198 protein-coding genes and 2 tRNA genes (2 of these 200 cut by a window edge) are annotated in these 230,686 nt (G+C 64.9%); 101 read left to right on the top strand and 99 right to left on the bottom strand.

The features are described 5' to 3' along the window. The 4 genes from cysT to IB261_RS28740 form a co-directional block, all read right to left on the bottom strand. Positions 1-321, bottom strand: partial view of a sulfate ABC transporter permease subunit CysT gene (cysT, locus tag IB261_RS28755; RefSeq protein ID WP_017520777.1) — the start only. The gene continues 498 nt to the left of window position 1, outside the view; the window shows 321 of its 819 coding nt (coding positions 1-321); it begins with the start codon at positions 319-321; the stop codon falls past the left edge of the window. A 124-nt stretch (positions 322-445) separates the two neighbouring features. After that, positions 446-1,456: a sulfate ABC transporter substrate-binding protein gene (locus tag IB261_RS28750; protein WP_081515213.1), complete on the bottom strand. Its 1,011-nt coding sequence runs from the start codon at positions 1,454-1,456 to the stop codon at positions 446-448. A 168-nt stretch (positions 1,457-1,624) separates the two neighbouring features. Further along, positions 1,625-1,807, bottom strand: a complete 183-nt coding sequence (oscA, locus tag IB261_RS28745; protein WP_017520779.1) for a sulfur starvation response protein OscA — start codon at positions 1,805-1,807, stop codon at positions 1,625-1,627. A gap of 140 nt (positions 1,808-1,947) precedes the next feature. Then, the gene (locus tag IB261_RS28740; RefSeq protein ID WP_192383615.1) at positions 1,948-4,221 is read right to left on the bottom strand and encodes a putative bifunctional diguanylate cyclase/phosphodiesterase; all 2,274 of its coding nucleotides are present in this window, start codon (positions 4,219-4,221) and stop codon (positions 1,948-1,950) included. A 178-nt stretch (positions 4,222-4,399) separates the two neighbouring features. Here IB261_RS28740 and desA point away from each other — a divergent pair, with 178 nt between their 5' ends. From desA to IB261_RS28645, 19 genes are all read left to right on the top strand, one after another. Further along, positions 4,400-5,581, top strand: coding sequence for a delta-9 fatty acid desaturase DesA (desA, locus tag IB261_RS28735; protein WP_081515215.1), 1,182 nt, complete (start codon positions 4,400-4,402; stop codon positions 5,579-5,581). Positions 5,582-5,718: 137 nt separating this feature from the next. Then, on the top strand, positions 5,719-6,687 hold the full coding sequence (locus tag IB261_RS28730; protein WP_081515216.1) for a sensor domain-containing diguanylate cyclase: 969 nt from the start codon (positions 5,719-5,721) through the stop codon (positions 6,685-6,687). Between the two features lie 576 nt (positions 6,688-7,263). Further along, positions 7,264-7,731 carry a hypothetical protein gene (locus IB261_RS28725; protein WP_192225096.1) on the top strand — a complete coding sequence of 156 codons (468 nt, stop codon included), beginning with the start codon at positions 7,264-7,266 and terminating at the stop codon, positions 7,729-7,731. Then, positions 7,731-9,152 carry a hypothetical protein gene (locus IB261_RS28720; protein WP_192383616.1) on the top strand — a complete coding sequence of 474 codons (1,422 nt, stop codon included), beginning with the start codon at positions 7,731-7,733 and terminating at the stop codon, positions 9,150-9,152. The genes IB261_RS28725 and IB261_RS28720 overlap by 1 nt, the downstream gene beginning before the upstream one ends. 57 nt (positions 9,153-9,209) lie before the next feature. Continuing rightward, positions 9,210-10,304 carry a DegT/DnrJ/EryC1/StrS family aminotransferase gene (locus tag IB261_RS28715; RefSeq protein ID WP_081515219.1) on the top strand — a complete coding sequence of 365 codons (1,095 nt, stop codon included), beginning with the start codon at positions 9,210-9,212 and terminating at the stop codon, positions 10,302-10,304. Positions 10,305-10,314: 10 nt separating this feature from the next. Then, positions 10,315-11,835 (top strand): lipopolysaccharide biosynthesis protein, encoded by a 1,521-nt coding sequence (locus IB261_RS28710; RefSeq protein ID WP_192383617.1) that lies wholly within the window; start codon positions 10,315-10,317, stop codon positions 11,833-11,835. Between the two features lie 2 nt (positions 11,836-11,837). Further along, positions 11,838-12,767, top strand: coding sequence for a glycosyltransferase family 2 protein (locus IB261_RS28705; RefSeq protein ID WP_081515221.1), 930 nt, complete (start codon positions 11,838-11,840; stop codon positions 12,765-12,767). 31 nt (positions 12,768-12,798) lie between these two features. Then, positions 12,799-15,012 (top strand): polysaccharide biosynthesis tyrosine autokinase, encoded by a 2,214-nt coding sequence (locus IB261_RS28700; RefSeq protein WP_192383618.1) that lies wholly within the window; start codon positions 12,799-12,801, stop codon positions 15,010-15,012. Between the two features lie 28 nt (positions 15,013-15,040). Then, entirely contained in the window at positions 15,041-15,790 is a 750-nt protein-coding gene (locus tag IB261_RS28695; protein ID WP_081515223.1) for a WbqC family protein, read from the top strand. After that, on the top strand, positions 15,787-16,314 hold the full coding sequence (gene rfaH, locus IB261_RS28690; RefSeq protein ID WP_081515224.1) for a transcription/translation regulatory transformer protein RfaH: 528 nt from the start codon (positions 15,787-15,789) through the stop codon (positions 16,312-16,314). The genes IB261_RS28695 and rfaH overlap by 4 nt, the downstream gene beginning before the upstream one ends. A gap of 44 nt (positions 16,315-16,358) precedes the next feature. Next, the gene (locus IB261_RS28685; protein WP_192383619.1) at positions 16,359-17,357 is read left to right on the top strand and encodes a glycosyltransferase; all 999 of its coding nucleotides are present in this window, start codon (positions 16,359-16,361) and stop codon (positions 17,355-17,357) included. Beyond that, positions 17,354-18,586 carry a glycosyltransferase family 4 protein gene (locus tag IB261_RS28680; protein WP_192383620.1) on the top strand — a complete coding sequence of 411 codons (1,233 nt, stop codon included), beginning with the start codon at positions 17,354-17,356 and terminating at the stop codon, positions 18,584-18,586. Before IB261_RS28685 ends, IB261_RS28680 begins: the two co-directional genes overlap by 4 nt. After that, complete coding sequence (locus IB261_RS28675; RefSeq protein WP_081515227.1) at positions 18,555-21,170, top strand: GH39 family glycosyl hydrolase; 2,616 nt, start codon at positions 18,555-18,557, stop codon at positions 21,168-21,170. Before IB261_RS28680 ends, IB261_RS28675 begins: the two co-directional genes overlap by 32 nt. A 20-nt stretch (positions 21,171-21,190) precedes the next feature. Beyond that, the gene (locus IB261_RS28670; RefSeq protein WP_192383621.1) at positions 21,191-22,309 is read left to right on the top strand and encodes a glycosyltransferase family 4 protein; all 1,119 of its coding nucleotides are present in this window, start codon (positions 21,191-21,193) and stop codon (positions 22,307-22,309) included. Beyond that, positions 22,306-23,181, top strand: coding sequence for a glucose-1-phosphate thymidylyltransferase RfbA (gene rfbA / locus IB261_RS28665; protein WP_081515229.1), 876 nt, complete (start codon positions 22,306-22,308; stop codon positions 23,179-23,181). The genes IB261_RS28670 and rfbA (IB261_RS28665) overlap by 4 nt, the downstream gene beginning before the upstream one ends. A gap of 102 nt (positions 23,182-23,283) precedes the next feature. Continuing rightward, positions 23,284-24,684 carry an undecaprenyl-phosphate glucose phosphotransferase gene (locus tag IB261_RS28660; RefSeq protein WP_081515230.1) on the top strand — a complete coding sequence of 467 codons (1,401 nt, stop codon included), beginning with the start codon at positions 23,284-23,286 and terminating at the stop codon, positions 24,682-24,684. A gap of 31 nt (positions 24,685-24,715) precedes the next feature. Beyond that, complete coding sequence (locus IB261_RS28655; protein WP_192383622.1) at positions 24,716-25,837, top strand: polysaccharide biosynthesis/export family protein; 1,122 nt, start codon at positions 24,716-24,718, stop codon at positions 25,835-25,837. Between the two features lie 846 nt (positions 25,838-26,683). Then, positions 26,684-28,042 (top strand): OprD family porin, encoded by a 1,359-nt coding sequence (locus IB261_RS28650; protein ID WP_045215520.1) that lies wholly within the window; start codon positions 26,684-26,686, stop codon positions 28,040-28,042. Positions 28,043-28,569: 527 nt separating this feature from the next. Then, the gene (locus IB261_RS28645) at positions 28,570-29,946 is read left to right on the top strand and encodes an OprD family porin (protein WP_081515233.1); all 1,377 of its coding nucleotides are present in this window, start codon (positions 28,570-28,572) and stop codon (positions 29,944-29,946) included. Positions 29,947-30,127: 181 nt separating this feature from the next. Here the strand turns inward: IB261_RS28645 and aguA are convergent, their stop codons facing one another. The 4 genes from aguA to IB261_RS28625 all read right to left on the bottom strand — a co-directional run bounded on the left by aguA (position 30,128) and on the right by IB261_RS28625 (position 34,899). After that, entirely contained in the window at positions 30,128-31,237 is a 1,110-nt protein-coding gene (aguA, locus tag IB261_RS28640; protein WP_192383623.1) for an agmatine deiminase, read from the bottom strand. Between the two features lie 274 nt (positions 31,238-31,511). Further along, positions 31,512-32,153, bottom strand: a complete 642-nt coding sequence (locus IB261_RS28635; protein ID WP_081515235.1) for a TetR/AcrR family transcriptional regulator — start codon at positions 32,151-32,153, stop codon at positions 31,512-31,514. A gap of 55 nt (positions 32,154-32,208) precedes the next feature. Beyond that, positions 32,209-33,270, bottom strand: a complete 1,062-nt coding sequence (locus IB261_RS28630; protein WP_081515236.1) for a polyamine ABC transporter substrate-binding protein — start codon at positions 33,268-33,270, stop codon at positions 32,209-32,211. A gap of 249 nt (positions 33,271-33,519) precedes the next feature. Then, on the bottom strand, positions 33,520-34,899 hold the full coding sequence (locus IB261_RS28625; RefSeq protein ID WP_024762139.1) for a glutamine synthetase family protein: 1,380 nt from the start codon (positions 34,897-34,899) through the stop codon (positions 33,520-33,522). Between the two features lie 278 nt (positions 34,900-35,177). Between IB261_RS28625 and IB261_RS28620 the strand changes: the two genes are divergently transcribed. From IB261_RS28620 to IB261_RS28585, 8 genes are all read left to right on the top strand, one after another. After that, positions 35,178-35,927, top strand: a complete 750-nt coding sequence (locus IB261_RS28620; RefSeq protein ID WP_081515237.1) for a gamma-glutamyl-gamma-aminobutyrate hydrolase family protein — start codon at positions 35,178-35,180, stop codon at positions 35,925-35,927. Positions 35,928-35,967: 40 nt separating this feature from the next. Next, on the top strand, positions 35,968-37,326 hold the full coding sequence (locus tag IB261_RS28615; protein WP_081515238.1) for a glutamine synthetase family protein: 1,359 nt from the start codon (positions 35,968-35,970) through the stop codon (positions 37,324-37,326). A 61-nt stretch (positions 37,327-37,387) separates the two neighbouring features. Then, positions 37,388-38,755 carry an aspartate aminotransferase family protein gene (locus tag IB261_RS28610; protein ID WP_045215532.1) on the top strand — a complete coding sequence of 456 codons (1,368 nt, stop codon included), beginning with the start codon at positions 37,388-37,390 and terminating at the stop codon, positions 38,753-38,755. Between the two features lie 117 nt (positions 38,756-38,872). Continuing rightward, on the top strand, positions 38,873-39,973 hold the full coding sequence (locus IB261_RS28605) for a polyamine ABC transporter substrate-binding protein (RefSeq protein ID WP_081515239.1): 1,101 nt from the start codon (positions 38,873-38,875) through the stop codon (positions 39,971-39,973). Positions 39,974-40,224: 251 nt separating this feature from the next. Further along, a complete protein-coding gene (locus IB261_RS28600; protein WP_225594893.1) occupies positions 40,225-41,295 on the top strand; it encodes a polyamine ABC transporter substrate-binding protein in 1,071 nt (356 codons plus the stop codon). 148 nt (positions 41,296-41,443) lie between these two features. After that, positions 41,444-42,598, top strand: a complete 1,155-nt coding sequence (locus tag IB261_RS28595) for an ABC transporter ATP-binding protein (RefSeq protein ID WP_081515241.1) — start codon at positions 41,444-41,446, stop codon at positions 42,596-42,598. A 26-nt stretch (positions 42,599-42,624) separates the two neighbouring features. After that, positions 42,625-43,506: an ABC transporter permease subunit gene (locus IB261_RS28590; protein WP_138214270.1), complete on the top strand. Its 882-nt coding sequence runs from the start codon at positions 42,625-42,627 to the stop codon at positions 43,504-43,506. Then, positions 43,503-44,375, top strand: coding sequence for an ABC transporter permease subunit (locus IB261_RS28585; RefSeq protein WP_081515243.1), 873 nt, complete (start codon positions 43,503-43,505; stop codon positions 44,373-44,375). The genes IB261_RS28590 and IB261_RS28585 overlap by 4 nt, the downstream gene beginning before the upstream one ends. Before the next feature lie 421 nt (positions 44,376-44,796). On the opposite strand, the gene IB261_RS28580 is transcribed toward IB261_RS28585, so the two are convergent. Beyond that, on the bottom strand, positions 44,797-47,184 hold the full coding sequence (locus IB261_RS28580) for a penicillin acylase family protein (protein WP_192383624.1): 2,388 nt from the start codon (positions 47,182-47,184) through the stop codon (positions 44,797-44,799). A 107-nt stretch (positions 47,185-47,291) separates the two neighbouring features. On the opposite strand from IB261_RS28580, the gene IB261_RS28575 reads away from it, so the two are divergent. Next, positions 47,292-48,341, top strand: a complete 1,050-nt coding sequence (locus tag IB261_RS28575) for an AraC family transcriptional regulator (protein WP_151188686.1) — start codon at positions 47,292-47,294, stop codon at positions 48,339-48,341. A gap of 3 nt (positions 48,342-48,344) precedes the next feature. Here IB261_RS28575 and IB261_RS28570 read toward each other — a convergent pair whose 3' ends face one another. Both IB261_RS28570 and IB261_RS28565 read right to left on the bottom strand, forming a co-directional pair. Continuing rightward, complete coding sequence (locus tag IB261_RS28570; protein ID WP_081515246.1) at positions 48,345-48,857, bottom strand: transcriptional regulator; 513 nt, start codon at positions 48,855-48,857, stop codon at positions 48,345-48,347. 88 nt (positions 48,858-48,945) lie between these two features. Then, complete coding sequence (locus IB261_RS28565; RefSeq protein WP_081515247.1) at positions 48,946-49,521, bottom strand: DUF6436 domain-containing protein; 576 nt, start codon at positions 49,519-49,521, stop codon at positions 48,946-48,948. Between the two features lie 123 nt (positions 49,522-49,644). Here IB261_RS28565 and bipL point away from each other — a divergent pair, with 123 nt between their 5' ends. Continuing rightward, complete coding sequence (gene bipL, locus IB261_RS28560) at positions 49,645-50,583, top strand: phospholipase BipL (protein ID WP_081515248.1); 939 nt, start codon at positions 49,645-49,647, stop codon at positions 50,581-50,583. Between the two features lie 157 nt (positions 50,584-50,740). Here the strand turns inward: bipL and IB261_RS28555 are convergent, their stop codons facing one another. Beyond that, positions 50,741-51,478 carry a hypothetical protein gene (locus IB261_RS28555; protein ID WP_192383625.1) on the bottom strand — a complete coding sequence of 246 codons (738 nt, stop codon included), beginning with the start codon at positions 51,476-51,478 and terminating at the stop codon, positions 50,741-50,743. A gap of 100 nt (positions 51,479-51,578) precedes the next feature. Between IB261_RS28555 and IB261_RS28550 the strand changes: the two genes are divergently transcribed. After that, the gene (locus IB261_RS28550) at positions 51,579-52,202 is read left to right on the top strand and encodes a 2OG-Fe(II) oxygenase (protein WP_081515250.1); all 624 of its coding nucleotides are present in this window, start codon (positions 51,579-51,581) and stop codon (positions 52,200-52,202) included. Between the two features lie 11 nt (positions 52,203-52,213). On the opposite strand, the gene IB261_RS28545 is transcribed toward IB261_RS28550, so the two are convergent. Further along, positions 52,214-52,762 carry a DUF6160 family protein gene (locus IB261_RS28545; protein ID WP_151188683.1) on the bottom strand — a complete coding sequence of 183 codons (549 nt, stop codon included), beginning with the start codon at positions 52,760-52,762 and terminating at the stop codon, positions 52,214-52,216. A gap of 255 nt (positions 52,763-53,017) precedes the next feature. On the opposite strand from IB261_RS28545, the gene IB261_RS28540 reads away from it, so the two are divergent. Both IB261_RS28540 and IB261_RS28535 read left to right on the top strand, forming a co-directional pair. Continuing rightward, entirely contained in the window at positions 53,018-53,512 is a 495-nt protein-coding gene (locus IB261_RS28540) for a 2-thiouracil desulfurase family protein (RefSeq protein ID WP_045215561.1), read from the top strand. Positions 53,513-53,655: 143 nt separating this feature from the next. After that, the gene (locus tag IB261_RS28535; protein WP_151188682.1) at positions 53,656-54,087 is read left to right on the top strand and encodes a DUF4399 domain-containing protein; all 432 of its coding nucleotides are present in this window, start codon (positions 53,656-53,658) and stop codon (positions 54,085-54,087) included. 62 nt (positions 54,088-54,149) lie between these two features. Here the strand turns inward: IB261_RS28535 and serA are convergent, their stop codons facing one another. Then, entirely contained in the window at positions 54,150-55,379 is a 1,230-nt protein-coding gene (serA, locus tag IB261_RS28530) for a phosphoglycerate dehydrogenase (RefSeq protein ID WP_081515253.1), read from the bottom strand. A 190-nt stretch (positions 55,380-55,569) separates the two neighbouring features. Between serA and IB261_RS28525 the strand changes: the two genes are divergently transcribed. From IB261_RS28525 to IB261_RS28510, 4 genes are all read left to right on the top strand, one after another. Then, positions 55,570-56,964, top strand: a complete 1,395-nt coding sequence (locus tag IB261_RS28525) for a D-2-hydroxyglutarate dehydrogenase (protein ID WP_138213750.1) — start codon at positions 55,570-55,572, stop codon at positions 56,962-56,964. 160 nt (positions 56,965-57,124) lie between these two features. Then, positions 57,125-57,790, top strand: coding sequence for a fumarylacetoacetate hydrolase family protein (locus IB261_RS28520; protein ID WP_192383626.1), 666 nt, complete (start codon positions 57,125-57,127; stop codon positions 57,788-57,790). Positions 57,791-57,874: 84 nt separating this feature from the next. Then, positions 57,875-58,792 (top strand): SdiA-regulated domain-containing protein, encoded by a 918-nt coding sequence (locus IB261_RS28515; RefSeq protein ID WP_192383627.1) that lies wholly within the window; start codon positions 57,875-57,877, stop codon positions 58,790-58,792. 118 nt (positions 58,793-58,910) lie between these two features. Then, a complete protein-coding gene (locus tag IB261_RS28510; RefSeq protein WP_138213752.1) occupies positions 58,911-59,288 on the top strand; it encodes a NirD/YgiW/YdeI family stress tolerance protein in 378 nt (125 codons plus the stop codon). Positions 59,289-59,363: 75 nt separating this feature from the next. Here the strand turns inward: IB261_RS28510 and IB261_RS28505 are convergent, their stop codons facing one another. The 7 genes from IB261_RS28505 to IB261_RS28475 all read right to left on the bottom strand — a co-directional run bounded on the left by IB261_RS28505 (position 59,364) and on the right by IB261_RS28475 (position 67,433). Then, positions 59,364-60,395, bottom strand: a complete 1,032-nt coding sequence (locus tag IB261_RS28505; protein WP_017520827.1) for a histone deacetylase family protein — start codon at positions 60,393-60,395, stop codon at positions 59,364-59,366. Positions 60,396-60,449: 54 nt separating this feature from the next. After that, positions 60,450-61,847, bottom strand: coding sequence for an APC family permease (locus IB261_RS28500; protein WP_081515259.1), 1,398 nt, complete (start codon positions 61,845-61,847; stop codon positions 60,450-60,452). 387 nt (positions 61,848-62,234) lie between these two features. Continuing rightward, positions 62,235-63,284, bottom strand: coding sequence for an ABC transporter substrate-binding protein (locus tag IB261_RS28495; RefSeq protein WP_081515260.1), 1,050 nt, complete (start codon positions 63,282-63,284; stop codon positions 62,235-62,237). Between the two features lie 43 nt (positions 63,285-63,327). Further along, positions 63,328-64,116 (bottom strand): ABC transporter permease, encoded by a 789-nt coding sequence (locus IB261_RS28490; RefSeq protein ID WP_045215587.1) that lies wholly within the window; start codon positions 64,114-64,116, stop codon positions 63,328-63,330. Further along, entirely contained in the window at positions 64,113-65,027 is a 915-nt protein-coding gene (locus IB261_RS28485; RefSeq protein ID WP_081515261.1) for an ABC transporter permease, read from the bottom strand. The genes IB261_RS28490 and IB261_RS28485 overlap by 4 nt, the downstream gene beginning before the upstream one ends. After that, the gene (locus tag IB261_RS28480) at positions 65,024-66,073 is read right to left on the bottom strand and encodes an ABC transporter ATP-binding protein (protein ID WP_081515262.1); all 1,050 of its coding nucleotides are present in this window, start codon (positions 66,071-66,073) and stop codon (positions 65,024-65,026) included. The genes IB261_RS28485 and IB261_RS28480 overlap by 4 nt, the downstream gene beginning before the upstream one ends. A gap of 343 nt (positions 66,074-66,416) precedes the next feature. Beyond that, a complete protein-coding gene (locus IB261_RS28475; protein WP_081515263.1) occupies positions 66,417-67,433 on the bottom strand; it encodes an AraC family transcriptional regulator in 1,017 nt (338 codons plus the stop codon). A gap of 149 nt (positions 67,434-67,582) precedes the next feature. Here IB261_RS28475 and IB261_RS28470 point away from each other — a divergent pair, with 149 nt between their 5' ends. Next, positions 67,583-68,506: an SdiA-regulated domain-containing protein gene (locus IB261_RS28470; protein WP_192383628.1), complete on the top strand. Its 924-nt coding sequence runs from the start codon at positions 67,583-67,585 to the stop codon at positions 68,504-68,506. Positions 68,507-68,527: 21 nt separating this feature from the next. Here the strand turns inward: IB261_RS28470 and IB261_RS28465 are convergent, their stop codons facing one another. The 3 genes from IB261_RS28465 to rpiA form a co-directional block, all read right to left on the bottom strand. After that, positions 68,528-70,471 carry an autotransporter outer membrane beta-barrel domain-containing protein gene (locus IB261_RS28465; protein WP_192383629.1) on the bottom strand — a complete coding sequence of 648 codons (1,944 nt, stop codon included), beginning with the start codon at positions 70,469-70,471 and terminating at the stop codon, positions 68,528-68,530. Positions 70,472-70,684: 213 nt separating this feature from the next. After that, complete coding sequence (locus tag IB261_RS28460; protein ID WP_081515266.1) at positions 70,685-71,017, bottom strand: YegP family protein; 333 nt, start codon at positions 71,015-71,017, stop codon at positions 70,685-70,687. 93 nt (positions 71,018-71,110) lie between these two features. After that, complete coding sequence (gene rpiA, locus IB261_RS28455; protein WP_081515267.1) at positions 71,111-71,782, bottom strand: ribose-5-phosphate isomerase RpiA; 672 nt, start codon at positions 71,780-71,782, stop codon at positions 71,111-71,113. Positions 71,783-71,983: 201 nt separating this feature from the next. On the opposite strand from rpiA, the gene ilvA reads away from it, so the two are divergent. The 3 genes from ilvA (at position 71,984) to IB261_RS28440 (ending at position 74,513) form a co-directional block, all read left to right on the top strand. Beyond that, on the top strand, positions 71,984-73,498 hold the full coding sequence (gene ilvA, locus IB261_RS28450; protein WP_230986085.1) for a threonine ammonia-lyase, biosynthetic: 1,515 nt from the start codon (positions 71,984-71,986) through the stop codon (positions 73,496-73,498). Between the two features lie 69 nt (positions 73,499-73,567). Continuing rightward, positions 73,568-74,035, top strand: a complete 468-nt coding sequence (locus IB261_RS28445) for a DUF2269 domain-containing protein (protein ID WP_192225112.1) — start codon at positions 73,568-73,570, stop codon at positions 74,033-74,035. Between the two features lie 10 nt (positions 74,036-74,045). After that, a complete protein-coding gene (locus tag IB261_RS28440; protein ID WP_192225113.1) occupies positions 74,046-74,513 on the top strand; it encodes a DUF2269 family protein in 468 nt (155 codons plus the stop codon). A gap of 46 nt (positions 74,514-74,559) precedes the next feature. Here IB261_RS28440 and IB261_RS28435 read toward each other — a convergent pair whose 3' ends face one another. After that, positions 74,560-75,216, bottom strand: a complete 657-nt coding sequence (locus tag IB261_RS28435) for a histidinol-phosphatase (RefSeq protein ID WP_192383630.1) — start codon at positions 75,214-75,216, stop codon at positions 74,560-74,562. Between the two features lie 147 nt (positions 75,217-75,363). Here IB261_RS28435 and IB261_RS28430 point away from each other — a divergent pair, with 147 nt between their 5' ends. From IB261_RS28430 to IB261_RS28420, 3 genes are all read left to right on the top strand, one after another. Then, complete coding sequence (locus IB261_RS28430) at positions 75,364-75,843, top strand: RNA pyrophosphohydrolase (protein WP_017520843.1); 480 nt, start codon at positions 75,364-75,366, stop codon at positions 75,841-75,843. Positions 75,844-75,874: 31 nt separating this feature from the next. Then, on the top strand, positions 75,875-78,154 hold the full coding sequence (gene ptsP, locus IB261_RS28425) for a phosphoenolpyruvate--protein phosphotransferase (RefSeq protein ID WP_081515272.1): 2,280 nt from the start codon (positions 75,875-75,877) through the stop codon (positions 78,152-78,154). A 97-nt stretch (positions 78,155-78,251) separates the two neighbouring features. Next, positions 78,252-79,277 carry a sensor domain-containing diguanylate cyclase gene (locus tag IB261_RS28420; protein WP_081515273.1) on the top strand — a complete coding sequence of 342 codons (1,026 nt, stop codon included), beginning with the start codon at positions 78,252-78,254 and terminating at the stop codon, positions 79,275-79,277. Here the strand turns inward: IB261_RS28420 and IB261_RS28415 are convergent. Next, positions 79,274-80,020 (bottom strand): NRDE family protein, encoded by a 747-nt coding sequence (locus IB261_RS28415; protein ID WP_192383631.1) that lies wholly within the window; start codon positions 80,018-80,020, stop codon positions 79,274-79,276. The two genes, IB261_RS28420 and IB261_RS28415, sit on opposite strands and share 4 nt — an antisense overlap. A gap of 114 nt (positions 80,021-80,134) precedes the next feature. Between IB261_RS28415 and IB261_RS28410 the strand changes: the two genes are divergently transcribed. Beyond that, the gene (locus IB261_RS28410) at positions 80,135-80,917 is read left to right on the top strand and encodes a sulfite exporter TauE/SafE family protein (RefSeq protein WP_192383632.1); all 783 of its coding nucleotides are present in this window, start codon (positions 80,135-80,137) and stop codon (positions 80,915-80,917) included. Between the two features lie 20 nt (positions 80,918-80,937). Next, a complete protein-coding gene (lgt, locus tag IB261_RS28405; RefSeq protein WP_045215607.1) occupies positions 80,938-81,738 on the top strand; it encodes a prolipoprotein diacylglyceryl transferase in 801 nt (266 codons plus the stop codon). Positions 81,739-81,969: 231 nt separating this feature from the next. On the opposite strand, the gene IB261_RS28400 is transcribed toward lgt, so the two are convergent. The 4 genes from IB261_RS28400 to IB261_RS28385 all read right to left on the bottom strand — a co-directional run bounded on the left by IB261_RS28400 (position 81,970) and on the right by IB261_RS28385 (position 86,675). Then, positions 81,970-82,419, bottom strand: coding sequence for an NfeD family protein (locus IB261_RS28400; protein WP_192383633.1), 450 nt, complete (start codon positions 82,417-82,419; stop codon positions 81,970-81,972). Further along, entirely contained in the window at positions 82,419-83,345 is a 927-nt protein-coding gene (locus IB261_RS28395) for an SPFH domain-containing protein (protein WP_081515277.1), read from the bottom strand. Before IB261_RS28395 ends, IB261_RS28400 begins: the two co-directional genes overlap by 1 nt. A gap of 125 nt (positions 83,346-83,470) precedes the next feature. Continuing rightward, positions 83,471-85,255 carry a type IV pilus assembly ATPase TfpB gene (gene tfpB / locus IB261_RS28390; protein ID WP_081515278.1) on the bottom strand — a complete coding sequence of 595 codons (1,785 nt, stop codon included), beginning with the start codon at positions 85,253-85,255 and terminating at the stop codon, positions 83,471-83,473. Between the two features lie 55 nt (positions 85,256-85,310). Continuing rightward, positions 85,311-86,675 (bottom strand): CYTH domain-containing protein, encoded by a 1,365-nt coding sequence (locus tag IB261_RS28385; RefSeq protein ID WP_192383634.1) that lies wholly within the window; start codon positions 86,673-86,675, stop codon positions 85,311-85,313. Positions 86,676-86,862: 187 nt separating this feature from the next. On the opposite strand from IB261_RS28385, the gene argE reads away from it, so the two are divergent. After that, positions 86,863-88,002 carry an acetylornithine deacetylase gene (gene argE, locus IB261_RS28380; protein ID WP_151188667.1) on the top strand — a complete coding sequence of 380 codons (1,140 nt, stop codon included), beginning with the start codon at positions 86,863-86,865 and terminating at the stop codon, positions 88,000-88,002. A gap of 196 nt (positions 88,003-88,198) precedes the next feature. Further along, complete coding sequence (gene argA / locus IB261_RS28375) at positions 88,199-89,497, top strand: amino-acid N-acetyltransferase (protein ID WP_081515281.1); 1,299 nt, start codon at positions 88,199-88,201, stop codon at positions 89,495-89,497. Here argA and IB261_RS28370 read toward each other — a convergent pair whose 3' ends face one another. The 4 genes from IB261_RS28370 to IB261_RS28355 all read right to left on the bottom strand — a co-directional run bounded on the left by IB261_RS28370 (position 89,498) and on the right by IB261_RS28355 (position 94,379). Beyond that, complete coding sequence (locus IB261_RS28370) at positions 89,498-89,746, bottom strand: hypothetical protein (protein ID WP_192225407.1); 249 nt, start codon at positions 89,744-89,746, stop codon at positions 89,498-89,500. Positions 89,747-89,885: 139 nt separating this feature from the next. Beyond that, positions 89,886-91,472, bottom strand: coding sequence for a glutamate--cysteine ligase (gene gshA / locus IB261_RS28365; protein ID WP_151188666.1), 1,587 nt, complete (start codon positions 91,470-91,472; stop codon positions 89,886-89,888). A gap of 165 nt (positions 91,473-91,637) precedes the next feature. After that, positions 91,638-92,000 (bottom strand): PaaI family thioesterase, encoded by a 363-nt coding sequence (locus tag IB261_RS28360; protein WP_405307451.1) that lies wholly within the window; start codon positions 91,998-92,000, stop codon positions 91,638-91,640. A gap of 36 nt (positions 92,001-92,036) precedes the next feature. Beyond that, entirely contained in the window at positions 92,037-94,379 is a 2,343-nt protein-coding gene (locus tag IB261_RS28355) for a Tex family protein (protein WP_192383635.1), read from the bottom strand. Between the two features lie 274 nt (positions 94,380-94,653). On the opposite strand from IB261_RS28355, the gene ompR reads away from it, so the two are divergent. Beyond that, positions 94,654-95,394, top strand: coding sequence for an osmolarity response regulator transcription factor OmpR (ompR, locus tag IB261_RS28350; protein ID WP_081515286.1), 741 nt, complete (start codon positions 94,654-94,656; stop codon positions 95,392-95,394). 61 nt (positions 95,395-95,455) lie between these two features. Next, positions 95,456-96,775 carry an ATP-binding protein gene (locus IB261_RS28345; RefSeq protein ID WP_192383636.1) on the top strand — a complete coding sequence of 440 codons (1,320 nt, stop codon included), beginning with the start codon at positions 95,456-95,458 and terminating at the stop codon, positions 96,773-96,775. 138 nt (positions 96,776-96,913) lie between these two features. Here the strand turns inward: IB261_RS28345 and IB261_RS28340 are convergent, their stop codons facing one another. From IB261_RS28340 to rimB, 3 genes are all read right to left on the bottom strand, one after another. Further along, positions 96,914-97,843 carry a S66 peptidase family protein gene (locus tag IB261_RS28340; protein WP_192383637.1) on the bottom strand — a complete coding sequence of 310 codons (930 nt, stop codon included), beginning with the start codon at positions 97,841-97,843 and terminating at the stop codon, positions 96,914-96,916. 138 nt (positions 97,844-97,981) lie between these two features. Then, a complete protein-coding gene (gene rimK / locus IB261_RS28335; protein ID WP_038803545.1) occupies positions 97,982-98,887 on the bottom strand; it encodes a 30S ribosomal protein S6--L-glutamate ligase in 906 nt (301 codons plus the stop codon). Further along, the gene (rimB, locus tag IB261_RS28330) at positions 98,884-99,360 is read right to left on the bottom strand and encodes a retropepsin-like aspartic endopeptidase RimB (RefSeq protein ID WP_138213779.1); all 477 of its coding nucleotides are present in this window, start codon (positions 99,358-99,360) and stop codon (positions 98,884-98,886) included. The genes rimK and rimB overlap by 4 nt, the downstream gene beginning before the upstream one ends. A gap of 101 nt (positions 99,361-99,461) precedes the next feature. Between rimB and IB261_RS28325 the strand changes: the two genes are divergently transcribed. Further along, a complete protein-coding gene (locus IB261_RS28325; RefSeq protein WP_045215645.1) occupies positions 99,462-99,854 on the top strand; it encodes an RNA-binding S4 domain-containing protein in 393 nt (130 codons plus the stop codon). Here IB261_RS28325 and IB261_RS28320 read toward each other — a convergent pair. Further along, positions 99,845-100,492: an HAD-IA family hydrolase gene (locus IB261_RS28320; RefSeq protein ID WP_151188664.1), complete on the bottom strand. Its 648-nt coding sequence runs from the start codon at positions 100,490-100,492 to the stop codon at positions 99,845-99,847. The genes IB261_RS28325 and IB261_RS28320 overlap by 10 nt on opposite strands. A gap of 149 nt (positions 100,493-100,641) precedes the next feature. Next, a complete protein-coding gene (locus IB261_RS28315; protein WP_081515291.1) occupies positions 100,642-101,442 on the bottom strand; it encodes a phosphatase PAP2 family protein in 801 nt (266 codons plus the stop codon). Positions 101,443-101,560: 118 nt separating this feature from the next. Here IB261_RS28315 and hslO point away from each other — a divergent pair, with 118 nt between their 5' ends. The 5 genes from hslO (at position 101,561) to IB261_RS28290 (ending at position 108,705) form a co-directional block, all read left to right on the top strand. Next, the gene (hslO, locus tag IB261_RS28310) at positions 101,561-102,454 is read left to right on the top strand and encodes an Hsp33 family molecular chaperone HslO (RefSeq protein WP_151188663.1); all 894 of its coding nucleotides are present in this window, start codon (positions 101,561-101,563) and stop codon (positions 102,452-102,454) included. 167 nt (positions 102,455-102,621) lie between these two features. Next, the gene (locus IB261_RS28305) at positions 102,622-104,163 is read left to right on the top strand and encodes a phosphoenolpyruvate carboxykinase (protein WP_081515293.1); all 1,542 of its coding nucleotides are present in this window, start codon (positions 102,622-102,624) and stop codon (positions 104,161-104,163) included. A gap of 221 nt (positions 104,164-104,384) precedes the next feature. Continuing rightward, positions 104,385-106,322, top strand: a complete 1,938-nt coding sequence (locus IB261_RS28300) for a RecQ family ATP-dependent DNA helicase (protein ID WP_192383638.1) — start codon at positions 104,385-104,387, stop codon at positions 106,320-106,322. A 126-nt stretch (positions 106,323-106,448) separates the two neighbouring features. Then, entirely contained in the window at positions 106,449-107,948 is a 1,500-nt protein-coding gene (locus IB261_RS28295; protein ID WP_192383639.1) for a flavin-containing monooxygenase, read from the top strand. Between the two features lie 154 nt (positions 107,949-108,102). Next, the gene (locus tag IB261_RS28290; protein ID WP_192225125.1) at positions 108,103-108,705 is read left to right on the top strand and encodes a nitroreductase family protein; all 603 of its coding nucleotides are present in this window, start codon (positions 108,103-108,105) and stop codon (positions 108,703-108,705) included. Positions 108,706-108,844: 139 nt separating this feature from the next. Here IB261_RS28290 and IB261_RS28285 read toward each other — a convergent pair whose 3' ends face one another. Further along, positions 108,845-109,744, bottom strand: a complete 900-nt coding sequence (locus IB261_RS28285) for a LysR family transcriptional regulator (RefSeq protein ID WP_192383640.1) — start codon at positions 109,742-109,744, stop codon at positions 108,845-108,847. A 104-nt stretch (positions 109,745-109,848) separates the two neighbouring features. Here IB261_RS28285 and IB261_RS28280 point away from each other — a divergent pair, with 104 nt between their 5' ends. Together IB261_RS28280 and IB261_RS28275 are read left to right on the top strand one after the other, a co-directional pair. Then, positions 109,849-111,084, top strand: a complete 1,236-nt coding sequence (locus tag IB261_RS28280; protein WP_151188659.1) for a 3-hydroxyacyl-CoA dehydrogenase — start codon at positions 109,849-109,851, stop codon at positions 111,082-111,084. A gap of 2 nt (positions 111,085-111,086) precedes the next feature. Then, complete coding sequence (locus IB261_RS28275; protein WP_192383641.1) at positions 111,087-112,877, top strand: acyl-CoA dehydrogenase C-terminal domain-containing protein; 1,791 nt, start codon at positions 111,087-111,089, stop codon at positions 112,875-112,877. A 31-nt stretch (positions 112,878-112,908) separates the two neighbouring features. Here IB261_RS28275 and IB261_RS28270 read toward each other — a convergent pair whose 3' ends face one another. The 4 genes from IB261_RS28270 to IB261_RS28255 form a co-directional block, all read right to left on the bottom strand. After that, positions 112,909-113,202 (bottom strand): double zinc ribbon domain-containing protein, encoded by a 294-nt coding sequence (locus IB261_RS28270; RefSeq protein WP_192383642.1) that lies wholly within the window; start codon positions 113,200-113,202, stop codon positions 112,909-112,911. Between the two features lie 348 nt (positions 113,203-113,550). Continuing rightward, positions 113,551-114,063 (bottom strand): dihydrofolate reductase, encoded by a 513-nt coding sequence (locus IB261_RS28265; RefSeq protein ID WP_065086563.1) that lies wholly within the window; start codon positions 114,061-114,063, stop codon positions 113,551-113,553. A 20-nt stretch (positions 114,064-114,083) separates the two neighbouring features. After that, the gene (locus IB261_RS28260) at positions 114,084-115,151 is read right to left on the bottom strand and encodes a hypothetical protein (RefSeq protein ID WP_192383643.1); all 1,068 of its coding nucleotides are present in this window, start codon (positions 115,149-115,151) and stop codon (positions 114,084-114,086) included. Then, positions 115,148-116,170, bottom strand: coding sequence for a hypothetical protein (locus tag IB261_RS28255; RefSeq protein ID WP_192383644.1), 1,023 nt, complete (start codon positions 116,168-116,170; stop codon positions 115,148-115,150). Before IB261_RS28255 ends, IB261_RS28260 begins: the two co-directional genes overlap by 4 nt. Before the next feature lie 164 nt (positions 116,171-116,334). Between IB261_RS28255 and IB261_RS28250 the strand changes: the two genes are divergently transcribed. Beyond that, the gene (locus tag IB261_RS28250; protein WP_192383645.1) at positions 116,335-117,720 is read left to right on the top strand and encodes a DUF2868 domain-containing protein; all 1,386 of its coding nucleotides are present in this window, start codon (positions 116,335-116,337) and stop codon (positions 117,718-117,720) included. Beyond that, positions 117,713-119,086, top strand: coding sequence for a GTPase/DUF3482 domain-containing protein (locus IB261_RS28245; protein WP_192383646.1), 1,374 nt, complete (start codon positions 117,713-117,715; stop codon positions 119,084-119,086). Before IB261_RS28250 ends, IB261_RS28245 begins: the two co-directional genes overlap by 8 nt. Before the next feature lie 64 nt (positions 119,087-119,150). Here the strand turns inward: IB261_RS28245 and IB261_RS28240 are convergent, their stop codons facing one another. Together IB261_RS28240 and IB261_RS28235 are read right to left on the bottom strand one after the other, a co-directional pair. Further along, positions 119,151-119,618, bottom strand: coding sequence for a metallophosphoesterase family protein (locus tag IB261_RS28240; protein ID WP_192383647.1), 468 nt, complete (start codon positions 119,616-119,618; stop codon positions 119,151-119,153). Between the two features lie 48 nt (positions 119,619-119,666). Beyond that, positions 119,667-121,058, bottom strand: coding sequence for a uracil-xanthine permease family protein (locus tag IB261_RS28235; RefSeq protein ID WP_065086527.1), 1,392 nt, complete (start codon positions 121,056-121,058; stop codon positions 119,667-119,669). Positions 121,059-121,327: 269 nt separating this feature from the next. Between IB261_RS28235 and IB261_RS28230 the strand changes: the two genes are divergently transcribed. After that, entirely contained in the window at positions 121,328-121,789 is a 462-nt protein-coding gene (locus tag IB261_RS28230) for a pilin (protein ID WP_065086526.1), read from the top strand. Between the two features lie 64 nt (positions 121,790-121,853). Here IB261_RS28230 and ilvD read toward each other — a convergent pair whose 3' ends face one another. Continuing rightward, on the bottom strand, positions 121,854-123,692 hold the full coding sequence (gene ilvD, locus IB261_RS28225) for a dihydroxy-acid dehydratase (protein WP_065086525.1): 1,839 nt from the start codon (positions 123,690-123,692) through the stop codon (positions 121,854-121,856). A gap of 376 nt (positions 123,693-124,068) precedes the next feature. Between ilvD and IB261_RS28220 the strand changes: the two genes are divergently transcribed. Beyond that, complete coding sequence (locus IB261_RS28220; RefSeq protein ID WP_192383648.1) at positions 124,069-124,383, top strand: hypothetical protein; 315 nt, start codon at positions 124,069-124,071, stop codon at positions 124,381-124,383. 165 nt (positions 124,384-124,548) lie between these two features. Here the strand turns inward: IB261_RS28220 and IB261_RS28215 are convergent, their stop codons facing one another. Continuing rightward, positions 124,549-125,745 carry a class I SAM-dependent rRNA methyltransferase gene (locus IB261_RS28215; protein ID WP_192383649.1) on the bottom strand — a complete coding sequence of 399 codons (1,197 nt, stop codon included), beginning with the start codon at positions 125,743-125,745 and terminating at the stop codon, positions 124,549-124,551. Between the two features lie 88 nt (positions 125,746-125,833). After that, on the bottom strand, positions 125,834-126,373 hold the full coding sequence (locus IB261_RS28210) for a type 1 glutamine amidotransferase domain-containing protein (RefSeq protein WP_065086522.1): 540 nt from the start codon (positions 126,371-126,373) through the stop codon (positions 125,834-125,836). A 193-nt stretch (positions 126,374-126,566) separates the two neighbouring features. Between IB261_RS28210 and IB261_RS28205 the strand changes: the two genes are divergently transcribed. Further along, a complete protein-coding gene (locus tag IB261_RS28205; RefSeq protein ID WP_139791463.1) occupies positions 126,567-127,391 on the top strand; it encodes an HDOD domain-containing protein in 825 nt (274 codons plus the stop codon). A 129-nt stretch (positions 127,392-127,520) separates the two neighbouring features. Here IB261_RS28205 and IB261_RS28200 read toward each other — a convergent pair whose 3' ends face one another. From IB261_RS28200 to panM, 34 genes are all read right to left on the bottom strand, one after another. Beyond that, positions 127,521-129,419: a beta-ketoacyl synthase gene (locus IB261_RS28200; RefSeq protein ID WP_192383650.1), complete on the bottom strand. Its 1,899-nt coding sequence runs from the start codon at positions 129,417-129,419 to the stop codon at positions 127,521-127,523. 255 nt (positions 129,420-129,674) lie between these two features. Beyond that, on the bottom strand, positions 129,675-130,607 hold the full coding sequence (gene arcC, locus IB261_RS28195; RefSeq protein WP_065086519.1) for a carbamate kinase: 933 nt from the start codon (positions 130,605-130,607) through the stop codon (positions 129,675-129,677). 69 nt (positions 130,608-130,676) lie between these two features. Then, on the bottom strand, positions 130,677-131,687 hold the full coding sequence (locus tag IB261_RS28190) for an ornithine carbamoyltransferase (RefSeq protein WP_065086518.1): 1,011 nt from the start codon (positions 131,685-131,687) through the stop codon (positions 130,677-130,679). 140 nt (positions 131,688-131,827) lie between these two features. Continuing rightward, positions 131,828-133,084 (bottom strand): arginine deiminase, encoded by a 1,257-nt coding sequence (arcA, locus tag IB261_RS28185; RefSeq protein ID WP_081515308.1) that lies wholly within the window; start codon positions 133,082-133,084, stop codon positions 131,828-131,830. 16 nt (positions 133,085-133,100) lie between these two features. After that, a complete protein-coding gene (arcD, locus tag IB261_RS28180) occupies positions 133,101-134,552 on the bottom strand; it encodes an arginine-ornithine antiporter (protein WP_081515309.1) in 1,452 nt (483 codons plus the stop codon). A 586-nt stretch (positions 134,553-135,138) separates the two neighbouring features. Further along, complete coding sequence (gene dctD, locus IB261_RS28175) at positions 135,139-136,533, bottom strand: two-component system response regulator DctD (RefSeq protein ID WP_151188649.1); 1,395 nt, start codon at positions 136,531-136,533, stop codon at positions 135,139-135,141. Further along, positions 136,530-138,326: a sensor histidine kinase gene (locus tag IB261_RS28170; RefSeq protein WP_151188648.1), complete on the bottom strand. Its 1,797-nt coding sequence runs from the start codon at positions 138,324-138,326 to the stop codon at positions 136,530-136,532. Before IB261_RS28170 ends, dctD begins: the two co-directional genes overlap by 4 nt. A 124-nt stretch (positions 138,327-138,450) precedes the next feature. Then, complete coding sequence (locus tag IB261_RS28165) at positions 138,451-140,466, bottom strand: methyltransferase (protein WP_151188647.1); 2,016 nt, start codon at positions 140,464-140,466, stop codon at positions 138,451-138,453. After that, a complete protein-coding gene (locus tag IB261_RS28160) occupies positions 140,463-141,779 on the bottom strand; it encodes an ABC transporter ATP-binding protein (protein WP_192383651.1) in 1,317 nt (438 codons plus the stop codon). Before IB261_RS28160 ends, IB261_RS28165 begins: the two co-directional genes overlap by 4 nt. Positions 141,780-141,843: 64 nt before the next feature. Then, the gene (locus IB261_RS28155) at positions 141,844-142,884 is read right to left on the bottom strand and encodes a glycosyltransferase (protein ID WP_192383652.1); all 1,041 of its coding nucleotides are present in this window, start codon (positions 142,882-142,884) and stop codon (positions 141,844-141,846) included. After that, on the bottom strand, positions 142,881-143,819 hold the full coding sequence (locus tag IB261_RS28150) for an NAD-dependent epimerase/dehydratase family protein (protein WP_151188644.1): 939 nt from the start codon (positions 143,817-143,819) through the stop codon (positions 142,881-142,883). The genes IB261_RS28155 and IB261_RS28150 overlap by 4 nt, the downstream gene beginning before the upstream one ends. Next, positions 143,816-147,277, bottom strand: a complete 3,462-nt coding sequence (locus IB261_RS28145; protein WP_192383653.1) for a glycosyltransferase — start codon at positions 147,275-147,277, stop codon at positions 143,816-143,818. Before IB261_RS28145 ends, IB261_RS28150 begins: the two co-directional genes overlap by 4 nt. A gap of 31 nt (positions 147,278-147,308) precedes the next feature. Then, on the bottom strand, positions 147,309-148,139 hold the full coding sequence (locus IB261_RS28140) for an ABC transporter permease (RefSeq protein ID WP_151188642.1): 831 nt from the start codon (positions 148,137-148,139) through the stop codon (positions 147,309-147,311). 59 nt (positions 148,140-148,198) lie between these two features. Then, positions 148,199-148,744, bottom strand: a complete 546-nt coding sequence (rfbC, locus tag IB261_RS28135) for a dTDP-4-dehydrorhamnose 3,5-epimerase (protein WP_151188641.1) — start codon at positions 148,742-148,744, stop codon at positions 148,199-148,201. Beyond that, the gene (rfbA, locus tag IB261_RS28130) at positions 148,744-149,625 is read right to left on the bottom strand and encodes a glucose-1-phosphate thymidylyltransferase RfbA (protein ID WP_151188640.1); all 882 of its coding nucleotides are present in this window, start codon (positions 149,623-149,625) and stop codon (positions 148,744-148,746) included. Before rfbA (IB261_RS28130) ends, rfbC begins: the two co-directional genes overlap by 1 nt. Beyond that, a complete protein-coding gene (gene rfbD, locus IB261_RS28125; RefSeq protein ID WP_192383654.1) occupies positions 149,622-150,530 on the bottom strand; it encodes a dTDP-4-dehydrorhamnose reductase in 909 nt (302 codons plus the stop codon). Before rfbD ends, rfbA (IB261_RS28130) begins: the two co-directional genes overlap by 4 nt. Continuing rightward, complete coding sequence (gene rfbB, locus IB261_RS28120; protein WP_192383655.1) at positions 150,527-151,585, bottom strand: dTDP-glucose 4,6-dehydratase; 1,059 nt, start codon at positions 151,583-151,585, stop codon at positions 150,527-150,529. Before rfbB ends, rfbD begins: the two co-directional genes overlap by 4 nt. A 3-nt stretch (positions 151,586-151,588) precedes the next feature. Further along, positions 151,589-152,566: a glycosyltransferase family 2 protein gene (locus tag IB261_RS28115; protein ID WP_231708935.1), complete on the bottom strand. Its 978-nt coding sequence runs from the start codon at positions 152,564-152,566 to the stop codon at positions 151,589-151,591. Positions 152,567-152,913: 347 nt separating this feature from the next. Next, positions 152,914-152,989 (bottom strand) — tRNA-Thr (locus tag IB261_RS28110). A 74-nt stretch (positions 152,990-153,063) separates the two neighbouring features. Continuing rightward, a complete protein-coding gene (locus tag IB261_RS28105; RefSeq protein WP_151188596.1) occupies positions 153,064-154,602 on the bottom strand; it encodes a DHA2 family efflux MFS transporter permease subunit in 1,539 nt (512 codons plus the stop codon). Between the two features lie 13 nt (positions 154,603-154,615). Next, complete coding sequence (locus IB261_RS28100) at positions 154,616-155,800, bottom strand: HlyD family secretion protein (protein ID WP_151188595.1); 1,185 nt, start codon at positions 155,798-155,800, stop codon at positions 154,616-154,618. Between the two features lie 14 nt (positions 155,801-155,814). After that, on the bottom strand, positions 155,815-157,302 hold the full coding sequence (locus tag IB261_RS28095; protein WP_192383656.1) for an efflux transporter outer membrane subunit: 1,488 nt from the start codon (positions 157,300-157,302) through the stop codon (positions 155,815-155,817). Further along, positions 157,299-157,772 carry a MarR family winged helix-turn-helix transcriptional regulator gene (locus IB261_RS28090; protein WP_065086500.1) on the bottom strand — a complete coding sequence of 158 codons (474 nt, stop codon included), beginning with the start codon at positions 157,770-157,772 and terminating at the stop codon, positions 157,299-157,301. The genes IB261_RS28095 and IB261_RS28090 overlap by 4 nt, the downstream gene beginning before the upstream one ends. A 388-nt stretch (positions 157,773-158,160) precedes the next feature. Continuing rightward, entirely contained in the window at positions 158,161-159,381 is a 1,221-nt protein-coding gene (locus IB261_RS28085) for a methyltransferase (protein ID WP_192383657.1), read from the bottom strand. Between the two features lie 66 nt (positions 159,382-159,447). Further along, complete coding sequence (locus IB261_RS28080; protein WP_081515330.1) at positions 159,448-160,140, bottom strand: ABC transporter permease; 693 nt, start codon at positions 160,138-160,140, stop codon at positions 159,448-159,450. Beyond that, entirely contained in the window at positions 160,137-160,832 is a 696-nt protein-coding gene (locus IB261_RS28075; protein ID WP_081515331.1) for an ABC transporter permease, read from the bottom strand. Before IB261_RS28075 ends, IB261_RS28080 begins: the two co-directional genes overlap by 4 nt. Before the next feature lie 56 nt (positions 160,833-160,888). After that, positions 160,889-161,641 carry an ABC transporter substrate-binding protein gene (locus IB261_RS28070; RefSeq protein WP_081515332.1) on the bottom strand — a complete coding sequence of 251 codons (753 nt, stop codon included), beginning with the start codon at positions 161,639-161,641 and terminating at the stop codon, positions 160,889-160,891. A gap of 14 nt (positions 161,642-161,655) precedes the next feature. Next, positions 161,656-162,429: an ABC transporter ATP-binding protein gene (locus IB261_RS28065; protein WP_045215765.1), complete on the bottom strand. Its 774-nt coding sequence runs from the start codon at positions 162,427-162,429 to the stop codon at positions 161,656-161,658. A gap of 283 nt (positions 162,430-162,712) precedes the next feature. Beyond that, positions 162,713-165,043 carry an LTA synthase family protein gene (locus tag IB261_RS28060; protein WP_192383658.1) on the bottom strand — a complete coding sequence of 777 codons (2,331 nt, stop codon included), beginning with the start codon at positions 165,041-165,043 and terminating at the stop codon, positions 162,713-162,715. A 231-nt stretch (positions 165,044-165,274) separates the two neighbouring features. Then, positions 165,275-165,350: transfer RNA gene (locus IB261_RS28055), tRNA-Phe, on the bottom strand. Positions 165,351-165,428: 78 nt separating this feature from the next. Continuing rightward, a complete protein-coding gene (locus tag IB261_RS28050) occupies positions 165,429-165,701 on the bottom strand; it encodes an oxidative damage protection protein (protein ID WP_015479334.1) in 273 nt (90 codons plus the stop codon). Further along, positions 165,698-166,765: an A/G-specific adenine glycosylase gene (gene mutY, locus IB261_RS28045; protein WP_192225145.1), complete on the bottom strand. Its 1,068-nt coding sequence runs from the start codon at positions 166,763-166,765 to the stop codon at positions 165,698-165,700. The genes IB261_RS28050 and mutY overlap by 4 nt, the downstream gene beginning before the upstream one ends. Beyond that, positions 166,762-168,990, bottom strand: a complete 2,229-nt coding sequence (locus IB261_RS28040; protein WP_192383659.1) for an AsmA family protein — start codon at positions 168,988-168,990, stop codon at positions 166,762-166,764. Before IB261_RS28040 ends, mutY begins: the two co-directional genes overlap by 4 nt. Before the next feature lie 141 nt (positions 168,991-169,131). Then, positions 169,132-169,530, bottom strand: a complete 399-nt coding sequence (gene panM, locus IB261_RS28035; protein WP_151188588.1) for an aspartate 1-decarboxylase autocleavage activator PanM — start codon at positions 169,528-169,530, stop codon at positions 169,132-169,134. 140 nt (positions 169,531-169,670) lie between these two features. Here panM and hisB point away from each other — a divergent pair, with 140 nt between their 5' ends. The 7 genes from hisB to IB261_RS28000 all read left to right on the top strand — a co-directional run bounded on the left by hisB (position 169,671) and on the right by IB261_RS28000 (position 174,767). Continuing rightward, positions 169,671-170,264 (top strand): imidazoleglycerol-phosphate dehydratase HisB, encoded by a 594-nt coding sequence (gene hisB / locus IB261_RS28030; protein ID WP_015479330.1) that lies wholly within the window; start codon positions 169,671-169,673, stop codon positions 170,262-170,264. Then, positions 170,264-170,902 carry an imidazole glycerol phosphate synthase subunit HisH gene (gene hisH, locus IB261_RS28025; protein WP_081515338.1) on the top strand — a complete coding sequence of 213 codons (639 nt, stop codon included), beginning with the start codon at positions 170,264-170,266 and terminating at the stop codon, positions 170,900-170,902. The genes hisB and hisH overlap by 1 nt, the downstream gene beginning before the upstream one ends. A 3-nt stretch (positions 170,903-170,905) precedes the next feature. Beyond that, positions 170,906-171,166, top strand: a complete 261-nt coding sequence (locus tag IB261_RS28020; RefSeq protein WP_045215778.1) for a DUF2164 domain-containing protein — start codon at positions 170,906-170,908, stop codon at positions 171,164-171,166. A 40-nt stretch (positions 171,167-171,206) separates the two neighbouring features. Then, positions 171,207-171,944 carry a 1-(5-phosphoribosyl)-5-[(5-phosphoribosylamino)methylideneamino]imidazole-4-carboxamide isomerase gene (gene hisA / locus IB261_RS28015; RefSeq protein WP_054910490.1) on the top strand — a complete coding sequence of 246 codons (738 nt, stop codon included), beginning with the start codon at positions 171,207-171,209 and terminating at the stop codon, positions 171,942-171,944. 112 nt (positions 171,945-172,056) lie between these two features. Then, the gene (gene hisF / locus IB261_RS28010) at positions 172,057-172,827 is read left to right on the top strand and encodes an imidazole glycerol phosphate synthase subunit HisF (RefSeq protein WP_081515340.1); all 771 of its coding nucleotides are present in this window, start codon (positions 172,057-172,059) and stop codon (positions 172,825-172,827) included. 276 nt (positions 172,828-173,103) lie between these two features. After that, positions 173,104-173,859: a substrate-binding periplasmic protein gene (locus tag IB261_RS28005; RefSeq protein ID WP_405307450.1), complete on the top strand. Its 756-nt coding sequence runs from the start codon at positions 173,104-173,106 to the stop codon at positions 173,857-173,859. A gap of 152 nt (positions 173,860-174,011) precedes the next feature. Then, on the top strand, positions 174,012-174,767 hold the full coding sequence (locus IB261_RS28000; protein WP_054910504.1) for a substrate-binding periplasmic protein: 756 nt from the start codon (positions 174,012-174,014) through the stop codon (positions 174,765-174,767). Between the two features lie 139 nt (positions 174,768-174,906). On the opposite strand, the gene IB261_RS27995 is transcribed toward IB261_RS28000, so the two are convergent. The 4 genes from IB261_RS27995 to gpmI form a co-directional block, all read right to left on the bottom strand. After that, positions 174,907-175,689: a divergent polysaccharide deacetylase family protein gene (locus IB261_RS27995; protein WP_192383660.1), complete on the bottom strand. Its 783-nt coding sequence runs from the start codon at positions 175,687-175,689 to the stop codon at positions 174,907-174,909. A 3-nt stretch (positions 175,690-175,692) separates the two neighbouring features. Further along, positions 175,693-177,003: a S41 family peptidase gene (locus IB261_RS27990; protein ID WP_081515343.1), complete on the bottom strand. Its 1,311-nt coding sequence runs from the start codon at positions 177,001-177,003 to the stop codon at positions 175,693-175,695. A 27-nt stretch (positions 177,004-177,030) separates the two neighbouring features. Then, on the bottom strand, positions 177,031-178,320 hold the full coding sequence (locus IB261_RS27985) for a murein hydrolase activator EnvC family protein (protein ID WP_081515344.1): 1,290 nt from the start codon (positions 178,318-178,320) through the stop codon (positions 177,031-177,033). 138 nt (positions 178,321-178,458) lie between these two features. Next, on the bottom strand, positions 178,459-179,994 hold the full coding sequence (gene gpmI / locus IB261_RS27980; RefSeq protein ID WP_192383661.1) for a 2,3-bisphosphoglycerate-independent phosphoglycerate mutase: 1,536 nt from the start codon (positions 179,992-179,994) through the stop codon (positions 178,459-178,461). Between the two features lie 145 nt (positions 179,995-180,139). Here gpmI and IB261_RS27975 point away from each other — a divergent pair, with 145 nt between their 5' ends. The 3 genes from IB261_RS27975 to secB are packed head-to-tail and all read left to right on the top strand — an operon-like array spanning position 180,140 to position 181,338. Beyond that, positions 180,140-180,562 carry a rhodanese-like domain-containing protein gene (locus tag IB261_RS27975; RefSeq protein WP_081515346.1) on the top strand — a complete coding sequence of 141 codons (423 nt, stop codon included), beginning with the start codon at positions 180,140-180,142 and terminating at the stop codon, positions 180,560-180,562. Position 180,563: 1 nt separating this feature from the next. Next, positions 180,564-180,818 (top strand): glutaredoxin 3, encoded by a 255-nt coding sequence (gene grxC / locus IB261_RS27970; protein WP_045215790.1) that lies wholly within the window; start codon positions 180,564-180,566, stop codon positions 180,816-180,818. 37 nt (positions 180,819-180,855) lie between these two features. After that, complete coding sequence (gene secB, locus IB261_RS27965; protein WP_017517171.1) at positions 180,856-181,338, top strand: protein-export chaperone SecB; 483 nt, start codon at positions 180,856-180,858, stop codon at positions 181,336-181,338. 687 nt (positions 181,339-182,025) lie between these two features. On the opposite strand, the gene IB261_RS27960 is transcribed toward secB, so the two are convergent. Continuing rightward, on the bottom strand, positions 182,026-182,478 hold the full coding sequence (locus tag IB261_RS27960; protein ID WP_081515347.1) for a hypothetical protein: 453 nt from the start codon (positions 182,476-182,478) through the stop codon (positions 182,026-182,028). Between IB261_RS27960 and trmL the strand changes: the two genes are divergently transcribed. Continuing rightward, positions 182,477-182,938 (top strand): tRNA (uridine(34)/cytosine(34)/5-carboxymethylaminomethyluridine(34)-2'-O)-methyltransferase TrmL, encoded by a 462-nt coding sequence (trmL, locus tag IB261_RS27955; protein ID WP_081515348.1) that lies wholly within the window; start codon positions 182,477-182,479, stop codon positions 182,936-182,938. The genes IB261_RS27960 and trmL overlap by 2 nt on opposite strands. Positions 182,939-183,263: 325 nt before the next feature. On the opposite strand, the gene ntrC is transcribed toward trmL, so the two are convergent. The 4 genes from ntrC to IB261_RS27935 form a co-directional block, all read right to left on the bottom strand. Continuing rightward, entirely contained in the window at positions 183,264-184,694 is a 1,431-nt protein-coding gene (ntrC, locus tag IB261_RS27950) for a two-component system response regulator NtrC (protein ID WP_151188585.1), read from the bottom strand. Positions 184,695-184,696: 2 nt separating this feature from the next. After that, complete coding sequence (glnL, locus tag IB261_RS27945) at positions 184,697-185,773, bottom strand: nitrogen regulation protein NR(II) (protein ID WP_081515350.1); 1,077 nt, start codon at positions 185,771-185,773, stop codon at positions 184,697-184,699. A gap of 206 nt (positions 185,774-185,979) precedes the next feature. Next, a complete protein-coding gene (locus IB261_RS27940; RefSeq protein ID WP_192383662.1) occupies positions 185,980-186,570 on the bottom strand; it encodes a DUF4124 domain-containing protein in 591 nt (196 codons plus the stop codon). Positions 186,571-186,572: 2 nt separating this feature from the next. Continuing rightward, a complete protein-coding gene (locus IB261_RS27935) occupies positions 186,573-187,121 on the bottom strand; it encodes a DUF4124 domain-containing protein (RefSeq protein ID WP_081515351.1) in 549 nt (182 codons plus the stop codon). A 194-nt stretch (positions 187,122-187,315) separates the two neighbouring features. Here IB261_RS27935 and IB261_RS27930 point away from each other — a divergent pair, with 194 nt between their 5' ends. Continuing rightward, positions 187,316-189,523 carry a mechanosensitive ion channel family protein gene (locus IB261_RS27930; protein ID WP_081515352.1) on the top strand — a complete coding sequence of 736 codons (2,208 nt, stop codon included), beginning with the start codon at positions 187,316-187,318 and terminating at the stop codon, positions 189,521-189,523. Between the two features lie 154 nt (positions 189,524-189,677). On the opposite strand, the gene glnA is transcribed toward IB261_RS27930, so the two are convergent. Next, the gene (glnA, locus tag IB261_RS27925) at positions 189,678-191,087 is read right to left on the bottom strand and encodes a glutamate--ammonia ligase (protein ID WP_045215805.1); all 1,410 of its coding nucleotides are present in this window, start codon (positions 191,085-191,087) and stop codon (positions 189,678-189,680) included. Between the two features lie 331 nt (positions 191,088-191,418). Between glnA and thiI the strand changes: the two genes are divergently transcribed. The 9 genes from thiI to IB261_RS27880 all read left to right on the top strand — a co-directional run bounded on the left by thiI (position 191,419) and on the right by IB261_RS27880 (position 204,919). Beyond that, positions 191,419-192,873 (top strand): tRNA uracil 4-sulfurtransferase ThiI, encoded by a 1,455-nt coding sequence (gene thiI / locus IB261_RS27920; protein WP_081515353.1) that lies wholly within the window; start codon positions 191,419-191,421, stop codon positions 192,871-192,873. Positions 192,874-193,043: 170 nt separating this feature from the next. Further along, positions 193,044-194,864 carry a translational GTPase TypA gene (gene typA / locus IB261_RS27915; protein ID WP_138523659.1) on the top strand — a complete coding sequence of 607 codons (1,821 nt, stop codon included), beginning with the start codon at positions 193,044-193,046 and terminating at the stop codon, positions 194,862-194,864. Positions 194,865-195,066: 202 nt separating this feature from the next. Beyond that, entirely contained in the window at positions 195,067-198,771 is a 3,705-nt protein-coding gene (locus tag IB261_RS27910; protein ID WP_192383663.1) for a DUF2339 domain-containing protein, read from the top strand. Beyond that, positions 198,768-200,132, top strand: a complete 1,365-nt coding sequence (locus IB261_RS27905; protein ID WP_192383664.1) for a DUF3999 domain-containing protein — start codon at positions 198,768-198,770, stop codon at positions 200,130-200,132. The genes IB261_RS27910 and IB261_RS27905 overlap by 4 nt, the downstream gene beginning before the upstream one ends. A gap of 100 nt (positions 200,133-200,232) precedes the next feature. After that, positions 200,233-202,140, top strand: coding sequence for an esterase EstP (gene estP / locus IB261_RS27900; protein ID WP_192383665.1), 1,908 nt, complete (start codon positions 200,233-200,235; stop codon positions 202,138-202,140). Positions 202,141-202,371: 231 nt separating this feature from the next. Beyond that, positions 202,372-203,385, top strand: a complete 1,014-nt coding sequence (locus IB261_RS27895) for a class 1 fructose-bisphosphatase (protein ID WP_081515358.1) — start codon at positions 202,372-202,374, stop codon at positions 203,383-203,385. Further along, positions 203,385-203,990: a DUF924 family protein gene (locus tag IB261_RS27890; protein WP_192383666.1), complete on the top strand. Its 606-nt coding sequence runs from the start codon at positions 203,385-203,387 to the stop codon at positions 203,988-203,990. Before IB261_RS27895 ends, IB261_RS27890 begins: the two co-directional genes overlap by 1 nt. A gap of 73 nt (positions 203,991-204,063) precedes the next feature. Next, entirely contained in the window at positions 204,064-204,318 is a 255-nt protein-coding gene (gene bamE / locus IB261_RS27885) for an outer membrane protein assembly factor BamE domain-containing protein (protein ID WP_081515360.1), read from the top strand. A 37-nt stretch (positions 204,319-204,355) separates the two neighbouring features. Further along, positions 204,356-204,919, top strand: a complete 564-nt coding sequence (locus IB261_RS27880; protein ID WP_192225157.1) for a lipocalin family protein — start codon at positions 204,356-204,358, stop codon at positions 204,917-204,919. A gap of 158 nt (positions 204,920-205,077) precedes the next feature. On the opposite strand, the gene IB261_RS27875 is transcribed toward IB261_RS27880, so the two are convergent. Continuing rightward, the gene (locus tag IB261_RS27875) at positions 205,078-206,442 is read right to left on the bottom strand and encodes a formimidoylglutamate deiminase (RefSeq protein WP_192383667.1); all 1,365 of its coding nucleotides are present in this window, start codon (positions 206,440-206,442) and stop codon (positions 205,078-205,080) included. 235 nt (positions 206,443-206,677) lie between these two features. Between IB261_RS27875 and hutC the strand changes: the two genes are divergently transcribed. Next, positions 206,678-207,388, top strand: coding sequence for a histidine utilization transcriptional repressor HutC (hutC, locus tag IB261_RS27870; protein WP_192383844.1), 711 nt, complete (start codon positions 206,678-206,680; stop codon positions 207,386-207,388). Continuing rightward, positions 207,385-207,975 carry a HutD/Ves family protein gene (locus tag IB261_RS27865; RefSeq protein ID WP_192383668.1) on the top strand — a complete coding sequence of 197 codons (591 nt, stop codon included), beginning with the start codon at positions 207,385-207,387 and terminating at the stop codon, positions 207,973-207,975. Before hutC ends, IB261_RS27865 begins: the two co-directional genes overlap by 4 nt. A 540-nt stretch (positions 207,976-208,515) precedes the next feature. On the opposite strand, the gene hutH (IB261_RS27860) is transcribed toward IB261_RS27865, so the two are convergent. Then, on the bottom strand, positions 208,516-210,045 hold the full coding sequence (gene hutH, locus IB261_RS27860; RefSeq protein ID WP_192383669.1) for a histidine ammonia-lyase: 1,530 nt from the start codon (positions 210,043-210,045) through the stop codon (positions 208,516-208,518). A 235-nt stretch (positions 210,046-210,280) separates the two neighbouring features. Between hutH (IB261_RS27860) and IB261_RS27855 the strand changes: the two genes are divergently transcribed. The 9 genes from IB261_RS27855 to hutG all read left to right on the top strand — a co-directional run bounded on the left by IB261_RS27855 (position 210,281) and on the right by hutG (position 221,418). After that, positions 210,281-211,294, top strand: a complete 1,014-nt coding sequence (locus tag IB261_RS27855; RefSeq protein ID WP_192383670.1) for an ABC transporter substrate-binding protein — start codon at positions 210,281-210,283, stop codon at positions 211,292-211,294. A 385-nt stretch (positions 211,295-211,679) separates the two neighbouring features. Further along, on the top strand, positions 211,680-213,347 hold the full coding sequence (hutU, locus tag IB261_RS27850) for a urocanate hydratase (RefSeq protein WP_192383671.1): 1,668 nt from the start codon (positions 211,680-211,682) through the stop codon (positions 213,345-213,347). A gap of 168 nt (positions 213,348-213,515) precedes the next feature. After that, a complete protein-coding gene (locus IB261_RS27845) occupies positions 213,516-214,928 on the top strand; it encodes a purine-cytosine permease family protein (RefSeq protein WP_192225161.1) in 1,413 nt (470 codons plus the stop codon). Between the two features lie 79 nt (positions 214,929-215,007). Continuing rightward, the gene (locus IB261_RS27840) at positions 215,008-215,979 is read left to right on the top strand and encodes an ABC transporter substrate-binding protein (RefSeq protein WP_081515368.1); all 972 of its coding nucleotides are present in this window, start codon (positions 215,008-215,010) and stop codon (positions 215,977-215,979) included. Between the two features lie 62 nt (positions 215,980-216,041). Then, positions 216,042-216,896, top strand: coding sequence for an ABC transporter permease (locus IB261_RS27835; protein WP_045215843.1), 855 nt, complete (start codon positions 216,042-216,044; stop codon positions 216,894-216,896). Further along, positions 216,893-217,708: a quaternary amine ABC transporter ATP-binding protein gene (locus tag IB261_RS27830; RefSeq protein ID WP_081515369.1), complete on the top strand. Its 816-nt coding sequence runs from the start codon at positions 216,893-216,895 to the stop codon at positions 217,706-217,708. Before IB261_RS27835 ends, IB261_RS27830 begins: the two co-directional genes overlap by 4 nt. Positions 217,709-217,757: 49 nt before the next feature. Next, positions 217,758-219,290 (top strand): histidine ammonia-lyase, encoded by a 1,533-nt coding sequence (gene hutH / locus IB261_RS27825; RefSeq protein ID WP_192225163.1) that lies wholly within the window; start codon positions 217,758-217,760, stop codon positions 219,288-219,290. Then, entirely contained in the window at positions 219,287-220,483 is a 1,197-nt protein-coding gene (gene hutI, locus IB261_RS27820; protein ID WP_192383672.1) for an imidazolonepropionase, read from the top strand. The genes hutH (IB261_RS27825) and hutI overlap by 4 nt, the downstream gene beginning before the upstream one ends. Positions 220,484-220,614: 131 nt before the next feature. Then, positions 220,615-221,418, top strand: a complete 804-nt coding sequence (hutG, locus tag IB261_RS27815; protein ID WP_192383673.1) for an N-formylglutamate deformylase — start codon at positions 220,615-220,617, stop codon at positions 221,416-221,418. 115 nt (positions 221,419-221,533) lie between these two features. Here the strand turns inward: hutG and IB261_RS27810 are convergent, their stop codons facing one another. Continuing rightward, a complete protein-coding gene (locus IB261_RS27810) occupies positions 221,534-222,418 on the bottom strand; it encodes a tetratricopeptide repeat protein (RefSeq protein ID WP_192383674.1) in 885 nt (294 codons plus the stop codon). Between the two features lie 130 nt (positions 222,419-222,548). Continuing rightward, positions 222,549-223,460 carry a LysR family transcriptional regulator gene (locus IB261_RS27805; RefSeq protein WP_081515374.1) on the bottom strand — a complete coding sequence of 304 codons (912 nt, stop codon included), beginning with the start codon at positions 223,458-223,460 and terminating at the stop codon, positions 222,549-222,551. A 130-nt stretch (positions 223,461-223,590) separates the two neighbouring features. On the opposite strand from IB261_RS27805, the gene IB261_RS27800 reads away from it, so the two are divergent. The 3 genes from IB261_RS27800 to IB261_RS27790 are packed head-to-tail and all read left to right on the top strand — an operon-like array spanning position 223,591 to position 226,145. Further along, positions 223,591-224,835: a D-amino acid dehydrogenase gene (locus tag IB261_RS27800; RefSeq protein ID WP_192383675.1), complete on the top strand. Its 1,245-nt coding sequence runs from the start codon at positions 223,591-223,593 to the stop codon at positions 224,833-224,835. A 25-nt stretch (positions 224,836-224,860) separates the two neighbouring features. Further along, positions 224,861-225,211 carry a RidA family protein gene (locus IB261_RS27795; protein ID WP_192383676.1) on the top strand — a complete coding sequence of 117 codons (351 nt, stop codon included), beginning with the start codon at positions 224,861-224,863 and terminating at the stop codon, positions 225,209-225,211. 34 nt (positions 225,212-225,245) lie between these two features. Next, positions 225,246-226,145, top strand: coding sequence for a transporter substrate-binding domain-containing protein (locus tag IB261_RS27790; RefSeq protein WP_192225168.1), 900 nt, complete (start codon positions 225,246-225,248; stop codon positions 226,143-226,145). A 5-nt stretch (positions 226,146-226,150) separates the two neighbouring features. Here IB261_RS27790 and IB261_RS27785 read toward each other — a convergent pair whose 3' ends face one another. Beyond that, positions 226,151-226,627: an NUDIX domain-containing protein gene (locus tag IB261_RS27785; protein WP_192383677.1), complete on the bottom strand. Its 477-nt coding sequence runs from the start codon at positions 226,625-226,627 to the stop codon at positions 226,151-226,153. Then, positions 226,624-227,052, bottom strand: a complete 429-nt coding sequence (locus IB261_RS27780; RefSeq protein ID WP_192383678.1) for a hypothetical protein — start codon at positions 227,050-227,052, stop codon at positions 226,624-226,626. Before IB261_RS27780 ends, IB261_RS27785 begins: the two co-directional genes overlap by 4 nt. 178 nt (positions 227,053-227,230) lie before the next feature. Here IB261_RS27780 and pip point away from each other — a divergent pair, with 178 nt between their 5' ends. The 4 genes from pip to mdoH form a co-directional block, all read left to right on the top strand. After that, positions 227,231-228,202 carry a prolyl aminopeptidase gene (gene pip / locus IB261_RS27775; RefSeq protein ID WP_081515380.1) on the top strand — a complete coding sequence of 324 codons (972 nt, stop codon included), beginning with the start codon at positions 227,231-227,233 and terminating at the stop codon, positions 228,200-228,202. Further along, positions 228,199-228,636, top strand: a complete 438-nt coding sequence (gene dtd, locus IB261_RS27770) for a D-aminoacyl-tRNA deacylase (protein WP_081515381.1) — start codon at positions 228,199-228,201, stop codon at positions 228,634-228,636. Before pip ends, dtd begins: the two co-directional genes overlap by 4 nt. A 201-nt stretch (positions 228,637-228,837) precedes the next feature. Then, positions 228,838-230,406 carry a glucan biosynthesis protein G gene (locus IB261_RS27765; RefSeq protein WP_081515382.1) on the top strand — a complete coding sequence of 523 codons (1,569 nt, stop codon included), beginning with the start codon at positions 228,838-228,840 and terminating at the stop codon, positions 230,404-230,406. Continuing rightward, positions 230,399-230,686 carry the 5' portion of a glucans biosynthesis glucosyltransferase MdoH gene (gene mdoH, locus IB261_RS27760; RefSeq protein WP_081515383.1) on the top strand. 2,286 nt of this gene lie beyond the right edge of the window, so 288 of the gene's 2,574 nt are visible here — the first part of the coding sequence; it begins with the start codon at positions 230,399-230,401; the stop codon falls past the right edge of the window. The genes IB261_RS27765 and mdoH overlap by 8 nt, the downstream gene beginning before the upstream one ends.

Below are 230,686 nucleotides of genomic sequence, written 5' to 3'. Positions count from 1 at the left end.
GGTGGGCAGGGCGAACGGCAGGTCGATCATCGCGTCGATGATCTTGCGTCCCGGGAAGCGGTAGCGCACCAGCACCCAGGCCAGCAGGGTGCCGATCACGCCGTTGATCAGGGCGGCGATCAGCGCGGTGCCGAAGCTCAGCTTGAGCGCGGCGATGACCCGCGGCGCGGTGATGATGGTCCAGAACTGATCCCAGGAGAGCTGGGTCGTCTTGAGGAACATGGCCCCCAGCGGAATCAGCACCAACAGGCTGAGATACACCAGGGTGTAGCCCAGAGTCAGCCCGAAGCCGGGTATGACCGGGGAGATGCGTCGCGACATTGTCTGTCCTTTCTCATGAACGCGTTGAGCCCCCGCCATGGGGCGGGGGTTTTCCTTTTCGCCCAGGCTGTGCACCGGCCTGCGCGGATCGGGCCGCCCGGCGCAAGGCCGGGCGGGTGGCGCATCACTGCGCCTGGTAGATCTTGTCGAAGATGCCGCCGTCGTTGAAGAACTTGGGCTGCGCGACTTTCCAGCCGCCGAAGTCCTTGTCGATGGTCACCAGGTTGAGTTTCGGGAACTGGTTGGCGAACTCGGCAGCGACCTTGGCATCACGCGGGCGGTAGAAGTTCTGCGCGGCGATGCGCTGGCCTTCTTCGCTGTACAGGTACTTCAGGTATTCCTCGGCGACCTTGCGGGTGCCTTTCTTGTCGACGGTCTTGTCGACCACGGCCACCGGCGGCTCTGCCAGGATGGACACGGACGGAACGACGATCTCGAAGTTCTCGCCGCCCTGTTCCTTCTTGGCCAGGAAGGCTTCGTTCTCCCAGGCCAGCAGCACGTCGCCAATGTTGTTGTTGACGAAGGTGATGGTCGAACCGCGGGCGCCAGTGTCCAGAACCGGCACGTGCTTGTACAGGTTCTGTACGTATTCCTGGGCTTTCTCGTCGCTACCGTATTCCTTCTTCGCCCAGGCCCAGGCGGCCAGGAAGTTCCAGCGGGCGCCGCCGGAGGTCTTCGGGTTCGGGGTGATGACTTCCACGCCCTGCTTGGTCAGGTCGGCCCAGTCCTTGATGCCCTTGGGGTTGCCCTTGCGCACCAGGAACACGATGGTCGAGGTGTAGGGGGTGCTGTTGTCGGGCAGGCGGGCCTGCCAGTCGGCGGGCAGCAGCTTGCCCAGCTTGTTCAGTTCGTCGATGTCGCCGGCCAGGGCCAGGGTCACCACGTCGGCCTTCAGGCCGTCGATCACGGCGCGGGCCTGTTTGCCCGAGCCACCGTGGGATTGCTGCACGGTCAGGTCGTCACCGCCCTGGGCCTTCCAGTGCTTGATGAAGGCGGCGTTGTAGGCCTGGTACAGCTCGCGGGTCGGGTCGTAGGAAACGTTGAGCAGTTGGGTCGCGGCGGAGACGGGGCCTGCGACCACAGTGGATATCAGTGCGCTGGCCAGTGCGGCCAGGGCGAAACGGCGGATGGACATGTGCAGCTCCTGAAAAAAATGCAGTTCTTTATGTTTGTTTGGCAGGGTCTTTCGGGGGCGATCTCAGCCACGCATTCGTGGCTGGCTGCTGCAGTACCGGTGGGGCAGGGCGGTCATGGCGACGCTCCGGTGGTCCAGTCATGCCCCTTGATAAAGGGGCGCGTCGGCTCAGGCAGGTTTGCCGGGGCTCTGCTGCAGGCGGAATTTTTCCTTGCGCTCGATCTGCACGACCTGGCCGTTGTGCACGGTGATCTCGACGGCGCCGAAACGCAGGCCACGCAGGGCGCTCTGCACTTCGCGCAGGATGTTGGCTTCGTCCTGGCCGTCCAGGCTACGGAGGGTTGCGCTCATGGGTATCTGCTCCTAGTGGGTTTACCACCGGCCGTTTCATCGTCGGCGCGTGCGGTGTGAGCGCATCTTAGGCAGGAGCTGGATATTCTTAAAAATACTGTTTAAGAATTTTTATATATCCGAAAGTTTTTAACGCGATTTCATGCGGGGTCGCGCGGCAATTGTGCCAGCAGCTCGGTGGCCGGCTGCGGTGCGCCGTACCAGTACCCCTGGCCGAAATCGCAGGCGTGGGTGAGGAGGAAGGCGGCCTGGTCGGGCCGCTCGATGCCCTCGGCGACCACCTGCAGGCCCATGCTCTGGCCCAGGGCGATCACCGCGCAGGCGATGGCGGCGTCCTCGGATTCGTCCGGCAGGCCGGCGACGAAGCCCTGGTCGATCTTCAGCTTGTGCACCGGCATGCGCTTGAGGCGCATCAGCGAGGAGTAACCGGTGCCGAAGTCGTCGATGGCCAGGTGCACGCCCAGCAGGCGCAGTTGGCAGAGCAGCTCCAGGGCCTGGTCGAAGTTCTCCATCACCGCGCTTTCGGTGACTTCCAGCTCCAGGTGATGCGGCTCCAGGCCGCTCTGCTCCAGCGCCAGGGCCACACGCTCTTCCAGGCCGCCACGACCGAACAGCCGGCTGGAGACGTTGACCGCGATGAAGTCCAGGTCGGCGCCGGCGTCCAGCCACTGGCGCATCTGCCGGCAGGCCTGGTCGAGTACCCAGGCGTCGATGGCGGTGATCAGGCCGCTTTCCTCGGCCACCGGGATGAACTCGCTGGGCGGAATCAGTCCCTGGCTCGGGTGCTGCCAGCGCACCAGCGACTCGACACCGACCATGCGGCCGGTGGCCAGGTCGTGCACCGGCTGGAAGTACAGGCGCAGTTCGTCATGGTCCAGCGCGTGGCGCAGCGCCGATTCCACCTGCACGTGGGAGCGCGCGCGGGCGGTCAGCTCGGGGGTATAGAAGGCGTAGAGGTTGCGCCCGCTGGCCTTGGCCTGGAACAGCGCGGCGTCGGCGTGCTGCAGCAGGTGGTCGACGTTGCGCGCGTCCTCGGGGAACAGGCTGACGCCCAGGCTCACCGACATGTAGATGATCTGTTCGTTAACCTCGAAGGGCGCGCTCATCGCTTCCAGCAGGCGCTGGGCGAGGCTGCTGGCATGGTGCGGCTGCTGGCTTTCGAGGACCACGGCGAACTCGTCGCCGCCCAGTCGCGCCAGGGAGCAGCGTTCGTCCAGGCAGTCTTCCAGGCGCTTGGCCACCGCGCGGATGAGCAGGTCGCCGATGGTGTGGCCGAGGCTGTCGTTGATGTGCTTGAAGTGGTCGAGGTCGATGCTCAGCAGTGCGCCACCGCTCTGTTCGCGCTCGGCACGGGCCAGCGCCTGCTCGATGCGCTCGCGCAGCAGCAGGCGGTTGGGCAGGCCCGTGAGCGGGTCGTGGTGGGCGAGGAAATCCAGTTCGTGCTGTGAGCGCTTGAGGCTGCTGAGGTCGGAGAACACCGCGACGTAGTGGGTCAGTTCTCCCTCGTCATTACGCACGGCGCGGATGTGCTGCCATTGCGGGTACACCTCGCCGCTCTTGCGGCGGTTCCAGATTTCGCCGCTCCACACGCCGTTCTCGTGCAGGGCGGCCCACATGCGCTGGTAGAAGGCGTCGTCCTGGCGGCCGGACTTGAGCAGCGAAGGCTCGCCGCCGAGCACGTCCTCGGCGCTGTAGCCGGTAATGCGCGAGAAGGACGGATTGGTGTGCACGATCACGCCGCGCGCGTCGGTCACCAGCAGGCCTTCCTGGGTCGCCTCGAATACCGCGGCGGCCTGGCGCAGGTGATCCTCGTTGCTGCGCTGATGGGTGATGTCGCGGTTGACGCCGGTCAGGCGCAGCGGGCGGCCGTCCTCACCGCGGGTCAGGCGGCCACTGCTGCGAACCCAGCGGTAGGTGTCGTCGCTGTGGCGGATGCGGTAGACGCACTCCAGACGCGTGCTCAGGCCCTGGAGGCAATCCTGGTGAAGGGCCAGGACGCGCGCGCGGTCTTCCGGGTGCAGGCGATTTTCCCACAGCAGCAGGTCATCGCTCAGGTGCTCCAGGGGCAGGCCGAGCAGGTTGGCGTAGCCGGAGGAATAATGGACGCGCTGGGTTTCCAGGTCCCAGTCCCAGATGCCGTCCTCGACCACCGCGAAGGCGCGGCTCAGGCGTTGCTCCTTGTCGGCCAGCGCGGCGAAGGCGGCGTGCTGCCGGCCAAAGTGCCGCCAGAGCAGGAAGAACAGCACGAGCGAGGTGATAGCCAGGAACAGGTACTTCTTCACCTCCATCCAGTGCATCAGCGAAGCGGGATCGATGAGCAGCTTTTGTAACCATTGGTCACTGAGCAGCACCCAGAGGGAGCCCAGGGCCAGGTACAACAGACTGATGCGCAAGGCGCTGAGGCGAGGATTCATGCGGTAGTGGGTTGGATTTATTGGCTGTGCAGTATAAATGATGGCCACGTGGCCACATTCGTATCTAAAAGACCGGATGGTAATCCGGACCTGCTTGGTGATAATGCGGCTGTCTTTTCCCGGTACAGCACGCCCAGCAGGGCGTAGTTCTACCCCCTTCCGAGGTACAGTATCGCCTATGTGGTACAACGGTTTCCTTGACCTGTCGCCCTGGCAACTGGTGGCAGTCACCCTGGTCCTGACGCATATCACCATCGTCAGCGTCACCGTCTATCTGCACCGCTACTCGGCGCACCGCGCGCTCGAGCTGCATCCGGCGCTGCAGCATTTCTTCCGTTTCTGGCTGTGGATGACCACGGCCATGAACACCCGCGAGTGGACCGCCATCCACCGCAAGCACCACGCCAAGTGCGAAACCGCCGAAGACCCGCACAGCCCGGTGTACAAGGGCCTGGGTACCGTGCTGCGCACCGGCGCCGAGCTGTATCGCAAGGAGGCGGAGAATCCCGACACCCTGCGTATCTACGGCAAGAACTGCCCGGAAGACTGGATCGAGCGCAACGTCTACTCGCGCTACCCCATCGGTGGCATCGTGCTGATGGCGATCATCGACCTCGCCCTGTTCGGTGTGCTCGGCATGACCGTCTGGGCCGTGCAGATGATGTGGATCCCCGTGTGGGCCGCCGGCGTCATCAACGGCCTGGGCCACGCCGTGGGCTACCGCAACTTCGAATGCCGCGACGCCGCCACCAACCTCGTGCCCTGGGGCATCCTGATCGGCGGTGAGGAACTGCACAACAACCACCACACCTACCCGAACTCGGCGAAGCTGTCGGTGAAGAAGTGGGAGTTCGACCTGGGTTGGGCCTGGATCAAGGTGTTCAGCTTCCTGCGCCTGGCCAAGGTCGCCCGCGTGGCGCCCATCGCGCACCGCGTGGAAGGCAAGGGCAACCTGGACATGGACACAGCCATGGCCATCCTCAACAACCGTTTCCAGATCATGGCCCAGTACCGCAAGCTGGTGATCGGCCCGCTGGTGAAGCAGGAACTGGCCAAGGCCGACGAGTCGGTACGCCACCTGTTCCGCCGCGCCAAGCGCCTGCTCTCGCGTGAAACCAGCCTGCTGGAAGAGCGCCACCATGCGCGCATCCAGGACCTGCTCGCGCAGAGCCAGTCCCTGCAGGTGATCTACGAGAAGCGCCTGGCCCTGCAGCAGATCTGGGTGAAAACCAGCGCCAACGGCCACGACATGCTCGCCGCGATCAAGCAGTGGGTGCACGAGGCGGAAGCCAGCGGTATCCAGTCCCTGCGCGAGTTTGCCGAGCAACTGAAGACCTATTCCTTGCGTCCGGCCGTCTGATTGGCGGAAACGTCCTAGGACGTTGAGAGATGTGTCTCAGAAAAGCCCGCCGTTCGGCGGGCTTTTCGTTTAATTTGCAGCAGCCTGGCGTAGTTTGCGGTCATAGCCCCGGTCAATGAGCGGGAGGATGCTGATACATGGATGAGAATAAATTGCCGGCCGATCAGGAAGAGGCCTTGCTGGCATTGCTGCACAGCCGCGCCGAGGTGACGCGCCTGAAGGAGCGCGAACAGCTCTTCAGCGCGCTGCTGGCCAGCGTGAACTCGGTACTCTGGGCCTTCGACTGGCAGGCCCAGCGCATGGTCTATGTCAGCCCGGCGTACGAGCGCATCTTCGGCCGCTCCGCCGCGCTGCTGCTGGCGGACTACAACGAGTGGCGCAACTGCATCTATCCCGATGACCTGGACTACGCCCAGAGCACCCTGCAGGAAGTGCTGCAGCGCGGCGCCATCGAGCAGCGCGAATACCGCATCCTGCGCGCCGACGGTGAAGTGCGCTGGCTCAGCGACAAATGCTTCGTCAGCCAGCACAGCGATGCCGGTCTGCCGCTGATGATCGTCGGCATCGCCGAGGACATCACCGACAAGAAGCACCTGGAGACCGAGCTGCACCGCCTGGCCACCACCGACGTGCTGACCCAGAGCAGCAACCGCCGCTACTTCTTCGACAGTGCCGAGCAGGCCTTCCGCGACTGCAAGGCGACCTCCACGCCGCTGGCGTTCCTGCTGCTGGACGTGGACGACTTCAAGAAGATCAACGACGTCTACGGCCACCAGGTCGGTGACGTGGTCCTGCAGCGCATCGCCCAGAGCGGGGCGGGCGCGCTGCGTCGCGGCGACCTGTTCGGCCGAATCGGCGGCGAGGAATTCGCCGTGCTGCTGCCGGGGTGCGACGAGAGCATGGCGCGGCAGATCGGCGAGCGCCTGCAACGGGAAGTGCAGCGCCTGCGCTTCAACGAGGCCGAGCATTTCTTCAGCGTCACCATCAGCCAGGGGCTGACCCTGTTACAGCCCGATGACCAGAATCTTTCCGCGCTCTACAGCCGCTCCGACGCGGCACTGTATCAGGCAAAACGCACCGGCAAGGACCGCATAGTTCAGGGATGAAACACTCCAGCCTGTCCGCGGTGGAAACATTAATACTTTCTGACTAATCCCTTTCTCGCAGATTCGGGTCTGTATGTTTCTGCTGTCAAAATGCCTGTGTCGGCTTTATGGCGCGTTATAAATCAATGACTTGCGAGTCGTGATTTGCCTTCCGTCGGAATCCCGGCGTAGGATTGCTTCCTGCGTTGACATGCCTTCATCCCCCCCACTATTACTATCCACATAGCAATATCGTGTGGTGTCCGGATGAGACACCTCAGGGAGCAGTCGCACGAGCAGTAAGGTCATGGAAGATTCTGCCACCTCTTCTTCCTGTCATTTTCCTATCGCTGCCTGACAACTTTCGCCAGCATCTCGCTGCGGAAGCGCGATAGATTTTTGCTTTTTGTTTTTCCAGATTTTCGGAACTTGGCCGAGGGGCGGTAGCTTTGCCCAGCGAAAAGTAACGGCCACTCCAGGGACGAACAGTTGATTGTCGTTAATCGAATCGGGTCATTCGAACTCGGGCGGTAGCCTTGTCTTCGAATTTTCAATTTGGCCCGGCGTAGAGCACCTCCTGGACTGGAGTGAGTGACGATGGCCGCTGAAACAATGGATAACGACGGCACTTATCGCGCCGTTGAAACAAGCAGAAAGAGCGACGCTTCCCGGGCGGGAAGTGTTTCGCTGATGAAACTGCGGGAGTTTGACGCCAATCCCCGAGGCGTTAATGAAAAGTTTAGTCGAGCTGATTCCGTTAGTTCGAAATTTTGTTATGCCGGCTCCTTGTTATGTAACAAACATGAACTTTCCCCTGAAATTAAGCCGCGCCAGACAGTGTTTGTTTCATTTCTGAAGCAGCAACTTCTGCGCCGTGCCGAAGTTCTTCTGCAGGCGTTCGCCATCCATTCCGAACTGACTCCCGCGACCTTCCCGAAGAAGGTCCGCGCGACGGCGGCTGCGCCGCGAGTGACGGAATTCCGGCGCGAGCGCTGCCACCCTGCCGGCCGACAGCGCCGGCCTCACGAGAGCCGCGCGCCCCGCCGCGCTGGGAGTCAAGGCTGATGGCCGAGCAATCGCTTCGTTCCAACTATGCCTGTGTGGTCGGCGGCGCCGGCCCGGCAGGCATGGGCTTCCTGTTCAACGCCTACAAGACCGGCGCGCTGGCGACCCTCGCCCGCGACGGCCTGCTGGTCGTGGACGCAGCGCTGGCGGTCGGCCGTGGCCGACTGGGGGATTACCACATCACGGCCAACTCGGTGGGTGATGTGTTCCTCGACTGTCTGCGCGATCCGGCGTTGTTGCCGATCTTTGCGCCGCTGGCGCATTCGCGGGCATTCCGCGCCCTGCAGGACGATCCCCATGGCGCGCCGATGCTCACCCAGGTGGGCGAGCTGCTGGCGCACGCCTCGACGCTGTTCATGCGCTATGTCACCGAGCACCTGGGCGTCCAGGTGGCGCTGGGTACCCGTATCGAAAAAATCACTGCGCTGGACGACGGCAGCTTCCAGCTGGCGCTGCGCAGCGGCTCCCACACCGCGCAGATCGACGCCGGCGCGCTGGTGATGAACCTGGGCGGCCGGCAGAACCGCGAGTACCTGAACTGGAGCCTGGCCGAGCAGGACCTGCACCTGTCCCACGACGGCCCCACGGTTTACTCCTCCGACGCGCTGCTGAGCCTGAACGCCGCCGAGCTGGTGGAGCTGTTCGGCGACCGCGTGACCCCGGGTACCCGCTTCACCGTGGTCGGTGGCTCGCACAGCGCCTTCTCGATCCTCGACAACCTTGCCTGCGCCTTGGATTGCCTGGGCCTGGAGCAGATCACCCTGCTGCACCGCGCGCCGATCCGCCTGTTCTTCGAGAGCGTCGAGGAAGCTCGCGCGGCCGGCTATGGGGTGGACGAGGGCATGGATGTCTGCCCGGTGTCCGGTCGGGTCAACCGCTCCGGCGGCCTGCGCTACCGCGCCCACCAGGTCGGCACCGACGTGCTCTCCAACGGCGTGGTCAGCGGCACCCGGGTGAAGGTCGAACTGCTGTGCCTGGAAGATCGCTCACCTGCCGCGCGCGAACGCCTGGAGCAGTGCTGCAGCGACGACGGCGTGTTTGTCCAGGCCATCGGCTACCAGCCGTGCCTGCCGGCCCTGCGCCGCGCCAACGGCGAGCCGCTGCAGGTGCGCGAGAGCAAGGGCGGGCTGGACTCCGACGCCGCCGGCTGCCTGCGTGACCACACCGGCCGGCCGATTCCCGGCCTCTACAGCTTCGGTCTCGGATCGGGCCTTGCGGCCAACCCGATGCTGGGCAGCGAGCGCTCCTTCGACAGCCGTATCTACGGCGTCTGGCAGTTCCACAACGACGCCAGCGGCCGGGTCATCGAGGCCCTGCAGGAGCACCTGGCCAACCGCGCAACGCAAGCCGAGCAGGTTTCTCAAGACCACAGCCACACCGGCATCGGCGACGCGCCCTTTGCGCTGTCGGCACTGGGTTGAGCGGCGCACGCCGACTCGACAGCTAACGGACTTTCCATCCAAGAGAGGGATGCGACCGTGATCAATGTGACCAAGACCTACCTGGGCAACCCGGAGAAGTTCAAGGCCTACGTGGACCAGATCTATGCCTCCGGCTGGATCACCAACCACGGCCCCTTCGTCACGGAACTGGAAGAGCGCCTGCAGGACTACTTCGGCGTTCGCCATGTGATTCTGACCAACAACGGCACCATCGCCCTGCAAGTGGCCTACCGGGCCCTGGGCGTGACCGGCAGTGCCGTGACCACCCCCTTCAGCTTCGTTGCCACCAGCAGCACGCTGCAGTGGGAGAGCATCCGCCCGCGCTTCGCCGACATCGATCCGCGGACCTGGAACCTCGACCCTGCGCGCATCGAAGCCAGCCTTGCGCCGGATACCACCGCCATCGTCGCCACCCACGTGTTCGGTAATCCCTGTGCGGTGGAGGAGATTCAGGCGGTGGCCCAGCGCAACCAGTTGAAAGTGATCTACGACGGCGCCCACGCCTTCGGCTCGCGCTACCGCGACCGGTCGGTGCTGGCCTGGGGGGACGCCACCACCCTGAGCTTCCATGCCACCAAGCTGTTCCACACCATCGAGGGCGGCGCCATCGTCACCTCCGACGACGAGCTGGCGAAGCAGATCCGCCTGATGTGCAACTTCGGTATCGCCGGCGTCGACCAGATCGTCGGCCTGGGGATCAACGCCAAGCTCAACGAGTTCTCCGCCGCCATGGGCCTGTGCGTGCTCGACGAGATCGACAGCATCCTCGCCCAGCGCGAGGAGATCGCCGCCCGCTACACCGCAGCCCTCAGCGGCTACTACGACCTGCAGGCCAGCGAGAGCTACGCGCGGCTGAACAACAGCTACTACCCCATCGGCCTGCGCGACGAAGCCCAGGTGCTGCGCGTGCGCACCGCGCTGAACGAGATCGGGGTCAACCCGCGGCGTTACTTCTACCCGTCGCTGGACACCCTCGACTACCTCGCCCCGCAGGTGCCGCAAGTGCTGTCCCGCGAGCTGAGCCAGCGCATCCTCTGCCTGCCGCTGTACCCGGGCCTGCCGCAGGAGATCCAGCGCGCGGTGATCGAAGTGCTGCTGCTGGAAAGCGGCCGCGTCGCCGTCGCGGTGTAAGGGGACGATCATGCGCACCGCACGCTCGCTGTCGATGGTCCGCAACACCCTGATCAATTACGCAGGGCAGGCGTACGCCATCGTCATCGGCATCCTGATCCAGCCGTTCTACCTCGGCCATCTCGGGGCCGAGGCCTACGGCCTGATCGGCTTCTTCGCGGTGTTGCAGAGCTGGCTGCTGTTGCTCGACATGGGCCTGTCGCCGGCGCTGGTGCGCCAGGTGGCCCACGGTCGCGGGCTCAGCGGCGAGGGCCAGGAGCAGGCACGCCTGCTGCGCTCCTTCGAGCTGATCCTGCTGCCGCTGACCGTGCTCAGCAGCCTGGCGGTCTGGGGCGGCAGCCACTGGGTCGCCGGGCAGTGGCTCAACGTGCAGCAACTCTCGCCCGAACTGGTGGCGCAGTGCATCAGCCTGATGGGCCTGCTGGTGGCCCTGCGGCTGTACGCCACCCTGTACCGCAGCGCGCTGCAGGGGCAGGAGCTGCACGGCTACATCAATGCGGTGAACGTGTTCATCACCACCCTGCGCTACTTCGGCGGCCTGTTGCTGGTGGCGCAGGTCAGCCAGGACCCGCTGGTGTTCTTCCAGTTCCAGGTCGCGGTGTCGCTGATCGAGGCGCTGCTGCTGGGCAGCAAGGCCTACCTGTGGATGGACGTGCGCCTGCTGACCCGCTTCTGCTGGGACACGGTGCGCCCGGTGCTGCCCTTTGCCCTGGGCATGTCCTTCACCTCCTGCCTGTGGATCGTGCTCACCCAGCTGGACAAGGTCCTGCTGTCGAACCTGCTGCCGCTTGAGCAGTACGGTTACTTCTCCCTGGTGGCGCTGATTTCCGGCGGCGTTCTCACACTGGTCAATCCGCTGGCGCAGTCGCTGCTGCCGCGCATGACCGTGCTGGTCGCCGAACAACGCCACGAAGACATGCAGCAGCTCTATCTGAAGGCGAACCGCTTCGTCTGTGTGCTGCTGTTCCCGATGGTCGCGGTGATCGCCGCTCATGGTCATGACCTGGTTCTGGCCTGGAGCGGCGATGCCGTGGCCGCCAGTTGGTGCCGGCCGATCCTGGCCTGGTACGTACTCGGCTCAGGCCTGCTGGCGGTGGCCAGCTTCCAGTTCTACCTGCAGTACGCCCATGGCCTGCTGCGCATGCACGTCTGGTACACGGTCATCTCCACCCTGGTGACCGTGCCGCTGGTGATCGCCAGCGCCTACCTCTACGGCGTGCTCGGCGTGGCGCTGTGCTGGTTCGGCCTGCGCCTGGTGTCGTTCCTGATCTGGCCGGCGATCGTGCACCAGGCCTTCGCTCCCGGTCTGCATGGCCCGTGGCTGCGCGACACCCTGCAGATCGCCGCGCTCAGCGCCGCCGGCCTTTTGCTCAGCGAGCCCTTCTACGCGCTGCTGGCCCGCTCCGGCGAGCGCCTGTGGCTGCTGGCGGCACTGGCCGTGTGCGGCCTGATCACCCTGTTCCTCGTGGGCGCGGGCTCTGCCCCGGCTTTGCTGCGCCTGTTCAAACCGTCCCACAAGCCGAGTGTCTAGACATGGATATCCGCTCCGAGCTGCAGATCCTCTCCAACTGGCCGGAAGACCCCAAGCCTCTTCTGAGCATCGTCTGCCTGGCCTACAACCAGGTGAACTACATCGGCCGCACGCTGGACAGCTTCCTCGAGCAGGTCACCGACTTCCGCTTTGAAGTGCTGGTCAATGACGACGCTTCCAACGACGGCACCAGCGAGCTGATTGCCGACTACGCCGCGCGCTACCCGCACATCATCAAGCCGATCTTCCACAAGGAAAACCAGTACTCCAAGGGCGTCTCCCATGGTCTGCCGGTGTTCCGCAAATGCCGGGGCCGCTACATCGCCTACTGCGAGGGCGACGACTTCTGGACCGACCCGCGCAAGCTGCAGATCCAGGTCGACTTCCTGGAGAAGAACCCGGACTACGTGATCACCTACCACGACGCCTACACCTACAACGAGGACGGTGTGATCAAGCCCCGGCAGCTCACCGGCAAGTACCGCCGCGACGCCAGCCGCCTGGACCTGCAGAAGGCCCGGCCGATCTCCACCCTCACCACCTGCTTCCGCAATGTCCTCACCGAGATGCCCGAGGAGCTGCGCACCACGCGCATGGTCGACCTGTGCTGGTGGTCGCTGCTGGGCGCCTTCGGCAAGGGCCGTTTCATCGAGGAAATCCGCCCGGCGGCCTACCGCGTGCACCAGGGCGGGATCTTCTCCATGCAGGCCGATCGCGTGCAGCAGCAGATGACCCTGCACACCTACTACTGCCTGTCGCGCTACTACCAGCGCCTGGGCAATCAGGAGCTCAACGAGTACTTCCTGATGCAGGTCTGCCGGATGTCCATGGCCGCCGTCTCGCCCATGCGCAAGGTGCAGGCCTTCCTGCTGCTGATCGGCAACCACGGCGCCAACCTGCTCAAGCGGCTGAACCCGATTTCGGCGCGCTGAGCCGCGCCACCTCAATGGAGGATGGAAGTCCATGAGTGTCATGCCCCGCTCGTCCCTGGAAACGCTCCAGGACACCCGCATCGATGTCGCCGGCCTGCTGCGCCTGCTGTTCGATCACAAGAAGATGATCCTCGCCGTCACCGGCCTGTTCGCCGTACTCGGGCTCTTCTATGCGGTGATTGCCACGCCGATCTATGTCTCCGGCGCGATGATCCAGATCGAGCAGAAGAAGAACGGCCTGAACGGCACGCCGGAGGTGATCAACCGCCCCGACTCCGTGTCCATCGCCGCCACCGAGATCGAGTTGCTGAAGTCCCGCGCGGTGCTCGGCAAGGCGGTCGAGCTGCTCAAGCTGGACATCATCGCCAAGCCCAAGCACCTGCCGCTGATCGGTGACTACCTGGCGCGGCGCTACCAGCCCGAAGCCGGTGAGGCCCTGTCCGCGCCCTGGCTGGGCATGGGCTCCTATGGCTGGGGTGGCGAGCAGATCAAGGTGTTCTCCCTCGATGTGCCGGAGGAGTACCTGGGCGAGCCGCTGACCCTGGTGGCCGATGGCGGCGACGCCTACCACCTGCTCAATGCCGACGACCAGCTGATCCTGCGCGGCGAGCTGAAGAAGCCGGTGCTGGAGAAGGGCTTCAGCATCGAGGTGGACGAACTGGTGGCGCGCCCCGGCACCGAATTCATCGTGGCGAAGGACCGCCTGCTGACCACCACCCTGAACTACCAGAAGCTGCTCAAGGTGGTCGAGGCCGGCAAGGACTCGGGGATCATCTACATGACCCTGGAAGATCCGAGCCCGCTGCAGGCTGACCGCATCCTCGACAAGATCAGCCACCTCTACGTGCTGCAGAACGTCGAACGCAGCTCCGCCGAAGCTTCCCAACGCCTGCAGTTCCTGCGTTCGCAGCTGCCGGTGGTGCGCCTGGACCTGGAGCGCGCCGAAAACGCCTACAACGCCTACCAGACCACCGCCAAGTCCGCCGACATCAGCGTCGAGACCCGCGGAGTGCTGGACCAGGTGGTGGGCATCGACAACCAGCTCTCCGAACTCCGCCTCAAGCGCGCCGAATACGACCGCCTCTATACCCCGACGCACCCGCTGTACCAGGCGCTGAACAAGCAGATGGGCAGCCTGGAAGACCGCAAGGCGCAACTGCAGAAGCGCATCCAGACCCTGCCGGCCACCCAGCAGGAACTGCTGCGCCTGTCCCGTGACATGCAGGTCACCCGGCAGACCTACACCAGCCTGCTGAACAAGGCCCAGGAGCAGGACATCATCCGCGCCGGTACCATCGGCAACGTGCGCGTGATCGACACCGCCCAGGCCAACGTCGAGCAACCGGCCAAGCCCATGCGCAAGGTCATCGTGCTGCTCGCGACCTTGCTCGGCTTCTGCGTTGCCCTGGGCATCCTGTTCCTGCGCCAGGCCTTCTACCGTGGCGTGGAGAATCCCGAGGCGATCGAACAGCTGGGCCTCTCCGTACTCGCCGCGGTTCCGTACTCGCGGCAGCAGGAGCGCCTTGAGAAAGAGCGCAAGAGCGACATCCTCGGCCACACGCCCAAGCTGCTTGCCGCATCCGCCCCCGGCGACCTGGCCAACGAGGCGATCCGCAGCCTGCGCACCAACCTGCACTTCGCCCTGCTCGAAGCGCGCAACAACGTGGTGATGCTCACCAGCCCGGCGCCGGGCGCCGGCAAGTCGTTCGTCTCCAGCAACCTGGCGGCCATCGTTGCGCAATCGGGCCTGCGCACCCTGCTGATCGATGCCGACATGCGCAAGGGCTACCTGCACCGGGTGTTCGGCCTGACCCCGCGCCACGGCCTGTCCGACGCGCTGAGTTCGCACCGTCCGCTGAGCGAAGTGATCCTCCCCACCGAGGTGCCGGAGCTGGACTTCATCTCCTGTGGATTTGCCGCACCCAACCCGTCCGAACTGCTGATGCACGACAACTTCGCCCAGCTGCTGCGCGATGCCTCGTCGATGTACGACCTGGTGATAGTCGACACCCCGCCGGTGCTGGCGGTGACCGACGCCGCCCTGGTCGGCCGGCTGTGCGGCATCTGCCTGCTGGTGACGCGTTTCGGCCAGAGCCCGGCGAGCGAGATCGACACGGCGCGGCGGCGTCTGGGGCAGAGCGGCATCCACCTGCAGGGCGCCATCCTCAACGGTGTGAAACGCAAGGCCTCGACGGCGGCATACGACTACGGCGCCTACGCCTACCGCTACGACGCCAAGGACTGAAAAGGGAAACTAGGGAAAGGATGCAGCCATGGTCCATATCGTCAGCCTCATGCAGCCGTACTTGTTCCCCTACCTGGGGTACTTCCAGCTGATCGCCGCGAGCGGCCTGTTCATTCTCGGCGACAGCCTGCAGTACACCCGGCGTGGGTGGATCAACCGCAATCGCCTGCTGGTCGGCGGGAAGATCTGGCAGTTCAGCTTTCCCCTGGAGCAGGGCTCGCAGACCCAGGCGATCAACGAGCGCAGGCTGAGCGAGCAGATGCAGCTGAGCAACCGGCGGCTGCTGCACACCATTCGCCATGCCTATCACCGCGCGCCGTGCTACGAGCAGGTGATGCCGCTGCTGGAGGAAATCCTCGAGCACCCCGAACGCAACCTGTCGCACTTCGCCGAGCACTCGATCCGCCGCATCTGCCACTACATCGGCATCGACACGCCGATGGTGCGGGCCTCGGAGCTGGAGCTGGCCGAGGACATCGGCCGTGACCAGCGCCTGATCGAGGCGGTGAAGCAGAGCGGCGGCGACATCTATCTCAACCCGGAGGGCGGCCGCCACCTGTACTCGCCCGACGTGTTCCAGGCCCATGGCCTGGAGCTGCAGTTCCTGCGCATGGACGAGCTGAGCTACCCCCAGTTCAGCCCGGATTTCGTCCCCAGCCTGTCGATCATCGACGTGCTGATGTTCAACCCGCCGGACGAGATGCAGCGGTTGCTAGGCCGCTACACCCTGGAGCGACCCGCTCCCTCGTCGGACCTTCTTGGGGAGTACGAGTCATGAATTCCGCAGTCAGCCTTGGCCTGCAAGCCGCGCAGTATCGCTGGTACCTGATCCAGACCAAACCGCACCAGGAATTGCGCGCCGAAGAGAACCTCGGCCGCCAGGGCTTCTCCTGCTATCGCCCGCTGGTGAAGCAGGGCAGCCGGCCGCAGCCGCTGTTCCCCGGCTACCTGTTCATCCGCCTCGATCAGCAGCACGACAACTGGTTCCCGATCCGCTCCACCCGTGGCGTGGCGCGCATCGTCAGCTTCGGCGCACAGCCGCTGGCGGTGGCAGACGATCTGGTGGAAGGCATCCGCGAGCGTCTGGCGGCGATGCCCGAGCGGCCCTCCAGTGGCTTCCACGAAGGCCAGGTAGTGCGCCTGAAGTGCTCCGGCGACTGCGAAGTGGAGGCCATCTTCCTCTGTGACGACGGCACCGAACGCGCGCTGATCCTGCTCAACCTGCTGCAACGCGAACAACGCATCCGGGTCCCGCTCAGCCAGCTCTCGGCGCTGAGCGGCAACGACGGCTGGCGCGCCTGAGGCGCACACCCCAGACAAGCCCAGGTACAAGGAGGAGTGGCGAGATGAATGGATCGACCGTGCTGGTGACGCTGACCTATGGCGATCGCCTGGACTACCTGCAGGAACTGCTGGCGCGCGCCTTCCGCGAAAAGGACATCACCCGCGCCATCGTCGTGAGCAATGCCTCGGTGGCGGAGCTGGACCAGCTGTTCATGCTCTGGCCCAACCGCGTGCAGGTGATCGAACTGGACAGCAACACCGGCTCGGCCAACGGCTATGCCGTGGGCATCGAAGCCGCGCTGAAGACCGGCTGCGATTTCATCTGGCTGATGGATGACGACAACGCCCCGACGCCGGGCTCTTTCCCCTTGCTCAAGCAGCGCCTGATCGACTGCGCGCTGCGCCATGGCACCGACAACACCGCCGTGCTGGGCTTCCGTCCGACCCACCAGGCTGACGTCGCCTCCGGCGTGCCGACCCGTTTCATCGCGCCGCCGCGCTCCAGCTACTTCGGCTTCCACGTCCGCCAGCTGCCCTACAAGCTGTGGCGACGCACGCCCTGGGGCAAGCCGAAACCGCGCCCGGCGCAGCCGCTGCTGGAGCTGCCGTTCGCCTACTACGGCGGCCTGCTCGGACATGCCGACCTGTTCCGCCGCATCGGCCTGCCGCGCCGCGACCTGGTGCTCTACGCCGACGACACCGAGTACACCTTCCGCATCGGCGCACTGGGCGGCCACCTCTACCTGGTGCCCGAGGCCGGCCTGGATGACCTGGAGCATTCCTGGAACATCAAGCAGCGCACCGCCAATATCTACGAGACCTACCTGCTCGGCAGCTCCGACCTGCGCGCCTACTACGCCGCGCGCAACCAGGCCTGGTTCGACAAGAACCTGTGGGTCACCTCGCCGCTGATGTACCGCTTCAACCGCTGGCTGTTCATCCGCCTGCTGCACTTCTTCGCCCGCCGTCACCAGCGCGAGAGCCGCCTGGCCCTGCTGCTGCAAGCGATCCGCGATGGCGAGGCCGGCGCACTCGGCATGAACCGGGCCTACCCGCTATGAGAGTGCTGCTGCTCAACACCCTCTACGCCCCGCACATCGGTGGCGGGGCGGAAGTCATGCTGCAGCACATGGCCGAGGGCCTGCGCGGCCGTGGCCACGACGTGCAGGTGCTTTGCACCGGGCCGGACGCGGGCCTGCAGCGCGAGACGCTGAACGGTGTAACGGTGCTGCGCGCCGGCCTGCGCAATCTCTACTGGCCGTTCGACGGGAACAGCTACGGCCCGTTGAAGCGCCTCGCCTGGCACGGGCTGGACCGCTACAACCGCGGCATGCGCGGTGTGCTGGCGAAGGTGCTGGAAGAGATCGAGCCGGACGTGGTGGTCTGCCACAACCTGTCGGGCTGGTCGATCTCCGCCTGGGATGCGATCCGCGCCGCCGGCCTGCCGCTCGTACAGGTCCTTCACGACCAGTACCTGACCTGCCCGCGCGGCGTGCGCTTCCACAAGGGCCGCCACTGCGAGCGGCAGTGCGCATCCTGTGCGCTGCTGCGGCGCTCCCACGCATCGACTTCCAGCGACGTCGATGCGGTGGTCGGCGTCAGTCGCTACCAGCTCAATGCGCTGCTCGATGCCGGGTATTTCGCCGGCAGCCAGAGCCATGTGGTCTACAACGGCTCGCCGATGGCGGAGGTGCCCGTCGCACCGCCGGCAAGCGGGCGTCGCCCGCTGCGCTTCGGTTTCATCGGCGCGCTGACCCCGAACAAGGGCGTGGAGTGGCTGATCGAGCAGTTCCAGGCACGCGGTGACGATGCCTCGCTGCTGATCGCAGGACGGGGCGACGGCGCCTACGTGAACCAACTGAAGTCCCTCGCCGATCCCCAGCGCGTGCACTTCGTCGGCTACCGCAAGGCGGCCGAGTTCTTCAGCGAGATCGATGTCGCCGTGGTGCCCAGCCTGTCCCCGGAATCCTTCGGCCTGGTGGCGCTGGAAGCCTGCGCCCATCACCTGCCGGTGATCGCCTCGCGGATGGGCGGCCTGACGGAAATCGTCCTGGACGAAATCAACGGCCTGCTTTGCTCGCCCGACCACAGCGATTCGCTGGGCGACGCCATCGAGCGCCTGGTGCGTGACCCGGCGCTGCGCCAGCGCCTGGCCTCGCGCGCCCGTGAAGTCGTGGCACCGATGCTCAGCGTGGAACGGATGCTCGACGAATACGAAGCCATCCTGCGCCACACCCTGCTTACCCGCGGAGTCCAGCATGGAACTGCAATCCCCGTATCCACGCTTTGAGGTCGACCGCCGCGTGACCTTCGACCGCTCCTTGCTGGCGCTCGGGGTACTGGTGGCCTTGCTGCTGGTGGAGACCTTCAACGGCGCACTGCGCTTCTACACCGACCAGGCCGGCCTGTCGGCCATCGTCTACCTGCCCAAGGTGGCCTGCATCGTCGCGGTGGGCTGGGAACTGTTCACCCGTCCGCAACAGCGCGGGCTGTGGCTGCTGCTGATCCTCGCGGCGGCTTCGCTGCTGCTCGGCCGGCTGCACGGCGCCGAGTTCCAGAGCGGCTTCTTCTCCGTCTTCATCTACGCGCCGCTGCTGTTCGGCCTGCTCTGTGGCCAGTACCTGGAGATGCACCGCAAGGCCGTTGGCTGGATCATCTTCTTCTGCCTGATCGCTTCTCTGCTGGGCATCGCCCTGGACCTCGCCATCAACGTGCCGTGGAAGGGTTACACCTACTCCATGGGCGGCGTCGAGATCAGCGGCAACCGATCCTGGAGCGCCTATGGCCTGGATCGCATCGCCGGCTTCTCGCGGATGTCCTCGAGCCTGGCGATGATGCTGGCGGTGTTCAGCCTGTACCTGGGCTCTTTCCGCCTGACGCTGCCGGTGCGTGGACTGATCTACCTGATAGCGCTGGTCGGTATCGTGCTGACCACCAACAAGTCCTCCGCCGGTGCCTTCTTCTTCGCCCTGCTGGTGATGAGCATCAGCCGCCAGCGCCTGCTGTTCCTGCTGGCCACGCTGCTGGTGGTGCTCGGCGCGCTGGCGCTGCCGCTGTACGGTCTGTACGGCCATGTCGACCCCTACCTGGCCACCGCCACCGGCGACAACCTGATGGGCTCGATGGTCGATCGTCTGGTCAACACCTGGCCGAACCTGATCAAGGTGATGGACTACAACGGCTGGATCTATACCGGCGCCGGGCTGGGCATGACCGGTAGCGCCTATGCGGCCTTCCCGATTTTCGGCGTCGAGCAGCTGGCGGTGGCGGACAATTCGCTGCTCTACCTCTGGTGCCTGTTCGGCGTGGCCGGCGTCGCCCTGTACCTGCTGGCGGTGCCGATGCTGATGCGCCTGCAACGCCAGCCCGGCCGCGAAGCCCGCGCGCTGCTTGGCATCGCCTACTGCATCCTGCTCATCGCCTGGACCAGCGACGTGCTCGAGTCGCCGATCCCCAGCCTGTTCCTCGGCCTGGCCATCGGCCGCGCCCTGCGCCTGCCGGGCGAGACCGCACCACAACCGACGCCGCGCACCCTGCGCCTGCAGGGCGGCATGCTCAGCCTGCTGGCCTGCGCGCTGCTGATCGGCGGCCTGCTGCAATCGCCCAGCAGCCTGGCCAAGGAAGCGCCCGTGGAAAACCTCGGCGCGGCGGAATTCATCGTCGGCGCCAGCACCCACCAGAACATCCGCGCGGGCAATCGCGACGGCATCAATCGCCTGGCCCGCGAGGCCGGCATCCTGTCGTTCCGCGACGATGCCTACTGGTCCAGTGTCGAGCGCGAGCGCGGCGTGCTGTCCATCGACGCCGCCTGGCGCGCACAGCTGCGCAGCACCCGTAGCCTAGGGATAGACACGCTGCTGATCCTGGGCAACGAGAACCAGTTCTACGGCAACGCCAAGCCGCGCGACGACGCCTCCCGCGAGGGCTACCTGCGTTACGTGCGCTACGTGGTGCGCGCGTTCAAGGGGCAGGTCGCCTTCTACGAAGTGTGGAACGAGTGGGACTCGGAAAACGCCACCGACAAGGACTTCAGCGACGACTACCTGACCCTGGTGCGCGCGGCCGCCAAGGTGATCCGCGAGGAAGACCCGCAAGCCAAGGTGCTCGCCGGAGCCGTCACCCTCAAGGGCATCCGCCAGGGCTTCGCCGAGCGCATCGCCGGTGGCGGCGTACTGGATGTCGTCGACGGTATCTCGCTGCATCCCTCGGTGTACTGCGAGCGCGAGATGTCCACTCCCGAGGCCTGGCTGAACTGGTTCCAGGGCGTCAACCAGAAGCTGGAAAACGCCGCCGGCAAACCAGTCCCACTGTACTTCACCGAGTTCAGCTGGCCGGCCCACGAAGGCGATTGCGGCATCAGCCGCGAGCGCCAGGCCGCCTACCTGGCCCGCGCCTACGTGCTGGTGCGCAGCCTGCCGAACGTGAAAGGCGCCTGGTGGTACGACCTGGTGGACGACGGCATCGACCGCACGGACATGGAGCACAACTTCGGCCTGCTCACCGCCGGCGGGCAGCCCAAGCCGGCGTACCACGCGATGGCCAGCATTGCCGACATCATCGGTCGCTACCGCTTCGTCGGCCGCGTGCCGAACGAGGACCCGAACGTCTACCTGCTGCGCTTCGCCAAGGCCAGCGAGGAAATCCTGGTGGCCTGGACCCTGGGCCATGAGCAGACCCTGAACATCACCAGCAAGCCCGGCAGCAGCGACACCCTCTGGCGCCTGGACGCTGTCGAAGGGATCGCCCGCCGCGAGGGCCGGCCGGTGCCCTGGCAGTGCCCCGCTGGGGGCGGCGACTGCCAGGCCAGCATCCGCATCGACGCCTCGCCCACCCTGGTGCGCAGCGCGTCGGCCCCGCAACTGTCGTTGCGCTGACCCCATCGCGGAGAACCTTCATGATCGTGATCAACGCGCGCTTCCTCACCCAGCAGGTCAGTGGTGTGCAGCGCTTCGCCGAACAGATTTCGCTGTCGCTGGCGCGGCTGCGCAGCGACCTCCATTTCGTCGCGCCGCCCGGTGAAATCTTCCGCCCGGACATCGCCAGCCAGCTGAATGTCGAGCAGATCGGCCGTCGCGACGGGCACCTCTGGGAGCAGATCGACCTGCCGCTGTGGCTGTCCCGTCACGGCCGGCCGCTGCTGGTCTCGCTGTGCAGCACGGCGCCGCTGGCCTATTCGAAGCAGGTCGTCACGCACCACGACATCACCTACGTGCGCCACCCGGAAAGCTTCTCCTGGAAGTTCCGCGCGCTGTACCGCCTGATGATCCCGCTGATGCTGCGTCGCTCGCTGGCGCAGGTCACGGTCAGCGAGTTCTCCCGCCAGGAGATCGCCTCGCACTATGGCCTCGATCCCAAGGGCATCCATGTGATCGCAAATGCGGTGTCCGCCGAGTTCTGCACCGGCCTCGAACCGACCCTGCTCGAACGCCCCTATGTCCTGGCGGTGTCCTCGCCGGCGTCGCACAAGAACTTCTCCCGGCTGATCGAAGCATTCCGCCTGCTCGGCGAGCTGGACGTGGAACTGCGCATCGTCGGCGCCGCCAACCGCAGCTTCGTCGATGCGCAACTGCAGCAGAGCGGGCAGGGCGACCGGGTGCGCTGGCTGGGCCGGCTGGATGACGATCAACTGATCGAGCAATACCGCAACGCCGCCGTCTTTGCCTTCCCGTCGCTGTACGAAGGTTTCGGCATTCCGCCGCTGGAGGCGCAGGCCTGCGGCTGCCCGGTGGTGGCGGCCAGCAGTGCCTCGATCCCGGAAGTGCTGGGCAACTCGGTGCTGTACTTCGACCCCCTCGATCCGCCTGGCATTGCCGCCGCCCTGCGCCGCGTGCTGCTCGACCACAAGCTGCGTGCCGACCTGCGCCGCCTGGGGCAGGAGAACGTCCTGCGCTACTCCTGGGACATTTCCGCGCTGCGGCTTTCCAGCCTGATCGACTCCTTTCTGACCGAGCGCTCGGACTACCCGGCGCGCTTCGACGCCAAACAGATCGCCAAGCAAGGAGGCAGATCATGAAGGGCATCATCCTCGCCGGTGGCTCCGGCACCCGCCTGCACCCCATTACCCTGGGTGTGTCCAAGCAATTGCTGCCGATCTACGACAAGCCGATGGTGTACTACCCGCTATCGGTGCTGATGCTCGCCGGCATCGACGACATCCTGTTGATCTGCACGCCCACCGACCTGCCGAACTTCCGCGCCCTGCTGGGTGACGGCGAGCAATTCGGCGTGCGCCTGCAGTACGCCGTGCAGCCCTCGCCGGACGGGCTGGCGCAGGCCTTCCTGATCGGTGCGTCATTCATCGGCGATGACTCGGTGTGCCTGGTGCTGGGCGACAACATCTTCTACGGCCAGGGCTTCACCGAAACCCTGCGCGAGGCAGCCGCGCGTACTCGGGGCGCCACCGTGTTCGGCTACCAGGTGGCGGACCCGGCACGCTTCGGCGTGGTCGAGTTCGACGCCGCGGGCCGCGTGCTTTCCATCGAGGAAAAGCCCCGCATGCCGCGCTCGAACTACGCCGTCACCGGCCTGTATTTCTACGACAACCGGGTGGTGGAGATGGCTCGCCAGATACGCCCTTCGGCCCGTGGCGAGCTGGAAATCACCGACATCAACAACCTCTACCTGGAGCTGGGTGAACTGCACGTCAGCCTGCTGGGTCGCGGGTTCGCCTGGCTGGACACCGGCACCCACGAATCGCTGATGGAGGCAGGTCATTTCGTGCAGACCATCGAGGAACGCCAGGGATTGAAGGTCGCCTGCCTGGAGGAAATCGCCTTCCAGCAGGGCTGGCTCAGCGAGAGCCGGCTGGCCCTGCAGGCCGAGCGCCTGAGCAAGACCGGCTATGGCCGCTACCTGCAGCAACTGCTGCTGGACAAGCGACAGTGAACCCGCACCCGGCGAGCCCGTGGAGGGCTGGCCGGCACTGCGCCCGATAACGGACTGCGATGCAGCGGCGCCAGGAGCGACGCCGGCAGTCGTGAGGTCATCATGCCCAACAAGACGAAAGGAATTCTGCGTGCTCACCAGTCACTCATCTCGCTGGCGCACCGCCTGAGCGACATCCTGGTGATCGTGCTCACCGGGGTCGTGCTGCTCGGCGCTGGCAATGGCGTGCTGGATGCACAGATCTGGGTCTCGGTGCTGCTCTGCGTGATGCTGTTCCATTGGCTCGGCGAGCTGAACCAGCTCTACGGCTCCTGGCGTGGCGAGTCGCTGCTGCGGGAGTCGCTGAGCGTCACCCTGTACTGGTCGCTGGCGTTCTTCGCCGTGCTGCTGCTGGACATCTCGCTGCGCCACGTGGAGCTGGAAGAACCCCGGCGCCTGGGCTGGTTCGCCGCGGCGCTGCTGATCATGGGCGGCTACCGGCTGGCGATCCGCATGCTGCTGCGCGTCGCCCGCCGCCACGGCTTCAACAGCCGCAACGTGGCCATCTACGGCACTGGCGAAGTCGGCGCGCGACTGGCCGAGACCATCCTCGCCGCGCCCTGGATGGGCCTGCGCCTGGTCGGCTTCTACGACGACCGCCCACAGCAGATGGAGCTGGGCGAACGGGTACCGGTAAAAGGCGATCGCCTGGCGCTGATCGAGGCCGCCCGCTCGGGGCAGATCGACAAGGTCTACCTGACCCTGCCGCTGTCGCGCGAGCCGCTGCTCAACGAGCTGATCCGCGAGCTCTCCGACACCACGGTGTCGGTCTACCTGATCCCCGACCTGTTCATGTTCGACCTGCTGCACGCGCGCAGCGAGAGCATCAACGGGCTGGCCACCATCAGCATCTTCGACACGCCCATGGACGGCCCCAACGCCGTGCTCAAGCGCATCGAGGACGTGGTGCTGGCCTCGCTGATCCTGCTGCTGATCGCCGTGCCCATGCTGTTCATCGCGGTGGCCGTGAAGCTCACTTCGCGCGGCCCGGTGCTGTTCCGCCAGACCCGCTACGGCATGGACGGTCGGCCCATCCGCGTCTGGAAGTTCCGCAGCATGACGGTCATGGAGGACGGCGCCGCCGTCACCCAGGCCTCGCGCAACGATTGCCGCATCACCCCGCTGGGCGCCTTCCTGCGGCGCACTTCGCTGGATGAATTGCCACAGTTCTTCAACGTCTTGCTCGGCGACATGTCCGTGGTCGGCCCACGCCCCCACGCCGTGGCGCACAACGAGCAATACCGGCGTCAGGTCAGCCGTTACATGCTGCGTCACAAGGTCAAGCCAGGCATTACCGGCTGGGCCCAGGTGAACGGCTGGCGTGGCGAAACAGACACCCTGGAGAAGATGCAGAAGCGCATCGAGTTCGATCTGGACTACATCGAGAACTGGTCCGTCTGGTGGGACCTGAAGATCGTCTTGCTGACCCTGTTCAAGGGTTTCGTACACCGCAATGCCTATTGAGTTTCCACACAAGCTTCAAGGAAGGATTGCCATGAAAAACCTGCTCGCTTTCAGCTTTGTAGTCGGCAGTCTGGCGCTACAAGGCTGCGTGTTCTCCCCCGGTCAGCACATGACGGATTCCGATATCCAACGCGAGGCACAGAAAGAGGGGATGAACATCACCCTCGTGCCCATCACGCCCCAGGTGCTGCAACGCCAGGAGGCCGCGTTCGCCGCAAAACCCGGTGTGCCCGCAGAATTGCTGAACTACCGCCCGCCGCAGGAGGACTACGTGATCGGCGGTGGCGATGTGCTGCTGGTCACCGTCTGGGACCACCCGGAGCTGACCAGCCCCGGCTCCACCCAGCAGATGGAAGCCAACGGTCGCGTGGTCGGCGCCGACGGCAACATCTTCTTCCCCTATGCCGGCGTGGTGCGCGCGCAAGGGCAGACCCCGGCGCAGTTGCGTGCGAGCCTGGCCCGGCGACTGGCGAACAAGGGTATCGTCGACCCGCAGGTGGACGTCACCGTGTTGCGCTATGCCAGCCAGCACGTGGTGCTTTCCGGGGCCTTCCAGAACGGCGGGCAGGTCGAGTTGAACAACACGCCGACCACCCTGGTGCAGGCAGTCAGCAAGGCGGGGGTGGTCACCGGGGAAGCGGACTTGTCCGGCCTGGTCCTCAAGCGTGATGGCCGCGAGTACGTGCTCGACGTCGACGCCTTGAACCGTTCCGGTTCGACCCTGACCGGCATCTACCTGAAGAACGGCGACCAGATCCACCTGCCCTACAACGACCGCAAGAAAGTCTACGTGGTCGGTGAAGTGGAACGTCCGCAGGTGGTCACCTATCGCACCACCGGTCTGTCCCTGCTGGAAGTGCTCGGCAACGCCGGCGGCCTGGCCCCGGAAACCTCCGACGGCGACTCGGTCTACGTGATCCGTGGCAACCCGGAACCGGTCGCCGGCACCGCGCCGGGGACCTTCCAGGCGCAGGTCTTCCACCTGGAAGCCAAGCGCCCGACCGCCTACGCCCTGGCCAAGGAGTTCGCCATGCAGCCGCAGGACGTGGTGTTCATCGGCCCGGCCAACATCACCCGCTGGAACCGCTTCATCAGCCAGCTGCTGCCATCGGCCAACTTCATCGGCACCAGCGCCGCCGTCGGCGGCAACTGATCGCGACCGCACTCTCCGGCAATGCCCGCGGCGTTGGGAAATTTCCTACCGCTGCGGGCGGATCGCTGGAATCGACTCCGCACCGTGTGGTGGCCATCATCGCCGCCATCGTGTGCAGGGACGCACCACTCCTAGGCGGGCTCCACTCCGCCGCTCTCCTTTGGGACCTTCCCCTAGCACAGGGTCCCGAACCCGCCCGCGTTGCAGCGCTGGCGGGTTTTTTTTTGCCTGGCGTTCGGCAGCTCGGGCCTGGTCCTTACGCCGCTTCCTATTGATCAGCCATTTCACACGAACTAGGTACCTCCTCAGGGAGGCGGCGCCGGGCAGTCGGCGTGCTACCATATATTCCCAAAAGAAATTACATAGTAATAATTAATTCTTTTTTGATTTATAGAGCTTCTTTTATCGTGGCCCCCAGCGTTGCCGTGACAGCGAAAGGGGAATGGCGGTTATCCGCCAGGATGAAGGGGGCTCGTGGCGGTTTTCCGCTGATTTTTCTGAAGGAATTTGCTTGCAGATCGTTCCGAGTGTCGGAAATGGCGGGCGTGTCAGGCAGGTAAGGCCGGTTGGCCTGGGGATTGCCTAGCCACTGACGCATGCCCCGCGCATTGCCACAACAACAAGACACGAGATCCGATCCATGCCATTCCATTCTTCTGCTGCCCTCCCGCCTGCTTGCCTGCGCTCGATCCCCGCATAGGGGAGCGCCGAACACCGCCGAATTACCGCATGCCGAGCGTGCCTGACACGCCATGGCCGCTGCTTGCCGTTCGGTCGGGCTCCGCTGGAGCCAGTGGTCGCCTTGAATGGCCTGCTTTCCAAGATCAATAAAATGGGGAAATTCCAATGAAACGCCGCACTCTCACGCAATCGAGCCTCGCGCTCGCCATCGCTGCCGCAGGCCTCGCCCAATCCGCCGTCGCCGGTGGGTTCATCGAAGACAGCAAGGCCAACCTGACCCTGCGCAACTTCTACATCAACACCGACAACCGCAACGGCACCGCCGAGCCGAGCAAGCAGGAAGAGTGGGGCCAGGGCTTCCTGCTCAACTACACCTCCGGCTTCACCGAAGGCACCGTGGGCTTCGGCGTCGACGCCCTGGGCCTGCTGGGCGTGCGCCTGGACAGCGGCAAGGGCACACATTACAACCCGACCAGCTCGAGTTTTTCCGGTACTGTCTTCCCCACCGATGGTGACGGTCGCGCGGTCGACGATTTCTCCCACCTGGGCGCCACCGGCAAGGTGAAGGTTTCCAGCACCGTGCTGCAGTACGGCACCCTGCTGCCCAAGCTGCCGGTCGTGACCTACAACGACGGTCGCCTGCTGCCGCAGACCTTCGAGGGTGGCCAGGTCACCTCGAACGAGTTCAAGGACCTGACCCTGCTCGGCGGTCAGCTGGAACACATGAAGGGCCGCAGCTCCAGCAACAACGAGGGGCTGTCCATCGCCGGCGCCAACAACGCGCGCACCGGCGAGTTCGTCAACAAGTTCTACTACGGCGGCGCCGACTACAAGCTGACCAAGGACCTGACGCTGCAGTACTACTACGGCAACCTGCAGGACTTCTACAAACAGCACTTCCTCGGCCTGCAGCACAACTGGGCAATCGGCCCGGGCGTGCTCAAGAGCGACCTGCGCTACTTCCACAGCAGCGATGACGGCAAGAACGGCCACGACAAGAACTTCTACACCAGCGGTTACTACGGCAACGGCGTGACCAAGGGTGAAGTCGACAACCGCGCCTGGAGCGGCCTGTTCACCTACACCGTCAGCGGCCACAGCTTCGGCGCCGGCTACCAGCAGCTCAGCGGCGACAGCGACTTCCCGTTCATCAACAACGGCGACGGCGCCACTGCCTACCTGATCACCGACGTGCAGATCGGCAAGTTCCTGCGCGCCGGCGAGCGCACCTGGCAGGTCCGTTACGGCTACGACTTCGCCCAGGCCGGCCTGCCGGGCCTGACCTTCCAGACCCTGTACCTGCACGGCGACAACATCGACACCAAGTATGGCGACAAGAGCGAGTGGGAGCGTGATATCTCCCTGGCCTACGTGATCCCGGATGGCACCTTCAAGGGCCTGGGCTTCACCTGGAAGAACGCTGCGCTGCGCAGCGGCCTGCCGACCACCGGCTCGGGCACCGCGACCCAGCGTGACCAGGACGAGAACCGCCTGATCGTCAGCTACACCATCCCGCTGCTGTAACCTTCCGCGGGCTGAACAAGAGCCGCCGTCCTCGTCAGAGGCGGCGGCTTTTTCGTAAGTGGCCGGCGCGGCCTGCGGTCGGTGAAAAAACCTTGCCCCAATCGGTGTTCGGCTACCCGGCTTCGGATGTTTCTCCTTCATTTCAATCGCGACGTGTGAGCCGCTGATTTTTCCGACGTGAGCCTGGTCAAGGATCGCGCAACAGGTGCCGCCCCTGGCGGCTATTTCCTTCGTGCCGACGGACCTTCTCTTATCGTGGCGACGGTCGCGCGGACCCGGGGAAAGGCGTTGAGCACGCCCTCCGGTGATGGGGCGACGCAGCGGATGCTGCCCGGCGCGTGCCTCGATGATGCAGTGCGGTGGGCCATCAGCGGAGCGGCAAGGCGGCGCAGACCGCCTATCCGGACTCCCGGGCTGGCGTCGTTTTCCGTCCTCTCCCCTCCGTCGTGATCAGGACTGCCGTCATCGCACCGAGCACTGCGCCCGTTGCCGATGGCGCGCTCACGAAGATGTGATGGGGAACCGTAATGCATTACCGCACACTCAAGCTTTCGACTCTGGCCGCGGCGATTGCCGCCACGGGTATCGCCCAGGCCGCTTTGGCCGATGGCTTCATCGAAGACAGCAAGGCCAGCCTCGGCCTGCGCAACTTCTACATCAATCAGGACAACCGCAACGGCTCCGCCGCGCCGAGCAAGCAGGAGGAGTGGGGGCAGGGCTTCCTGCTCAACTACGCCTCAGGTTTCACCCAGGGCACGGTGGGTTTCGGTGTCGATGCGCTCGGTCTGCTGGGCGTGAAACTCGATAGCGGCAAGGGCAAGCAGTACAACCCGGACAGCAGCAACCTGGGCGGCATCGTCTTCCCCACCGACAGCGATGGTCGTGCGGTGGATGACTTCGCCAGCCTGGGGCTGACCGCCAAGGCCAAGGTTTCGCAGACCGAACTGCGCTATGGCACCCTGCAGCCCAAGCTGCCGGTGGTGACCTACAACGACGGTCGCCTGTTGCCGCAGACCTTCAGCGGTGGGCAGGTTACATCCAGCGAGTTCAAGGACCTGACCTTCGTTGCCGGCCAGCTGGAGCACATGAAAGGTCGTAACTCGAGCAACTCCGACCAGGGGCTGTCGATTGCCGGGGCGAACGCCGGTGGCAAGTCGCAATTCGCCCAGTACAGCAACAAGTTCTACTACGGCGGCGCGGACTACCGGATCAACGAAGACACCACCGTCCAGTACTACTACGGCAACCTGAAGGATTTCTACAAGCAGCACTTCCTCGGCCTGCAGCACAACTGGGATGTCGGTGTCGGCACACTGAAGAGCGACCTGCGCTACTTCCACAGCAGCAGCGATGGCAAGAACGGCAGCCATGATCCGTTTTATTCCACCACCGGCTACTACGGTAGCGGTGTGACCCGTGGCGAGGTGGACAACCAGGCCTTCAGCGGCCTGTTCACCTACAACCTGCAGGGCCACAGTTTCGGTATCGGGCACCAGAGCCTCTCCGGCGACAGCGACTTCCCGTTCATCAACGACGGCGATGGTGCTTCGTCCTACCTGATCACCGATTCGCAGATCGGCAAGTTCCAGCATGCCGGCGAGCGGACCTGGCTGGCGCGCTACGGCTATGATTTCGCCGCCCTGGGTGTGCCCGGCCTGAACTTCCAGACCGTCTACCTGCGTGGCGACAGTATCGACACCGCCTACGGCAAGCAGACGGAGTGGGAGCGCGATATCAGCCTGGGCTACACCATCCAGGACGGCCCGCTGAAGAACCTGGGCGTGGCCTGGAAGAACGCTTCGCTGCGCAGCGGCTTGCCGGCGGCCAGCACGCCGGGCTCCGCCAGCCAACGTGACCAGGATGAGAACCGCCTGATCGTCAGCTACAGCATTCCGCTGCTGTAACGCTGCGACTTCTGTAGGAGCGAGCCGCGCCCGCGATCCGTGAGCAGGGCTCACGGATCGCTGGTATCAGAGGGGCGCGGACTTTGTCCGCGGTCACGGGCGTGGCCCGCTCCTGCAGGTTTCGGGCAATGAAAAAGGCCGTCGTTCCGGTGGGAGCGACGGCCTTTTTGTCTGCAGCGGATCAGCGCTTCTGCGGCGCCGGTTGCTGCTGGGTGATGCAGTGGATATTGCCGCCGCCCAGCAGGATCTCGCGGCCCGGCACCATGACGATCTCGTGCTCGGGGAAGATGCGCTTCAGGGTGGCTTCGGCCTCGGCGTCCGCCGGGTCGTCGAAGCGCGGGGCGATGATGCCGCCGTTGACGATCAGGAAGTTGACGTAGGAGCCGGCCAGGCGGATCGACGGATCGCGCGGCTGGGTGCCGATTACCAGGTCGATGCCTTCGCACTCGGCTTCGGTCGCGTGGATCGGGCCGGGGATGATGATCTTGTGCACGGTCAGTTGGCGGCCCTTGGCGTCACGGGCAGATTCCAGCACGCGCATGGCGGCCTGGCAGCGCTCGTAGTTCGGGTCGTTCTGGTCTTCGGTCCAGGCCAGCAGCACTTCGCCGGGGCGCACGTAGCAGCAGAAGTTGTCGACGTGGCCGTCGGTCTCGTCGTTGAACAGGCCGTCCGGCAGCCAGATCACGGTATCGATGGCCAGGTGCTCGCGCAGCACGGCCTCGATCTCTTCGCGGCTCATGTGCGGGTTGCGGTTGTGGTTGAGCAGGCACTCCTCGGTGGTGATCAGGGTGCCTTCGCCGTCGACGTGGATGGAGCCGCCTTCCAGCACGAAGCCTTCGGTGCGGTAGCCGTCGCAGCGCTCGATGCCGAGGATCTTGCTCGCCACCTGGTCGTCGCGGTGCCACGGGAAGTACAGGCCGCCTTCCAGGCCGCCCCAGGCGTTGAAGGTCCAGTCCACGCCGCGCACGTCGCCCTGGTCGTTGGTGACGAAGGTCGGGCCGGTGTCGCGTACCCAGGCGTCGTCGTTGCTGATTTCCACCACGCGGATGTTGGCCGCGTCCGCCAGCTGCGCGCGGGCGTTCTCGTACTGGCCGGCGGAGACGCCGATGGTCACCGGCTCGAAGCGGGCGATGGCGCGGGCTACGGCGCTGAAGGCGGCCTGCGCGGGCTTGCCGCCCAGGCGCCAGTTGTCCGGACGCTCGGGCCAGACCATCCAGGTCTGGGTCTGGGGTTCCCATTCCGCCGGCATGCGGAAGCCATCGGCGCGGGGAGTGCTGGTCAGCGTGGTCATGGGGCGGTCCTTGGTCAGTGCTTCGTGGAAGGGGCGAGCCGATAGCCATCGAGGGGTATCGCTGCGCTCCGCCCATCCTGCGGAGGGGGTTGTGTCATTCGGGAGATCGTCGCCGGTAGCGCCACAAGAGCGGTCCAGTATAGGCCGCCAGTCACTGCCTCGCGTCAGGCGTCTCCCAGGGTGGGAGAATTTATATCCGATAAAAATCGGTTTATGAAGAGCTGTTAAGGAATAATTCGGCCGTTTATCCAGATTTTTATCGGATAAAAATCGATTATTTCAGCGGCGAGGGCCGCTTCGGCAGGCAGGGTGGCAGGTACAGCGACAGGTAGGCATCGATCACCCGCATGCCTTCTTCGGCCAGGCGCCCGGTGATCTGCCCATGGCGCTGCACGGAGAGGGCGTAGACGCGGTCGCCCAGCTCGATGGCCAGGCTGAAGACCTCGATGTCCTGCGGTAGCGGCGGCAGCTCGAAGTGGCGTTCGAACAGTTCGCGCATGGCCTGGCCGAGTTGCACGTCGTGCTGGCTGTCGGCCTGGGTGACTTCGGCGAGGCCGTGGCTGGCGAGGATCAGCTGGCGCGCAGCGGCGTCTTCGGCGTAAACGGCCAGGGTGCGCTGCTCGACCAGTCGTGCGAGGTCGCGCCAGTCGCGCAGGGCGGCGTGGTCGACGGGCTGTTCCAGGCAGGCTCGGAAGGCGGCGTGGACGTCGCTGGTCAGCCCTTGCAGCAGGGCCGGCACGCTGGGGAAGAAGTGGTAGACGGAGGAGGGCGGGATGTCCGCGCGCTCGGCTACCGCGTAGATCGACAGCCCCGCCGCGCCACTCTCGGCCAGCAGGGCGCGGGCAGCCTCGAGGATCACGGCGATGCGTGCCTGGCTGCTGGCGCGGGGCTTGCGAGTGGGAGAGGGAGCGGGCATGACGACCTCCGGAGCTGGGCGGCTATTGGACGCCAGCTCCGGGGTGCTCGGCAAGTCAGCTGCCGCCGTCGCGCAGCTTGGCCCAGACGTCGGTGATCACCGGGGCAGTCTTCTCCGGCGCGGTTTCCAGGGCGAACAGGCGACGCTTGGTCTCCTGGTCCGGGTACAGGCCCGGCTGGTCGCGCAGGGCGGCGTCGAGGAACTGCGCGGAGTCCTTGTTGCCGTTGGGGTAGAGGGTGGCGGCAGTGATCTGCGCGGCGACCTTGGGCTGCATCAGGTAGTCGATGAACTTGAGCGCCAGGTCCGGGTGCTCGGATGCGCTGGGGATCACCAGGTTGTCGATGAACAGCACCGAGCCTTCCTGCGGCACCACGAAGCGCACCGGCTGGCCGGCGTTGGCCGCGCCCAGGGCGTCGCCGACCCAGGCCATGGCGACGCACAGCTTGCCGGCGTTGAGGTCCTGGATGTAGCGCTCGCTGTCGATGTAGCGCAGGTTCGGGCGCAGCTGCGCAAGTACCTCGCCGGCGCGGCGAATCTGTGACGGCGCACTGCGGGCAAAGTTGCGGCCCTGGTAGTTCATCAGCACCGAGAAGGCTTCATCCGGCGCGTCCAGCAGGCTCATGCCGCAGGCCTTCAGGCGCTGGCTCTGCTGCGGGTCGAACAGGATGCTCCAGCTGTCGGGCAGCTTGCCGCCGTAGGCCTTCTCCGCTTCGGGTTCGTTGATCGCCAGGCCCACGGCGCCCCACAGGTAGGGCACGGCGTGCTGGTTGTTGGGGTCGACGGCGGCCAGCTTGCTCAGTAGCTGGGTGTCGAGGTGGCTGCGGTTGGGCAGCTTGCTGAAGTCCAGCGCCTGGATGCGTTTGTCGCGGATCAGCGCCGGCAGGTCGTTGTGCGAGGGCACCGCGACGTCGAATTTCTCGCCGCTCTCCAGGGCCTTCTTGACCTCTTCGGCGGTGCTGTAGGTCGTGTACTCGACCCGGATGCCGGTGTCCTTCTCGAAGTCCTTGAGCACTTCGGGGGCGATGTAGTCGTTCCAGTTGTAGACGCGGATGACCTGGTCGGCCCAGGCGGACAGCGGGCACAACAGCATCAGAATCAAGGCGTACAGGCGTGGCATTGGCGATCTCCCTGAATGAACCACGTAATCAGCGGATGCGGCATTCATTCGCCGCTCGATAGCGCGACAGCAAAGACACGACAGACGCGATGCACGCCCGGACAGGCGGATGGAGACATCGCGGGCAGGAAGGAACGACGGATGTGACTCGCTGCGGCGCCCCTCCTCGCCGTTGCGATGTCGCAGTTCCCCGGGTGTGCCAGAGGCACAAGGAAACGCCGGCACGAGGGCCGGCGTTTCGTTTACCACTTATACGGTGTGCAAGTACCAGTTGTACTCGAGGTCGGAGATCGAATACTCGAACTCCTGCATCTCATGCTCCTTGCACGCGACGAAGATGTCGATGTACTCGGGGCTGATGTACTTGTTCATCACGTCGCTGTCGTCCAGCTCGCGCAGGGCATCGCGCAGGTTGTTCGGCAGGCTCTGTTCCAGCTGCTCGTAGGCGTTGCCTTCGATCGGCGCGCCCGGCTCGACCTTGTTGGTCAGGCCGTGGTGGACGCCGGCCAGTACCGCCGAGAGCAGCAGGTACGGGTTGGCGTCGGCACCGGCGACGCGGTGCTCCAGGCGCACCGCTTCCGGCGCTCCGGTCGGCACGCGCAGGGCGACGGTACGGTTGTCCAGGCCCCAGCTCGGTGCGTTCGGCACGAAGAAGGCCGAACCGAAACGGCGGTACGAGTTGACGTTCGGGCAAAGGAACGCCATCGACGCCGGCAGGGTCTCGAGCACACCGCCGATCGCGTGGCGCAACGCGGCGTTCTGCTCGGGATCCTCGCTGGTGAAGATGTTCTTGCCGTCCTTGTCGAGCAGCGATACGTGGACGTGCAGACCGTTGCCTGCCTGACCCGGGTAGGGCTTGGCCATGAAGGTCGAGTCCATCTCGTGGTCGTAGGCGACGTTCTTGATCAGGCGCTTGAGCAGGACTGCGTAGTCGCAGGCCTTCAGGGCGTCGTCAACGTGGTGCATGTTGACTTCGAACTGGGCCGGGGCGCTTTCCTTGACGATGGCGTCGGCCGGAATGCCCTGGGCGCGTGCGCCGTCGATGATGTCCTGCAGGCAGTCGGCGTACTCGTCGAGGTCGTCGATGGAGTAGACCTGGACCGATTGCGGACGCTTGCCGGAGATCGGCGAGCGCGGCGGCTGCGGACGGCCGTTCACGTTCTCCTGGTCGATCAGGTAGAACTCGAGCTCGAAGGCCGCGACGATGGTCAGGCCGATGTCGGTGAACTTCTGTACGACCTGACGCAGCACTTCACGCGGGTCGGCGAAGAACGGCGTGCGTTCTTCCATCTCGTGCATGGTCATCAGCAGCTGCGCGGTCGGGCGCTTCTGCCAGGGTTCCATGGAGAGGGTGTTGGGGATTGGGAAACAGACGCGATCCGCGTCGCCAATGTCCAGGCCGAGGCCGGTGCTTTCTACGGTGGAGCCGGTAATGTCGAGAGCGAAGAGAGAGGCGGGGAGGTTGATGCCCTTCTCATAGACTTTGGGCAGGTTGGTGCGTTCGATGCGCTTGCCGCGGACCACACCATTCATGTCTGCAATAAGGAGGTCGACGAATTGGACCTCGGGGTGTTCCTTCAGGAACTCACTCGCTTCTTCGAGCGACACGGCACTCTGGGGTACCGACATGATGTAACACCTTTATTGTTAAAAATTTCAATCATTCGAAAGCTGAGGTGTGAGTCAATCCGAATTGGCAAGGGTTGTCAATGTTGCACCAAAGTGGGGCGCACCTGTCGTGATGGGCCGTTTTTGGGGCGTTTCAAGCCGCTTTTGATGAGCGGAGAGCCTTTGGTGGCGGGCTGTTCAGTGGGGCGTGTTTGATTTTTTACATGGCTATTGTGTAAAAAAATGAACAAGGCTAAGCTCGGCCTCAAGCCCATAACACTTACAAACACGGGTGTCCCATGTCTCGCCTGCCGTTAATCGGCGTGTCCGCCTGCATCAAGCAGATCGCATCCAAACCCTACCATGTTGCTGGCGACAAATACCTCAGAGCGCTGATCTCCGGGGCCTCGGGCATTCCTTTGATCATTCCCTCCCTGGGCGATGCCATCGACCAGGAAGACATGTTGGCCGCGTTCGACGGCCTGCTCTTCACAGGCTCGGCGTCGAACGTCGAACCCCATCATTATAGTGGCTCCGCCAGCATTGCAGGCACCCCTCATGATCCCGAGCGCGACAGTACGACGCTGCCGCTGATTCGCCGCGCCGTCGCGGCCGGGATTCCGGTGCTGGGCATCTGCCGCGGCTTCCAGGAAATGAACGTCGCCTTTGGCGGTTCGCTGCACCAGAAAGTGCACGAAGTCGAAGGCTTGATGGACCACCGCGAACCCGCGGGTGAGCCGATCGAAATCCAATATGGTCTGCGGCACGTCGTCGACGTGCAGCCGGGCGGCGTTTTCGCCGGTATCGGGCTACCCTCGCAGTTCCAGGTCAACTCTATTCACGGCCAGGGCGTTGATCGTCTGGCGCCCGGCCTTCGTGTAGAAGCTCTGGCGCCTGACGGGTTGGTTGAAGCCTTCTCCGTCGAAGGTGCGGCCTTTGCCGTCGGGGTGCAGTGGCACCCGGAGTGGCAGGTCGAAACGAACCCCAACTATCTCGCTATCTTCCAGGCATTCGGCAAAGCCTGCAGCAAGAGGGCGGGGAACCGCTGAGTCCGGCGTTGGGGCCGGGCTCTCAAACCCTGAGGTCTTTATGACTAGCAAGTTAGACCAGCTCAGTGGCTGGTTGAAAGAACGCAAGATCACCGAAGTGGAATGCATGATCGCCGACCTGACCGGGATTGCCCGGGGCAAGATCGCGCCGACCGCGAAATTCCTCAACGAGAAGGGCATGCGCCTGCCGGAGAGCGTTCTCCTGCAGACCGTGACCGGTGATTACGTCGAAGACGACATCTATTACGACCTGCTGGACCCGGCCGACATCGATATGGTCTGCCGCCCGGACGAGAATGCCGTGTTCCTCGTCCCCTGGGCCATCGAGCCGACTGCGATGGTCATCCACGACACCTACGACAAGCTGGGCAACCCCATCGAGCTGTCGCCGCGCAACGTGCTCAAGCGCGTTCTCCAGCTGTACGCCGACAAGGGCTGGAAACCGATCGTGGCGCCGGAGATGGAGTTCTACCTGACCAAGCGCAGCGACGACCCCGACTACCCGCTGCAGGCTCCGATCGGCCGTTCCGGTCGCCAGGAGACCGGTCGCCAGTCCTTCTCCATCGACGCGGCGAACGAATTCGACCCGCTGTTCGAGGACATGTACGACTGGTGCGAACTGCAGGGCCTGGATCTGGACACCCTGATCCATGAAGAAGGCACCGCGCAGATGGAGATCAACTTCCGTCACGGCGATGCCCTGGACCTGGCCGACCAGATCGTGGTGTTCAAGCGCACCATGCGCGAGGCCGCCCTCAAGCACAACGTCGCCGCCACCTTCATGGCCAAGCCGATGACCGGCGAGCCGGGCAGTGCCATGCACCTGCACCAGAGCATCGTCGACCTCAAGACCGGCAAGAACATCTTCTCCAACGCCGACGGCAGCATGAGCGAGCTGTTCCTGCACCACATCGGCGGTCTGCAGAAGCTGATCCCCGAGGCGTTGCCGCTGTTCGCGCCGAACGTCAACTCGTTCCGCCGCTTCCTGCCCGATACCTCGGCGCCAGTGAACGTGGAGTGGGGCGAGGAGAACCGTACCGTGGGCCTGCGCGTACCGGATTCCACCCCGGACAACCGCCGCGTGGAGAACCGCCTGGCCGGCGCCGACGCCAACCCTTACCTGGCCCTGGCGGCCAGCCTGCTGTGCGGCTACATCGGCATGGTCGAAGGCCTCAAACCCAGTGCCCAGGTCAAAGGCCGTGGCTACGAACGGCGTAACCTGCGCCTGCCGCTGACCATCGAAGCCGCCCTGGAGTGCATGGAAGGCAGCAAGACCCTGGAGAAATACCTGGGTGACAAGTTCATTCGGGGCTACGTCGCGGTGAAGCGCGCCGAGCACGAGAACTTCAAGCGAGTAATCAGTTCCTGGGAGCGTGAGTTCCTTCTGCTTTCTGTCTGATCGGCGTGGGGTCCGGCGCGTGGCCGGGCCCCGTGTTTCTTAGAGAAGAGGTTTTATCAAGATGACTAACCAGACCAGCGCCAACACCCAACACTGGCAGGCGCTCAGCCGCGATCACCACTTGGCTCCGTTCACCGACTACAAGCAGCTGAACGAGAAGGGTGCGCGCATCATCACCAAGGCCGAAGGCGTATACCTGTGGGACAGCGAGGGCAACAAGATCCTCGACGGCATGGCTGGCCTGTGGTGCGTGAACGTCGGCTACGGTCGCAAGGAGCTTGCTGAAGTCGCCTACAAGCAGATGCAGGAACTGCCCTACTACAACCTGTTCTTCCAGACCGCCCACCCGCCGGTGCTGGAGCTGTCCAAGGCTATCGCCGACATCGCCCCCGAAGGCATGAACCACGTGTTCTTCACCGGCTCGGGCTCGGAGTCCAACGACACTGTGCTGCGCATGGTTCGCCACTACTGGACCATCAAGGGTCAGCCGCAGAAGAAAGTGGTCATCGGTCGCTGGAACGGCTACCACGGCTCCACCGTCGCCGGCGTCAGCCTGGGCGGCATGAAGGCGCTGCACGAGCAGGGTGACCTGCCGATCCCCGGCATCGAGCACATTGCCCAGCCGTACTGGTTCGGCGAAGGCGGCGACATGGACCCGGAAGAGTTCGGCGTCTGGGCGGCCGAGCAGCTGGAGAAGAAGATTCTCGAAGTCGGCGAAGACAAGGTCGCCGCTTTCATCGCCGAGCCCCTGCAGGGCGCGGGCGGCGTGATCATTCCGCCGAAGACCTACTGGCCGAAGATCCGCGAGATCCTCGCCAAGTACGACATCCTGTTCATCGCCGACGAAGTCATCTGCGGCTTCGGCCGTACCGGCGAATGGTTCGGCAGCCAGTACTTCGGCAACGCCCCGGACCTGATGCCGATCGCCAAGGGCCTGACCTCCGGCTACATCCCCATGGGCGGCGTGATCGTTCGCGACGAGATCGTCCATACCCTGAATGAGGGTGGGGAGTTCTACCACGGCTTCACTTACTCTGGTCACCCGGTAGCCGCTGCGGTGGCGCTGGAGAACATCCGCATCCTGCGGGAAGAGAAGATCGTCGAGCGTGTGAAGAACGAAACGGCACCGTATTTGCAACAGCGCTGGCAAGAGCTGGCCGACCATCCCCTGGTAGGCGAAGCCCGCGGGGTAGGCCTGGTGGCAGCACTGGAGCTGGTGAAGAACAAGAAGACCCGCGAGCGCTTCGAAGGCAAGGGTGTCGGGATGCTGTGCCGCGAGCACTGCTTCCGCAACGGTCTGATCATGCGCGCGGTGGGAGACACTATGATTATCTCGCCGCCGCTGGTGATCGAGAAATCGCAGATCGATGACCTGATCACCCTGGCGCGCAAGTGCCTCGATCAAACCGCCGCAGCCGTTCTGTCTTGAGTCTTTCACCGGACCTTTGACAGACTGCGCCTGTGCGTTGGCCAGGCTCACCGGGTGGTGACGGAAGGAGATGTCCACGCCACCCGGAACATCAAAAAAACAAACGGAGCTACCCGCATGTTCAAGACCTTCGGCAAATCCCTGCTCGCTGTAACGCTGGCAGGCGCTGTGGCTGGTATGGCGCAGGCAGATGACAAGGTGCTGCACGTCTACAACTGGTCGGACTACATCGCGCCGGACACGGTCGACAAGTTCACCAAGGAAACCGGAATCAAGGTCGTCTACGACGTCTACGACAGCAACGAAGTGCTGGAAGCCAAGCTGCTGGCCGGCAAGTCGGGCTACGACATCGTGGTGCCGTCCAACTCCTTCCTGGCCAAGCAGATCAAGGCCGGCGTGTACACGCCGCTGGACAAGTCCAAGCTGCCGAACTGGAAGAACCTGAACCCGGACATCATGAAGACGCTGGAAATCAGCGACCCGGGCAACCAGTACGCGATCCCCTACATGTGGGGCACCATCGGCATCGGCTACAACCCGGACAAGGTCAAGGCCGCGCTGGGCGACAACGCCCCGGTGGACTCCTGGGACCTGGTATTCAAGCCGGAAAACATCCAGAAGCTGAAGGCCTGCGGCGTGAGCTTCCTCGACTCGCCGACCGAAATGCTGCCGGCTGCCCTGCACTACCTGGGCTACAAGCCCGATAGCCAGGACCCGAAAGAGCTCAAGGAAGCCGAAGCGCTGTTCCTGAAGATTCGCCCGTACGTCTCCTACTTCCACTCCTCCAAGTACATCTCCGATATCGCCAACGGCAACATCTGCGTGGCTATCGGTTACTCGGGTGACGTGTACCAGGCCAAGTCCCGCGCTGAAGAAGCCAAGAACAAGGTCACTGTGAAGTACAACATTCCGAAGGAAGGTGCTGGCGCGTTCTTCGACACCGTCGCCATTCCGAAGGATGCCGAGAACCAGGAAGCCGCGCTGAAGTGGATCAACTTCCTGCTCGAGCCGGCGGTCATGTCCGAGATCACCAACGTCGTGCAGTTCCCGAACGGCAACGCCGCAGCCACCCCGATGGTGAGCGAGGCGATCCGCAACGACCCGGGCGTGTATCCGACTCCGGAAACCATGAAGAAGCTGTACGCCTTCCCGGACCTGCCGGCGAAGACCCAGCGTCTGATGACCCGCAGCTGGACCACCATCAAGTCCGGCAAGTAATCGGGTAATCGCTGTCGCCTGGCGCGCCAGCGGATGGTCCGGACAGCGGCGGGGGAGTGCGCTCCCTCGCCCGCTACCGGTAGCAACAAACAGCTTCCATCGGTGGAATGGCTGCGCAAGCCCCGGCGCTCTCGTGCTGTAAAGGGTTCGGCGCTATCCACGGACCGGCCGTCGAAACCCCGGCAGCAACCGACTGAAGTAGTCAAAAACAACGAGAGGACTCACGTGTGCGCATTCCCTTCCGCAGAACCCTGATCGCTGCAGTCTCCGTCTTCGGCCTGACTTCGCTGGCCCAGGCGGAACAGACCGTCCACATCTACAACTGGTCGGACTACATCGGTGAAACCACCCTCGCCGATTTCGAGAAGGAAACCGGTATCAAGCCGGTGTACGACGTCTTCGACTCCAACGAAACCCTGGAAGGCAAGCTGCTGGCCGGTCGTACCGGCTACGACGTGGTCGTGCCGTCCAACCACTTCCTCGGTCGCCAGATCAAGGCCGGCGCGTTCCAGAAGCTGGACAAGAGCCAGCTGCCGAACTGGTCGAACCTCGATCCGCACCTGATGAAGCAGCTCGAGGCCAACGACCCGGGCAACCTGTACGGCGTGCCGTACCTGTGGGGCACCAACGGCATCGGCTACAACGTCGAGAAGGTCAAGGCCGTGCTGGGTGTCGACACCATCGATTCGTGGGCCGTCCTCTTCGAGCCCGAGAACATGAAGAAGCTCAGCCAGTGCGGCGTCGCCTTCCTTGATTCGGGCGACGAGATGATGCCGGCTGTGCTCAAGTACATGGGGCTGGACCCCAACAGCACCAACCCGGATGACTACAAGAAGGTGGAGGACAAGCTGATGAAGGTGCGTCCGTACGTCACCTACTTCCACTCCTCCAAGTACATCTCCGACCTGGCCAACGGCAACATCTGCGTTGCGGCCGGTTTCTCCGGTGACGTGTTCCAGGCCGCCAACCGCGCCAAGGAAGCCGGCAAGGGCGTGAACATCGCCTACGCCATTCCCAAGGAAGGCGCCAACCTCTGGTTCGACATCCTCGCCGTGCCGAAGGATGCCTCCAACCCGAAGGCGGCCCACGCGTTCATCAACTACCTGCTCAAGCCCGAAGTGATCGCCAAGGTCAGCGATTACGTCGGTTACGCCAACCCGAACCCCAAGGCTGGCGAATTCATGGATGAGTCCGTGCGCAACAATCCTGAGGTGTACCCATCCCAGGAGGTTCTCGACAAACTCTTCGTGCAGCATGAGCTGCCGCCGAAGATCCTGCGCCTCATGACCCGTTCCTGGACCAAGATCAAGTCGGGCAAGTAGACGGTTTTCCCCAAATCCGTCCGCGCGGGCACGGAGCGTCGCAGGGCCCCTCGAAAGGCCCGGCGGCGCACGTAAACTGCGCCAGCCCTGTAATACCAAGCATGCCCGGCCGCGGGGGCCGGGCCTCTATGATTTGGGAGTTGTGGTAATGGCAATAGCCTCCGGTGCCTACAAGAAAGCCTTGAGTGGCGACCAGAAGCCTAAAGAGGTTCTGGTAAAAATCGACCGGGTCAGCAAGCAGTTCGACGAAACGCTGGCTGTGGACAGCGTGTCCCTGGACATCAAGAAAGGCGAAATCTTCGCCCTGCTGGGTGGTTCGGGTTCGGGCAAGTCGACCCTGCTTCGCATGCTGGCTGGTTTCGAGCGTCCCACTGAAGGTCGCATCTTCCTCGATGGCCAGGACATTACCGACCTGCCGCCCTATGAGCGGCCGATCAACATGATGTTCCAGTCGTACGCCCTGTTCCCCCACATGAGCGTGGCGCAGAACATCGCCTTCGGCCTGAAGCAGGACGGTCTGCCCAAGGCGGAGATCGACAAGATCGTCGACGAGATGCTCAAGCTCGTGCAGATGACCCAGTACGCCAAGCGCAAGCCGCACCAGCTTTCTGGCGGCCAGCGTCAGCGCGTGGCCCTGGCCCGCTCCCTGGCCAAGCGTCCGAAGCTGCTGCTGCTCGACGAACCCATGGGCGCGCTGGACAAGAAACTGCGTTCGCAGATGCAACTGGAACTGGTGGAGATCATCGAGCGCGTGGGCGTGACCTGCGTGATGGTGACCCACGACCAGGAAGAGGCCATGACCATGGCCCAGCGCATTGCCATCATGCACCTGGGTTGCATCGAGCAGATCGGCAGCCCGATGGACATCTACGAGACGCCGGCCAGCCGCCTGATCTGCGAGTTCATCGGCAACGTCAACCTGTTCGACGGCGAGATCGTCGAGGACCTGCAGGACCACGCGGTCATCGCCTGCCCGCAGCTGGAAAACCCGATCTACATCGGCCACGGCATCAGCACCCGTGCCGAGAACAAGCGCATGACCTACGCACTGCGTCCTGAAAAGGTCATGGTCACTGCGCAGAAGCCGGAAAACCTCGAGCACGAAGGCTTCAACGTCGCCCAGGGCACCGTCCACGACATCGCCTACCTGGGCGGTCACTCGGTGTACTACATCAAGCTGGCCTCCGGCTTCATCGTCCAGGCCTTCATGGCCAACGCCGAGCGCCACGTCGCGCGCCCGACCTGGGACCAGCCGGTTTACATCAGCTGGTACGACGACAGCGGTGTGGTACTGCAATCATGAACATCAGCAAATCGCTCATGAAACGCCTGCCGAACGGCCGGCATGCCGTGATCGGTGTGCCGTTCTTCTGGCTCTTCCTGTTCTTCCTGCTGCCCTTCGCCATCGTGCTGAAGATCAGTCTGGCGGCAGCGGACGTGGCCATTCCGCCGTACACCGAAGTCTTCCAGTACGCCGACCAGACGCTCCAGGTCGTGATGAACCTGGGCAACTACCTGATGCTGACGGACGACCCGCTCTACATCGACGCCTACCTGGGCTCGCTGAAGATGGCGGCGATCAGCACCTTCCTGTGCCTGCTCATCGGATACCCGATGGCCTATGCCATCGCCCGCGCCAGCAAGGAAATGCAGACCGTCCTGCTGCTGCTGATCATGATGCCGACCTGGACGGCGATCCTGATCCGCGTGTACGCCTGGATGGGCATCCTGTCCAACAACGGCCTGCTCAACAGCTTCCTGATGTGGCTGGGCATCATCAACGAGCCGCTGACGATCCTGAACACCAACTTCGCGGTGTACATCGGTATCGTCTACTCGTACCTGCCCTTCATGGTCATGCCGCTCTACGCCAACCTGGTGAAGCACGACATGAGCCTGCTGGAAGCCGCCTCCGACCTCGGCGCGCGCAGCTTCACCAGCTTCTGGAAGATCACCGTCCCGCTGTCCAAGAACGGCATCATCGCCGGCTGCATGCTGGTGTTCATCCCGGCAGTGGGCGAGTTCGTGATCCCGGAACTGCTGGGCGGTCCCGAGACGCTGATGATCGGTAAAGTGCTGTGGCAGGAATTCTTCAACAACCGTGACTGGCCGGTGGCTTCCGCCCTTGCCGTCGTGATGCTGGCGATCCTGATCGTGCCCATCATCTTCTTCAACAAGAACCAAGCTAAAGAGTTGGAGGGCAAGGTATGAACAAGCGTTGGTCGTTCTCCAACATCATGCTGGTGTTGGGCCTGCTCTTCATCTACGTGCCGATGCTCATCCTGGTCATCTACTCGTTCAACGGCTCCAAGCTGGTGACCGTGTGGGGTGGCTGGTCGGTGAAGTGGTACGTCGGCCTGCTGGACAACCAGCAGCTGGTCGGCTCGGTGTTCCGCTCGCTGGAGATCGCCTGCTACACCGCGATCTCCTCGGTGGCGCTGGGCACCCTGGCGGCCTTCGTGCTGACCCGCATCCCGCGTTTCCGTGGCCGTACGCTGTTCGGCGGCATGGTCACCGCGCCGCTGGTCATGCCCGAGGTGATCACCGGTCTGTCGCTGCTGCTGTTGTTCGTTGCCATGGCCCAGCTGATCGGCTGGCCGCAGGAGCGCGGCATCGTGACCATCTGGATCGCCCACACCAGCTTCTGCTCGTCCTACGTTGCGGTGGTGGTGTCGGCGCGCCTGCGCGAGCTGGATCTGTCCATCGAGGAAGCAGCCATGGACCTGGGCGCCAAGCCCTGGAAAGTGTTCATGCTGATCACCATCCCGATGATCGCGCCGTCGCTGGCGGCGGGCGGCATGATGTCCTTCGCGCTGTCGCTGGATGACCTGGTACTGGCCAGCTTCGTGTCCGGTCCTGGCTCCACCACCCTGCCGATGGAAGTGTTCTCCGCCGTGCGCCTGGGCGTGAAGCCGGAGATCAACGCCGTAGCCAGCCTGATCCTGCTGACCGTATCGCTGTTCACCTTCTTTGCCTGGTACTTCACCCGCCAGGCCGAAGAGCGTCGCAAGCGTGCGATCCAGGAAGCCATGGAGTCCAACGCGACCGATTGGCAGAAGGGTTCGACAGCCACCGCCTGACGCCGTCTTGTCGGCCGGTAGTATCCGGCGATTGTCGAACCACGGGCCACCTTCGGGTGGCCCGTGTTTTTTTGCTCACACGTTATTCCGAAGTGCTTGGAAACTCGGGATTTATCGGAAAAATCCGTGTGTCGCAAAGGCTCGCCCCTGGCCGATTGCCAACTACGCTTGAAGTGTTCGGATGCGCAGTCCGGCCACCCCCGAACCAGGGCCGGGCCGCGTAGCCGGCAAACTTCCAGTGACGCCTTATGGCACTCCGTGCGGGAGACGGCGCCCAATACAACACCCCGATCGTTATCCCTTGGGGAAATAACGCGCCAGGGAGCTTCGGCATCTCCCGCAACACTCTGTACAACGCACCAATGAAAAACCCCGCAGAGGCGGGGTTTTTCATTTCCGGGTGGCTCTTGTCGAGGGCGCTTCAGCGACGGACGGGAATCAACCGCAGGATGCCATGGGTGTTGGCTTTCACCTCGTTGTCGTCGTAGTGCTGCGGCAGGTACTGGCCTTCGATGTAGGCCTCGGCCTGGTCGTCGTAGTGCTTGTCGAAAGGCACGCCGCTCTGGCCGACCGGGTTGATGCCCAGGCTGTGGGCCGGGTCGGCGAAGTCGATCAGGCGACGGGTGGACGGGCCGTAAATCACCTGCCAGGGCGCAGGTCCGACGCGGGCGGACAGGTTGTTCGGCACCTCGTGGCCGCCAGGAGCGGCGAATGGGCCGACGTTGAACAGGCGGTCCAGCGGCTTCTGCTGGCCCAGCGGGTGGCCGTGGGTGAGGGTGTGCGCCTTGCCCCACTGCCACTGCTGCGAGTCCTGGCCGAGGGTGGCGCGCAGGTGCGCCAGGCTGTCCTTCCAGGCGGCCTTGACGATATCGGCGCGGGTTTCCTTCTGCGGCGTCTTGCGGTTGTCCCACCAGGGCGAGTTCTCGTCGGCGGCCAGGCGCGGCAGGGCCACGTCGAGCACGCGGGTGGATAGCAGGTTGTCGAAGAAGGCGTCGCCCATCTCGTCGCGCATGGCGCCGTCGGCGACCTGGTAGAGCAACTGGTTGAACACCGTCGCGGTGACAGAGTCCAGCGGATGGTCGCCCTGCCAGTTGGCCAGGTTCTCCACCAGCGCCTTCTCTTCGTCGGTCGCGGCGGCTTCGCGCAGAATCGGCAGCAGCGGCTTGAGGAAGCGCGGGCCATAGCCGGTGGCGGTGTCCAGTTGCAGCGCCTGGCTGTTCTGCAGGTCCCACTTCACGGAAGTGTCGGACAGGCGCTTGTTCAGCTGCTGGCCGCGATCAGGCAGGTTGTAGTAGCCCGGCACCGGGCGACCGTTGGCCGGCACCGGCTGGAAGTTGGCGGAGACGATGTAGCCGCGCGCCGGGTTCTCTTCCTGCGGGTTCTCGCTGAAGGGGTAGAAGCCGCTCTTGTCGGCCTGGCCACTGGCGCCGTCGAGCAGGAAGTTCGGATTGACCCCGTCCGGGCGTACAGGCAGTTGCGCCGAGGCCCACCAGCCGATGTCGCCACGCGCGTTGGCCCAGACCACGTTGAGGCCTGGCGACTGGATCTTCGCGGCTGCCGCGCGCGCCTTGGGCAGGGTGTCGGCGCGGTTCAGTTCGTAGAAGGCGTCGAGGATCGGGTTCTGGGTTTCCAGGAAGGCCCACCACATGGAGACCGGCGTCTTGCCCGCGGCGGTGCCCAGCGCGTCGTTGACCAGCGGGCCGTGGGGCGAGCTGCGCAGGGTGATCTTCACCGGCGCCTCGCCCTTCACCGCGATGCTCTGCTCCTCGCTTTTCAGGTCCGTCCACTGGCCGTGGTACCAGACCTGGTTGGGGTTGTCCGGGTTGACCTTCTCGGCGACCAGATCGACGTCGTCGTTCTGGAACATGGTCAGGCTCCAGCCGAACTGCAGGTTGTGGCCGAGCGAGGCGAAGGGGTTGAGCGCCTGGTAGTGGCCGTACAGCTCGAAGCCCGGCGCGCTGGCCTGCATCTCGTACCACACTGCCGGCACGGCGAAGCGGATGTGCGGGTCGCCCGCCAGCAGCGGCTTGCCGCTCTTCGTGCGGCTGCCGGAGACGGCCCAGGCGTTGCTGCCCTCGAATTGCGGCAGGCCGGCCTTTTCCAGCGCGGCGTGGCTCAGGCGGGCGATGGCACTCAGGTCCTGCCAGTCGGCGGCGGCCAGCGCCTTGGGCGTCATCACGCCTTCGGGATGCCAGTCGAGGTCGAAGACCTTCAGGTAGTCCGCGCCCAATTCGTCGCGCACGTAGGTCAGCACCGGTTCGGTGCGGAAGGCGGCGGCGAAGCTGTAGGCCATGTAGCCGGCGACGCTGACGGTGTCTTCGGGGGTGAAGGCGCGCTTGGGAATGCCGAGGATGTCGAATTCCATCGGGCGCGGGTGGCTGTCCTGGAACTGGTTGACGCCATCGAGGTAGGCGACCAGCGCCTTCCAGGCCGGGGAGTTCTTGTCCTGCCTGGCCACGTATTCGGCGGCGTGGTCGCGGATGCGCAGGCTGCGGAACATGCGGTCGGTGTCCACCAGTTTGGGCCCGAGCACCTCGGCCAGCTCGCCACGGGACAGGCGACGGAGGATTTCCATCTGGAACAGGCGGTCCTGGGCGTGGACGTAACCGATCGCCCGGTACATGTCTTCCTCGCTGCCGGCCTTGATGTGCGGCACGCCGCGCTCGTCGTAGCGAACCGTGACTTCGCTGGCCAGGCCCGCCAGGGGCAGTTGTCCGTCGCGTACCGGCTGCTTGCCATGCAGGTACCAGCCGGCACCGGCCGTTGCAGCGGCGATGACGACAGCGAGGACAGTCAAAGTGCGTTTCATGCAGCAACTCCTTGTTGTTATGCGGCGATTCTGCAGTGGATAGCGCACGTCGCTCATTGACCAAACGTCTCGCTACTGGAATTCTCCGGTCAATCCCAGGAGTGACCATGGCCGCCCCCGAGCTGAACTTCCCCGCCACCCCGGCGCTGACCCAGTCCGCCACCCTGCGCCGCCAGTTGTACGAGGCGCTCTCGGTGCTGGGCTTCGACCCCACCGATATCTACCGCCAGGCCCTGCAGAAGGTGCGCCTGCCGCCGCCGGCGCAGAGTGGTCGCCTGGTGCACGACGACGCCCCATTGTTCTGGACGACCCTTGACGAAATTACCGGCGATGCCGATATCGGCCTGCACCTGGGGGAGGCGATGAAGCCGCGCCTGCTGGACGTGGTCGGCTACCTGCTGATGGCCAGCAGCGACCTGCGCGAGGCGCTGCACAGCTTCCTGCGCTTCCAGCACATCCTCTCCGGTGGCTTCGCGGCGCAGATGCGCGAGGAGGGCGAGCAGGTGCGGCTGATCCTCGACCTCAACTACCTGGGTACCAGCAACCTGCGCCAGCAGATGGAGTGCCTGATGCTGCTGTTCCTCAAGCTGCTGGCGCTGATTACCGACGATGAGTTCCGCGTGCAGGCCATCGAGTTCCGCCATCCGCAGCCGCGCCGCTTGAGCGAGCACCGGCGGCTGTTCGGCCTGACGCCGAGCTTCGGCAAGGCCAATGACGCCTTGTTGTTCGATCGCGCGCAGATGGCCCGGCCATCGCGCACCGGCAACCCGGTGCTGCACCGGTTGCTTACCGAGCATGCGCGGGAACAGTTGGGAACGCTGGACGAGAACGACCTGCTCAATCGCCTGCGCTACCTGATCGCCATGCGGTTGGGGGAGGAGGAGTGCACCCTGCAAAGCTGCGCCCGTGAGCTGGGCGTGCGGCCGGGGCTGCTGCAGCGCAACCTGGCGAGCCGGGCACAGACGTTCAGGGAAGTGCGGGAGGAGGTGCGCCGGCAGCGTGCCGCGCAATTGCTGGAGCAGGGCGAGGCAATCCGCGAGGTGGCGCGGGCCTGTGGCTTTGCCGAGCTGTCGCCGTTCTATCGGGCTTTCAAGCGCTGGTATTCGGTGCCGCCCGAGCGCTATCGCCAGCGCCTGCAGGGCGGCACCGAAGGCTGAGGATTACTCGGCCAGCGGGATTTCGCGGCTGACTTCCAGCAGCGCCATGGCGTCGAGCTGGTCTTCGACCTGCAGGAAGCGCAGTGCGCGCTGCGGCGAGACTTCCTTGGCGATGCGCTTGAGGTACTTCTCCTTGAGCTCCTGGCGATCGTCCTGCAGCTCCAGCACCTGCTTCTGCAGCTTCGCCGCGTCGTCGTTGCTCACCGAGCCGGTGTTATAGCTGTTGGCGTAGTCGATGATGATCGCCAGAGTCTGCTTGCTCAGCTTGTCCGCCTCGGTGCGGTAGCTGTTGTAGATCGGCCAGAACTTCTCGGTTTCCTGCGGGGTGAGCTTCATGTTGGCTTCGACGATGCGCTTGCGCTTGTAGTCGATGTCGGCGATGCGGTTGTTGATGGCCTGCTTGTGTTGCTCCATCACCTGTTGGCTGTTGGGGGCATCCTCGGCGTGGGCGGCCAGGGGCAGCACCAGCCCGGTGGAGAGAACGGCGCAGAAGGCGAGGGCGGAAGGAAGACGCATGCGAAAAGCTCCTTGGTGGCGATCGGCCCTTCATGGGCCGGCGATCCAAGTGTAGTCACGGATTGGCCATCGGCTTCGTTGATGCGGCTCAGTGCTTTGCGCCATCCCAGGGGCAATAGCAGCCCACCGCCAGGGTGTGGGTCGCGTTGACCGGGCGGCCGCCCACCAGGGCGTCGAGGATCGGCTCGATGAAGCTGTTGCCCGACGTGCAGACCGCTCCTTCGCTGTAGGGGCCGAAGTAGGCCAGCTTGCCCTGGGCATCCCAGATCGCCACGGCGGGGCTGGCGGGCAACTGCTCGGCACCGGGCAGCGAGTCCAGTGCGCGCATGGCGCTCAGCGTATCGGGCAGGTGCCCGCGGCTGCCGGGTTTCTGCACGGCGAAGAACTCCACGCCCTGCGGGCCGAAACGCTGGATCAGCTCGGCGAGGTGCTGTTGGTTGCCGACGTTGCAGGGGCAGGCCGGGTCCCAGAAGTGCACCAGGCGGATCTTGCCGGGGCCGGCCAATTGTGCGGGCAGCATCAGGTGGTCGCCGGAAAACAGCTGCGGCTGGTGGCTGAACGGGCGGATGAAGCGGTTCTCGTACCACCAGTAGGTGGCGAGCAGCGCGCCCAGGCAGAGCGCGGCGATCAGCCAGGTGAGCAGCGATTTTCGACGTGAGGACATGGCGGCGACCAGTGACAGAGTCGGTAAGATAGCCGACAAGCTTGCCACGGGGGCGAGCGCGGCAGAATATCCCGCTGCTGCACGCGCTCCCTTCGTCACCCGCCTGCCAGAAGCGAAACGCCCATGCCTGAAGCCTTCCAGCCCGATCTGCTGCGCACCCTGCTGCGACCTCTGACCGCAGAAGCGAACGAGGTCGGCATCGCGCTGTACCAGCATTTCTACGGCCTGGACCTGCACGCCCGGCACCCCGGCCTGCAGAGCCGGCTGGGCACTTTCGAGGCCGGCGGCTACCAGATTGCCGCGCAGTACTGGCGCCCCGTGCTGGCGCGGGGAACCGTCGTCCTGCTGCACGGCTACTACGACCATATGGGCCTGTACCGCCACGTGATCGACTGGGCGCTGGGCATGGGCTTCGCGGTGCTGGCCTGCGACCTGCCGGGCCACGGCCTGTCGGGTGGCGCCGCCGCCAGCATCGGCGACTTCGCCGAATACCAGGTGGTGCTGGGCGCGCTGTTGGGCCAGGCGCAGGCGTTGGACCTGCCGCAACCCTGGCATCTCTGCGGGCAGAGCACCGGCGGGGCAATCCTGCTGGACTACCTGCTCACCGGCGCGCCGCGCCCGGAGCTGGGCCGTACCATCCTGCTGGCGCCGCTGGTACGGCCACGGGCCTGGGGCTGGTCGAAGTTCAGCTACCAGATGCTGCGACCGTTCGTGGATTCGATTCCGCGACGTTTCAGCGAGAACTCCAACGACGCCGAATTTCTTTCCTTCCTGCGCGACCGCGATCCGCTGCAGCCGAAGATCCTGCCCACGGCCTGGGTCGGCGCGCTGGCGCGCTGGATTCCGCGCATCGAGGCGGCCGGCCACGGCGCGCAGAGCCTGCTGGTGGTGCAGGGCGATGCCGACGAGACGGTGGACTGGCGCTACAACCTGAAGGTGCTGGAGGACAAGTTCGAGAAGATCGAGTGCCTGCTGCTCACCGGCGCGCGGCACCACCTGGCGAACGAGAGCGAGACGTTGCGCCGGCGTTACTTCGACTTTCTCAGTGAGCGGATGGCCTAGCGGGGATGATGCGGGGAAGGGAGCCGCTGTAGTCGAGGGTGTGTCCCTACACTCCTTGCGCCATGCTCCTCAGGCGCCACCCTCTGTACAGCGGGTGCCATTCTAGGAGGAGCGTTCCTCGGAGTGGTCCTCAAGCGTGGTCGGTATTTTCCGATCACTACTCGCCCGATGGTGCGGCCAAGCCAGCCTTGAGGGCAGCCAGGGCGGCGCGGTAGTAATTGCGGCCGGCCGGCGACTCGCTGAAGTCGGCGAACTGGCCCAGTTCGGCATCGCTCAGGCCGCGATAGACGTACAGCAGGGTGTTGTCGAGATCGGCGCCGATCTGGCTCATCAGCTTCTGCCGCTGGCCTTCGAGCATGCCTTGGGCGCTGCCGCCACCGAGCAGGCCGGGGAGCATCTGGCTGAGGCTGTCGGCAGCCACGCTGGCGAGAGCCAGACTGACTTCGGCGCCGGCCTCGCGGGCCGGCAGAATCTGGCTCAGGCGATGGACGATCTGCTTGCGTGCATCACTGGCCTGCTGACGCGGCAGGCCGTTGGCGTATTTCTGCAGTTGGTCGCTGCGGGTAGCCAGGGTCTCGGCGCCGGCGACCTTGCGGCCCAGCGGGGATTCGAAGAAGTTCACCGCCGCGGCGCTGTCCGGCAGGTTCTGGCGCAGGCCATTGAGCGCGCGCTGGTCGATGTCGGCAGGGGCGAAGCGCTGGTTGCTATTGTCCACCAGCGTCTGGTACAGCGCCGGTGGCAGGTTGCCCTGGTAGCGCTTCTGCGCGGCGTGCAGGGCGTCATTGAAGTGCGCTCGCTGTTCCGGCCAGCCGGCGGCCTGGTACAGGCGCTGGTAGTTGTCGGCCAGGGCAGGCATGCCCAGTACAAGAAGGGTGAGGGCCAGCAGTACGCGCATTGCAACTCCTTTTGGGCGGCAGGGATCGCTCGCCGGGGGCTATTGTCGGCAAGGCTTGCCCCGCTTGTCGAGACACTGGCGCCGGACGTTACAATGCGCGATGTATTTCGACGCCGATTCTCCCGTCCTGCACCGCATCGTGGATGACCTCGCCGACAAGGGCTGGTCGCAGCAGGACGCCTTCCTTCCCGATGCCCTGATCGCCCAACTGGCGACGGAATGCCGTGCCCGCGACGCGGCCGGCAAGCTGGCCGCTGCCGCCATCGGCCGGGGTGAGGGACAGGCGGTGCGCGAAGGCATCCGCGGTGACCGCATCCAGTGGATCGAGCCCGGGCAGTCCGCGGCCTGCGACCTCTACCTGGGTGCGCTGGACGCGCTGCGCCTGCAGATCAATCGCGCACTCTTCCTGGGCCTGGAGGACTTCGAAGGGCACTTCGCGCTCTATCCGCCGGGAGCGTTCTACCAGAAGCACCTGGACCGCTTCCGTGACGATGATCGGCGCGCCATCTCCGCGGTCTTGTACCTCAACCACGACTGGCCGGTGACGCAGGGCGGTGAACTGCGGATGTACTTCGCCGACGAGCGGACGCTGGACCTGTCGCCGCTGGCCAGCCGACTGGTGGTGTTCCTCTCCGGCGAGTTCCCCCACGAGGTGCTGCCGGCCAGTCATGACCGTCTGTCGCTCACCGGCTGGTTCCGTCGCCGCGGTGACGCGCTGCTCTGAGTGGTGCGGGATCAGTGGCCCCAGATCTTCAGGGTGCCGCTGATGTCCTGGATGTCGCGCACTTCGATGCTCCCCAGCTTGCCGCCGCCCACGTAGAGATCGCCGGCCACGCGCAGGCGGATGGTCTGCGACGGCAGACCGCTGGCATTGAGCTGCTGGTTGATGGTGGTCAGGTCAGGCAGGGTCAGCGCCAGTTGCTGCTGGCCGCCGGCGCCCTGAACCACGTCCACCTGCAAGGTCGGCTGCTCGATGCCGAAGATCGGCAGGCTAAGGCCCAGCTGCGCGGGCCCGTAGGGCAGGCTGCCGCCACGCCCATCGGGGCAATCGCCGGCACTCACGCATCCATTGTCGATGAACACGTTGCGCAGCGAGACGCTGCCGCCGTCGTCTTTCCACGCCACGCTGTCCATGTGCGCGAGCACGTCGGCGCGGATGCTGATGCCATCCTGGCCGGTCACGGCGCCCAGGCGCTCGTTGTCCAGCGCCTGGAGTTCGGCGAAGGCCAGCGGCAGGTAGGACAGCGCGGCGAAGGTGGCGGTGCAGAGCAAGAGACGAGGCATGACGGAGGCTCCATGGCGATTGGCCGATGCGCGAGTCTGGGTGGCTGCCTGCCTGGCAGCCAGTGCCGGACGGCTGTTCCCGTCGAAGGTTGTGCTCGGGCGGGCGCCGACGACCGGCGTGCCGCTCAAGGACCCGACTTTCGGCGGGCCGGAAACCTGTTGCGACAGACGCGCCGATGAAAGTTGCGTTACCCGGCGTGACCGGCAAACGGCGAGCGGCTAGTCTGTCCCCTTCCAAAAGGGAGTGATTCGCCCATGCAGAAGGTTCTGGTCAGCCGCTGCCTGCTCGGTCATCGCGTCCGCTACGACGGCGGCGCGCACGGGCCGTTCGACCTGCTGTCGCGCTGGCTGGACCAGGGGCGGGTGGTCGCGCTGTGCCCGGAAGTCGCCGGCGGCCTGCCGACGCCCCGAGCCCCGGCGGAAATCCCTGGCGGGCAGGGCATGGCGGTACTGGAGCGCGCCCGCCCGGTGATGACGGTGGAGGGCGAGGACGTCAGCGACGCCTTCCTGCTCGGCGCCGAGGAAGCCATGGCGCTGGTGCGTCGCCACGACATCCGCCTGGCGGTTCTCAAGGCGCGCAGCCCCTCCTGCGGCAACCGCGAGAACTACGACGGCAGCTTCAGCGGCCAGAAGGTCGCTGGTGAAGGCGTCACTGCCGCCGCCCTCAAGCGTATGGGCGTGCTGGTGTTCAGCGAGGAAGAGCTGGATGCCGCTGCCGTCTGTCTGGCCGGGCTGGAAGCCGGAGGCTAGAGCGGCTGCCGACACTCGAAGACGCACTATTTTCCTTGAGCCCGGCGCCCTGGCGCCTATGCTTGTGCGTTCCATGCGCAAGGGCGCGGGCCGGCCTGAGCGGGTCCTTCGCCTTTGCGATTGTCATGCAGAAGGAGAAGAACATGAGAACCATGCTGCCTTGCCTCGGCCTTGCCGCGCTGCTTGCCGGTACTTCCGCCATCGCCGCGGAAATCCCGCGCACCCCGGCCCCGGAAGGCGCCAAGGTGTACTTCATCGAGCCGGCCGACGGCGCCACGGTGGACAAGACCTTCACCGTCAAATTCGGCCTCAAGGGCATGGGTGTCGCGCCGGCGGGCGTGGATTCGCCGGCCACCGGCCACCACCACCTGCTGATCGACCTCAAGGAGCAGCCCGCGATGAACATGCCGCTGCCGATGACCGACCAGATCAAGCACTTCGGCAAGGGCCAGACCGAGACCCAGGTGACCCTGCCGCCGGGCAAGCACACCCTGCAGCTGCTGGTGGGCGACAAGAACCACGTGCCGTTCGACCCGCCGGTGGAGTCGCAGCAGATCACTGTCAACGTGAAGTGATCTTTCCCCAGGCATGAAAAAAGGAGGCCGAGGCCTCCTTTTTTCTTGTCACCGGGCAGCGCTTAGAACAGGACGCGGCTGCGGATGGTGCCATTCACGTGCTGCAGCTTCTCCAGCGCCAGGTCCGAGTACTCGGCGTCGACGTCGATCACCACGTAGCCGACCTTGTCGTTGGTCTGCAGGTACTGGCCGGAGATGTTGATGCCGTTGTCGGCGAACACCTTGTTGATCTCGCTCATCACACCCGGAATGTTCTCGTGGATGTGCAGCAGGCGGTGCTTGCCCGGGTGCGACGGCAGGGCCACTTCCGGGAAGTTGACGGAAGAAACCGAGGTGCCGTTGTCGCTGTACTTGACCAGCTTCTCGGCCACTTCCAGGCCGATGTTGGCCTGGGCTTCGGCGGTGGAACCACCGATGTGCGGGGTCAGGATCACGCGATCCAGGCCGCGCAGCGGGCTTTCGAACTCGTCGTCGTTGGACTTGGGCTCGACCGGGAACACGTCGATGGCGGCGCCGATCAGGTGCTCGTCCTTGATCGCGGCGGCCAGGTGGTCCAGTTCGACCACGGTGCCACGGGCGGCATTGATCAGGATGCCGCCTTTCTTGATGGCGCGGATTTCCTTCTCGCCGATCATCCACTGGGTGGACGGCAGTTCCGGTACGTGCAGCGAGACGATGTCGGACATGCCGAGCAGCTCGTGCAGGTTGCCGACCTGCTGGGCATTACCCAGCGGCAGCTTGGTCACGGTGTCGTAGAAGAACACCTGCATGCCCAGTGCTTCGGCCAGGACCGAGAGCTGGGTGCCGATCGAGCCGTAGCCGACGATGCCCAGCTTCTTGCCGCGGATCTCGAAGGAGTTGGCAGCGGACTTGATCCAGCCGCCGCGGTGGCAGGAGGCGTTCTTCTCCGGAATGCCGCGCAGCAGCAGGATGGCCTCGGCCAGCACCAGTTCGGCGACCGAACGGGTATTGGAGTAGGGCGCGTTGAACACGGCGATGCCGCGCTCGCGGGCCGCGTTCAGGTTGACCTGGTTGGTGCCGATGCAGAAGCAGCCGACGGCGATCAGCTTCTTGGCAGCGTCGAAGACTTCTTCGGTCAGCTGGGTGCGGGAGCGGATACCGATGAAGTGTGCATCGGCAATCTTTTCCTTCAGCTCGTCACCGGACAGTGCGGTCTTGAGGTACTCGATGTTGGAGTAGCCGGCCGCCTTGAGGGTGTCGACGGCGTTCTGGTGCACGCCTTCAAGGAGAAGGAATTTGATCTTGCTCTTGTCGAGAGAAGTCTTGCTCATCTGCTTTGAACCTGTAGTCCCGGGATGTGGCGAGAAATTGAACAGCTCAGGCCGGACCGGCCGGTGCCAAGCTTGGCGCCAGGTGGCGATCTGCGTGGGGTGCGTATGCTAGCATGTTCTCCCTTTTCCTTGCCCGGTTGCGACCTGAGCTGTTCTCAGGACGACCATGAACCATTTGAGAGTTCCTCCAATGACCCGCGACGCCCTGATCGAATCGCTCAAGCCCCTGCTGGATGCCGGGAAGCTGCTGACAGACGCCGATTCCCTCGAGACCTATGGCAAGGACTGGACCAAGCATTTCGCCCCGGCGCCCCTGGCGATCGCCTTCCCCAAGAGCACCGAGCAGGTCCAGGCCATCGTCCGCTGGGCCAATGAACACAAGGTCGCGCTGGTTCCCTCGGGTGGCCGTACCGGTCTCTCCGCCGCCGCTGTCGCCGCCAATGGCGAAGTGGTCGTGGCCTTCGACTACATGAACAAGGTGCTGGAATTCAACGAATTCGACCGCACCGTGGTCTGCCAGCCGGGCGTGATCACCAAGCAGCTGCAGACCTTCGCCGAAGAGCACGGCCTGTATTACCCGGTGGACTTCGCGTCGTCGGGTTCCAGCCAGATTGGCGGCAACATCGGCACCAATGCCGGCGGTATCAAGGTCATTCGCTACGGTATGACCCGCAACTGGGTGGCCGGCATGAAGGTCGTCACCGGCAAGGGCGACCTGCTCGAACTGAACAAGGACCTCATCAAGAACGCCACCGGCTATGACCTGCGCCAGCTGTTCATCGGCGCCGAAGGCACCCTGGGCTTCGTGGTCGAGGCCACCATGCGCCTGGAGCGCCAGCCGAAGAACCTCACCGCGATGGTCCTCGGCACCCCGGACTTCGACTCGATCATGCCGGTGCTGCACGCCTTCCAGAACAAGCTGGACCTGACCGCCTTCGAGTTCTTCTCCGACAAGGCCCTGGCCAAGATCATGGCCCGTGGCGACGTGCCGCCGGCCTTCGAGACCGACTGCCCGTTCTATGCGCTGCTGGAATTCGAGGCGAGCACCGAGGAAGTGGCCAACGAGGCGCTGGCCACTTTCGAACATTGTGTAGAGCAGGGCTGGGTCCTCGACGGCGTGATGAGCCAGAGCGAACAGCAGCTGCAGAACCTGTGGAAGCTGCGCGAGTACATCTCCGAGACCATCTCCCACTGGACGCCCTACAAGAACGACATCTCCGTCACCGTCGGCAAGGTCCCGGCCTTCCTCAAGGACATCGACGATATCGTCGCGGCCAACTACCCCGACTTCGAAGTCGTCTGGTTCGGCCACATCGGCGACGGCAACCTGCACCTGAATATCCTCAAGCCCGAGAACCTGACCAAGGACGAGTTCTTCGCCAAGTGCGCGACCGTCAACAAGTGGGTCTTCGAGACCGTGCAGAAGTACAACGGCTCCATCTCGGCCGAGCACGGCGTGGGCATGACCAAGCGCGATTACCTGGGTTACTCTCGCTCCGAGGCTGAAATCGGCTACATGAAGGCGGTCAAGGCGGTGTTCGACCCGAACGGGATCATGAACCCCGGCAAGATCTTCGCCGAATAAGCTGCTGTATCCAGAAGGGCCGGTTCTTTGGATAGAGGGGCCGGCCCTTCGCACGTCAGCGTCACGGGAAGTGGCGCGTACGCCGGCAGGACGCGGGCAACCGTGCGGGATCACGAGCCCCGCGCGGATCATCTCTTCCATGCGTTGTCAGGAGTCGGTCATGAGTTACCAGCACCAGTACGTCGATGGCACCCCGATCCATTTCACCCTGGGCAAGGTGGTCTGCGTCGGCCGCAACTACGCGGAGCACGCCAGGGAGCTGAACAACCCGGTACCGACCGAGCCGCTGCTGTTCATCAAGCCCGGCTCCTGCACCGTGTCGCAGGCCGGCGGCTTTGCCATCCCGGAGGATCGTGGCTCGGTGCACTACGAGGCGGAAATCGCCGTGCTGATCGGCAAGCCGCTGTCGCGCAAGCCGAGCACCGAGGAAGTGCTGGACGCCATCTCCGGCTACGCCCCGGCGCTGGACCTGACCCTGCGTGACGTGCAGGCCAAGCTGAAGGAAAAGGGCCTGCCCTGGGAGCTGGCCAAGTCCTTCGACGGCGCCTTCGTGCTGGCGCCCTTCGTCAGCGCCGACCACTTCCCGGACCCGACCGACATCGGCATCCGCCTGGTGATCGACGACGAAGTCCGCCAGGACGGCAACAGCCGCGACATGCTCAACCCCATCGTGCCGCTGATCCAGCACATCTGCGGGCACTTCTCGCTGCAGCCGGGCGACGTGGTCTCCACCGGCACCCCGGTCGGCGTCGGCCCGCTCAAGAGCGGCAGCGAGGTGGTGCTGGAACTTCCCGGCGCCAGCCGATTCGAAAGCCGCGTGCTTTAGCCCCGTTGTCCCGCCGAAGGCCGCCGTTTGTGCGGCCTTCGCTTGTTGCGGGGCACCTTGCCGTGCTGACCAACAAGAGTCGTCATGACCATGTCCATCCTTCGTCCCCGCTGGCTGCTGCTGGCCCTGCTGTTCCTCCTCGTGGTGCTCGGCTACCTGACCTCCCGCTTCCACTGGGATGACCGCGCGCGCCTCTGGCTGCGTGAACAGGACACCAGCGCTCAGGCGCGCTCGGAAAGCGTCTGGCTGCCCGGATACCGTGCAGTGATCCAGGCCAAGCCGCTCAAGGGTGGCCTCGAGGGGCAGGAAACCTCCGATCTGGCCTACAACCCGATGACCCGCACCCTGTTCACCGTTACCGGCAAGAAGCCGCTGCTGGCCGAGCTGTCGCTTACCGGTGATGTGCTGCGGGTGATCCCGCTGCTGGGCATGTCGAACCCCGAGGGCGTTGCGGTACTGGAGAACGGCAATGTTGCCGTGACCGACGAACGCCAGAACTCCCTGACCATCTTCCATGTCGACCCGCAGACCCGCGAACTGAGCACCGCGAAGCTGTCCAGCTTCGACCTCGGTCCGCGCGGCAAGAAGAACAAGGGTATCGAGGGAATCGCCTGGGACCCTCGCCAGCATCGACTGGTGCTGGGCCAGGAGCGTGATCCGTTGGCGCTGTTCAGCCTGCCCAGCGACGGTGGGGCCAGCCTGAGCGGTGCGCTGCAGCCCCTGTCCAGCGACCTGCTGATGACCAACGTGTCGGCGCTGAGCATCGACCCGCGCACCGGCCATACCCTGGTGCTGTCGGCGGAGTCGCACCTGCTGCTGGAACTGGACGAGAAGGGCGAGCCGATCAGCTTCATCAGTCTGCTCGGCGGCCTCAACGGCCTGGATGACCGCATCCCGCGCGCCGAGGGCGTGGCCATCGACGAGCAGGGCACCATTTACATGGTGAGCGAGCCGGACCTGTTCTACGTGTTCAAGCGCGAGGCGACCGTCAAAACAGATTGATCCAGAGCGGGGGAGTGCGGGTCGGATGGCTTTAAGGTTGGGTTAAGTCCGGATTCAGGCTGGTTTCAGCCACCGGTTCTAAGCTGAACCCATCGAAAACGCCCCAGGAGGCTCATCCATGAAACTGACTCATCTCCCCCTGATCGCTGCCGCTGGCCTGTTCTCCACCATCACCCTGGCTGCCGGCTACACCGGTCCGGGCAGCGACGCCAAGCCCGCTGCCGCAGCCGCCCAGGTCACCACGGTCAAGCAGGCGCAGTCCGCCCACGACGACACCCCGGTGGTGCTGGAGGGCGTGATCACCAAGCGCATCGGCGGTGAACACTACGAGTTCAAGGATGCCACCGGCAGCATCGAGGTCGAGATCGACAACGATGATTGGCCCGCTGGCGCGGCTGTCTCTGAGAACACCAAGGTGCGCCTGACTGGCGAGGTCGACCATCACAAGCTGAAGGCCACCGATATCGACGTGGACCGCGTGGAAATCCTTCAGTAATCCAACGCCACAAAAAAAGCCGCGCCGGGGACCCCGGTGCGGCTTTCTTGTTTTCAGCGTTCCGCAGGAGCGGCGTCAACCGATGCTTTCGAAGCCCTGCAGCACGTTGATCGCGTTGATGCCGATCTCTTCCACCGCGTAACCGCCTTCCATCACGAACAGCGTCGGCAGGCCCAGCTTGCCGATGGCTTCGCCCATGCGCAGGTAGTCCGGGCTGTCCAGCTTGAACTGGGAGATCGGGTCTTCCTTGTAGGTATCCACGCCCAGCGACACGATCAATACGTCCGGCTTGTACGCCGAGATCTGCCGGATCGCCGCCTGCAGCGCCAGGCTCCACACCGACCAGTCGCTGCCCGAGGCCAGCGGATAGTTGAAGTTGAAGCCTTCGCCCACGCCCTGGCCCTTTTCGTCGGCATAGCCGAGGAAGTAGGGATACTCGAAGCGCGGGTCGCCGTGGATCGAGGTGAACAGCACGTCGGCGCGGTCGTAGAAGATGTCCTGGGTGCCGTTGCCGTGGTGGTAGTCGACGTCGAGGATGGCCACGCGGTTGGCGCCCTGGTCGAGGATCGACTGGGCGGCGATGGCCGCATTGTTGAAGAAGCAGTAGCCGCCCATGAAGTCCGCCGAGGCGTGGTGACCCGGCGGGCGGCACAGCGAGAACACCGAGCGCGCGCCCTTGGCCAGTTCGGCCTGGCCGGTCATCGCCACGTTCACCGAGCTGAGCACCGCCTGCCAGGTGCCGGCGGTGATTGGCGCGCCGGCGTCCAGGCTGTAGTAACCCAGCCGGCCGTCGATGCTGTCCGGTTCCTTCTGCCGCAGGCGGCGGGTAGGCCAGCAGATCGGCAGCATGTCGTGGGTCCGGCCGGTGGCCAGCCAGTCACGCCAGGCGTGCTGCAGGAACCGCACGAAGCCTTCGCTGTGCACCCTCAGGATGGGTTCCAGGCCGAAGTCCCGCGGGGCCTGGATGTCGCCCAGTTTCACCGCCTTGGCCCGGTCCAGCACCATGTCGGCGCGGCTGGGCTTTTCGAAGCAGGGGGTGAACTGGCCGCCGATCAGCTCGTGCTGACCGTGGTGCAAGCGATGGTCGTCGGTATAGATCGTCAACATCACGCGCTCCTGAGGGCGCCTCCGGGCGCCCGTTGGGTTCTAGTAGCTCTGCCGTCAGGCGTTTTCCTCGAAATTCACACTCGGTGCCTTGCGACGGAAGCCGCCGGTGTGCACCGCCAGGTAAGCGAAGCCGACTGCGAACCAGCTCAGGCCGACGACCAGCGTCAACTGCGAGAGGCTGGTCCACAGCCACAGGGTCAGGCACAGGCCGATGAACGGAATCGCTCCGTACAGCAGGACGTTCTTCGCGCCGCGGCGGCGCTCGACGCCCAGGTAGGTGCGGATCACCGCCAGGTTGACCACGGAGAAGGCCACCAGCGCGCCGAAGCTGATCATCGAGGCGAGGGTGGTCAGGTCCAGCACGACCGCCAGCAGGGACACGGCGGAGACCACCAGGATCGCCACGACCGGGGTCTGGAAGCGCGCGTGCAGGACACCGAACAGGCTGCGCGGCAGGATGCCGTCACGGCCCATGGTGAAGATGATGCGCGACACCGAAGCCTGGGACGCCAGCGCCGAGCCGATGCAGCCGGCGATGTAGGCGGAGGTGAAGAAGTTGCCGAGGAACTGGCCACCGGCCTTGAGCATCACTTCGTTGGCCGCCGAGTCGGCGTTCTGGAACACGCTGCCGGGGAATACCAGCTGGCTGATGATTGCCAGCAGGGTGAACATCAGGCCGGCGATGACGGTGGTGATGATGATCGCGCGGGGGATGTCGCGGCGCGCGTCGCGGGTTTCCTCGGCCATGGTCGAGACCGCGTCGAAGCCCAGGAACGACAGGCACAGCACGGCGGCGCCGGCCATCAGCGGGGCGAAGCCGGGCTGGGTGCCGTCACCGACGAAGGGCAAGGAGAAGTCGATCGCGGCGCCGCCGGCCAGGCTCTTGATCGACATGACCACGAACACCACGATGAACACCAGCTGCGCGCCGACGATGACGTTGCTCATGCCGGCGACCTGGCTGATGCCGACCACGTTGAGCACGGTGACCAGGGCGATGGAGGCGACCACGAACATCCAGGCCGGGATTTCCGGGAAGGCGATGTTCATGAACAGGCCGATGAGCAGGTAGTTGATCATCGGCAGGAACAGGTAGTCGAGCAGCAGCGACCAGCCGGACAGGAAGCCGACCACCGGGCCGAAGCTCAGGCTGGTGTAGGAGTACGCGGAGCCGGAAATCGGGTACTTGCGCACCATGAAGCTGTAGGACGCTGCGGTGAACAGCATCGCCAGCAGGGTGATCAGGTAGGCGGTGGCGGTACGGCCGCCGGTCATTTCGGTGACCACGCCGTAGGTGGTGAACATGGTCAGCGGGACCATGTAGACCAGGCCGAAGAAGACCAGGGCGGGCAGGCCGAGGACGCGTTTCAGGCGGGCGTCGGCGTTGGCCGGGGTGCCCTGTTGGGTGCTCTGTGGAGTGCGTGTGGTGCTGGCGCTGTGTTGGCTGGCCATGGGGATTCCTCGCGATTTTTATGTGATCTTGCGGGCGGGCGGCGTTCGGTGGCCGTCCTGATGTCGTCGACTACGGCTCAGCCGCAGCGCTGACGACGCGCGAGGAATGAGGGTGTTTGCTGCAGGGTGACGCAAAAGCTGGTCATGGGCGTTCTCGGGGCATTTGTTCTTGTGGATAACGCGCTCGCGTTCCCTCGGGAAATCCTTGCGCCATCTGTGATGGGGCAAGGGCTGGCCGCCTTTCCAGCCGCTCCCTGCGCGAGCCGCCCGACTCTAGCAACCGGGGGTGCCGGGCAGAACCCTGCAAAGGGTCAAAAAGGGATCGAAATGGCCAAATTGGCTGTCAGAGCCACCCGGCGCGCACCGCCGCGCCGGGTGACCTGCGGGTCATTTCTTCAGCTTGGTCCAGACCTTGGAGCGCAGCTGCAGAGCCTTGGGCGAGCACAGCTTGAAGGGCTTCAGGCGATCCAGCTTGTCCGCCGGGGTGTTGATCGCCGGGTCGTCGAACAGCTCCTTGTCCATGTACTTGTCCGAGCCTTCAATCGCGTTGTTGTACTTGGCGAAATTGGAGGCCAGGGCGATGTTCTCAGGCTGCATCATCCAGTTCAGGAAGGCGTGGGCCTCCTTGATGTTGGTGGCGTCCTTGGGAATGGTCAGGTTGTCGATGAACAGGCGCACGCCTTCCTTGGGATAGACGTAGACCAGGCTGGCGCGCTGGGCGTGGGCGCGGTGGAAGGCGCCGTTCCATTGCTGGTGCATGGAGACTTCGCCGGCGGCCATGCGCTCGATGGTGCCGTCGCTGTTGTACATGGCCAGCATCGGTTTCTGCTTGAGCAGCAGGTCCTGGATCTTCGCCGCCTCTTTCGGGTCCTCGGTGCACTCGTCGATGCCCAGGTAGTAGGACGCCGGGGCGTACAGTTCTTCGATGGAGTTGAGCGCCACCACCTTGCCTTTCAGCTCGGCCGGCGGCTCGAAGAACGGCTTCCAGCTCTCGTCCAGCTTGCCGCCGGGAACCTTGGCGCTGTCGTAGCTGTAGCCGGTGGTGCCCCACAGGTAGGGCACGGAGTAGTCGTGGCCCGGGTCGTAGGTCAGGGTCTTGAACTTGTCCTTCAGGTTCGCCAGGTTCGGCAGCTGCGACTTGTCGAGCTTCTGCAGCAGGCCTTCCTTGACGAAGATCTCGATGAAGCTGTCCGACGGCACGACCACGTCGTAGGCGCCGCCGCCGGCCTTGAGCTTGGCCAGCAGGGTTTCGTTGCTGTCGTAGGAGTCCAGGGTGGCGTGGATGCCGGTGTCCTTCTCGAACTTCTTCAGCAGTTCCGGCGGGAAGTAGTCGGACCAGTTGGCGAAGTGCAGGGTGCCGTCGGCATGGGCGCTGCCGGCCAGCAACAGGCTGGCGGCGACGAGCGCGCGGGCGATGGGGGTACGGCGGAATTTCATCGGTGAAGCTCCTTGCAATGTTGTTTTGTTTGGCGGCAGGAGGTCAGCGGCGACGCTGGCCGACGTAGTACGACAACGCAACGAACGCGATGGAAATCAACAGTATTATTGAAGATATGGCGTTGATCTTCGGGGAAATCCCCATTCGGATGGAGCTGAAGATGTACACCGGCAGGGTGGTGGCCCCGGCGCCGGCGACGAAGTAGGTGATGACGAAGTCGTCCATCGAGATGATGAACGCCAGCATCGCCCCCGACACGATCCCCGGCGTCAGCAGGGGGAAGGTCACCTTCCAGAAGGTCTTCCACGGCGAGGCATAGAGGTCCGCCGCCGCTTCCGCCAGCCGCGGGTCCATGCCTTCGAGACGGGCGCGGATCGGCAGATAGGCGAAGGGAATGCAGAACACGATGTGCGCCAGCAGGATGGTGAACAGCGACAGCTTCAGGCCGATGAACGCGAAGAACATCAGGGTCGCCACCGCGGTGACGATCTCCGGCACCAGCAGCGGCAGGCCCAGCACGCCACTCATCAGCGTCTGCCCACGGAACGAGCGGCCGCGCATGCCCAGCGCAGCCAGCGTGGCCAGGGTGGTGGCGACGACGGTGGCCAGGGTCGCGACGATCAGCGAGTTCTTCGCTGCGCGAAGGATCTCCGGGTCGTCCGCCACCACCGAGTACCACTTCAGGCTGAAGCTTTCCCACAGCGTCGCCGACTGGCCACTGTTGAAGCTCAGCACCACCAGCACGAAGATCGGGATGTAGAGGAAGGCGAAGAACAGCCAGGCGGCGGGCCGGACCCCGGTGAACCGCCAGAGCGGGTTGGCCGACTTCATGGATGACCTCCCGACGCGCCCTGTTTGAATCGCATGCTGTAGATCATCATCGCCAGCAGCACGAAGGCCAGCAGGGCGAAGGACAGCGCCGCGCCGAACGGCCAGTTGTGCGCCGTGCCGAACTGCAGCTGGATCAGGTTGCCGATCATCAGCGACTTACCGCCCCCGAGCAGCTCGGGGATGATGTAGCTGCCCAGCGAAGGGATGAACACCAGGATGCAGCCGGCGACGATGCCGGGCATGGCCAGCGGGATGATGATCCGCTTGAGGGCCTTCCAGCGGTTGGCGCCCAGGTCGAAGGCCGCCTCCACCAGGCGCCAGTCCATCTTCTCAAGGCTGGTGTAGATGGGCAGGACCATGAACGGCAGGTAGGTGTAGAGCAGGCCGATGATCACCGCGTTATCGGTGTAGAGGATGCCCAGGGAGGCGTCCGAGAAGCCCAGCCCGTGCAGGCCCTCGTCGATCAGCCCGCCGTTGCGCAGCAGCAGCATCCAGGCGTAGACGCGCACCAGCAGGTTGGTCCAGAACGGCACCGTGACCAGGAACAGCAGCAGGTTGCGCCGGCGTTCGTCCTGCAGCGCCAGGTACAGCGCGGTGGGGAAGCCGATCAGCACGCAGCCCAGGGTGGTCAGGATCGACAGCCAGAACGAGCGCTGGAAGATGCCCAGGTAGTCGGCGTTGAAGGCCAGGCTGTCGTCCAGGTCGCGTTCCCAGAGGAAGTTGATGTAGGCCTCGACGGTGTGCTGGCCCCATTTCACGCCGCCGTAGTCCCCCGGTGCCTGGATCGACACGGCGAACATGATGCCCAGCGGTAGGACGAGGAACACCACCAGCATGATCATCGCCGGGCTGGTCAGGGCCAGGCGATTGAACAGCGACTTTCGTTCCGCCAGTGCGCGCAGTGTACTCATTCGGCCAGCACCCGGATGGCGGTGGCGGGAATGCGGACCCGCACCCGCGCGCCGGGCGCGTGGGTGGAAAGGGCGCCGTCGCGGTTCTGCTGACGGACCCGGAAGCCGCCCTGACCGGCGACATTGAGGTGGTACACGGTGTCGGTGCCGACGTAGACGATGTTCTCGACCACGCCTTCGAGCTGGCCATCCTGCGCAAGCTCGGTGCGCTCCGGGCGGATCGCCAGGGTTACCTTGCCGGGTAGGGTGGTGGCGGCCGGCAGCAGCTGGCCGTCCGCCAGGCGCACGCTGTCACCGCTGGATTCGCCTTCGAGGAAGTTGGTCTCGCCGATGAAGTCGGCCACCAGGCGATTGACCGGCGCCTCGTAGATCTCGGTGGGCGTGCCGATCTGCATGACCTTGCCGCGACTCATCACCGCGATGCGGTCGGACATGGTCAGCGCTTCTTCCTGGTCATGGGTGACGAAGATGAAGGTGATGCCGGTCTCGTGCTGCAGGCGCTTGAGCTCGATCTGCATTTCCTTGCGCAGCTTGAGGTCCAGCGCGGAAAGCGATTCGTCGAGCAGCAGTACCTTGGGGCGGCTGGCCAGGGCGCGGGCGAGGGCGATGCGCTGTTGCTGGCCGCCGGAGAGCTGGTCGGCGCGGCGCTTGCCGACGTCGGGCAGGCGGACCAGGTCGAGCATCTTCTGCACGGTGGCGTCGATGTCGCTGCGCTGCTTGCCCTGCATTTCCAGGCCGAAGGCGATGTTCTCCGCCACCGTCATGTGGGGGAACAGGGCGTAGCTCTGGAAGACGGTATTGACCGGGCGGCGGAAGGGCGGGAGGCCTTCCATCGCGTCGCCGTAAAGGCGAATGCTGCCGGAGGAGGGTTGTTCGAAGCCGGCGATCAGTCGCAGCAAGGTGGTCTTGCCGCAGCCCGATGGGCCGAGGAGGGTGAAGAACTCGTTGGCGCGGATTTCCAGTGACACGTCGTCCAGGGCCTTGAGGCCTTGTCCGGGTGTACCGAACTCCATGCATATCCGCTCGATGGTGATCGCGCTGGTCATGCTCGTACCATGCAGTTAAGCAGTTGTTATTGTTGAGGTTTTACGGTTTCTAGGACCGTTTCACCTAGCTGCGGATTGATAATGACCAAGCGCCGGGATACGCAGAACGATAGATCAGGCCAATAAGGGATAAATCAGGCCAAGTTGAAAATGCGCTCTGCCATGCTGGATTTCGGGCGTCAGCGGATTGTTGTTCTGAAGATTTTTAGGGGCTTGGTCCTACGCGGCAAAGTCGACTCTGGCGGTGAGTAGGATCGGCGGAGCGGAGCGATACCCATGCTGTACGTGCTGAGATGATGGGTATCGCTGCGCCCCACGCCATCCTACGAAGAGAGCTCCCGACTCAGCCCCGATACAAACTCGGACTCGCCCCGCTCCAGCGCTGGAAGGCATGCCGGAAACTGGCCGTCTCGCTGTAGCCCAGCTGTTCGGCGATCAGGTAGATCGGCAGGTCGGTGTCCTTGAGCAACTGCCGCGCGCGGTCGAAGCGCACCTCGTCGAGCACCTGTTGATAGCTGGTGTTCTGCTGCTGCAGGTGCCTCCGCAGGGTGCGGGTGGAGCGGTGCAGGTGGCGCGCCACGGTGTCCAGGCTGGCGGTGTCCTGCAGGTGGCTCGCCAGGTGCTGGCGCAACTGGTCGAGCACATCGCCACGGGCGCTGAGCACCCCGCTCATGCGCAGGCACTGCTGCACGCCGTTGTGGCAACTGACCGGGTCGGCCAGCGGCAGCGGCCGGTCCAGCAGCGCCGGGCTGAAGCACAGCGCGCTGGTGGGCGCGCCGAAATCCACCGGGCACCCCAGGCGCTCGGTGTAGGTCTCCGCGTGCAGTGGCGGCCGATACGCCAGCAGCAGCCGACGAGGCCGCACCGACTCGCCGAGCAGGTCGCGGATCACCGTCAGCAGCGAAGTCAGGCACAGCTCGGTGTTGAACACCGTCAGCTCCGGCGCGTAGCGGTAGCCGTCGGCGGTCAGGTGGACCTCGTCGCCCTGCGGCGTCAGCGCCAGGCGGAAGTAGGTGCCAAGCAGCTCGGGGAACGACAGCGCCAGTTGCAGCGCATCGCGCAGGGTGCGGCTGGCGAGCATGCTGTAACCGAGGATGCCGTAAGCCGAGACATGCATGCGCAGGCCGAGGTAGAGGCCCAGCGCCGGATCGTGGTGGCAGTTCAGGGCGTTGGCGAAGACCCGCAGCTCCTGCGCGTGGGTGATCAGCTTTTCCGGCGTCAGCAGGTCCGCCTCGCCGATGCCGCTGCCCTCCAGCAGCTTCGGGCGCGGTACGCCGGCGTGATGCAGCACCTCGGTCGCCAGCACCACCGTGTGCAGGGTCGCCTGCTGGCGTTGTTCGGGAAGCAGGTGCTGGGCCATCGATACGCCTCTTGCAGTCGTTTGCAAAAGAAACACGGGACAGTCTTGCGCTAACCTGACTCTAGCCTGCCCGCAGCGGATGATGGCCTTTAAGTTTGGCTTCAGGCGCTGCTGTCACTCTGCCACGCCATCCCCACCCCGAGTCCCCCATGCGCCGTCTGCTCAAACCCCGTCGCCTGTTCCTGCTGCTGGCGCTGCTCACCCTGGCCGCGCTGCTCGCGCTGGGCCAGAGCTTTCGGGTCTACGAGCGCATCTGGTTCAAGTTCAACGAGTGGCGCCACGCTGCGCAGTGGCAGGAACAGTCCCTCTGGCTGCCCGACTACCGCGTGGTGCTGGAGGCGCAACCCATCGAGGGGCTCAAAGACAACGTCTCGGCGCTGACCTACGACCCGGATCGACAGACCCTGTTCACCGTCACCAACAAGCAGAACGAGTTGGTCGAGCTGTCACTGGAAGGCAAGGTGCTGCGCAGGATCGCGTTGCACGGCTTCGGCGACACCGAGGCCATCGAGTACATCAGCCGCAACGTCTATGTGATCACTGACGAAACCCACCAGCGGCTGATCCGCGTCGAGCTGCGCGACGATACCAAGGAGCTGCACATCGAAGACGCCCAGCAGCTCGCTCTGGCCCTGGGGCGCGGCGGCAACAGTGGCTTCGAGGGGCTGGCTTATGATTCGGTGGGCAAGCGCCTGTTCGTCGCCAAGGAGCGCCATCCCGTGCATATCTATGAGGTGCGTGGCTTTCCCTACGAGCAGTCGGAGCAACCCATCGCGGTGCATGTGGTGGAAGACCTCGAGCACAACCGCAACCTGTTCGTCCGCGATCTTTCCAGCCTGCAGTACGACGAGCGCAGCGGCCATCTGCTGGCGCTGTCAGACGAGTCCCGGCTGGTGCTGGAGCTGAGCGCCAATGGCGAGCCGATCAGCTCGCTGTCGCTGCTGCGCGGCATGCAGGGCCTGCGGCGCAGCGTGCCGCAGGCCGAGGGCATCGCCATGGGCGACCAGGGCACGCTGTACCTGGTCAGCGAGCCCAATCTCTTCTACGTGTTCAAGAAGCGCGAGGCGCACTGAAGGCGCCTCGCACTCAGGCGATCAGAACTGCCACTGCACGCCGAGGGAATAGGACGCCTGGCTGCCTTCGCTGTGGGCGAAGCGCGAGTTGGCCTCGGCGAACACGCCCAATTGCTCGGTGACTGCCAGCAGGGCACCGACCTGGGCGCGGCCGAAGTCCTTGTCCACATCGCCCAGATCGGCGACGCGGGTGCGACCATCGCCCAGAGCGGTCAGCGCGATGTCGTCCAGGCGCCCGTCGGCCAGCTCCTTCACCCAGCGCACGCTGGCGTAGGGCTGCACAGCCATGCGGTTGCCCAACGGCAGCTCGCCGCGCAGGCCCCAGCCGAGGCTGGCTTCGACCGAGTCGTAGTCCTGCTTCTCGTAGCCCAGCGCAGTACGCAGGTCGTCGTCCTCATTGAAGTCGTCGATGCGGTAGTGCACGAAGTCCAGCCCGCCCTGCGGCCCGGTCTTGATGCCAGCGACGTCGAAGTCGTAACCGCCGTCGACCCGCGCGCCCCAGAACCAGGCGTTGGTGTCGCCGTCGATGCGCTGGTCGAGCAGCACCGGGCCGTTGTTCGCCTTCAGGTATACCGAGCGCTTGCTGTCGAAGTCGGCGTAGCCGGCGCTCAGCTCGCCGCCCAGCCAGGCAGGACCGCCATCGTTGAGCAGGCCGTAGAGCCCCAGTTGCCAGGTTTCCGCTTCCAGGCGGGCGCTGTGGTCGAGGTTGTCGCGGCTGCGCTGGAAGCTCAGGCTGCCGCCGACGGTCACTGCCTCGCTGGCGCGGTAGTCGCCCAGCAGGTTGACGCCGGCACGGTGGGAGCGCGGGTCGCCGGGCATGTCGAAGCCGCTTTCGGGCGTGGTCTCACCTTCCACGCCGACGGCGCCGTCGAAGCTGCCGACCGGGCGCGAGCTGCCCAGCAGCGTCAGCCAGCGGCGGTCGTGCAGGCGGGTCAGGGCCAGGTGCTGGCGTTGCAGCTGGTCTTCCATCTGCCGTGCCGTGGCGCCGCCGGAGGCGGTGGAGGCAAGCAGGTCGGCATTGGTCAGCTCCAGCACCAGGCGCGTGAGCAGGCGCGAAAAGTCGCGCAGGCGCTGGTCGATGCGCTCCTGGCCGAAGGCGCCAGTGAGCACCTGCTCGTTGTCCAGCGCCGGGTTGTGCCAGGTGGCGCCACCGGGGATGGCGGGGTTGTCGGTCTGCTCGTAGCCGTCGAGATCGCCCAGCTCCCAGTTGGTGGCCTCGATGAACAGCACCGGGACATTCAGGCCCTCGAAACTTTCGCCGTCACTGCAGCAACCGGTGCCGGCGGGGTATTCCTCGTTCAGGCCGGGGTTGGTGAACAGCGGGATCTTCAGTTCCTGGGCGATGCGCAGGAGCTGGTCGCGGTAGGCGCCCAGCGCGGGGTTGTCGACGCTGTTGAGGCCGGCGTGGGCGTACATCTTGTCGCCGGTGATCAGGCTGTCGAGGTTGATCATGCCCAGCAGGTTGCTGCGCTGTTCGTCACTGAGGGCGGCAACGTAGGCGCGCGAACCGCGCAGGCCTTCCTCCTCGGCGCCGAAGCCGACCACTTCCAGGCCGTTCTCCAGGGCGACGCCGCCCAGGTTGCGGGCGATCTCGGTCAGCACGGCGGCGCCCGAGCCGTTGTCGTCCAGGCCCTGCAGGGTGGGACGGCCATAGTAGGTGTCGTAGTGGGCGCCCAGCACCACGTACTGGCCGCTGCTGCCCGGGGCGCTGGCGATGACGTTCTGCGAGCTGCGGTTGCCGGCCCAGGTGAAGTCCTGGACCTGCGTCTGGTAGCCGAAGCCCAGGCGCGACTGCATCAGCGCGGTGGCGCCGGCGAAGCTGGCAGTGCCGCGGTAGCGGCCGGGGTAATCGTTGATCAGGGTGTCGAGGGTGTCCCCGGCATACTCCCCGTATTCGTAGGCGCTGGCGTCGGTTGCCAGCGCAGCACAGCCCAGGCTGACCGCAACGGCTAAGGGTCTGAACACGGCACTTTCCTCTGTGTCGATTGGGATCGCATCGGTCTTCGATGCGTGCGCCGGAGGAAAGCAGGATGTGGACCGGTTCGCCGGAGATGGGCGGAATTTGACGCGTCAGTGACCGAGGGTGTCGCGCCACTGTAACAATGGTGATACACGGCCGGAGGCAAGGCCGGCCGTGCTGAGCGGGCGTGCGGGAGTGCTCACCGAAATGGTGCGCTGTCAGGTGTCGTCGCTGATCGGTGCTTCCGGCGCGTAACGCTTGACCGCCGCCACGCCGGCATCGGCGGTGGCCTTGCTGGCGTACATCTGGCTCTGCCCGACGACCTGGCCGTTGGTGGCCTTGAGCACGAAGTAGTGCTTGCCGTTGGTGGCGACCTTGACCTCGAAGGCGCCTTCGCGCTGGGAGTTCTTGCGCACCGACTCGATGCCGTCGATGGCCGAGGTCTTGGCCTTGTACAGCTCGCTGGTCAGGACGATCTCGCCGTTGCTGGCGTGCAGGTTGAAGTGGAACTGGCCATCACTGGCCTTCTTCAGATGGTACTTGGCGGCCATGCTGCATCTCCTTCCGGGAGGGTTGGGTCATCCCAGCGTAGACGGCAGCAGGCGCTCTGGAAGGCGCCATCCGGCGGATGGCGCTTGAGGGCATCAGACCTTGAGGGTCTTCACACCTTCGGCGGTGCCCAGCAGCAGCAGGTCAGCCGGGCGCGCGGCGAACAGGCCATTGGTGACCACGCCGACGATATTGTTGATCGCCTCTTCCAGCTGTACCGGGCTGTCGATGCGCAGGTTGTGCACGTCGAGGATGATGTTGCCGTTGTCGGTCAGCACGCCTTCGCGGTACACCGGGTCGCCGCCCAGCTTCACCAACTGGCGCGCCACGTGGCTGCGGGCCATGGGGATGACTTCCACCGGCAGCGGGAAGCCGCCGAGCATCGGCACCAGCTTGCTGGCGTCGGCGATGCAGATGAATTCCCTGGCGACCGCGGCGACGATCTTTTCGCGGGTCAGCGCGGCGCCGCCGCCCTTGATCAGTTCCAGGCGCTCGTTGGTCTCGTCGGCGCCGTCCACGTAGAACTCCAGCTCGCTGACGGTGTTCAGGTCATAGACCGGGATGCCGTGGCCCTTCAGGCGCTGGGCAGTGGCTTCGGAGCTGGCCACGGCGCCGTCGAACTCGGCCTTGTGCTTGGCCAGCAGGTCGATGAAGAAGTTGGCGGTGGAGCCGGTGCCCACGCCGACGATGCTCTTGCTGTCGAGGTGCGGAAGGATGTGGTCGACGGCGGCCTGGGCCACAGCCTGCTTGAGCTGATCCTGGTTCATGGCGAGGGTCTTCTTACCTGGGTGGGCGCAACGGCGCCGGAGAATGGTCGAAAGGGCGGATTATAGCGGTCGACGGCGCGCCGGTGTTGCGCCGCCGGGCAACTGTTATGGTCATCTGCGCGCGGATTGTTCGGTGGCCCGCGCCGCGCCGGCTGGAGTAGACTCGCGGTTCCTCGAAAAGCCGCCGATATAGCCCTTCCGATGCTCGAACAATACGTCAAGAAGATCCTCACCTCGCGTGTCTACGACGTTGCCGTGGAAACGCCCCTGCAGCCCGCCCGCCAGCTCTCCGAGCGCCTGGGCAACCAGATTCTGCTGAAACGCGAAGACCTGCAGCCGGTGTTCTCCTTCAAGATTCGCGGCGCCTACAACAAGCTGGCGCAACTGAGCCCGGAAGAACTCGCCCGCGGCGTCGTCACTGCTTCCGCCGGCAACCATGCCCAGGGCGTGGCGCTGGCCGCCCGCGAGCTGGGCATCAAGGCCACCATCGTGATGCCGCGCACCACGCCGGAGCTGAAGGTCCAGGGCGTACGCGCCCGTGGCGGTAAGGCCGTGCTGCACGGTGACGCCTTCCCCGACGCGCTGGCGCACTCGCTGAAGCTGGTGGAAGAAAAGGGCTACGTCTACATCCACCCCTACGACGATCCGGACGTGATCGCTGGCCAGGGCACCGTGGCCATGGAAATCCTCCGCCAGAACCCCGGCCGCATCGACGCGATCTTCGTGCCCGTTGGCGGTGGCGGCCTGATCGCCGGCATTGCCGCGTACGTGAAGTACCTGCGCCCGGAGATCAAGGTCATCGGCGTCGAGCCGGACGACTCCAACTGCCTGCAGGCCGCCATGGCCGCCGGCGAGCGCGTGGTACTCGGCCAGGTCGGGCTGTTCGCTGACGGCGTGGCCGTGGCGCAGATCGGCAAGCACAACTTCGAGCTGTGCAAGGACCATGTCGATGAAGTGATTACCGTCAGCACCGACGAAATCTGCGCGGCGATCAAGGACATCTACGACGACACCCGCTCGATCACCGAGCCGGCCGGCGCGCTGGCGGTGGCCGGGATCAAGAAGTACGTCGAGCGCGAAGGCGTGAAGGGCGAGACCCTGGTCGCCATCGATTCGGGCGCCAACATCAACTTCGACCGCCTGCGCCACGTGGCCGAGCGTGCGGAGCTGGGCGAGAAGCGCGAAGCGATCATCGCGGTGACCATCCCCGAGCGGCCGGGCAGCTTCAAGGCCTTCTGCGAGGCCATCGGCAAGCGCCAGATCACCGAGTTCAACTACCGCTACAACACCGACAGCGAAGCGCACATCTTCGTTGGCGTGCAGACGCACCCGGAGAACGACCCGCGCGCGGCACTGGTGCAGCAGTTGCAGGAGCAGGGCTTCCCGGTACTGGACCTGACCGACAACGAACTGGCCAAGCTGCACATCCGCCACATGGTCGGCGGTCATTCGCCGCGCGTCTCCGGCGAGCAGGTGTTCCGCTTCGAGTTCCCCGAGCGCCCCGGCGCGCTGTTCAACTTCCTCAACCGCCTGGGCGGGCGCTGGAACATCACCCTGTTCCACTACCGCAACCACGGCGCGGCCGATGGTCGCGTGGTCGCGGGCCTGCAGGTGCCGGAAGACGAGCGTCACCTGGTGGCGGCCGCGCTGGAAGAGATCGGCTACCCCTACTGGGACGAGACGGACAACCCGGCCTACCGCCTGTTCCTCGGCTGAGGATCGGGCAGGGGCGGCGCGACTGCTGCTAGGCTTGTCGAAACGCCGCCTTCTTCACAGGGAATTGAAATGGAAAGCCTGCAGACCTTCCGCATCCTCCACGGCATCGCCGCGGTGCTGCCGTTCCTGGCCATCATCGGCCTGGCCTGGTACGGCTGGCGCAGCTGGCGTGGCGGCGACGCCGGGGTGATCGCCAAGGCGCTGCAGCGCATCGGCCTGATCGGCTGGGTACTGGTGGCCGGCAGCGTCGCCAGCCTGCCGGTCACCGGCTACCGCATGGTGCAGACCGTCGGCTGGCCGCTGGGGCAGACCTGGCTGCTGGGCAGCGCCTGCCTGCTGATCGTCGCGACTATCTTCTGGCTGCTGTTCACCACCCGCCTGTGGCGCATCCGCGACCTGGCACTGGTGGCGCAGAGCAGTGGCGAGCCGATTGCATCGGGCGCCGCGCGGCAGTGGAAGTTCGGCCTGGCCTTCTTCGTGCTGGCGCTGCTTTGTGTGATCGCCATCCTGGTGCTGATGATCAGCAAGCCGGTGTGATGCCCACCGCGTGAACCTCTACCTGCTGCTCAAGACCCTTCATATCCTGTCTTCCACGCTGCTGTTCGGCACCGGGCTGGGCTCGGCCTACTACAGCTGGCGGGCCTGGCGCAGCGGCAACCTGGAAGCCATCCGCATCACCTTCCGCCATCTGGTCACCGCCGACTGGCTGTTCATCGCCACCACGGCGGTGTTCCAGCCGCTGAGCGGCATCGCCATGGCACATATGGCCGGCTGGCCGCTGGATTCGGGCTGGCTGTTGTGGAGCCTGGCGCTCTACGTGTTCGCCGGTGTCTGCTGGCTGCCGGTGGTGTGGCTGCAGATTCGCGTGCGCGACATGGCCGAGGCGGCGCACCGGGATGGTGCGGCGCTGCCGCCCAGGGCCTTCCTCTATATGCGCTGGTGGTTCGCCCTGGGCTGGCCGGCGTTCCTGGCCTTCCTGGCGATCTTCTACCTGATGGTCAACAAGGGCTTCTGAGCCCTCAGCGCGGGTTGGTGGGCCCTCAGCGCAGGTTGACGAGCGCTCAGCCGCGCAGGCTGATCACCGGCCAGCCGCGCTCGGTGGCGGTGGCGCGCAGGGTGTCGTCGGGGTCGACGGCTACCGGATTGGCCACCAGCTCCAGCAGCGGCAGGTCGTTGCGCGAGTCGCTGTAGAAATAGGCGTCGTCCAGCTTCAGGCCGGTCTCTTCGAGCCAGCGGTTGAGGCGGGTCACCTTGCCGCCCTGGAAGCAGGGCACGTCGAAGGTGCGGCCGGTGTAGAGGCCATCGAGCATTTCGCACTCGGTGGCGATCAGGGTTTCCACGCCCAGGCGCGCGGCAATCGGGCCGGTGACGAAGCGGTTGGTGGCGGTGATGATCACCAGCTTGTCGCCCGCAGCGCGGTGCTCGGCCAGCAGGGCCTCGCCCTTGGCCAGGACGATGGGCTCGATCACCTCCTGCATGAACTGGCGGTGCCAGGTGTCCAGCTGGTCCAGGCTGTTGCGGCCCAGGATCGCCTGGGTGAAGGCCTGGTAGGCGAACACGTCGAGGGTGCCGGCCAGGTAATCGGCATAGAAGGCATCGTTGCGTGCCTGGTACTCGCCGGCGTCCACCAGAGCGCGCTGGCACAGCCATTCGCCCCAGCTGTGGTCGCTGTCGCCGGCCAGAAGGGTGTTGTCGAGATCGAAGAGAGCCAGTCGCACGATGGATTACCGCCAGTTGCCAATACGGAAAAGTCGCCTAGAGTAACGGCTTTTGCCCACCCGGCACAGGACGCCGCAGCCCGCGTTGCCGCTGTCACAAGCTTTGTGGAACAATGCGGGCACACGCGATTTCGAGGATGTACCGCCGTGATCGATCCCGATGGTTTTCGCCCCAATGTCGGCATCATCCTTTGCAACGATGTCGGACAGGTACTGTGGGCACGGCGCATCAACCAGGAAGCCTGGCAATTTCCCCAGGGCGGCATCAACGCCCGAGAAACCCCTGAGGAAGCGCTGTACCGCGAACTGAACGAAGAAGTCGGCCTGGAAGAGCAGGACGTCAAGATCCTCGCCTGTACCCGGGGCTGGCTGCGTTACCGCCTGCCGCAACGCCTGGTGCGCACCAACAGCCAGCCGCTGTGCATCGGGCAGAAACAGAAGTGGTTCCTTCTGCGCCTGACCGGCGAGGAAAGCCGGGTGCGCATGGATGTCACCGGCAAACCCGAATTCGACGGCTGGAAATGGGTGAGCTACTGGTACCCGCTGGGCCAGGTCGTGACCTTCAAGCGCGAGGTCTACCGCCGGGCTCTGAAGGAATTGGCACCGCGCCTGCTGGCGCGCGACTAGCACGAAGTTCAAGGAGTTAGACCCCCACGCCATGCTCAACACGCTGCGTAAGATCGTCCAGGAAGTGAACTCCGCCAAGGACCTCAAGGCGGCGCTGGGCATCATCGTGCTGCGGGTCAAGGAGGCCATGGGCAGCCAGGTGTGCTCGGTCTACCTGCTCGACCCGGAGAGCAACCGCTTCGTGCTGATGGCCACCGAGGGCCTGAACAAGCGCTCCATCGGCAAGGTCAGCATGGCGCCCAACGAGGGCCTGGTCGGCCTGGTCGGCACCCGCGAAGAGCCGCTGAACCTCGAGAACGCCTCCGAACACCCCCGTTACCGCTACTTCGCCGAGACCGGCGAGGAACGCTACGCCTCCTTCCTTGGCGCGCCGATCATCCACCACCGTCGGGTGATGGGTGTTCTGGTTGTGCAGCAGAAGGAAAAGCGCCAGTTCGACGAAGGCGAGGAAGCCTTCCTCGTCACCATGAGCGCGCAACTCGCCGGCGTAATCGCCCACGCCGAGGCAACCGGCTCGATCCGCGGCCTGGGCAAGATGGGCAAGGGCATCAGCGAAGCCAAGTTCGTCGGCGTTCCTGGCGCCCCCGGCGTGGCCGTGGGCAAGGCCGTGGTGGTGCTGCCGCCGGCTGATCTCGAAGTCGTCCCGGACAAACCCATCGATGACGTCGAGGCCGAGGTCGAGCGCTTCAAGCAGGCGCTGGAATCGGTTCGCGAGGACATGCGCAACCTCTCCAGCAAGCTGGCTACCCAGCTGCGCAAGGAAGAGCGGGCGCTGTTCGACGTCTACCTGATGATGCTCGATGACGCCTCCATCGGCCTTGAGGTCAAGCGCATCATCCGCACCGGCCAGTGGGCACAGGGCGCCCTGCGCCAGGTGGTCATGGAGCACGTGCAGCGCTTCGAGCTGATGGACGACGCCTACCTGCGCGAGCGTGCATCGGACGTCAAGGACATCGGCCGGCGCATCCTGGCGTACCTCCAGGAAGAGCGTAAGCAGTCGCTGACCTACCCCGACCAGACCATCATCGTCAGCGAGGAGCTGTCGCCGGCCATGCTCGGCGAAGTGCCCGAAGGCAAGCTGGTGGGCCTGATCTCGGTACTCGGCTCGGGCAACTCCCACGTCGCCATCCTTGCCCGCGCCATGGGCATCCCGACCGTCATGGGCGCGGTCGACCTGCCGTATTCCAAGGTCGACGGCATCGACCTGATCGTCGACGGCTACCACGGCGAGATCTACACCAACCCGTCGCCGCAGCTGGTCAAGCAGTACGGCGAAGTGGTCGCCGAAGAGAAGGAACTGAGCAAGGGCCTGGCCGCGCTGCGCGAGCTGCCCTGCGAGACGCTGGACGGCCATCGCATGCCGCTGTGGGTCAACACCGGCCTGCTGGCGGACGTCGCGCGCGCCCAGGAGCGCGGTGCCGAAGGGGTCGGCCTGTACCGCACCGAAGTGCCGTTCATGATCAACGACCGCTTCCCCAGCGAGAAGGAGCAGCTCGCCATCTACCGCGAGCAGCTCTCCGCCTTCCACCCGCTGCCGGTGACCATGCGCACCCTGGATATCGGCGGCGACAAGGCGCTGTCCTACTTCCCGATCAAGGAAGACAACCCCTTCCTCGGCTGGCGCGGCATCCGCGTCACCCTCGACCACCCGGAAATCTTCCTGGTGCAGACCCGTGCCATGCTCAAGGCCAGTGAAGGCCTGGACAACCTGCGCATCCTGCTGCCGATGATCTCCGGCACCCACGAGCTGGAAGAGGCGCTGCACCTGATCCACCGCGCCTGGGGCGAAGTGCGCGACGAAGGCGTCGACATCCCCATGCCGCCGATCGGCATGATGGTGGAGATCCCTGCGGCCGTGTACCAGACCCGCGAACTGGCGCGCCAGGTGGACTTCCTCTCGGTCGGCTCCAACGACCTGACCCAGTACCTGCTGGCCGTGGACCGCAACAACCCGCGTGTCGCCGACCTCTACGACTACCTGCACCCGGCGGTGTTGCAGGCGCTGAAGAAGGTGGTCGATGACTCCCACGCCGAAGGCAAGCCGGTGAGCATCTGCGGCGAGATGGCCGGTGACCCGGCCGCTGCCGTGCTGCTGATGGCCATGGGCTTCGACTCGCTGTCGATGAACGCCACGAACTTGCCCAAGGTTAAATGGCTGTTGCGCCAGATGACCCTGTCCAGGGCTCGCGAACTGCTCAGCCAGCTGATGACTTTCGACAACCCGCAGGTTATCCACAGCTCGCTGCACCTCGCCCTGCGCAACCTGGGGCTGGGCCGTGTGATCAACCCGGCGGCGACCATCCAGGCCTGACGCGGCGACAGTTCTTTACGAAAGCCACCTGCGGATCCGTGCATGACCGCAGGGCAGATGAAGTAACAGGGCCGGATCACCGGCCAGGACGCAGCTTATGGAAGAGCTCGACCAGCCGCCTTGCACGGACACCGGCGCCAGCGCCCGCACCCTGCGCTATGCCCTGAGCATCGTCAGCGATGGCATCTGGGACTGGGACATCCGCAGCAACCATGTCACTCGCAGTCCGGGCTGGTACGCCATGCTCGGCTATGACCCCGACAGCCTCCCGGAAAACGTCGCCACCTGGCACGAGATCATCCATCCCGAGGACTTCTCCCGCGTGATGTTCGCCTTCGATGCCTATGTGCAGGGGCGCAGCGGCGTCTACCGCGAGGAGTACCGCTGCCGCTGCCTGGACGGAAACTACCTGTGGGTCAGCGATCACGGGCGCTTCTTCGAGTTCGACGAGGCGGGCAAGCCGACGCGGATGATTGGCGCGCACCGCAACATCCACGAGCGCAAGCTCGCAGAGCTGGAGCTGCAGGAGAAGAATCACGAGCTGCACCAGCTCAACCTGAGCCTGGAGTACCTGGTGCTGCAGCGCACCGAAGCCCTGCGCCAGGCCAATCAGGCGCTGGCCGAACAGGCCGCCGTTGCCCTGCGTCTCTCCGAGATCGACCCGCTGACGCAGATCGCCAACCGCCGGCGTTTCGAGCAGCAGTTGCACGCCGAATGGCAGCGTCTGCAGCGCCACGGCCACGGCTGCTCACTGATGATGTTCGACCTCGACCACTTCAAGCGCATCAACGACAGCCTTGGTCACCCGGCCGGCGACCGCGTGCTGGTGGCGGTGGCCGAAGTGGTGCGGCGGCGTCTGCGCGAGGAGGACTGCTTCGCCCGCTGGGGCGGCGAGGAATTCATCGTGCTGCTGCCGGAAACCACCTGCGAAGCGGCGCGCGAACTGGCCGAGCGGCTGCGCATGAGCCTGCGCCGGGCCGATATCTCACTGCCGACCCAGCTCACCGCCAGCTTCTCGGTGACGGCGATGCAGCCCGGCGAGGACCTGTCGGTGATGCTGCGTCGCCTGGACGAAGGGCTTTACCGCGCCAAGGCCCAGCGCGACTGCATCGTCACCTGCTAGAGAGCCAGGGCCACTTCACCCAGACGAGCTCCGCTAGGGCCGAAGCTGTGCTCCAGCAGCTCGCGGCGGCCGTCCGCGTGAACGATAAGCGCGGTGCTGGCGCGGGTGCCGTAGGTCGGGCTGGCGATGAATACGCTGGAGAGCAGGCGCTCCGTGACCAGGCCGACGCCGGTTTCCGGCAGTTCGGCATCGGCGGGCTGGCGGTTGTCGCGCAGCAGGGCGACGAGTGAGCGGGTGTCGGGTGCGTCCAGTACCGCCTCCAGCCCTTGGCGGGCGCTGAGCAGCTTCGGCCAGGGCGTATTCAGCGCAGCGTTGGAGAGCCCGTGTACACCCGGCGCCACCGCCACCGGCGGGCCGACGCGGGGATTGAAGTAGCAGAGCTGCGCACTGTCGCCCACCAGCAAGTTGAAGCCGCTGTAATCCGTCGCGCGCCGGGCGACCTGCTGCAGGTACTCCAGCGGTGCCTGCCGGCCCTGCAGGAAGGCTGCCACCAGCTCTCCACGGGAGCGCGGGCCCAGTGGCTGGCCAGGATCGCGCACGTTGGTCAGGGCGGCGAAGCGGCCGTCCGGCGCCACGCCCAGCCAGGTACCGCCGGCCTCCAGGTCGCGACCGGCATAGACGCCGGGATAATCCTCCCAGGCCGCCAGCGGCAGGGTCGGTCGGGCGTAGAACTCATCGCGGTTGGCCGCGACGATCAGGGGCGTGGCGTGGCCGGGACGCCAGGCGAAGACGATCAGGCACATGGGTCGAACTCCGTAGTGTCCCGGCAGTCTATCAACATCCGCCGATGTCCCGGAGTGGCTGGAGCGCCCGGGAGCCTTCGGCTACCATGCCCGCTTTATTGCCCGAGGTTGCCCATGGAGTTCGTGCTCTACCTGGTGCTTGGCGCCTGCGCTGGCGTGCTCGCCGGCCTGTTCGGCGTTGGCGGCGGGTTGATCATCGTCCCGGCCCTGGTGTTCAGCTTCGGTGCCCACGGTTTCTCGCCCGACGTGCTGACCCAGATGGCGGTCGGCACTTCTCTGGCGACCATCGTCTTCACCTCGATCAACTCGATCATCGAACACCATCGCCGTGGCGCGGTGCGCTGGCCGGTGTTCGCCTGGATGACGGTCGGCATCCTGGTCGGCAGCGCGCTGGGCGCGGTCACCGCGTCGAAGATCCAGGGCCCGGTGCTGCAGAAGATCATCGGGACCTTCGCCGTGCTGGTGTCGATCCAGATGGCACTGGGCCTGCAGCCCAAGGGCGCGCGCGAGCTGCCGGGGCGCTTCGGCCTGGGCGTGGCCGGTGGCGTGGTGGGCTGGGCTTCGGCGATTTTCGGCATCGGCGGCGGCTCGCTGACCGTGCCTTTCCTGACCTGGCGTGGGGTCTCCATGCAACAGGCGGTTGCGACTTCCTCGGCGTGCGGCCTGCCGATCGCCATCGCCGGCGCGATATCCTTCATCGCTGTCGGCTGGCACAACGACAAGCTGCCGGAGATGAGCCTGGGCTTCGTCTACCTCCCGGCGCTGGTGGGCATTGCCCTCACCAGCATGTTCTTCGCCCGCATCGGGGCACGGCTAGCGCATCGCCTGCCACCCCTGGTGCTCAAGCGTTTGTTCGCCCTGCTGCTGTTCAGCGTGGGCATGAGTTTCCTGATCTGAGTTCCTGCTAGGAGAAGCGGATGCTGCCTTATCCACAGATCGACCCGGTTGCCGTAGCGCTCGGGCCGCTGAAAATCCACTGGTACGGCCTGATGTACCTGATCGGCATCGGCGGCGCCTGGCTGCTGGCGTCGCGCAAGCTGAAGGATTTCGATCCGACCTGGACCAAGGAGAAACTCTCCGACCTGGTCTTCTGGGTCGCGTGCGGCGTGGTCCTGGGCGGTCGCCTGGGCTACGTGCTGTTTTACAACCTGGACGAGTACATCGCCAACCCGACGCTGATCTTCGAGGTGTGGAAGGGCGGCATGTCGTTCCACGGCGGGTTGATCGGCGTGATGCTGGCCACCTGGTGGTTCGGCAAGCGCAACAACAAGAGCTTCTTCCAGCTGATGGATCTGATCGCGCCGCTGGTGCCGATCGGCCTGGGCGCCGGGCGTATCGGCAACTTCATCAACGGCGAGCTGTGGGGCAAGGTGACCGACGTGCCCTGGGCGATGATCTTCCCCACCGGCGGCCCGGAGCCGCGCCACCCGTCGCAGCTGTACCAGTTCGCGCTGGAAGGCGTGGCGCTGTTCGTCGTGCTCTGGCTGTTCACCCGCAAGCCGCGCCCGACCGCCTCGGTGTCCGGCCTGTTCGTGCTGTGCTACGGCATCTTCCGCTTCATCGTCGAGTTCGTCCGCGTGCCGGATGCCCAGTTGGGCTACCTGGCCTGGGGCTGGCTGACCATGGGCCAGGTGCTGTGTGTACCGATGGTCCTAGGCGGCATCGCGCTGATGGTTTGGGCCTACCGCCGCGCCCCCGCGCAGCCGGCCGCGAGCTGAGTTTCGCCTGAATGAAAAAGCCCGCCGATTGGCGGGCTTTTTCGTTGAGGCCAGCTTAGGGTGCTGCTCCCTCTATGTAGGATGGTGTGGAGCGAAGCGATACCCATCAATTTGCTTATCGGTTCTGCCGATGGGTATCGCAAGCTCCACCCATCCTACATTCGTGCTCGCGAACCGAACTCCCCTGCGGGGGCGGGCTCGCGAGCAATATCGATGGCGTCGCCCCTGCTCCTACAGGATGGGCTCGACGAGCAGCAGCACACCGTCCTGCCCGGTCACGCGCACCTGCGCGCCGGCGGGCAGGTCAGGCCCGCTGACCAGCCAGACGCTGTCACCGACGCGGATCTTGCCGCGCCCGCCGACGATGGCGTCATGCAGGGCGAACTGCCGGCCGACCAGCTCGCTGCCGCGACGGTTGAGGCTGGAGGGTACGGCCTGGCGCTTGTTGAGGCGCTGGTGGTTCCACCAGTAGAGCGCGGTGAGGATCGCCAGCACGCCGAAGGCCAGGCACTGCCAGATCCAGTCCAGCCCCGGCAGCAGGAACGACAGCACGCCGGTCAGCGCCGCGGCGATGCCGATCCACAGCAGGTAGCCGCCGGCACCGAAGATTTCCAGGATCAGCAGGACAATGCCCAGGCCCAGCCAGTCCCAGAAACCGAGGTTCTGGAGAAAGGCAGCCATCAGCTACGGCCCTTGGTTTCGCCGAAGGTGGCCTTGACGATCTCGCCGATGCCGCCGACCGCGCCGATCACCTGGCTGGCTTCCAGCGGCATCAGCACGATCTTGCTGTTGTTGGAGCTGGCCAGCTGGCCAAGGGCGTCGACGTACTTCTGTGCGACGAAGTAGTTGATCGCCTGCACGTTGCCGCTGGCGATGGCTTCGGAGACCACCTGGGTCGCCTTGGCCTCGGCCTCGGCCTGGCGCTCGCGCGCTTCGGACTCGAGGAAGGCCGACTGGCGCAGGCCCTCGGCCTCGAGGATCTGTGCCTGCTTCTTGCCCTCGGCGGTGAGGATTTCCGCGGCGCGGCGGCCTTCGGCTTCGAGGATCTGCGCGCGCTTCAAGCGCTCGGCCTTCATCTGGCTGGCCATGGCTTCCACCAGGTCGGCCGGCGGGCTGATGTCCTTGATCTCGATACGGGTGACCTTCAGGCCCCAGGGTGCGGTGGCCTCGTCGACGGTGCGCAGCAGGCGCTCGTTGATCGCGTCGCGCTGGCTGAGCATGTGGTCCAGCTCCATGGAGCCGAGCACGGTGCGGATGTTGGTCATCACCAGGTTGCGCACGGCGTTTTCCAGCCCGCTGACTTCATACGCCGCCTGCGCCGCGTCGACCACCTGGAAGAAGCACACGGCGTCGATCTGCACGATGGCGTTGTCGGCGCTGATGGCCTCCTGCGGCGGCACGTCGAGCACGCGCTCCATCATGTTGATCTTCTGGCCGACGCGGTCCACCACCGGAATGATGATGCTCAGGCCCGGCTTCAGGGTGACGGTGTAGCGGCCGAAGCGCTCGATGGTCCATTCGAAGCCCTGGGGCACGACCTTGAACCCCATGAGGACGATGACGATGGCGAGGATGACGAACAGCAGGGCGACACTGCCGATTTCCATGCAAAGGACTCCTTGTCTGGCTTGGATGAAGAGGGTCGAGTGTAACCGAACCGGTGTACCGGGCAGGCATGCAGGAAATTCCAGCAGGCGCCTGCGGAGTTTTCCTCAGGCGCCTGACCGGCGGCCTACTTCTGCTCGCTTTGCGGTGTGACCCGCATGACTTCCTCGATGGTCGTCAGGCCGGCGGCCACCTTCTGCGCGCCGGACAGCCGCAGGCTGCGCATGCCTTCCTTGAAGGCCTGACGGCGCAGCGGGATGAGGTCGGTGTCGGCGGTGATCAGCTCTTTCAGCGATTCGCTCAGCAGCATGATCTCGTACACGCCGGCGCGTCCGCGGTAGCCGGTGTCGCGGCACTCCAGGCAGCCGACGGCCTGGTGCGCGCCGGTGGGCAGCGGGGCGTTCCACGGGCGGGTGACTTCCTGCCAGTCCTCCTCGTGCAGCTCCATCGGCGCCTTGCAGTGCGGGCAGAGGGTACGCACCAGGCGCTGGGCCATGACGCCGAGCACGGTGGCGCGGATCAGGTAGTAGGGCACGCCCAGTTCGAGCAGGCGGGTGATGGCGGTGGGTGAGTCGTTGGTGTGCAGGGTGGAGAGCACCAGGTGGCCGGTGAGCGCCGCCTGGATCGCCATTTCGGCGGTCTCCAGGTCGCGGATTTCGCCGACCATGATGATGTCCGGGTCCTGACGCAGCAGGGCACGCACGCCGCTGGCGAAGGTCAGGTCGATGTTGTGCTGCACCTGCATCTGGTTGAACGAGGGCTCGATCATCTCGATCGGGTCCTCGATGGTGCAGAGGTTCACTTCATCCGTGGCAAGCTGCTTGAGCGTGGTGTAGAGCGTGGTGGTCTTGCCCGAACCGGTGGGGCCGGTGACCAGGATGATGCCGTTGGGCTGGCTGGTCATGCTCTCCCAGCGGCGCAGGTCGTCGGGGGAGAAGCCGAGCTGGTCGAAGGACTTGAGCAGTACCTCGGGGTCGAAGATCCGCATCACCATCTTCTCGCCGAAGGCCGTGGGCAGGGTCGACAGGCGCAGCTCCACTTCGGCGCCATCCGGGGTCTTGGTCTTCACCCGGCCGTCTTGTGGCTTGCGCTTCTCGGCGACGTTCATCCGGCCCAGGGACTTCAGGCGGCTGACCACCGCCATGCTGACCTGTGGCGGGAACTGGTAGACGTTGTGCAGCACGCCGTCGATGCGGAAGCGCACGGTGCCCTGCTCGCGGCGCGGCTCGATGTGGATATCGCTGGCGCGCTGCTGGAAGGCGTACTGGAACAGCCAGTCGACGATGGTGACGATGTGCGCATCGTTGGCATCGGGCTCCTGGTCGTTGGCGCCCAGGTTGAGCAGTTGCTCGAAGTTGCCGATGCCGCTGATCTTCTGGTCTTGCGAGCTGGCGCCGGTCACCGATTTGGCGAGGCGGTAGAACTCCACCGTGAAGCGCTGGATATCCACCGGGTTGGCGACTACGCGCCTGATCGGGCGCTTGAGCACGTGGGTGAGGTTGCTCTCCCAGGCGTGCACGAACGGCTGCGCACTGGCGATGGTGACTTCATCCGGCGCCACCGCGACCGCGAGGATCTGGTGGCGCTGGGCGAAGGCGTAGGACATCAGCGGGGTGACGGCGGCGACGTCGATCTTCAGCGGGTCGATGCGCAGGTAGGGCTGCCCGGAAAAGTCCGCCAGCCACCTCACCAGGGTGTCCAGGTCCAGCTTGTGCCCGGGCCGCTGGCGGTCCGCGACCTGCTGCGCGGCGAGGAATTCCAGCGGGTGCTGCTGGTTCTTCACGGCGCTGCGGCGGATCGCCAGGCACTGCTCGGCGTCATCCTGGGCGACGCGGCCCTGGGTGACCAGCTCGCGCAGGATGTCGCCCAGGTCGAGCGGACGGTCCTGGGCGGATGGGGCAAAGACGGACATGCGGACTCCCTACTTCCAGTGGCGGGTCACAGGCCCGCAGCAATGCCGGGCCAGCTTATTTCAAAAGCGCCTTCCACGGCTTGAGGGTCAGCACAGTATGGGCCTGGGCCGCGAGGGCATCCAGGCGCCCCTCGGCGTCGGGAGTGACGAGCAGCTCCTGCAGCTTGGCCAGTTCGCCGTACAGGCGGTCGGTTTCCGGCAGCTCCAGCACGTTGCGCGCCAGGCGCAGCCAGACCAGCATGCGCTGCAGGCGCGGCAGTTGGTCGGCGAGCACTTCGGGCAGTTGCTGGGCGCGTTGCAGCGGCATGGCCTGGGCCTCTTCGGCCAGGGTGCGCTGCAGCCACTTGCCGACGGCGGAACCGCCCAGGCGGTTGGCGCGTTCGTTGCGCTCGGTGGCCCAGCCCTTGCCCAGCAGCCAGCGCGAGGTGCTCAGGGAGAACTGACCCCAGCGCAGGTTGGCCAGTTCCTCGCGGAAGGCGGCCGGCATCTGCTGGCGCACGGCGTCGTCGTGGCGACCCTGTTCGATGCGCGGCTGCCAGTCGGCGATCAGCGCGTCGAGGGCAGCACGCAGCTCGCGGGTGCTGGCGCGCGGCACGGCCTGGCCGAGGCTGCCGAGCAGGGCGCGCAGGTCGACCAGTTGCTGCAGCCAGCTTTCCAGCAGGCTCCAGTGGCCGTTGAAGCGGTATTGCTCGGCGAGGCGCTGGCTGCTGCCCAGCAGCGACCAGGACAGCGCGGCGAAGGCGCCGTCCAGCGGGGTTTCATGCAGCAGCTTCTGGGTGTCGGGCTGGATGCTGTAGCTGGCCGGGTCGAACAGGCGGTAGCCGCGCTCGGCCTTGCTGATGTCGCAGGGCATCAGCGCCAGGTCCGCGGCCAGTTCGATGGCCAGTTCCAGCAGCGCCTCGGGCTCGCCCTGGCGCAGTTCCAGTTCCAGCTCGCAGATTTCCTCTTCCTGCTTGCCGGCGATGACCTTGCCCAGGTCCAGCGCGGCCTCGATCACCACCTTGGCCTTGCCGCGACCCCAGGCGATCTCGGCGCGCTGGCGGGTGAAGTCGGTGCTGAAGATCGGCTTCAGGCTCTTCTTGTCCAGGTCGGCGAGGGCGGCCGGCCAGCACTGGTCGTCGAGTTTCTTCAGGTCGAGCTTGTTCTTCTCCAGGTACCAGTCCCATTCGTTGCGCTCGGACAAGCCGGCCACGCTCTGGCCGCGGGTCTTCAGGGTCTGGATGAACTGCTCGCCATCCTTGCGCATGCGCAGCGCCACGCGGGCGCGGGCCAGGTCGCGGCCGGGGGTGTCGTAATACTGGTTGAACAGCTCGCGGGGCTCCCAGCCGGATTTGTTGCGCTTCTTCAGCGCCGGGTGATCGCGCAGGGCTTCGAGGGTCTCGCGGCTGACGCGCAATTTGATTTCGGTTTCTTTCTGCATGGCGGGGGTCCGGTTCAGAGCGGACGCGCCCGGATTCCCGGCCTCTTGTAGCAAGGACGGAACGACGGGCGCGAAAAAGGCTTCAAAGTCATGCAGTTTACAGGACTTCAGCGTTCCTGCCGGGCGCCGCGAGGTTTTACCGCACCGCCGCATGGTCCATAGTGGAGTCCATCTTCTGGAGAAAGCCATGCCGTTGCCGCCGCTCAAACAACGCTTCGCCGAGCTGATCTCAATCCCCTCGGTCAGCTGCACCCAGCCCGCACTGGACCAGTCCAACCGCCCGGTGGTCGAGTTGCTGGGCAACTGGCTGGTGGACCTGGGCTTCGCCTGCGAGCTGCAGCCGGTGTCGCCGGGAAAGTTCAACCTGGTCGCTACCCTGGGCAGTGGCCCCGGCGGCCTGGTGCTGGCCGGGCACACCGATACCGTGCCCTACGACGAGGCCCTGTGGAAAAGCGACCCGCTGGGCCTGGACGAACGCGACGGGCGCTGGTTCGGCCTGGGCTCCTGCGACATGAAGGGCTTCTTCGCCCTGGCCATCGAAGCGCTGCTGCCATTGCTCGATCAGCCGTTCAAACAGCCGCTGATCATCCTTGCCACCTGCGACGAGGAAAGCTCCATGGCCGGCGCCCGTGCGCTGGCCGAGGCCGGGCGGCCGCTGGGCCGTGCGGCGGTGATCGGCGAGCCGACCAACCTCAAGCCGATCCGCCTGCACAAGGGCGTGATGATGGAGCGCATCGACATCCTCGGGCAGAGCGGCCACTCCTCCGACCCGAGCCTGGGGCGCAGTGCGCTGGAGGCGATGCAGGCGGTGATGGGCGAATTGCAGGGCCTGCGCAACCAGTGGCAGCAGGAGTTCAGCAACCCGCAGTTCAGCGTGCCGCAGCCGACCCTCAACCTGGGCTGCATCCACGGCGGCGACAACCCCAACCGCATCTGCGGCCAGTGTGCGCTGGAGTTCGACCTGCGCCCGCTGCCCGGCATGCAGCCCGAAGCCCTGCGCCAGGCCATCCGTGAGCGGCTCAAGCCGGTCGCCGAGCGCCATGCGGTGAAGATCGACTACGCTCCGCTGTTCCCCGCCGTGCCACCCTTCGAGGAACCGGCACAGAGCGAGCTGGTGCGGCTGGCCGAAAGTCTGACCGGGCACACGGCACAAGCGGTAGCCTTTGGCACCGAAGCACCGTATCTTCAGCAGCTCGGCTGCCAGACCCTGGTGCTGGGCCCCGGCGACATCGCCTGCGCCCACCAGCCGGACGAACACCTCGAGCTCGACCGCATCGAGCCATGCGTGGAACTGCTGCGCGGCCTGATCCGTCACTACTGTTTATGAAAGGCAGTCGCTGAAGAGCAGTCCGCAACAACTGTCGATGAAGAGTTGCCTGTAGAGCGCCCCGGTAACGGGCCCAACCTATCCAAGAGGAGAAACCTGTCGATGTGCATGCGACGACGATAACCGCGCCGCCCTGGCCGAACTCCGGCCGCATCCGACAGATTTCCGCCCACTCGAACGACAGGCTTTTCAAGCAATGCACGACTACGTCAACTGGCTGCGCCACGCCTCGCCCTATATCAATTCGCACCGGGATTGCACCTTTGTGGTGATGCTCCCCGGCGAGGGCGTCGAAGACCCCAATTTCGGCAATATCGTCCACGACCTGGTGCTGCTGCACAGCCTCGGCGTGCGCCTGGTGCTGGTGCATGGCTCGCGCCCGCAGATCGAGGCGCGCCTGGCTTCCCACGGGCTGGCGCCGCGCTTCCACCGTGGCCTGCGGGTCACCGATGCGCCGACCCTGGACTGCGTGATCGACGCCGTCGGCAGCCTGCGCATCTCCATCGAAGCGCGCCTGTCCATGGACATGGCCGCCTCGCCGATGCAGGGCTCGCGCCTGCGCGTGACCGCCGGCAACTTCGTCACCGCGCGGCCGATCGGCGTGGTCGACGGCATCGACTATCACCACACCGGCGAAGTGCGGCGGATCGACCGCAAGGGCATCAACCGCCAGCTCGACGAGCGCAGCATCGTGCTGCTCTCGCCGCTGGGCTATTCGCCCACCGGGGAAATCTTCAACCTCGCCTGCGAAGACGTGGCCATGCGCGCGGCCATCGACCTGGGCGCAGACAAGCTGATCCTCTATGGAGCCGAGCGCGGCCTGATGGACGATGCCGGCAAGCTGGTGCGAGAGCTGCGCCCGCAGCAGGTGCCGGCGCACCTGGAGCGCCTCGGTGCGAGCTACCAGGGTGAGCTGCTGGATGCTGCTGCCCAGGCCTGTCGCGCGGGTGTGCGCCGCAGCCATATCGTCAGCTACACCGAAGACGGTTCGCTGCTCAGCGAGCTCTTCACCCGCACCGGCAACGGCACCCTGGTCGCTCAGGAGCAGTTCGAGCAACTGCGCGAAGCGGGCATCGAGGACGTTGGCGGACTGCTGGAGCTGATTCGTCCGCTGGAAGAGCAGGGCATCCTGGTGCGCCGTTCCCGCGAGGTGCTGGAACGCGAGATCGAGCAGTTCAGCATCGTCGAACGCGAAGGACTGATCATTGCCTGCGCGGCGCTCTATCCCATCGCCGATTCGGATTCCGGCGAGCTGGCATGCCTGGCGGTGAACCCGGAGTACCGCCACGGCGGACGCGGCGATGACCTGCTGGAGCGCATCGAGCAGCGCGCGCGTAACCTCGGCCTGAAGACCCTCTACGTCCTCACCACGCGGACTGCCCACTGGTTCCGCGAGCGCGGCTTCCAGCCCAGCAGCGTGGAGCGCCTGCCGGCGGCGCGAGCGTCGCTGTACAACTACCAGCGCAACTCCCAGGTGTTCGAGAAGACCCTCTGATCAGGTTTTCGCCTGTTGCCTCAGCGAATACCTGATCTGCACCTTCAGCGGTAGCGCCTTGCACGGCGCTGCCTGGGTTCGGAGCTGGCGCAGGCGCTCGCTGCCATCGAGCCAGCCGGCTTCCCAGCTGGCGGCCAGGACATCATGGTCAGGCCGACGGGGCCGGCGTTCGAGCAGTGCTTCCAGATAGCCTTGCTGGTAGGCGGTCTCCAGCTGGTGGAGGGTCCAGAGGGATGAAGGGGAACTCATGGAGCGCTTTCCTGAGAAGGCTTGCGCGGATCGCGCCGGTCGTGCCGGTCGCGATCCGCAGGGAGGGGGATTTTCTCCCCGCCCTCTCAGGATGCCGATCAGAACTCTATGAGCTGTGTGTCAGCGATTTCCTGCTCTATCAGACGCTGATCAGACCCAGGATGCTCGCCTGGTAGGCGGCCACGAAGGTGTCGAAATCGCCTTCGGGCTGTTTCTCCAGCTCCGCCTGTTCGGCCAGGGATTGGCTGGCCATGCCTTCGAAGCGCGCCTGCTCTTGCGTCGGCAGGGGTTCGCTCTGCAGCGTTTCGGCGTGCTGGCGGCTGTAGCGCAGGGCGAAGGCTTCGAAGCTCTCGCCACGTTCACGCATCTCCGCCAGGACCTTCGCCGATGGCGTCAGGTCGGCGTCGGCGACCTTGGCGCGCTGCTCGGCCAGGCTCTGCGCGTGCAGGCTGCTGCCGTTGGCACGGTCGAGCAGATCGATGATCGGCGCGATGGCGTCGAGCAGGGCGCCCGCCCACTCCTTCATCTCGACCGGCTGGCCGCCGCGCTCCAGCTTCAGGCCCGGGCGACGACCTTCCTTGACCACCTTGAGGAAATTGCTGGTGGCCGAGCCGCACTCGCAACCGCCCAGCGGCGGGCTGTCGGACAGCGCGCAGTAGAGCAGGAAGGCGTCGAGGAAGCGGGCTTCGGTGACGTCGATGCCCAGCGGCAGGAAGGGGTTGATGTCCAGGCAGCGCGCCTCGACGTACTGCACGCCACGGGCCATCAGCGCCTGGATCGGGCGCTCGCCGGTGTAGGTGACGCGTTTCGGGCGGATGCTCGAGTAGTACTCGTTCTCGATCTGCAGGATGTTGGTGTTCAGCTGAACCCATTCGCCATCGACCTTGGTGCCGACCTTCTCGTACGGCGCATACGGCGTGCTGACTGCGCGGCGCAGGCTGTCGATGTAGCTGTCCAGATCGTTGTAGCAGGGCGTCAGGCCGGCCTGGGCGTTGTTCTGGTAGCCCAGGTCGCTCATGCGCAGGCTGGTGGCGTAGGGCAGGTAGAGGGTGTGCTCGTCGAAGGCTTCCAGGCCGTGCGGACGGCCACGCAGGAAGCCGGCGTCCAGGGCCGGCGATGCGCCGAACAGGTACATCAGCAGCCAGCTGTAGCGGCGGAAGTTGCGGATCATCGCGATGTAGCGGTGCGACTGGAAGTCCCGCGCGCTCTTCTCGCTGCCTTCTTCCTCGCGCAGCAGCTCCCAGATGCCCTCGGGCAGGGAGAAGTTGTAGTGGATGCCGGCGATGCACTGCATGGTCTTGCCGTAGCGCAGGGCCAGGCCCTTGCGGTAGACGTATTTCAGGCGGCCGATGTGCGAGCTGCCATAGCGGGCGATCGGGATGGTCTCTTCATCCGGCAGCTCGCAGGGCATGGACGGGCTCCACAGGTATTCGCCGTCGAGCTTGCCGCTGGCGAAACGGTGGATGTCACCCAGCTCGTCCAGGGTCTTCTCGACGCTGGTGGACGTCGAGGTGATGAACTCCAGCAGCGACTCGGAGTAGTCCGTGGTGATCTGCGGGTTGGTCAGCGCCGAGCCCAGGGCACGTGGGTGCGGGGTCAGGGCGAGCTTGCCGCGTTCATCGACGCGCAGGCATTCGCGCTCGATACCGTGCAGGCACTGGGTGAGCAGGGACAGGTTGGCGGCATCGCCAAGCAGGGCCAGGCGGCGGGAGAGTTGGTCGCTCAAGTTGGAAGTCCTTCACACGGCAATCGCCCCACTATGGGGGTGGACTGGGCGGTCTACAAGGGGAGAACACAACCGGCGTGGTCGCCTGGCTTGGGGAGACGCCGCGCCGACGCCCGCCTTTCGCGGGCTCCGGACTACAGCATAGGTCAGTTGCGCCGAGGCTATTTACAGCTGCGCGAAGGTGCCTTGTCCCTTGGCGACCAGCTTGTCGCCCTGGTGGATGTCGGCCTCGACCACCAGCGAACGACGCCCGGCGTGCAGGACTTTCGCCACACAGCGCACTTCGCCTTCGGCGACCGCGCGGATGTAGTTGATCTTGCACTCCAGGGTGACGCTCTGCCGGTCGAAACCATGGGCGCTGGAGCAGGCCAAGCCCATGGTCATGTCCATCAGCGTGAAGAGCGCGCCGCCGTGCATGACGTTACCGCGGTTGCGCAGGTGCTCGGCCATCGGCAGGAGCACCTCGGCTTCGCCGTCAGCGACACGGATCGGCTGCACGCCGATGGTTTCGCTGAAGCGGCTGATCATCAGCTCGCGGGCGGGCATCTCGCTCATGGATCTTCCTTACTTCTTCTTCAGTTGCTTGGCGTTGGCGAACAGCGAGGCCATGGCGTTGTTCGCCGGGGCCTTCTCCTGCTGGCGCGGGGCTGCGCTGCGCTCGCCACGCGGCGCACTGTTGCCGGGACGGCCGCCGCCGCGCGGGCCGTCAACCTTCTCGCCGGGGGTGTCGCTCATGCGCATGGACAGGCCGACGCGATTGCGCGGTATGTCCACCTCCATGACCTTCACCTTGACGATGTCACCGGCCTTGACCACTTCGTACGGGTCCTTGACGAACTTCTCCGACAGCGCGGAGATGTGCACCAGGCCGTCCTGGTGGACGCCGATGTCGACGAAGGCGCCGAAGTTGGTGACGTTGGTCACCACGCCTTCGAGCACCATGCCTGGCGTGAGGTCCTTCAGGCTTTCGACGCCTTCCTGGAACTCGGCGGTCTTGAACTCCGGGCGCGGGTCGCGGCCGGGCTTGTCGAGTTCCTTGAGGATGTCGGTGACGGTGGGCAGGCCGAACTGCTCGTCGGTGAACTTCTTCGGGTCCAGGCGCTTGAGGAAGCCCGAGTCGCCGACCAGCGAGCGCACGTCACGGCCGGTGTCGGCGGCGATGCGCTGCACCAGCGGGTAGGTTTCCGGGTGCACCGCGGAGGCGTCCAGCGGGTTGTCGCCGTTCATCACGCGGAGGAAACCGGCGGCCTGCTCGAAAGTCTTGTCGCCGAGGCGGCTGACCTTGCGCAGGTCGTCGCGGGTGCGGAACGCGCCGTTGGCGTCACGGTGCGAGACGATGTTCTGCGCCAGGGTGCTGTTGAGGCCGGAGATGCGCGCCAGCAGGGCGGCGGAGGCGGTGTTCACGTCCACGCCCACGGCGTTCACGCAGTCTTCCACCACCGCGTCCAGGCTGCGCGCGAGCTGCAGCTGGGACACGTCGTGCTGGTACTGGCCGACGCCGATGGATTTGGGCTCGATCTTCACCAGCTCGGCCAGCGGGTCCTGCAGGCGGCGGGCGATGGACACGGCGCCGCGCAGCGATACGTCCAGCTCCGGGAACTCCCTGGCGGCCAGTTCGGAAGCCGAGTACACCGAGGCGCCGGCCTCGCTGACCATGATCTTGGTGCACTTGAGCGCCGGGTATTTCTTGATCAGTTCGGCGGCCAGCTTGTCGGTCTCGCGGCTGGCGGTGCCGTTGCCGATGGCGATCAGTTCCACCTGGTGCTTGGCGCACAGCGCGGCGAGCACGGCGATGGTCTGGTCCCACTGGTTCTTCGGCACGTGCGGGTAGACGGTGGCGGTGTCCAGCAGCTTGCCGGTGGCATCGACCACGGCGACTTTCACGCCGGTACGCAGGCCCGGGTCCAGGCCCAGGGTGGCGCGTGGGCCGGCCGGGGCGGCCAGCAGCAGGTCGTGCAGGTTGCGCGCGAAGACGTTGATCGCCTCGGCGTCGGCGCCGTCGCGCAGCTCGCCCAGCAGGTCGGTTTCCAGGTGGGTGTAGAGCTTGACCTTCCAGGTCCAGCGCACCACTTCGGACAGCCACTTGTCAGCGGCGCGGCCCTGGTTGGAGACGCCGAAACGCTCGCCGATCATGATCTCGCAGGGGTGCGAGGTGCCCGGCAGCTCTTCGCCGACCTTCAGCGCGACGCTGAGGATGCCTTCGTTGCGCCCACGGAAGATCGCCAGGGCGCGGTGCGACGGGGCGCTCTTGAGCGGCTCGTCGTGCTCGAAGTAATCGCTGAACTTGGCGCCTTCGGTTTCCTTGCCCGGCACCATGCGTGCGGTGAGGGTGGCGTTGTCCTTGAGGAAGCCGCGCAGGCGGTCCAGCAGAGTGGCGTCCTCGGCGAAGCGCTCCATCAGGATGTACTTGGCGCCTTCGAGCACGGCACGGATGTCGGCGAAGCCCTTCTCGGCATCGACGAAGCGCGCGGCTTCGGTTTCCGGCGACAGGCTCGGGTCGTTGAACAGCGCGTCGGCCAGTTCGCCGAGGCCGGCTTCCAGGGCGATCTGGCCCTTGGTGCGGCGCTTCTGCTTATAGGGCAGGTAGAGGTCTTCGAGGCGGGTCTTGGTGTCGGCGAGCTTGATCTCGCGAGCCAGTTCCGGGGTCAGCTTGCCCTGTTCCTCGATGCTGGCGAGGATCGCGCCACGGCGGTCTTCCAGTTCGCGCAGGTAACGCAGGCGCTCTTCGAGCATGCGCAGCTGGGTGTCGTCCAGGCTGCCGGTGACTTCCTTGCGGTAACGGGCGATGAAGGGGACGGTGGAGCCCTCATCGAGCAGGGCGACGGCAGCGGCGACTTGCTGCGGTTGAACGCGGCCGGAGGGCAGTGCGGAAAGCTCTTCGGCGATACGGGTGTTGATGCTGTCCATGAATCCACCTGACAAGACAATCGAAAACGGGGCGCATGATCTGCTGCGCTAGCTCGCAGGATCATCGAAAGGCCCATAACAGAGCGCCAATGCCGGGCTTCCCGGTCATTCGACAGGCTCTGTGACAACGCCCCGCCGCAAAAGCGCCGCATTATACCCACGACAATTTCACCGGGTGGGCGACTGGTCGGGGAAAAATCTGCTAACAATGGACAGGCCGTGATGCGCGGCGGCTGGGCGATAATGCCCGTCGAATCAGATTCTGGGAGTTTCCATGACCAACGCTGCCACCCTGCCGGAAGGCGAAAAGATCCTCGTGGTCGATGACGACGCGCGCCTGCGCCGTCTGCTGGAACGCTTCCTCGATGAGCAGGGTTACCGTGTCCGCGCCGTCGAAAACACCGAGCAGATGGACCGCCTGCTGGCCCGCGAGCTGTTCCAGCTGGTGGTGCTGGACCTGATGATGCCCGGCGAGGATGGCCTCTCCGCGTGCAAGCGCCTGCGCGAGTCGAACAACCAGATCCCGATCATCATGCTCACCGCCAAGGGCGACGAGTCCAGCCGTATCTCCGGCCTTGAGCAGGGCGCCGACGACTACCTGGCCAAGCCCTTCAACCCGCGCGAACTGCTGGCGCGGATCAAGGCCGTGCTGCGCCGCCAGGCGCCGCTGGTGCCGGGCGCGCCGGCGGGCGAGGACGAGGTCGTCACCTTCGGCGACTACGAGCTGCACCTGGCTACCCGCGAGCTGAAGAAGGGCGAGGAAGTGCACATGCTCACCACCGGTGAGTTCGCCGTGCTCAAGGCCCTGGTGCAGCATGCGCGCGAGCCGCTGACCCGCGACAAGCTGATGAACCTGGCTCGCGGCCGCGAGTGGGACGCCCTGGAGCGCTCCATCGACGTGCAGATTTCCCGCCTGCGCCGGCTGATCGAGCCCGATCCGTCGAAGCCGCGCTACATCCAGACCGTCTGGGGCGTGGGTTACGTATTCGTGCCGGACGGCGCCGCCCGCAAGTGATTGACCCCGCCGGGGCGGAGTCCTTCGCCCCGGCCGTTCGTGTTCCGCTGGTAACGCCCTCTTGAAAACACCCCTCTGGTTCCCGCAAAGCTTCTTCGCCCGCACCCTCTGGCTGGTGCTCATCGTCGTGCTGTTCTCCAAGGCGCTGACCCTGGTGTACCTGCTGATGAACGAAGACATGCTGGTCGACCGCCAGTACAGCCATGGCGCGGCGCTGACCGTGCGCGCCTACTGGGCGGCGGACGAGAAGTCGCGCGAGGCCATCGCCCAGTCCGCCGGGTTGAGGTGGGCGCCCCACGAACAGGGGCAGCCGGAGGAAGTGCACTGGCCTTACACGGAAATCTTCCAGCGGCAGATGCGCATGGAGCTGGGCATCGACACCGAGACCCGCCTGCGTATCCACCATCCATCGATGCTCTGGGTCCGCGCGCCGACCCTGGGTGACGGCTGGATCGGCGTGCCGCTCTACCCGCACCCGCTGCGCGGCCAGCAGATCTGGAGCGTGCTGGGCTGGTTCCTCGGCATCGGCCTGCTGTCCACCGCTGCCGCCTGGATCTTCGTGCGCCTGCTCAGCCAGCCGCTCAAGCGCCTGGTCTTCGCCTCCCGCGAGTTCGGCAAGGGGCGCAGCGTGCGCCTGCCGCTGGGGCCGGAAACGCCCAGCGAGATGGCCGAGGTGTACCGCGCGTTCAACCAGATGGCCGACGATGTCGAGCAGGCCGGTCGCGAGCGCGAGCTGATGCTGGCGGGGGTTTCCCACGACCTGCGCACGCCGCTGACGCGCCTGCGCCTGTCACTGGAACTGATGCCCGACAGCGACCGCGAGATGGTCGAGGACATGGTCCGTGACATCGAGGACATGGACGCCATCCTCGACCAGTTCCTCGCCTTCATCCGCGATGGCCGCGACGAGTCGGTGGAAGAGGGCGACCTCGCCGACCTGATCCGCGAGGTGGCCGACGCCTTCAACCAGAGCGGCAACCGCGTGCGCCTGTGCCTGGAGACGCTGCCGCTGTTCCGCTTCCGCCGGGTATCGATCAAGCGCCTGCTTGGCAACCTGATCGAGAACGGCCTGAACCACGGCGGCGGCAAGGTCGAAGTGGCAGCCCATGTGGCGGGCGGTGGCGGCGCGCCCTACGTGGTGCTCAGCGTGCTGGACCGTGGCGCGGGGGTCGATCCGCAGGAGCTGGAAAACATCTTCAACCCCTTCTTCCGTGGCGATAAAGCGCGCGGTGGCAAGGGCACCGGCCTCGGGCTGGCCATCGTCAAACGCATCGCCGAACAGCACGGCGGCAGCATCGAGCTGCGCAACCGCGAGGGCGGTGGCGTGGAAGCGCGCGTCTGCCTGCCGTTGGGGTTGCTGCTGCCGCGCGACGCGCACTAAGAGCCTGCTTACGATCTGCTGCGCGTCGGCATAACTGCGTTGAGGCCAGCCGAGAAGTGCTCATTGACTACAGTCAACTCCGCTTTCTCAGCTGCCCTCGCCTTGTTCTGCTCTAGCTCGCGAGATCGTAAACAGACTCTAATCCCAGCGCAGGGATTTGCCTTCCAGCACCGCCTGGCGCCCATAGGGCCAGGCGCGGTTGTGCGCGCCGTGGCCGCTGGGCAGTCCGTGGTAGAGCGGCACGCCCAGCTGCGCGGCGTACTCGGCGAAGATTTCTTCCAGGCTGTGGGCCACGCCCTTGCGCGGGCAATCGGTGAAGGTGCCGAGGCAGACCGCGCCCAGGCGTGCGCCGTCCAGGCTGTTCAGCAGTTGCCAGAGGCTGCGCTCCAGGCGGTAGTAGGGCTCGCCGACGTCCTCGAGGATAAGGATCGCGCCGTCCGGCACGTACAGCGCGCCTGCTGTGCCAGCCATGCAGGCCAGTGCGGTGAGGTTGCCGCCGATCAGTTCGCCTTCCACAGCCGCCTTCGGCCCTGCCAGGTGCTGCACCGCCAGCTTGCCGGGGCCGCCGGCCAGTACGTGGCTGATCGAGGCCAGCGAGGCCAGGCGTTCACGCTGCTCGCTGGGTGCGCTCAGCGGCTGCAGACCGAGGCCGGTTGCGACCATGCCATGGATCGCCGGCAGGCCCTGGCGGTGGAAGGCGCTGAGCAGGATGGAGATGTCCGAGAAGCCGATCAGCGGGCGCGGCGAGGCGGCCTTGAGGCGCTGCCAGTCCAGCTGCGGGATGAGTTGTCCACAGCCGTAGCCGCCACGCAGGCACCAGACGGCGCTGACGTCTTCTCGCTCGAAGGCGGCGTGGAAGTCTTCCAGGCGTTGCTCCGGCGTGCCGGCCAGGTAGCGGTAGCGGGCGTCGGCGTGCTCGCCCAGGTGGTAGTCGATGCCCTGCACCTCCAGCTGGCGCAGGGTGGCTTCCAGCACCTCTTCGGCAATCGCCGAGGCCGGCGCAACCAGCGCGACGCGGCCCTCGATGGGCGACCAGGTGAGTTCGGCGTGGGGGCGGGGAGCGGGCATGAGTACATCCGATAGCGGTGGGAGGAGCCTGTAGGAGCGAGCTTGCTCGCGAAGGGTTCAGCCTGGCAACGCAGGCAGGAGGTTCGCTCCGGTAGGGCGAATTTCGCTGGCGCGACGCATGCGTCGCGAAAGCCCGGCTCATCCCTTGCCTTTGGTCCGCGCCAGATGCGGCCCGCCATTCTTCTCCAGGTACTCGATGATCACCCCGGCGATGTCCTTGCCGGTGGTGGTCTCGATGCCTTCCAGGCCCGGCGAGGAGTTCACCTCCATCACCAGCGGCCCATGGTTGGAGCGCAGGATGTCGACGCCGGCGACGTGCAGGCCCATCACCTTGGCGGCGCGGATGGCGGTCATGCGCTCCTCCGGGGTGATTTTGATCAGGCTGGCGCTGCCGCCGCGGTGCAGGTTGGAGCGGAACTCGCCGGCCGCGGCCTGGCGCTTCATCGAGGCGATCACCTTGTCGCCGACCACGAAGCAGCGGATATCGGCGCCGCCGGCTTCCTTGATGTACTCCTGCACCATGATGTTGTGCTTGAGCCCCATGAAGGCCTCCAGCACGGATTCGGCGGCCTTCTCCGTCTCGCAGAGGACCACGCCGATGCCCTGGGTGCCTTCCAGCAGCTTGATCACCAGTGGCGCGCCACCGACCATCTCGATCAGGTCCGGCACGTCATCGGGGGAGTGGGCGAAACCGGTCACCGGCAGGCCGATGCCCTTGCGCGACAGCAACTGCAGCGAACGCAGCTTGTCGCGGGAACGGGCGATGGCCACCGACTCGTTGAGCGGGAAGACGCCCATCATCTCGAACTGGCGCAGCACGGCGCAGCCATAGAAGGTCACCGAGGCGCCGATGCGCGGGATCACCGCGTCGAAACCTTCCAGCGGCTTGCCGCGGTAGTGGATCTGCGGCTTGTGGCTGGCGATGTTCATGTAGGCGCGGAGGGTGTCGATCACCACCATCTCGTGGCCGCGTTGCTGCCCGGCCTCTACCAGCCGACGGGTGGAATACAGGCGCGGATTGCGCGACAGCACAGCAATTTTCATTGATCACCTGGAAGGGTGGCGGGAACCATGATGAGGGGTTTGTCTTGCACGTAGGTGAGGCCGGGGTTGACCACCAGTTGGCCCTGCACAAGAGCCTTGGAGCCTAGCAGCACGCGGTAGCGCATGGTCTTGCGGCAGGCCAGGGTGAATTCCACCGACCAGGCGCGGTCGCCCAGCGCCAGCAGGGTGCGGATCACGTAGCGGGTCTGGGCCTGGCCGTTGGAGCTCTTGATGGTCTTCATCGTCACCACCGGCGCTTCGCAGCGATGGCGACGCTGCACCTGGGTGCCCAGGTGCGCGACGAAGCGCACCCAGCTCTGCCCGTCGCGCTCGAAGGGCACGATGTCGCTGGCATGCAGGCTGGAGGTGCTGGCGCCGGTGTCGATCTTCGCGCGCAGGCCGACCATGCCCAGTTCGGGCAGGGCGATCCATTCACGCAGACCAATTACCGACAGCTGGTCGAAAGTCTTCAAGGCTGGTGTCCCCGGCGTTTGCCGGCATTCTAGTCAGGCCGCTTGTGCCCCGCCAGCGGGGCGCGGGGTACACTCTCAGACCCGCATGACGAGGTTGTGAAGTGAGCGAAAAAGACGACGACAAGGTCCGCCTGGACAAGTGGCTGTGGGCGGCGCGCTTCTACAAGACCCGCTCCCTGGCCAAGGAAGCCATCGATGGCGGCAAGGTGCATTGCCGGGGCGAGCGCTGCAAGCCGGGCAAGGAGCCGAAGGTCGGCGAGGAGTACGTGATCCGCACCGGCTTCGACGAGCGCACCGTGGTGGTGAAGGCGTTGTCCATGGTGCGCCGTGGCGCACCCGAAGCGCAGTTGCTCTACGAGGAGACCGCCGACAGCGTGAAGCGTCGCGAGGACGCTTCGGCAATGCGCAAGGCCGGCGCGCTGGGCGTGCAGACCGACGGGCGGCCGACCAAGAAGCAGCGCCGCCAGTTGTTCAGCTTCCGCGATCAGGAATGATCGGGCAGTTCGATCAGCAGTTTGCCGTTCGCGGCCTTCAGGCTCAGCGGTGACCAGTCCGGCACCACGGCGCGGACGCGCGGATCGAAAGCGCTGCCGATGCCGATCTGGATCACCTGGCAGCCAGCGTCCAGCGCGCTCTGCACGCCGGCCGGGGCGTCTTCGAAGGCCAGGCAGTCCTGCGCCGCCATGCCCAGGCGCTGGGCGCCGAGCCGGTAGGGTTGCGGGTCCGGCTTGCCGGCGCTGACGTCATCGGAGCCGACCAGCACATCCGGCAGCGGCAGGCCGCAGAGGGCGAGGCGATCCAGGGCAATCGCGCGGCTGGCGGAGGTGACCACCGCCCAGGGCTGGCCGGTCAGGGTGCCGAGGAAACGGTCGGCGCCGCCCACGATGGACGGTTGCGCTACGTGCTCGAGTTCCAGTTCGTGCAGGAACGCCAGTTCTTCCGCCAGCTCCAGGTGCGGCGCGAGGCGGCCGATCACGTCCTGCGAGCGCACGCCGTGGCAGATCGACAGCGCAGCCTCCGGCGGCAGGCCGTGGCGCTGGCACCACAGGCTCCAGATGACTTCGACGGCGGCGGTGGACTGCACCAGGGTGCCGTCCATGTCGAGCAGGATGGCGCGGGTTTCGATCAGCATGGCGGGGCGAACTCCTGGAGGGGCTTCGGTCGGGGAGAGCGATGATGCTCCATTGACCACGACGAAACGCGGAAGATCGCTGTGGGATATATCCCGATGCTCTGGTCGAGAGCAACGGCCGGCGCGCCACACGGGCGCCGGCCGACGGTTCAGGCCGCGATAACGCTCAGGCGATTGACCAGCGGAATCCGCGCGGCCAGGCGGAACAGCGGATCGGTCCAGCGCACTAGGGCTGCGCTGCCCTTGGCGGCGAAGGGGGTGAAGCAGCTCCAGGCCAGGGCCACCAGCGCCATCTGCACGCCGCCGATGTAGTCGTCCTGGCCCCAGTGCGCGCCGGCCACCAGGCGCGGCAGCATGAACAGCAGCGCCAGGCCCCAGATCACCACCCACTGCAGGGCGTTGCGGGCGAACAGGGTGAGGAACAGCGCCCAGATCAGCAGCACCGAGGCGTGGTCGCCGGGGAAGCTGCGGGCGGATTCGTCCTTCACCTCGAAGGGCGTGTCTTCCCATTGCGGGAAGAAGTGTTCCAGGCGTACGGCATCCGGCGCGATGCTGGAAATGCTCGCGTGCTGCCAGCCCAGCTTGTGGGCGACCTTGGCGTAGAGGATGCGCACGACCACCAGCACGACGGCTGCGCATAAAAAGCCGAAGGTCGCCGCGCGGACCTGCGTGGCCTTGAAGATCCAGTCGCCACGGATCATCAGCAGCAGCAGGATCACCCCCACCAGCAGGTCGAACGGCCGGGTGCTCGCCACGGCCCAGGTCAGGCGCCAGGCTTCGTTGGTCGCCAGCGGCTGGTTGAGCAGGCTGAACAGGCTGAAGTCGAACAGGTCCATCGCGCTGCGAGCGGGCTCCCAGAGCCACAGCAGGAGCAGGACGACCGCCATCAGGTGACAGGCGATGAAGGGCTTCCAGGACCAGGTGGCTTGGAACGGCGTGGTTTTGTCCATAAAATCGATACCCCCTTACGGAACCCCCCGAGTATGGGTGGGTGCTGCAAAGCGCGCTTTATAGGCCTTTGCCATCAACTTGTCATTTATTTGTGCCTATCGCAGCGTTGTGCAGAGCATGTCCCAGATCGATCAAAGTCAGCGTTTCCTGTTCGACAACACCGATGTCCGTGGTGAGCTGGTAGAGCTCGACCGCAGCTTCGCCGAAGTGCTGGCCAAGCACCCCTACCCACAGCCGGTCGCCCAACTGCTGGGAGAAATGCTGGCCGCCGCCGCGCTGCTCTGCGGCACCCTGAAGTTCGATGGTCTGCTGGTGCTGCAGGCGCGCTCCAATGGCGCCGTGCCACTGCTGATGGTGGAGTGCTCCAGCAACCGCGAAGTGCGCGGCCTGGCCCGCTACGACGCGGACGCCATCGGCGATACCGCCGGTCTGCCGGAGCTGATGCCAGAGGGCGTACTGACCCTCACCGTCGATCCGAAGAACGGCAAGCGCTACCAGGGCATCGTGCCGCTGGAAGGCGCGACCCTGGCGGACTGCCTGTCGACCTACTTCGCTACCTCCGAGCAACTGCCGACCCGTTTCTGGCTGAACGCCGACAGCCGCCGCGCCCGTGGCCTGCTGCTGCAGCAACTGCCGGCCGACCGCCAGCGCGACGCCGAGTCGCGCGAAGCCAGCTGGCAGCACGTCAGCACCCTGGCCGATACCCTCACCGCCGAGGAGCTGCTGGGCCTGGACAACGCCACCGTGCTGCACCGCCTGTACCACGAGGACGACGTGCGCCTGTTCGATCCGCAGCCGCTGGTGTTCCGCTGCAGCTGCTCGCGGGAACGCTCGGCCAACGCGCTGGTCAGTCTTGGGCAGGAAGACGCCGAGCGTCTGCTGGCCGAGGAGGACGGCGAGATCGTCATCGACTGCCAGTTCTGCAACCAGCGCTACCAGTTCGACGGTTCGGACGTTGCCCAGCTGTTCTCGGGCGGCGGTAGCCAGACACCGTCAGAAACCCGCCATTGACCGCATCGATTTGTCCGATAGCCGAACCAATGGCGCTCTCGCCAGATCAGAGGCTGCACGAGAACAGTTCTTTTCTGGCATAATCCCGCGACTTTTTCCGCGGTAGTGGGAATCAGAAGTCACTACGCAATGTTTGGAGGACTCGGCTTCGGCCGACGGGGACCCACATGACGCAAGCCAATAAAGCCGTTTACACCGATATCAGCGTTGCCCAACTGGTGGAAGAAGCCATTCGCCGCGGCGAAGGCGAACTCGCCGACAACGGCTCGCTCGTGGTGAAAACCGGCCACCGCACCGGCCGCTCGCCTGCCGACCGTTTCATCGTCGAAGAGCCGGGCAGCAAGGATTCCATCGCATGGGGCGCCATCAACCGTCCGTTCCCGGCCGACAAGTTCGATGCCCTGTGGGACCGTGTCCAGGCCTTCAATGACGCCCAGGACCATTTCGTTTCCCACGTTCATGTAGGTTCGGCCCACGACCACTACCTGGCCGTGAAGATGACCACCGCTACCGCCTGGCAGAACCTGTTCGGCCGTGCGCTGTTCATCGAGCCCGAGCAGTACAACCCGGCCGGCCGCGAAGAGTGGCAGGTTCTCAACGTCGCCAACTTCGAGTGCGTGCCCGAGCGTGACGGCACCAACTCCGATGGCTGCGTGATCCTCAACTTCGCCCAGAAGAAGGTGCTGATCGCCGGCATGCGCTACGCCGGTGAGATGAAGAAGGCCATGTTCGGCGTGCAGAACTACCTGCTGCCGGAAAAAGACGTGCTGCCGATGCACTGCGCCGCCAACATCGGCGAAGCGGGCGACGTGACCCTGTTCTTCGGCCTGTCGGGCACCGGCAAGACCACCCTGTCCGCCGACGAAAGCCGCTACCTGATCGGCGACGACGAGCACGGCTGGGGCGAAGGCGTTGTCTTCAACATCGAAGGCGGTTGCTATGCCAAGTGCATCGACCTGTCCGAGAAGAACGAGCCGGTCATCTGGAAAGCCATCAAGTTCGGCGCCGTGCTGGAAAACGTCGTCCTCGACGAAAACCGCACTCCGGACTACGCCGATGACAGCCTGACCCAGAACTCCCGCGCGGCCTACCCGCTGGAAAACGTCGAGAAGCGTTCCGAGCAGAACCTCGGCGGCGAACCGAACGCCGTGATCTTCCTGACCTGCGACCTGACCGGCGTACTGCCGCCGGTGTCGATCCTGAACAACGAGCAGGCGGCCTACCACTTCCTGTCCGGCTACACCGCGCTGGTCGGTTCCACCGAAATGGGTTCGGGCGGCGGCATCAAGTCGACCTTCTCCACCTGCTTCGGCGCACCGTTCTTCCCGCGTCCGGCTGGCGTCTACGCCGAGCTGCTGATCAAGCGCATCAAGGCCTTCGGCTCCAAGGTCTACCTGGTCAACACCGGCTGGACCGGTGGTGGCTACGGCGTCGGCAAGCGCTTCAACATCCCGACCACCCGTGGCGTGATCGCCGCCATCCAGAGCGGTGCTCTGATCGGCGCCGAGACCGAGCACCTGGACATCATCAACCTGGACGTGCCCAAGGCCGTTCCGGGCGTCGACACCGTCCTGCTCAACCCGCGCAACACCTGGGAAGACAAGGCTGCCTACGACGAAGCCGCCAAGGGCCTGGCCACCAAGTTCATCGACAACTTCCAGAAGTTCGACGTGAGCGACGCCATCAAGAACGCCGGCCCGCAGCTGTAAGCGAGCCCGTTCTGGAAAGAGCCGCCTTCGGGCGGCTTTTTCATTTGCGCCGGTAAGTCCTGTAGGAGCGGGCCATGCCCGCGATCGCCCGCATGGCCCGCTCCTACAAGGTGGCAGAATCTGTACCGTTGGCGAATGCTCCTAATCCCGTTCGCTGGCAAGCGCGCTCCTACAAAAGCGCTTCCTAGGCTGGGTGGACGCCCATGAAAGGAGTTACCCCCATGCACGACACCCTCGAACGTGTCTTCGGCTTCCGCCAGTTCCGTCCCGGCCAGGAGGCGGCAGTCAGCGCAGTGCTGGCCGGGCGCTCGGCGGCGGCGATCTTCCCCACCGGCTCGGGCAAGTCGCTGTGCTACCAGTTGCCGGCGCTTCTGCTGCCGCACCTGACCCTGGTGGTCTCGCCGCTGCTGGCGCTGATGCAGGACCAGCTCGCCTTCCTCGCCCGCCACGGCATCGCTGCCGCCAGCATCGATTCGGCGCAGAGCCGCGAGCAGACCGCGCAGACCATGGCGCGGGTGCGCAGCGGCGAGCTGAAGGTGCTGATGATCTCGGTGGAGCGCCTGAAGAACGAGCGCTTCCGCAACTTCATCAGCGAGGTGCCGATTTCCCTGCTGGTGGTGGACGAAGCGCACTGTATCTCCGAATGGGGCCACAACTTCCGCCCCGACTACCTGAAGCTGCCGGACTACCAGAAGCAGTTCCGCATTCCCCAGGTGCTGCTGCTCACCGCCACCGCGACACCGGCCGTGATTGCCGACATGCGCACCAAGTTCGCCATCGCCGAGTCCGACGTGGTCACCACCGGCTTCTATCGCGCCAACCTCGATCTGCAGGTGGAGCCGGTGGCCAGCGCCGCCCGTCGCGCGCGGCTGGTGCAGTGGCTGGGCGAGCGCGCCGGGCAGCCGGCCATCGTCTATGTCACCCAGCAGAAGACCGCCGAGGAAGTTGCCGCGCACCTGGCCGAGCGCGGCATTCCCGCCTGTGCCTACCACGCGGGGATGGAGCACCCGGAGCGCGAGGGCATCCAGCGTCGCTTCATGGAAGGGCGGCTGAACTGCATCGTCGCCACCATCGCCTTCGGCATGGGCATCGACAAGAGCAACATCCGCCAGGTGGTGCACTACGACCTGCCCAAGTCGCTGGAGAACTACAGCCAGGAGATCGGCCGCGCCGGGCGTGACGGCCAGCGTTCGGAGTGCCTGGTGCTGGCCAACCGCGACAGCCTCAACGTGCTGGAGAACTTCGTCTACGGCGACACGCCCGAGCGCGAGGGCATTCGCCATGTGCTGGAAGAGATTCGCCAGGCGGCTGGAAATCAGGGGGGCGGCCAGTGGGAAACCATGCTGGTGCCGCTGTCGGACCAGTCCAACATCCGCCAGCTGCCGTTGAAGACGCTGCTGGTGCAGCTGGAACTACGCGGCATCATCGCCCCGCGTTTCGCCTATTTCGCCGAATATCGCTACAAACTGAACATCGATTCCGCCGAGCTGCTGAGTCATTTCGAAGGCGAGCGTCGGCAGTTCGTCGATGCCATCCTCACCACCTCGGCCCGCGCCCGGACCTGGGCGACCCTGGATTTCGACACTCTCTACAGCCGCCATGGCGCCGAGCGCGCGCGGGTGGTGAAGGCGCTGGATTATTTCCAGGAGCGGGGCTGGGTGGAGCTGGAGAGCAAGCAGATGACCGAGGTCTACTCGGTGCGTGATGCGTCCTTCGCTGTGGATAACTTGAGTGAGGAGCTGCATCGCTACTTCAAGCGCCACGAAGAAAGCGAGATCGCCCGCATTGGCGCCATGCTTGAACTGCTGGGCAGCGCGGAGTGCCTGAGCTGGCGCCTTGCCCAGTACTTCGGCGACCAGCAGGCGCCGAACCGCTGCGGGCACTGCTCGGTCTGCGCTGGCCGCGTTGCTCGACTGCCGGAGCCACCCGCACTGCCGCCGCTGGACGGCCAGTCGCTGCACAATCGCTGCGCCGCGTTTCTGGAAAAGTACCGCAGCGCACGAGGTCTTGCGCCCAGCGCCGACTGCGTGACGCGCTTCCTCTGTGGCATCAGCGTGCCGGCCTTCACCCGCATGCGCGCACGCACGCTGCCGGGCTACGCGACGCTGGAGGACTATCCCTATGCCCAGGTCCGTGACTGGGTGCAGGCGCAACTGTGACCGCCTGAAGGCGCCGGTGCCACGCACGACTAAAGGTCGGCGTGATGCCGGCCGGGCTCCTTGTAGGGTGTGAAAAAGGCGTTTCCGCCTAGACTCTTCAGGGCGTTGCAGCAAGGAGCCCCGCGCATGTCCACCGAGCACCTGGATGTACTGATCATCGGCGCCGGCCTGTCCGGCATCGGCGCCGCCTGCCACCTGCAGAAGCAGTGCCCCGGCAAGTCCTATGCCATCTTCGAGGGCCGCGAGGCCATGGGCGGCACCTGGGACCTGTTCCGCTACCCGGGCATCCGCTCCGACTCGGACATGTACACCCTGGGCTACAACTTCAAGCCCTGGACCGACCCCAAGGCCATCGCCGACGGTCCGTCGATCCTCAACTACATCCGCGAGACCGCCCGCGAGTACCGCGTCGAGGACAAGGTCCGCTACCGCCACCGCGTGCTCAAGGCCGACTGGGACAGCGCCAGCGCGCGCTGGAACCTGCTGGTGCAGCGCGGCGACGAGGCGGAGCCGGTGCGCATGAGCGCGCAGTTCCTCTTCATGTGCACCGGCTACTACCGCTACGACGCTGGCTACACCCCGGAATTCGCCGGCCGCGAGAGCTTCGCCGGGCAGGTCATCCATCCGCAGCTGTGGCCGGAGAACTTCGACTACAGCGGCAAGCGCATCGTGGTGATCGGCAGCGGCGCCACCGCTGTCACGCTGGTGCCCTCGCTGACCGACAAGGCCGCCCACGTCACCATGCTGCAACGCTCGCCGTCCTATGTGATCAACTTGCCGGCGAAGGACCCGATCTCCAACTTCCTGCGCAACTTCCTGCCGGAGAAGTGGGTTTACCGCCAGGCGCGGGCGCGCAACGTGACCATGCAGATGATCTTCTTCATGGCCTCCAAGGCGTTTCCCGGCGCGGTGCGCAAGCTCATGCTGAAGCTGGCCAACCTGCAGCTGGGCAAGGATTTCGATATGCGCCACTTCAGCCCGCGCTACAAACCGTGGGACGAGCGCGTGTGCTGCGTGCCCGATGGCGACCTGTTCAAGGCGCTGCGCCACGGACGTGCTTCGGTGGTCACTGACCATATCGAGCGCTTCTGCGAGAAGGGCATCCTGCTCAAGTCCGGGCAGGTGCTGGAGGCGGACGTGATCGTCACCGCCACCGGGCTGGACCTGGTGATGTTCGGCGGCGCGGAGCTGGCGATCGACGGCAAGCCCTTCGACGTCACCCAGAGCATGGGCTACCGCGGCATCATGCTGCGCGATTTGCCCAACCTCGCCGCCATCGTCGGCTACACCAACGCCAGCTGGACGCTCAAGGCCGACCTCTCCAGCGAGTACTTCTGCCGCCTGATCAACCACCTCGATGCCGTCGGCATGCGCCAGTGCACACCGCGCCAGACCGATGGCTCGGTGAAGGAAGTGCCCTTCCTCAACCTCAACTCCGGCTACATCCAGCGCGCCGCCGACCGCATGCCCAAGCAGGGCGACCGCACACCGTGGAAGCTCTATCAGAACTACGCGCTGGACCTCGCCCTGCTGCGCTTCGGCAAGGTCGAGGATGGTTACCTGGCCTTCACCTCGCCCAGGCAGCGTCAGGCCGCGGCGGCACCGGTGGAAGCGCTGGAGAGCTGATCCCCTGCGGGCACTTGCTCGGTCCGGCGAGTGCCCGCGTCGTTCGATCTATCAACGCTTCGGATGGACATTATCGATACGCCGCTCTGCAACGGGGCGGCCTCTCGGCTTACCATGCGCGCCATTCCCGTCCATGCCAGCCAGAGGATTTTCCATGCTGATCGAAGACGCCATCCGCAGCCGCCGTTCCATTCGTGGTTTCGACACTTCCTATGTGATGAGCCGCGAGGAGAAGGACGACCTGCTGCAACAGGCGCTGCTCGCTCCCACCTCGTTCAACCTGCAGCACGTGCGCCTGGTGGAAGTCAGCGACCCGCAGCTGCGCGCGCAGATTCGCGCAGCCGGCTGGGACCAGGTGCAGATGACCGACGCCTCGATGCTGGTGATCGTCTGCGCGCAGGTCGACAGCTGGGAGAAGAACGCCGAGCGCGTGTGGGACGGCGCCCCGGTCGAAGTGAAGAACTACATGGTCGGCGCCATCGACGGCTACTACCGCGACAAGCCGCAGACCCAGCGCGACGAAGCCATGCGCAGCAGCGGCCTGGTAGCCCAGACCCTGATGCTCGCCGCCCGTGGCCGTGGCCTGGACAGCGTGCCGATGGTCGGTTTCGACTTCGACGCTGTGGCCAAGCTGATCAACCTGCCGGCCAGCCACGCCATCGGCCTGATGATTGCCGTGGGTAAGCAGGCGGTGGAAGCCCGGCCGCGCATCGGCCGCCTGCCGCTGGAAGAGACGATCGTTCGCGATCGTTTCTGATCCCGACGAAACGCGCCTCCGGGCGCGTTTTTCTTGTCTGCCCCTCGTAGGATGGGTGGAGCGGAGCGATACCCATGCTGTCTACGTACAGGGCGATGGGTATCGCTTCGCTCCACGCCATCCTACGTCGTGCCTCCTGTTATTCCGGAGCGGAGTCCACTATCCGTTCGATCAGCCACTGCAACGCCGTATCCCGCTCGCGCTGGGCGAGATAGACCAGCTCAAGGTGGAACTGCCCGACGTCGAACGGCAACTCCAGTACCTGCAACGGCAGCAGGCGGGCGAAATACGCCGCCAGTCGTGTCGGCAGCACCGTCAGCAAATCCGTGGTCGCCACGAGATGAGCCGCCTGCAGGTAGTTGGGTGTGGTGTAGGCGATCTGCCGTTTCAGCCCCTGGCTGGCCAGCCACTGGTCGACCATGCCCTTGGTCTGCCCGCCGGAAACCCACAGGTGCCGCTGGCCGAGGAAGGTCGGCAGGTCGATCCCGCCGTCCACCTGCGGGTGTCCGCGCCGGGCCAGCAGGCGCAGCGTTTCGCTCGCCCACGGGCGGCGCTGGAAGCGCGCTGGCAGCTCCTCGAAGCGCCCCAGCACCAGGTCCAGGTTGCCCTTGTCCAGCGCCTCGGTGGGCAGCGTCGGTGTCAGGTGCTGGATGCTCAGGCCCATGCCCGGCGCCGTGCTGCCCAGACTTTCGAGCAGGTGCGGCATGCACAGCGCTTCCACATAGTCGGTCAGCGCCAGGGTGAAGCGCTGGCGACTGCGCGTCGGGTCGAAGGTGTCGCCGCCGGCCAGACTCTGGCCGATGCGCTGCAGGGCATCGCGGATCGGCGCTTCCAGCTCCAGCGCCCGCGGCGTCGGCTGCATCGCCCGACCGACGCGCACCAGCAGCGGATCATCGAGCAGTTCGCGCAGACGGTTCAGCGCGTTGCTCACCGCCGGCTGGCTCAGCGACAGGCGCTCCGCCGCGCGCGAGACGTTGCGCTCGCGCAGCAGCGCATCCAGCACCCGCAGCAAGTTGAGGTCGAAGGTGGTCATATTCACTGGCTGAATTCCACTTATCACAACTCAAAATTTCAAAAATAGTACCGCCTTCCCTAAGGTGAGTGGTCTTCAAACGAGCGTTTCAGGCTGACAAGAGGAACAACATGAGCCAGAACATCCGCATCGCCAGCGCCGCCGTCATCGGCGCCGGCACCATGGGTCGGGGCATTGCCATGTGCCTGGCGAACGCCGGCGTGCAGGTCCTGTGGCTGGACAACAACCCGCAGATGCTCACCCAGGCCCTCGGCGCCGTGGCCGACACCTACGCCCACAACGTGCGCCAGGGCCGCATCGACGAGGCCGAAGCCACCCGTCGTCGTGCGCGCATCTCCCAGGCGGCGAACTACGCGGCGATCCGCGAGGTGGACCTGGTGATCGAGGCGGTGTACGAGAATCTGGAGCTCAAGCAATCGATCTTCCGCGAGCTGGATGCGGCGCTGAAACCCTCGGCCATCCTGGCTTCCAACACTTCCTACCTGGACGTCGACGCCATCGCCGCAGTGACCTCGCGGCCGTCCCAGGTGCTCGGCCTGCACTTCTTCAGCCCGGCGCACATCATGAAGCTGCTGGAGATCGTGCGCGGCGCGAAGACCGCTCCCGCCGTGCTCGAAGCGGCCCTGGAACTGGGCGAGCGGATGGGCAAGGTCAGCGTGGTCGCCGGCAACTGCCACGGCTTCATCGGCAACCGCATGCTGGAGAAGTACGTCCAGGAATCGCGCCGGCTGATCCTCGAAGGCTCGCTGCCGCACCAGGTGGACGCGGCGATCCAGGGCTTCGGTTTCGCCATGGGGCCGTTCCGCATGTTCGACGTGGTCGGCATCGACCTCGAATGGCGCGCCCGCGAGCTGGCCGGCAAGGGCCAGGACGCGCCGACCGTGCAGGTGGACAACCGCCTGTGCGAGATGGGCCGTTTCGGCCAGAAGTCCGGCAACGGCTTCTATCACTACGAGCCGGGCAGCCGCCAGGCCGAGCACGACCCGGAAGTGGACGCGCTGGTGCTGCGCGAGTCCGAGCGCCTGGGCTACCAGCGCCGGGATATCGGTGCCGAGGAAATCCTCGAGCGCTGCCTGCTGGCGCTGGTCAACGAAGGCGCGAAGATTCTCGACGAAGGCATTGCCTCCACCAGCGCCGACATCGACACCGTTTACCTCAATGGTTATGGCTTCCCCAAGGACAAGTCCGGTCCAATGGCCTGGGCCGATGCCCAGGGTCTGCAGAGCGTGCTGGCGCGCCTGCGTGACCTGGCCGGCGAGCACGGCGCGCACTGGCAGCCGGCCGCTCTGATCGAGCGCCTGGCCGCCGCCAATGGCCGCTTCGCCGACGTGAAACAGGAGCACTGAACATGAGTTACCAGGCACCCCTGCGCGACATGCGCTTCGTCCTCCACGAGCTGTTTGACGTCAGCGCCCATTGCGAGCAACTGGGCAACGGCCTCGACCGCGAGCTGATCGACGGCGTGCTGGAAGAAGGCGCGCGCTACACCGGCGAAGTGGTCGCCCCACTGAACCGTAACAGCGACGAGCAGGGCGCCACCCTGCTGAACGGCGAAGTCACCACGCCCGATGGCTTCCGCGAGGCCTACCAGCAGTATTGCGACAACGGCTGGGCCAGCATGACCGGCCCGACCGAGTTCGGCGGCCAGGGTTTCCCGCAGATGGTCGCGGCCAGCTTCCACGAGATGCTGATGGCCGCCTCGCTGTCCTTCCGCGTCTACTCCGGTCTCACCGAAGGCGCGGTGCTGGCGCTGTACAAGCACGGCGCGCCGGAACTGCAGCGCGACTACCTGGCGAAGATGGTCAGCGGCGTGTGGAGCGGCACCATGTGCCTCACCGAACCCCAGGCCGGCACCGACCTGGCCCTGCTGCGCACCCGCGCCGAGCCGCAGGCGGACGGCAGCTACCGCGTCAGTGGCAGCAAGATCTTCATCAGCGGCGGCGAGCAGGACCTCTCCGAGAACATCGTCCACCTGGTGCTGGCGCGCTTGCCGGATGCGCCGGCCGGAGTGAAGGGCATCAGCCTGTTGCTGGTGCCCAAGTTCATCGCCAATGCCGACGGCACGCCGGGCGCGCGCAACTCCCTGAGCTGCGGCGCCATCGAGCACAAGATGGGCATCAAGGGCGCCTCCACCTGCGTGATGAACTTCGACGGCGCCACCGGCTGGCTGATCGGCCAGGCCAACCAGGGCCTGGCGTGCATGTTCACCATGATGAATGACGCGCGCTTCCAGGTCGGCCTGCAGGGCCTGGGCATCGCCGAACGCTCCTGCCAGGGCGCGTTGGCCTATGCTCGCGAGCGCCTGCAATCGCGCGCGCTGACCGGTGCGGCCGAGCCGTCCAAGGCTGCCGACCCGATCATCGTCCACCCGGACGTGCGGCGCATGCTGCTGACCCAGAAGACCCTCACCGAAGGCTGCCGGATGATCGCCGCGCTCTGCGCCCGCGAGCTGGACCTGGAGCATGGCCACCCCGAGGCGGACGGCCGCAAGGCCGCGAGCAAGCGCGCGGCGCTGCTGATCCCCATCGTCAAGTCGTTCTTCACCGAAGTCGGCCAGGAGGTTTCCAGCCTCGGCGTGCAGGTCTACGGCGGCCACGGCTACATCCGCGAATGGGGCATGGAACAGCTGATGCGCGACAGCCGCATCACCCAGATCTACGAAGGCACCAACGGCATCCAGGCGCTCGACCTGATCCGCCGCAAGCTGCTGGGCGACGGCGGCACGGAACTGAACGCGCTGATCGGCGAACTGGCGGCCACCTGCGAAACCGTCGGCGCGCGTACTGAGCTGGCCGGCCTGGCGGAAACCGTCCGGCTGCGCCTGCTGGAATGGCGCAGCCTCACCAGCGAAGTGATCGCCGCCTGCCAGCGCGACCCGCAGGAAATCGGCGCCACCTCGGTGGACTTCCTGCAGTACTGCTCCTACGTGCTGCTCGGTGGCCTGTGGCTACAAGCTGCCGGTGTGGCTCAGGCGAAGCTGGCGGCTGGCGAGGGTGACGCGGACTTCTACCGCGCCAAGCTCGCCAGCGCCGAGTTCTACGTCAGGCGCATACTGCCGCGTGCCAGCATGCACCGCGAGGCCCTGCTGGGTGGCGCGGATTGCCTGATGGCGCTGGACGCGGAGCATTTCGCCTTCTGAGCCCTGGGCCCGAGGTTTTGCCGCGGGCCCGTCAACTGCCGCGCTCCTGGCCGCACTGCGCACAGAAGCGTGCCTGAGGCGCGACAGCGGCGCCGCAGCCCTTGCAGGGCTTGGCCTGTAGCGACCCGCCGCAGTTGTGGCAGAAGCGACTGTCCTGCGGGTTCTGCGCGCTGCACTGCGGGCAGGGCTGGGTGGGAGCCGCATTGGCTGTCGGTGGTGGTGCGGGTGCCGGCGGATAGCCCGGTGCGCCGTAACCGCCGCCGTGCCCGCCATGACCGCCGCGGCCGTGGTGACCGCCCATCATCAAACGTTCGAGCCAACCCATGATGTACCTCCAGTTTCCCGTCGTGGGGTGGAGTCATTGGGCAGCCCGTAGTTGCTACAGGGTCAAGGCTTGGGAGTGTGAGCGGAGATTTCGTGAAAGTGCGCCCATGAAAAAACGCCGCGCCGGGTGATCGGGGCGGCGATTTCTTTTGGTAGTTCGGAGCTGGGTGTTCCCTCACCCTAACCCTGGCTGCGCGCCCCGCTCCTGAGGGAGAGGGGACCGTTCGGAGCGCTCCGGGAGTCAGGCGTCAGCCGGTCGATCAGGGAGAGCAGGATTCATCTCGGCACATACGGCTCCCTCTCCCTCTGGGAGAGGGCTGGGGTGAGGGGCTCCGGATACGCAGGGCTATCAGGCCCGCTCCCAAACCTCGAACGCATAGGCCGGCGTCTCGCCTTCCGCATCGTGCTCGATGCTCGACGCCAGGTGCCACTGGCTTTCGTTCACTTCGGGGAAGTGCGCGTCGCCCGCCGGGCTCAGGCCCACGCGAGTCAGGTAGAGGCGTTCGGCGCGGCCCAGGGCTTCACCGTAGAGTTGCGCACCGCCGATCAGCATCAGCTCGTCGGCTTCCTCTTCCTTGGCCCATTGCTCGGCGCGCTCCAGGGCTGCGTCGAGGCTGGTGAAGACTTCCGCGCCTTCGAGCGTCAGGCCCGCCTGGCGGGTGACCACGATGTTCAGGCGGCCCGGCAGTGGGCGGCCGAGCGAATCCCAGGTCTTGCGGCCCATGATCACCGGCTTGCCCAGGGTCATGGCCTTGAAGTGCTTGAGGTCCTGCGGCAGGTGCCAGGGCAGGCGGTTGTCGACGCCGATCACGCGGTTCTCGGCAAGGGCGGCGATCATCGCCAGGGGCAGTGCTTGGGTCATCTCGACTCCAGTGGTGAACATCAGCGGGAACTCCCGTTGCCAGAGGATACCAGCCGCTCGCCGTCGGCGGGGCCGGCGGGTGGCGGAACGCGCATGAAGAAGGTGCCGTCCTCGTTGACCTGGGTGATGCCGGTGGCCAGCACCTTGCGATAGTCCTTGAGGTTGAAGGCCAGGGTCTGGTCCGGGCGCTCGGCCTTGAGCAGCACCTGCGAGTAGGTGATGAGGATCTCGAAGATCTTCAGGTCGCCCGACTGCAGCCAGATGTAGGACTGCCCGGCCTGGCGCGGAGGCTCGAAGGCCAGCGAGGCGGCGCCGTCTCTGGGCGCGAATTTCAGGTGCAGGCCCTTGGCGTCCAGCCAGGAGGACTCGACGCGGCCGTCGATGCCCACCAGCGGGAAGACCTGGTGGTAGTTCAGGTGCATCACGTTGTCCTGCAGCACCGCGCCGGGTCGCTCCAGGGTCACCAGCGAATCCAGGCGCAGGCCTACCAGGCTCATGGCGCCGTAGCTGGGCACGCCGAGCACCTTCACGCTGTCGGGCTGGTAGTCGAGGTTGTCGCCGTCGAGCTTCACCGTGCCGGAGAGCCGTAGCGGCAGCCAGGGGCCGACGCCCAGCGGCTGCACTTCGCCGGAGACCAGCAGGCGATCGCCTTCGATGCTCAGCTTGAAGTCGCGCAGCATGGTTTCCGGGTAGGCAAGGATGTGCTGGTTGAACAGGTTGCCGAGCTGTTCGGGGCTGAGGATCACCTCGCCCTCGGAAACGTTGATGCGCATGTCCTGCGGGCGGTCGAAGTCGATCGGCTCGCCGGCCTTGAGCGGCACCAGCCAGCCCTTGAGCAGCGGGCTGTGGAAGCCGATGTCGCCCTGGAAGTACATGTCCACGTTGTTGAGCAGGATGCCCACGCCGTCCTGGCCGGAATCGCGCAGGCCGCCCGGCCGGCTGGCCTTGAAGTCCGCCGCCGGCGGCGTCTGCTGGAACCAGCCCTGGCGCAGCACGCCCAGTTCGCGCTGTTGCTTGTCGATGGCGCTCTCGGCCGCGGCCTGGCCGGCCAGCGTGAGGCAAAGAAGGGAAGCAAGGAGGGTTCTCATAGGGCTTTCTCCTCCGGGGCCGGCGCCTTAACCGGCGAGACGGCGATGTGCACCATGCCGTCTTCGCGCAGGCGGATTTCGCCGTACTGCAGCTGGCGGCGGTAGTCGTAGAGGTTGAACAGCAGTGGCGCGTCCGGGCTGAGGCTGGTGAAGAGCGCGTAGGCCTTCACCAGGATGGTCCGCGCCATCTTGATGTCGCCGCCCTCGATGAACATGTAGCTCTGCGGCGCCTTGAGCTGTGGCCACTTGAGCTCGGCCAGGTCGCTGCCCAGCAGCAGGTCCATGCCGCCGTCGGCGAGCTTCAGGTGGCTGACGGTGAAGTCCAGGCGCGGCGGCGGGAACAGGCCGTCGAGGTCGACCAGGATGCGGTTGCCGATCAGCTGCATGTGCGCGGTGTGCAGTTGCAGCACCTCGGACATCTCGATGGAAGCAGCGGTCAGCGACGGTGTGACGTCCACCCCGTCGACGAAGATTCGCTGCGGCACCAGCGCCACCTTCAACGGCCCGGCCTGCTCGATCCCGGTGACCATCCGCAGCGGCCGCCAGCGGCCCTTGCGCAGCAGCTCGCCGTGGACTTCCTGGCCGTTGGCGCGGGTGCTGAGCTTGAGGTTGCGCACCGGCGCGCTGGCGTTGCGCAGCTCCTCGTTGAGCAGGCTGGCGAGGGTCGCGTCAGCGACGAAGATGTCCCCGGCCTGGATGCGCGCGATCATGGACTTCGGGTCGTCGAGCATCAGCGGCGTGCCGGCGCCCGCCACCGGGCTCATCTGGATCAGCATCTTGCGGATGAAGAAGCCGATGTCGTCGTGCAGGCGGAAGTCGGTGTGGCTGATCCACAGTTGCGAGGTGTTGCTGTCGGACTGCCGGGCGCTGACGTTGGCGTCCAGCACGCGCGGCGGCACCGCCTGCATCAGCGGGGTGTCCGGGCCCCAGTCGGAGGGGCGCACCGGCGGTGTTTCCACGGCAACCGCGGTGGCGGCGGCCAGCAGCAGGGGCAAGGCACTGAGCATCGAGCGCAGCATGGCGAGGCCTCATTCTTGTTGTTTTTTCCGAGTGTGAGGCTGGCCGGGCACGGCGAGAGCCCCCCCTTGGTTTGGTTGACGCCACCGGGTGTTACCGGCGGTGCCGGGACGCGGCGGCGAGCAGCGGTTATCCTTGGTGCCGAGTACCGATTGTCGGAGACCCCGTGAGCGAAACCCCCGCTTCCGCCCTCGAATCCCTGTGGCTGTGCGAGGCCGTGCGTCTGCGCGAGGAGCAGGTCGGCCCGCTGGAAGACAGCGAAGCCAACCGCCGCGCCATCGTCAGCGGCGGCGACCTCGCCCGCCGCCTGCAACACCGCGCGCTGCTGCTCGCCGAACGCGATGGTCAGCGCGCCGCTCTGCGCACCTGGGTGCAAGGCTCGCGCCTGGCGCTGTACCTGTTGCTGGCGCTGGCGCTGTTCACCGGCGGCGGCCTGGCCTTCGCCGCCCTCGGCGACGGCCTGCGCCCGGTCAACGTGTTCTGGGCCCTGGCCAGCCTGCTCGGCCTGCACCTGATTACCCTGATCGGCTGGACCCTGGCCTTCTTCGCTGGCGGTGAGGCCGCCGGTGCACTCGGCCGCCTTTGGTTGTGGTTGAGTGGCAAGTTCGCCCGCGACGCCCATGCTGCGCAATTGGCGCCCGCGCTGCTGGTGCTGCTGGACCGGCAGAAGCTCACGCGCTGGGCGCTCGGCCTGCTGGTTCATGGCCTCTGGCTGGTGGCACTGGTCAGCGCGCTGGGCGTGATGCTGGCGTTGCTGGCGACGCGGCGCTACGGCTTCGTCTGGGAGACCACCATCCTCGGCGGCGATACCTTCATCGCCCTGACCCACGGCCTCGGCGCGCTGCCGTCGCTGCTCGGCTTCCCGCAGCCGGACTCGGATCTGGTGCGCGCCAGCGGCGATGCCCTGGTGGCCAGCGAAAACGCGCGCCACGCCTGGGCCGGCTGGCTGGTGGGCATCCTGCTGGTGTACGGCGTGCTGCTGCGCGGTGCGTTGTGGCTGCTCTGCCTGTGGCGCTGGAAGCGCGGGCGTGCGCAGCTGGCGCTGGATGTCTCGCTGCCCGGCTACGCCCTGCTGCGCGAGCGTTTGATGCCGGCCAGCGAGCGCCTGGGCGTCAGCGATGCTGCACCGGACGAACTGATTGAGCCGCAGGCGCAGGCCCCGGCGACCACCGCCGACGGCGCCGTGCTGGTGTCCATCGAACTGCTCGACCGGCCCAACTGGCCGCCGAAGCTGGCCGAAGGCATCGCCAATGCCGGCGACCTCGACGACGGTGCCCAGCGCCGCCGCCTGCTGGAACAACTCACCCGCTACCCGCCGGCGCGCCTGGTGATCGCCTGCGACCCGCGTCGCTCGCCGGATCGCGGCACCCTGGCGCTGATCGCCGAACTCTCGCGCTGCGCCGCCGCCACCCGCGTCTGGCTGTTGCAGGCACCGACGGGCGAAGCGCTGGACGCCGAGCGCCTGGGCGACTGGCACGCCGGCGTCGAGCGCCTGCAACTGCCGCACACCTCGGCATCGCCGCTGGGCTGGCTGGAGACCGGGCATGAGTGATGCGCTGAAACTGGCCGTGGTCGGCCACACCAACGTCGGCAAGACCTCCCTGCTGCGTACCCTGACCCGTGACGTGGGCTTCGGCGAGGTCTCCCACCGCCCCAGCACTACGCGGCATGTGGAAGGCGCGCGGCTGTCGGTGGACGGCGAGCCGCTGCTGGAGCTTTACGACACGCCGGGCCTGGAAGATGCCATCGCCCTGCGCGACTTCCTCGATGGGCTGGAGCGCCCCGGCGAGCGCCTGGACGGCCCGGAGAAGCTGCGGCGCTTCCTCGACGGCAGCGAAGCCCGCGGGCGTTTCGAGCAAGAAGCCAAGGTGCTGCGCCAATTGCTCGCCTCCGACGCCGGACTCTACGTGATCGACGCCCGCGAACCGGTGCTGGCCAAGTACCGCGACGAACTGGCAGTGCTCGCCGCCTGCGCGCGGCCGTTGCTGCCGGTACTCAACTTCGTCGCCAGCCCACAGCACCGCGAGGAGCAGTGGCGCGAGGCGCTGTCCCGTCTCGGTCTGCATGCGCTGGTGCGTTTCGATAGCGTGGCGCCACCGCTGGATGGCGAGCGGCGCCTGTACGAAAGCCTGGCGCTGCTGCTGGAGCGTGCGCGCCCGCAGCTGGATCGACTGGTCGCAGATCACGAGGCCCAGGCCGTCGCCCGCCGCGAGGCCGGGGCGCGGCTGATCGCCGAGCTGCTGGTGGATGTCGCCGCTTGCCGCCAACTGGTGCCCGCTGGCGACAGTGCTGTTCGAGCAGCCACCGAGACGCTGCGCAATCAGGTGCGCAAGCGCGAAGATACCTGCGTGAAGGCGCTGCTCAGCCTCTACGCCTTCCGCAAGGACGACGCCCGCGCCGCCGACCTGCCGTTGCTGGACGGACGCTGGGGCGATGACCTGTTCAACCCGGAAACCCTCCGCCAACTGGGCATTCGCCTCGGTGGTGGCGTTGCGGCCGGTGCCGCGGCGGGGGCGGGGATCGACCTGCTGGTGGGCGGCCTGACCCTCGGCGCGGCCACCGCGCTGGGCGCCATCGCCGGCGGCGCCTGGCAGACCGTCGGCCATTACGGTCAGCGCCTGCTGGGCAAGCTCAAGGGCAGCCGCGAACTGTCGGTGGACGACAGCGTGCTGCGTCTGCTGGCGCTGCGGCAGCGGCAACTGCTGGCGGCCCTGCAGACACGCGGGCATGCGGCGGTGGAGGCGATCCAGGTGCAGTCGCCCGAAGACAAGCAGTGGCGCGAGGGCAAGCTGCCCGAGGCGTTGCGCAAGGCGCGTGCGCATCCGGAGTGGTCCGGCCTCAACGGTCGCTTGCGCAGCGAGAAGACCGAGCGGCAGGAGGCGGTGGCGCAGTTGGCCACGCAGCTGCTCGAACCTTGAGGATCAACCTGTAGGAGCGGGCCATGCCCGCTCCTACAACGTCATGCCGTCGCATCGCTCGTGCTCAGACCAGCGACACCATCTCCACCTCGGCCTTTCCCCCGGTTACGGTCAGGATCGCCAAGGCAATCGGCAACTTGAACCTCCGCGGTCCAGCGCTGCCCGGATTCAGGTACAGCACCCCATCGCGCACCTCGTTCAGCGGCTTGTGCGAATGGCCCGCCAGCACGACATCGATGCCTTCGGCCGGAGGATCGATGGCCAACTGCTTGAGGTCGTGGATCAGGTAGAGCCGCCGCCCGCCCAGTTCCAGCAGCAGCGTTTCCGGCAGCGCGGCGGCCCAGTCGTCGGTGTCGTTGTTGCCGCGCACCACGTCCAGTGGCGCCAGGGCGCGCAGTTGGTCGAGCAATGAGGCGGGGCCGATGTCGCCCAGGTGCAGGATACGCCCGCAGCCTTGCAGCGCCGCCAGCGCTTCGGGGCGCAGCAGGCCGTGGGTGTCGGCGATGACGCCGATGCGCAGGGAAGTGGTCATCCGGGAAGCATAAACGACGACGCCACCCGAAGGTGGCGTCGTGGCGGTTCAGCCGTTGTGCGAGGCCTTGGCGGCGTCGGACTCGGGCAGGAACCAGTTGAGCAGCAGGGCGCAGATGCCGCCGGTGGCGACGCCGGATTCCAGCACGTTGCGGATCGCGTGGGGCATGTGCGCGAGGAACTCCGGCACCTGGGAGATGCCCAGGCCCAGCGCCAGGCTGACGGCGATGATCAGCAGCGCGCGGCGGTCCAGGTGGGTGCCGGCGAGGATGTTGATGCCGGAGGCGGCGACCGCGCCGAACATCACCATCACCGCGCCGCCGAGCACCGGCTCGGGCACGGCCTGGATCACCCCGGCGACGCTGGGGAACAGGCCCAGCACGATGAGCATCGCGGCGATCCACAGGCCGACGTGGCGGCTGGCGACGCCGGTCAGCTGGATCACGCCGTTGTTCTGCGCGAACACGGAGCTTGGGAAGGTGTTGAACAGGCCGGCCAGCAGCGAGTTGGCGCCGTTCACCAGTACGCCGCCCTTGATGCGCTGCATCCACAGCGGGCCTTCGACCGGCTGCTTGGAAATCTTGCTGGTGGCGGTGACGTCACCGATGGCTTCCAGCGAGGTCACCAGGTAGATCACCAGCATCGGGATGAACAGACTCCAGGAGAAGCCCAGGCCGAAGTGCAGCGGCACCGGGACCTGGAAGGCCGGCGCCTCGTGCATGCCGGTGAAGTCCAGGCGGCCCAGGTAGCCCGCCAGCGCGTAGCCCACGGCCAGGGCGATGACGATGGCGCCGCTGCGCATCCACACCACCGGGATGCGGTTGAGGATGACGATGATTGCCAGCACCAGGCCCGACAGCATCAGGTTCTCGCCGTTGGCGAAGGTGCCGTTGGACATGGCGGAGAAGCCGCCGCCCATGCTGATCAGGCCGACCTTGATCAGGGTCAGGCCGATCATCAGCACCACGATGCCGGTGACCAGCGGAGTGATCAGGCGCTTCACGAAGGGCAGGATGCGCGACACGCCCATCTCCACGAAGGAGCCGGCCATGACCACGCCGAAGATCGCCGCCATCACCGCTTCCACCGGGGTGCCGTTCTTCACCATCAGCGCGCCGCCGGCGATCAGCGGGCCGACGAAGTTGAAGCTGGTGCCCTGGACGATCAGCAGGCCCGCGCCGAATGGTCCGAAGCGCTTGCACTGGACGAAGGTGGCGATGCCGGAGATCACCAGCGACATCGACACGATCAGGTTGGTGTCGCGCGGCGACACGCCCAGCGCCTGGCAGATCAGCAGGCCGGGGGTGACGATGGGCACGATGATCGCCAGCAGGTGCTGCAGTGCCGCAAGCCATGCGATGGGCAGGGCGGGGCGGTCTTCCAGGCCGTAGACCAGATCGGGCTGGTCCTTGGCGGCGGACGGATTCTCGAGGGAGCTCATGGGCGGCGGTCCGGGAAAAAAGAGCGCGATTTTACTGGCCCACGGCGGGATCGCACAGTGCCATGAGGCAAGTTGGGATGAATGGGGAAGCCTGGGTTCCTACGGCGTCATAGTGCGGTGGCACTCCGAAGGCTTTCGGCGTGGAAAAAACTGCCGAAATTTCAACAGGGTGCGCGGAAGCGTCTGAGTGTGTCGGCCCGCTGGCGTGGCTTCACTGGAATGCATCCGGAGCCATTCGGGCGTCCGGCTCTATCCAGAGGGATACGACGATGGGTAAACAACAAGGCTTCACCCTGATCGAGCTGATGATCGTGGTGGCGATCATCGGGATTCTGGCTTCGGTCTCCATTCCCATGTATTCGGACTATTCGTCGCGCTCAAGAGCTGCGGCAGCCAAGGCAGAGCTGTCCGCCGTCAAAACCGCTGTGAGCCTTTGTATCTCTGAAACGGGCAAGGCAGATGATTGCAAGGCGGGTGATTACGGGATACCGGAAAACTTTGCTGCGACGTCCAACATCACTGGCGACTATGCCGTCGAGAAGGGCGTGATTAAGGCTACGACTGCGGCCACTGATGCGGATGGGAATGCGCTCAAGATTGAGCTGACTCCTACCAAGGCAACGGGAGAGAGCTCGGTCGCTTGGGAAGAGAAGGGATCCATCTGCAATGCGGATCGTGGGCTCAAGCCGGGTTCGGGTGATTGCCCGAAGGTGCCTGCAACCAAGTCATAAGCCTTCAGGCCACATCAATAAAAAAGCCCGGCATTCGCCGGGCTTTTTCATGTCACCGCCAGACTCAACCGTCCAGCAGCGCCTTGTCGCGCACCGCGCCCTTGTCGGCGCTGGTGGCCAGCAGGGCGTAGGCTTTCAGTGCGGTGCTCACCTTGCGCGCGCGGGGCTGAGCTGGCTTCCAGCCCTTCTTGTCCTGCTCGGCGCGGCGGGCGGCCAGTTCTTCATCGCTGACCAGCAGGTTGATACTGCGGTTGGGGATGTCGATCAGCACCTTGTCGCCGTCCTGTACCAGACCGATGGCGCCACCTGCGGCGGCTTCCGGCGAGGCGTGGCCGATGGACAGGCCCGAGGTGCCGCCGGAGAAGCGGCCGTCGGTGAGCAGGGCGCAGTCCTTGCCCAGGCCCTTGGACTTCAGGTAGCTGGTCGGGTAGAGCATTTCCTGCATGCCCGGGCCGCCTTTCGGGCCTTCGTAGCGGATGATCACGATGTCGCCCGGTTTCACTTCGTCGGCGAGGATGCCCTTCACGGCGCCGTCCTGGCTTTCGAAGATCTTCGCGCGGCCTTCGAACACATGGATGGATTCGTCCACGCCAGCGGTCTTCACCACGCAACCATCGAGGGCGATGTTGCCGTACAGAACGGCCAGACCGCCTTCCTGGGAGTAGGCGTGCTCGACACTGCGGATGCAGCCTTCGGCGCGGTCGGCGTCGAGGGTGTCCCAGCGGGTGCTCTGGCTGAAGGCCACTTGCGTGGGGATGCCGGCGGGGCCGGCCTTGAAGAAGGTGTGGACCTTCTCGTCCTGGGTCTGGGTGATGTCCCACTCGGCGATGGCGTCGGCCATGCTCGGGCTGTGCACGGTCGGTACGTCGGTGTGCAGCAGGCCGCCACGGGCCAGCTCGCCGAGGATGGAGAAGATGCCACCGGCGCGGTGCACGTCTTCCATGTGGTACTTCTGGATGTTCGGTGCGACCTTGCACAGCTGCGGCACCTTGCGCGACAGGCGATCGATGTCGCGCAGGTCGAAGGCGATCTCCGCCTCCTGGGCGGCGGCCAGCAGGTGCAGGATGGTGTTGGTCGAACCGCCCATGGCGATGTCCAGGGTCATGGCGTTCTCGAACGCCTTGAAGCTGGCGACATTGCGCGGCAGCACGGACTCGTCGCCTTCGCCGTAGTAGCGCTGGCACAGTTCGACGGCCAGGCGGCCAGCGCGCAGGAACAGCTGCTCGCGGTCGGAGTGGGTGGCCAGGGTGGAACCGTTGCCCGGCAGGGAAAGCCCTAAGGCTTCGGTCAGGCAGTTCATCGAGTTGGCGGTGAACATGCCGGAGCAGGAGCCGCAGGTCGGGCAGGCGCTGCGCTCGTACTCGGCGACCTTTTCGTCGGAGCAGGAGTCGTCTGCGGCAACGACCATGGCGTCGACCAGGTCCAGGCCGTGGCTGGCCAGCTTGGTCTTGCCAGCTTCCATCGGGCCGCCGGAGACGAACACCACCGGGATGTTCAGGCGCAGGGCGGCCATCAGCATGCCGGGGGTGATCTTGTCGCAGTTGGAGATGCAGACGATGGCGTCAGCGCAGTGGGCGTTGACCATGTATTCCACGGAGTCGGCGATGATCTCGCGCGACGGCAGGGAATAGAGCATGCCGTCATGGCCCATGGCGATGCCGTCGTCCACGGCGATGGTGTTGAATTCCTTGGCCACGCCGCCGTGTTTTTCGATCTCGCGGGCGACCAGCTGGCCCAGGTCCTTCAGGTGCACGTGGCCGGGCACGAACTGGGTGAAGGAGTTGGCGATGGCGATGATCGGCTTCTTGAAGTCTTCGTCCTTCATCCCGGTGGCGCGCCAGAGGGCACGGGCGCCGGCCATGTTGCGGCCGTGGGTGGAGGTTTTCGAGCGGTAATCGGGCATGACAGGTTCCTGCGCATCAGGTCACGGTGGGAGTCGATCCGGGTCTTCTGTGCGGCGGCGTACAGCGGGTAGGGCTGGCCGGCGAGACCTTGAGCAAACTCTAAGTCGTATCGTGAGCGCGGTACGCACCGGATGCAAACAGCAGATGGCCTTGCATGGGCGAGGTCGGCGCGGGGCTTGGCGGGGTCACCGCCTGCTCGGCCGGGGCTCACAGGCCCGCCGGGGGATAAATGGCAGGAATGCCCCGGATTCTACGCCGGCCCTTGCCGCCAGGGAAAGGCTGGCGGTCGGCACAAGGCATAGACTTTCGCCGCCCCGGCGTGGTCTGAATGGCCACTGGCGCTTTTCCCGTCCCGTTCGTTGAAGGAGCAACCCCATGAAAGTCACCCGCATCGTCCTGCTCGCCGCGCTGTTTGCCGGCAGTGTGCAGGCCTCGTCCGACGAAGCCTGGCAGGCACAGGACAAGCAGCAGCGCGAAGCCTGCCTGGCGCTGAGCCATCTGCAGAACAAGAAGGTGCTGGGCTCGCCGGTGCTGTTCGACGACAGCGTGGGCTACACGGCGCTGATGATCGGGGGGACCTATGCGCAGAAGCACATGAAGGGTAAACCGGGCCGCGAGCTGTGCCTGTTCGAGCGCAAGACCGGCAACGCAGTGATCAGCGAGGCGGATTCGTTGATGCCGATGAAGTAATTGCAGGAGGGGATGGCGGATAAAGCGTTCCGCTTTATGCGCCCTACGCGGCTGCATGCCCGTAGGGCGCATAACGCCCCAAGCGTTATCCGCCGCCATCCGCGACTGCAATGAAAAACGGGGCGCTCCCGTCAGGAGGCGCCCCGTTTTCCTTACCGCTGTGCCTTAACCGTTGGGCAGCAGGCGCACGGTCAGGCTCTTGATGTAGCGGGTTTCCGGGATCGCCAGGTGCACCGGGTGGTCCGGACCCTGACCGCCGCGCTCGAGCAGCTGGATGTTGCGGTCCAGGTGGCGGGCGCTGCCCAGCAGGATGTTCTGCAGGTCGTCCTCGGGCAGGTGCATGGAGCAGGAGGCACTGACCAGCACGCCGTCCTTGGACAGCAGGCGCATGGCCTGTTCGTTGAGGCGGCGGTAGGCGGCCTCGCCGTTCTTCAGGTCCTTCTTGCGCTTGATGAAGGCGGGCGGGTCGGCAACGATCACGTCGAAGCGCTCGTCGGCGGCCTTCAGCTCACGCAGGGCGTCGAATACGTCGCCTTCCACGCAGGCGACTTTCTCGGCGAGGCCGTTCAGCGTGGCGTTGCGCTCGACGCCGTCGAGGGCGAAGCCGGAGGCATCGACGCACATCACTTCGCTGGCGCCGAAGGCCGCGGCCTGGATGCCCCAGCCACCGATGTAGCTGAACAGGTCGAGCACGCGCTTGCCCTGCACGTAGGGCTGCAGGCGGGCGCGGTTCATGCGGTGGTCGTAGAACCAGCCGGTCTTCTGGCCGGCCTGCACTGGGGCTTCGAACTTCACGCCGTTCTCTTCCAGGGCGACCCATTCCGGGACTTCGCCGTAGGCGTTGGCGACATAGCGCTCCAGGCCTTCGGCGTCACGGGCGCTGGAATCGTTCTTCCACAGCACGGCGCTGGGCTTGAGCACCTGCAGCAGGGCGGCAAGCACGTCGTCGCGGTGTTTTTCCATGGTCGCCGAGGCGAGCTGGACCACCAGTACATCGCCGAAGCGGTCCACCACCAGGCCCGGCAGCAGGTCCGAGTCGCCGTAGACCAGGCGGTAGAAAGGCTTGTCGAACAGGCGGTCGCGCAGGCTCAGGGCGACGTTCAGGCGGTGAACCAGCAGGGATTTGTCGAGAACGTGCTTGGTATCGCGAGAAATCAGGCGGGCGCAGATGAGGTTGTTCGGGCTCATCGCGACGATGCCCAGCGGCTTGCCGTTGGCCATTTCCAGGATGGCCTGTTCGCCGGCGCCGAATCCGTTCAGCGGGGTGGCGGCGACGTCCACCTCGTTGCTGTAGACCCACAGGTGGCCGGCGCGCAGGCGGCGCTCGGCGTTGGCTTTCAGACGCAGGCTGGGCAGGGTCATGGGGGAGGGCTCCGGCAAAAAGAGCGGGATTATAGCGCAGCAGCGTGCGCCGCCGGAGCGCGGCGCACGGGCTTTTGATCGGCGGCTCTCAGGCGGCGAGGGTTTCGATCAGTTGCTTGCTGAAGGCGGGGATGTCGTCGGGCTTGCGACTGCTGATCAGCCCGCCATCGTTGACCACCTGTCGGTCGACCCAGTGGCCGCCAGCGTTGTTGATGTCGTCCTTGAGCGAGTTCCAGCTGGTCAGGGTCTTGCCCTTCACCAGGCCGGCTGAGACCAGCAACCAGGCGCCATGGCAGATCACCGCGATGGGTTTGTCGGCCTCGGCGGCCTTCTGCACGATTTCCTGGGCCTTGGGCAGGCTGCGGATCTGGTCGGCGTTGATCACCCCGCCTGGCAGCAGCACGGCGTCGTACTCGTCGATGCGGGCGGTCTCGAAGGTGCCGTCGACCTTGAAACTGTCCGCCGGCTGGTCGTGGTTCCAGCCGCGTACCTTGTCCTTGCTGTCGGAGAGGATCTTCACCTTGGCACCGGCTTCCTTCAGGGCGTCGCGGGGGCCAGTCAGCTCCACCTGCTCGAAACCGTCGGTGACCAGGATGGCGATGGTCTTGCCTTTGAGTGTCTGGCTCATGTGGCTTGTCTCCCATTTCGTCCGCTTGGGTGTAAAGGTTCCGACACAGCCGCCGATGAAAGTTCAATCAAAAGCAGCACTTCCAGAAGCCCCGGCTCTGGGTAAACTGTGCGCCCCGTCAACTTTTCCCAGCGCGCCCATGTCACAAGAACTCTCCGCCGAACAGATCCGTCAGGCCCTGCAGGGCATCAGCGTGCCGCCGCAGCCGCAGATCATGGTTGACCTGCAGATGGAGCAGTTCATGCCCAACCCGGACCTGAAGGCGATCGCCAAGCTGATCAGCCAGGACCCGGGGCTGTCCGGCGCGCTGCTGAAGCTGGTGAACTCGCCGTTCTTCGGCCTGGCCAATCGCATCACCTCGATCCAGCGCGCGGTGAACCTGCTGGGCAGCCGCTCGGTGATCAACCTGATCAACGCCCAGTCGATCAAGGGCGAGATGAGCGACGCGACCATCGTCACCCTCAATCGCTTCTGGGACACCGCCCAGGACGTGGCCATGAGCTGCCTGACGCTGGCCAAGCGCATCGGCTATGAGTCGGTGGACGAGGCTTACGCGCTGGGGCTGTTCCACAACTGCGGCATTCCGCTGATGCTCAAGCGCTTCCCGCACTACATGGCGGTGCTGGAGGAGGCCTATGCCAGCGCGAGCGACGAGCGCCGCGTGGTGGACACCGAGAACCGCGTGCTGAACACCAATCATGCGGTGGTCGGCTACTTCACCGCGCGCTCCTGGCGCCTGCCGGAGCACGTCTGCGAGGCCATCGCCAACCACCACAATGCGCTGTCTATCTTCAGCGAGGACAACTGCCGCGATACCCAGCTGAAGAACCTGCTGGCGATCCTCAAGATGGCCGAGCACATCTGCGGCTCTTACCGCGTGCTGGGCAACCAGGACGAGGACCACGAGTGGGAGAGCGTGCGCGCGCTGGTGCTGGATTACGTCGGGCTCAGCGAGTACGACTTCGAGAACCTCAAGGCGAGCATTCTCGAGTTGGGCGTGGGGCAGGGGACGTACTGAATCTGCCTGCGTCGAAGCACCCTGTAGGAGCGGGCCATGCCCGCGATCGCGCGCATGGCGCGCTCCTACACTGCTACTGGATATGAAAAAGCCGGGCATCTGCCCGGCTTTTTCGTTCAACGTCGGCGATCAGTCGAGCATGTCGCTGAAACGTGCATCCTTCTTGTAGGCAATGGTCTGGCTGAAGCCGGGGACCTGGATGCCACGGTCGCTGATCTCGATGGCCTGCTCGTCGATCATGTCGTTGCCGAAGTTGTAAATGATGTCGAAACGGCCCTGGGTCGCGGCTTCGTCGTACTGCCGGGCGGCAGCGCGAGTGGCTTCGCGGCGGCCCTGGTAGTCGGCGAAGGCGGCGTCGCCGTGGCGCTTGCGCAGCATCTTCTCGGTGATGGCCGGGGACAGCAGCACGCCGGTGGCGTTGTTGCCGCCGAAGCCCTTGGAATTGATGAAGCAGACTTCCAGGTCGTCGCGGCGCACGTCGCTGCTGGACAGGGCGATGTGGTCCTTGAAGACGTCGTCGGCGAACTTGTCGACGGTCTTGATGCCGGGGATGACGCCGTAGCGGAAGGTGCCCAGGGCGGAGATCATCTGGTCGGCGCTGGCGGTGGCCAGGGAGTGGCCGACGAAGGCTTTCACCGCGGTGACCGGCCAGCCCTCGATGCCGAAGGCGGTGGCGACGCGGTCGAGGATTTCCGATTCGGTGACGCGGTTGGCCGGGGTGCTGGAGCCGTGGGCGTGGACGAAGCTGTGCTGGCGCACGCTCTTCTCGCCGACGATCTGCGCGGCGGCGGCCACGGCCTTGGCCATGGTCAGGTAGTTGCCCGGACCGGGAGCGGAGATGGACTTCTTGAAGCCGTCGGCGTTGATGAACACGTCCGGCACCGAACCGTGGATGTCGGCACCCAGCTCCAGGGCCAGGGCGTCGTCCATCAGCACCACGTACTGCGCGGACTCGGCCAGGGAGAAGCCGCAGTTGTCGCCGAACGGGCGGCTGGCGCGGCGGAAGTCGACGTCGTCGCGGCCTTCGATGTGGCGCAGGCCTTCTTCGGTGGCCAGCGCGCCCATGGCGGCGTAGCCCTCGATGATCTCGGAGGTGATCGGCGCTTCGGCGTTGCCGACGATGGCCACGCGGGCCTGGCCGGTGGTGATGACGTCGATGCCTTTCTGCAGGTTGTACAGGAAGGTGGCGCAGGCGCCGGTGACGCTACCGGTCATGCCGACGCTGCCCAGCACGTAGGCGTTGATGAAGTCGGTGGGCATGCTGTTGAAGCCCAGCGGCAGCTGCTTGGCCGACACGCGGTGGCCACGCAGGCGCGATTGCAGCAGGCCGCCGAAGCCGTTCTCGTCCAGCTGGCTCATGATGCTGCTGGAGAACACGGCGATTTCGTCGGGCTGTACGGCGTTGCAGATGGTCTGCCAGCCGAGGCCGGTGGAGCGCACTGCGTCGGTGGCGGCGACCACGGACATCTGCAGGCCGCGCGGGTGGAAGCGCGAGTTGTACAGCTCGCTCGGCTCGAAGCCGGTGGGCAACTGGCCGGCGGATTTCACCGGCAGCGCGCGGTAACTGTCGACCTTGAATTCGCAGCTGTCGTGCAGGGTGACGCGGACTTCGCCGCCTTCGAGTTCTTCCACCGACCAGTTGGCCGGCAGCGGCTCGGGCAGTTGCTTGCGCAGGGTGGTAAAGGTCACCGGACTGCCGGCGGCGCTGACGGTCAGGCTCTTGTGGCAGTGCGCGGCGTCGACGTCGAGGTATTGCAGCTCGATGCGACGGATCAGGGTGGACTGGCGAATCTGCTGCTCGAAGCGCTGCTCGATGGCGGCCAGGTCGAGGCTATTGCCGTCGGCGTCCTGGTACTGGCCGTCGACGACCTTGACCAGTTTCATCATGACCGCGAGACCGGCGAGGGTTTCCTGGCGGGCGGCGGACTCCATGGATTCGAGGACGGTGCGGCGGAACCCATGGTGGAAGGAACTGCGGCCAGCCGCGTTATATCCACCAAAACCAACGATGACCGGTAGTCGAGACATCTCTCGGAAACTCCTTCAGCAAGTGCATCTTGCGCGCCGGACGACGGTGGCCCATGGCGGGGCGGCCCGGTGGCACAAAGCCAGGCGTGGCTTCTAGTGATTCGGAATGCTTTAGCTGACGAGGATGATGACCGCCGAGTCACGCTCGCGCCAGGATTTGTCGGAAGAAGGCGACGAGTTCCCGAGCGAATTCTGCAGGGCTCATGAATGAAAACGGGAGCCGCGAAGGGCTCCCGTTTTTTACCGCGGCAAATCTCAGCGGTATTCGATGCCAGCTTTCTTGGTGCTGACGCGAGTACCGGACTTGCCTTCGGTGATGGCGACGATGTTTTCCAGCGAGCCGATCACTGCGTCCTTGCCGGTCGCGCGGGCGAACTCGATGGCGGCCATGACCTTCGGACCCATGGAGCCGGCGGCGAAGCCTAAGCGTTCCAGTTCGTCCGGGTGGGCCTGGGCGATGCCTTTCTGGGTCGGTTTGCCCCAGTCGATGTAGGCCGCGTCCACGTCGGTGGCGATGATCAGGATGTCAGCGGACAGCTCCTGGGCCAGCAGCGAGGAGCAGAGGTCCTTGTCGATCACCGCCTCGACGCCGGAGAGTTTCTTGCCGGATTCGTCGTACATGGTCGGGATGCCGCCGCCGCCAGCGCAGATGACGATGGTGCCTTTCTCCAGCAGCCACTTGACCGGGCGGATCTCGAAGATGCGCTTCGGACGCGGGCTGGCCACGACGCGGCGGAACTTGTCACCGTCCGGGGCGATGCTCCAGCCTTTCTCCTTGGCGAGGGCTTCGGCCTCTTCCTTGGAGTAGACCGGGCCGATGGGCTTGGTCGGGTTCTTGAAGGCCGGGTCCTTGGAGTCGACCTCGACCTGGGTGAGCAGGGTGGCGAACGGTACTTCGAACGGCAGAAGGTTGCCCATTTCCTGTTCGATCATGTAGCCGATCATGCCTTCGGTCTCGGCGCCGAGAACGTCCAGCGGGTACGGGCTGACCTTCTCGTAGGCTGCGCCCTGCAGGGCCAGCAGGCCGACCTGCGGGCCGTTGCCGTGGGCGATCACCAGCTCGTTGCCGGGGGCAACCTTGGCGATCTGTTCGGCAGCGATCCGTACGTTGGTGCGCTGGTTGTCGGCAGTCATGGGCTCGCCACGACGCAGCAGGGCATTGCCGCCCAATGCGACGACGATACGCATATTCATTTCCTCCGAAAGAGTGGGAGCGCCCGGACCGGCGACCTTGTCGCGGTCCGGGGCTGTCCGGCATTACATGTCGGCGAGGGTCGAAACGAGGATTGCCTTGATGGTGTGCATGCGGTTTTCCGCCTGCTCGAAGGCAATGTTGTACGGGGATTCGAAGACGTCTTCGGTCACTTCGATGCCGTTCTTCAGGTTCGGGTACTTGGCGGCGATTTCCTTGCCGACCTTGGTCTCGCTGTTGTGGAAGGCGGGCAGGCAGTGCATGAACTTCACGCGCGGGTTGCCGGCGGCCTTCATCATGTCCATGTTGACCTGGTAGGGCAGCAGCTCGTTGATGCGTTCGCCCCAGGCTTCGACCGGCTCACCCATCGATACCCAGACGTCGGTGTGGATGAAGTCCACGCCCTTGACGGCTTCTTTCGGGTCTTCGGTGATGGTGATGCGGGCACCGCTTTCTTCAGCGAACTTCTTGCAGGCGGCGACGTGTTCGTCGGTCGGCCAGAGCTCCTTGGGAGCTGCGATGCGTACGTCCATGCCGAGCTTGGCGCCGATCAGCAGCAGGGAGTTACCCATGTTGTTGCGGGCGTCGCCCAGGTAGGCGTAGCTGATGTCGTGCAGCGGTTTGTCGCTGTGCTCGCGCATGGTCAGCACGTCGGCCAGCATCTGGGTCGGGTGGTACTCGTCGGTCAGGCCGTTGAACACCGGTACGCCGGCGAACTTCGCCAGTTCCTCGACGATTTCCTGCTTGAAGCCACGGTATTCGATGGCGTCGTACATGCGGCCCAGTACGCGGGCGGTGTCCTTCATCGATTCCTTGTGGCCGATCTGCGAGGAGTTCGGGTCGATGTAGGTGACGTTGGCGCCCTGGTCATAGGCGGCGACTTCGAAGGCGCAGCGGGTGCGGGTCGAGGTCTTTTCGAAGATCAGCGCAATGTTGTTGCCTTTCAGGTGTTGCTGCTCGGTACCGGTGTACTTGGCGCGCTTCAGGTCGCGGGACAGGTCGAGCAGATAGCGCAACTCGCGGGTGCTGTGGTGCATCAGGCTGAGCAGGTTGCGGTTGTGCATGTTGAAAGCCATGGTGTTTCTCCTTGTGGGATCCAATCTCGGCCCTCGTCAGTACAGCTCGTGGCTGGCGGGGCGGGCGGCCCTGGCAAGGGCCGCCTCGTGAGGTCAATGCGCTCTGGTTGAGGTAGTCGCGTTTATCGGGTGCCGATCGATCAATAGTCGATCGGGTCGCGGATGATCGGGCAGGTCATGCAGTGACCGCCGCCACGGCCCCGGCCCAGTTCGCCGGCGCTGATGGTGATGACTTCCACGCCAGCCTTGCGCAGCAGGGTGTTGGTGTAGGTGTTGCGGTCATAACCCACCACCACGCCCGGTTCCAGGCAGACCACGTTGTTGCCGTCGTCCCACTGCTCGCGTTCGGCGGCGAAGCTGTTGCCGCCGGTTTCGACGACGCGCAGTTTCTTCAGGCCCAGGGACTCGGCGACGACGGTCATGAAGTCCTTGTCTTCGCGCTGGACGTTGATGCCGTAGGGGCTCTTCTCGTCCGGACGCAGGATGAAGGGAACGATCTCTTTCACCACTTCGGGGAAGACGGTGACCAAGTCGCGGTCGCAGAAGGTGAAGACGGTGTCCAGGTGCATCGCGGCGCGGGATTTCGGCAGGCCGGCGACGATGACTTTCTCGGCAGCGCCCTTGGCGAACAGTGCCTGGGCTACCTGGCCGATGGCCTGGCGGGAGGAGCGTTCGCCCATGCCGATCAGGACGACGCCATTGCCGATGGGCATCACGTCACCACCCTCGAGGGTGGACATGCCGTGGTCCTTGTCCGGATCGCCGTACCAGACTTCGTATTCGGCGTTGGTGAATTCCGGGTGGAACTTGTAGATGGCGGTGGTCAGCAGGGTTTCCTGACGTCGCGCCGGCCAGTACATCGGGTTCAGGGTCACACCGCCGTAGATCCAGCAGGTGGTGTCACGGGTGAACTGGGTGTTGGGCAGCGGCGGCAGCAGGAAGCTGGAGTGGCCCAGGTAGTCGCGGTACATCTTCAGCGCCTTGGCGCCTTCGCTTTCCGGGATGTCGTCGGAGGCCACGCCGCCGATGAGGAACTCGGCCAGTTTGCGCGGCTCCAGGCTTTCGAGCCAGGAGCGCAGCTCGAGGGTCAGGCCGAGGCCGACGCTGTCAGCGGTGATCTTGCGATCGAGGATCCACTTCAGGGCTTCGGGGTTCGCCACGATGTCGGTCAGCAGGTTGTGCATTTCCAGAACATCGATGCCGCGTTCGCGCATCTTGGTGACGAAGTCGAAGTGGTCGCGCTTCGCCTGGTTCACCCAGATAACGTCGTCGAACAGCAACTCGTCGCAGTTGCTCGGGGTCAGGCGTTGATGGGCGAGTCCGGGCGAGCAGACCATCACTTTGCGTAGTTTGCCAGCTTCAGAATGGACGCCAAGTTTGGTTTTTTCCGTGCTCATGAGATGTCTCCAGGAGTTACAGAGTGAGGAAGCCGTCGTAGAGGCCATAGGCCGCGATCAGTGCACCGATCACGACAACCGCGAAGATGAGCTTCTCGACATTGGTGAAGATGGGTTGGCCCACTTCATGTTTCGCTTTGGCGAAGAGGATGACGCCGGGCGCGTACAGCAGCGCCGACAGCAGCAGGTACTTCAGGCCACCTGCGTAGATCAGCCACACCGCGTAGAGAACCGAGATACCGGCGATGATCAGGTCTTTGGTGCGGTCGGCCGAGTCGGTCTCGTAGGTCTCGCCCTTGACTGCCAGCAGCAGGCCGTAGGCCGCGGACCAGAAGTACGGGATCAGGATCATCGAGGTGGCCAGCAGCAGCATCTTGGTGTACGGGTCCATGCCACCGTCGGCGCTGCCGGAGGTGAAGAACACGATGACCAGGAAGACCTGCACGCAGATGTTGGTCAGCCAGAGGGCGTTGGCCGGCACCTGGTTGGCGTTCTCCTTGCGGAGGAACTCCGGCATGGTGTGGTCCTTGGCGGCGGCGAACATGATCTCGGCGCACAGCAGCACCCAGGAGAGCAGGGCACCCAGCAGGGAGATGAGCAGGCCGACGCTGATCAGGACCGCGCCCCAGTGGCCGACCACATGCTCCAGCACCAGCGCCATCGACGGGTTCTGCAGCTTGGCCAGTTCCGGCTGGGTCATCACGCCCATGGACAGCACGTTCACCAGTACCAGCAGCAGCAGGACGGTGATGAAGCCGATTACGGTGGCCTTACCGACGTCCGAACGTTTTTCCGCACGGGAGGAGAAGATGCTCGCGCCCTCGATGCCGATGAACACCCACACGGTGACCAGCATCATGTTGCGCACCTGGTTCATCACGCTGCCCAGGTCAGGATTGCTCTTGCCCCAGATGTCCGCGGTGAAGATGTCCAGCTTGAAGGCGAACAGGCAGATCAGGATGAACAGGAACAGCGGGACGATCTTCGCCACCGTGGTGATGGTGTTGATGAACGCCGCTTCCTTGATCCCGCGCAGTACCAGGAAGTGCAGGGCCCACAAGAGGATCGACGCGCAGACGATCGCCGCGACGGTGTCGCCCTTGCCGAAGATCGGGAAGAAGTAGCCCAGGGTGCTGAACAGCAGGAGGAAGTAACCGACGTTGCCGAGCCAGGCGCTGATCCAGTAACCCCAGGCCGAGGAGAAGCCCATGTAGTCACCGAAACCGGCCTTCGCGTAGGCGTACACACCGCCGTCGAGTTGGGGTTTGCGGTTGGCCAGGGTCTGGAAGACGAATGCCAGGGTCAGCATGCCGACCGCGGTGATGGCCCAACCGATGAGGATCGCGCCGACGTCAGCGCTGGCGGCCATGTTTTGCGGGAGAGAGAAGATGCCCCCGCCAATCATCGAGCCGACAACAAGAGCCGTCAAAGCGCCTAGCTTTAGTTTTTGGCTGCTTTCTTGCGACATTTAAGAATCTCCCTATAGGAAGTTGGAGAGTGAGGCTATTTAGCGCCCGTCTTGGCGGGGCACTCCTGATTCAGGTCAATAGCTTGCTATCCAATGTATTGGGCAGTACTTCCTGCTCTGCCCACCCCGCATAAACCATAGGAGAGGTTTTGCATTAGCGCCCGATTTAGAGGGGATTTCGTGAAGATTTGAGCGCGGTTTCATGACCGCAGAATGGCAGTCGATTTCGCAAGCCCACGCAGGGCGCGCCGTTGCGCTTGATTCGCAGATGCAGAGAGGCGCAGGACCGCTGTGTAGGAAAGTCCTGAACGAAGATGCGAGAGGGGAAAATTGGCCGGGGCAGGATCACTGCACCCGGCGATGCGCCTGTCGAATCGAAGGCACGAGATGGCAAGAAGCCCGAAGGACACCGCCGGGTTCGTGGCCCGGCGGGCGCGACGTGGCAGGCACGTCGCGAGATGTGATGCACAAGGCAATCGCACCTGTGTCGCAGAGCAAGGTGTGTGCCAGGGCTGAAGACTACGTCAGAGCGCTCTGTAGCGCTGTTCGCCCTTGGTCGCAGTCCAGGCCGTCGGCGGATTTCTGCTCAGAGGTCGCCATCGTCGGCGGAATTTCCGCCACTGCCGGAGAACAGCAGGCCGTGCTTGCGCAGTTTGTCGTGCAGGGTCTTGCGCGGTACGCCCAGCGCTTCGGCAAGGCTGCGCAGGGAGTTGTGCGAGCGGCCCATCTCGGCGGCGATCAGCGAGCGCTCGAAGGATTCCACCTGCTCGTTCAGCCCGGCGCCGGGAGTGGCGGCGGTGGCCTGCCCGTGGCTGTCGTCCAGCCCCAGGTCCAGGCCGAGGGCATAGCGCTCCGCGGCGTTCTGTAGCTCGCGGACATTGCCCGGCCAGCCGTGTGCCAGCAGTTGCGCACGTTGCGCCGAGTCCAGCGGGCGGGCGTTCAGGCCATGGCGCTGCGCACCGCGCTCGGCAAAGTGCTGGAACAGCAGCAGGATGTCGTCGCCCCGTTCGCGCAATGGTGGAATGCGCAGACTGGCTACATTCAGGCGGTAGTAGAGGTCGGCGCGGAAGCGGCCTTCATCGGAGGCCAGGCGCAGGTCCTCCTTGGTTGCGGCGATGATGCGGATATCCAGTGGAATGAGCTGGTTGGAGCCCAGGCGCTCGACGGTGCGCTCCTGCAACAGGCGCAGCAGCTTCACCTGGACGTCCAGGCTCATGCTCTCTATCTCGTCGAGGAACAGCGTGCCGCCGTTGGCGAACTCGAACTTGCCGATGCGGCGCTTCTGCGCGCCGGTGAAAGCGCCCTGTTCGTGGCCGAACAGTTCGCTCTCCACCACTGACTCGGCCAGCGCGCCGGCGTTGATGGCGACAAATGGACCGTTGCGGCGGCTCGACAGGTCATGCAGGGCGCGGGCGACGACTTCCTTGCCCGAGCCGGTTTCGCCCAGGACCAGCACGTCCGCCTGGATCGCCGCGAGCGATGCGACCTGCTGTTGCAGACGCTGCATTGGCGCAGACTGGCCCACCAGACGGCCACGGACTTCCTTCTGCTCGGTCAGGGCCAGGCGCAGGCTGCGGTTTTCCAGCACCAGTCGGCGCACATCGAGTGCGCGGCGCACGCTGTCCAGTAGCGCATCGCTGGGAAAGGGCTTCTCGAGGAAGTCATAGGCGCCCGAGCGCATGGCCTTCACGGCGAGCGGTACATCGCCATGGCCGGTGACCAGGATCACGGGTAATTCGGAGTCTTGCGCATGCAGTTGCTCCAGCAGTTGCAGGCCATCGATGCCCGGCATGCGGATGTCACTGACGATAACTCCCGGCCAGTCACGCGCCTGCTGCGGATCGATCTGCCGCGCATCGCCCAGGGCGACCACCTTGAAGCCAGCGAGGTCGAGGGTCTGGCAGAGCGCCTGGCGCAGGTGCGGGTCGTCATCGATCAGCAGCACCTGGGTGGTGGAGTCGAACGGCTCGGCCGAACTCATGCGCGGGTTTCCTCTTGCGGCGTCAGGGTCACGCCGGGAATGCCCGGCAACAGGTGCAATTGTACGAGAGCGCCGCCCTCGGGGTGGTTGCCCAATTCAAGATGTCCGCCCAGCGTGCGTAACAGGGTGTCGCAGATGGCCAGGCCCAGACCCAGGCCTTTCGCGCTGGTCTTGGTGGTGAAGAAGGGCTCGCGAGCATGGGCCAGGGCTTCGTCGGAAAAGCCGGGGCCGTTGTCGCGCAGGGACAGGATGATGCGCTCGGGCGTCTGCTCGGTGGTCAGCCAGATGCGCCTTGGCAGTCCCTTCTCGGCCAGGGCGTCGAGGGCGTTGGAGATCAGGTTGGACAGGATCTGCCGCAGCCGCGTCTCGCCGGCCTGCACCCAGATTGCCGCGTCGGGCAGGTCGCGCAGCAGTTCCACGTTCATCGCCTGGCGGCGCTGGGCGAGCAGGGCCAGGGCGTCATTGATCGCCGGCTGCAGTGCGACGTTTTCCGGCGCCCGGCGGGCGCCGCGGGCGTAAGCCTTGAGGTGCCCGATGATCGAGGCCATGCGCCCGGTCAGTTCACCGATCTGTTCGAGGTTGCCGCGGGCGTCGCTATAGCGCTCGTGGTCGAGCAGTACGCGGGCGTTGTCGGCGTAGCTGCGTATCGCCGCCAGCGGTTGGTTGAGCTCATGGCTGATGCTGGCGGACATGGTGCCCAGGGCGGTCAGTTTGCCGGCCTGCACCACTTCATCCTGGGCGTGCATCAGCTCGCGCTGCGCCTGCTCGCGATTGCTGACTTCCTCCTGCAGCCGCGTGTTGGCACCTTCAAGCTCCTGGGTGCGCTCCTGCACACGCAGTTCCAGTTCGTGCTTGGCCTGGGCCTCCAGAGCAATGCGTTCGAGGTAATGGCGGCGGCTGATAGTCAATAATGAGAGTAATAGAAGCAGCGCGACCAGGGTGGCCGCGCCGATCAGGACGACGCTGCGTACCGGTGCGTCGACCTGGGATCGAGGGGTATAGATGCTAACCGTCCAGCCAGTCTCGGGCAGGTGGCGGCTCTGGCTGATCCAGCGGCGCTGGTCGATCTTCAGCGGCGCCGGGTGCAGCACCGGATAGGGAATGTTCTCGGCGATCTCGCGTTGCTTGGCGGGGGATAGCTCCTTGCCAGTGTGGAAACGCCAGGCGTTACTGGACGAGAGGATGACGACGCCGTTGGAGTCCATGACCAGCAACTGCTCCGGCGTATTACCCCAGAGCTGCTCCATGTGTTCGAGGTCGACCTTCACTACCAGCACGCCGAGCAGCTTGCCGCCGTCGCGGACATCGCTGGCGAAGTAGTAGCCGCGGCGCTTGGAGGTCGTCCCCAGGCCGAAGAATCGTCCCTGCCGACCTTGGGTCGCTTCCTTGTAGTAGGGGCGGAAGGCGAAGTTGCGGCCGACGAAGCTGTCCGGCTGATCCCAGTTGGAGGCGGCGTGGGTCATGCCGTCCGCCTGGATCAGGTAGATGACGTCTGCCCCGGTGCGCCCGCGGATGCGCTGCAGTTCCAGGTTGGCGGCGTTCTGTGCTGTCAGGCTCTCCGGCGTTTGCAGCGCGGCGCGCAAGGTCGGCAGTTCACCGAGGATCGGTGGCAGGTCCTCGTAGCGGCGCAGGGTGCCGAGCAGGTTGGCGACGTAGAGGTCGAGGGTCTGCTGGTTCTGCTCGGCCAGTTGCTCGCTGTAGTAGCGCTCGGCGAAGTGGTGGAGGGGCCAGAGCAACAATGCTAGCGCAAAGACGAGCAGGACATTGAGCCTTGAAAATCGCTTGTTTTGCATCGAGGATAGAACCCGGCAGCTGCTGGCGAGGCATTATGACCCGAGAACAGCCTGATCGCCCTTGGGCTGGCCAGCTAGAGCTATGTGGCACGTCTCATCTGCTGTGCAGGCTGCAGCGTGAGCATCACTCCTTGAACAGGTGGGTCTTGAGGCGCCAGATACGGCTGGACCTGATCTTGGACAGCTCGGCATCTGTCTCGCTCAGCTTTTGGCGCAGTCGCTGGTTTTCGCTCGCTTGTTCCGATAGATGCGTGACTTCCTCGGAGAGTTTCTGGAGCTCATTTTCCAGCTCTGCCATCTCGGCAAGTGTGTTATCAACCTTCTGATGCAGCCTTTGCTTTTCGCCTTCGAGCCATTTGACCTGTGCGATATAGGTATTCGCCAGTTCTTCCACCTGCTGAATATGGCTTACCAGACTGCTGGTTTCTCGTCGGGAGACATCCAGGAATGTCGGTAGAGTGTGCTTATGCCAATCGTCATACGGGATAGCTGGGCACGGGCATGCTGATACGAAGCTCATGAATTCTGCTTCCATCTCCGCAAAGCGCTCGTAATCGGCTTGTCCGAAATCGGCTCCGAGATGTGCATAAAGATCTTCAAACAGTCGACCTTGCTGCAGCCAGCGGAGCTCACACGGCACTGCAAGACTCGACACCATTCTTAGCAGAGTGGTGATGGCCCTGAAAACGAGATAACCCAGTGAGATATCCTCCGCATACTCCCATTCAAGGTCAATAACCTGGGTCTTGTCTTCGTTCTCCAGAATGTTCTGCGGGACAAGGTCCAAGAGTGAGCCGGGAAGCGGGGTGGAGAGGTCATGTGGACCTGAGGTGGGCAGACCCGCATAACTCACCACGACACTGATGTAATCTGCGAGCAAGCGGGCCAGCCCCTTGGTCGTCCAGCTGGGAGTTTGCAGAGTGCGGATCAATCCGGTGCTCAATGCTTCACCTGAAAAGAATCGCTCATCGAGCCGATGGTGCCTGAAGCGCTCGGATGATTCTTCTGCTTGGACTCCAGCGATCAGTGGTCGCTGATTGACCTGAATGCGCCCCTGTGAGCTTTTCCTGAACTCGACCAGCTTGCAGTAGGCCGGCTGGCGGTTGCTGGAATAATGGCAAGCCAGCAGATCCGCTTCGAACAGTGGCTCACTTGCGTTGGGCCGATTTGACGCGGCAATCAGAAATGAGTTGGAAAGATCGGCAAGCAGCCCGTTCTTGCCCACTTCCCGCCAGGTACATTCCAGAGAGAAATTCAGATACTCCGAGGATATCTGCGGGTCTCTGGGAGATACCTGCGCGGCCAGCGCAGAAACATCAAACGACGACTCAGCGCTGTAGCCGCTCGGCAGTACTATGCTCGCCGGGAGTTTGTAATCGGGAAATGGCAAGGCGGTTTCAATATGTTCGAAACCGGATTCGACGAGACGTTGGCGTAATTCAAGATGGCCAAATGTTTCTACTCCAGGGTGTTTATAGAGACCCTGAATTCCAACTCTTGGTGCCCCTAGGTGATCCTCTGGCGCGCCCGCCAGATACTTCAGGCCCAGTTGGTTCTCAATCGCAATGATAAGAACACCGTCCGGTTTGAGTAGTGCCCTGACAGCGTCGAGCATCGAGCGAACCGGATTGGCAGCATCATTGAACTTGCCTGCGTACTCGAGGACACCAATAAGAGTGATGACGTCGAACTTCTGCTCCGGCTTGAAGCGCTCGAACTGGTCGTTGATCACAGTTACGTTGGGCAGATCTCGTGTCCGTTGCGCTGCGATCGCAGCCCGTCGCGAGCTACCTTCAACGGCGATGACACGTGCCCCCGCTTCGCCAAGGTAGCGGGTGATGGCACCGCACCCGGCACCTATTTCCAGCACATCGCCGTCGAGCAAGTGCTCCAGCGGCCGTAGCAGGTTAGCCCTGGCAGAGCTCAGGTGATAGGTAGTTGGCCAATCTACACAAGCGGTATGCAATTGCCGGGAAAATATCGAGACGTCCGTGCTTTCCGAAATGATCCGATGGAGTCGGTTCTCCGTGTCGTCACCATCACTGTAATCGAACGGCAGAGGCTCGCTGCGCGCCCAGATATGTTGTTCTGGCTGGAACGAGTAGCCGAGGCTTTGCAGAGTTTCGTGGAGCAGGTTCATTCTATGTTCATCTGCATATTGAGATTGGTCAGGCCGAAGAAACGGGAGTCTGTCCCAACGACAAAGTGGATCGAATCGTAGCGACGGTCGTGGGGAACAATTTCCTCACCGTTTCGCGTGGCTATGCCAAGCGATATGAAAAAGTCGCCTTCACCGAGACTGCAGTCGAAGCGCACAGTAGCGATGAAACTGGCGCCTGCCGGATAGCTGTTCCGGGTTTCCTCACACTGCAGGAGTTCGGAGTTGGTCCCGAAGAGGGTCACGCCGTCCTTGGTTTTGATGGTCACTCCAAGAATAGGGCGGATCAGCGGCATGAGCATCCTGACACCTACCTTCAGCACTACCTCGGCGCCATTGCGAATCCGCGTCGGATAATCAGTTCCCTCGCTGCTCAGCGAGAAATCGGTAATGGCAACCGAGCCGTCACCCCAACGGTACTCGTAGGGATTATAAAGCTGGCGACTGGCGAAATGATCTCCCTCGGTTTCTATTTGAGGACCGACCTCCCTGCTTTCTGCGGTGGAGGCTTGCGTGCGGGGGCTGACGGTGACCTCGGCCTTCGGCTCGATTTTTTCACGGCCGAAGAGGAGGTCCAGATAACTGTTGATGACAGACCTTGGCTTGCCTTGGGTGATGATTCTTCCGGCATCGAGAAGGACCGCGCTGGAGCAGTGAGTTACGACCTGCTCGCTGCTGTGGGTAACCAGCAGAATACTGGTTCCGTTTTCCTTGAGCTTGCTAAGGCGGTCGAAGCATTTCGCCTGGAACTTGGCATCGCCAACGGCAAGTGCTTCGTCGACGATCAGGATTTCGGGATCGATCTGTGCCTGCACCGCGAATGCGAGCCTGACCAGCATGCCACTGGAATATGTCTTGACCGGTTGGTCAATGAAGTGGCCGATATCAGCAAAACCGGCAATGAGATCGAATCGCTGGTCGATTTCTTCCTGAGTGAGTCCCAGTAGCGCGGCGTTGAGATAGACGTTTTCCCTGCCGGTAAACTCCGAGTTGAATCCTGACCCCAATTCCAGCAGAGCGGCAATCCGGCCGTTGGTGATGACCGATCCACTGGAAGGAGTGAGTGTTCCTGCGATGATTTGCAGCAGTGTGGACTTCCCAGAGCCATTGCGGCCTACGATACCGACTGTCTCCCCGCGAGGAACTTCGAACGAGATATCACGCAGTGCCCAGAACTCTCGATACAGCTTTCTGTCCCCGCGAAGCAGCATTTGCTTCAGGCGATCCTTGGGAGAGTCGTAGATGTTGTAGCACTTGCTGATGTTCGAAATGGTGATCGCGTTTTCCGCTGACATGGGACGGCCTTAATTTAGCTTGAAGCGTTGGTTGAGGTGGCGCGATCACTCTCGATGAGGCGCTTCACGATTGCAGGCGCGAACGCAGCCAGCGTTTGGCCAGCAGCAGCAGGGACTCGGGCTCGACGGTGCTGTTGGCGGCAGGTACTGGGCTGGTGTCGGTCTGGATGTGGCAGACATAGGCTTGTCGCAGCTCAGCGTTATCCAGAAGCAGCAGCTCGGGCTCGGGGCATTCCGGACTTTTCCGGGCGTCGATGAATTGGTTGATCATCCAGAAGACTTTGTCATTGCCCTGCAGATTCACCGAGTTATGGATGCGTTCAGCGTCCAGGATCCATTGCCTGGGATCTTCTCCCTCATAGAACCGTCGGCCTTCGAGTCTGCGCATACCCGTGGCGAGCACCCAGCAAATCTCGAACAGCATCCAGGCCCGGTTGGAGGAGATGGTATTGCTGCCGTGTATGCGGTACTGCATGAGCGGTTGATCAATGATCGAACAATTGAACTGTTCTACTGCCCTGAACATAAAGTCCCAGTCGTGGGCGAAGCGAAGATTGCGCATGCCACCGATGGTCTCGAATAGCTGGCGGCTGAAGACCATATTGCTTGTGGTGGAAACAAAGTTCGAAACCACCAGATTGAGATCAAAATCTTGAGTGGCAGCAAACGAGCGGGAAGGGGCGGGAATTGCCCACGGAAGCATGTTCTTCCAGCCTTCCTTGATGCCGAGTGCCTGCCCTTGCTGGTTGATGACCTCGATCCATGTGGTCACGAGGTCGAGGGACTGCTCCTCAAGAGCTGCAACGCAGCGCGAGAGCCGCTGCGGATGATAGATATCGTCGGAGTTAAGGATGGCAAGGTATTTGCCCTTGGCCAAGGACAGGCCGCGGTTGATCGCATTATGGGCGCCGGCGTTCTCCTGCTCTATGAGCGTGTAGCGCGGGTCTTTCACCTGGCGTAGATAGTCGAGGGAGTCGTCGCTCGAACCATCGTCGATGACAATCAGTTCCAGGTCTTCCAGGTCCTGATTGAGGACACTGTCGATGGCCTTATCGATGTAGTGCCGGTGGTTATAGCTGGGGATGATTACCGATACTTTGGTCATTTTTGCTTGCTCAGATATGCCTTGATCCACTCCCAGGTCGCAGGAAGGCCTTCCTGCAAGGCCATCGGGGAGTAGTCGATCTGTCTGGTCAGCTTCTCGATATCGAGGACGTTGTAGCCGACATCCATGGGGCGGGGTGCTTCGCGTTTGATCAACAGTTCATGGCCGTCATTCTCGACCAACGGGCGCAGGTAGCGATTGAGAAGGTCGATGGTGGCGACGCCGACGCCAGTCCCGATATTGAAGGTCTCGCCATTAGGTGCGGTGTGGATCAGCGTAGCAATGGCCTGGGCAATATCGTCCACATGGACGTAATCGCGCACCGAGCCACCGCTTCCGAACACAGGAATCGGCCGCTTCTGCAGCACAGAGGCCAAGGTGGTGGCGACGATGCCTTGCCCTTTGAACGGAATCTGGCCCGGGCCGTAAGCGTTTCCGGGCCTCACGATTACTGCCGGGAGCCCGCGTTGCTGGAAGTACAGCCGAGCGATTTGCTCAATGTTCAGTTTGGAGGTGCCATACAGCGATATCGGCGAGGTCGGGCTGCACTCCCGGATTGGGCGATGCTCCAATGAATTGCCATAAACCGTGCCACCTGAAGAGACGAAAATAAACTTTTCGACACCTGCATGAAGGCATTCTTCCATCAGCTGGATGGCGGGTAGGACGTTGCGTTCGTACTCAAGGCGCATGTCGCACGTCTGGTTGAGCTGGATGCTTTCGTGCGCCAAGTGCACGACCGACTGAATGCCTTTCAATGCGTTGCGTAGCAGCTCGCGGTCGGCATAGCTCCCCATCACCTGCACGATCCGACTGTCGGTGGTCTGGGGAGGTGAATGCCGGCTGATGCAGGTCACCTGATGGTCTCTGGAAAGCAACAGGTTGGATAAGTGCTCTCCTATGAAACCGTGGCCACCGACGAGTAAGGTCTTCATGGGATGTTCTGCTCCAGATAAGGCTGGCTAGCCTTGTAGAAGCAGTCGATGTACTGCTTGGCGATATGCTCACTGGAGAACCGATCCAGAATGTCTGCCTCCTGAGCTTGAAGATTGCGGCGGTACTCTGGAAGTCGCTCGTGCCACTGACTGAAAGCGGTTGCGCGATCCGCCTCGCTGGCATCGACGGCAATGGTCTGCCCGCCCGCGAACTCCTCCAGTACGACGCTGATGTCACCGGCGTCGGTAGAGAATACCGGGACCCCGAAATTGATCACTTCCAGCATGGCGATCGGCAAGCCCTCATAGGCCGAGGTGATGATCAGCCCGCTGGTGACCGACGCCAGTTCCAGGGTGTTGGCGACATACGGAATGCACTTGACGTTACTCAGGTTCTCCCTTGCGATGAACGCGTGGCATTCGCTGCTGAGCTCACCGTCCCCAACCAGTACATACATTTCGTCTGTAAGGTCCTTGCGAAGCTGGGCCAGCTTCAGGAACTCCAGCGGTCGCTTCTGTCGGGTGAGCCTACCGACGAAGGTGAACAGTTTACGGTCGTCAGGAAGGCCCAACTTTTCGCGCACTGCGTCAGGAGTGGAGTCGGACTTCTTGAAATCGATGATCTTCTGAGTGTTTACCGCCGAATAGATGAGATCGATTTTCTCCCTATCCATGTTCAAATGTTCGATGAACTTATGCTGGATCTTCTGGTTGATGGCGATAAAGCGATCAAATGACTGGATACCTGGCTCGTGATAGCGATTGATCCAGCCTTCGTTCACGTCGTAGACCTCCTGGTCGATGACCGGGATGTCATGGAACAGGGCACGCAGATTCTGGGCGTTATCGCATAGCCAGGGAGAGCCATTGGCGATCCAGATGAAGTCCGGGCTAATCCATTTCTTGAGCTGAAGAAGAAGGCGAAGGTATTCCGAGTGAGTCGTTATCTCGGACATCTCTACCAGACGCGCACCGGCATCCTGGAATTGTGCGGCGAGACTGCCCTGCTCCTGGCGCAGACGCTCCATGGTAATGACGACGAAGTCGTAGGAACTGTCTAGCTTACGAATAATCTCGACTGTATTTCGCTCTACGCCGCCCACTGCGACGAAGACCGGAAACACGAAGACAGTCGGCCGGTTCTTTTCCATGACAGGGAGCTTGGCAGGCGCGTATGGGCGCTGGGCGTGGGTGCCAGTCTTGGTGGAGAACCAGGAGTTGTGTTCATTGAACGAAACCTCGGTGCAGAGCAGTTCGTTCAATGAAGATTTTCGCCAATCGCCTTTTTCCAACGGCTCCGTCCGGTAGATCTTGCCAGCGAAGGAGGCCTGTCCGAGAGTGCCGTTCAGCACGGCCGGCAGCAGGTGGGCGGAGAACACTAGCTGATCCGAAAGATTGCCATGCGTGACAGTGCCGTCATTCTCCAGCCCGTAGGAAATCAGACAAAGATCCGCGCGATTTTCTGCGACTGCCAGCCATGCTCCCAGCAAATGGTCGCGGTTAGGCATGCCGGAACCACTTTGCGGTCGGAACAGGACCAGATTGTCTGTGGCCTCTCTCTGTATTGCCTGCAGGGCTTCGGCGGGCGAGAGGATAGTCGCCTCATTGCCCATGATGTGTGTAAAGGATTCGCGGATCGAGTTGGCCGCAGGATGTGACTCGTCAAGAACCAGGGCGAAAGTAGATTGAGTACGCTGCCCACTGCTCGGCGCCTGAACGGGGGCATTGCCGGCCCGGCGCTGGAGGCTTTCCTGGATGCGGCGGAACAGATACCGAGGGTCACGTACCAGCCAGTACAGCGCACGACCCGCCTGTCTCTGCAGGCGCATGCGCCGGTTGTTGTCGGCAGCCGGAATGGTGCGCAGTCCTTGCAGGAGCGAAAGCTCCTGGAACATGGCGGACTGCTGCTCAGGATCTACTAGGATTGACCTGTCGCGTGCAACGTGGGCATCGAGGAGGTTATGCATCTGCTCCCGGTTCAATGCCAGAGCGTCAGCGGGAGTACGTTCGATGTGCTGCCAGTAGTCCTTCCATGCCGATGAGAAATTACGCTCCATCGCCAGCGGTAGAACTTGCTGCTCGCTCGAGGTGATTCGCTGCAATACCCCGTATTCGTACATCGCTCGAAACAGAGTGCTGTAGAGCAGGCTGAGATAACCGCCAATCAAGGTACGGGAGGCCTTTCCTCCATCCACGATCAGCCCTTCCAACGCATTGCAATGTGCGACCAGTGCATCAAGTCTGTTCTGCCAGACTTTCCCGGATGCGGCATTGGCAGATCCCGGCCGCTGTCGTGCTGCGGCCTCCAGTGCATCTATGCCAAGTATGCGACCAACGCCTGGGTGAGCATCTCTGAAAACGACGGCCATTCGGCCTGAGCAGATCTGGCGTTTGCAGAAGCCCTCAACAATGTAGGGGTGGTAATGATCCCCCTTTGCTTCGGTGGTGTAGTAGATCTTCAGACCGCGCAGCGAAAGCCTGTAGCCGAGTTCGATATCCTCGAAACCATATTGGTCGAAGCGATCATCGAAGATTTTCTTCTCCTGGACCACGATGTCTTTGTCGATGCAGATATTGCAGGTATAGAAGTGGCGGAAATCGACGAAGGCATTATCAGGCAGGCGGTTGTAACTGAACTGCTCATTCCCGATCTCGGTAATGTGCTCCATCAGATGGTTGACTGTCAGGTCGGGCGCCCAATCGACAACACCAAGGGTGGCGACATTCTTACCAAGCGTCCTGGCCAGGCGCGCGTGGACATTCAGGATTTGAGCGTCGGGGAATATGTCGTCGCCAATAATCAGGAGGCGTTCGCCCTTGGCGGCAAGAATTGCTGCGTTTCGCGCTTTCGATGCCCCGCCATGGTCATTGCGTAAAACGCGGATGGGTAGATCGTTGATCTGCTCCAGATACTCAACGCTGCCGTCTTCCGAGCCATCATCCGAGAAGATGATCTCATAGGCGAATGGAGTTTCCCGGTTGACTAGTCGCCAGGACTCGATGACGGTCGGTAATAACCGCAGTCGGTTGTAGGTGGGAATGATGACACTGATGTAGGGGGCGTCATTACCAGGAGATGTCGAGTCCTCGCATGCCGAGAGCGATTGCGCATGCTCGGCGTTGATCCAGTCCAGGTCCAGCGAAGGATTCAGATGGCGGCCTTCATGGCGTCCGTGGAGCCAGTAATGTACCAGGGGCGGAACATTCAGGGATGCAACGTCCGGATAACGGGTCAGGTAATAGGCCCCGTCGAACTCAGGACAGGGATCGCGCATCTCACGCCAGCCAATGCTGAGGTAGTGGCTCAGCGGATTGATGCCGGCAGCCTTAACATCGGAGTTTTGGGAGAGGTACCAGGCTGCATTGAAGAGCGGGCTTTTCTCCAAGGCCGATTGCCACTTCAGACGCTCCAGTTTTCGCCCAAGGCTGTCTGGTAGCGATTTGAAGAATCGCATCATCATCATCTTCCTAATAATGCAGAAAACCTGCTCAAAGAACGTCCGCGAAGCCTTTACGTGTCTTCTGGAACCACCAGAAACCAAGCCAGGCAATCAGAACACTCACTAGGTAGTAGCTACCGAGCTGTGTGATGGATGGCAGATTTCCCCAGATCAGAACCTCTCTGGACTCTTCAATGATGAGAGTCAGGGGGTTGATATAGAGCAGCGGGCGATACGCCTCCGGAATAGCCGTGATGGGATAGAACATGGGAGATAGGAACATCAAAACTGTGGTGATGATTCCTGTGATTTGGGATATGTCGCGTAGATAGGCACCCAAGGCAGCGAGAAACCAGGAAAACCCCATGGTCAGGATGATCAGTGGGAGTAATACAACTGGAAACAGAACAGTAGTAAGCGGAATGCTACCCTTGAGCAGCAACTCGGCTACAAGTAGGACGAGCCAGCTGATGCCAGTGTGAAAGAGCGCCGCCCCCATAGATATCCAGGGGAGGATTTCTAGGGGGAAAACAATTTTCTTCACATAGTTGGGGTTGCCGGTGATCAGTGTCGGTGCACGGTTGAAACACTCGGCAAAAAGACCATGAACGATCATCCCGGAAAAAATGATGATCGCGAAGTCACCGGTATTGTGTGGCTCGGTGTTTCCCCAGCGAGACTGGAAGACGACGCCAAATATGAAGGTATAAACGACCAGCAGAAGTATTGGGTTGAAGAACGACCAAGCCAAGCCCATTATTGAGCCGCGGTACCTGCCGATTACTTCACGGACAGCCATCTTCCAGATGATCGATCTATTTGCCCAGAAACTACGCGTCATTTCGGGCGGATTGGCCGCGTGATGAAGGCGAGTGCTCATGCATTCATCTCGAAACGTTGGATCTGCATACGGAAATGTTTAGTAGTCATCGAGAGCAATTACTCATAGGTCGTTGCGTCGAAAAGATAGGGAGCCGCAGCATCTTTTGCAGACAGTTGGGGCGGTTGCTCGAGGGGCCATTGAATGCCCAGTGCAGGGTCATTCCAGGCGATGCACCGCTCGTGCTCCGGCGCGTAGAAGTCGGTGGTTTTGTAGAGAAACTCTGCACTCTCGCTCAGCACTACAAATCCGTGTGCGAAGCCTTCTGGAACCCACATCTGCAGCTTGTTCTCTGCGCTCAGGCGCTCGCCGACCCACTTGCCAAAAGTTGGCGAGCTCTTGCGCAAGTCAACGGCGACGTCAAAAACCTCCCCCGCAGTGACACGCACAAGTTTTCCTTGTGCTTGTGACAACTGATAATGGAGGCCCCGCAGCACGCCCTTGGCGGACTTGGAGTGATTGTCCTGAACGAATTTGACCGACCTTCCAACAACTTCCTCGAATTGCCGGTGATTGAAACTTTCGAAGAAGAAACCACGCTCATCCCCGAAAACTCTTGGCTCCAGAAGGATGACATCAGGTATGGCAAGTCGTGTGGCTTTCATCAGTAAACCGTCTCCACGATCAAACGCTTCAAGTACTGTCCGTAACCGTTCTTGCACAGCGGTTCGGCAAGCTTGTCCAATTGTTCCGCAGTGATCCACCGCTGCCGAAAAGCGATTTCTTCTGGACAGGCAACCTTGAGCCCTTGGCGATTTTCCAGGGTGGCGATGAAGTGGCTGGCTTCGAGCAGGGAGTCGTGAGTGCCGGTGTCCAGCCAGGCATAGCCACGGCCCATGATTTCTACCGACAGCGCACCGGCCTCCAGGTAGGCTTTGTTGATGTCGGTGATCTCAAGCTCTCCCCGAGGAGAGGGCTTGATGTTCTTGGCGATCTCAACGACCCGGTTGTCGTAGAAGTACAGACCCGTGACCGCATAGTTGGACTTGGGCTTGGAGGGCTTCTCTTCCAGGCTTATCGCCTTTCCTTCGCTATCGAACTCGACGACACCGTAACGTTCCGGGTCATGCACGTGATACGCGAACACGCTAGCACCCGAGTTGCGCTGCATTGCGTTGTGCAGCAGCTCCTGGAAATCGTGCCCATGGTAGATGTTGTCGCCCAGTACCAGTGCGCAAAGGTCGTCGCCGATGAACTCTTCGCCGATCAGGAAGGCCTGCGCGAGGCCGTCCGGCGAGGGCTGGATCGCATACCGCAGATTCAAACCCCACTGGCTGCCATCCCCCAGCAATTGCTCGAACCGTGGCGTGTCCTGGGGAGTGGAGATGATCAGGATGTCGCTGATCCCCGCGAGCATCAGGGTGCTCAGCGGGTAGTAGATCATTGGCTTGTCGTAGACCGGCAGCAATTGCTTGGATATGGCCAGGGTGGCCGGGTGCAGGCGGGTGCCGGAGCCGCCGGCGAGAATGATTCCTTTGCGCTTCATATATTTCCCTGGTCCGCCAGTTCTCTGATCATGCGTTTAACGTGGTACTCCCAGGATGGGAGCACCAGGTCGAATGTGCTCTGCAGTTTGCCATTGGCCAGGCGCGAGTTGGCTGGCCGCTTGGCGGGCAACGGGTAATCGCTGGCCGGGATCGGGATGATGTGCTGCGCGCTGGCGCGCAGTTCGCATCCCAGGCGCAGGGCCTCGCCGATGACTGTCTGAGCGTAGTGGTACCAGCTGGTTTCTCCGCTGGCCACCAGATGGTAGGTGCCCGAAGCGCGAGCGGCGAGCGCAGGTTCGTTTGCCAGACGCTGCAAGACCAAGGCTGTGATGTCGGCAATCAGTTCCGCGCTGGTGGGGGCGCCGATCTGATCTGCAATCACCCTGAGCTCGTCGCGCTCCTTTGCCAGTCGCAGCATGGTCTTGGCGAAGTTCGCTCCGCGCGCTGCATAGACCCAGCTGGTGCGGAAGATGAGATGGCTGCAACCGCTGTCTCGGATGGCCTGCTCACCTTCCAGCTTGGTCTGTCCGTAGACTCCCAGGGGGCCGGTAGCAGCGTCTTCCTCAAAAGGCTGGTCGCCGCCGCCGTCGAAGACATAGTCGGTCGAATAGTGCACCAGCCAGGCGCCAATCTCCTGCGCGGCCTGTGCCAGAGCTGCGACCGCTTCGGCGTTGATCCTGCGTGAGCCCTCGACGTCGGTTTCCGCTTTGTCCACTGCCGTATGCGCGCCCGCATTGACGATGACGTCGGGGCGCTCGTCCGCCACAAGGCGGGCGAGCCCGTCCAGATCACTCAGATCGGCCTGCTGGCGGTTGCAGACAACGAGTTTTCCCAGAGGAGCCAGCGCGCGCTGCAGCTCCCAACCGACCTGGCCGTTAGCGCCAAGAAGAAGAATCTTGCTCATGCGTACTGTTTGCCTACCCACTCGCGGTATGTGCCGCTGGTGACGTTGTTGACCCACTGCTGGTTGTCCAGGTACCAACGAACGGTCTTGCGAATGCCGGTATCGAAGGTTTCCGCCGGCCGCCAGCCCAGGTCGCGCTCCAGGCGCGTGGCATCGATGGCGTAACGGCGGTCGTGGCCTGGGCGATCTGTCACGAAGGTGATCTGTTCCCGGTAGCTTTTGCCGTCGGCGCGAGGCTGTTCCTGGTCAAGCATGTCGCAAAGGGTGTGCACCACGTCGATATTGGCCTTTTCGTTCCAGCCACCAACGTTATAGGTCTCACCCAGAGCGCCGGCCTCAAGGACCCGGCGGATGGCGCTGCAGTGGTCTTTTACGTACAGCCAGTCGCGAATCTGCTGGCCATCGCCATAGATCGGCAGAGGCTTGCCTTCCAGGGCATTGTGGATCACCAGCGGGATCAGTTTTTCAGGGAAGTGATAGGGGCCATAGTTGTTCGAGCAGTTGGTGGTCAGCACCGGCAGCCCGTAGGTGTGGTGGTAGGCACGGACGAGATGGTCGGAGGCGGCCTTGGATGCCGAGTACGGGCTGTTGGGCTCGTACTTGTTATTCTCGGTGAAGGCTGGATCGGTCGGTGACAGGGAGCCGTACACCTCGTCCGTGGATACATGCAGGAAGCGGAAGTCGCGCTTCTCGGATTCCTGCAAGCCGTTCCAGTAGGAGCGTACGCTTTCCAGCAGGCGGAAGGTGCCGACTATGTTGGTCTGGATGAAGTCTTCCGGGCCGTGGATCGAGCGATCCACATGTGACTCCGCGGCGAAGTTGAGGACGGCGCGCGGACGATGTTCCTGCAACAGGCGAGACACCAGGTCCGGGTCTCCGATGTCGCCCTGGACGAAGATGTGCCGCGAGTCATCCTCCAGGCTGGAAAGGTTTTGGCGATTGCCTGCATAAGTCAGCTTGTCGAGGCTGACCACGGGTTCATCCTGAACTGCCAGCCAGTCGAGGACGAAGTTGGCGCCGATGAAACCTGCGCTTCCGGTCACGAGAATGGTCATGGATTAGAGCCTCTGAAGAATGGCGGCCGCCGTCAGGCCGAGATTGCCGAGAAGGGTTTGCCTATAGACTCCTGATTTGATGATCAGGAACAGGCGCTTGAAAAGCGATGACCTGCGTGCGCGAATGAAGAGACTCAGCGTGTGGCGGCTTTCTGCACTCAATTCCGGCTGAACAGCCTGCAGCGCTTGAAGATTGGCGTCGTTCCACTCGCGGAACGTACCGGCCATCATCTTTTTCAGGCGCACGGCGCGGTCGCTGATCCTGGAGTTGGAGCCGATCAGGTTATTGCCATGCTGGCGATAGCCGATCGTGGGTACCGGATCGTAGTGAACGATGCCGCCGCAGCCCGAGACCACCAGATACGCCCACCAGTCATGGGAGACGATACGGTCTTCGTCGTGGGTCTTGAGCAGAAGTTGGCGTGCGGATCGGTTGAAAAGCATCGTGTTGCCACCCGCGATGCTCTGAACCAGGGCATTGCGAAAGGTCGGCGGCGCATCGAACAGGGGGGAAAGGCCGATGGGGGTGCCGTTGGCATCGACCAGTTGGGTTCGAGTGCAATACAGGGCTGGACGCTCATTTGGCACTTCCTTGCACCAGCGCACGGCACGTTCGAGCTTCTCAGATTCCCAGATGTCGTCCTGATCACAGAATGCATAAAAATCTGCTTCCAGTTCAGGGCGTTTGATTAGGGAAATGAAGTTGGCCGAAAAGCCACGGCAGGGGCCATCGAAGATAACCAAACGATTATCTCCAAGTTGCTTCTTATAGCTTTCCAGAATTTCTCGAGTCGCATCACGGGAGCCATCATCGGAAACGAAAATCGTCCAGTTTTGATGGCTTTGTGAAATCAGGGACTCGATTTGTTCGGCAAGAAAGGTCGCGCCGTTGTACGTCGACATCAAGATGCCGACCCGCAGGGTTTTGGCGGCTTCAACGTCCTGCTGTGGTTTTGGCTGAACCGCGTTTTCGGCGATCACTGGCGTGCCCCTGGCGGTTCCATCCGCGGATTGCTGGTCAGTCTGCTGGCACAATGGACATGGCCAGTTGGGGTGCTCCGACGCCAGCTTAATTCAGGAGGCAGCGTGGATCGCGACATTATATTCATGCAGACTGCTCAGTAAACCTATGTCTTTCTTCCAGTTTTTACTCGCGCACAGAAGGCTCGATGAGTTCTTCACCTACGCTATATAAAGAGGATTAAGACTTCCTACAAGTCAGGAGGTTCCCCGTAAAACCTTCCATTCGTCCGGGTAGTCGTTTTTCAAGGCATGAGAACGACAAAGGCCCATCACTGAGGATGAGCCTTTGTCGACGTTCGGATTTTTGGTGCCGGCACCAGGAGTCGAACCCGGGACCTACTGATTACAAGTCAGTTGCTCTACCAGCTGAGCTATACCGGCAAGGAGGGGCGCCATTATAGTCACGGCGCCCTTGGTGTAAACCACTGATTTGTCAGAATGATCCGCAGTTTTTGTCAGTGACCGCCCGCAGTCGCTGCGCCGGGCTTGGCGCCGAAGGGCGGCTTGGCCAGGCAGATGACTACCAGCATGGCGAGGAACAGCCAGCCCAGCAGGGTGAAGTAGTCGATGGTGCTGATCATGTAGGCCTGGCTTTCCACCATCCGTTCCAGCAGCGCGGCGCTGTGCTGGCCGGGGCCGCCGAGCTGTTCGACGGTGGCGCGGGTGGCCGGGTCGTACTGGCTGAGGTTTTCGGTCAGGTAGGCGTGGTGCATGGTCGCGCGGCGGTTCCAGATCCAGGTGGTGAGGGAAGCGGCGAAGCTGCCCGCCAGGGTTCGCAGGAAGGTCGCCAGGCCGGAGCCGTCGGCGATCTGGTCGGGCGGCAGATCGGAGAGCAGGATGCTCAGGATCGGCATGAAGAAGAACGCCACGCCCAGCCCCATGAACATCTGTACCAGCGCGATGTGCAGGTAGTCGACCTCGGTGGTGAAGTCGGCGCGCATGAAGCAGGTCGCCGCCATCGCCAGGAACGCCAGCCCCGCCAGCAGGCGCAGGTCGAAGTTGTTTGCGTAGCGACCGACCAGCGGCGAGAGGAACACCGGAAGGATCCCGATCGGCGCCGCCGCCAGGCCTGCCCAGGTCGCGGTGTAGCCCATCTGGGTCTGCAGCCACTGCGGCAGCAGCAGGTTCATGCCGAAGAAACCGGCGTAGCCGCCGACCAGCGCCAGGGTTCCCACCGTGAAGTTGCGGTGCACGAACAGTCGCAGGTTGACGATCGGGTGCTTGTCGGTCAGTTCCCAGATCACGAAGACCGCCAGGGCGATCGCCGCGATGACCGTGCCGCCGATGATGAAGCCGGATTCGAACCAGTCCAGGTCGTTGCCCTTGTCGAGGACGATCTGCAGGGCGCCGACGCCGATCACCAGCATCGCCAGGCCCATGTAGTCCATGGGCGCGTGCTTGATCACCACCGGGCGAGCGCGCAGTTGCTGGTAGACGACCATGGCGGCGAACAGGCCGATGGGCACGTTGATGAAGAAGATCCACGGCCAGCTGTAGCTGTCGGTGATCCAGCCGCCGAGGATGGGCCCGGCGATGGGCGCGACCACCGTCACCATCGCTAGCAGTGCCAGTGCCATCCCCCTTTTCGCCGGCGGATAGATGGAGATCAGCAGGGTCTGGGTGATCGGGTAGAGCGGCCCGGCGACGAAGCCCTGGATGGCCCGAAAGCCCACCAGCATGCCCATCTGCTGGGCGACGCCACAGAGAAACGAGGCGACCACGAAGAGCAGGGTGGCGGCAATGAACAGCCGCACCTCTCCGACCTTGCGGCTCAACCAGCCGGTGAGCGGCAGGGCAATGGCGTTGCTCACCGCGAAGGAGGTGATGACCCAGGTGCCCTGCTCGGAGCTCACCCCGAGGTTGCCGGAGATGGTCGGCAGGGCGACGTTGGCGATGGTGGTATCGAGCACCTGCATGAAGGTCGCCAGCGACAGGCCGATGGTGGCCATGACCAGGCTGGGGGGGCTGAAACTGCTGCTGTTGGGCTGGCTCATGACGGTAGTCGGATCAGCGCTGCGCGGTGCTGTGGTTGGCGTCGGCCAGGTTGGCCTGGATCAGCTTCTCGATCAGTTGGTCGGCCGAGGCCAGCTGCTCCTGGTACACGTCGGTGGAGAACACCGCCTCGTGCGGCGATTGCTGGGCGAGGGCGGGTCCGCTCTGGTCGTGCAGGCTGACGTTGACGTCCATGGACAGGCCGATGCGCAGCGGATTCTTCGCCAGTTCCTCGGGGTTGATGCGGATGCGCACTGGCACGCGCTGGACGATCTTGATCCAGTTGCCGGTCGCGTTCTGTGCCGGCAGCAGGGAGAAGGCACTGCCGGTGCCGACGCCGAGGCTGTCGACGGTGCCGGAGTACTTCACTTCGCTGCCATAGAGGTCGGAGCGGATTTCCACCGGCTGGCCGATGCGCATGTGCTTGAGCTGGGTTTCCTTGAAGTTGGCGTCGATCCACACCTGGTCCAGCGGGATCACTGCCATCAGTGCGGCACCCGGCTGCACGCGCTGGCCGACTTGCACGGTGCGCTTGGCGACGTAGCCGGTGACCGGCGCGATGATCACCGCGCGGGCGTCGTCCAGGTAGGCCTGGCGCAGCTTGGCGGCGGCAGCTTTGACGTCCGGGTGCGAGGCGATCACGGTGTCGTCCACCAGCGCGCGGTTGGTGTCCAGTTGCTGCTCGGAGTTGGTCAGCGAGCTGCGCGCGGTGTCCAGGGCGTCGCGGGCGTGAGCCAGTTCTTCCTGGGAGATGGCGCCGTCGTTGGCGAGGTTCTGCCGGCGCTTGAAATCGGCCTCGGCCTTGGACAGGGCGACCTTCTTCGTGGCGACGTCGGCCTTGTAGCCGTCGACGTTGCTGAACAGCCCGCGCACCTGGCGCACGGTGCGCGCGAGGTTGGCTTCGGCCTGCTGCAGGGCGATGTCGGCATCACTGGGGTCGAACTTCACCAGCACCTGGCCCTTGCGCACCAGGTCGCCGTCATCGGCGCCGATGCTGACCACGGTGCCGGTGATCTGCGGGGTGATCTGCACGACGTTGCCGTTCACGTAGGCATCGTCGGTGTCCTCGTGCCAGCGGCCGTAGAGGAGTTCCCAGGCGACGCTGGCAAGGCCGGCGAGGATGACGACGGCGAGCAGGATCAGCAGCCAGCGCTTGCGCTTGGGGTTGCCGTTCTGGGTTTCTTGGGTGGCGGTGCTCATGTCGGGTGCCTCGTTCAGTGCGCGGCGGCCGCGTTCGCCTGGGCGAGCGGGGCAGGAGTGGAAGTGGTGTCGGGCTGGTAGCCACCGCCCAGGGCCTGGACCAGTTGCACCGAAAGGTCGATGCGTTGGGCGTCCAGGCTGGCCAGCTGGCGTTCGGCGAGGAGCAGCTGCTGCTGCACGCTGAGGGCGTCTAGGTAGTTGCCGACGCCTTCGCCGTAACGGCGCATGGCCAGGTCGAAGTTGGACTTTGCGATATCGCGGGCATCGCGCTGGTCGTCGATCTGCTGCTCCAGCGAGCGCAGCTTGCCGAGATCGTCGGTGACCTCGCCGAGAGCGCTGACCAGGGTCTTGTTGTACTGGGCGACGGCCAGGTCGTAGTCGGCGTCCTTCCCGGCCAGGTTGGCGCGTAGGCGGCCACCGTCGAAGATCGGCAGGGAGATGGCCGGCGCGATCTGGAAGAACCGGCTTGGCGCTTTCAGCACGTCGCTGGTGTGCAGAGCGGCCAGGCCGACCATCGCGCCCAGGTTCACGTTGGGATAGAACTCGGTCTTCGCCGAGTCGATGTTTTTTGATGCAGCTTCGACCCGCCAGCGCGCGGCGACGATGTCCGGGCGGCGACCCAGCAGTTCGGCCGGCAGGTTCGACGGCAGGCTCAGCGCGCCGGGCTTGAGCACCTGCGGACGCTGCAGGTCCTGACCACGGTCCGGGCCCTGGCCGAGCAGGACGGCGAGGGCGATGCGGTCGCTGGCAATTTCCTGTTCCGCGGCGGCCAGCTGCTGCTTGGCGCTGGCGACCTGGGACTGCGTCTGTTGCAGCTGGACCTTGCTGTCGAGACCAGCGTCCATGCGTTTCTGGCTGAGCTGGAAGAGGTGCTGCGAGCGATCCAGTTCGTCCTTGGCCAGGTCGCGGGCAACGAAGGCGTGGGCCAGATTGCTGTAGGCGCGGGCGACATTGGTGGAGAGCGTGATCGAGGCGGCCTGGCGGTCGACTTCGGCAGCGTTGGCCTGGCCGAGGGCGGCTTCCCAGGCGTCGCGCTGGCCGCCCCAGAGATCGAGGTCGTAGCTGAAGCTGAGCGACAGGTATTTTACCGCCGAGTAGCGACCGCCCATGGGCGCAGGAATCACGTTTTCCGGTGCGCGGATGCCGGCATAACTGGCGGTGCCCTTGACGCTGGGCATGCGCGCGGCGTCCTGCGCTTGCGCAGCGGCGATGGCCTGGCGTGCGCGGGCGCTGGCGATGTCCAGGTCCGGCGTGCCTTGCAGGGCCTCGCTGATCAGACTGTCCAGCTGCGGGTCGCCCAGGCTGATCCACCAGTGCTCGCTGGGCCAGGCAGCGGTGGACAGCGGAGTACCATCGAGGCTGACGCCAGCCTTCAGGCTGGCGGGGTCGACGGCCTTGCCACTGATGTCCAGGCCCTTGTAGCTGACGCAGCCGGACAGGCCCAGTGCGGCGGCGAACACGGCGGCCGGCAGCAGGGCGATACGGAGATGGTTCATGATCATTTCTCCTGCGCCGCGCAATGGGCCGCGGCGCCGTGGGCGCGCAGGATCTTGTCGAGCAGGCCGGTGAGGGTCTGCAGTTCATCGCGGGAGAGGCCGCCGACCAGCTCGTTCATGGCTGCAGCGGCGATGCTCGGGGCTTCGTCATTCACGGCCTGTCCGGCGGGGCTCAGGCTTAGGCGCACGCTGCGTCGGTCGTTCTGGCAGGGCTCGCGGACCAGCAGGTCCTTGCGTGCCAGGCGGTCGAGCATGCGGGTCATGGACCCGCTGTCGATGGACAGCTCGCGGCACAGCTCGGCCGGGGTGTTGGCGCGGTCGTTGCCGATGAAGAACAGCACCTTGAACTGCGCGGCGGTGATGTCCAGGTGCGCCAGATGCTTGTCCAGCAGGCGATCCTTGAGGATGGCGGTGGCACCCAGCAGCTGGCCGATGGAGCCTTTGAACGGAAAATCCGCGACGTCGTAGTGATTCATGTCAAAACAGAAAGCTGCTTAGGCAGTGAAATGTTTCGAAATGATACTGCCTAGGCAGCGATTGACAAGATTAGATTGTCGCGATTACGCAACAATCCGTTCGACGAAGCGCTATTGGAGCAGGGATGGCAACAGGAATGGCTGATTTCCTACACCGCCGAAGACCTTTATGCACAAGGGGGGTAGCTTTAGGGCGCAAATCGCATATGAGATGTGATAGCAATCACGAAGTCTCGTAACCTACTGTTTTTAAAGGATTAAATTTATATGTACAGAAAATGACCAGATCGCAGCGAGGCGGTCTGGGCAGTAAGGATGGGGAGTTTTTTCCGGGGTTACGAACAGAGTTATCCACAGGGTCTGTGGGTGAAGCCCTGGAACGCCCGTCTCAGATGCGTTCGGCCAGTAATAGCAGGTTGCGAGGGGTCATCCGGGTGGCGCAGAAGGCGCCCAGGGTGGCGCGATAGCCCTGTTCCTCGAGGAATAACGCGCGATCGAGCAGCAGCCACAGCTCCATGGGGCGGCGGAACAGTCCGCGCACCAGTTCCAGGTTGCGAACCTGGGCCAGGCGTTGCCAGCCCCTGGCCTCCAGCTCCTGCCAGTCGGTGCCAGTGGGCAGGTCGAGCTCCCTGAGCGCGGCCAGGTCGCGGCAATAGTCGGCGAAGGGCTTGTCCAGCCAGGTCGGCGGCACGGAGGGAGTGGGCAGGTAGTCATTGCTGCCGCGGACTTCCCGTTGCAGCAGGTCGAAAGCCAGCCGCCGCGCCATCGAGCCGTCGCGCTGGCGGCGCACGCGGGCGCCGGCGGTGACGGTTTCCGCGAGCGGCAGGCGCAGGTCGTCCCGCGAGAGCAGCAGGGTGGAGCTTTGTGCGGTATGCGAGAGCGGCTGGTAATACTCGCTATCGATGCGGTTGTAGCAGCAGGGCGCCACGGCGAGCTGGCGGCAGCCCTGGGCGCTGGCCAGTTGCAGCAAGCGTACGTGCAGGTTGCCGCAGGCGTGCAGGGCGACGGCGGTGTGCTCGGTCTGCAGGTGCTCGCGGACGTCCGGTGCGAGTACGTCCTGCTGGTGATGCCGGGCGTGAAGCTGAAGCCGGTCGCTCAGGCGCTGGCCGTCTTCCACCAGGGCATGGTCAAACTCCAGGCTCAGCAGCGGCTTGCCGTCACGCGCCAGCAGACGGCCCAGATGGCCTTTGCCGGCGCACCAGTCGAGCCATTGCTGCGGTGCTTCGGCGAAATCCAGGCGGCTGGCGAAGGCTTCGATCTGTTGCCACTTGCGGCCAGGCACATCGACGGTCAGCAGGTTCGGCAGCTTGCCCAGCGGCGTTGCCGGGAGTTCGCCGACGACGGACAGCTTTGTGGCCGTGGCTGCCAATGCCGGGAAGGGCGCGGGGGCGTCGAGCTGCTCGGGCGCGTTGTGCACCGCCTCGGCGTCATCAAGGCTGCGGTTGCGCAGCCAGGCGGCCAGTTCGGGGTGTTCGCGCTCCCAGGCCAGCTCCAGCGCCGTGAAGGGTTTCGGCCGCCACAGCGCCTGATGGTCCAGCAGGAAACCGTCCAGTGCCTGGAAGCGCTGGAGCAGGTCGGAGCCGGTCAGGGGAGTGTCGTTCGGGAGCACGGTGCGAAGCGGAGGCAAACCACGGGGCGCGCATTATAGCCACCCCGTGGGCGAACGGTGCGCCGGTCAGCGGCCCTGCATGGAATCCACCTTCAGCCAGCGTTCCAGCAGGCGGAAGATGCGCGTCAGCAGCAGCGTGATGACCAGGTAGAACAGGCCGGCGAGGCAGAAGAACAGCATGGCCTCGTAGGTGCGCGCGATGATGGTGCGGGTCATGCCCATGATGTCGAACAGGGTCACGGTGTACACCACGGCGCTGGCCTTGAGCATGAGGATCACCTCGTTGCTGTAGGCCGGCATGGCGATGCGCGCGGCGCGCGGCAGGATGATGTGGAACAGCGCCTGGCGGCGGGACATGCCCAGTGCGCGGGCGGCTTCCACTTCACCCACCGGGATGGCGTGGATGGCGCCGCGCAGGATCTCGGCGATGTAGGCCGCGGTGTGCAGCGTCATGGTCAGCAGGGCGCACCAGTACGGGTCGCGCAGGTACGGCCAGAGCGGCCCCTTGCGCACACTCTCGAACTGGGCGAAGCCGTAGTAGACGATGAACAGCTGCAGCAGCAGCGGCGTGCCACGGAAGAAGAAGATGTAGGTGTAAGGCACTGCTCGCACGTACCAGTGGCGCGAGGCGCGGGCGATGCCCAGCGGTACGGCCAGGCACAGGCCGGCGACCACGGCGATGGCCAGCAGCTCCAGGGTCAGGGTGGCGCCCTGGAACATCTTCGGCAGCCATTTGAGGATCAGCTCGAGATCGGTCATAGCTCGTTCCTCACGAAGCCACGGCCGGCGCGACGCTCGAGGAAGTGCAGGGCGGCCATGATGAAGACGGTCAGGCCCAGGTAGATGAAGGCCGCGGTCATGTAGAAGGTGAAGGGCTCCTTGGTCGCGTTGGAGGCGACCTGGGCCTTGCGCATGATCTCGTCGAGGGTGATCAGCGAGACCAGGGCGGTGTCCTTCAGAAGAATCAGATAGAGGTTACCCAGGCCCGGCAGCGCCACGCGCCATACCTGCGGCAGCACGATGCGCCAGAAGATGCGTGGAGCCGAGAGGCCCAGCGCCTGGCCGGCTTCGCGGTGGCCCTTGGGAATCGCCAGCAGCGCGCCACGGAAGACTTCGGTGGCATAGGCGCCGAAGCACAGGCCCAGGGCACAGGTGCCTGCGGCAAAGGGCGAGAGTGCGAATTCGGGGTGGCCGAAGAGGTCACCGATGGCGTTCAGGCCGGCCACGGTGCCGAAATAGATCATCAGTACCCAGAGTGTCTCGGGTACGCCGCGAACTACGGTGGTATAGAAACCGCCGAGCATGCGCAGGAAACCGTTCTTCGAGGTCTTGGCGATGGCGCCGAGCAGGCCGAGGACCAGTCCCACGCAGACTGCGGCGAGCGAGAGCTTGAGCGTCATCCAGGTGCCGGCGATCAACTGATCGCCAAAGCCGTGCAGGTCGAAAATCATGGGGAGTCACGCCTGAAGGCGCGCGCCGCCCGGCGAGGGGCGGCGCGGCACATGCATCAGTAGATGCTGAAGGGGAAGTACTTGTCGTTGATCTTCTTGTAGGTACCGTCGTCGACGATTTCCTTCAGAGCGGCGTTCAGCTTGTCACGCAGCGGGTCGCCCTTGCGCACGGCGATGCCGATCTTGTCGTTGTCGAACACCGGCTCGCCCTTGAACTCGAAGTCCTTGCCGGCGTCGCTCTTCAGCCAGTCGTACTGCACGAACTTGTCGGCCAGCACGCCGTCGAGGCGGCCCGAGGACAGGTCGAGGTAGGCGTTTTCCTGAGTGTCGTACAACTTGATGGTGACGGTGTCGGCCATGTTGTCCTCAAGCCAGGTGCCGGCGATGGTCGCGCGCTGCGCACCGATCACCTTGCCCTTGAGGTAGCCCTTGTCGGTCTTGAAGTCGGTCGACTTCGGCGCCACGAACTGCAGCTTGTTGGTGTAGTAGGCGTTGGTGAAGTCAACGGCCTGCTTGCGCTCGTCGGTGATCGACATGGAAGCGACGATGAAGTCGAACTTCTTGGCGTTCAGCGCCGGGATGATGCCGTCCCAGTCGGAGGTGACGACGTCGCACTCGGTCTTCATCTTGGCGCACAGCGCCTTGCCGATCTCGATATCGAAACCGACGACCTGGCCGCTGGCGTCGATGCCGTTGAAGGGCGGGTAGGCGCCTTCGGTACCGATGCGCAGTTTGTCCGCGGCGATGGCCTGGCTCCCCAGGGCGAAGGTGGCCGCGATAGCCAGAACGATCTTCTTATAGTTGTTCATGCAGTAATGCTCCGTTAGCGGTGGCTGGACATGAATTGTTTACAGCGTGCCGATTGCGGGTTGTCAAATACCTGCTGCGGCGGTCCCTGCTCTTCTACCAGGCCCTGGTGGAGGAACACCACCTCACTGGATACCTGGCGGGCAAAGTTCATTTCATGGGTCACCAGCAGCATGGTGCGACCCTCATCGGCGAGCGCGCGGATAACGTTAAGCACTTCCTGGACCATTTCCGGGTCCAGTGCTGACGTCGGCTCGTCGAAGAGGATGACCTTGGGCTGCATCGCCAGCGTGCGGGCGATGGCGGCGCGCTGCTGCTGGCCACCGGAAAGCTGCGCGGGGAAGCTATGGCGCTTGTCGGAGATGCCGACCTTGGCCAGCAGGGCCTCGGCGATCTCGGTAGCCTCGGCCTTGGTCTTGCCCAGCACACGACGCGGCGCCTCGATGATGTTGTCGAGGATGCTCATGTGCGGCCAGAGGTTGAAGTTCTGGAAGACGAAGCCCAGTTCGCTGCGCAGACGGTTGATCTGCTTGTTGTCCGAGGCGACCAGCGAGCCGTCCTTGGTCTTCTTCAGCTTGAGTTCTTCACCGGCGACCAGGATCTGGCCCTGGTGCGGGTTCTCCAGCAGGTTGATGCAGCGCAGGAACGTGGATTTACCGGAACCGGAGGAGCCGAGAATGGAAATCACATCGCCGTCGCGGGCGGTCAGGGAAATGCCTTTGAGCACTTCCAGGTCACCGTAACGCTTGTGCAGGTTACGGATTTCCAGTGCGGGTATGGCCGTGGCCATTGGGGGCTCCTCTATTGTTATTCGGACGCTTTCGCAGCAGGTCACTGCAGAATCGGGGCCATCCTGGCGAGGGGCAACCTAACACGCACTCCTGAGTGCGCCAAGCGCCCATCTGCCGCGGTCGTCGGCTGTAGTGGCAAGTTGTCGCATTGCCGCTCGGCGTTGTCGCCTGGGCTGAACTAGCCGCGCCGGATGAGGGCATCAGGTGGTGGCGCGGGGGCGGGATAGTGCCAGTTTAGACCGGCCGATAAAAGTCCGGCGGCCCTGGGGCCGCCGGTTGGTATCACTGCATCATCTGCCGCAGTTGCGGGTTCGGATCTTCGATCGCCTCTGCAGGGGTTATGTCGTCCTGGGATTCCGGTGGCTGGCTGGCCATCAGGTTCGGGTGCCCGGACAGGCGCGGGATCGGCAATGGCTTGGCGTCGGCCAGACCGGTACCGCCAGCCTCGGTGGCGTTGATCGTCGATTTGCGCGGCTGGGTCAGCACGTGGAAATCGGTGATCTCGATGACGCCCTTGCCTTCGGCGAGCAGGTGGAAGGAGAAGGCCTTGCGGGCTTCCTCGTTGTCGAAGCCGAAGCTCACTTCCAGCGGCTGGTTGCGTTTCACCAGCGGGAAGTCCGGCATCTCGATGGGCACGGGCTTCTCGAAGGAGCGCGTCTTGAGCGTCACTTTCGCCCCATTGGCGTCCATCTGGATCGCGCGGATCTTCAGGCGCACCGTGGTGTGGGTGTTGGCCGGAAACTCCAGGTACTGCGCGCCGATCAGGTTGTCGGTGTACTCGTTGTCGATCTGTGGCTTCAGGCGGATGCGTTCCTTGGTCGCGAACTGGTATTCGCGAGCCGACTGCGCCTTGGTCACCGACTGGTCGAGGATGTCTGCTCGGGCAGTCATCAGGCGGGCGTCGCGGCCACTGAAGCGGCCTTCGAACTTGGCGGTGTCAGCGATGAAGCCGTCACTCTTGTAGCGCCGGCAGACCTGCTGGAAGTCGCACTCGGTGAAGTTGCCCTTGCCGTCGTGATAACGCTGCATGCCGTTGGTGAAGGTCACCATCTCGCGGCCGTTGGCGTATTCGCGGAATAGCGAGCGGCCGGCGATATCCTGTGGCGCCTTGATGGCGAAGTAGTCGAGCACCGAGGATTCCAGGTCGACGTGGCCGTAGACGCCGGCCTTCACTGGCGGCAGCGCGGCCTGTTCCGGTGCAAGAATCAGGTTCAGGCCCCAGGCCGAGGCAAGGCGCACGTTGTCGATGCCGTGGGATTCGTCGGAGGTGACGATCACCAGGGTGTCCTTGAGCACGCCTTTCTCTTCCAGGCCCTTGAGGAAGGCATCGACGGCGTCATCCAGGTAAGCAACCGCGGCCTGGCGCGGGGTCGGGTACTTGGCCAGGTATTCCGGGGTGGCCGAATACGGCTGGTGGGTGCCGACGGTGAGCAGGGTGAGCATCCACGGCTGCTTCTTCTGGCGCAGCTGGCCGACATAGTCCAGCGCGCCCTCGAAGAAGGCCTTGTCGTCCATGCCCCAGGCGAATTCCAGGTAGGGTTTCTTCTTGAACCAGTCGCGGCCCAGGGTCTTGTCGAAGCCCATGGCCGGCATGACCTTGTCCTTGGCCATGAAGCGCAGCCCGGCGCCCTGCAGGAAGTGGGTGCTGAAGCCGGCCTGGTGCATCTGTGCCGGCAGGCATTCGGCGGCGCGGGTCGGGTTGCCCAGCAGTTCGACGCCCTTGGGCGTGCCGTTGTCCAGCTTGCTGTAGTCGCCGCAGAGCATGGCGTAGAGACCGCGGATGGTCTGGTGGCTGTGCACCACGTAGTCCGGGGTGGTCATGGCGCGCTCGGCCCAGGTGCTCAGGCGCGGCATCATCGATTCTTCGTAGCTGCTGCTCAGGGCGGCACGGTTGGTGGCGACATAGGCGCCAGGGATACCCTCCATGGCGATGATCAGTACGTTCTTCGCCTGGCCGCGGCCGGCCAGCAGCGAAGTGCCATTGAGGTCGTGCTGGGTCAGGCCGGTGACGTCCGGGCGGACCTCCGGTTGGTCGCGGTCGCGCCAGTCCTGGTAGGCCATCTCGCCGCTGGTGACGGCGCGGGAGACCAACTGGTGCGGCAGGTTGAACTGCTTCCACATCTCCGCGTCGCTGGGCTGGAAGTACTGTACGCCAGCGTGGGCGGCCAGCAGTGCGGCCGGTACGGCATAGGCGTAGCGCGGCAGCGGCTTTTCGCGGCGGCGCCAGAGCAGCGCGCAGAGCAGGATGCCGGCGCCGATCAGGATTGCCAGGTGCAGGTGGTTGAGTCCGCCGCCCTCGGTGGAGTTGGCGACGAAGGTCGGGTCGGCGAGGAAGTGCAGGTCTTCCGGCGCAGGCATGCGGCCCACGGCGCTGACCAGTTCGGCGGTGCCGATCACCGACAGGGCCCACACCAGCATGACCGGAATGGCGATGAACAGTCGACGGTTGTGCACTGCGACGACCAGCAGGGTGCCGAGCGCGAGGTCCGACAGGTAGCCCAGCGGGGAGCCCCAGCCAAGGCTGTAGCGGCCGAACAGCGGCACCAGCAGGAAGAGGGCAGACAGGGAAACCAGGTTGCCCCGGGAATTCCACCAGCTTATGAGTTTGCGCACAGTGACTCCGCTACGAAACATCGAATCCCGGAGGGTATCTCACTACAGGGTGAAAATCGTCCGGATGGTCATGATTCTGAAAGATCGATGTGCTATGTGCCAGTAGACACTGAGGTTCGGCAAACATTCGATACGAAACGCGGGAATGTTCCGGGGCGGAGGAGTGACTTGTGCGGAGCGGAATGAAAAAGCCCCTGAAATCTCGCGATTTCAGGGGCTTTTCGGAAGGCTTGGTGCCCAGGGACGGAATCGAACCGCCGACACGGGGATTTTCAATCCCCTGCTCTACCAACTGAGCTACCTGGGCAACGTGGCGCGCATTAAAAGGGTTTTCGGAAGGGGTGTCAAGCGTGCCGCGAAAAAATTTTTCAAATAATACCGAAGCTTACGCGCTGGGCGGGACGTAGCCCTCGGCCTGCGCGTATTCCTCGCCCGACAGGAACTTGTCCATCTCGGCGGTGAGGAACTTGCGATCCTCGGCATTCATCATGTTCAGGCGACGCTCGTTGATCAGCATGGTCTGGTGCTTCTGCCATTCGTCCCAGGCTTTCTTCGAGACGTGCTCGTAGATGTCCTGGCCCTTGGCTCCGGGATAGGGCGCGCGATCGAGGCCGGGCAGCTCTTCTTTGTATTTGCGGCACATCACCAGTCGGGTCATGACATTTCTCCTGCGTTCAACACGTCGGCGGCTCGTTTGAGCAGCTTCTTCACCGGGGCGGCAAGGCCGAGCCGCGGCGGGGTGGCGAGGTTATACCAGAGCCAGTCGGCCTCGGCCACGGCGGGGGCTGCGTCCTCGACGCGCACCAGCCAGGGCTCGATGGCCAGCTGGAAGTGGCTGAAGGTATGGGTCAGGCCGGGCAGCTCGCGCCGCTCGCCCAGACGCAGGGCGTGGCGCTGGGCCAGTGGGTCGAGGGCGGCCAGGTCGTCCAGTTCGGGGAAGCTCCACAGGCCGCCCCAGAGTCCGGTCGACGGACGGCGGTAGAGCAGGATGTCGCCCTCGCGGTTGGCCAGGATCGGCATCAGCGTGCGTTTCTGCGGCAGCGCCTTGCGCGGCTTGGATACCGGGAAGTCGGTCTCGCGGCCGAGAAAGTGCGCGCGGCAGCCCTCGCGCAGCGGACAGAGCAGGCAGCTCGGCTTGCTGCGGGTGCAGAGGGTGGCGCCCAGGTCCATCATCGCCTGGGTGTAGTGGTTGACCCGCTCCTGCGGCGTGAAGCGCTCGGCGGCGTCCCACAGCTGTCTGGCGACCTTGGGCTCGCCCGGATAGCCGTCGCAGGCGATGTAGCGCGCGAGCACGCGCTTGACGTTGCCGTCGAGGATCGGCGCACGCAGCCCCATGGAGATGCTGGCGATGGCGCCGGCGGTGGAGCGGCCGATGCCGGGCAGCTCGGCGAGCTGTTCGACGTCGCGGGGGAATTCTCCGCCGTGCTGTTCCATCACCGTCTTCGCGGTCTTGTGCAGGTTGCGGGCGCGGGTGTAGTAGCCCAGGCCCGTCCACAGGTGCAGCACTTCGTCTTCCGGCGCGTTGGCCAGGTCCGCCACCGTCGGCAGCGCCGTCATGAAGCGGTCGTAGTAGCCCATCACGGTGCTGACCTGCGTCTGCTGCAGCATGATTTCCGAGACCCACACCCGGTAGGGCGTGATGTTCTGCTGCCAGGGCAGGTCATGGCGGCCGTGCGTGTCGAACCAGTCGAGCACGGCCTGATTGAAGCTTTGCGGGGTCACTTCTTGAACAGCCCTTTGAGTGCGTCTTTGAGTTCGGGACTGACCTTGTCGCCGAGCTTCTCTTCGAGTTTCTGGTTCAGCCGGTCCCCGGCCAACCGTGCGGCGATCTTGCCGATGCCGTCCTTGTCCAGGCGGCAGGCCTTGGCGCCCAGTTCCAGCGGGCCGCGGCAGCGCAGCGGCCATTCGATGCCTACATAGCGCTTGTTCACTTCGCAGGCGGGGTCGGGCATGTCGCTCTTGTCGCCTTCGATGGTGACGCCGACGCGGTAGTCCATACCCAGCACGCGCAGGTCGAGGTCGCCGTCGGCCTTGACGGTCAGGCCGGGAATGCTGGCCTTGAGGTCCGGGTTGCTGGCTACGCCATTGCGGAACACCAGGTTGCCCTGCAGCTCGCGGAACGGAGTGTCCTTGCCGCCATGCTCGCCAGTCAGCGACTTGCGGTTGAGCGTGGCGATGCCCTGGCACAGCTGCTGTTCAAGGTTGGCATTGAGCAACACGCCCTGGGTCAGGACGAAGTGCGCGGTGCCGTTGAGGTTGTCGATCCAGGCCTTTTGACTGTTGCCCTGGGTGGTGATGTCGGCGTCGAGGTCGAGCATGCCCTTTACCGGCGGCTTCTGGCCCTGGGATTCGAGCAGGCGCTCCACCGGTACGTCGGCGATGTGCTTCTTCGCCTGCAGGGTCGGTACGTCCTGGCGCACGTCGAGGGTGGCGGTGGCGTTGAACTTGCCGTCGTAGAGCTCGCCGCGCAGGTCGTCGAGGTTGAGCAGGCCGCCCTGGCCGCGCAGCTTGAGCACGGCGTTGTCGATGGGCAGCTTGTCCAGGGTCAGCCGGCCGAGGTTCAGGCCGGCGTCGAGGTCCAGTGCGCGCAGGCGAGCGATGGGCAGCAGCGGGGCGTCGCTCCAGGCCTGCTGAGTCGGCTGGCTGGGCAGCGGGGTGTCGCCCTTGACGGCGTTCTGCGCGGTGGCGTCGACTTCGGCCTTGCGCGCGCTGTTGGTGGAGTCCTGGGCTTTCTTGACCTTGGCCGGCAGGTAGCGGTCGAGGTTCAGCTTGTCGCCGGACAGTTGGGCGCGGATCGCCTGCTTGCTGAAGTCGGCGATGCCGAGATTGCCGCTGAAGGCGCTGTCGTCCAGCTTCAGGTTGATGTCGTTCAGGGCCAGGCTGTTGCGAGTACCGCTGATGCGAGTGGCCAGCTCCAGCTTGGTGAGGGTGGTGGTGTCGGCCATTTCCGGCAGGGTCTGGCCGATGCCTTCGAGGAATTCGCGCAGGTTGAAGGGTGCCAGCGACAAGCCGCCATCGAACTTGGGCTCTTTATCCAGCTCGCGGGCCTTCAGCTCACCCAGGGCGCGCAGCTGGTTGACGGTGACCTTCAGGCCGTTCCACTCGGCGACCTGGGCGGCCTGGTCGAGTACCAGCTGGCCCTGGGCGCTGTAGTTGGCGGTCTTGCCCTGGAACGGATCGCCGGAGACTTCGCCGGAGAGCTTGGCGTCTTCGAGCTGGTAGCGCTTGAGCGCGCGGTCGAAGCGCAGGTTGCCGGTCAGTTCGGTGCGCGCGCGGATCACCGGCTGGTTGGTGCCCAGGTAGGCGCTGAGCTTGAGCGGGATGTTGCTGCCTTCGCGGATGGCGCCGGTGGTCAGCTCGATGCCCTCCACGCTGTAGTTCTTGCCGCTCTGGGCATCGGCGTAATCGATGCGGGCGTTCTTCACGCTCAGGCTGTCGATGTCCAGCTTCATCGCCTGGTGGCCTTCGCCAGCGGCGGGCTTCGCCGGCTCGCTCGGCGCGGGCGCCGGTTGTGCGGCGGGCGGGGTGCCGGCGGCCGGCTGGGCGGGCTTGCCGATGCTTTCCCAGTTGCCGACGCCGTTCTTGTCCTTGTTCAGGGAAAGGGTCAGGCCTTCGACGCGGATGTCGCTCATCTGCACTTCTTTACGCAGCAGCGGCAGCACGCGTACGGACATGGCCAGCAGCTGCGCGTCGGCGAACGGCTTGTCTGGTGTCTGCAGGCTCGCCACGCTGGTGTCATGCAGTTCCAGGCCCAGCCAGGGGAACAGGCTCCAGCCAATGTCGCCCTTGAGGTTCAGTTCGAGGTTGGCCTTGTCCCGGGCGAGCTGGCGGATCTCGTCCTTGTAGTCATTCGGATCGAAGAAATGGCTCAGCACGAAGCCGGCGGCGACGATGAGCAGCAGCAGGACCAGGGCAATGATGCCGATGATTTTGCCGAACGCTTTCATGGACGGGTCCTTGTTCAGGCGGCGGGTGGAGTAGCGGGAAAGTATACCAATGACGCAGCGGCGCCCCAGCCCGGAAAGGCAGGCGCAGGTATTGCGGGGTTTGAACGGGGACTTGCGGCGCGGTTCCCCGGTGATGGCGGGTCAGGCTGGCAGCAGTGTCAGGCCCAGGTGCTCGGCGAAGCGCGCGGCTTCGGGTTGATCTTGCGGAGCGCTCAGGCGCAGCGCGGCACCCTGCAGGACGGCCAGGCGCTGGGCTTCTTCCAGCAGGCGCCGGGCGACGCCGCGGTTGCGGGTAACCTGGCGCACGCACAGGCGGGAAAGCCGCCAGGTGTCGTCGTCTCGCTCGATCCACGCGGCGCCCAGCAGGCGGTCGTTGAAGCGCCCGGTGAACAGCCGGCCCTCGGCAAGCCCGCGGGTGACCAGTGCATCGGCATCGGTGAACGGCGCCAGCAGCCATTGTGGCGCGTCGGCGTAGATCTTCAGCAGGTCCTGGCGGTCCTGGTCGCTGGGCTGGGTCAGGTGCTGGACGACGACGGGCATGGGCAATCCTCGGAAGGCGAGCCGCGCAGTGTAGGACTATCTGCCAGCGCCGACCACCGCCCATAGCCGCGCAGCGCCCGGCGCGCCTATAATGCCGCCCCTTCTTATAATTACGTGCAGTGTTAGCTGTGGAGCTGGTGATGGCCGAACGCAAGGCATCCGTCGCGCGCGACACCCTGGAAACCCAGATCAAGGTTTCCATCGACCTGGATGGAACGGGCAAGGCCCGCTTCGATACCGGGGTTCCCTTCCTCGAGCACATGATGGACCAGATCGCCCGCCACGGCCTGATCGACCTGGACATCGAGTGCAAGGGCGACCTGCATATCGACGATCACCATACCGTCGAAGACATCGGCATCACCCTCGGCCAGGCCTTCGCCAAGGCCATCGGCGACAAGAAAGGCATCCGCCGCTACGGCCATGCCTACGTGCCGCTGGACGAGGCGCTGTCGCGCGTGGTCATCGACTTCTCCGGCCGCCCCGGCCTGCAGATGCACGTGCCGTTCACCCGCGCCAGCGTCGGTGGCTTCGATGTCGACCTGTTCATGGAGTTCTTCCAGGGCTTCGTCAACCACGCCAACGTCACCCTGCACATCGACAACCTGCGCGGGCACAACACCCACCACCAGATCGAGACGGTGTTCAAGGCCTTCGGCCGCGCGCTGCGCATGGCCATCGAGCTGGATGAGCGCATGGCCGGCCAGATGCCGTCCACCAAAGGGTGTCTGTAATGCAGACGGTAGCCGTCATCGACTACGGCATGGGCAACCTGCACTCGGTGTCCAAGGCGCTTGAGCGCGTGGGCGCCGGTCGCGTGCTGGTGACCAGCGACGCCAACGTGATCCGTGAGGCGGACCGCGTGGTGTTCCCCGGCGTCGGCGCGATCCGCGATTGCATGGCCGAGATCAAGCGCCTGGGTTTCGACAGCCTGGTGCGCGAAGTCAGCCAGGACCGTCCGTTCCTCGGCATCTGCGTCGGCATGCAGGCGCTGCTGGAGCGTAGCGAGGAAAACGACGGTGTCGATTGCATCGGCCTGTTCCCCGGCCAGGTGCGCTTCTTCGGCAAGGACCTGCACGAGGACGGCGAGCACCTGAAGGTGCCGCACATGGGCTGGAACGAAGTGGCACAGAGCGTGGATCACCCGCTGTGGCACGACATCCCCGACCGCGCGCGTTTCTACTTCGTGCACAGCTATTACATCCAGGCTGGCAACCCGCGCCAGGTGGTTGGTCGCGGCCATTACGGCGTCGATTTCGCCGCCGCGCTGGCCGATGGTTCGCGCTTCGCCGTGCAGTTCCACCCGGAGAAGAGCCATACCCATGGCCTGCAGCTGCTGCAGAACTTCGCCGCCTGGGACGGGCGCTGGTAAGCCATGGCCCGCCAGAAGGACAAGCCGGCGATCCTCGAGCTCGACGGCGCCCAGCGCCAGAGCGCGGCGCGGGCGATCCAGCGTTTTCTCGAAGATCGCTTCGAGCTGGACGTCGGTTCCTTCGAGGCCGAAGAGGCGCTGGACTTCTTCCTGCGCGAGTTCGGCCCGCTGTTCTACAACAAGGCGATCTTCGACGTGCAGTCTCACCTGAAAGACCGGTTCGAGAGCATCGAAAGCGACTTGTGGGCGCTCGAGAAGAGCTGACCCGACCCCATTCATCTTTGGATTCGAGCAGGTTCAACCCATGCTGATCATCCCCGCAATCGATCTGAAAGACGGCGCCTGCGTGCGCCTGCGCCAGGGCCTGATGGAAGACGCTACGGTCTTCTCCGACGACCCGGTGTCCATGGCCGCCAAGTGGGTGGAGGGCGGTTGCCGCCGTCTGCACCTGGTGGACCTGAACGGCGCCTTCGAAGGCAAGCCGGTCAACGGTGAAGTGGTTACCGCCATCGCCAAGCGCTACCCGAACCTGCCGATCCAGATCGGCGGCGGCATCCGCTCGCTGGAAACCATCGAGCACTACGTCCGCGCCGGCGTCAGCTACGTGATCATCGGCACCAAGGCGGTCAAGCAGCCGGAATTCGTCGCCGAAGCCTGCAAGGCCTTCCCCGGCAAGGTGATCGTCGGCCTCGACGCGAAAGACGGCTTCGTCGCCACCGACGGCTGGGCGGAAGTGAGCTCGGTACAGGTCATCGACCTGGCCAAGCGTTTCGAGGCCGATGGCGTCTCGGCGATCGTCTACACCGACATCGCCAAGGACGGCATGATGCAGGGCTGCAACGTCGAAGCCACCGCTGCCCTGGCCAACGCCACGCGTATTCCGGTGATCGCTTCGGGCGGCATCCACAACCTGGGTGATATCCAGAAGCTGCTGGACGCCCGTACGCCGGGCATCGTCGGCGCCATCACTGGCCGCGCGATCTACGAAGGCACCCTCGACGTCGCCGAAGCACAGGCACTGTGCGACAGCTTCAAAGGCTGACCTGAACGCAGGCCGGGCGTGCCGCGAAACGGCATGGCCCGGCACTGAGGACCTGGGGTGGTCCGGCAGCATGGGTATCGCTGCGCTCCACCCATCCTACGAGAGCATTGCTATGGCACTGGCTAAACGCATCATTCCCTGCCTCGACGTGGACAACGGCCGCGTGGTGAAGGGCGTCAAGTTCGAGAACATCCGCGACGCCGGTGACCCGGTGGAAATCGCCCGTCGCTACGACGAGCAGGGTGCGGACGAGATCACCTTCCTCGACATCACCGCCAGCGTCGATGGCCGCGATACCACCCTGCATACCGTCGAGCGCATGGCCAGCCAGGTGTTCATCCCGCTGACCGTGGGCGGCGGCGTCAGGACGGTGCAGGACATTCGCAACCTGCTCAACGCCGGTGCGGACAAGGTCTCGATCAACACCGCGGCGGTGTTCACCCCGGAGTTCGTCGGCGAAGCCGCCGCGCGCTTCGGCTCACAGTGCATCGTGGTCGCCATCGACGCGAAGAAGGTCTCGGCGCCGGGCGAAGCGCCGCGCTGGGAAATCTTCACCCACGGCGGGCGCAAGCCCACCGGGCTGGACGCGGTCGAATGGGCGAAGAAGATGGAAGGCCTGGGCGCCGGTGAAATCCTCCTGACCAGCATGGACCAGGACGGCGTGAAGAGCGGCTACGACCTGGGCGTGACCCGCGCCATCAGCGAGGCCGTGGGCGTGCCGGTGATCGCCTCCGGCGGCGTCGGCAACCTGGAGCACCTGGCTGCCGGCATCATCGAAGGCAAGGCCGACGCGGTTCTCGCGGCGAGCATCTTCCACTTCGGCGAGTACAGCGTGCCGGAGGCCAAGGCCTACCTGGCCAGCCGCGGCATCGTCGTGCGCTGATCCCTTCCGGGCCGGGGTTCTCCCGGCCCGATGGCTCTCTCATGGGCCGTCCTTCCCCTGCGTCCGGTGGCCGCATCCGCTTCCTGCGCATGAAGCTTGCTAGCTCAAGGCTTCGGTCAAGGTTATGGCGCATCCTGGTCAAGGTACTGGCGTTTTTGGATCGGGATACTGGCGTATCTATGTCCCATCGCCATATTCATAGGGTTTATTGACGTCAATTCTCCGAGTAAGCTCTGCGCCTTCTCAGAAATGTCATACGCAGGAAATATCTCGATGCTGAAGCGCATTCTGCTCGCATGGCTAGGCTGCGGCCTGCTTCTGGCCAGTGCGGCAAGGGCTGAAACGGATTCTTCGGACTACAGCGTGGTGCTGCTCACCGAGAACTTCCCTCCCTACAACATGGCCATCAACGGCAAGAACTTCGCCCAGGAAGACAGCATCGACGGCATCGCCGTGGATATCGTCAAGGAGATGTTCAAGCGTGCCGGCGTGCAGTACAGCCTGACCCTGCGCTTCCCCTGGGATCGCATCTACAAGCTGGCGCTGGAGAAGCCCGGCTACGGCGTGTTCGTCACCGCGCGCCTGCCCGAGCGCGAGAGCCAGTTCAAATGGGTCGGCCCGATCGGTCCGGACGACTGGGTCCTGCTGGCCAAGGCCGACAGCCCCATCGCCCTCAATAACCTGGATGAAGCGAAGAAATACCGCGTCGGCGCCTACAAGGGCGATGCCATGGCCCAGTACCTCGGCGAGCACGGCTTCGAGCCGGTGCTGGCGCTGCGTGACCAGGAGAATGCCGCCAAGCTGCGCGACGGTCAGATCGACCTGTGGGCCAGCGGTGACCCGGCGGGCCGCTACCTGGCCAAGCAGGTGGGCGTCACCGGCCTGAAGACCGTGCTGCGCTTCAACAGCGACCAGCTGTTCCTCGCACTGAACCGCGAGACTCCGGATGCCGTGGTGCAGAAGCTGCAGTCGGCGCTGGACAAGATGCGCGCCGAAGGCTTCGTCGACGACGTGCTCAACAGTTACCTGTAACACCCGAAGGCCGGCCACTCGCCGGCCTTCGTGTTTGGCGCCGACATCCCTCGGCGCCGGTTTTGCCACGGAAGGCAGACGAGCGAAGTATTCCGTCCCCTCTGCAGGGATGCCGCAAGCCCAATAACGATAACCAAGCGAGCGGTATGACCATGCTGAAAGTCCTGATCAAGACCCTTACCCTGGGTCTGTTGCTGGGGGCCGCCACGGCCCGCGCCGAGTTGCCCGCCGATTACAAGATGGTGCTGCTCACCGAGAACTTCCCGCCGTTCAACATGGCGGTGGATGACAAGAACTTCGCCCGTGACGATGGTATCGACGGCATCAGCGCCGACATCGTCCGCGAGATGTTCAAGCGCGCCGGCATCCAGTACAGCCTGAGCCTGCGTTTCCCCTGGGATCGCCTGTACAAGCTGGCCCTCGACAAGCCCGACTACGGGCTGTTCTCCACCACCTACACGCCTGAGCGCGTGCCGCTGTTCAAGTGGGTCGGGCCGATCGCCAAGACCCACTGGGTCCTGCTCGCGCCGCCGGGAAGCTCGATCAAGGTGAAGGACCTCAAGGACGCCGCCAAGTACAAGCTCGGCGCCTACAAGAACGACGCCGTCAGCCAGAACCTGGAGAGCCAGGGCATCCCGGTGCTCAACGCGCTGCGTGACCAGGAAAACGTGAAGAAGCTGACCACCGGCGAGATCGACCTGTGGGCCACCACCGACCCGGTGGGTCGCTACCTGGCCAAGCAGGAAGGCGTGTCCGGCCTGCAGACCGTGTTGCGCTTCAACGAGGCGCAGCTGTACCTGGCGATCAACAAGGACACTCCGGACGAGGTGGTGGCGAAGCTGCAGAAGGCGCTGGACGAAATGCGCGCCGATGGCTTCATCGAGCAGGCGACCAATAACTATCTGTAGGCCTGCAGTCCGGGCGCCCAGGCCTGACTGCTCTTGGTAGGAGCGGGCTTGCTCGCGAACCGCTTTCGGAAACTCCGGTGCCGGGGCTGTTCGCGAGCAAGAACTAGGCGTCCCCCTCGCTCCTACGAAAAGCCCGCGTCTAGCGATAGATTCCGTTCTGCCCATGCCCCGCCATGGCGCGGTTGCCGCGCTCGGCGATCATCAGCGACGGCTGCACCAGCTCGAAGCCCTGGGCCTTCAGGGTCGGCAGCACGCGCTTGAGCACCGCCAGGGTCGCCGGCTTCGGGTGGCCGATCATCACCACCGTGCCCTGCTTGCGCGCCAGTTTCAGGCCGCGCTGCATCTGCTCCATCACCGCCGCTTCGCTCGGATCGTCGTCGAGGAAAACGTCCCGCGACAGGCTGGCGAGGCCGATCTTCTGTGCCTCGGCAGCAGCCACGGTGGCGGCGCTGGTGCGGCTGTCGAGCAGGAACAGGTGGCGGCGCTGCAGCTCAGCAGCCAGCCAGGCCATGGCCGGGCGGTCGGCGGTCATGCGGCTGCCTTCATGGTTGTTCACACCCTGCACGTAGGGCACCTTCGCCAGCGCGGCGTCGAGACGGCGCGCGCGCTCTTCCTGGGTCAGTTCCGGGGTCCAGGCGTAACCACCGCCGGCCGGGTCCATCGGCATGTGCAGCATCACGGTGCGCCCGCGGTGGTGCGCCTCGCGCGCCAATTCGGCGGCGTGGGGTGTATCGGGGATGATCGCCAGGGCGATGGCGGGGGAGATGTCGAGCACCTGGCGGTCGCGCGCCAGGTTCTGCCCGAGGTCGTCGATGACGATGCTGACCAGCGGCTTGCCGCCGTCCGGCCGGGGCGCGGCAGCCACCGGCAGGCACAGCAGCGCGCCCAGGCACAGGCCGAAAAGCAGCCGGGCCGGGCGCATCGGTCAGTTGTTGCCGCGGCTGACGCTGAGTCCTTTCAGCAGGCTGAGGGCTTGGCTGAGCTGGTAGTCGCCATCCTGCGGGCGATCCACCGGCGGTTTGCCGGAAGTGGTCGGACGGTCCTGGCCGCCATTGCCGTTGGCCAGGTGGCCCTGCAGGTCCGCTTCCTTGAAGCCGTCGAATTCGCTCTTCTCGCGGGTTACCTTGGCGCGTTCCACCTCGATGTCCGGGGTGATGCCCTGGGCCTGGATGGAGCGGCCATTGGGGGTGTAGTACAGCGCGGTGGTGAGCTTCAGGGCGCGGTCGTTGTTCAGCGGCAGCACGGTCTGTACCGAGCCCTTGCCGAAGCTGTCGGTACCCATGAGGATCGCGCGCTTCTGGTCCTGCAGGGCGCCGGCGACGATCTCCGCCGCCGAGGCGCTGCCGCCGTTGATCAGCACCACCAGCGGGACGCCGTCGCTCGGGTCGGCCGGGTCGGCGGAGAAGCGCAGCTCGGAGTTCGGGATGCGGCCCTTGGTGTAGACGATCAGGCCCTTGGTGAGGAAGGCGTCAGCCACTTCCACCGCGGACTGCAGCACGCCGCCGGGGTTGTTGCGCAGGTCCAGCACAATGCCCTTGAGCTTGCCCTTGTTGTCATTGCGCAGCTTGGACAGCGCCTTGACGGTCTCCTCGCCGGTGTTCACCTGGAACTGGGTGATGCGCAGGTAGCCGTAGCCCGGTTCGAGCAGCTGGCTCTTCACGCTCTTGACCTTGATGACGGCGCGCTTGAGGGTTACGTCGAACGGCTTGCCGCCGCCGCGCACGATGGTCAGGGTGATGGGCGAGCCGGCTTTGCCGCGCATGCTGTCCACCGCCTCGTTCATCGACTGGCCCTTGGTCGGCTTGCCGTCGATCTTGACGATGAGGTCACCCGGCTGGATGCCGGCGTTGGCGGCGGGGGTATCGTCGATCGGCGAGATCACCTTGACGAAGCCATCCTCGCTGCCGACCTCGATGCCCAGGCCGCCGAATTCACCGCTGGTGCTTTCCTGCAGTTCGGCGAACTCTTCCGGGCCGAGGTAGGCGGAGTGCGGATCGAGGTTGCTGAGCATGCCCTTGATGGCATTTTCCAGCAGCGTCTTGTCGTCCACCGGTTCGACGTAAGCCGCCTTCACCCGGTCCAGGACCTCGGCAAAGGTGCGCAGCTCGTCGAGCGGCAGCGGAGCCTCCTTGCCGTTGGCCGCAGGGGATGCGGCCGGCGCGTCGGCGGCCTGGACCGCACCGACGCCGAGCAGCAAGGCCAGGGCCAGGGTAGTGAGACGGAAAGCTTGCGACATGTTTGGCTCCTAATGCGTGATCGCCGCTTATCCCTGCGTGCGACACCAGGTCGAAGGGTCCGCCGGGCGGCCCTGATGGCGAATGGCAAAATACACCGCCGGGGTACTCTGACCCCCGCTGGCTCCCACGGTTGCAATGGGATCGCCTGCTTTGACGGTATCGCCGGCGTCCTTCAGAAGACTTTGATTATGCCCATAAAGGCTGAGGTAGCCACCACCGTGGTCGAGAATGACCAGCAGGCCTGAGCCGCGCAGCCAGTCGGCGAACACCACGCGGCCGCCATGCACGGCGCGCACGGTACTGCCGGCGTTGGCGCCGATCAGCACGCCATCCCAGGTGGCGCGGGGGTCGTCGCCGCGCGGGCTGCCGTAGCGCGCCAGCACGCGGCCATCCACCGGCCAGGGCAGCTTGCCCTTGGTGGCGGCGAAGGCGCCGCCGAAGCCTGAGCCGCTGGAAACCAGCGGGCCGCTGTAGTCGGGGCGCCTGGAGGGCGTTGCGGGCTTCTCGCCGCGCGTGGCCAGCTCCTGCTCGCGCTTGACCCGCTCGCGCTCGGCGGCCAGGGCGCGCTGGCGCGCTTCCTCGGCTTCGCGGGCCTGGCGGGCGAGGGTTTCCTCGATGGTCTTGAGGACCTTGTTCAGGTCGTCCTGGCTCTGCTCGCGGTCCTTGAGCTTGCTGCTGCCGTCCTTCAGGTCGCTGTTGAGCTTGGCCAGGGTCTCCTGGCGCGCCTTGCGGGCGTCGGCCAGCTCCTGGCGGCGGGCTTCGAGGGCGGTCTGCTGGGCGACCTGCTCGTCCTTCTGCGAGGTGATTTCCTGTTCGACGTTGCTCAGCTGACGCAGGGTCTCGTTGAAGGCCGAGAGCTGCTCCAGGCGCGCCTTGTTGATGTAGTCGTAGTAGGTGAGGGTGCGGCTGAACTTCTCGGGGTGTTCCTGGTTCAGCAGCAGCTTGAGGTATTCCTGGCGGCCGCTCTGGTAGGCGGCGCGGGCCTGGATGGCGATCAGGCGCTGCTGCTCAAGGCGTGCGCCCTGGAGTTTTTTTTTCTCCGAATCGAGGCGCTGCAGCTCTTCCTCGTTCTTCTTCATCTCGTCCTGGATCTGCCTGATCTGCTTTTCCAGGTCGCCCATCTGGGTTTCGGTGGACTTGAGCTGCTTCTGCACCCCGGACTTCTCGTCCTGGATGTTCTTCAGGTTCTTCTTCAGCTCATTGATGTCTTTCTGCGTCTGCTCCAGCTGACGTTGGGCGTCGGCACGTTCGTCGGCAACGACCGCGAGCGGGCTCAGGAGGCAGATCAGCAGCAGCGGGAGGAGGGCGCGGGGCATTGGGCGGCGGGCACCTGGATTCTGGACCGGGCTAGTATGCCCGTGGCGGGCGCTAAAAAAAACGCCCCAGGCCGCATGGCGTGGGGCGTTTGCTCTGACCGGCGGGAGATGGCTCACGTTCCCGCCCAATCGTCGTCCTTAAAGGAGGGTGACGATCGATTTGCCGGTCATCTCTTTGGGCTGTTCCAGACCCATCAGATTCAGCAGGGTCGGGGCCACGTCGGCGAGCACGCCGCCCTCGCGGATGCTGACCTTGCGCTTGCCGACATAGACGAAAGGCACTGGCTCGCAGGTGTGCGCGGTGTGCGCCTGGCCGGTCATCGCGTCTTCCATCTGCTCGACGTTGCCGTGATCGGCGGTGATCAGGGCTTCGCCGCCGACCTTGTCCAGCGCCTCGACGATCCGACCGACGCAGGTATCCAGGCACTCGACGGCTTTCACCGCGGCCTCGAACACGCCGGTGTGGCCGACCATGTCGCCGTTGGCGTAGTTGACGATGATCACGTCGAAGCGCTGGTTCTCGATGGCGTCAACGATCCGGTCGGTGACTTCCGGCGCGCTCATTTCCGGCTGCAGGTCATAGGTGGCGACCTTGGGCGATGGGATGAGGATGCGTTCTTCGCCTTCGAACGGCTCTTCGCGGCCGCCGGAGAAGAAGAAGGTCACGTGGGCGTATTTCTCGGTCTCGGCGATGCGCAGCTGGGTCTTGCCGTTCTTGGCCAGGTACTCGCCCAGGACGTTGTCCAGGGATTCGGGCCTGAACGCGCTGGGTGCCGGGATGCTTGCCGCGTACTGGGTGAGCATCACGTACTGCGCCAGGTGCAGCTCGCGCTGGCGCGGGAACTCCTTGAAGCCCGGCTCGACGAAGGCGCGCGACAGTTCGCGGGCGCGGTCGGCACGGAAGTTCATGAAGACCACGGCGTCGCCGTCTTCCACACGCACCTGCTCGCCAATGCGCGTGGCCTTAACGAATTCGTCGCTCTCGCCGCGCTCATAGGCGGCATTCAGCGCGCCCACGGCGGTGTCGGCGGTGAATTCGGCGGTGCCGTCGGTGATCAGGTTGTAGGCGGCTTCGACACGGTCCCAGCGATTGTCGCGGTCCATGGCGAAGTAGCGGCCGATGATGCTGGCGGTGCGGCCCTTGCCGATGCGGGCGAAGGCGTCGTCGAGCAGCTTCAGCGAAGGCTCGGCGCTCTTGGGCGGGGTGTCGCGGCCGTCGAGGAAGGCGTGCAGGTAGATCTTCTGCGCGCCACGCTGCGCGGCCAGTTCGGCCATGGCGATCAGGTGGTCCTGGTGGCTGTGCACGCCGCCATCGGAGAGCAGGCCGAGGATGTGCACGGCCTTGCCGGCACCCGCGGCCTTGTCGACGGCGCCGGTCAGCACAGGGTTCTGGAAGAACTCGCCGTCGCGGATGGCCTTGGTGACGCGGGTGAAATCCTGGTAGACGACACGGCCGGCGCCCAGGTTCATGTGGCCTACCTCGGAATTGCCCATCTGGCCGTCGGGCAGGCCGACGTCCATGCCCGAGCCGGAGATCAGGCCGTTCGGCTGGCTGGCCAGCAGGCGGTCCCAATTGGGCTTCTTCGCGGCGTAGATGGCGTTGAATTCAGGGCTATCGCTATGGCCGAAGCCGTCCAGGATGATCAGGACCAGCGGTTTGCGCGTTGCAGTCATAGGTACGGCTCTTTCCGAGAATAGGGGTCAGAAAAGGACCGACATTTTACCGGTTGGTGCCGACAGACGCCATGATTGGCAGGGTTCAGCCGTCAGATACGCGCGTGTATACTGGCCGGCATTTTTACGTCTGGATGTCCTGCGCATGTCTTCGTTTCTTCCTCGTCTGATCGAATTCGCCACCAACCACTACCTGCTGGTCGGTGCCCTGGTCATCCTGCTGGTGCTGCTGGCCCTGCACGAAATGCGCAAGGGCGGCCGCGCGTTGTCCACCCGCGAGCTGACCGCCATGGTCAACGCCGAGCAGGCCGTGGTGCTGGATATCCGCCCGACCAAGGAGTTCGCCACCGGCCATATCGTCGGCGCCCTGAACATCCCGGCGGACAAGCTGAACGCGCGCCTGAGCGAGCTGGACAAACACAAGGCCAAGACCATCATCGTGGTCGACGGCATGGGCCAGCATTCGGGCACCTGGTGCAGCGTGCTGCAGAAGGCCGGCTACACCGCCGCCAAGCTCTCCGGCGGCATCGGCAGCTGGCGTGGCGACAACCTGCCCCTGGTGAAGTGAGATGTCGTCGACCTTGATCTACACCAGCGCGTGGTGCCCTTATTGCATCCGCGCCAAGGCCCTGCTGGACAAGAAGGGCGTTGCCTACGAGGAAATCTCCGTGGACGGCAAGCCTGGCGTGCGCGCCGAGATGGCCAGCAAGGCGGGTCGGACTTCAGTGCCGCAGATCTGGATCGACGGAACCCACATCGGCGGCTGCGACGATCTTTACGCGCTGGAACGCGCGGGCAAGCTGGATACGCTGCTCTCGGCGTAATTCCTCATTCTGAAACGATGCACAAGAAGGTCCCGAAATGACTGAACAAGCCAGCAACGGCGCAGCCGAACAAGACAACAACCCGCAGTTCTCGCTGCAGCGCATCTACGTGCGTGACCTCTCCTTCGAGGCCCCCAAGGCTCCGGAAATCTTCCGTCAGGAGTGGCAGCCGAGCATCGCCATGGACCTCAACACCCGTCAGAAGCAGCTGGACGGCGACTTCTACGAAGTGGTCCTGACCGTTTCGGTGACCGTGAAGAACAACGAGGAAACCGCTTTCATCGTTGAAGTGCAGCAGGCTGGCATCTTCCTGATCAAGGGCCTGGACGCGTCCAGCATGAGCCACACCCTGGGTGCCTTCTGCCCGAACATCCTCTTCCCGTACGCCCGCGAAACCCTGGACAGCCTGGTTGTCCGTGGTTCGTTCCCGGCGCTGATGCTGTCCCCGGTGAACTTCGATGCGCTGTACGCGCAGGAAATCGCCCGCATGCAGGCATCCGGCGAGATCCCGGCCCAGTAAGCACTGACGCCGAACGAGAAAGGCGCCTTCGGGCGCCTTTTTCTTTGCCTGCGATTTTGGGGTGGTCGATTTTTGATCAGGGCTGCGTGTGCTGCGTGGCTCCTGGCTCAGGCACGCTTATCCACAGGCTGTTCCAGTATTTGCTCAGGGTTGCTGTGGGTAAGGGCCGCGCGTTCAAGTTTGGTGCATGCGCACTAGCAGGGCGCAGGGGGCGGCGCAGCAGGGAGGCCCTGGAATCCCCGGTTTAGAGGCCGGCGTGCGTTGCTTCGAGCGTTTGTGGATATCCCTGGAAGCGCCTGGTTACGGGGCTTTCAGCCAGCCAGGGCGCGGCTTGGGTCTGGGGCGGAATGCTCGGCAAGCAATCTTGGCACGCCCTCTGCAATACCCCTGATAACAGCGATTTCAGGGGCCTCGGTACAGGCAGGCTGGGGAACCCCTCTTTTACAACTTGCGAGCGTGCCGTCCGAAGCGGTGGCCGTCGCAGCCGGTTCGGGGGTCCTGGTACAGGCAGGCCGGGAAAGCCCCCTTTTTATGCCCGCAGGCGCGCCACGGCGAGCCGCGCACCCGTTAGGGGTCCTGGTACAGGCAGGCCGGGTAAACCCCTCTTTTATGCCCGCGAGCCTCCTTTCTGAGGGTTCGCTTCCCGCTTCGGGGCCCCGGACCAGGCAGGCCGGGAAAACCCCGCTTTTATTCGGGCCGCGCGCTGATGGTCAGGCGCCACCGGCCCCCGACCTCGGCGCTGTCCCAGTTGCCCTGCAGGCGCCGGGTCGACAGCAGCGTCAGCAGAACCCCGCGCTCCCTTGGTTCCAGCTTCCAGCGCACCGGCGCATCGCCGATCCGCAACTGGCCCTGCTGCGCGTTGCCGCTGGCCTCGATCTGCACGGCCAGGGCGCCGTCCAGATGGCCGGCGCGAACGGCGGGCTGCGCGTCCAGAGTGACTACCAATCCATCGGCAGAAGGCTCTACCGCAAGGATCTGCGGGGGCCCCTCGTGTGGCGGATTCACCAGCCGGCCAAGCATCAGTCCCAGCAGCAGGCCGAGCACGCACAGCGAAACCAGCACCTTCAACCAGGGCCTGGGCCGCATTTGCTCCTTGGCGGGGGTAGAATGCCCGCCGTTCTCAGGCTCGGAGCGCTGCATGTTCCACGTAATCCTTTTTCAACCGGAAATCCCCCCAAACACCGGCAACATTATCAGGCTGTGCGCCAACGCGGGTTGCAGCCTGCACCTGATCGAGCCGCTGGGCTTCGAGCTCGACGACAAGCGTCTGCGTCGCGCCGGGCTGGATTACCACGAGTACGCCAGCGTGCGCCGTTATGCGAGCCTGGAAGAGTGCCTGGAGCAGCTCGGCCAGCCGCGCCTGTTCGCGTTCACCACCAAGGGTTCGCAGCCGTTCCACGAAGTGGCCTATGAGCGTGGCGACGCTTTCCTGTTCGGCCCGGAAAGCCGTGGCCTGCCGGAAGAAGTTCGCGACGCCCTGCCACCGGAACAGCGCGTGCGCCTGCCGATGCGCCCCGGTTGCCGCAGCCTGAACCTGTCCAACACCGTGGCCGTGACTGTCTATGAAGCCTGGCGTCAGCACGGCTTCGCGATGGATTGAGCGTTTTCTGATCGATTCGCGCAAACCCGCGCGGGGCGGGGAGCGCAGCGGCTTGCCCCAAGCTTATCCACAGGCGGGCACACAGTGGATGTGGGCAAGCCGGAAATTCCTGCACAGAAACCACGCAAACCTCCAGACCGCGCGTGCTCTGGGCTGTAGCACGTTCCTTCCCCGTTCCGTGCACAGTGTTATCCACAGGTTCTGGGGATAGATGTTGCCGGGATATGACCGCGTTCAGCCTGCGTAGCCCTTGGGCCAGGGGCGTTTTTGAGGAGCGCCGCGCAAGAAAAAAGGGGCCTTCTGGCCCCTTTCTCGTGGAAGGACGTCAGTCCTCGCCGTCGTCGTCCGGGCCGTCGATCTTCATGCCCAGTTCCTTGATCTTGCGGGTCAGGGTATTGCGGCCCCAGCCCAGCAGCACGGCGGCATCGCGACGGCGGCCGGCGGTGTGCTTGAGCGCGGTCTCGATCATGATCCGTTCGAAAGCCGGAACGGCGGTATCCAGCAGGCTGGACTGCCCGCGGCCCAGCGCCTGGTCGGCCCAGTGGCGCAGGGCCTGCTCCCAGTTGGCGGCCGGTACGCTGTCCTGCGGCTGGGTCATCAGCTCCGGCGGCAGGTCATCGATGTGCACCTCGCGGCCGGAAGCCATGACGGTGATCCAGCGGCAGGTGTTCTCCAGCTGGCGCACGTTGCCCGGCCAGCCAAGGTTCTTCAGGTATTCCTCGGTTTCCGGCTTGAGCAGCTTGGGCTCCACCGCCAGTTCCTGCGCGGCGCGGGAGAGGAAGTGCCGGGCCAGCGCGGGGATGTCCTCGCGGCGGTCGGCCAGGCGCGGGATGTGTACGCGGATGACGTTCAGGCGGTGGAACAGGTCCTCGCGGAACTTGCCCTCGCGCACCAGGTTTTCCAGGTTCTGGTGAGTCGCGGCGATGATCCGTACGTCCACCTTCACCGGGGTGTGGCCACCCACGCGGTAGAACTCGCCGTCTGCCAGTACGCGCAGCAGGCGGGTCTGGGTGTCGGCCGGCATGTCGCCGATCTCGTCGAGGAACAGCGAGCCGCCGTCGGCCTGCTCGAAGCGGCCGCGGCGCTGGTTGGCCGCGCCGGTGAAGGCGCCTTTTTCATGGCCGAACAGCTCGGACTCCATCAGGTCCTTCGGGATCGCCGCCATGTTCAGGGCGATGAACGGCGAGGCCGCGCGAGGGCTGTGGCGGTGCAGGGCATGGGCAACCAGTTCCTTGCCGGTGCCGGACTCGCCGTTGATCAGCACGGTGATGTTGGAGTGCGAGAGGCGGCCGATGGCGCGGAACACCTCCTGCATCGCCGGCGCCTCGCCGATGATCTCCGGGGTGCGCGTCTGGTTGGTCGGCGCTTCCAGGCCTTGCTGCTCCTGGGCGTGCTGGTTGGCGCGCTTGACCAGGGAGACCGCCTCGTCGACGTCGAAGGGCTTGGGCAGGTACTCGAAGGCACCGCCCTGGTAGGAGGCTACTGCGCTGTCCAGGTCCGAGTGCGCGGTCATGATGATCACCGGCAGGCGCGGGTGCACCTCGCGGATCTGCGCCAGCAGGTCGAGGCCGCTGGAACCGGGCATGCGGATGTCGGAGATGATCACGTCCGGCTGCTGCCGGCCCAGCCGGCTCATGACGCTGTCGGCGCTGTCGAAGCTGACGGTGGTCATGCCTTCCTGTTGCAGGGCTTTTTCCAGTACCCAGCGGATGGAGCGGTCGTCGTCGACGATCCAGACGGTCTCTGATCGGCTCATGGTCAATGCACTCCTTGTTCCAGGGGCAGGAACAGACTGAATACGGTGTGGCCCGGATGGCTTTCGCATTCGATCAAGCCCTGGTGCTGGCTGATGATGTTCTGGGTAATCGCGAGGCCCAGGCCGGTGCCGTCGGCACGGCCGCTGACCATCGGATAGAAGATGGTGTCCTGCAGTTCGGCCGGTATGCCTGGGCCGTTGTCGATGATCTCCACCTTGCACACCAGGCGATGGCGTGTGTGGCCGATGGTGAACTGGCGCAGGGTGCGGGTGCGCAGGGTGATGCGCCCCAGCTTGAGTTCGTTCTGCGCGGCGATCGCCTGCATGGCGTTGCGCACGATGTTGAGCACGGCCTGGATCATCTGCTCGCGGTCAATCAGCAGGTCAGGGATGCTCGGGTCGTAGTCGCGCACCAGCGGAATGCTGCCCTGGGTCTCGGCCTCCACCAGGCTGCAGACGCGTTCCAGCACTTCGTGGACATTGGTCACCGAGAGCTGCGGCAGCTTGTTCGAGCCGAGCATGCGGTCCACCAGGTTCCTCAGGCGGTCGGCTTCTTCGATGATGACGTTGGTGTAGTCCTTGAGCGATTCCTCTGGCAGCTCGCGGGAAAGCAGCTGCGCCGCGCCGCGAATGCCGCCCAGCGGATTCTTGATCTCGTGGGCCAGGCCGCGCACCAGCAGCTTGGTGGTTTCCTGCTTGGACAGCTGTGCCTCTTCCTTGGTGATCCGCAGCAGTCGGTCGCGCGGGTGGACTTCCAGCAGCAGCAGGGTGTCGCGACGGTCGAGGATCGGCGTCACCGCGTAGTCCACGGTGATGGTCTGACCGGTCAGCGAGGTCAGGCTCGCCTCGCGCTTGGTGAAGGGGTGCGCCTCCTCCACCGCCTGGCGCAGCGACTGCAGTGCTTCGGGCGATTCGGTGAACAGCTCGCTGATGAACTGCCCGTGGCTGCGCTGGCCGCTGACCGCCAGCAGCATTTCCGCCGCCGGGTTCATGTACTCCAGGCGCAGCTCGGCATTGAGCAGGATCACCGCCGTGGTGAGGTTGTCGAGCAACAGGCGGAGCTGGGTTTCTGTAGGCATGGCGTAAGAGATGTCCCAAGACTGTGCGGGAAAATGCAAAAAGCAAACCAGGCCCTGAAAAGACGCGTATTTCGCGGCATCGCGCTGATTTGCGGTGCGCAGGCTGCCGATCCGGTCAGCAGGAGTGACCCGAAATGGGGAGAGTATAGAAAGTGGTGCAGGCGTATGCACCGATATGGTGCATTTGTGCCTGGCCGCACGCCGCGTCAGCGGTTGGCGGCGGCGAGCGGGTGGGCAGTCTCCAGATCGGCCGCTTCGGCCACGGAAACGCGGAACATGTGGAAGGGCTGGCTGGGCGTCTGCTCGATGGTGCGGCCGAGGGTGTCGATGATCTCTACCGAAAGCTGGTGGGTGCCCCGGTCGATGTTGTTCAGCGGGAACACCGGGCTGCGGCCGGGCTCGCCCACGGGCTTGCCGTCCAGCAGCAGGCGGTAGAGATGCCCGGGCAGCAGGGCCGGGTCGCTGGTGGCAGAGACGATCAGTGCGCCGTCATTGGCTCGCACGGTGGCATTGGGCTCCGGCACGATGATGCGCAGCAGCTGGTAGGCCGGTGGGCCGGGCGGCAACTCGGGTGTGGCCGGTGCATACAGCGGTGGCGGCATGCGCACGCCGTTGGGCGAGCCGGGTTGGGAATTGATCGGCGCCAGCTGCAGCTTCTGCGCGTTGCCGCGCGGCGGCTGATCGGTGAAGACGCGATTACCTTCCTTGTCGATGTAGGTGTAGACCTCGGCGCTGGCCGACAGGCAGAACAGCGCCGACAACAGGGTCACCGACAAGAGAGTCAGCAGATAGCGCATCGTCAGCCGCCCGTCCTGGGCTGGACCTTGGGCCGTTGCGGGCTGTTGGTGCTGATGCGTTGCAGGGTGAAGTTCACCGGCGCGCTGGCCTGGATCACGCGGCTGCCCTGCAGTACCTGGACCGCCAGGGTATGGTCGCCACGGTCGAGGCTCTGCAGGCCGATGCTGGTGCTGCTGGTCGGTGTGCCATAGGGCTGGCCGTCGAGCACGAGTTGCAGTTGATGGCCGCCAGCCAGGGCGGGCTGCACCACGACATTGACGATGAAGGTGCCGTTGTTCTGCCGCAGTGATTCGTCGTCCGGCAGGTTGCTCAGGGCGAGAATCGCGTAGGCGTTGCTGGCCTGGTTCGCAGTGCCGCTGTCGGCGGGCACTGCGACCGGACCTTGCGGGCCGACGGTGTTGGTCGGCGGCAGCTCCACGGGCTTGGCGTCGACATTGGTCGGCGGCTGGTTGGTGAACACCGTCTTGCCGTTGGCGTCGGTGTACTTGTAGATCTGCGCGCTGGCAGGCAATGCGGCGGCGAGCAGCAGGGCGGTGAGGATCAGGCGCATGAAGAATCTCCGGATGGTCATGCCAAGCCTTGCACCGCCGACGGCGGCTGGCAAGTTGCCTATTGTCTTTCAGCGGGGCGCCGCGCGTTGTGCGCTGCTGCTCGTGGGGGGACCTTTCCTGCGTGGGACGGGTCCGAGCCTGGCGCCGGCGTCTGTATGATGCGGGCAAGCGTGATTGTCCATGTTGGTGGGGTATGCCTGTGAGTCCGATTCGTTACCTGCTTCGTCAGTGGCTGCTGCTGTGCTGCCTGGGCCTCGGCTTGTCCGTCGCCGGGCCAGCGCTGGCGGCGCTTCCCGGGCCGCTGGCCGGGGTGACGGGAGGTGGCGAGGCGAAGGTCAGCGATGCCCAGCTGGAGCAGTCGCTGAACCAGGTGATCAAGACCCTGGAGAATGACCAGCAGCGCGCCGACCTGCTGAAGAAACTCAAGCAGTTGCGCGACGCCACGCAGAAGAGTTCCGAGGACCAGGGCGGAGTGCTCGGCCTGATCGGCGATACCCTGGGTAGCCTGGAGCGCCAGTTCGAGGGCGCCAACAGCCCGGTGGTGCGCTGGAGTGAACTGTTCCAGGGCGCCGGCTTTGAGCTCGACGCCCGTACCCCGTCGCTGGCGGAATGGCCGGGGATGATCCTCGATTTCGCCCTGGTCATCCTCATCTGGGCCTGCGTCGCGCTCGGCCTGCGCTGGATCGCCGGGCGCATGCGCAAGCGCTTCGGCCTGGAGGGCGAGCTGCCGCAACACCCCAAGACCCGCGACCTGCTGCTCTTCGCCCTGCGCAAGCTCGGTCCCTGGCTGGTGGCCTTCCTGATCACCGTCTACCTGTCCCTGGTGCTGCCCAGCTCGCTCGGCAAGCTGGTGGCGATGGTGATCGCCTACACCCTGGTGTGCGGCACGCTGTTCTCCGCGCTGTGCGTGATCTCCCTGTCGCTGCTCAGCGGCCCGCACCGCATGCGTGCGCTGGACATCCTGCGCCGCCGCGCCTTCCGTCCGCTCTGGCTGATCGGCAGCCTCGCGGCGCTGGGTGAAGTGATGCACGACCCGCGCGTCATCGAGAGCCTGGGGATGAACATCTCGCTGTTTGTCGGTTCCGTGGCGAACATCTGTGCCGCGCTGCTCACTGCACTGTTCGTCCTGCAGTTCCGCCGGCCCATCGCCCACCTGATCCGCAACCAGCCGCTGGAGCGTCGCCTCAAGCGCCGGGGCCTGAGCGACCTGGTGGAGCTGATCGGCTCGATCTGGTTCCTGCCGGTGCTGGTGCTGGTGGGCATCTCGCTGTTCGCCACCATCGTCACCGCCGGCGACAGCAGCTACGCCCTGCGCCGCGCCCTGGTCTGCGCTGCCGTTGCGGTGGTGGCGATGACCGTCAACGGCCTGATCCGCCGCGCCCACCAGCGCTCCGCGCGGCGCGGTGCGCGTCGCCATGCGCCGTACATCGAGCAGTTGCAGAGCTTCGGCTACACGCTGCTGCACATCGGCAGCCTGCTGTTCTTCCTGGAGATCGGCTTGCGCGTCTGGGGCATGTCGCTGGTGCGTTTCGCCGAAGGCGACGGCTCGCAGATCAGCCTCAAGCTGTTCAGCTTTGGTACCACCCTGCTGGTTGCCTGGCTGGTCTGGATTCTTACCGACACCGCGGTGCAGCACAGCCTCGGCCTGGGCGGCAAGAAGAGCGCCAACGCCCGCGCGCTGACCATGCTGCCACTGATCCGCAACGTGCTGTTCGTGACCATCGCGGTGATCGCGCTGATCGTCGCGCTGGCCAACATGGGCATGAACGTCACGCCGCTGCTTGCCGGTGCCGGTGTCATCGGCCTGGCCATCGGCTTTGGTGCACAATCGCTGGTGGCGGACCTGATCACCGGCCTGTTCATCATCATCGAGGACTCGCTGTCCATCGACGACTACGTCGACGTCGGCGGCCACCTCGGCACGGTGGAGGGCCTGACCATCCGCACCGTGCGCCTGCGCGACCTGGACGGCGTGGTGCACACCATCCCGTTCAGCGAGATCAAGAGCATCAAGAACTACTCGCGGCAGTTCGGCTACGCCATGTTCCGCTGGCCGGTGCCGGCGAGCATGCCGATCGACGACGCGCTGGCGCTGGTCAAGGAAGTCTCCGGCGAGCTGCGCGGCGACCGCACCATCAACCGCGCCATCTGGTCGCCGCTGGAAATCCAGGGCATCGAGAGCTTCGACGCCGGCCAGGCGATCCTGCGCTTCCGCTTCAAGACCGCGCCGATTCGCCAGTGGGAAGTGCAGCGCGCCTTCAACCTGCGCCTGCGGCAGAAGCTCGACAAGGCCGGGCTGGAACTGTCCATGCCGCGCCTGAACGTGCAGCTCTCGCGCATGCGCAAGTCGCGCCGCGAGGATGACGAGGAGCAGGGCGTACCGGCGGACGGCGGGATTTGATTCCGCTTCGTGCGGACTGCTTTTGTAGGATGGGTATCGCTGCGCTCCACGCCATCCTACAGGTACGAAATGCCTGGTCGCAGTTTTCTCGGCGCATAAAAAAGGCCTCCCGAAGGAGGCCTTAATGGTGTCGCTATTTATAGGTATTCGTGGATCAGACGCTGTAGTACAGGTCGTATTCCAGCGGGTGCACGAAGGTGCGCACCTTGATTTCTTCTTCCGACTTCAGCTCGATGTAGGCATCGATGAACTCGTCGGTGAACACGCCGCCCTTGGTCAGGAACGCACGGCCCTTGTCGAGTTCTTCCAGCGCTTCTTTCAGGCTGCCGCAAACCTGCGGGATTTCCTTCGCCTCTTCCGGCGGCAGGTCGTACAGGTTCTTGTCGGCGGCATCGCCGGGGTGAATCTTGTTCTGGATGCCGTCCAGGCCAGCCATCAGCAGTGCGGCGAAGCACAGGTAGGGGTTGGCAGCCGGGTCCGGGAAGCGCGCTTCGATGCGGCGGGCTTTCGGGCTGGAGACGTACGGGATACGGATCGAGGCGGAACGGTTGCGAGCCGAGTAGGCCAGCATGACCGGGGCTTCGAAGCCCGGAACCAGACGCTTGTAGGAGTTGGTGGCCGGGTTGGTGAAGCCGTTCAGCGCCTTGCCGTGCTTGATGATGCCGCCGATGAAGTACAGGGCGGTATCGGACAGACCGGCATAGCCTTCGCCAGCGAAGGTGTTCTTGCCATCCTTGGAGATGGACATGTGAACGTGCATGCCCGAGCCGTTGTCGCCGTACAGCGGCTTCGGCATGAAGGTCACGGTCTTGCCATAGGCGTCGGCAACGTTGTGGATGCAGTACTTCAGGGTCTGAACTTCGTCAGCCTTGGCAACCAGGGTGTTGAACTTCACGCCGATTTCGTTCTGGCCGGCAGTCGCCACTTCGTGGTGGTGAACTTCGATGACCAGGCCCATTTCTTCCATGGCGTTGCACATGGCGGTACGGATTTCGTGGTCGTGGTCGACCGGCGGTACCGGGAAGTAGCCGCCCTTGACGCCCGGACGGTGGCCTTTGTTGCCGGTCTCGATGTCAGCGTCGGTGTTCCAGGAGGCCTGCTCGGAGAAGATCTTGAACATCGAGCCGGAGATGTCGGACTTGAACTTCACTTCGTCGAAGATGAAGAACTCCGGCTCCGGGCCGACGAATACGGTGTCACCGATACCGGTGGACTTCAGGTATTCCTCGGCGCGCTTGGCGATGTTGCGCGGGTCGCGCTCGTAGCCTTGCATGGTGCTCGGCTCGATGATGTCGCAAACGATGATCAGGGTCGGCTCTTCGGTGAACGGGTCGAGCACGGCGGTGCTGTCGTCCGGGAGCAGGATCATGTCGGAGGCTTCGATGCCCTTCCAGCCTTCGATGGAGGAGCCATCGAACATCTTGCCGGCTTCGAAGAACTCGTCGTCCAGCGCGTCGCGGGCGGGCATGGTGACGTGCTGCTGCTTGCCTTTGGTATCGGTGAAGCGCAGGTCAACCCACTTCACGTCATGATCTTTGATCAGTTGTTGCGACTTGTACGACATGCTGTCCTCCAGGAGGGATTAGAGCTGGGAGCTTTCTGTGCCCCAGTAACGGGTGATGCCGGCCGGCATAGTCGGCCAGGGCAACCTGCCTCACAAGAGAGCAAGTTGCGTGCCAGTGCCCGTAAATGGGCAGAGGCCCTGAAATCACGGGGTGTGGCGGGTGTTATAGAGGATTGCGCGATAATAGTGCACCGCTTTGGTGCTTCATCGTGGTGCGTCAGTCCATTTTGGTGCACTAAAAAGAAAGTCTCCGATTTCTGCTCAAGTCTTGAGCAATTTCGGATATAATTCCGCCCCTTTTTTTCAGTCCCATGGCAATCGCCCGATCCGCATGAAACTCATCGTCAAGGTCTTCCAGGAAATCACCATCAAGAGCCGGCCGGTGCGCAAGCGCTTCATCCGCCAGCTGGCGAAGAACATTCGCACGGTGCTCCGCGATCTCGATCCCGAGCTGCTGGTCGAAGGCGAGTGGGACAACCTCGAGGTCGAGACCAAGGTCACCGACCCGAAAGCCCTGCGCGAGATGATCGAGCGCCTGACCTGCACGCCGGGCATCGGCCACTTCCTGGAAGTGCACGAATACCCGCTGGGCGATTTCGACGACATCCTCGAGAAATGCAAGGCGCACTTCGGCGACCAGCTGCCGGGCAAGATCTTCTCCATGCGCTGCAAGCGCGCGGGCAAGCACCCCTTCACCTCCATCGATGTGGAGCGCTACGTCGGCGGCGGCCTGCGCCAGCATTGCGGCGCGGCGGGCGTGTCGCTGAAGAACCCGGAAGTGCAAGTGCGCGTGGAAATCCGCCATGACCGCCTCTACGTGATCCACGCCCAGCACGATGGCCTCGGCGGCTACCCGCTGGGCGCGCTGGAGCAGGTGCTGGTGCTGATGTCCGGTGGCTTCGACTCCACCGTGGCGGCCTACCAGATGATGCGCCGCGGCATGATCAGCCACTTCGTGTTCTTCAACCTCGGCGGCCGTGCCCACGAACTGGGCGTGATGGAAGTCGCGCACTACCTGTGGAAGAAGTACGGCAGCTCCCAGCGCGTGCTGTTCGTCAGCGTGCCCTTCGAGGAAGTGGTCGGCGAGATTCTCACCAAGGTCGACGACAGCTACATGGGCGTGACCCTCAAGCGCATGATGCTGCGCGCCGCGAGCCGCGTGGCCGAGCGCCTGGAGATCGACGCGCTGGTGACCGGCGAGGCGATTTCCCAGGTCTCCAGCCAGACCCTGCCCAACCTCTCGGTGATTGACCGGGTGACCGACACCCTGGTCCTGCGCCCGCTGATCGTCAGCCACAAGCAGGACATCATCGACACTGCGACGAAGATCGGCACCGCCGAGTTCGCCAAGCACATGCCAGAATACTGCGGCGTGATTTCGGTAAACCCGACCACCCAGGCCAAGCCGTACCGCGTCGACCACGAAGAAACCAAGTTCGACATGGCCGTGCTCGACCGCGCCCTGGAGCGTTCCACCCAGATGACCGTCGACCGCGTGATCGACGAGCTGGGCAAGGACCTGGCCGTGGAAATGGTCGACGAAGTGCTGGCTGGCCAGATCGTCGTGGACATCCGTCACCCGGATGCCCAGGAAGATGAACCGCTGGCCATCGAGGGCATCGAAGTCCTGGCCATGCCGTTCTACGCGATCAACAGCAAGTTCAAGGAACTGGACCCCAATCGCCAGTACCTCCTGTATTGCGACAAGGGCGTGATGAGTCGCCTGCACGCCCACCACCTGGTCAACGAAGGGCACACCAATGTGCGTGTTTACCGTCCGCAATAAAGGCGCGGACCAACGCCGCCAGCCCGGACTGTTCGGCGGCAGTATCCGCCACCGACCTCCCGACACATTCGGTGCGTAGGCTCACGCCCTGACCTTTTGCACCGCCGCGCCACGGCCCGGCCCCCGCTGCCGAAAACGGCAGCCGAAGATTCACTATCGAGACTGACACTGTGATCGAAAAACTGCGCAACATCGCCATCATCGCCCACGTCGACCATGGCAAGACCACCCTCGTAGACAAGCTCCTGCGCCTGTCCGGCACCCTCGACCGCAAAGAAGCGGAAAACGAGCGCGTGATGGACTCCAACGACCAGGAAAAAGAGCGTGGCATCACCATTCTGGCGAAGAACACCGCCCTGAAATGGAATGACTACAGCATCAACATCGTCGACACTCCCGGCCACGCCGACTTCGGCGGTGAGGTTGAGCGCGTGATGTCGATGGTCGACTCCGTGCTGTTGGTGGTCGACGCCCAGGACGGCCCCATGCCGCAGACCCGCTTCGTGACCCAGAAGGCTTTCAAGGCCGGCCTGCGTCCGATCGTCGTGGTGAACAAGATCGACCGTCCGGGCGCGCGTCCTGACTGGGTCATCGACCAGATCTTCGACCTGTTCGACAACCTCGGCGCCACCGACGAGCAGCTGGACTTCCCGATCGTCTACGCCAGTGCCCTGAACGGCATCGCCGGCATGGACCACGAGAAGATGGACGACAACATGGACGCGCTGTTCCAGGCGATCATCGACCACGTTCCGGCGCCGAAAGTCGACGTCGACGGTCCGTTCCAGATGCAGATCTCCCAGCTGGACTACAACAGCTTCCTCGGCGTGATCGGCATCGGCCGTATCGCCCGCGGCAAGGTCAAGACCAACACCCCGGTCGTGGCCATCAGCGACGACGGCACCAAGCGCAACGGCCGCATCCTGAAGATCATGGGTCACTCGGGCCTGCAGCGCGTTGAAGTCGCTGAAGCCGAAGCCGGTGACATCGTCTGCGTCTCGGGCATGGACGAGCTGTACATCTCCGACACCCTGTGCGACCCGCAGAACGTCGAAGCGCGCCCGCCGCTGACCGTTGACCAGCCGACCGTGAGCATGACCTTCCAGGTCAACGACTCGCCGTTCGCCGGTAAGGAAGGCAAGTTCGTCACCAGCCGCAACATCAAGGACCGTCTGGACAAGGAACTGCTGCACAACGTGGCCCTGCGCGTCGAGCAAGGCGACTCCCCGGAGAAGTTCAAGGTCTCCGGCCGTGGCGAACTGCACCTCTCGGTTCTGATCGAAACCATGCGCCGTGAAGGCTTCGAACTGGCCGTAGGCCGTCCGGAAGTGGTCATCATCGAGACCGCCGAAGGCGAGAAGCAGGAGCCTTACGAGAACGTCACCATCGACATCGAAGAGCAGCACCAGGGCTCGGTGATGGAACAGATGGGCCTGCGCAAGGGCGATCTGACCAACATGATCCCCGACGGCAAGGGCCGCGTGCGCCTGGAATACACCATCCCGGCGCGTGGCCTGATCGGCTTCCGTAACAACTTCCTGACCCTGACCTCGGGTACCGGCATCCTGACCTCGACCTTCAGCCACTACGGCCCGATCAAGGCAGGCGAAGTGACCAACCGTCAGAACGGCGTACTGGTCTCCATGGCCACCGGCACCGCGCTGACCTACTCGCTGGAAACCCTGCAAAGCCGCGGCAAGCTGTTCCTCGGCCCAGGCGACGAGATCTACGAAGGCCAGCTGGCCGGCATCAACAGCCGTGACAACGACCTGGTGATCAACCCCACCAAAGGCAAGAAGCTCGACAACATGCGCGCTTCGGGCAAGGACGAAGTCATCGCCCTGGTTCCGCCGATCCGCTTCACCCTGGAGCAGGCGCTGGAATTCATCGCCGATGACGAGCTGGTGGAAGTGACTCCGAAGTCCATCCGTCTGCGCAAGAAAATGCTCAACGAAAACGACCGCAAGCGCTACGAGCGCGCCAAGGTCTGATTCGACTGGTAGCAAGGAAAAGCCGGGCATCTGCCCGGCTTTTTCGTTTCTGCGTGGCTGCAAGGCAACTTCGCGACGTCAGAGTATTCGAAGCTGAGAGTTAGTGGACGCAGGCCAGGGAACCGGGCCGATATACTCAGCCTGCCGGACGTTGCCGTCCGGTTCGGGATGGATTCGCACAGAACCTCAAGGATTCGAAAGCATGCAATGGATTTTCATGCTGGTCGGCCTGGTCATCGGCGCCGCTGCGGGCGAGTCGATCACCGGGGCGGTATTGGGCGCGGTGGTTGGTCTCGCGCTGGGGCAGACCTTCGCGCTGCACAGCCTGCAACGGGAGAACGCCAGCCTTCGCGGTGAGCTGAAGGCCTTTGGCGAGCGCTTCGACCAGGGCACCAAGGCCCTGTATGAGCGGCTGCTACAGGTGGAGCGTGGCGCGAGCGGGCAGACGCTGCCGCCGGCCGTTGTCGAGTATGTTGCACCGGAAACGCCGGTTGCGCCGGACGTGCCCGAGCCTGAGGCGCCCATCAGCGAACCCGCCGCCGCCGAGCTTGATTGGAACATCGAGCTGCCCGCCGACGAGCTGGCCCCGGCCGCTGCCGCGCGGGTGGAAGCGCCCATCGAGTGGTCCGACCTGGTGCTCGAACCGATGCAAAGGCCTGCCTCCCAGGCTCGCGCCGAGGAGTCCGGGGCCCAGCCGCAGCCGGCTCCTGCCGCACCACCGCTGCCGCCATCTCCGTCCGTGCCTTCCCTGTTCGACCGCGCCTTCGGCGCCGCCCGCGACTGGCTGCTGGGCGGTAACACCGTGCTGCGCGTCGGCGTTGTGCTGCTGTTCCTCGGCCTGGCCTTCCTGCTGCGCTACGCCACCGAAGGCATGACCATGCCGCCGCAAGGCCCCTACATCGGCACCGCCGCCGCCGCGCTGGCGCTGCTCGGGCTCGGTTGGTGGCTGCGTCATCGGCGTCCGGCCTATGCATTGATCCTCCAGGGCACCGGCGTCGCCGTGCTCTACCTGACGGTGTTCGCCAGCATCAAGCTGTACCCGGCGATGAACCATGGCGAAGTGCTGATCGACCCGAAAGCCGGCTTCGTGCTGCTGGTGGCGGTCACCCTGTTCTCGGCGATCCTCGCTATCCTGCAGGATGCCGTGGGCCTTGCCGCCGCCGCAGCGCTGGGCGGTTTCGCCGCGCCGATCCTGGCGTCCACCGGCGGTGGCAGCCATGTCGCGCTGTTCAGCTACTTCGCCCTGCTCAACGCCGGCATCTTCGCCATCGCCTGGTTCAAGGCGTGGCGGATGCTCAACCTGATCGGCTTCTTCGGCACCTTCGGCATCGGCCTGGCCTGGGGGCTGCGGTCGTACAAGCCGGAGCTGTTCGGCACGACCGAGCCGTTCCTGATCCTGTTCTTCCTCACCTACGTCGCCATCGGCCTGCTGTTCGCCCGCCGTCGCCTGCGCGAGGCGGCTGGCGAGCCGGAGGATGATTCCCGCGAGGCACTGCTGCGCTGGTCGGCGCGGCAGACCGACTATGTCGACGGCACTGTGCTGTTCGGCACGCCGCTGGTGGGTTTCGGCCTGCAATACGGGATCATCCAGCACCTGGAGTTCGGCGCGGCGTTCAGCGCCTTGGCGCTGGGCCTGTTCTACATGCTTCTCGCCCGCCTGCTGGCCGGGCGCACCGCCGGCCGCGCGCTGCTGCTGGTGGAAACCTGCCTGGCGCTGGGCGTGGTGTTCGGCACGCTGGCGATCCCGCTGGGCCTGGATGCACGCTGGACCTCCGCCGCCTGGGCCGTGGAAGGCGCCGGCATCTTCTGGCTCGGTCTGCGCCAGCAGCGGCCGCTGGCGCGGATTTTCGCCTTGCTGCTGCAAATCGGTGCGGCGCTGGCCTTCCTCGGCGAACTGCGCGCCGACCCGCAGTCGCTGACGCTGCTCGAAGGCGCACCGCTGGGCGCACTGATGCTCGGTGTGGCGCTGCTGTTCAGCTTCTGGAACCTGCGCAATGCCGATGCGCAAACCCTGCGCAGCTGGGAGCCGAACGCCCGCCCGGTGCTGGCGGCCTTCGGTCTGGCCTTCCTTTACCTGATCGCGCCGCTGCTGATGGGCGCGGACGGAACCGCCATGAGCTGGGCCGTCGCCGGGCTGGCGACCCTGTTCGCCGCGCTGCGCCTGCGCTCGCGCACCTTCCTGGCTTGCGCCTTTGCGGTGCAATTGCTGGGTGGCGCGGTGTTCCTCCTGCATCTGCACGGCGCGCAGGAGGGCAGTGGTGTGCTCGGCTCAGGCTGGCGCGGACTGGTGACTGCCTCGCTGATCGGCCTGGCGCTGATCGCCGCCATGCTGATCGCCGCGCGCGATTCCCTGGTACGTGACGACCGCCGGTTGATGCTCGGCCTGAGCGTAGTCCTGCTGCTGGGCCTGGCCTTCATCAACCTCGCCGTACTCTTCGTGCTGCCATGGCAGACCGCCGCCGCCGTCTGGGCCGGCAGCGGGCTGCTGATCCTCTGGCTGAGCCTGCAGTTGCAGCAGCGCGCGGCCTTCGTCTTCGGCCTGGTGCTGCAGGTGATCGGCGCCGGGGCCTTCCTGCTCGGCGGCTCGGCGCTGTTTGGCGACCTGCCCAGCGAGGGCCTGAAGCCGCTGGCGCACATGGGCTTCTGGACTCCGGCAGTGCTGGCACTGGCCGCGCTGGTAGGCGCCTGGCGTCTGCACCGGGCCAGCGAGCGCGAGCGCAACCTGGCGCTGGGCGGCCTTGGCCTGGAGCAGTTGTCGCAGCTGCTGCTGGTGTGGGGCGCCGGCTGGTGGGCGTTGACCGCGCTGTGGGAGATCGCCCGCTTCGTGCCGAGCGAGATGCGTGAACACACGGCGTTACTGGTGGCGGCGGTCAGCGTCGGCCTCTGGTCGCTGCTGGCGCGCCGCGAGCAATGGCGTGCGCTGGCGCTGCTGTGCCTGGCGCTGGTGCCGGTGTCGTGGGTGGCGCTGGCCAGTGCCTGGAACCTGCAGTACCACCCGCTCGCCGAGCTGGGCTGGCTTGGCTGGCTGGCGGTGTTCGCGGTGCACTTCTTCACTCTGCGCCGGCTCGATGCCTTGCTGCCGCACCGTGCGGCACAGGCAGCCCATGTGCTGGGCTGCTGGCTGATCCTCGGCGTGCTGGCGCTGGAGCTGCGCTACCTGTTCTTCGCCCTGGCCGAGCATTACAACGCCTGGCGCTGGCTGGGCTGGGCGCTGGTGCCGAGCCTGTTCCTCATCCTCATGGGCGGAGTCGCGCGCCTGCCGTGGCCGGTGGCGGCCTTCGAGCGCGAGTACCGCGCCATCGCCGCCGCCCCGGTAGCCCTGGCGCTGCTGGGCTGGTTCTGGCTGGTCAACCTGTTCAGCAACGGCGCGGCCGACCCGCTGCCCTACCTGCCGCTGGTGAACCCGCTGGAGCTGGGCATGCTCATCGTGCTGGCGGCGATCTTCCAGTGGACGCGCCTGGGCCTGCCGCAGCTGGGGGTGGCCGAGTCGACTCTGCGCCTGCCAGTGCAGGCGCTGCTGGGCGCTTCATTGTTCGCCCTGCTGACCATGGCCGTGTGCCGCACCGCCCACCACTGGGGTGGTGTGCCGTTCGAGTTCGATTCCCTCAGCCAGTCCATGCTGGTGCAGGCCGGCCTGTCCATCGTCTGGGCGCTGATCGCCCTGGGCCTGATGATCGCCGGGCACTTGCGCGGCCGCCGCGACTTCTGGCTGGTCGGTGCGGTGCTGCTGGTCGTGGTGGTGATCAAGCTGTTCCTCGTCGACCGCGCCAGCGGCGGCAGCCTGGAACGCATCATTTCCTTCATCGGCGTCGGCGTGCTGATGCTGATCGTCGGCTACTTCGCCCCGCTGCCGCCGCGCCGGCCGGTGCCCGAAGCGCAACCGCAACAGGAGCAACCCTCCGCATGAAGCTCAATACCCTCATCCTGCTCGCCGGTGCCTGCCTGTCGGGCAACCAGGCCAGTGCCGCACCCACGCCGGCGGACTTCGCCAACCGTGTTCCGCTGGAAGTGTCCGGCGACGGTCCGTGGTACCGGGTGCAATTGCCCATCGAGGTGCTGTTCGCGGCCCGCCATGGCGACCTGCGAGACGTGCGCATCTTCAACGCCGAAGGCGAGGCGCTGCCCTACAGCCTGCGCACCAGTGCGGCCAGCGAGAAGGAGGTGCGCAGCGAAGTGCAGGCGCGCATCTTCCCGCTGCGCGGTGCTTCCGGCAGCGCGGCCGGCGACAACCTGAAGATCGTCCGCAGCACCACCGGCACCATCCTCGAAATCACTCCGAACGCGCCTGCCCAGGACAAGACCCAGGTACTGCGCGGCTGGCTGCTGGAAACCGGTTCCGGCGATTTGCCGCTGGACCGCCTGCAGCTGGACTGGACGGCGGACAGCGACGGCTTCCAGCGCCTGCGCATCGAGGCCAGCGACGACCTGGAGCACTGGCGTTCCCTGGGGGAAGGGCAGCTGGCGCGGCTGGATTTCAACGGCCAGCGCATCGAGCAGAACGACATCGCGCTGCCCGGCCAGACGGCGCGCTACATGCGCCTGTGGTGGGAATCGCCGGAGCAGGCCGCACAACTGGTCGGCGCCACGCTCAGTGGCAGCCGCAGCAGTAGCGGCCCGGTGCCGATGCTCTGGTCCGAGCCGCTGGCGGCCAAGGCCGACAACAATGGCGATTTCAGCTGGAGCCTGCCGCTGGCGCTGCCGGTAGAGCGCGTGCGGATTCCCCTGCAGCAGGACAATACCCTGGCGCCGGTGGTGATCTCCGGCCGCCATGACGGCAATGTGCAGTGGACTCCCCTGACGCGCGGCGTGCTGTATCGCCTGCCGGGGCAGGGTGGCGAAATCACCCAGGAGGAGCTGGAACTGCCGGGCACCACCCTGGGCCAGCTGCGTCTGCAGGTGGATTCGCGCGGCGGCGGCCTCGGCGGTTCGACGGCGCACCTGAGCGTGGGCGTTCGCGCCAGCGAACTGGTGTTCCTCGCCCGCGGCGGCGCGCCCTATGAACTGGCGGTGGGCAGCGGCTCGATCAGCGATGGCAGCCTGCCGCTGACTACCCTGGTGCCCGGCTACGAGCCCAAGCGCCTGGCGAGCATGGGCGAGGCGCGGCTCAAGGGCACTCTTCAGGCGCCGGCGACACAATTGCCCGCCGATGTCGCGAAAGCCGATACCCACTGGAAACGCTACGGCCTGTGGGCGCTGCTGCTGGCTGGCGTCGGCCTGCTCGCGCTGATGGCGCTGAGCCTGCTGCGGAGCAATCGCCAGGCGAGCTGATCGACGCGGATCGCCGCAAGATAGGGGTGTCGCCTGTAGAAATTCTGATACTGTCTGGGTTGTTCTGATTACCAATAACAACAAAGCATGGAGTAGCAGAATGATCAGAAAGGCGCTCACCCCGCTGGCGGCTGCGTGCGCGTTGGCCATTGCCGCACAGGCCTCCGCAGCCCCTTCGCCGTATTCCACCCTGGTCGTCTTCGGCGACAGCCTGAGCGATTCCGGACAGTTCGCCGATGCCGGCGGCCCGGCCGGCGCCAGCATCCGCTTCACCAACCGCGTCGGCCCGACCTACCTGGACGGCAGCGGCGAGATCTTCGGCCCCACTGCACCGATGATCCTGGGCGGCAAGCTGGGCATCAGTGGCGCCGACCTGAACCCCTCGACCTCGCTGGTCCCCGGCACCGTGGACGGCAACAACTGGGCAGTCGGCGGCTACCGCACCGACCAGATCTACGATTCGATCACTGCAGCCGGTGGCTCGGTGGTCACCTCCGGTTCCACGAGCCGCACCCGCGACGGCTACCTGGTGAACAACCGCGCCGACCCGAACGCGCTCTACTACCTCACCGGTGGCGGCAACGACTTCCTCCAGCTGCGCATCACCAACGACCCCACAGCCCGCGCTGCGGCCGGCCGCCTGGTGGATAGCGTGGATGCGCTGCACAACGCCGGAGCGCGCTACATCATGGTCTGGCTGTTGCCCGACCTCGGTCAGACCCCGGCCACCAATGGCACTGCGCTGGAGTCCTTCGGCACCCAGCTGTCGGGCATCTTCAACGAGGAGCTGGTCAGCCAGCTGGCGGCCTCCGACGCCAACGTCATTCCGCTGAACATCCCGGCAATGTTCAAGGAAGTACTGGCCAATCCGGGCGCCTATGGCCTGGCCACCGACCAGAACCTGATCGGCACCTGCTTCAGCGGCAACAGCTGCCCCGAGAACGCGGTGTACGGCCGCCACGGCACCAACCCCGATCCGACCAAGCTGATCTTCAACGACGGCGTGCACCCGACCATCGCCGGCCAGAGCCTGATCGCCGACTACGCCTACTCGGTGCTCTCCGCCCCGTGGGAAGCGACCATGCTGCCGGAAATGGCCCTGGGCACGTACAACGCCTACCAGGACCAACTGCGCAGCCAGTGGCTGGCGGACTGGGAAAACTGGCAGGGCACCGGCCAGTGGCGCGGCTTCGTCACCGGGGGCGCACAGCACCTGGACTACGACGATCAGGACAGCGCGGCCGACGGCTCCGGCTACGGCGCCAACCTGACCCTGGGCACCAGCTACCGCCTCGATGACGCCTGGCGTGTCGGCGGCTCGCTGGGCTTCTACCGGCAGAAGCTGGAGCTGGGCTCCGACGACTCCGACTACAAGCTGGGCAGCTACCTGGGCAGCCTGTTCGTGCAGTTCCAGCAGAACCGCTGGTGGGCTGACGCGTCCGTGACCGGCGGCAAGCTCGACTACGAGGACGCCAATCGGAAGTTCTCCATCATCAACCACGAGGTCGAGGAGAAGGCCGATACCGACGGCAGCCTGCTGGCCTTCAGTGGCCGCCTGGGCTACGACATCGCCCAGGGTGGCGAGAACTGGCACCTGTCGCCCTTCGTCAGTGCCGACTGGGCGCGGGTGAAGGTGGACAGCTACGAAGAGGGCAGCGGCCGCTCCACCGCGCTGGCCTTTGAAGAGCAGAACCGCTACTCCCGCCGCCTCGGCGTCGGCCTGCAGGGCAAACTGGACCTGTCCCAGGACACCCAGCTGTTCGGCGAGGTCGCCGTGGAGCGCGAATACGCCGACGACACCCAGAACGTCGGGATGAACTTCACCAGCCTGCCGGACGTCGGCTTCAGCCTGCAGGGCTACACCCCGCAGAGTCACCTGCAGCGTGCCACCATCGGCTTCGCCCAGAAGCTGACCCCGGAGCTGTCGTTGCGTGGCGGCTACAGCGCGCACCGTAGCAGCGACGACCTGGCCCAGGGCGTGAACCTGGCGCTGAGCCTGGACTTCTGATCGTCTGATCCGAGCGTCGCGGGGTGACGGGCGGTTGCGGCCGTCACCCCGCTTACTTTCCAGTGCACCGCTCGCCGCGCGGCCGAAGGTCGCGGGCCGATCGCCTTTGGGGAACTGCCCGTGCGCAGCGGGCTCCAAGCATTCGGCGAGCCTCTGCGCAAGGAGGCATCGCGGTCGTTTCCACGCTAGAATGCGCCCTGATTTTTTCCATCTTCTCCCCTGGAGTCTTCCATGTCCCGCGTTACCCTGAGCCGCTATCTGATCGAGCAGACCCGCAGTCACAACACCCCGGCCGACCTGCGTCACCTCGTGGAAGTGGTGGCCCGCGCGTGCAAGGAGATCAGCCACGCCGTGTCCAAGGGTGCGCTGGGTGGCGTGCTCGGCAGCATGGAAACCGAGAACGTGCAGGGCGAGGTGCAGAAGAAGCTGGACGTGCTGTCCAACGAAATCCTCCTGGAAGCCAACGAGTGGGCCGGTAACCTGGCCGGCATGGCCTCCGAGGAAATGGACCACCCCTACCAGATTCCGGGCAAGTACCCGAAAGGCGCCTACCTGCTGGTCTTCGACCCGCTGGACGGCTCCTCCAACATCGACGTCAACGTCTCGGTCGGTACCATCTTCTCCGTGCTGCGCTGCCCGCAGGAGTACCTGAGCCAGAACGACAGCCTGCGCGAGGAAGCCTTCCTCCAGCCGGGCACCACCCAGGTCGCCGCCGGCTACGCCATCTACGGCCCGCAGACCATGCTGATCCTGACCCTGGGCAACGGCGTGAAAGGCTTCACCCTGGACCGCGAGCTGGGCAGCTTCGTGATGACCCACGACAACATCACCGTGCCCACCAGCACCGCCGAATTCGCCATCAACATGTCCAACCAGCGCCACTGGGAAGCCCCGGTGAAGCGCTACGTCGACGAGCTGCTGGCCGGCAAGGAAGGCCCGCTGGGCAAGAACTACAACATGCGCTGGATCGCCTCCATGGTGGCCGACGTGCACCGCATCCTGACCCGCGGCGGCGTGTTCATGTACCCGCGCGATTCCCGCGAGCCGGAGAAGCCCGGCAAGCTGCGCCTGATGTACGAAGCCAACCCGATGTCCTTCATCATCGAGCAGGCCGGCGGCGCCGCCACCAACGGCCGCCAGCGCATCCTCGACATCCAGCCCGATAGCCTGCACCAGCGTGTTGCGGTGTTCCTGGGCTCGAAGGAAGAAGTCGAGCGCGCCACCGCCTACCACCTGGAAGGCTGATGAGCACCGCGCCCTGGCAGACCCTGCTCGACTGGTGGTTCGGCACTGCGCTGGATGCCAATGAGGTCGCCGCCCAGCGCAACGCGCTGTGGTTCGGCAAGAGCGGCTGCCAGGACGTGGACTCGGAAAACCGTTTCGGCGGCCTGGTGCGCCAGGCCCTGGACGGCGGGCTGCAGGAGTGGGAGCGCGAGCCGCAGAGCTGGCTGGCGCTGATCCTGCTGCTGGACCAGCTGCCGCGCATGGTCTTCCGCGATTCTCCGCGTGCCTACGCCGGCGACGCTCGCGCCCAGCAACTGGTGCGCCAGGGCCTGCAGGCCGGTTTCGACCGCCAGCTGCCGCGCATCGAGCGAGTGTTTGTCTACATCGTGCTGGAGCACGCCGAGGACCTGGCCAGCCAGAACGAGGCAGTGCATCTGTATGAAGCCCTGCAGGGCGAATCCAGCGAGAGCGAGAAGGTGCTGTTCGCCGGCTACCTCGCCTACGCACGCAAGCATCAGGTGGTAATCGAGCGCTTCGGCCGCTTCCCCCACCGCAACGCCATTCTCGGCCGCGACTCCACGGCTGAAGAAGCTTCGTTCCTCACGGAACCTGGCTCACGTTTCTGACTCCAACCCGGCGGCCGAACCGGTCGCCCTGTGCCAAGCTTGTTGGCCTCCCCCCAAAACAATGGAGTTGTCGATGTCCTTCCGCCGCCTCGCGCTCGTCGCGTTCTGTGTCGTCCTGGCCGCTTGCAGCAAAGTGAACCAGGAGAACTATTCCAAGATCAAAACCGGCATGGCCAAGGCTGAAGTGGAAAGCCTGCTCGGCAAGCCCACCGAATGCTCCGGCGCCCTGGGCGTTTCCAGCTGCACCTGGGGTGACGACAAGGCCTTCATCAGCATCCAGTACGCCGGCGACAAAGTGCTGCTGTTCTCCGCCCAGGGTTTGAAATAAGAGCGCCCGGGCAGGGCAGGCGGCCAAGGAGGAGAGAATGCGTCGATACACCCCTCGATCCCTCACCTGGCTGGCCTGCCTCGCCGCCCTGAGTGGCTGCGCGGGCTCCACCCAGCAGCCACCGCAGACCGTGCAGGTCGACCTCAAGCGCTACGAGGGCACCTGGTACGAGCTGGCGCGCAAGCCGATGTTCTTCCAGCGCCAGTGTGCGCAGTCCGAAGCCCACTACCGCCTGCAGGACGATGCCAGCATCGCCGTAACCAACCGCTGCCTGACCAGGGACGGCGAATGGGACCAGGCCGCCGGCCGCGCCGAGGCGCAGGTGCCGGGCCGCACCGACAAGCTCTGGGTGCGCTTCGACAACACCTTCTCGCGGATCTTCCCCGGCCTCGCCAAGGGTGATTATTGGGTGCTCTATGTCGACGACGACTACCAGACCGCGCTGGTCGGCAACCCCAACCGCGAATACCTCTGGCTGCTCTCGCGCCAGCCGGTGGTGCCGGACGCCACCCGCATGAAGCTGCTGGAGCTGGCTCACGAGCGCGGTTACCAGACCGACGACCTGATCTGGCGGGCGGGGGAGACCTCCACCGCGCCCTGACGAAAAAACGCCCCGAGGGGCGTTTTTTCATGGCCGGCATTTCCCGAATCTCACCGTGTGCCTCGACGTAGGATGGAGCGGAGCGATACCCATGCTGTCTAGCCAGGGCTATCGATGGGTATCGCAGCGCTCCACGCCATCCTGCAAAGGCGTTTGGATCAGCCCAGCAGCTCGCGGAGGACGTCCGCGAAATCGTGGGCGCTCTGCTCTTCGAGGGCATGCCGGCCACCGCGCACGCGCCACTGCCCGGCCACCATCACGTCGCGCACCTGGCGATCGCCGCCAGCGAACAGCCAGCGGTTGAGGATGGCGTCGCCACGGGCGGTCTGCAGGTACGGGTCGCCGCCGTCCAGCACCAGCAGGTCGGCGCGCTTGCCCACCGCCAGTCCGCCGGTGGGTTGGCCGAGGGCCTGGGCGCCGCCGGCCAGCGCTGCATCGAACAGGGTGCGGCCGACCATCGGCTGGTCCTGCCCGTAGAGGCGGTTGCGGCGCTGGTCGCGCAGGCGCTGGCCGTATTCCAGCCAGCGCAGTTCCTCGACCACGCTGAGCGATACGTGGCTGTCCGAGCCGATGCCGAAGCGGCCGTGCTGGGCGAGGTAATCCACCGCCGGGAAGATGCCGTCACCCAGGTTCGCCTCGGTGGTCAGGCAGAGGCCGGCGACCGCGCCGCTGCGGGCCATGGCGGTCACTTCGTCGGCTTCGGCGTGGGTGGCGTGGACCAGGCACCAGCGCTCATCCACCTCGACGTTCTCGTACAGCCATTGCAATGGACGACGGCCGCTCCAGGCCAGGCAGTCGTCGACTTCCTTCTGCTGCTCGGCGATGTGGATGTGCACCGGGCAACCGCTGGAATCGGCGCCGAGCACCTCGGCGATCTGCTGCGGCGTCACTGCGCGCAGGGAGTGGAAGCACAGGCCGAGGCCCTGCTGCGGCTGCGTCGCCAGGTGGGCGCGCAGGCCGTCGATCAGTTGCAGGTAGTTTTCGGTGCTGTTGATGAAGCGGCGCTGGCCTTCGCTGGGCGCCTGACCGCCGAAGCCGGCGTGGGAGTAGAGCACCGGCAGCAGGGTCAGGCCGATGCCGGCGTCCGTCGCCGCCTGGCTGACACGCAGGGCCAGTTCCGCCGGGTTGGCGTAGGACTTGCCGTCGACGTCATGGTGCACGTAGTGGAATTCGGCGACGCCGGTGTAGCCGGCCTTGAGCATCTCGATATACAGCTGGCGGGCGATGACGCCGACCTGCTCGGGCGACAGGCGGCCGACCAGGCGATACATCAGGTCGCGCCAGGTCCAGAAGCTGTCGTTGGGGTTGCCGGCGACTTCCGCCAGGCCCGCCATGGCGCGCTGGAAGGCATGCGAATGCAGGTTCGGCATGCCTGCCAGCAGCGGCCCGGCAACCCGTTCGGCGCCCTCTGCACTGGCGTCCGGGGTGATCGCGGTGAACAGGCCGTCGGCATCGATCTCAAGGCGGACATTGCGCGCCCAGCCGGAGGGCAGCAGGGCGGATTCGGCGAACAGGACGGACATGCGCGGGGTCCTCGCGAGCTTCTTGGAATTTGTATATACATATACAGACGTTTGCCGGGGCCGTAAACTGCAAGGCACCCGGCGGTCGTCACAGGACTTGTATGCACCGGTCGAATCCGGTACATGCCGGAGTCAGACCACAGTCGCTTCGCGCCGTCGCCCAGACAAGGAGTTCCCCGTGCCCGCATCGCCCACGCCTACCCCGCCCGCCGAGGGTTCGTCGCTCGCCGCGCAGATGGGGGAAATTCCCGCGCCGCTGTATGCCCGCGTCAAGCAGCTGATCGTCCAGCAGATCCAGTCCGGCACCTGGCCGCCGCACCACCGCGTGCCGTCCGAGGCGGAGCTGGTCGAGGAGCTGAGCGTCAGCCGGATGACCATCAACCGCGCGCTGCGCGAGCTGACCGCCGATGGCCTGCTGGTGCGCATGCAGGGCGTCGGAACTTTCGTCGCCGAACCCAAGGGCCAGTCGGCGCTGTTCCAGGTGCAGAACATCGCCGAGGAAATCACCGCCCGCGGCCACAAGCACCATTGCGTGGTAGTCAGCCTGATCGAAGAACTGGCCACCGCCGAGCGCGCGCTGGCGCTGGACGTACGCGAAGGGCAGCGCATCTTCCACTCGATCATCGTGCACTACGAGAACGACATCCCGGTGCAGATCGAGGACCGCTACGTCAACGCGGCCGTGGCGCCGGACTACATGAAGCAGGATTTCACCGGGCAGACGCCGTTCGCCTACCTCACACAAGTGGCGCCGCTGAGCGAGGGCGAGCATGTGGTCGAGGCGGTGCTGCCCAGCCCGGAGGAATGCAAGCTGCTGTCCGTCGACCGCCATGAGCCGTGCCTGCTGATCCGCCGGCGCACCTGGTCGGGGCGCAATACCGTCACCAGTGCGCGCCTGCTGTATCCGGGCTCGCGCTACCGCCTGGAAGGACGTTTCAGTTCATGATCGCAACCAAGTTGCTGCGCGCCGCCGACTATCCGGCAATGCCCTGGAAGAACGGCGCGGGCACTACCCGCGAGATCGTCCGCGACGCCGGCGACGGCCTGGAAGGTTTCGGCTGGCGCGTGTCCATCGCCGACGTCGGCGCACCGGGCCCGTTCTCCGCGTTCACCGGCTACCGGCGCGTCATCAGCGTGCTGGAAGGCGAGGGTATGCGTCTGAACGTGGATGGCGTCGATTCGCGCGATCTGCGTGCGCTCGATGCCTTTGCCTTCGATGGCGCCAGTGCGGTGGATTGCACGCTGTTGGGCGGCGCGATCCGCGACTTCAACCTGATCTATTCGCCGGCTCGCTACCGTGCGCGCCTGCAATGGCTGAAGCTGGATGGCTCGGCGCACTTCTTCAGCAGCGCTTCGACCGTGCTGCTGTTCAGTGCTGGCGAGGGCATCCATGCCAGCCTGAACGGTGCGGCCAGTGGTGTGCTAGGGCTGCATGACACATTGATCGCCGAGGGCGACGGTTCGTTGCGCGAGTGGCGGTTGACGGTGGTGGGGAGTGCGGATATCTGCGTGATTGAACTCGATGCACGCTGAACAGAAAAGGGCGCCGGGAGGCGCCCTTTGCATTTGCAGGATGTGTGGAGCGAAGCGATACCCATTAATCACAGCGCGGCAATCCGCATGGGTATCGCTCCGCTCCACCCGCCCTACGGCACTGCTTTGACTTGGGCATTCCGGCGCCGCTTCGGCGTACGCGCGGACTCCTTGTTTCGCCCCCTCGGGCGAGTCCCTTTTGGCAAACGCCCCAAAAGGAACCAAAAGGTCTTGCCCCGGACATCCGGTTTTTCGCTTAGGCGAAAAATTCCCTCGTTGAAGCGAAGTTTCAGGGGCACGCTGCGAAGGGCCGTCCCTGGCCCATCGCAGCTCTCGCGGCATCCATGCCGCTCAACCCATGAAACTCCGCTTCAACGAGGCCTCCTGAACGGGGCCGTTCGGAGTGCTTGGACATTTCTCTGGAAGTCTTCACAGCTGGCTCTTCGTAGGAGCGAGCTTGCTCGCGAACCGCATGGCACGGTGTTCCCGTGTAGGAGCGGGCCATGCCCGCGATGGCGTAAAACGCCATCGAACATCTCGTCAGCCGTACAGCCGCGAATAATCGATCCAGCGACTCATCACTCCATCCTCCACCCACGCCCGCGCCGCGGCGATATCCGGGGCGAAGTAGCGGTCCTGCTCGTAGTGCGGCACCTGGCTGCGGATCAGCGTGCGCACTTCCTGCAGTTGTGGAGAACTCTGCAGCGGCGCGTGGAAATCCACGCCTTGCGCGGCGGCGAGCAATTCGATAGCGACCACGCCGGCGCTGTTGCCGGCCATGTCCTGCAGGCGGCGGGCGGCGAAGGTGGCCATGGAGACGTGGTCTTCCTGGTTCGCCGAGGTCGGCAGGCTGTCCACCGAGGCCGGGTGGGCCCAGGTCTTGTTTTCCGAGGCCAGGGCCGCCGAGGTGACCTGGGCGATCATGAAGCCGGAGTTCAGCCCGCCTTCCTTGACCAGGAAGGCCGGCAGCCCGGACATCGCCGGGTCCACCAGTTGGGCGATGCGCCGCTCGGACAGCGCGCCGATCTCCGAGATCGCCAGCGCCAGCACGTCGGAGGCCATGGCCACCGGCTCGGCGTGGAAGTTACCGCCTGACAGAACATCGCCGTCAGCGCTGAATACCAGTGGGTTGTCGGAAACGGCATTGGCCTCGCGCAGGAAAACGCCAGCGGCGAAGCGCAGGTGATCCAGGCACGCGCCCATCACCTGAGGTTGGCAGCGCAGCGAGTACGGGTCCTGCACGCGCTTGCAGTCGATGTGCGAGTGGTTGATCGGGCTGTCGTGCAGCAGCTCGCGGTACAGTGCGGCGACCGCGATCTGCCCCGGCTGGCCGCGTACTTCCTGGATGCGCGCATCGAAGGGCACGAACGAGCCCTTCAGCGCTTCCACCGTCAGGCTGCCGGCGACCACGGCCGAGATGAACAGCTTCTCCGCCGCGAACAACCCGCGCAGGGCCAGCGCGGTGGAAACCTGGGTGCCGTTGATCAGCGCCAGGCCTTCCTTGGGCCCCAGCACCAGCGGCTCGGCGCCGGCGATGGCGAGGCCTTCGGTGGCTTCGAGGATGCGCCCTTCATGGCGCACCTGGCCGACGCCCAGCAGGGTCGAGGACATGTGCGCCAGCGGCGCGAGGTCGCCCGAGGCACCCACCGAGCCTTGCGACGGGATGCACGGGTAGACCCGCGCCTGGTACAGCTTGAGCAGTGTCTCGATCACCGGCAGGCCGACGCCGGAGAAGCCGCGCGCCAGGGAGCCGATCTTCAGCGCCATGATCAGCGCCACGCTGGCGTCGTCCAGCAGCGGGCCGGTGCCGGTGCAGTGGGAGAGGATCAGGTTGCGCTGCAGGGTGGCGAGCTGGTCCTCGGCGATGGAGGTGCGGGCCAGCAGGCCGAAGCCGGTGTTGATGCCGTAGACGGTGCGCTGGTCGGCGATGATCTGGCTGACCGTCTGCGCGCTGCGCAGGATGGCTTCGCGGCAATGGTCCGCGAGCTGCAGGTCGGGTTGGTGCTGGTAGATGGCGCGCAGCTGGTCGAGGTCGAACTGGCCGGGCGTCAGGAGCAGGGTTTCGGACATGTCAGCATCCTGGGTTCGGTGAAAGTGTTACCGTGGATCGTTCCTGTATATACAGGTATAGCAATCGCTATGCCATGGCACGCAGGGGCGCGTGGTTCGGTATTTCACCCTGGCGTGCGGTGGTGCATGGAGGGAGTGAATGTCACCGCCGGTGGCATTTCCAGTCCGATGGTCGTGGGCAAAACGCGGATCGGCGGCTAAACCCAATGGGACACCAACGCGCCCGGAGACGCCCATGTCCACCCCCCGTTGCCTGTTCGCGCTGCTGCTGGCCCTGGGCCTGTGCGCGCAGACCTTCGCCGCCTGCCCCTACCCGAAGCCTGTGGTGTTCGCCGGGCTGAACTGGGAAAGCGGCATGTTCACCACCGACGTGTTGCGCTTCATCCTGGAGAAGGGCTACGGCTGTCAGACCGACGCCGTGCCGGGTAACACCGTAACCATGGAGAACGCGCTGAAGCAGAACGACATCCAGGTCACCGGCGAGCAATGGGCCGGGCGCAGCACCGTCTGGCAGCAGGCGGAGAAGGCCGGCCAGGTGTTCTCCGTGGGCGAGACGGTGAAGGGCGCGAATGAGGGCTGGTGGGTGCCGGATTACGTGGTGCACGGCGACGCGAAGCGGGGCATCAAGGCCTCCGCGCCGGAGCTGAAGTCCGTCAGCGACCTGCCTAGGTACAAGGTGCTGTTCAAGGATGACGAGGAGCCGGACAAGGGTCGCTTCTACAACTGCCCCACCGGCTGGACCTGCGAGATCGTCAACACGCAGAAGCTCAAGGCCTACGGGCTCACGGACAGCTTCGTGAACTTCCGCACCGGCGCCGGTCCTGCGCTGGATGCGGCGATCAGCTCGGCCATCGCCCAGGGCAAGCCGGTGCTCTTCTATTACTGGGCACCGACGCCGCTGCTGGGGCGCTTCAAGCTGGTGCAGCTGGAGGAGCCGCCGTTCGACGAGGCAGCGTGGAAGACCCTGACCGACGCCAACGATCCCAACCCGAAGGGCTCGCGCTCGCTGCCGGCGAAGATCAGCATCGGCGTGTCCCGCGACTTCCATGACAAGGCGCCGGCGCTGGTGCAGGTGTTCGAGAAGGTCGAGCTGCCGTTGCCGCTGTTCAACGCGCTGCTGGCGGACATGGCCGAGCACCACCGGGACGTGGCGGACGTGCGGGCGAAGTTCTTCCGCGAGCACCGGGAGCTTTGGTCGAAGTGGGTGACGGCGGAGGCGGCGACGCGGATCGATGCGGCGTTGAAGTAGCGCGGCAGTATGCGGTTCGCTGCCGACTTGCATTTCCTGCTCGGACATAGCTTGTCTATACAACCTGTGTCCCTTGGTAGCGAGCGGTGTTACCGAACGCAACGAAACGGTGCAGCGAAGCCTGCTTCTGGTGCAATTGTCTGAAGGACAGCGGTTGCTGTCAGCCGCTGCCGAGTTACTGATTTTCTGTTTTAATCCTTATATATCAATAATTTAATCAATTTTTTCAGCTGCCGGAATACCCCGCCAGCCAAGGTTGGCCCTCGCTTTGCTTATACTTGTACATACAAGCATAGACATGATGGTGGCGACCCCTCGACACCGTCTCACGAACTGCCAGGCCGCCCCCACGGCCAACGACCCGAGCAAAGCGAAGGAGCCTTCCGTGACCAAATTCCGCGACGTCGAAATCCGTGCCCCGCGCGGCACCCAACTGAACGCCAAGAGCTGGCTGACCGAAGCGCCGCTGCGCATGCTGATGAACAACCTCGACCCGGAAGTTGCCGAGAACCCGAAGGAACTGGTGGTGTACGGCGGCATCGGCCGCGCCGCGCGCAACTGGGAGTGCTACGACAAGATCGTCGCGACCCTGAAGGAGCTGAATGAAGACGAGACCCTGCTGGTGCAATCGGGCAAGCCGGTCGGCGTCTTCAAGACCCACGCCAACGCCCCGCGCGTGCTGATCGCCAACTCCAACCTGGTGCCGCACTGGGCCAACTGGGAACACTTCAACGAACTCGATGCCAAGGGCCTGGCGATGTACGGCCAGATGACCGCCGGCTCGTGGATCTACATCGGCAGCCAGGGCATCGTCCAGGGCACCTACGAAACCTTCGTCGAGGCCGGCCGTCAGCACTACGACGGCAACCTCAAGGGCCGCTGGGTGCTCACCGCAGGCCTGGGCGGCATGGGCGGCGCCCAGCCGCTGGCCGCGACCCTGGCCGGCGCCTGCTCGCTGAACATCGAGTGTCAGCAGAGCCGCATCGATTTCCGCCTCGCCAGCCGCTACGTCGACGAGCAGGCCAAGGACCTCGACGATGCCTTGGCGCGCATCGCCCAGTACACCGCCGAAGGCAAGGCCATCTCCATCGCCCTGCTGGGCAACGCTGCGGAAATCCTCCCGGAACTGCTCAAGCGCGGCGTGCGTCCGGACATGGTCACCGACCAGACTTCCGCCCACGACCCGCTCAACGGCTACCTGCCCGCCGGCTGGACCTGGGAACAGTACCGCGACCGCGCTCAGACCGACCCGGCAGCCGTGGTGAAAGCCGCCAAGCAGTCCATGGCCGTGCACGTCAAAGCCATGCTGGAGTTCCAGAAGCAGGGCATCCCGACCTTCGACTACGGCAACAACATCCGCCAGATGGCCAAGGAAGAGGGCGTGGACAACGCCTTCGACTTCCCCGGCTTCGTCCCGGCCTACATCCGCCCGCTGTTCTGCCGTGGCGTCGGTCCGTTCCGCTGGGCCGCGCTGTCGGGCGACGCCGAGGACATCTACAAGACCGACGCCAAGGTGAAGGAGCTGATCCCGGACGACGCCCACCTGCACCGCTGGCTGGACATGGCCCGCGAGCGCATCAGCTTCCAGGGCCTGCCGGCACGCATCTGCTGGGTCGGCCTGGGTCAGCGCGCCAAGCTCGGCCTGGCGTTCAACGAAATGGTCCGCAGCGGCGAGCTGAAAGCGCCGATCGTGATCGGCCGCGACCACCTCGACTCCGGCTCGGTGTCCAGCCCGAACCGTGAAACCGAGGCCATGCAGGATGGCTCCGACGCCGTGTCCGACTGGCCGCTGCTCAACGCCCTGCTGAACACCGCCAGCGGCGCCACCTGGGTTTCGCTGCACCACGGCGGCGGCGTGGGCATGGGCTTCTCCCAGCACTCGGGCATGGTGATCGTCTGCGACGGCACCGACGAAGCGGCGGCGCGCATCGCCCGCGTCCTGACCAACGACCCAGGCACCGGCGTGATGCGCCATGCCGACGCCGGCTACCAGATCGCCATCGACTGCGCGAAGGAGCAGGGCCTGAACCTGCCGATGATCACCGGCAAGTAATCGCGTGGGGCGGATAACGCTGGCGCGTTATGCGCCCTACGGACCGGTAATTCGGTAGCAGAAATTCAGGACCAGGGAGAGGGCCGCCGCACGGTGTCGTGCGGCGGCCCGGTCCGTGAAGCAGCAGTACATCGACAGACAATAAATCCCTTCGGGAGAACAATAACGATGTCCCAGGCCAGTGATAGCTCCAAACCCCTGATCGAAGTGCGTTCGATCAACTACATCCCCGAGGCCGAGCGCCACGGCAAGCTCTACAGCCAGTTCACCCTGTGGCTGGGTGCCAACCTGCAGATCACCGCCATCGTCACCGGCGCCCTGGCCGTGGTGCTGGGCGGCGATGTGTTCTGGTCGCTGATCGGCCTGCTCATCGGCCAGCTGCTGGGCGGCGGCGTGATGGCGCTGCATGCCGCGCAAGGGCCGAAGCTCGGCCTGCCGCAGATGATCTCCAGCCGCGTGCAGTTCGGCGTCTACGGCGCGGCCATTCCGATCGTGCTGGTGTGCCTGATGTACCTGGGCTTCACCGCCACCGGCACGGTGCTGTCCGGCCAGGCGCTGGGCCAGCTGTTCGGCGTCAGCGACAGCGTCGGCATCCTGATGTTCGCCAGCGTGATCGTGCTGGTGACCGTGCTCGGCTACCGGGTGATCCACGTGATCGGCCGCATCGCCAGCGTCATCGGGGTGATAGCCTTCATCTACCTGTTCAGCCGCCTGGTGAACCAGACCGACGTCAGCGCGCTGCTGCAGATTCGTCATTTCAGCTGGAGCAGCTTCCTGCTCGCGGTGTCCTTGGCGGCGTCCTGGCAGATCGCCTTCGGCCCCTATGTCGCCGACTACTCGCGCTACCTGCCGAGCAAGACTTCCTCGGTGAAGACCTTCCTCGCCGTGGGCGCAGGCTCAGTGATCGGCGCGCAGGTGGCGATGATCTTCGGCGTGTTCGCCGCGGCCGGGGCCAACGGCCAGTTCGCCGGCCATGAAGTGGCCTACATCGTCGGCCTGAGCGGCAGTGGCGCCGTCGCCGCGCTGCTGTATTTCAGCATCGCCTTCGGCAAGATCACCATCTCGACGCTGAACTCCTACGGCAGCTTCATGTGCATCGCCACGGTGATCAGCGGCTTCCGTGGCCACCTGGAAGTGAGCCGCGTGCAGCGCCTGGTATTCGTCCTGCTGATCGTCGGCGCCGCGACCCTGATCGCGCTGCTCGGCCAGCATTCGTTCCTCGGCGCCTTCAAGTCCTTCATCCTCTTCCTGCTGGCCTTCTTCACCCCGTGGAGCGCGGTCAACCTGGTCGACTACTACTGCATCACCCGCGAGCACTACGACGTGCCGGCGCTGGCTGATCCCGATGGCCGCTACGGCCGCTGGAACATCCCCGGCATCAGCGTCTACGTGATCGGCGTGCTGGTGCAGCTGCCCTTCATCTCCACCAAGTTCTACACCGGCCCGCTGGTGGATGCCCTGGGTGGCGTGGATATCTCCTGGATCATCGGCCTCGTGGTTCCGGCCGTTCTCTATTACCTGGTCGCCCGCCGCATCACGCGGGCAGTACCGGACCGGCTGATCCTGCCGGCCCGCACCTGAACAGACCGGCCCGGCCGCGCGGCCACAAGCACGCGCGGCCCTTGCACTGCCCAACCTCATTCACGTTTAGGAGCATCAGATGAACAACACCAAGAAGACGCTGCTGGGCCTGTTCCTGTCCGCCGGACTGCTGGGCGGCACCCTGGCGTCGGCCCAGGCCGCCGGCTGGTGCGAGAGTGGCAAGCCGGTGAAGTTCGCCGGGCTGAACTGGGAGAGCGGCATGCTGCTCACCGACCTCATGCAGATCATCCTGAAGAACGGCTACGGCTGCGAAACCGACAGCCTGCCGGGCAACTCCATCACCATGGAGCAGGCGCTGGCGAACAACGACATCCAGATATTCAGTGAGGAATGGATCGGCCGCAGCGACGCCTGGAACAAGGCCGCCGCCGCTAACAAGGTGGTCGGCGTGGGCGCGCCCATCGTCGGCGCCACCGAGGGCTGGTACGTACCGCGCTTCGTGATCGAGGGCGACAAGGCGCGAAACATCGAAGCCAAGGCGCCGAACCTGAAGGCCGTGACCGACCTTGCGCAGTACTCCGAAGTCTTCCGCGACCCGGAAGAGCCGGGCAAGGGCCGCTTCTACAACTGCCCGGCCGGCTGGACCTGCGAGCTGGAAAACTCCGAGATGCTGAAGAAGTACGGCCTCGAGGACAAGTACACCAACTTCCGCCCCGGCACCGGCCCGGCCCTGGATGCCGCCGTGCTGTCGAGCTACAAGCGCAAGGAGCCTATCCTCTTCTACTACTGGTCGCCGACGCCGCTGATGGGCCAGGCCGACCTGGTGAAGCTGGACGAGCCGGGCGTGAACAAGGACGTGAAGATCCAGGTCGGCCTGTCCAAGGCCTTCCACGATCAGGCCCCGGAACTGGTGGCGGTGCTGGAGAAGGTCAACCTGCCCATCGACCTGCTGAACCAGAACCTGGCGAAGATGGCCAAGGAGAAACTCTCCTCCGAGCAACTGGCCAAGGCCTTCCTCAAGGAGCACCCGGAGGTGTGGACCACCTGGGTCAGCGAGGACGCTGCGAAGAAGGTCCAGGCCGCGCTCTGACGCTGCCGAATCCGGGGAGGCTCTGCTTCCCCGGTGATGCCCACTCCTGACGAGTACGTGCCATGTTTCCCGAACGCTTCACTTTCTCCATCGCCGACTGGGTCAACGGTTGGGTCGATGCCCTGGTTACCAACTACGGCGACGTGTTCCGCCACATCTCCGACACCCTGCTGTGGGCCATCGTCAACCTGGAGAGCGTGCTGCGGGCCACTCCCTGGTGGCTGATGCTGGCCATCGTCGCCGGCATCGCCTGGCACGCCACCCGGCGCATCCTGCCGACCGTGGTCATCGTCGGCCTGCTGTTCCTGGTAGGCGCCGTAGGCCTGTGGGACAAGCTGATGCAGACCCTCGCGCTGATGATGGTGGCAACTATCATCTCGGTGCTGATCGGCATCCCGCTGGGCATCGTCGCTGCCCGCAGCGACCGCTTCCGCGCGGTGCTGCTGCCGATGTTGGACATCATGCAGACCATGCCCAGCTTCGTGTACCTGATCCCGGTGCTGATGCTGTTCGGCCTGGGCAAGGTGCCGGCGATCTTCGCCACCGTGATCTACGCCGCTCCGCCGCTGATCCGCCTCACCGACCTGGGGATTCGCCAGGTCGACCGCGAGGTGATGGAAGCCATCACCGCCTTCGGCGCCAACCGCCGCCAGCAACTGTTCGGCGTGCAGCTGCCGCTGGCGCTGCCGAGCATCATGGCCGGCATCAACCAGACCACCATGATGGCCCTGTCGATGGTGGTCATCGCCTCGATGATCGGGGCCCGCGGGCTGGGCGAGGACGTGCTGGTGGGCATCCAGACGCTCAACGTCGGCAAGGGGCTCGAAGCGGGTCTGGCCATCGTCATCCTCGCCGTGGTCATCGACCGCATCACCCAGGCTTACGGCCGCTCGCGCCACCATGAGGCCAGCAAATGAGCAAGATCCAGGTCAAGAACGTCTACAAGATCTTCGGCGCCAAGGCCGATGCGGCGCTGGCGATGATCCGCCAGGGCAAGAGCAAGGCCGAGGTGCTCGCCGCCACCGATTGCGTGGTCGGCGTCAACGACCTCTCGCTGTCCATCGAGGCCGGGGAAATCTTCGTCATCATGGGCCTGTCCGGCTCCGGCAAGTCGACCCTGGTGCGCCACTTCAACCGCCTGATCGACCCCACCAGCGGGCAGATCCTGGTAGATGGCGAGGATGTGCTCGCCTATGACTCGGCCGCGCTGGAGAACTTCCGCCGGCGCAAGATCAGCATGGTGTTCCAGAGCTTCGGTCTGCTGCCGCACAAGAGCGTGCTCGACAACGTCGCCTACGGCCTGAAGATCCGTGGCGAGAGCAAGGCGCTGTGCCAGGAGCGCGCGCTGCACTGGATCGCCACCGTGGGCCTGAAGGGCTACGAGAAGTCCTACCCGCACCAGCTTTCCGGCGGCATGCGCCAGCGCGTCGGCCTGGCCCGCGCACTGGCCGCGGACACCGACATCATCCTCATGGACGAAGCCTTCAGCGCCCTCGACCCGCTGATCCGCGCGGATATGCAGGACCAGCTGCTGGAGCTGCAGAAGACCCTGCACAAGACCATCGTCTTCATCACCCACGACCTCGATGAAGCCGTGCGTATCGGCAACCGGATCGCCATCCTCAAGGACGGCCAGCTGATCCAGGTGGGCGCGCCCGCCGACATCCTGCACAAGCCCGCCGACGAGTACGTCGACCGCTTCGTCCAGCGCCGCGTCGCCGCGCTGTAACACCATTCGCCGGCGGGGAAGGGGGCTTCCCCGCCTACAGGAGTTCCGCATGTCGTCCTCTTCCACCATCACCTTCGGCAACGGCCCGCTGCGCTGGCAGGACCTGGTCGAGGTGGCCCGCCAGGGCGCGCACCTGCAACTGTCGACGGCCGCCTGGGCGCGCATCGACAACGCCCACGGCATCGTCGAGAGCATCGTCAGCCGGGGCGAGCGGGCCTATGGCATCAGCACCGGCCTGGGTGCGCTGTGCAACGTGGTGCTGCAGGGCGAGCAACTGGCGCAGCTGTCGCGCAACACCTTGCTCAGCCATGCATGCGGCGTGGGCGAGCCGCTCAAGGACGAACAGACCCGCGCGATCATCGCCGCCGCCATCGCCAACTACAGCCATGGCAAATCCGGCCTGCACCGTCGCGTGGTGGAAGCACTGCTGGCGCTGCTCAACCACGGCATCACCCCGCGCGTACCGGCACAGGGCTCGGTGGGCTACCTGACCCACATGGCCCATGTCGGCGTGGCGCTGCTCGGGATCGGTGAAGTGAGCTATCGCGGCGAAGTGGTTCCGGCCTTCCAGGCGCTGGCCGCCGAAGGCCTGGAGCCGGTGCAGCTGGGCGCCAAGGACGGGCTCTGCCTGGTCAACGGCACACCCTGCATGACCGGCCTGAGCTGCCTCGCCCTCGACGAGGCAAACCGCCTCGCGCAGTGGGCCGACGTGATCGGCGCCATGAGCTTCGAAGCCCTGCGCGGGCAGATCGACGCGTTCGATGCCGAGATCATCGCGCTCAAGCCGCATCCGGGCATGCAGAAGGTCGGCGCCAACCTGCGCGCGCTGCTCGAGGGCAGCGAAGTGATCGCGAGCAGCAAGGGTATCCGCACGCAGGACGCCCTGAGCATTCGCTCCATGCCGCAGATCCACGGCGCCTGCCGCGACCAGTTGGAGCATGCGGCGAAACAGATCGAGACCGAACTCAATTCCGCCACCGACAACCCGCTGGTGCTGGGTACGCCGGACGACTACCGGGTGGTGTCCCAGGCCAACCCCCACGGCGAATCCGTGGCCATGGCCGCCGACCTGCTGGCAATCGCCGTGGCCGAGCTGGGCGGGGTCTCCGAGCGACGCCTGGACCGCCTGATCAACCCGCTGGTCAGCGGCCTGCCGGCCTTCCTGGTCAGCCAGCCGGGGGTCAACTCGGGGATGATGATCGTGCAGTACGTCGCCGCCTCGCTGGCCGGCGAGAACCGCCAGCTGGCGCAGCCGGCGGTGGTGGACAACTTCGTCACCTCCGGCCTGCAGGAAGACCACCTGAGCCTGGGCACCAGCGCCGCGCTCAAGCTCGGCCGCGCCCTGGACAACAGCCGGCGCATCCTCGCCATCGAATACCTGCTGGCCGCCCAGGCCTTCGAATTCCTCAAGCCGCAGCGCTTCGGCAGCGGCACCGACTGCGCCTGGAGCCTGCTGCGCGAGCAGGTGCCGGCCTATGACAGCGATCGCTGGCTGGCGCCGGACATCGCCCGCGCCGCCGAGCTGCTGGCCAACCCGGCGGCGCTGCACAGCGTCGGCGCGAGCATCGGGAGACTGCAATGAAGCACCTCTGGCAGCACTGCCACGCAGCGACCATGAAGGACGGCCGTTACTCGATCATCGAGGACGCCGCGATCATCACCGAGGGCGAGCGCATCATCTGGATCGGCCCGCGCGCCGAACTGCCCGAACGCCCCATCCAGAGCACCGACCTGGGCGGCGCCTGGGTCACGCCCGGCTTCATCGACTGCCATACCCACCTGGTGTTCGGCGGTGACCGCAGCGGCGAGTTCGAGCAGCGCCTGAACGGTGTCAGCTATGCCGAGATCGCCGCAGTCGGCGGCGGTATCGCCAGTACCGTGCGCGCCACCCGCGAAGCCAGCGAGGACGAACTGCTGGCCAGCGCCATCAAGCGCGCCCGCCCGCTGCTGGCCGATGGCGTGACCGTGCTGGAAGTGAAATCCGGCTACGGCCTGGACCTGGACAGCGAGCAGCGCATGCTGCGGGTTGCCCGTCGCTTGGAGCAGGAGCTGCCGGTGACGGTGCGCACCACCTGCCTGTCCGCCCACGCCTTGCCGCCGGAATACGCCGGCCGCGCTGACGAGTACATCGAGCAGGTCTGCAATCACATCCTCCCGGCGCTGGCCGAAGAGGGGCTGGTGGACGCGGTAGACGCCTTCTGCGAGCACCTGGCGTTCTCCCCGGCGCAGGTCGAGCGGGTATTCCAGGCAGCCCAGCGCCTGGGCTTGCCGGTGAAGCTGCATGCCGAGCAACTGTCCTCGCTGCATGGCTCCAGCCTCGCTGCGCGCTATGGCGCGCTGTCCGCCGACCACCTGGAATTCATGGACGAGAGCGACGCCATCGCCATGGCCGAGGCCGGCACCGTCGCCGTGCTGCTACCGGGGGCCTTCTTCGTCCTGCGCGAAACCCAGCTGCCGCCGATGGATGCCCTGCGCAAGCACGGCGTGCACATCGCCATTGCCAGCGATCTCAACCCCGGCACCTCGCCCGCGCTGTCCCTGCGCCTGATGCTGAACATGGCCTGCACCGCCTTCCGCCTGACCCCGGAAGAAGCGCTGGCCGGCGTCACCCTCAACGCCGCGCGCGCACTGGGCATGGCCGGCAGCCACGGCAGCCTGGAAGCGGGCAAGGTCGCCGACTTCATCGCCTGGGACATCCAGCGCCCCGCCGAACTCGCCTACTGGCTCGGCGGTGACCTGCCCAAGCGTGTCATTCGTCACGGCGAAGAGCTGTGAGTCTGCTCTTCGTAGGAGCGAGATTGCTCGCGAACAGCCCCGCTGCGGAGCTCGGTTCGCGAGCAATAACGATGGCGTCCCCCTCGCTCCTACACGCAATGCGTACATCTCGCCCGTATTGGAGATAGCCCATGGACAACGTTCTCGAATTCAAACGCGGTCGCGTACCGCTGCTGATCAGCATGCCGCACCCCGGCACCCGCCTGACCCCGGCCGTGGAAAACGGCCTGGTAGATGAAGCCCGCGAGCTGGCCGACACCGACTGGCACATCCCGCAGCTCTATGCCTTCGCCGACGAACTGGGCGCCAGCACCCTGGCTGCCGGCTACTCGCGCTACGTCATCGACCTCAACCGCCCGGCCGACGACAAACCGCTGTACAGCACCGCCACCACCGGCCTCTACCCGGATACCTTGTTCGACGGCCGCCCGCTGTTCAAGGACGGCCGGACGCCGTCGCCCGAAGAGCGCGCGCGCTACCTCGCCGAAGTCTGGACGCCCTACCACCGCACCCTGGCCGGGGAGCTAGCGCGCCTGAAGGCCGAATTCGGCTACGCGCTGCTGTGGGACGCCCACTCAATTGCCTCGGTGATCCCGCACCTGTTCGACGGCAAGCTGCCGGACTTCAACATCGGCACCAACAGCGGCGCGAGCTGCGACGCGGAACTGGCCGAGCGACTGGTCGCGGTGTGCGCCGATGCTCCGGCCTACCGGCACATCCTCAACGGCCGCTTCAAGGGCGGGCACATCACCCGCCAGTACGGCCAGCCGCAGGACAACGTGCACGCGGTGCAACTGGAGCTCGCGCAGTGCAACTACATGGATGAGCGCGCGCCCTTCGGCTACCGCGAAGACCTCGCCGCACCGACCGCCCAGGTGCTCCGGCGCCTGCTGGAAACCTTCATCGCCTGGGGCCGCGAGCGCTACGGCCGCTGAGTTTTACGCAGCTTCCTGCCGCGCCGGGACTGTCGGCGCGGCGCCGTCGGACCACGCATCCCGGCGGCGCTTCCCTGGTGCGGCAGGGGGCTGTCTTTTCATTCGCAACATCGCTTCAGGAACGCACACCTTCCAGCGTGCATTCGATGTGCTCGACGCACCGCTGATCGTTCGCCCAGTCGGCCAGGATCGCGCGCAGCTGGGCTTCGTCGCTGGTCGCGACGGCGAGCAACTGCTCCTGCTGCCAGCTTTCCTCTTCCTCCAGCTCGTGATCGTGCTGCTCGTGCGGGTGGCCTTCCGAGCATTGGCGGCACAGCACGCGCACGTTCTTCGACCAGGATTCGTTGGCGATCTCCAGCTCATCCAGGTGTTGCTGCAGCTCGTCGAGGTCTTCCGGCGAGCCGAGGCGGAGGTCGATTTCGTAGGTGCTGTGCGGGGAGGCGGTGAACAGCTCGAGGACGTTGAACACCGGATATTCGCGGCCCTGGTTTTCGCGGTAGCCGACCGCGGCGCCGTCGTGCAGGACGATGTCGCCATGGCGGAAGCCTGAATCCGGGTAGGGGATATTCAGCAGGCTGGCGCGCACCGGGTCGATGCGCTGTGCCCATACGACCTCGGCACTCTCGTCGGCATTCAGGCGCACCGGGGTCATGCCGAAGTCGGCCTCGATGGGCTGGTCACCCAGCTCGATGGCGATCCCGAGCCGGTTCCACACGGCCCGCGCGCAGCTCCAGTCGCGCAGCGCCGTGGCGGCGATGGCGAGGTTCCAGTTGGCCGCTTCATCGCCCGGCGTCAGGTCGACGGCCTGCTGGTTGTAGCGCTGCGAAGCCGGCCAGTCGCCGCGGTATTTGTAGATCAGGCCGATGTTGTAGTGGGTTTCCGACTTCTCCGGTGCGAGCTCGATGGCCTGGAGATACAGCGCCAGGGCCGCATCGCTATCGCCCTGGTCGTCCAGGTTCATGGCTTGTTGGTGCAGTGCGTCGGCTTGCTCGCGAGACATGGCTTTCCTTGTCGATTCCGGTTCAACGGTGTCCTGAAACGCCCATGAGTGAAGACGGGCGCAGATGGGGCGCCACTTTAAACCAAGGATGTTGATCCGCCTGGTCTGCTTGCCCGCACTGCCGGGAAAACTATTCGAAGCGGTGCTGCGCCAGTTGCTTCTCGGCATGCCGCACCAGCATTTCCAGCAGCAGCGCCTGGGTGTGCGGCGGGGTTTCGTCGGCGCGGGTCAGGGCATAGAGCGTCACCTTTACGGTGGGTGACAAGGTTCGCTGCACTGTCAGGCGCTCGTCTGCACCCAGGGCGGTAAAGGGGTCGACCAGCGCCAGTCCGGTGCCGGCTTCCACCAGTGTTCTTGCCAACGCATAGGTCTGCACCGCGATGCGCACGCGCGGTGGCGGTTCGACGTTGGCCAGATGGCTTTCCAGGCGGGCGGACAGCGGGTCGGAAGTGGACAGCCCGATCATCGGTTCGCCGGCCAGTTCGTTCAGTGTCAGGGGCTGGCCGAGGTGCTCCGCCGGCCAGTGGCCGCGCGGCGCCAGGGCGACCAGCGGGCCGCTGGCGATGGGCTGCGAGCGCAGGCCGGGGTGGTCGGTCTGCTGCAGGGTGAGGGCGAGGTCGAGTTCGCGCATCAGCAGGTTCTGCACCAGCTCGCGGGAGTGCTGGGTCGCCAGTTCGCAGCTGCTCTGCGGGTAGCGGTCGGTCCATTCGCGAATCACTGGCGGCAGCAGCGATAGCGCCATCGCCGGCGTGGCGCCCACGCGCAGGCGGTTTTCCGGCTGGCCGCGCAGGCTCTGCGCGAGGCGCCGCACGCCCTGCAGGCTTTCGCTGACCTTGGCCACTTCGCGCTCCAGCTCCAGCGCCTCGGGTGTCGCCTGCAACTTGCCGCGAACACGGAGAAAGAGCGGGAAGCCCAACTGCTGCTCGGCATGCTGCAGCACCTTGGTCACCGCCGGCTGCGAGACGTGCAGCAATTGCGCGGCGCCGCTGACCGAGCCGGTCTCGCGGATGGCCTGGAACACTTCGATATGGCGCAGGCGCATGGCTTGCCTCCGTAGGCGGATTCGCCAGGGTATAACCCTGGTTTATGGGTTACCCATATTTATTCATTGTTCGCCGCCTGTCACCCGCGCCTAAGGTCGAGGCCAGGTTTGGATGGGCAGTGAGACGGCAATGGCACAGCGGGTTTGCATCATCGGCGCGGGCGTGGTCGGGCTGGCCACGGCCCAGGCGCTGGTCCTCGAAGGCTTCGACGTCACCGTGCTGGAGGCGCGGGATCAGGCCGGGCTGGAAACCAGCTTCGCCAACGGCGGCCAGCTGTCCTACCGCTATGTCGCGCCGCTGGCCGATGCCGGCGTGCCGCAGCAGGCGCTGGGCTGGCTGCTGCGCGGGGACTCGCCGCTGCGCCTGCGCCCACGCCTGGACCCGGCGCAATGGCGCTGGCTGCTGGAGTTCACCGCCGCCTGCCGGCGCTCGGTGAACCAGGCCAACGCCAAACACCTTCTGCGTCTTGCGCTGTTCAGCCAGGCTACATTGGCGCAGTGGCGCGAGGATGGGCTGGACGGCTTCGACTGGCGGCGCAACGGCAAGCTGGTGGCCTTCCGCGATGAAGGCAGCTTCCTCAGTGCGAGGCAGAACCTGTCCGACCCTGCCGAACAATTCGTCCTCTCGGCGCAGCAATGCCGCGAGCTGGACCCGGCGCTGGAGCGCGCGCCCTTCGTCGGTGGCATCCATACGCCGGACGAGGAGGTTGCCGACTGCTTCCTGTTCTGCCAGCGGCTGGCGGAGCGCCTTCAGGCTTCCGGGCGCTGCCGCATCCTCTATGGCCATCCGGCATCCCGGCTGATTCTGTGCAATGGCGCGGTGGTCGGGGTGGAGGCGGGCGGGCAGAGCTTCAAGGCCGATCACGTCGTGCTCGCCGCCGGCTACCGCAGCGCAGCACTGCTGCCGCGCGGGCCGCGTCTGCCGCTCTATCCGCTGAAGGGCTACAGCCTGACCGCGCCGATCCGCGCCAATGATCACGCGCCGGACGTGAGCCTGACCGACTACGACCGCAAGGTGGTCTACGCGCGCATCGGCGAGCGCCTGCGCATTGCCGCCATGGTCGACATCGTCGGCTTCGACCCGAGCCTGGAGCCCAAGCGGCTGGCGCTGATCCGCCAGCAGGCGGCGGATACCCTGCCAGACGCCTGCGATTACGGCGCCGCTATCGAATGGGCCGGCATGCGCCCGGCCACACCCACTGGCGTGCCGCTGGTGGGCGCCTGCGGGCCGCGCGGCCTGTGGCTCAACCTCGGTCACGGCGCTCTCGGTTTTACCTTGGCCTGCGGCAGCGCACAGCTGATCGCCGCGCAGATCAGTGGGAGCAAACCCGCCATCGACACCAGCGGCCTGACCCCCGAACGGCTGGCCGGCTGATTCCATCGGATTTAGGAGACCCACCATGCAACTCACACGCATCGCCACCAACGACCGCCTATCCGGCGCTATGGTCTTCGGCTCGCTGGTTTTCCTCTCCGGGCAGGTGCCCGGTCAGGCCACCGATATCCAGGACCAGACCCGCGAGGTGCTGGCGAAGATCGACGCACTACTGGCTGAAGCCGGCACCGGGAAGGCGAACATCCTCAGCGCGACCATTTACCTGAAGGACATCGCCGCGGACTTCGAAGCCATGAACGGCATCTGGTCCGCCTGGCTGCCCGAAGGCTGCGCGCCGACCCGCACCACGGTGCAGGCGCTGCTGGCGCGGCCGTCGGTGCTGGTGGAAATCACGGTGATCGCCGCGCGCCCTTGAACTACGACTCACAACAACAAGAGGGACCGAACTCATGAAACGACTCGCACTGGGAATACTGGCGGCGTCCAGCCTGGTCTGCGCGCTGGCGCAGGCGAACGAAGCGCTGGATGGCACGTTGAAGAAAGTCGACGATCGAGGCGCGATAACCCTGGGTTATCGCGACGCCTCGGTGCCGTTCTCCTACCTGGGCGACAACAGCGGGCAGCCCATGGGCTACTCGGTGGACCTGGCCGGAAAGGTGGTTGAACGCATCAAGCAGAAGCTCGACAAGCCGGACCTGAAAGTGAAGTACAACCTGGTGACCTCGCAGACACGCATCCCGCTGGTGCAGAACGGCACGGTCGACCTGGAATGCGGCTCCACCGGCGTCACCGCAGAGCGCCAGAAGCAGGTCGCCTTCTCCTACGGCTTCATCTACGTGAAGGGCCAGTTGCTGACCGCCAAGGACAGCGGCATCCAGGGCTTCGATGACCTCAAGGGCAAGAACGTGGTGACCACCGCCGGCACCACCAACGAGCGCTACCTCAAGGCCTACAACGCCGAGCACAAGCTGGGCATGAACGTGGTCAGCGCCAAGGACCATGGCGAAGCCTTCCTCATGCTGCAATCCGGCCGCGCGGTAGCCTTCTACATGGATGACGCATTGCTCTACGGCGAGAAGGCCAAGGCGCGCGACCCGCATCATTGGGTAGTGGTGGGCGAGCCGCAGTCGCGGGAAATCTATGCCTGCATGGTGCGCCGCGACGATCCGCAGTTCCTCGCGCTGGTCAACCAGACGCTGGCCGACCTCTACGCCTCGGGCGAGATCAAGGGCATCTACCAGCGCTGGTTCGAGCAGCCGATCCCGCCGAAGAATCTCAACCTGGAGTTCCCCATGACCGCCGAGCTGCAGGCGATCATCGCCAAGCCCACCAGCGAACCGGTGCAGTAACGCTGCTAGCGCTGCAGGCCGAGGTGGCGAATGAGCGGCTGCGCCTCGGCCAGGCGTTCCCAGACGTCGTCGAGCAATTCGGCGGGGTAGTAGGAGGGCAGGCGCGGCAGTTCCTGGCGCGGTACCCAGGCGACCTCGCGGATATCGAACTCGTCGCCGCCCAGGCCGCGCAGGTTGTCCAGGCTGACCCGGCCATCCCAGGCATCCACGCGGTAGAACAGCTCCATGTGGAAGCGCCCGGCCACTGGCTCGGCGAACTCGCGCACGTAGACCAGCGGGCCGACTTCCACCGCCAGCCCGGTTTCCTCCCGGCACTCGCGGCGCACCGTGTCGCGGGTGGACTCGTCCTTGTCCGACTCGAAGCCGCCGCCCGGCGGAATCCAGTAAACGTCCCCGGCTACCTCGTGTCGCACCAGCAGGATCTCGTCGTTGCGCAGCAGCAGGCCGGCGGCGCGGATGCGGTGTTGCAGGGGGAGAGTCATTGCCACTCGAGCCTCGCCAGTTTCCATTCAGAACCTTCGCGCCACCACTCCAGCTTCACGGCGTAATGCCCGGCGCTGTCGGGGATGAGGTTCTCGGCGCCGGTAAGGGCGACCTGCGCGTCGGTATGGCCGCGATTGGTATAGGTCGGGTCGATCCGGCTCTCGCTGCTGATCAGGATCACCTTGACCTGCTGGTGGCGCAGGAACATCAGCGTCATGGTGCGCCTGGCCCAGTCGCGGTCGAACTCGCCATTGGCGCGGAAATCGCCGGCCAACTGATCGATCACGGCCCCGCTATTCTTGGCTTCGAGGTTGTCCTGCAATTGCTTGACGGCGGCGTCCAGTTGCGCGCGCGGGTCGTCCCGGCCGCAACCGGTCAAGGCAAGCAGCAGGATGAATAGAGAAAGAAACAACTTCCGTGGCATGGCTCACTAACTCCCTTATGGGTTTTTCGCTGGCCCGAGTATCATGCCCGACACCGTGGGGGCCGAAGACTTTCGATGGAAGTCGCGCCGCGGCAACGCGACTTTCTATTGGGTGGCGACAGGCCCTAGGATGGTTACTGGTCCGGAGCGACCGTACGCACTGATCCAGGAGCGAGCCATGCAAACTTTGTATCCGGAAATCAAGCCTCACGCGCGCCATGAACTGGCCGTCGAAGAGCCGCACGTCCTCTATGTGGACGAGAGTGGCACGCCCGACGGACTGCCGGTTCTGTTCATCCATGGCGGCCCGGGCTCCGGTTGCGATGCCATGTCGCGGCGCTTCTTCGATCCCAATATCTACCGCATCGTCACCTTCGACCAGCGCGGCTGTGGCCGCTCCACGCCCTACGCGAGCCTGGAGAACAACACCACCTGGCACCTGGTCGAGGATATCGAGCGTATCCGCGAGCACCTGGGCATCGACAAGTGGGTGCTGTTCGGCGGCTCCTGGGGCTCGACCCTCTCGCTGGCCTACGCCCAGGCTCATCCCGAGCGTGTGCTGGCGCTGATCGTACGCGGCATCTTCCTCTGCCGCCCGCAGGAAATCCGCTGGTTCTACCAGGAAGGCGCGAGCCGCCTGTTCCCCGATTACTGGGAGGACTACCTGGCGCCGATTCCCGCCGATGAGCACGACGACCTGCTGCACGCCTTCCACCGCCGCCTGACCGGCCCGGACCAGATCGCCCAGATGCACGCCGCCCGTGCCTGGTCCACCTGGGAAGGCCGTACCGCCACGCTGCGACCGAACCCGGCGGTGGTCGAACGCTTCGCCGACCCGCACCGCTCGCTGTCCATCGCCCGGATCGAGAACCACTACTTCGTCAATGACGGCTTCCTCGAGCCCGACCAGTTGCTGCGCGACATGCACAAGATCGCCCACCTGCCGGGCGTGATCGTCCACGGCCGCTATGACGTGGTCTGCCCGCTGGACAACGCCTGGGCGCTGCACAAGGCCTGGCCCAACAGCGAACTGCAGATCGTCCGCGACGCCGGCCACGTGGCCGGTGAGCCGGGCATCACCGATGCGCTGGTGCGCGCCACCAACGAGATCGGCCGGCGCCTGCTGAACCTGCCGCCGGAGGCTGAATGAAGGGTCTGATCCAGCGGGTGCGTGGCGCCCGCGTCGAGGTCGACGGCGAAATCGTCGGCGCCATCGATCATGGGCTGCTGGCCCTGGTGGGGGTAGAACCCCAGGATGATGAAGAGTCAGTGAACCGTTTGTTGCACAAGCTGCTTAACTATCGAGTGTTTGGCGACGATGAAGGTAAAATGAACCTTTCATTGAGCGATGTCGGTGGCGGTCTGCTGCTGGTCTCGCAGTTCACCCTGGCCGCGGATACCCGAAAGGGGCTGCGACCGAGCTTTTCCAGCGCGGCGCCACCTGAAAAGGGCGCCGCGTTGTTCGATCTACTCGTGGAACAGGCGCGAGAGCGTCATCCGCTGGTCGCCACTGGCCGTTTTGGCGCCAACATGCAGGTCCACCTGGTCAATGACGGCCCGGTGACCTTTCTACTGGAGGCTTGAACGCGCGGCAGCTTGTCATATCGCCGTGGGATGATGGTTAGGGCTTATGCACTTAGAACAATGCGCCTCCGGGAGCCTGAAGTACCCGTGGAAAAAATCGGGGAATCATTCAGGCTCACCGGGGTCGGAATTCAATCGCCAGCAGATTGGCATCGCCTTTGCTGGCTTTAATCGTTTTGTGTTCACGGACGAGGGGGACTCGTGATTTTCCGTTCCGTTCAACAACCGCTTTCGCGCCAAATCCTTCGCGGACTGGTCGGCTCCGCCCTGTTGGCGTTGAGCGCTACCCATGCCTGGGCCTTCAATCTCGACGACGTTGGCGAAAAGGCCAAGGCGCTGGCTGCAGAGAAGTACAGCGCACCGACGAGCAACCTGCCATCGGAATTCAGCGAAATGAAGTTCGCCGATTACCAGCAGATTCGCTTCCGTAACGAGAAGGCCTACTGGGCCGACGAGAAGACCCCCTTCAAGATCAGCTTCTATCACCAGGGCATGCACTTCGACACCCCGGTGAAGATCAACGAAGTCACGGCGACCGACGTCAAGGAGATCAAATACGATCCCTCCCGTTTCGACTTCGGTTCCCTGAAGTTCGACGCCAATGCCACCAAAGACCTGGGCTACGCCGGCTTCCGCCTGCTGTACCCGATCAACTCGCCGGACAAGCAGGACGAGATCGCCACCTTCCTCGGGGCGAGCTACTTCCGCATCATCGGCAAGGACCAGTGGTGGGGCCTGTCCGCCCGTGGCCTGGCGCTGGACACCGCGCTGCCGTCGGGTGAGGAATTCCCGCGCTTCCGCGAGTTCTGGATCGAAAAACCCAAGCCCAAGGACAAGCACCTGGTGATCTTCGCGCTGCTGGATTCGCCCCGTGCGACTGGCGCGTACCGCTTCACCATCCGTCCGGGCAACGACACCGTGGTCGATGTGAAGGCCCGCGTGTTCCTGCGCGACAAGGTGACCAAGCTGGGTCTGGCGCCGCTGACCAGCATGTTCCTGTTCGGCTCCAACCAGCCGTCGCCGGAGCACAACTTCCGTCCGGAGCTGCATGACTCCACCGGCCTGCAGATCCATGCTGGCAACGACGAGTGGATCTGGCGCCCGCTGAACAACCCGAAACACCTGTCCGTCAGTGCCTACAGCGTCGAGAATCCGAAAGGCTTCGGTCTGCTGCAGCGTGGCCGCGAGTTCTCCCGCTACGAAGACCTCGACGACCGCTACGACCTGCGCCCGTCGGCCTGGGTCGAGCCGCAGGGCGACTGGGGCAAGGGCACCATCGAGCTGGTGGAGATCCCGACCCCGGACGAGACCAACGACAACATCGTTGCCTTCTGGAACCCCGAGAAGCGCCCGGAAGCCGGCGAGCCGCTGGACTTCGCCTACCGCATGCGCTGGACCAAGGACGAGCAGGCCCTGCACGATCCGAAGAACGCCTGGGTCATGCAGACCCTGCGCTCGGTCGGTGACGTGAAGCAGAAGAACCTGATCCGCCAGCCGGATGGCAGTGTCGCCCTGGTCGTCGATTTCGTCGGCCCGACCCTGAAGGCGCTGGCAGGCGATGCCCCGGTGAGCACCCAGGTGAGCACCGACGACAACGCAGAAGTGAAGGAAAACAGCCTGCGCTACAACGCAGTGACCCAGGGCTGGCGTCTGACCCTGCGGATCAAGGTCAAGGATCCGAAGAAGCCGACGGAAATGCGCGCTGCCCTGGTAAACGGTGGCCAGACCATTTCCGAAACCTGGAGCTACCAGCTGCCTGCCGATGAATAACTCCACCGCTACCACCGCGCCGGTGGCCGATTATCTCGCGCACCTGCCGCTGTCGGCGCAGGAGCGTGAGCGGCTGGCCAAGGCCGGTTCCATCAGCGAGCTGCACGAGCAGCTCGCTGGCGACGTCGAGGGTGATGACGCTGCGCTGGCTTCGGTCGGCGCACGTCTGCGCCACGGCTACGGCCAGGACCTCGACGATGCCCAGATGCTGGGCATGGACGACAACGGTCGTACCTACCTCAAGGCCGCGCCGCCGATCCAGCGCACCAAGGTGATCCCC

The organism is Pseudomonas sp. PDM20 (genome assembly GCF_014852575.3).
Taxonomy (GTDB): domain Bacteria; phylum Pseudomonadota; class Gammaproteobacteria; order Pseudomonadales; family Pseudomonadaceae; genus Pseudomonas.
This window is presented reverse-complemented; position numbering and strand designations above follow the sequence as displayed.

Coding starts and splice junctions, on each gene's coding strand:
- IB261_RS28750 (WP_081515213.1), bottom strand. CDS start 1,456: ATGTCCATCCGCCGTTTCGCCCTGGCCGCACTGGCCAGCGCACTGATA.
- oscA (WP_017520779.1), bottom strand. CDS start 1,807: ATGAGCGCAACCCTCCGTAGCCTGGACGGCCAGGACGAAGCCAACATC.
- IB261_RS28740 (WP_192383615.1), bottom strand. CDS start 4,221: ATGAATCCTCGCCTCAGCGCCTTGCGCATCAGTCTGTTGTACCTGGCC.
- desA (WP_081515215.1), top strand. CDS start 4,400: ATGTGGTACAACGGTTTCCTTGACCTGTCGCCCTGGCAACTGGTGGCA.
- IB261_RS28730 (WP_081515216.1), top strand. CDS start 5,719: ATGGATGAGAATAAATTGCCGGCCGATCAGGAAGAGGCCTTGCTGGCA.
- IB261_RS28725 (WP_192225096.1), top strand. CDS start 7,264: ATGGCCGCTGAAACAATGGATAACGACGGCACTTATCGCGCCGTTGAA.
- IB261_RS28720 (WP_192383616.1), top strand. CDS start 7,731: ATGGCCGAGCAATCGCTTCGTTCCAACTATGCCTGTGTGGTCGGCGGC.
- IB261_RS28710 (WP_192383617.1), top strand. CDS start 10,315: ATGCGCACCGCACGCTCGCTGTCGATGGTCCGCAACACCCTGATCAAT.
- IB261_RS28705 (WP_081515221.1), top strand. CDS start 11,838: ATGGATATCCGCTCCGAGCTGCAGATCCTCTCCAACTGGCCGGAAGAC.
- IB261_RS28700 (WP_192383618.1), top strand. CDS start 12,799: ATGAGTGTCATGCCCCGCTCGTCCCTGGAAACGCTCCAGGACACCCGC.
- IB261_RS28695 (WP_081515223.1), top strand. CDS start 15,041: ATGGTCCATATCGTCAGCCTCATGCAGCCGTACTTGTTCCCCTACCTG.
- rfaH (WP_081515224.1), top strand. CDS start 15,787: ATGAATTCCGCAGTCAGCCTTGGCCTGCAAGCCGCGCAGTATCGCTGG.
- IB261_RS28685 (WP_192383619.1), top strand. CDS start 16,359: ATGAATGGATCGACCGTGCTGGTGACGCTGACCTATGGCGATCGCCTG.
- IB261_RS28680 (WP_192383620.1), top strand. CDS start 17,354: ATGAGAGTGCTGCTGCTCAACACCCTCTACGCCCCGCACATCGGTGGC.
- IB261_RS28675 (WP_081515227.1), top strand. CDS start 18,555: ATGGAACTGCAATCCCCGTATCCACGCTTTGAGGTCGACCGCCGCGTG.
- IB261_RS28670 (WP_192383621.1), top strand. CDS start 21,191: ATGATCGTGATCAACGCGCGCTTCCTCACCCAGCAGGTCAGTGGTGTG.
- rfbA (WP_081515229.1), top strand. CDS start 22,306: ATGAAGGGCATCATCCTCGCCGGTGGCTCCGGCACCCGCCTGCACCCC.
- IB261_RS28660 (WP_081515230.1), top strand. CDS start 23,284: ATGCCCAACAAGACGAAAGGAATTCTGCGTGCTCACCAGTCACTCATC.
- IB261_RS28655 (WP_192383622.1), top strand. CDS start 24,716: ATGAAAAACCTGCTCGCTTTCAGCTTTGTAGTCGGCAGTCTGGCGCTA.
- IB261_RS28650 (WP_045215520.1), top strand. CDS start 26,684: ATGAAACGCCGCACTCTCACGCAATCGAGCCTCGCGCTCGCCATCGCT.
- IB261_RS28645 (WP_081515233.1), top strand. CDS start 28,570: ATGCATTACCGCACACTCAAGCTTTCGACTCTGGCCGCGGCGATTGCC.
- aguA (WP_192383623.1), bottom strand. CDS start 31,237: ATGACCACGCTGACCAGCACTCCCCGCGCCGATGGCTTCCGCATGCCG.
- IB261_RS28635 (WP_081515235.1), bottom strand. CDS start 32,153: ATGCCCGCTCCCTCTCCCACTCGCAAGCCCCGCGCCAGCAGCCAGGCA.
- IB261_RS28630 (WP_081515236.1), bottom strand. CDS start 33,270: ATGCCACGCCTGTACGCCTTGATTCTGATGCTGTTGTGCCCGCTGTCC.
- IB261_RS28625 (WP_024762139.1), bottom strand. CDS start 34,899: ATGTCGGTACCCCAGAGTGCCGTGTCGCTCGAAGAAGCGAGTGAGTTC.
- IB261_RS28620 (WP_081515237.1), top strand. CDS start 35,178: ATGTCTCGCCTGCCGTTAATCGGCGTGTCCGCCTGCATCAAGCAGATC.
- IB261_RS28615 (WP_081515238.1), top strand. CDS start 35,968: ATGACTAGCAAGTTAGACCAGCTCAGTGGCTGGTTGAAAGAACGCAAG.
- IB261_RS28610 (WP_045215532.1), top strand. CDS start 37,388: ATGACTAACCAGACCAGCGCCAACACCCAACACTGGCAGGCGCTCAGC.
- IB261_RS28605 (WP_081515239.1), top strand. CDS start 38,873: ATGTTCAAGACCTTCGGCAAATCCCTGCTCGCTGTAACGCTGGCAGGC.
- IB261_RS28595 (WP_081515241.1), top strand. CDS start 41,444: ATGGCAATAGCCTCCGGTGCCTACAAGAAAGCCTTGAGTGGCGACCAG.
- IB261_RS28585 (WP_081515243.1), top strand. CDS start 43,503: ATGAACAAGCGTTGGTCGTTCTCCAACATCATGCTGGTGTTGGGCCTG.
- IB261_RS28580 (WP_192383624.1), bottom strand. CDS start 47,184: ATGAAACGCACTTTGACTGTCCTCGCTGTCGTCATCGCCGCTGCAACG.
- IB261_RS28575 (WP_151188686.1), top strand. CDS start 47,292: ATGGCCGCCCCCGAGCTGAACTTCCCCGCCACCCCGGCGCTGACCCAG.
- IB261_RS28570 (WP_081515246.1), bottom strand. CDS start 48,857: ATGCGTCTTCCTTCCGCCCTCGCCTTCTGCGCCGTTCTCTCCACCGGG.
- IB261_RS28565 (WP_081515247.1), bottom strand. CDS start 49,521: ATGTCCTCACGTCGAAAATCGCTGCTCACCTGGCTGATCGCCGCGCTC.
- bipL (WP_081515248.1), top strand. CDS start 49,645: ATGCCTGAAGCCTTCCAGCCCGATCTGCTGCGCACCCTGCTGCGACCT.
- IB261_RS28555 (WP_192383625.1), bottom strand. CDS start 51,478: ATGCGCGTACTGCTGGCCCTCACCCTTCTTGTACTGGGCATGCCTGCC.
- IB261_RS28550 (WP_081515250.1), top strand. CDS start 51,579: ATGTATTTCGACGCCGATTCTCCCGTCCTGCACCGCATCGTGGATGAC.
- IB261_RS28545 (WP_151188683.1), bottom strand. CDS start 52,762: ATGCCTCGTCTCTTGCTCTGCACCGCCACCTTCGCCGCGCTGTCCTAC.
- IB261_RS28540 (WP_045215561.1), top strand. CDS start 53,018: ATGCAGAAGGTTCTGGTCAGCCGCTGCCTGCTCGGTCATCGCGTCCGC.
- IB261_RS28535 (WP_151188682.1), top strand. CDS start 53,656: ATGAGAACCATGCTGCCTTGCCTCGGCCTTGCCGCGCTGCTTGCCGGT.
- serA (WP_081515253.1), bottom strand. CDS start 55,379: ATGAGCAAGACTTCTCTCGACAAGAGCAAGATCAAATTCCTTCTCCTT.
- IB261_RS28525 (WP_138213750.1), top strand. CDS start 55,570: ATGACCCGCGACGCCCTGATCGAATCGCTCAAGCCCCTGCTGGATGCC.
- IB261_RS28520 (WP_192383626.1), top strand. CDS start 57,125: ATGAGTTACCAGCACCAGTACGTCGATGGCACCCCGATCCATTTCACC.
- IB261_RS28515 (WP_192383627.1), top strand. CDS start 57,875: ATGACCATGTCCATCCTTCGTCCCCGCTGGCTGCTGCTGGCCCTGCTG.
- IB261_RS28510 (WP_138213752.1), top strand. CDS start 58,911: ATGAAACTGACTCATCTCCCCCTGATCGCTGCCGCTGGCCTGTTCTCC.
- IB261_RS28505 (WP_017520827.1), bottom strand. CDS start 60,395: ATGTTGACGATCTATACCGACGACCATCGCTTGCACCACGGTCAGCAC.
- IB261_RS28500 (WP_081515259.1), bottom strand. CDS start 61,847: ATGGCCAGCCAACACAGCGCCAGCACCACACGCACTCCACAGAGCACC.
- IB261_RS28495 (WP_081515260.1), bottom strand. CDS start 63,284: ATGAAATTCCGCCGTACCCCCATCGCCCGCGCGCTCGTCGCCGCCAGC.
- IB261_RS28490 (WP_045215587.1), bottom strand. CDS start 64,116: ATGAAGTCGGCCAACCCGCTCTGGCGGTTCACCGGGGTCCGGCCCGCC.
- IB261_RS28485 (WP_081515261.1), bottom strand. CDS start 65,027: ATGAGTACACTGCGCGCACTGGCGGAACGAAAGTCGCTGTTCAATCGC.
- IB261_RS28480 (WP_081515262.1), bottom strand. CDS start 66,073: ATGACCAGCGCGATCACCATCGAGCGGATATGCATGGAGTTCGGTACA.
- IB261_RS28475 (WP_081515263.1), bottom strand. CDS start 67,433: ATGGCCCAGCACCTGCTTCCCGAACAACGCCAGCAGGCGACCCTGCAC.
- IB261_RS28470 (WP_192383628.1), top strand. CDS start 67,583: ATGCGCCGTCTGCTCAAACCCCGTCGCCTGTTCCTGCTGCTGGCGCTG.
- IB261_RS28460 (WP_081515266.1), bottom strand. CDS start 71,017: ATGGCCGCCAAGTACCATCTGAAGAAGGCCAGTGATGGCCAGTTCCAC.
- rpiA (WP_081515267.1), bottom strand. CDS start 71,782: ATGAACCAGGATCAGCTCAAGCAGGCTGTGGCCCAGGCCGCCGTCGAC.
- ilvA (WP_230986085.1), top strand. CDS start 71,984: ATGCTCGAACAATACGTCAAGAAGATCCTCACCTCGCGTGTCTACGAC.
- IB261_RS28445 (WP_192225112.1), top strand. CDS start 73,568: ATGGAAAGCCTGCAGACCTTCCGCATCCTCCACGGCATCGCCGCGGTG.
- ptsP (WP_081515272.1), top strand. CDS start 75,875: ATGCTCAACACGCTGCGTAAGATCGTCCAGGAAGTGAACTCCGCCAAG.
- IB261_RS28420 (WP_081515273.1), top strand. CDS start 78,252: ATGGAAGAGCTCGACCAGCCGCCTTGCACGGACACCGGCGCCAGCGCC.
- IB261_RS28415 (WP_192383631.1), bottom strand. CDS start 80,020: ATGTGCCTGATCGTCTTCGCCTGGCGTCCCGGCCACGCCACGCCCCTG.
- IB261_RS28410 (WP_192383632.1), top strand. CDS start 80,135: ATGGAGTTCGTGCTCTACCTGGTGCTTGGCGCCTGCGCTGGCGTGCTC.
- lgt (WP_045215607.1), top strand. CDS start 80,938: ATGCTGCCTTATCCACAGATCGACCCGGTTGCCGTAGCGCTCGGGCCG.
- IB261_RS28400 (WP_192383633.1), bottom strand. CDS start 82,419: ATGGCTGCCTTTCTCCAGAACCTCGGTTTCTGGGACTGGCTGGGCCTG.
- IB261_RS28395 (WP_081515277.1), bottom strand. CDS start 83,345: ATGGAAATCGGCAGTGTCGCCCTGCTGTTCGTCATCCTCGCCATCGTC.
- tfpB (WP_081515278.1), bottom strand. CDS start 85,255: ATGTCCGTCTTTGCCCCATCCGCCCAGGACCGTCCGCTCGACCTGGGC.
- IB261_RS28385 (WP_192383634.1), bottom strand. CDS start 86,675: ATGCAGAAAGAAACCGAAATCAAATTGCGCGTCAGCCGCGAGACCCTC.
- argE (WP_151188667.1), top strand. CDS start 86,863: ATGCCGTTGCCGCCGCTCAAACAACGCTTCGCCGAGCTGATCTCAATC.
- argA (WP_081515281.1), top strand. CDS start 88,199: ATGCACGACTACGTCAACTGGCTGCGCCACGCCTCGCCCTATATCAAT.
- IB261_RS28370 (WP_192225407.1), bottom strand. CDS start 89,746: ATGAGTTCCCCTTCATCCCTCTGGACCCTCCACCAGCTGGAGACCGCC.
- IB261_RS28360 (WP_405307451.1), bottom strand. CDS start 92,000: ATGATCAGCCGCTTCAGCGAAACCATCGGCGTGCAGCCGATCCGTGTC.
- IB261_RS28355 (WP_192383635.1), bottom strand. CDS start 94,379: ATGGACAGCATCAACACCCGTATCGCCGAAGAGCTTTCCGCACTGCCC.
- ompR (WP_081515286.1), top strand. CDS start 94,654: ATGACCAACGCTGCCACCCTGCCGGAAGGCGAAAAGATCCTCGTGGTC.
- IB261_RS28340 (WP_192383637.1), bottom strand. CDS start 97,843: ATGCCCGCTCCCCGCCCCCACGCCGAACTCACCTGGTCGCCCATCGAG.
- rimK (WP_038803545.1), bottom strand. CDS start 98,887: ATGAAAATTGCTGTGCTGTCGCGCAATCCGCGCCTGTATTCCACCCGT.
- IB261_RS28320 (WP_151188664.1), bottom strand. CDS start 100,492: ATGCTGATCGAAACCCGCGCCATCCTGCTCGACATGGACGGCACCCTG.
- IB261_RS28315 (WP_081515291.1), bottom strand. CDS start 101,442: ATGGACAAAACCACGCCGTTCCAAGCCACCTGGTCCTGGAAGCCCTTC.
- hslO (WP_151188663.1), top strand. CDS start 101,561: ATGTCCCAGATCGATCAAAGTCAGCGTTTCCTGTTCGACAACACCGAT.
- IB261_RS28305 (WP_081515293.1), top strand. CDS start 102,622: ATGACGCAAGCCAATAAAGCCGTTTACACCGATATCAGCGTTGCCCAA.
- IB261_RS28300 (WP_192383638.1), top strand. CDS start 104,385: ATGCACGACACCCTCGAACGTGTCTTCGGCTTCCGCCAGTTCCGTCCC.
- IB261_RS28295 (WP_192383639.1), top strand. CDS start 106,449: ATGTCCACCGAGCACCTGGATGTACTGATCATCGGCGCCGGCCTGTCC.
- IB261_RS28290 (WP_192225125.1), top strand. CDS start 108,103: ATGCTGATCGAAGACGCCATCCGCAGCCGCCGTTCCATTCGTGGTTTC.
- IB261_RS28280 (WP_151188659.1), top strand. CDS start 109,849: ATGAGCCAGAACATCCGCATCGCCAGCGCCGCCGTCATCGGCGCCGGC.
- IB261_RS28275 (WP_192383641.1), top strand. CDS start 111,087: ATGAGTTACCAGGCACCCCTGCGCGACATGCGCTTCGTCCTCCACGAG.
- IB261_RS28270 (WP_192383642.1), bottom strand. CDS start 113,202: ATGGGTTGGCTCGAACGTTTGATGATGGGCGGTCACCACGGCCGCGGC.
- IB261_RS28265 (WP_065086563.1), bottom strand. CDS start 114,063: ATGACCCAAGCACTGCCCCTGGCGATGATCGCCGCCCTTGCCGAGAAC.
- IB261_RS28260 (WP_192383643.1), bottom strand. CDS start 115,151: ATGAGAACCCTCCTTGCTTCCCTTCTTTGCCTCACGCTGGCCGGCCAG.
- IB261_RS28255 (WP_192383644.1), bottom strand. CDS start 116,170: ATGCTGCGCTCGATGCTCAGTGCCTTGCCCCTGCTGCTGGCCGCCGCC.
- IB261_RS28245 (WP_192383646.1), top strand. CDS start 117,713: ATGAGTGATGCGCTGAAACTGGCCGTGGTCGGCCACACCAACGTCGGC.
- IB261_RS28240 (WP_192383647.1), bottom strand. CDS start 119,618: ATGACCACTTCCCTGCGCATCGGCGTCATCGCCGACACCCACGGCCTG.
- IB261_RS28235 (WP_065086527.1), bottom strand. CDS start 121,058: ATGAGCTCCCTCGAGAATCCGTCCGCCGCCAAGGACCAGCCCGATCTG.
- IB261_RS28230 (WP_065086526.1), top strand. CDS start 121,328: ATGGGTAAACAACAAGGCTTCACCCTGATCGAGCTGATGATCGTGGTG.
- ilvD (WP_065086525.1), bottom strand. CDS start 123,692: ATGCCCGATTACCGCTCGAAAACCTCCACCCACGGCCGCAACATGGCC.
- IB261_RS28220 (WP_192383648.1), top strand. CDS start 124,069: ATGAAAGTCACCCGCATCGTCCTGCTCGCCGCGCTGTTTGCCGGCAGT.
- IB261_RS28215 (WP_192383649.1), bottom strand. CDS start 125,745: ATGACCCTGCCCAGCCTGCGTCTGAAAGCCAACGCCGAGCGCCGCCTG.
- IB261_RS28210 (WP_065086522.1), bottom strand. CDS start 126,373: ATGAGCCAGACACTCAAAGGCAAGACCATCGCCATCCTGGTCACCGAC.
- IB261_RS28200 (WP_192383650.1), bottom strand. CDS start 129,419: ATGTCTCGACTACCGGTCATCGTTGGTTTTGGTGGATATAACGCGGCT.
- arcC (WP_065086519.1), bottom strand. CDS start 130,607: ATGCGTATCGTCGTCGCATTGGGCGGCAATGCCCTGCTGCGTCGTGGC.
- IB261_RS28190 (WP_065086518.1), bottom strand. CDS start 131,687: ATGGCTTTCAACATGCACAACCGCAACCTGCTCAGCCTGATGCACCAC.
- arcA (WP_081515308.1), bottom strand. CDS start 133,084: ATGAGCACGGAAAAAACCAAACTTGGCGTCCATTCTGAAGCTGGCAAA.
- arcD (WP_081515309.1), bottom strand. CDS start 134,552: ATGTCGCAAGAAAGCAGCCAAAAACTAAAGCTAGGCGCTTTGACGGCT.
- dctD (WP_151188649.1), bottom strand. CDS start 136,533: ATGAGTTCGGCCGAGCCGTTCGACTCCACCACCCAGGTGCTGCTGATC.
- IB261_RS28170 (WP_151188648.1), bottom strand. CDS start 138,326: ATGCAAAACAAGCGATTTTCAAGGCTCAATGTCCTGCTCGTCTTTGCG.
- IB261_RS28165 (WP_151188647.1), bottom strand. CDS start 140,466: ATGAACCTGCTCCACGAAACTCTGCAAAGCCTCGGCTACTCGTTCCAG.
- IB261_RS28160 (WP_192383651.1), bottom strand. CDS start 141,779: ATGTCAGCGGAAAACGCGATCACCATTTCGAACATCAGCAAGTGCTAC.
- IB261_RS28155 (WP_192383652.1), bottom strand. CDS start 142,884: ATGACCAAAGTATCGGTAATCATCCCCAGCTATAACCACCGGCACTAC.
- IB261_RS28150 (WP_151188644.1), bottom strand. CDS start 143,819: ATGAAGACCTTACTCGTCGGTGGCCACGGTTTCATAGGAGAGCACTTA.
- IB261_RS28145 (WP_192383653.1), bottom strand. CDS start 147,277: ATGATGCGATTCTTCAAATCGCTACCAGACAGCCTTGGGCGAAAACTG.
- IB261_RS28140 (WP_151188642.1), bottom strand. CDS start 148,139: ATGAGCACTCGCCTTCATCACGCGGCCAATCCGCCCGAAATGACGCGT.
- rfbC (WP_151188641.1), bottom strand. CDS start 148,744: ATGAAAGCCACACGACTTGCCATACCTGATGTCATCCTTCTGGAGCCA.
- rfbA (WP_151188640.1), bottom strand. CDS start 149,625: ATGAAGCGCAAAGGAATCATTCTCGCCGGCGGCTCCGGCACCCGCCTG.
- rfbD (WP_192383654.1), bottom strand. CDS start 150,530: ATGAGCAAGATTCTTCTTCTTGGCGCTAACGGCCAGGTCGGTTGGGAG.
- rfbB (WP_192383655.1), bottom strand. CDS start 151,585: ATGACCATTCTCGTGACCGGAAGCGCAGGTTTCATCGGCGCCAACTTC.
- IB261_RS28105 (WP_151188596.1), bottom strand. CDS start 154,602: ATGAGCCAGCCCAACAGCAGCAGTTTCAGCCCCCCCAGCCTGGTCATG.
- IB261_RS28100 (WP_151188595.1), bottom strand. CDS start 155,800: ATGAGCACCGCCACCCAAGAAACCCAGAACGGCAACCCCAAGCGCAAG.
- IB261_RS28095 (WP_192383656.1), bottom strand. CDS start 157,302: ATGATCATGAACCATCTCCGTATCGCCCTGCTGCCGGCCGCCGTGTTC.
- IB261_RS28090 (WP_065086500.1), bottom strand. CDS start 157,772: ATGAATCACTACGACGTCGCGGATTTTCCGTTCAAAGGCTCCATCGGC.
- IB261_RS28080 (WP_081515330.1), bottom strand. CDS start 160,140: ATGACCGATCTCGAGCTGATCCTCAAATGGCTGCCGAAGATGTTCCAG.
- IB261_RS28075 (WP_081515331.1), bottom strand. CDS start 160,832: ATGATTTTCGACCTGCACGGCTTTGGCGATCAGTTGATCGCCGGCACC.
- IB261_RS28070 (WP_081515332.1), bottom strand. CDS start 161,641: ATGAACAACTATAAGAAGATCGTTCTGGCTATCGCGGCCACCTTCGCC.
- IB261_RS28065 (WP_045215765.1), bottom strand. CDS start 162,429: ATGGCCACGGCCATACCCGCACTGGAAATCCGTAACCTGCACAAGCGT.
- IB261_RS28050 (WP_015479334.1), bottom strand. CDS start 165,701: ATGACCCGACTGGTGATGTGCCGCAAATACAAAGAAGAGCTGCCCGGC.
- IB261_RS28040 (WP_192383659.1), bottom strand. CDS start 168,990: ATGAAAGCGTTCGGCAAAATCATCGGCATCATTGCCCTGGTCCTGCTG.
- panM (WP_151188588.1), bottom strand. CDS start 169,530: ATGCCCGTCGTCGTCCAGCACCTGACCCAGCCCAGCGACCAGGACCGC.
- hisB (WP_015479330.1), top strand. CDS start 169,671: ATGGCCGAACGCAAGGCATCCGTCGCGCGCGACACCCTGGAAACCCAG.
- hisH (WP_081515338.1), top strand. CDS start 170,264: ATGCAGACGGTAGCCGTCATCGACTACGGCATGGGCAACCTGCACTCG.
- IB261_RS28020 (WP_045215778.1), top strand. CDS start 170,906: ATGGCCCGCCAGAAGGACAAGCCGGCGATCCTCGAGCTCGACGGCGCC.
- hisA (WP_054910490.1), top strand. CDS start 171,207: ATGCTGATCATCCCCGCAATCGATCTGAAAGACGGCGCCTGCGTGCGC.
- hisF (WP_081515340.1), top strand. CDS start 172,057: ATGGCACTGGCTAAACGCATCATTCCCTGCCTCGACGTGGACAACGGC.
- IB261_RS28000 (WP_054910504.1), top strand. CDS start 174,012: ATGCTGAAAGTCCTGATCAAGACCCTTACCCTGGGTCTGTTGCTGGGG.
- IB261_RS27995 (WP_192383660.1), bottom strand. CDS start 175,689: ATGCGCCCGGCCCGGCTGCTTTTCGGCCTGTGCCTGGGCGCGCTGCTG.
- IB261_RS27990 (WP_081515343.1), bottom strand. CDS start 177,003: ATGTCGCAAGCTTTCCGTCTCACTACCCTGGCCCTGGCCTTGCTGCTC.
- IB261_RS27985 (WP_081515344.1), bottom strand. CDS start 178,320: ATGCCCCGCGCCCTCCTCCCGCTGCTGCTGATCTGCCTCCTGAGCCCG.
- gpmI (WP_192383661.1), bottom strand. CDS start 179,994: ATGACTGCAACGCGCAAACCGCTGGTCCTGATCATCCTGGACGGCTTC.
- IB261_RS27975 (WP_081515346.1), top strand. CDS start 180,140: ATGTCTTCGTTTCTTCCTCGTCTGATCGAATTCGCCACCAACCACTAC.
- grxC (WP_045215790.1), top strand. CDS start 180,564: ATGTCGTCGACCTTGATCTACACCAGCGCGTGGTGCCCTTATTGCATC.
- secB (WP_017517171.1), top strand. CDS start 180,856: ATGACTGAACAAGCCAGCAACGGCGCAGCCGAACAAGACAACAACCCG.
- trmL (WP_081515348.1), top strand. CDS start 182,477: ATGTTCCACGTAATCCTTTTTCAACCGGAAATCCCCCCAAACACCGGC.
- IB261_RS27960 (WP_081515347.1), bottom strand. CDS start 182,478: ATGCAGCGCTCCGAGCCTGAGAACGGCGGGCATTCTACCCCCGCCAAG.
- ntrC (WP_151188585.1), bottom strand. CDS start 184,694: ATGAGCCGATCAGAGACCGTCTGGATCGTCGACGACGACCGCTCCATC.
- glnL (WP_081515350.1), bottom strand. CDS start 185,773: ATGCCTACAGAAACCCAGCTCCGCCTGTTGCTCGACAACCTCACCACG.
- IB261_RS27940 (WP_192383662.1), bottom strand. CDS start 186,570: ATGCGCTATCTGCTGACTCTCTTGTCGGTGACCCTGTTGTCGGCGCTG.
- IB261_RS27935 (WP_081515351.1), bottom strand. CDS start 187,121: ATGCGCCTGATCCTCACCGCCCTGCTGCTCGCCGCCGCATTGCCTGCC.
- IB261_RS27930 (WP_081515352.1), top strand. CDS start 187,316: ATGCCTGTGAGTCCGATTCGTTACCTGCTTCGTCAGTGGCTGCTGCTG.
- glnA (WP_045215805.1), bottom strand. CDS start 191,087: ATGTCGTACAAGTCGCAACAACTGATCAAAGATCATGACGTGAAGTGG.
- thiI (WP_081515353.1), top strand. CDS start 191,419: ATGAAACTCATCGTCAAGGTCTTCCAGGAAATCACCATCAAGAGCCGG.
- IB261_RS27910 (WP_192383663.1), top strand. CDS start 195,067: ATGCAATGGATTTTCATGCTGGTCGGCCTGGTCATCGGCGCCGCTGCG.
- IB261_RS27905 (WP_192383664.1), top strand. CDS start 198,768: ATGAAGCTCAATACCCTCATCCTGCTCGCCGGTGCCTGCCTGTCGGGC.
- estP (WP_192383665.1), top strand. CDS start 200,233: ATGATCAGAAAGGCGCTCACCCCGCTGGCGGCTGCGTGCGCGTTGGCC.
- IB261_RS27895 (WP_081515358.1), top strand. CDS start 202,372: ATGTCCCGCGTTACCCTGAGCCGCTATCTGATCGAGCAGACCCGCAGT.
- IB261_RS27890 (WP_192383666.1), top strand. CDS start 203,385: ATGAGCACCGCGCCCTGGCAGACCCTGCTCGACTGGTGGTTCGGCACT.
- bamE (WP_081515360.1), top strand. CDS start 204,064: ATGTCCTTCCGCCGCCTCGCGCTCGTCGCGTTCTGTGTCGTCCTGGCC.
- IB261_RS27880 (WP_192225157.1), top strand. CDS start 204,356: ATGCGTCGATACACCCCTCGATCCCTCACCTGGCTGGCCTGCCTCGCC.
- IB261_RS27875 (WP_192383667.1), bottom strand. CDS start 206,442: ATGTCCGTCCTGTTCGCCGAATCCGCCCTGCTGCCCTCCGGCTGGGCG.
- hutC (WP_192383844.1), top strand. CDS start 206,678: ATGGGGGAAATTCCCGCGCCGCTGTATGCCCGCGTCAAGCAGCTGATC.
- IB261_RS27865 (WP_192383668.1), top strand. CDS start 207,385: ATGATCGCAACCAAGTTGCTGCGCGCCGCCGACTATCCGGCAATGCCC.
- hutH (WP_192383669.1), bottom strand. CDS start 210,045: ATGTCCGAAACCCTGCTCCTGACGCCCGGCCAGTTCGACCTCGACCAG.
- IB261_RS27855 (WP_192383670.1), top strand. CDS start 210,281: ATGTCCACCCCCCGTTGCCTGTTCGCGCTGCTGCTGGCCCTGGGCCTG.
- IB261_RS27845 (WP_192225161.1), top strand. CDS start 213,516: ATGTCCCAGGCCAGTGATAGCTCCAAACCCCTGATCGAAGTGCGTTCG.
- IB261_RS27840 (WP_081515368.1), top strand. CDS start 215,008: ATGAACAACACCAAGAAGACGCTGCTGGGCCTGTTCCTGTCCGCCGGA.
- IB261_RS27835 (WP_045215843.1), top strand. CDS start 216,042: ATGTTTCCCGAACGCTTCACTTTCTCCATCGCCGACTGGGTCAACGGT.
- IB261_RS27830 (WP_081515369.1), top strand. CDS start 216,893: ATGAGCAAGATCCAGGTCAAGAACGTCTACAAGATCTTCGGCGCCAAG.
- hutH (WP_192225163.1), top strand. CDS start 217,758: ATGTCGTCCTCTTCCACCATCACCTTCGGCAACGGCCCGCTGCGCTGG.
- hutI (WP_192383672.1), top strand. CDS start 219,287: ATGAAGCACCTCTGGCAGCACTGCCACGCAGCGACCATGAAGGACGGC.
- hutG (WP_192383673.1), top strand. CDS start 220,615: ATGGACAACGTTCTCGAATTCAAACGCGGTCGCGTACCGCTGCTGATC.
- IB261_RS27810 (WP_192383674.1), bottom strand. CDS start 222,418: ATGTCTCGCGAGCAAGCCGACGCACTGCACCAACAAGCCATGAACCTG.
- IB261_RS27805 (WP_081515374.1), bottom strand. CDS start 223,460: ATGCGCCTGCGCCATATCGAAGTGTTCCAGGCCATCCGCGAGACCGGC.
- IB261_RS27800 (WP_192383675.1), top strand. CDS start 223,591: ATGGCACAGCGGGTTTGCATCATCGGCGCGGGCGTGGTCGGGCTGGCC.
- IB261_RS27795 (WP_192383676.1), top strand. CDS start 224,861: ATGCAACTCACACGCATCGCCACCAACGACCGCCTATCCGGCGCTATG.
- IB261_RS27790 (WP_192225168.1), top strand. CDS start 225,246: ATGAAACGACTCGCACTGGGAATACTGGCGGCGTCCAGCCTGGTCTGC.
- IB261_RS27785 (WP_192383677.1), bottom strand. CDS start 226,627: ATGACTCTCCCCCTGCAACACCGCATCCGCGCCGCCGGCCTGCTGCTG.
- IB261_RS27780 (WP_192383678.1), bottom strand. CDS start 227,052: ATGCCACGGAAGTTGTTTCTTTCTCTATTCATCCTGCTGCTTGCCTTG.
- pip (WP_081515380.1), top strand. CDS start 227,231: ATGCAAACTTTGTATCCGGAAATCAAGCCTCACGCGCGCCATGAACTG.
- dtd (WP_081515381.1), top strand. CDS start 228,199: ATGAAGGGTCTGATCCAGCGGGTGCGTGGCGCCCGCGTCGAGGTCGAC.